207 protein-coding genes, 1 tRNA gene, 3 pseudogenes and 1 riboswitch (2 of these 212 running past the window's edge) are annotated in these 224,885 nt (G+C 72.7%); of the genes and pseudogenes, 112 read left to right on the forward strand and 99 right to left on the reverse strand.

Going from position 1 to position 224,885, the window contains the following annotated elements:
- Positions 1–2,066 carry the 5' portion of an aminotransferase class III-fold pyridoxal phosphate-dependent enzyme gene (locus ACQPYA_RS15160; RefSeq protein ID WP_433533237.1) on the reverse strand. It extends 217 nt beyond the left edge of the window, so 2,066 of the gene's 2,283 nt are visible here — the first part of the coding sequence; it begins with the start codon at positions 2,064–2,066; its stop codon lies off the left edge, out of view.
- Between the two features lie 139 nt (positions 2,067–2,205).
- Here ACQPYA_RS15160 and ACQPYA_RS15165 point away from each other — a divergent pair, with 139 nt between their 5' ends.
- A complete protein-coding gene (locus tag ACQPYA_RS15165; RefSeq protein WP_433533238.1) occupies positions 2,206–3,381 on the forward strand; it encodes a PucR family transcriptional regulator in 1,176 nt (391 codons plus the stop codon).
- Between the two features lie 264 nt (positions 3,382–3,645).
- On the forward strand, positions 3,646–4,311 hold the full coding sequence (locus ACQPYA_RS15170; protein ID WP_433533503.1) for a YceI family protein: 666 nt from the start codon (positions 3,646–3,648) through the stop codon (positions 4,309–4,311).
- Positions 4,312–4,366: 55 nt separating this feature from the next.
- Here ACQPYA_RS15170 and ACQPYA_RS15175 read toward each other — a convergent pair whose 3' ends face one another.
- From ACQPYA_RS15175 to ACQPYA_RS15185, 3 genes are all read right to left on the reverse strand, one after another.
- The gene (locus ACQPYA_RS15175) at positions 4,367–5,896 is read right to left on the reverse strand and encodes a polysaccharide deacetylase family protein (protein ID WP_433533239.1); all 1,530 of its coding nucleotides are present in this window, start codon (positions 5,894–5,896) and stop codon (positions 4,367–4,369) included.
- A 112-nt stretch (positions 5,897–6,008) separates the two neighbouring features.
- Entirely contained in the window at positions 6,009–7,379 is a 1,371-nt protein-coding gene (locus tag ACQPYA_RS15180; RefSeq protein WP_433533240.1) for a glycosyltransferase family 2 protein, read from the reverse strand.
- Position 7,380: 1 nt separating this feature from the next.
- Positions 7,381–8,745, reverse strand: a complete 1,365-nt coding sequence (locus tag ACQPYA_RS15185) for a nucleotide sugar dehydrogenase (protein WP_433533241.1) — start codon at positions 8,743–8,745, stop codon at positions 7,381–7,383.
- Positions 8,746–9,304: 559 nt separating this feature from the next.
- Here ACQPYA_RS15185 and ACQPYA_RS15190 point away from each other — a divergent pair.
- The 8 genes from ACQPYA_RS15190 (at position 9,305) to ACQPYA_RS15225 (ending at position 17,086) form a co-directional block, all read left to right on the forward strand.
- Entirely contained in the window at positions 9,305–10,288 is a 984-nt protein-coding gene (locus ACQPYA_RS15190) for a methionine ABC transporter ATP-binding protein (RefSeq protein ID WP_433533242.1), read from the forward strand.
- Positions 10,285–10,941 (forward strand): methionine ABC transporter permease, encoded by a 657-nt coding sequence (locus tag ACQPYA_RS15195; protein WP_433533243.1) that lies wholly within the window; start codon positions 10,285–10,287, stop codon positions 10,939–10,941. The genes ACQPYA_RS15190 and ACQPYA_RS15195 overlap by 4 nt, the downstream gene beginning before the upstream one ends.
- 68 nt (positions 10,942–11,009) lie before the next feature.
- Positions 11,010–11,816 carry a MetQ/NlpA family ABC transporter substrate-binding protein gene (locus ACQPYA_RS15200; protein WP_433533244.1) on the forward strand — a complete coding sequence of 269 codons (807 nt, stop codon included), beginning with the start codon at positions 11,010–11,012 and terminating at the stop codon, positions 11,814–11,816.
- 103 nt (positions 11,817–11,919) lie between these two features.
- Positions 11,920–12,852, forward strand: coding sequence for a LysR family transcriptional regulator (locus ACQPYA_RS15205; RefSeq protein ID WP_433533245.1), 933 nt, complete (start codon positions 11,920–11,922; stop codon positions 12,850–12,852).
- 120 nt (positions 12,853–12,972) lie between these two features.
- Positions 12,973–13,956, forward strand: coding sequence for a DMT family transporter (locus tag ACQPYA_RS15210; RefSeq protein ID WP_433533246.1), 984 nt, complete (start codon positions 12,973–12,975; stop codon positions 13,954–13,956).
- Positions 13,957–14,150: 194 nt separating this feature from the next.
- The gene (gene abc-f / locus ACQPYA_RS15215) at positions 14,151–15,788 is read left to right on the forward strand and encodes a ribosomal protection-like ABC-F family protein (RefSeq protein ID WP_433533504.1); all 1,638 of its coding nucleotides are present in this window, start codon (positions 14,151–14,153) and stop codon (positions 15,786–15,788) included.
- Between the two features lie 111 nt (positions 15,789–15,899).
- The gene (locus ACQPYA_RS15220; protein ID WP_433533247.1) at positions 15,900–16,661 is read left to right on the forward strand and encodes a hypothetical protein; all 762 of its coding nucleotides are present in this window, start codon (positions 15,900–15,902) and stop codon (positions 16,659–16,661) included.
- The gene (locus ACQPYA_RS15225; RefSeq protein WP_433533248.1) at positions 16,658–17,086 is read left to right on the forward strand and encodes a DnaJ domain-containing protein; all 429 of its coding nucleotides are present in this window, start codon (positions 16,658–16,660) and stop codon (positions 17,084–17,086) included. The genes ACQPYA_RS15220 and ACQPYA_RS15225 overlap by 4 nt, the downstream gene beginning before the upstream one ends.
- Before the next feature lie 6 nt (positions 17,087–17,092).
- Here the strand turns inward: ACQPYA_RS15225 and ACQPYA_RS15230 are convergent, their stop codons facing one another.
- From ACQPYA_RS15230 to ACQPYA_RS15275, 10 genes are all read right to left on the reverse strand, one after another.
- Positions 17,093–19,174 carry a M48 family metalloprotease gene (locus ACQPYA_RS15230; protein ID WP_433533249.1) on the reverse strand — a complete coding sequence of 694 codons (2,082 nt, stop codon included), beginning with the start codon at positions 19,172–19,174 and terminating at the stop codon, positions 17,093–17,095.
- Positions 19,171–19,875, reverse strand: a complete 705-nt coding sequence (locus tag ACQPYA_RS15235; protein ID WP_433533250.1) for a sigma-70 family RNA polymerase sigma factor — start codon at positions 19,873–19,875, stop codon at positions 19,171–19,173. The genes ACQPYA_RS15230 and ACQPYA_RS15235 overlap by 4 nt, the downstream gene beginning before the upstream one ends.
- The gene (locus tag ACQPYA_RS15240) at positions 19,872–20,099 is read right to left on the reverse strand and encodes a hypothetical protein (RefSeq protein ID WP_433533251.1); all 228 of its coding nucleotides are present in this window, start codon (positions 20,097–20,099) and stop codon (positions 19,872–19,874) included. The genes ACQPYA_RS15235 and ACQPYA_RS15240 overlap by 4 nt, the downstream gene beginning before the upstream one ends.
- A gap of 285 nt (positions 20,100–20,384) precedes the next feature.
- Positions 20,385–21,572: a beta-1,3-glucanase family protein gene (locus ACQPYA_RS15245; RefSeq protein WP_433533252.1), complete on the reverse strand. Its 1,188-nt coding sequence runs from the start codon at positions 21,570–21,572 to the stop codon at positions 20,385–20,387.
- 284 nt (positions 21,573–21,856) lie between these two features.
- Entirely contained in the window at positions 21,857–23,737 is a 1,881-nt protein-coding gene (locus ACQPYA_RS15250) for a Xaa-Pro dipeptidyl-peptidase (protein WP_433533253.1), read from the reverse strand.
- Positions 23,738–23,833: 96 nt separating this feature from the next.
- Positions 23,834–25,153 carry a toxic anion resistance protein gene (locus ACQPYA_RS15255; protein ID WP_433533254.1) on the reverse strand — a complete coding sequence of 440 codons (1,320 nt, stop codon included), beginning with the start codon at positions 25,151–25,153 and terminating at the stop codon, positions 23,834–23,836.
- A gap of 16 nt (positions 25,154–25,169) precedes the next feature.
- The gene (locus tag ACQPYA_RS15260) at positions 25,170–26,312 is read right to left on the reverse strand and encodes a hypothetical protein (RefSeq protein ID WP_433533255.1); all 1,143 of its coding nucleotides are present in this window, start codon (positions 26,310–26,312) and stop codon (positions 25,170–25,172) included.
- Between the two features lie 10 nt (positions 26,313–26,322).
- Positions 26,323–26,907 (reverse strand): hypothetical protein, encoded by a 585-nt coding sequence (locus tag ACQPYA_RS15265; RefSeq protein WP_433533256.1) that lies wholly within the window; start codon positions 26,905–26,907, stop codon positions 26,323–26,325.
- A 49-nt stretch (positions 26,908–26,956) separates the two neighbouring features.
- Positions 26,957–28,597, reverse strand: a complete 1,641-nt coding sequence (locus tag ACQPYA_RS15270; protein ID WP_433533257.1) for a vWA domain-containing protein — start codon at positions 28,595–28,597, stop codon at positions 26,957–26,959.
- Positions 28,598–28,698: 101 nt separating this feature from the next.
- Positions 28,699–29,256, reverse strand: a complete 558-nt coding sequence (locus ACQPYA_RS15275; protein ID WP_433533258.1) for a MarR family winged helix-turn-helix transcriptional regulator — start codon at positions 29,254–29,256, stop codon at positions 28,699–28,701.
- A gap of 39 nt (positions 29,257–29,295) precedes the next feature.
- Here ACQPYA_RS15275 and ACQPYA_RS15280 point away from each other — a divergent pair, with 39 nt between their 5' ends.
- Positions 29,296–30,267 (forward strand): EamA family transporter, encoded by a 972-nt coding sequence (locus tag ACQPYA_RS15280; RefSeq protein WP_433533259.1) that lies wholly within the window; start codon positions 29,296–29,298, stop codon positions 30,265–30,267.
- Here ACQPYA_RS15280 and ACQPYA_RS15285 read toward each other — a convergent pair.
- The gene (locus ACQPYA_RS15285) at positions 30,194–30,991 is read right to left on the reverse strand and encodes an SAM-dependent methyltransferase (RefSeq protein WP_433533260.1); all 798 of its coding nucleotides are present in this window, start codon (positions 30,989–30,991) and stop codon (positions 30,194–30,196) included. The two genes, ACQPYA_RS15280 and ACQPYA_RS15285, sit on opposite strands and share 74 nt — an antisense overlap.
- Before the next feature lie 165 nt (positions 30,992–31,156).
- Between ACQPYA_RS15285 and ACQPYA_RS15290 the strand changes: the two genes are divergently transcribed.
- Both ACQPYA_RS15290 and ACQPYA_RS15295 read left to right on the forward strand, forming a co-directional pair.
- Complete coding sequence (locus ACQPYA_RS15290) at positions 31,157–31,588, forward strand: hypothetical protein (protein ID WP_433533261.1); 432 nt, start codon at positions 31,157–31,159, stop codon at positions 31,586–31,588.
- Positions 31,589–31,647: 59 nt separating this feature from the next.
- Positions 31,648–32,028, forward strand: coding sequence for an MmcQ/YjbR family DNA-binding protein (locus tag ACQPYA_RS15295; protein ID WP_433533262.1), 381 nt, complete (start codon positions 31,648–31,650; stop codon positions 32,026–32,028).
- A 394-nt stretch (positions 32,029–32,422) separates the two neighbouring features.
- Here ACQPYA_RS15295 and ACQPYA_RS15300 read toward each other — a convergent pair whose 3' ends face one another.
- The 3 genes from ACQPYA_RS15300 to ACQPYA_RS15310 all read right to left on the reverse strand — a co-directional run bounded on the left by ACQPYA_RS15300 (position 32,423) and on the right by ACQPYA_RS15310 (position 37,154).
- The gene (locus ACQPYA_RS15300) at positions 32,423–34,447 is read right to left on the reverse strand and encodes a glycosyl hydrolase family 28-related protein (RefSeq protein WP_433533263.1); all 2,025 of its coding nucleotides are present in this window, start codon (positions 34,445–34,447) and stop codon (positions 32,423–32,425) included.
- A 67-nt stretch (positions 34,448–34,514) separates the two neighbouring features.
- A complete protein-coding gene (locus ACQPYA_RS15305; protein WP_433533264.1) occupies positions 34,515–36,197 on the reverse strand; it encodes a galactose-binding domain-containing protein in 1,683 nt (560 codons plus the stop codon).
- A gap of 180 nt (positions 36,198–36,377) precedes the next feature.
- Complete coding sequence (locus ACQPYA_RS15310) at positions 36,378–37,154, reverse strand: Clp protease N-terminal domain-containing protein (protein ID WP_433533265.1); 777 nt, start codon at positions 37,152–37,154, stop codon at positions 36,378–36,380.
- Positions 37,155–37,561: 407 nt separating this feature from the next.
- Between ACQPYA_RS15310 and ACQPYA_RS15315 the strand changes: the two genes are divergently transcribed.
- From ACQPYA_RS15315 to ACQPYA_RS15345, 7 genes are read left to right on the forward strand one after another with little or no spacing between them, the layout of a single operon-like run.
- Positions 37,562–38,308 carry a class II aldolase/adducin family protein gene (locus ACQPYA_RS15315; RefSeq protein ID WP_433533266.1) on the forward strand — a complete coding sequence of 249 codons (747 nt, stop codon included), beginning with the start codon at positions 37,562–37,564 and terminating at the stop codon, positions 38,306–38,308.
- Between the two features lie 57 nt (positions 38,309–38,365).
- Positions 38,366–39,385: an ABC transporter substrate-binding protein gene (locus ACQPYA_RS15320; RefSeq protein WP_433533267.1), complete on the forward strand. Its 1,020-nt coding sequence runs from the start codon at positions 38,366–38,368 to the stop codon at positions 39,383–39,385.
- Positions 39,382–40,200 (forward strand): ABC transporter permease, encoded by an 819-nt coding sequence (locus ACQPYA_RS15325; RefSeq protein ID WP_433533268.1) that lies wholly within the window; start codon positions 39,382–39,384, stop codon positions 40,198–40,200. Before ACQPYA_RS15320 ends, ACQPYA_RS15325 begins: the two co-directional genes overlap by 4 nt.
- Positions 40,197–41,006 (forward strand): ABC transporter permease, encoded by an 810-nt coding sequence (locus ACQPYA_RS15330; protein WP_433533269.1) that lies wholly within the window; start codon positions 40,197–40,199, stop codon positions 41,004–41,006. Before ACQPYA_RS15325 ends, ACQPYA_RS15330 begins: the two co-directional genes overlap by 4 nt.
- Complete coding sequence (locus ACQPYA_RS15335; protein WP_433533270.1) at positions 41,000–41,821, forward strand: ABC transporter ATP-binding protein; 822 nt, start codon at positions 41,000–41,002, stop codon at positions 41,819–41,821. The genes ACQPYA_RS15330 and ACQPYA_RS15335 overlap by 7 nt, the downstream gene beginning before the upstream one ends.
- Positions 41,818–42,753, forward strand: coding sequence for an MBL fold metallo-hydrolase (locus tag ACQPYA_RS15340; RefSeq protein WP_433533271.1), 936 nt, complete (start codon positions 41,818–41,820; stop codon positions 42,751–42,753). Before ACQPYA_RS15335 ends, ACQPYA_RS15340 begins: the two co-directional genes overlap by 4 nt.
- Positions 42,753–43,712, forward strand: coding sequence for an amidohydrolase family protein (locus ACQPYA_RS15345; protein WP_433533272.1), 960 nt, complete (start codon positions 42,753–42,755; stop codon positions 43,710–43,712). The genes ACQPYA_RS15340 and ACQPYA_RS15345 overlap by 1 nt, the downstream gene beginning before the upstream one ends.
- A 37-nt stretch (positions 43,713–43,749) precedes the next feature.
- On the opposite strand, the gene ACQPYA_RS15350 is transcribed toward ACQPYA_RS15345, so the two are convergent.
- The 4 genes from ACQPYA_RS15350 to ACQPYA_RS15365 all read right to left on the reverse strand — a co-directional run bounded on the left by ACQPYA_RS15350 (position 43,750) and on the right by ACQPYA_RS15365 (position 47,836).
- Positions 43,750–43,947 carry a DUF6767 domain-containing protein gene (locus tag ACQPYA_RS15350; protein ID WP_433533273.1) on the reverse strand — a complete coding sequence of 66 codons (198 nt, stop codon included), beginning with the start codon at positions 43,945–43,947 and terminating at the stop codon, positions 43,750–43,752.
- Positions 43,948–44,009: 62 nt separating this feature from the next.
- The gene (locus tag ACQPYA_RS15355; protein ID WP_433533274.1) at positions 44,010–45,029 is read right to left on the reverse strand and encodes an LLM class flavin-dependent oxidoreductase; all 1,020 of its coding nucleotides are present in this window, start codon (positions 45,027–45,029) and stop codon (positions 44,010–44,012) included.
- Positions 45,030–45,162: 133 nt separating this feature from the next.
- Positions 45,163–47,610, reverse strand: coding sequence for a M14 family zinc carboxypeptidase (locus ACQPYA_RS15360; protein WP_433533275.1), 2,448 nt, complete (start codon positions 47,608–47,610; stop codon positions 45,163–45,165).
- A 121-nt stretch (positions 47,611–47,731) separates the two neighbouring features.
- The gene (locus tag ACQPYA_RS15365; protein WP_433533276.1) at positions 47,732–47,836 is read right to left on the reverse strand and encodes a putative leader peptide; all 105 of its coding nucleotides are present in this window, start codon (positions 47,834–47,836) and stop codon (positions 47,732–47,734) included.
- A gap of 158 nt (positions 47,837–47,994) precedes the next feature.
- Here ACQPYA_RS15365 and ACQPYA_RS15370 point away from each other — a divergent pair, with 158 nt between their 5' ends.
- The 4 genes from ACQPYA_RS15370 to ACQPYA_RS15385 all read left to right on the forward strand — a co-directional run bounded on the left by ACQPYA_RS15370 (position 47,995) and on the right by ACQPYA_RS15385 (position 50,194).
- Complete coding sequence (locus tag ACQPYA_RS15370; protein WP_433533277.1) at positions 47,995–48,414, forward strand: hypothetical protein; 420 nt, start codon at positions 47,995–47,997, stop codon at positions 48,412–48,414.
- A gap of 2 nt (positions 48,415–48,416) precedes the next feature.
- Complete coding sequence (locus ACQPYA_RS15375; protein ID WP_433533278.1) at positions 48,417–48,641, forward strand: helix-turn-helix transcriptional regulator; 225 nt, start codon at positions 48,417–48,419, stop codon at positions 48,639–48,641.
- 101 nt (positions 48,642–48,742) lie between these two features.
- Complete coding sequence (locus ACQPYA_RS15380) at positions 48,743–49,423, forward strand: DUF4386 domain-containing protein (protein WP_433533279.1); 681 nt, start codon at positions 48,743–48,745, stop codon at positions 49,421–49,423.
- A 114-nt stretch (positions 49,424–49,537) separates the two neighbouring features.
- Positions 49,538–50,194 (forward strand): hypothetical protein, encoded by a 657-nt coding sequence (locus tag ACQPYA_RS15385; RefSeq protein ID WP_433533280.1) that lies wholly within the window; start codon positions 49,538–49,540, stop codon positions 50,192–50,194.
- Positions 50,195–50,397: 203 nt separating this feature from the next.
- On the opposite strand, the gene nudC is transcribed toward ACQPYA_RS15385, so the two are convergent.
- Positions 50,398–51,324, reverse strand: coding sequence for an NAD(+) diphosphatase (nudC, locus tag ACQPYA_RS15390; protein ID WP_433533281.1), 927 nt, complete (start codon positions 51,322–51,324; stop codon positions 50,398–50,400).
- A 144-nt stretch (positions 51,325–51,468) separates the two neighbouring features.
- On the opposite strand from nudC, the gene ACQPYA_RS15395 reads away from it, so the two are divergent.
- Genes ACQPYA_RS15395 through ACQPYA_RS15405 form a run of 3 tightly spaced genes read left to right on the forward strand, consistent with a single transcriptional unit; the run spans position 51,469 to position 53,746 of the window.
- Entirely contained in the window at positions 51,469–51,873 is a 405-nt protein-coding gene (locus tag ACQPYA_RS15395; RefSeq protein ID WP_433533282.1) for a GntR family transcriptional regulator, read from the forward strand.
- Positions 51,874–51,884: 11 nt separating this feature from the next.
- Positions 51,885–52,781: an ABC transporter ATP-binding protein gene (locus ACQPYA_RS15400; RefSeq protein ID WP_433533283.1), complete on the forward strand. Its 897-nt coding sequence runs from the start codon at positions 51,885–51,887 to the stop codon at positions 52,779–52,781.
- Positions 52,778–53,746 (forward strand): ABC transporter permease, encoded by a 969-nt coding sequence (locus tag ACQPYA_RS15405; protein ID WP_433533284.1) that lies wholly within the window; start codon positions 52,778–52,780, stop codon positions 53,744–53,746. Before ACQPYA_RS15400 ends, ACQPYA_RS15405 begins: the two co-directional genes overlap by 4 nt.
- A gap of 100 nt (positions 53,747–53,846) precedes the next feature.
- Here ACQPYA_RS15405 and ACQPYA_RS15410 read toward each other — a convergent pair whose 3' ends face one another.
- From ACQPYA_RS15410 to ACQPYA_RS15420, 3 genes are read right to left on the reverse strand one after another with little or no spacing between them, the layout of a single operon-like run.
- Complete coding sequence (locus ACQPYA_RS15410) at positions 53,847–55,958, reverse strand: CotH kinase family protein (RefSeq protein ID WP_433533285.1); 2,112 nt, start codon at positions 55,956–55,958, stop codon at positions 53,847–53,849.
- Entirely contained in the window at positions 55,949–56,779 is an 831-nt protein-coding gene (locus ACQPYA_RS15415; RefSeq protein ID WP_433533286.1) for a polyphosphate polymerase domain-containing protein, read from the reverse strand. Before ACQPYA_RS15415 ends, ACQPYA_RS15410 begins: the two co-directional genes overlap by 10 nt.
- Complete coding sequence (locus tag ACQPYA_RS15420) at positions 56,776–57,378, reverse strand: DUF4956 domain-containing protein (protein ID WP_433533287.1); 603 nt, start codon at positions 57,376–57,378, stop codon at positions 56,776–56,778. Before ACQPYA_RS15420 ends, ACQPYA_RS15415 begins: the two co-directional genes overlap by 4 nt.
- Before the next feature lie 315 nt (positions 57,379–57,693).
- Here ACQPYA_RS15420 and ACQPYA_RS15425 point away from each other — a divergent pair, with 315 nt between their 5' ends.
- A complete protein-coding gene (locus ACQPYA_RS15425; RefSeq protein WP_433533288.1) occupies positions 57,694–59,343 on the forward strand; it encodes a glucuronyl esterase domain-containing protein in 1,650 nt (549 codons plus the stop codon).
- Here ACQPYA_RS15425 and ACQPYA_RS15430 read toward each other — a convergent pair.
- Entirely contained in the window at positions 59,292–60,866 is a 1,575-nt protein-coding gene (locus ACQPYA_RS15430) for a glycoside hydrolase family 43 protein (protein ID WP_433533289.1), read from the reverse strand. The two genes, ACQPYA_RS15425 and ACQPYA_RS15430, sit on opposite strands and share 52 nt — an antisense overlap.
- Before the next feature lie 562 nt (positions 60,867–61,428).
- Here ACQPYA_RS15430 and ACQPYA_RS15435 point away from each other — a divergent pair.
- A complete protein-coding gene (locus tag ACQPYA_RS15435) occupies positions 61,429–62,568 on the forward strand; it encodes a cellulose-binding domain-containing protein (RefSeq protein ID WP_433533290.1) in 1,140 nt (379 codons plus the stop codon).
- A 171-nt stretch (positions 62,569–62,739) separates the two neighbouring features.
- Positions 62,740–64,116: a glycosyl hydrolase family 18 protein gene (locus tag ACQPYA_RS15440; protein ID WP_433533291.1), complete on the forward strand. Its 1,377-nt coding sequence runs from the start codon at positions 62,740–62,742 to the stop codon at positions 64,114–64,116.
- A 177-nt stretch (positions 64,117–64,293) separates the two neighbouring features.
- On the opposite strand, the gene ACQPYA_RS15445 is transcribed toward ACQPYA_RS15440, so the two are convergent.
- On the reverse strand, positions 64,294–65,079 hold the full coding sequence (locus tag ACQPYA_RS15445) for a class I SAM-dependent methyltransferase (protein WP_433533292.1): 786 nt from the start codon (positions 65,077–65,079) through the stop codon (positions 64,294–64,296).
- 108 nt (positions 65,080–65,187) lie between these two features.
- Between ACQPYA_RS15445 and ACQPYA_RS15450 the strand changes: the two genes are divergently transcribed.
- Complete coding sequence (locus ACQPYA_RS15450) at positions 65,188–65,685, forward strand: DinB family protein (RefSeq protein ID WP_433533293.1); 498 nt, start codon at positions 65,188–65,190, stop codon at positions 65,683–65,685.
- A gap of 91 nt (positions 65,686–65,776) precedes the next feature.
- Here ACQPYA_RS15450 and ACQPYA_RS15455 read toward each other — a convergent pair whose 3' ends face one another.
- The 3 genes from ACQPYA_RS15455 to ACQPYA_RS15465 form a co-directional block, all read right to left on the reverse strand.
- On the reverse strand, positions 65,777–68,878 hold the full coding sequence (locus ACQPYA_RS15455; RefSeq protein WP_433533294.1) for a discoidin domain-containing protein: 3,102 nt from the start codon (positions 68,876–68,878) through the stop codon (positions 65,777–65,779).
- Between the two features lie 117 nt (positions 68,879–68,995).
- Positions 68,996–70,090, reverse strand: a complete 1,095-nt coding sequence (locus tag ACQPYA_RS15460) for a LacI family DNA-binding transcriptional regulator (RefSeq protein WP_433533295.1) — start codon at positions 70,088–70,090, stop codon at positions 68,996–68,998.
- Between the two features lie 94 nt (positions 70,091–70,184).
- A complete protein-coding gene (locus tag ACQPYA_RS15465; protein ID WP_433533296.1) occupies positions 70,185–70,343 on the reverse strand; it encodes a hypothetical protein in 159 nt (52 codons plus the stop codon).
- 165 nt (positions 70,344–70,508) lie between these two features.
- On the opposite strand from ACQPYA_RS15465, the gene ACQPYA_RS15470 reads away from it, so the two are divergent.
- The gene (locus ACQPYA_RS15470; protein WP_433533297.1) at positions 70,509–71,363 is read left to right on the forward strand and encodes a DUF4253 domain-containing protein; all 855 of its coding nucleotides are present in this window, start codon (positions 70,509–70,511) and stop codon (positions 71,361–71,363) included.
- Here ACQPYA_RS15470 and ACQPYA_RS15475 read toward each other — a convergent pair.
- Positions 71,312–72,190: an endonuclease/exonuclease/phosphatase family protein gene (locus ACQPYA_RS15475; protein ID WP_433533298.1), complete on the reverse strand. Its 879-nt coding sequence runs from the start codon at positions 72,188–72,190 to the stop codon at positions 71,312–71,314. The two genes, ACQPYA_RS15470 and ACQPYA_RS15475, sit on opposite strands and share 52 nt — an antisense overlap.
- Before the next feature lie 167 nt (positions 72,191–72,357).
- Positions 72,358–74,700, reverse strand: a complete 2,343-nt coding sequence (locus ACQPYA_RS15480; protein ID WP_433533299.1) for an AbfB domain-containing protein — start codon at positions 74,698–74,700, stop codon at positions 72,358–72,360.
- A 155-nt stretch (positions 74,701–74,855) separates the two neighbouring features.
- Between ACQPYA_RS15480 and ACQPYA_RS15485 the strand changes: the two genes are divergently transcribed.
- Positions 74,856–75,869, forward strand: coding sequence for a LacI family DNA-binding transcriptional regulator (locus ACQPYA_RS15485; RefSeq protein ID WP_433533300.1), 1,014 nt, complete (start codon positions 74,856–74,858; stop codon positions 75,867–75,869).
- 21 nt (positions 75,870–75,890) lie between these two features.
- Here the strand turns inward: ACQPYA_RS15485 and ACQPYA_RS15490 are convergent, their stop codons facing one another.
- Positions 75,891–77,285 carry a short-chain fatty acyl-CoA regulator family protein gene (locus ACQPYA_RS15490; protein ID WP_433533301.1) on the reverse strand — a complete coding sequence of 465 codons (1,395 nt, stop codon included), beginning with the start codon at positions 77,283–77,285 and terminating at the stop codon, positions 75,891–75,893.
- Positions 77,286–77,502: 217 nt separating this feature from the next.
- On the opposite strand from ACQPYA_RS15490, the gene aceA reads away from it, so the two are divergent.
- Positions 77,503–78,774 (forward strand): isocitrate lyase, encoded by a 1,272-nt coding sequence (gene aceA / locus ACQPYA_RS15495; RefSeq protein WP_433533302.1) that lies wholly within the window; start codon positions 77,503–77,505, stop codon positions 78,772–78,774.
- The gene (gene aceB / locus ACQPYA_RS15500; RefSeq protein WP_433533303.1) at positions 78,771–80,381 is read left to right on the forward strand and encodes a malate synthase A; all 1,611 of its coding nucleotides are present in this window, start codon (positions 78,771–78,773) and stop codon (positions 80,379–80,381) included. Before aceA ends, aceB begins: the two co-directional genes overlap by 4 nt.
- A gap of 82 nt (positions 80,382–80,463) precedes the next feature.
- Here the strand turns inward: aceB and sthA are convergent, their stop codons facing one another.
- Entirely contained in the window at positions 80,464–81,867 is a 1,404-nt protein-coding gene (sthA, locus tag ACQPYA_RS15505) for a Si-specific NAD(P)(+) transhydrogenase (RefSeq protein ID WP_433533304.1), read from the reverse strand.
- 97 nt (positions 81,868–81,964) lie between these two features.
- Here sthA and ACQPYA_RS15510 point away from each other — a divergent pair, with 97 nt between their 5' ends.
- The 4 genes from ACQPYA_RS15510 to ACQPYA_RS15525 all read left to right on the forward strand — a co-directional run bounded on the left by ACQPYA_RS15510 (position 81,965) and on the right by ACQPYA_RS15525 (position 83,738).
- Positions 81,965–82,249 (forward strand): ArsR/SmtB family transcription factor, encoded by a 285-nt coding sequence (locus ACQPYA_RS15510; RefSeq protein WP_433533305.1) that lies wholly within the window; start codon positions 81,965–81,967, stop codon positions 82,247–82,249.
- Positions 82,231–82,620: a VOC family protein gene (locus ACQPYA_RS15515; protein WP_433533306.1), complete on the forward strand. Its 390-nt coding sequence runs from the start codon at positions 82,231–82,233 to the stop codon at positions 82,618–82,620. The genes ACQPYA_RS15510 and ACQPYA_RS15515 overlap by 19 nt, the downstream gene beginning before the upstream one ends.
- 162 nt (positions 82,621–82,782) lie before the next feature.
- Complete coding sequence (locus tag ACQPYA_RS15520; RefSeq protein ID WP_433533307.1) at positions 82,783–83,424, forward strand: heme oxygenase (biliverdin-producing); 642 nt, start codon at positions 82,783–82,785, stop codon at positions 83,422–83,424.
- Positions 83,421–83,738: a DUF2470 domain-containing protein gene (locus ACQPYA_RS15525; protein ID WP_433533308.1), complete on the forward strand. Its 318-nt coding sequence runs from the start codon at positions 83,421–83,423 to the stop codon at positions 83,736–83,738. The genes ACQPYA_RS15520 and ACQPYA_RS15525 overlap by 4 nt, the downstream gene beginning before the upstream one ends.
- Before the next feature lie 52 nt (positions 83,739–83,790).
- Here the strand turns inward: ACQPYA_RS15525 and ACQPYA_RS15530 are convergent, their stop codons facing one another.
- From ACQPYA_RS15530 to ACQPYA_RS15545, 4 genes are read right to left on the reverse strand one after another with little or no spacing between them, the layout of a single operon-like run.
- Positions 83,791–84,597 carry a heme ABC transporter ATP-binding protein gene (locus ACQPYA_RS15530; RefSeq protein WP_433533309.1) on the reverse strand — a complete coding sequence of 269 codons (807 nt, stop codon included), beginning with the start codon at positions 84,595–84,597 and terminating at the stop codon, positions 83,791–83,793.
- Positions 84,594–85,622: a FecCD family ABC transporter permease gene (locus tag ACQPYA_RS15535; protein WP_433533310.1), complete on the reverse strand. Its 1,029-nt coding sequence runs from the start codon at positions 85,620–85,622 to the stop codon at positions 84,594–84,596. The genes ACQPYA_RS15530 and ACQPYA_RS15535 overlap by 4 nt, the downstream gene beginning before the upstream one ends.
- A complete protein-coding gene (locus ACQPYA_RS15540; RefSeq protein WP_433533311.1) occupies positions 85,619–86,629 on the reverse strand; it encodes a heme/hemin ABC transporter substrate-binding protein in 1,011 nt (336 codons plus the stop codon). The genes ACQPYA_RS15535 and ACQPYA_RS15540 overlap by 4 nt, the downstream gene beginning before the upstream one ends.
- Entirely contained in the window at positions 86,626–87,471 is an 846-nt protein-coding gene (locus ACQPYA_RS15545; RefSeq protein ID WP_433533312.1) for a hypothetical protein, read from the reverse strand. Before ACQPYA_RS15545 ends, ACQPYA_RS15540 begins: the two co-directional genes overlap by 4 nt.
- 138 nt (positions 87,472–87,609) lie before the next feature.
- Between ACQPYA_RS15545 and ACQPYA_RS15550 the strand changes: the two genes are divergently transcribed.
- The 6 genes from ACQPYA_RS15550 to ACQPYA_RS15575 all read left to right on the forward strand — a co-directional run bounded on the left by ACQPYA_RS15550 (position 87,610) and on the right by ACQPYA_RS15575 (position 93,421).
- Positions 87,610–89,127: an HtaA domain-containing protein gene (locus ACQPYA_RS15550; RefSeq protein WP_433533313.1), complete on the forward strand. Its 1,518-nt coding sequence runs from the start codon at positions 87,610–87,612 to the stop codon at positions 89,125–89,127.
- 33 nt (positions 89,128–89,160) lie between these two features.
- Positions 89,161–90,213 carry a WxL protein peptidoglycan domain-containing protein gene (locus ACQPYA_RS15555; protein WP_433533314.1) on the forward strand — a complete coding sequence of 351 codons (1,053 nt, stop codon included), beginning with the start codon at positions 89,161–89,163 and terminating at the stop codon, positions 90,211–90,213.
- Positions 90,210–91,043: a hypothetical protein gene (locus ACQPYA_RS15560; RefSeq protein ID WP_433533315.1), complete on the forward strand. Its 834-nt coding sequence runs from the start codon at positions 90,210–90,212 to the stop codon at positions 91,041–91,043. The genes ACQPYA_RS15555 and ACQPYA_RS15560 overlap by 4 nt, the downstream gene beginning before the upstream one ends.
- 50 nt (positions 91,044–91,093) lie before the next feature.
- Positions 91,094–91,879 (forward strand): PrsW family glutamic-type intramembrane protease, encoded by a 786-nt coding sequence (locus ACQPYA_RS15565; RefSeq protein ID WP_433533316.1) that lies wholly within the window; start codon positions 91,094–91,096, stop codon positions 91,877–91,879.
- A gap of 142 nt (positions 91,880–92,021) precedes the next feature.
- Positions 92,022–93,116 (forward strand): WD40/YVTN/BNR-like repeat-containing protein, encoded by a 1,095-nt coding sequence (locus ACQPYA_RS15570; protein WP_433533317.1) that lies wholly within the window; start codon positions 92,022–92,024, stop codon positions 93,114–93,116.
- Complete coding sequence (locus tag ACQPYA_RS15575) at positions 93,113–93,421, forward strand: MoaD/ThiS family protein (RefSeq protein ID WP_433533318.1); 309 nt, start codon at positions 93,113–93,115, stop codon at positions 93,419–93,421. Before ACQPYA_RS15570 ends, ACQPYA_RS15575 begins: the two co-directional genes overlap by 4 nt.
- Before the next feature lie 13 nt (positions 93,422–93,434).
- On the opposite strand, the gene ACQPYA_RS15580 is transcribed toward ACQPYA_RS15575, so the two are convergent.
- The 7 genes from ACQPYA_RS15580 to ACQPYA_RS15610 all read right to left on the reverse strand — a co-directional run bounded on the left by ACQPYA_RS15580 (position 93,435) and on the right by ACQPYA_RS15610 (position 101,844).
- On the reverse strand, positions 93,435–94,061 hold the full coding sequence (locus ACQPYA_RS15580; RefSeq protein ID WP_433533319.1) for a response regulator: 627 nt from the start codon (positions 94,059–94,061) through the stop codon (positions 93,435–93,437).
- Positions 94,058–95,260 (reverse strand): sensor histidine kinase, encoded by a 1,203-nt coding sequence (locus ACQPYA_RS15585; RefSeq protein WP_433533320.1) that lies wholly within the window; start codon positions 95,258–95,260, stop codon positions 94,058–94,060. Before ACQPYA_RS15585 ends, ACQPYA_RS15580 begins: the two co-directional genes overlap by 4 nt.
- Positions 95,261–95,265: 5 nt before the next feature.
- Positions 95,266–95,721, reverse strand: coding sequence for an ABA4-like family protein (locus ACQPYA_RS15590; protein WP_433533321.1), 456 nt, complete (start codon positions 95,719–95,721; stop codon positions 95,266–95,268).
- 49 nt (positions 95,722–95,770) lie between these two features.
- Complete coding sequence (locus tag ACQPYA_RS15595) at positions 95,771–96,700, reverse strand: hypothetical protein (RefSeq protein ID WP_433533322.1); 930 nt, start codon at positions 96,698–96,700, stop codon at positions 95,771–95,773.
- A gap of 455 nt (positions 96,701–97,155) precedes the next feature.
- Positions 97,156–98,559, reverse strand: a complete 1,404-nt coding sequence (locus ACQPYA_RS15600) for a hypothetical protein (RefSeq protein WP_433533323.1) — start codon at positions 98,557–98,559, stop codon at positions 97,156–97,158.
- Positions 98,549–99,733 carry a TerB family tellurite resistance protein gene (locus ACQPYA_RS15605; protein WP_433533324.1) on the reverse strand — a complete coding sequence of 395 codons (1,185 nt, stop codon included), beginning with the start codon at positions 99,731–99,733 and terminating at the stop codon, positions 98,549–98,551. Before ACQPYA_RS15605 ends, ACQPYA_RS15600 begins: the two co-directional genes overlap by 11 nt.
- A gap of 386 nt (positions 99,734–100,119) precedes the next feature.
- Positions 100,120–101,844 carry an LLM class flavin-dependent oxidoreductase gene (locus ACQPYA_RS15610; RefSeq protein ID WP_433533325.1) on the reverse strand — a complete coding sequence of 575 codons (1,725 nt, stop codon included), beginning with the start codon at positions 101,842–101,844 and terminating at the stop codon, positions 100,120–100,122.
- Positions 101,845–101,951: 107 nt separating this feature from the next.
- Between ACQPYA_RS15610 and ACQPYA_RS15615 the strand changes: the two genes are divergently transcribed.
- The 4 genes from ACQPYA_RS15615 (at position 101,952) to ACQPYA_RS15630 (ending at position 105,666) form a co-directional block, all read left to right on the forward strand.
- Complete coding sequence (locus tag ACQPYA_RS15615) at positions 101,952–102,437, forward strand: MarR family winged helix-turn-helix transcriptional regulator (RefSeq protein WP_433533326.1); 486 nt, start codon at positions 101,952–101,954, stop codon at positions 102,435–102,437.
- A 130-nt stretch (positions 102,438–102,567) separates the two neighbouring features.
- Positions 102,568–103,170, forward strand: coding sequence for an MBL fold metallo-hydrolase (locus ACQPYA_RS15620; RefSeq protein WP_433533327.1), 603 nt, complete (start codon positions 102,568–102,570; stop codon positions 103,168–103,170).
- 149 nt (positions 103,171–103,319) lie between these two features.
- Positions 103,320–104,804: a flavin-containing monooxygenase gene (locus ACQPYA_RS15625; RefSeq protein WP_433533328.1), complete on the forward strand. Its 1,485-nt coding sequence runs from the start codon at positions 103,320–103,322 to the stop codon at positions 104,802–104,804.
- Entirely contained in the window at positions 104,797–105,666 is an 870-nt protein-coding gene (locus tag ACQPYA_RS15630; protein WP_433533329.1) for an SDR family NAD(P)-dependent oxidoreductase, read from the forward strand. The genes ACQPYA_RS15625 and ACQPYA_RS15630 overlap by 8 nt, the downstream gene beginning before the upstream one ends.
- A gap of 15 nt (positions 105,667–105,681) precedes the next feature.
- Here the strand turns inward: ACQPYA_RS15630 and ACQPYA_RS15635 are convergent, their stop codons facing one another.
- The gene (locus ACQPYA_RS15635; protein ID WP_433533330.1) at positions 105,682–106,845 is read right to left on the reverse strand and encodes a low temperature requirement protein A; all 1,164 of its coding nucleotides are present in this window, start codon (positions 106,843–106,845) and stop codon (positions 105,682–105,684) included.
- Positions 106,846–107,016: 171 nt separating this feature from the next.
- Between ACQPYA_RS15635 and ACQPYA_RS15640 the strand changes: the two genes are divergently transcribed.
- From ACQPYA_RS15640 to ACQPYA_RS15665, 6 genes are all read left to right on the forward strand, one after another.
- Positions 107,017–107,679: a GntR family transcriptional regulator gene (locus ACQPYA_RS15640; RefSeq protein WP_433533331.1), complete on the forward strand. Its 663-nt coding sequence runs from the start codon at positions 107,017–107,019 to the stop codon at positions 107,677–107,679.
- Between the two features lie 40 nt (positions 107,680–107,719).
- The gene (locus ACQPYA_RS15645) at positions 107,720–109,150 is read left to right on the forward strand and encodes an MFS transporter (protein WP_433533332.1); all 1,431 of its coding nucleotides are present in this window, start codon (positions 107,720–107,722) and stop codon (positions 109,148–109,150) included.
- A complete protein-coding gene (locus ACQPYA_RS15650) occupies positions 109,147–110,232 on the forward strand; it encodes an S-(hydroxymethyl)mycothiol dehydrogenase (protein WP_433533333.1) in 1,086 nt (361 codons plus the stop codon). The genes ACQPYA_RS15645 and ACQPYA_RS15650 overlap by 4 nt, the downstream gene beginning before the upstream one ends.
- On the forward strand, positions 110,232–110,861 hold the full coding sequence (locus ACQPYA_RS15655; protein WP_433533334.1) for an MBL fold metallo-hydrolase: 630 nt from the start codon (positions 110,232–110,234) through the stop codon (positions 110,859–110,861). The genes ACQPYA_RS15650 and ACQPYA_RS15655 overlap by 1 nt, the downstream gene beginning before the upstream one ends.
- Positions 110,840–112,081 (forward strand): DUF3626 domain-containing protein, encoded by a 1,242-nt coding sequence (locus tag ACQPYA_RS15660; protein ID WP_433533335.1) that lies wholly within the window; start codon positions 110,840–110,842, stop codon positions 112,079–112,081. Before ACQPYA_RS15655 ends, ACQPYA_RS15660 begins: the two co-directional genes overlap by 22 nt.
- Before the next feature lie 211 nt (positions 112,082–112,292).
- On the forward strand, positions 112,293–112,994 hold the full coding sequence (locus ACQPYA_RS15665; RefSeq protein ID WP_433533336.1) for a hypothetical protein: 702 nt from the start codon (positions 112,293–112,295) through the stop codon (positions 112,992–112,994).
- A 91-nt stretch (positions 112,995–113,085) separates the two neighbouring features.
- Here the strand turns inward: ACQPYA_RS15665 and ACQPYA_RS15670 are convergent, their stop codons facing one another.
- Positions 113,086–114,543, reverse strand: a complete 1,458-nt coding sequence (locus tag ACQPYA_RS15670; protein WP_433533337.1) for an MFS transporter — start codon at positions 114,541–114,543, stop codon at positions 113,086–113,088.
- A gap of 62 nt (positions 114,544–114,605) precedes the next feature.
- Complete coding sequence (locus tag ACQPYA_RS15675) at positions 114,606–114,842, reverse strand: hypothetical protein (protein WP_433533338.1); 237 nt, start codon at positions 114,840–114,842, stop codon at positions 114,606–114,608.
- Between the two features lie 136 nt (positions 114,843–114,978).
- On the opposite strand from ACQPYA_RS15675, the gene ACQPYA_RS15680 reads away from it, so the two are divergent.
- Both ACQPYA_RS15680 and ACQPYA_RS15685 read left to right on the forward strand, forming a co-directional pair.
- Positions 114,979–116,142 (forward strand): geranylgeranyl reductase family protein, encoded by a 1,164-nt coding sequence (locus ACQPYA_RS15680; RefSeq protein ID WP_433533339.1) that lies wholly within the window; start codon positions 114,979–114,981, stop codon positions 116,140–116,142.
- Between the two features lie 173 nt (positions 116,143–116,315).
- The gene (locus ACQPYA_RS15685) at positions 116,316–116,954 is read left to right on the forward strand and encodes a hypothetical protein (protein ID WP_433533340.1); all 639 of its coding nucleotides are present in this window, start codon (positions 116,316–116,318) and stop codon (positions 116,952–116,954) included.
- Positions 116,955–117,046: 92 nt separating this feature from the next.
- Here the strand turns inward: ACQPYA_RS15685 and ACQPYA_RS15690 are convergent, their stop codons facing one another.
- From ACQPYA_RS15690 to ACQPYA_RS15700, 3 genes are all read right to left on the reverse strand, one after another.
- Positions 117,047–118,834: a bifunctional metallophosphatase/5'-nucleotidase gene (locus tag ACQPYA_RS15690; protein WP_433527832.1), complete on the reverse strand. Its 1,788-nt coding sequence runs from the start codon at positions 118,832–118,834 to the stop codon at positions 117,047–117,049.
- Between the two features lie 219 nt (positions 118,835–119,053).
- Positions 119,054–119,716 (reverse strand): nucleotidyl transferase AbiEii/AbiGii toxin family protein, encoded by a 663-nt coding sequence (locus ACQPYA_RS15695; RefSeq protein WP_433527833.1) that lies wholly within the window; start codon positions 119,714–119,716, stop codon positions 119,054–119,056.
- Between the two features lie 65 nt (positions 119,717–119,781).
- Positions 119,782–120,123: a hypothetical protein gene (locus ACQPYA_RS15700; protein ID WP_433527834.1), complete on the reverse strand. Its 342-nt coding sequence runs from the start codon at positions 120,121–120,123 to the stop codon at positions 119,782–119,784.
- Between the two features lie 448 nt (positions 120,124–120,571).
- Here ACQPYA_RS15700 and ACQPYA_RS15705 point away from each other — a divergent pair, with 448 nt between their 5' ends.
- From ACQPYA_RS15705 to ACQPYA_RS15745, 9 genes are all read left to right on the forward strand, one after another.
- Positions 120,572–121,150, forward strand: coding sequence for a hypothetical protein (locus tag ACQPYA_RS15705; protein WP_433527835.1), 579 nt, complete (start codon positions 120,572–120,574; stop codon positions 121,148–121,150).
- Between the two features lie 236 nt (positions 121,151–121,386).
- The gene (fdh, locus tag ACQPYA_RS15710) at positions 121,387–124,728 is read left to right on the forward strand and encodes a formate dehydrogenase (RefSeq protein WP_433527836.1); all 3,342 of its coding nucleotides are present in this window, start codon (positions 121,387–121,389) and stop codon (positions 124,726–124,728) included.
- Positions 124,725–125,702 carry a 4Fe-4S dicluster domain-containing protein gene (locus tag ACQPYA_RS15715; RefSeq protein ID WP_433527837.1) on the forward strand — a complete coding sequence of 326 codons (978 nt, stop codon included), beginning with the start codon at positions 124,725–124,727 and terminating at the stop codon, positions 125,700–125,702. The genes fdh and ACQPYA_RS15715 overlap by 4 nt, the downstream gene beginning before the upstream one ends.
- Before the next feature lie 304 nt (positions 125,703–126,006).
- Positions 126,007–126,960 carry an NrfD/PsrC family molybdoenzyme membrane anchor subunit gene (gene nrfD / locus ACQPYA_RS15720; protein ID WP_433527838.1) on the forward strand — a complete coding sequence of 318 codons (954 nt, stop codon included), beginning with the start codon at positions 126,007–126,009 and terminating at the stop codon, positions 126,958–126,960.
- A 90-nt stretch (positions 126,961–127,050) separates the two neighbouring features.
- A tRNA-Sec gene (locus ACQPYA_RS15725) sits at positions 127,051–127,146 on the forward strand.
- Positions 127,147–127,165: 19 nt separating this feature from the next.
- Positions 127,166–128,470 (forward strand): L-seryl-tRNA(Sec) selenium transferase, encoded by a 1,305-nt coding sequence (gene selA, locus ACQPYA_RS15730; RefSeq protein ID WP_433527839.1) that lies wholly within the window; start codon positions 127,166–127,168, stop codon positions 128,468–128,470.
- A gap of 2 nt (positions 128,471–128,472) precedes the next feature.
- On the forward strand, positions 128,473–130,245 hold the full coding sequence (gene selB / locus ACQPYA_RS15735; protein ID WP_433527840.1) for a selenocysteine-specific translation elongation factor: 1,773 nt from the start codon (positions 128,473–128,475) through the stop codon (positions 130,243–130,245).
- 44 nt (positions 130,246–130,289) lie between these two features.
- Positions 130,290–130,487 carry a hypothetical protein gene (locus ACQPYA_RS15740; protein WP_433527841.1) on the forward strand — a complete coding sequence of 66 codons (198 nt, stop codon included), beginning with the start codon at positions 130,290–130,292 and terminating at the stop codon, positions 130,485–130,487.
- A gap of 72 nt (positions 130,488–130,559) precedes the next feature.
- Entirely contained in the window at positions 130,560–130,745 is a 186-nt protein-coding gene (locus ACQPYA_RS15745) for a hypothetical protein (protein WP_433533722.1), read from the forward strand.
- A 7-nt stretch (positions 130,746–130,752) separates the two neighbouring features.
- Here ACQPYA_RS15745 and ACQPYA_RS15750 read toward each other — a convergent pair whose 3' ends face one another.
- Entirely contained in the window at positions 130,753–131,400 is a 648-nt protein-coding gene (locus tag ACQPYA_RS15750; RefSeq protein WP_433527842.1) for a hypothetical protein, read from the reverse strand.
- Between the two features lie 122 nt (positions 131,401–131,522).
- On the opposite strand from ACQPYA_RS15750, the gene ACQPYA_RS15755 reads away from it, so the two are divergent.
- Complete coding sequence (locus tag ACQPYA_RS15755; RefSeq protein WP_433527843.1) at positions 131,523–131,726, forward strand: hypothetical protein; 204 nt, start codon at positions 131,523–131,525, stop codon at positions 131,724–131,726.
- Between the two features lie 12 nt (positions 131,727–131,738).
- Here the strand turns inward: ACQPYA_RS15755 and ACQPYA_RS15760 are convergent, their stop codons facing one another.
- The 3 genes from ACQPYA_RS15760 to ACQPYA_RS15770 form a co-directional block, all read right to left on the reverse strand.
- Positions 131,739–132,212 (reverse strand): hypothetical protein, encoded by a 474-nt coding sequence (locus tag ACQPYA_RS15760; RefSeq protein WP_433527844.1) that lies wholly within the window; start codon positions 132,210–132,212, stop codon positions 131,739–131,741.
- Entirely contained in the window at positions 132,209–132,424 is a 216-nt protein-coding gene (locus ACQPYA_RS15765; protein WP_433527845.1) for a phosphatidylethanolamine-binding protein, read from the reverse strand. Before ACQPYA_RS15765 ends, ACQPYA_RS15760 begins: the two co-directional genes overlap by 4 nt.
- Positions 132,425–132,502: 78 nt before the next feature.
- Positions 132,503–133,384: a universal stress protein gene (locus tag ACQPYA_RS15770; RefSeq protein ID WP_433527846.1), complete on the reverse strand. Its 882-nt coding sequence runs from the start codon at positions 133,382–133,384 to the stop codon at positions 132,503–132,505.
- A 151-nt stretch (positions 133,385–133,535) separates the two neighbouring features.
- Between ACQPYA_RS15770 and ACQPYA_RS15775 the strand changes: the two genes are divergently transcribed.
- The 13 genes from ACQPYA_RS15775 to gcvP all read left to right on the forward strand — a co-directional run bounded on the left by ACQPYA_RS15775 (position 133,536) and on the right by gcvP (position 145,554).
- The gene (locus tag ACQPYA_RS15775) at positions 133,536–134,282 is read left to right on the forward strand and encodes an SAM-dependent methyltransferase (RefSeq protein WP_433533505.1); all 747 of its coding nucleotides are present in this window, start codon (positions 133,536–133,538) and stop codon (positions 134,280–134,282) included.
- A 61-nt stretch (positions 134,283–134,343) separates the two neighbouring features.
- Complete coding sequence (locus tag ACQPYA_RS15780) at positions 134,344–135,522, forward strand: PP2C family protein-serine/threonine phosphatase (RefSeq protein ID WP_433527847.1); 1,179 nt, start codon at positions 134,344–134,346, stop codon at positions 135,520–135,522.
- A 57-nt stretch (positions 135,523–135,579) separates the two neighbouring features.
- The gene (locus tag ACQPYA_RS15785) at positions 135,580–136,020 is read left to right on the forward strand and encodes a MarR family winged helix-turn-helix transcriptional regulator (RefSeq protein WP_433527848.1); all 441 of its coding nucleotides are present in this window, start codon (positions 135,580–135,582) and stop codon (positions 136,018–136,020) included.
- Positions 136,021–136,308: 288 nt separating this feature from the next.
- Positions 136,309–136,941, forward strand: a complete 633-nt coding sequence (locus ACQPYA_RS15790) for a CDP-alcohol phosphatidyltransferase family protein (RefSeq protein WP_433527849.1) — start codon at positions 136,309–136,311, stop codon at positions 136,939–136,941.
- Positions 136,938–137,891: a DUF881 domain-containing protein gene (locus ACQPYA_RS15795; protein WP_433527850.1), complete on the forward strand. Its 954-nt coding sequence runs from the start codon at positions 136,938–136,940 to the stop codon at positions 137,889–137,891. Before ACQPYA_RS15790 ends, ACQPYA_RS15795 begins: the two co-directional genes overlap by 4 nt.
- A complete protein-coding gene (locus ACQPYA_RS15800; RefSeq protein WP_111214012.1) occupies positions 137,888–138,220 on the forward strand; it encodes a small basic family protein in 333 nt (110 codons plus the stop codon). Before ACQPYA_RS15795 ends, ACQPYA_RS15800 begins: the two co-directional genes overlap by 4 nt.
- Before the next feature lie 9 nt (positions 138,221–138,229).
- Positions 138,230–139,156, forward strand: coding sequence for a DUF881 domain-containing protein (locus ACQPYA_RS15805; protein ID WP_433527851.1), 927 nt, complete (start codon positions 138,230–138,232; stop codon positions 139,154–139,156).
- Positions 139,157–139,212: 56 nt separating this feature from the next.
- Positions 139,213–139,593, forward strand: a complete 381-nt coding sequence (gene gcvH / locus ACQPYA_RS15810; protein ID WP_433527852.1) for a glycine cleavage system protein GcvH — start codon at positions 139,213–139,215, stop codon at positions 139,591–139,593.
- A 221-nt stretch (positions 139,594–139,814) separates the two neighbouring features.
- On the forward strand, positions 139,815–140,267 hold the full coding sequence (gene odhI, locus ACQPYA_RS15815) for an oxoglutarate dehydrogenase inhibitor Odhl (protein WP_093402417.1): 453 nt from the start codon (positions 139,815–139,817) through the stop codon (positions 140,265–140,267).
- A gap of 50 nt (positions 140,268–140,317) precedes the next feature.
- Entirely contained in the window at positions 140,318–141,019 is a 702-nt protein-coding gene (gene ftsR / locus ACQPYA_RS15820) for a transcriptional regulator FtsR (protein ID WP_433527853.1), read from the forward strand.
- A gap of 173 nt (positions 141,020–141,192) precedes the next feature.
- Positions 141,193–141,657: a bifunctional nuclease family protein gene (locus tag ACQPYA_RS15825; RefSeq protein WP_433527854.1), complete on the forward strand. Its 465-nt coding sequence runs from the start codon at positions 141,193–141,195 to the stop codon at positions 141,655–141,657.
- A 187-nt stretch (positions 141,658–141,844) separates the two neighbouring features.
- Positions 141,845–142,429, forward strand: coding sequence for a MerR family transcriptional regulator (locus tag ACQPYA_RS15830; RefSeq protein ID WP_433527855.1), 585 nt, complete (start codon positions 141,845–141,847; stop codon positions 142,427–142,429).
- Positions 142,430–142,554: 125 nt separating this feature from the next.
- A riboswitch (glycine riboswitch) is annotated at positions 142,555–142,653 on the forward strand.
- 78 nt (positions 142,654–142,731) lie between these two features.
- A complete protein-coding gene (gene gcvP / locus ACQPYA_RS15835) occupies positions 142,732–145,554 on the forward strand; it encodes an aminomethyl-transferring glycine dehydrogenase (RefSeq protein ID WP_433527856.1) in 2,823 nt (940 codons plus the stop codon).
- Positions 145,555–145,681: 127 nt separating this feature from the next.
- On the opposite strand, the gene ACQPYA_RS15840 is transcribed toward gcvP, so the two are convergent.
- Entirely contained in the window at positions 145,682–145,882 is a 201-nt protein-coding gene (locus ACQPYA_RS15840; protein ID WP_421439884.1) for a DUF5999 family protein, read from the reverse strand.
- Positions 145,883–145,978: 96 nt separating this feature from the next.
- Between ACQPYA_RS15840 and ACQPYA_RS15845 the strand changes: the two genes are divergently transcribed.
- Both ACQPYA_RS15845 and def read left to right on the forward strand, forming a co-directional pair.
- Positions 145,979–147,190 carry a chorismate-binding protein gene (locus tag ACQPYA_RS15845; RefSeq protein ID WP_433527857.1) on the forward strand — a complete coding sequence of 404 codons (1,212 nt, stop codon included), beginning with the start codon at positions 145,979–145,981 and terminating at the stop codon, positions 147,188–147,190.
- A gap of 90 nt (positions 147,191–147,280) precedes the next feature.
- Complete coding sequence (gene def, locus ACQPYA_RS15850; RefSeq protein WP_433527858.1) at positions 147,281–147,787, forward strand: peptide deformylase; 507 nt, start codon at positions 147,281–147,283, stop codon at positions 147,785–147,787.
- Here def and ACQPYA_RS15855 read toward each other — a convergent pair.
- The 3 genes and pseudogenes from ACQPYA_RS15855 to ACQPYA_RS15865 form a co-directional block, all read right to left on the reverse strand.
- Positions 147,770–147,979: pseudogene (locus tag ACQPYA_RS15855) on the reverse strand (GNAT family N-acetyltransferase); the annotation flags it as partial. The gene def and the pseudogene ACQPYA_RS15855 overlap by 18 nt on opposite strands.
- A gap of 77 nt (positions 147,980–148,056) precedes the next feature.
- The gene (locus ACQPYA_RS15860; RefSeq protein ID WP_433527859.1) at positions 148,057–148,827 is read right to left on the reverse strand and encodes a GNAT family N-acetyltransferase; all 771 of its coding nucleotides are present in this window, start codon (positions 148,825–148,827) and stop codon (positions 148,057–148,059) included.
- A 63-nt stretch (positions 148,828–148,890) separates the two neighbouring features.
- Positions 148,891–149,616, reverse strand: a complete 726-nt coding sequence (locus ACQPYA_RS15865; protein WP_433533506.1) for a TSUP family transporter — start codon at positions 149,614–149,616, stop codon at positions 148,891–148,893.
- Positions 149,617–149,853: 237 nt separating this feature from the next.
- Between ACQPYA_RS15865 and ACQPYA_RS15870 the strand changes: the two genes are divergently transcribed.
- Positions 149,854–150,633, forward strand: a complete 780-nt coding sequence (locus ACQPYA_RS15870; protein ID WP_433527860.1) for an endonuclease/exonuclease/phosphatase family protein — start codon at positions 149,854–149,856, stop codon at positions 150,631–150,633.
- A 47-nt stretch (positions 150,634–150,680) separates the two neighbouring features.
- Here the strand turns inward: ACQPYA_RS15870 and ACQPYA_RS15875 are convergent, their stop codons facing one another.
- Positions 150,681–151,742, reverse strand: coding sequence for an FAD-dependent monooxygenase (locus ACQPYA_RS15875; RefSeq protein WP_433527861.1), 1,062 nt, complete (start codon positions 151,740–151,742; stop codon positions 150,681–150,683).
- A 54-nt stretch (positions 151,743–151,796) separates the two neighbouring features.
- Between ACQPYA_RS15875 and ACQPYA_RS15880 the strand changes: the two genes are divergently transcribed.
- Positions 151,797–152,378, forward strand: coding sequence for a TetR/AcrR family transcriptional regulator (locus ACQPYA_RS15880; protein ID WP_433527862.1), 582 nt, complete (start codon positions 151,797–151,799; stop codon positions 152,376–152,378).
- 60 nt (positions 152,379–152,438) lie between these two features.
- On the opposite strand, the gene ACQPYA_RS15885 is transcribed toward ACQPYA_RS15880, so the two are convergent.
- Positions 152,439–153,440, reverse strand: a complete 1,002-nt coding sequence (locus ACQPYA_RS15885; RefSeq protein ID WP_433527863.1) for a tyrosine-type recombinase/integrase — start codon at positions 153,438–153,440, stop codon at positions 152,439–152,441.
- Positions 153,441–153,861: 421 nt separating this feature from the next.
- Positions 153,862–154,590 carry an SDR family oxidoreductase gene (locus tag ACQPYA_RS15890; RefSeq protein WP_433527864.1) on the reverse strand — a complete coding sequence of 243 codons (729 nt, stop codon included), beginning with the start codon at positions 154,588–154,590 and terminating at the stop codon, positions 153,862–153,864.
- A gap of 139 nt (positions 154,591–154,729) precedes the next feature.
- On the opposite strand from ACQPYA_RS15890, the gene ACQPYA_RS15895 reads away from it, so the two are divergent.
- Together ACQPYA_RS15895 and ACQPYA_RS15900 are read left to right on the forward strand one after the other, a co-directional pair.
- Positions 154,730–155,191, forward strand: coding sequence for a peroxiredoxin (locus ACQPYA_RS15895; RefSeq protein ID WP_433527865.1), 462 nt, complete (start codon positions 154,730–154,732; stop codon positions 155,189–155,191).
- Positions 155,192–155,264: 73 nt separating this feature from the next.
- Positions 155,265–155,987: a hypothetical protein gene (locus ACQPYA_RS15900; RefSeq protein WP_433527866.1), complete on the forward strand. Its 723-nt coding sequence runs from the start codon at positions 155,265–155,267 to the stop codon at positions 155,985–155,987.
- A 181-nt stretch (positions 155,988–156,168) separates the two neighbouring features.
- On the opposite strand, the gene ACQPYA_RS15905 is transcribed toward ACQPYA_RS15900, so the two are convergent.
- The gene (locus tag ACQPYA_RS15905) at positions 156,169–156,633 is read right to left on the reverse strand and encodes an OsmC family protein (RefSeq protein ID WP_433527867.1); all 465 of its coding nucleotides are present in this window, start codon (positions 156,631–156,633) and stop codon (positions 156,169–156,171) included.
- A 4-nt stretch (positions 156,634–156,637) separates the two neighbouring features.
- A complete protein-coding gene (locus ACQPYA_RS15910; RefSeq protein ID WP_433527868.1) occupies positions 156,638–157,096 on the reverse strand; it encodes a MarR family winged helix-turn-helix transcriptional regulator in 459 nt (152 codons plus the stop codon).
- 92 nt (positions 157,097–157,188) lie between these two features.
- Here ACQPYA_RS15910 and ACQPYA_RS15915 point away from each other — a divergent pair, with 92 nt between their 5' ends.
- The gene (locus tag ACQPYA_RS15915; protein WP_433527869.1) at positions 157,189–157,623 is read left to right on the forward strand and encodes a hypothetical protein; all 435 of its coding nucleotides are present in this window, start codon (positions 157,189–157,191) and stop codon (positions 157,621–157,623) included.
- A 44-nt stretch (positions 157,624–157,667) separates the two neighbouring features.
- Here the strand turns inward: ACQPYA_RS15915 and cydB are convergent, their stop codons facing one another.
- The gene (gene cydB / locus ACQPYA_RS15920; protein WP_433527870.1) at positions 157,668–158,666 is read right to left on the reverse strand and encodes a cytochrome d ubiquinol oxidase subunit II; all 999 of its coding nucleotides are present in this window, start codon (positions 158,664–158,666) and stop codon (positions 157,668–157,670) included.
- Between the two features lie 13 nt (positions 158,667–158,679).
- Positions 158,680–160,092, reverse strand: coding sequence for a cytochrome ubiquinol oxidase subunit I (locus ACQPYA_RS15925; RefSeq protein ID WP_433533507.1), 1,413 nt, complete (start codon positions 160,090–160,092; stop codon positions 158,680–158,682).
- 176 nt (positions 160,093–160,268) lie between these two features.
- On the opposite strand from ACQPYA_RS15925, the gene ACQPYA_RS15930 reads away from it, so the two are divergent.
- Positions 160,269–161,048 carry a lysophospholipid acyltransferase family protein gene (locus ACQPYA_RS15930; RefSeq protein WP_433527871.1) on the forward strand — a complete coding sequence of 260 codons (780 nt, stop codon included), beginning with the start codon at positions 160,269–160,271 and terminating at the stop codon, positions 161,046–161,048.
- Positions 161,049–161,107: 59 nt separating this feature from the next.
- Here ACQPYA_RS15930 and ACQPYA_RS15935 read toward each other — a convergent pair whose 3' ends face one another.
- The 3 genes from ACQPYA_RS15935 to ACQPYA_RS15945 are packed head-to-tail and all read right to left on the reverse strand — an operon-like array spanning position 161,108 to position 163,798.
- The gene (locus ACQPYA_RS15935) at positions 161,108–161,467 is read right to left on the reverse strand and encodes a hypothetical protein (protein WP_433527872.1); all 360 of its coding nucleotides are present in this window, start codon (positions 161,465–161,467) and stop codon (positions 161,108–161,110) included.
- A gap of 16 nt (positions 161,468–161,483) precedes the next feature.
- On the reverse strand, positions 161,484–163,133 hold the full coding sequence (locus ACQPYA_RS15940; protein ID WP_433527873.1) for a hypothetical protein: 1,650 nt from the start codon (positions 163,131–163,133) through the stop codon (positions 161,484–161,486).
- Positions 163,130–163,798 carry a hypothetical protein gene (locus ACQPYA_RS15945; protein WP_433527874.1) on the reverse strand — a complete coding sequence of 223 codons (669 nt, stop codon included), beginning with the start codon at positions 163,796–163,798 and terminating at the stop codon, positions 163,130–163,132. The genes ACQPYA_RS15940 and ACQPYA_RS15945 overlap by 4 nt, the downstream gene beginning before the upstream one ends.
- Before the next feature lie 124 nt (positions 163,799–163,922).
- Between ACQPYA_RS15945 and ACQPYA_RS15950 the strand changes: the two genes are divergently transcribed.
- From ACQPYA_RS15950 to ACQPYA_RS15980, 7 genes are all read left to right on the forward strand, one after another.
- The gene (locus tag ACQPYA_RS15950; protein ID WP_433527875.1) at positions 163,923–164,690 is read left to right on the forward strand and encodes a glycerophosphodiester phosphodiesterase; all 768 of its coding nucleotides are present in this window, start codon (positions 163,923–163,925) and stop codon (positions 164,688–164,690) included.
- A 22-nt stretch (positions 164,691–164,712) separates the two neighbouring features.
- Positions 164,713–166,107, forward strand: a complete 1,395-nt coding sequence (locus ACQPYA_RS15955) for an MFS transporter (protein WP_433527876.1) — start codon at positions 164,713–164,715, stop codon at positions 166,105–166,107.
- 93 nt (positions 166,108–166,200) lie between these two features.
- Entirely contained in the window at positions 166,201–166,884 is a 684-nt protein-coding gene (locus ACQPYA_RS15960) for a thymidine kinase (protein WP_433533508.1), read from the forward strand.
- A gap of 110 nt (positions 166,885–166,994) precedes the next feature.
- Entirely contained in the window at positions 166,995–170,201 is a 3,207-nt protein-coding gene (locus ACQPYA_RS15965; RefSeq protein WP_433527877.1) for an FtsX-like permease family protein, read from the forward strand.
- Positions 170,202–170,371: 170 nt separating this feature from the next.
- Positions 170,372–173,083: an FtsX-like permease family protein gene (locus ACQPYA_RS15970; protein WP_433527878.1), complete on the forward strand. Its 2,712-nt coding sequence runs from the start codon at positions 170,372–170,374 to the stop codon at positions 173,081–173,083.
- Between the two features lie 67 nt (positions 173,084–173,150).
- The gene (locus ACQPYA_RS15975) at positions 173,151–174,119 is read left to right on the forward strand and encodes an ABC transporter ATP-binding protein (protein WP_433527879.1); all 969 of its coding nucleotides are present in this window, start codon (positions 173,151–173,153) and stop codon (positions 174,117–174,119) included.
- A 61-nt stretch (positions 174,120–174,180) separates the two neighbouring features.
- Positions 174,181–174,879, forward strand: a complete 699-nt coding sequence (locus ACQPYA_RS15980) for an ABC transporter ATP-binding protein (RefSeq protein WP_433527880.1) — start codon at positions 174,181–174,183, stop codon at positions 174,877–174,879.
- Here ACQPYA_RS15980 and ACQPYA_RS15985 read toward each other — a convergent pair whose 3' ends face one another.
- The 4 genes from ACQPYA_RS15985 to ACQPYA_RS16000 all read right to left on the reverse strand — a co-directional run bounded on the left by ACQPYA_RS15985 (position 174,880) and on the right by ACQPYA_RS16000 (position 177,581).
- On the reverse strand, positions 174,880–175,338 hold the full coding sequence (locus tag ACQPYA_RS15985) for an Rv0361 family membrane protein (RefSeq protein ID WP_433527881.1): 459 nt from the start codon (positions 175,336–175,338) through the stop codon (positions 174,880–174,882).
- Positions 175,339–175,412: 74 nt separating this feature from the next.
- On the reverse strand, positions 175,413–176,411 hold the full coding sequence (locus ACQPYA_RS15990) for a tyrosine-type recombinase/integrase (protein WP_433527882.1): 999 nt from the start codon (positions 176,409–176,411) through the stop codon (positions 175,413–175,415).
- Positions 176,412–176,560: 149 nt separating this feature from the next.
- Entirely contained in the window at positions 176,561–176,977 is a 417-nt protein-coding gene (locus ACQPYA_RS15995) for a DUF6069 family protein (protein WP_433527883.1), read from the reverse strand.
- Positions 176,978–177,110: 133 nt separating this feature from the next.
- Positions 177,111–177,581, reverse strand: coding sequence for a MarR family winged helix-turn-helix transcriptional regulator (locus tag ACQPYA_RS16000; RefSeq protein WP_433527884.1), 471 nt, complete (start codon positions 177,579–177,581; stop codon positions 177,111–177,113).
- A 94-nt stretch (positions 177,582–177,675) separates the two neighbouring features.
- Here ACQPYA_RS16000 and ACQPYA_RS16005 point away from each other — a divergent pair, with 94 nt between their 5' ends.
- From ACQPYA_RS16005 to ACQPYA_RS16015, 3 genes are all read left to right on the forward strand, one after another.
- A complete protein-coding gene (locus ACQPYA_RS16005; protein WP_433527885.1) occupies positions 177,676–177,948 on the forward strand; it encodes a hypothetical protein in 273 nt (90 codons plus the stop codon).
- A 55-nt stretch (positions 177,949–178,003) separates the two neighbouring features.
- Entirely contained in the window at positions 178,004–178,783 is a 780-nt protein-coding gene (locus tag ACQPYA_RS16010; RefSeq protein WP_433527886.1) for an FkbM family methyltransferase, read from the forward strand.
- 61 nt (positions 178,784–178,844) lie between these two features.
- Positions 178,845–179,327, forward strand: a complete 483-nt coding sequence (locus tag ACQPYA_RS16015; RefSeq protein WP_433527887.1) for an HNH endonuclease — start codon at positions 178,845–178,847, stop codon at positions 179,325–179,327.
- Here ACQPYA_RS16015 and ACQPYA_RS16020 read toward each other — a convergent pair.
- Together ACQPYA_RS16020 and ACQPYA_RS16025 are read right to left on the reverse strand one after the other, a co-directional pair.
- Positions 179,290–179,880: a DinB family protein gene (locus ACQPYA_RS16020; protein WP_433527888.1), complete on the reverse strand. Its 591-nt coding sequence runs from the start codon at positions 179,878–179,880 to the stop codon at positions 179,290–179,292. The two genes, ACQPYA_RS16015 and ACQPYA_RS16020, sit on opposite strands and share 38 nt — an antisense overlap.
- A 328-nt stretch (positions 179,881–180,208) precedes the next feature.
- Positions 180,209–183,013, reverse strand: a complete 2,805-nt coding sequence (locus ACQPYA_RS16025) for a BTAD domain-containing putative transcriptional regulator (protein ID WP_433527889.1) — start codon at positions 183,011–183,013, stop codon at positions 180,209–180,211.
- On the opposite strand from ACQPYA_RS16025, the gene ACQPYA_RS16030 reads away from it, so the two are divergent.
- Together ACQPYA_RS16030 and ACQPYA_RS16035 are read left to right on the forward strand one after the other, a co-directional pair.
- On the forward strand, positions 182,942–183,913 hold the full coding sequence (locus ACQPYA_RS16030) for a right-handed parallel beta-helix repeat-containing protein (RefSeq protein WP_433527890.1): 972 nt from the start codon (positions 182,942–182,944) through the stop codon (positions 183,911–183,913). The genes ACQPYA_RS16025 and ACQPYA_RS16030 overlap by 72 nt on opposite strands.
- A gap of 124 nt (positions 183,914–184,037) precedes the next feature.
- The gene (locus ACQPYA_RS16035) at positions 184,038–184,688 is read left to right on the forward strand and encodes a LysE family translocator (protein WP_433527891.1); all 651 of its coding nucleotides are present in this window, start codon (positions 184,038–184,040) and stop codon (positions 184,686–184,688) included.
- Positions 184,689–184,762: 74 nt separating this feature from the next.
- Here ACQPYA_RS16035 and ACQPYA_RS16040 read toward each other — a convergent pair whose 3' ends face one another.
- Positions 184,763–186,820: a beta-galactosidase gene (locus ACQPYA_RS16040; protein WP_433527892.1), complete on the reverse strand. Its 2,058-nt coding sequence runs from the start codon at positions 186,818–186,820 to the stop codon at positions 184,763–184,765.
- 162 nt (positions 186,821–186,982) lie between these two features.
- On the opposite strand from ACQPYA_RS16040, the gene ACQPYA_RS16045 reads away from it, so the two are divergent.
- The 5 genes from ACQPYA_RS16045 to ACQPYA_RS16065 all read left to right on the forward strand — a co-directional run bounded on the left by ACQPYA_RS16045 (position 186,983) and on the right by ACQPYA_RS16065 (position 195,882).
- Entirely contained in the window at positions 186,983–189,331 is a 2,349-nt protein-coding gene (locus ACQPYA_RS16045) for a TIM-barrel domain-containing protein (RefSeq protein WP_433527893.1), read from the forward strand.
- A gap of 256 nt (positions 189,332–189,587) precedes the next feature.
- Positions 189,588–190,805, forward strand: coding sequence for an ROK family transcriptional regulator (locus ACQPYA_RS16050; RefSeq protein ID WP_433527894.1), 1,218 nt, complete (start codon positions 189,588–189,590; stop codon positions 190,803–190,805).
- Between the two features lie 265 nt (positions 190,806–191,070).
- On the forward strand, positions 191,071–193,518 hold the full coding sequence (locus tag ACQPYA_RS16055) for a glycoside hydrolase family 3 C-terminal domain-containing protein (protein ID WP_433527895.1): 2,448 nt from the start codon (positions 191,071–191,073) through the stop codon (positions 193,516–193,518).
- The gene (locus ACQPYA_RS16060; protein WP_433527896.1) at positions 193,515–194,642 is read left to right on the forward strand and encodes a LacI family DNA-binding transcriptional regulator; all 1,128 of its coding nucleotides are present in this window, start codon (positions 193,515–193,517) and stop codon (positions 194,640–194,642) included. Before ACQPYA_RS16055 ends, ACQPYA_RS16060 begins: the two co-directional genes overlap by 4 nt.
- 58 nt (positions 194,643–194,700) lie before the next feature.
- Positions 194,701–195,882, forward strand: coding sequence for a hypothetical protein (locus tag ACQPYA_RS16065; RefSeq protein WP_433527897.1), 1,182 nt, complete (start codon positions 194,701–194,703; stop codon positions 195,880–195,882).
- A 118-nt stretch (positions 195,883–196,000) separates the two neighbouring features.
- On the opposite strand, the gene ACQPYA_RS16070 is transcribed toward ACQPYA_RS16065, so the two are convergent.
- Together ACQPYA_RS16070 and ACQPYA_RS16075 are read right to left on the reverse strand one after the other, a co-directional pair.
- Entirely contained in the window at positions 196,001–197,497 is a 1,497-nt protein-coding gene (locus tag ACQPYA_RS16070; protein WP_433527898.1) for a PH domain-containing protein, read from the reverse strand.
- Complete coding sequence (locus ACQPYA_RS16075) at positions 197,494–197,991, reverse strand: PH domain-containing protein (protein WP_433527899.1); 498 nt, start codon at positions 197,989–197,991, stop codon at positions 197,494–197,496. The genes ACQPYA_RS16070 and ACQPYA_RS16075 overlap by 4 nt, the downstream gene beginning before the upstream one ends.
- Before the next feature lie 191 nt (positions 197,992–198,182).
- On the opposite strand from ACQPYA_RS16075, the gene ACQPYA_RS16080 reads away from it, so the two are divergent.
- The 4 genes from ACQPYA_RS16080 (at position 198,183) to ACQPYA_RS16095 (ending at position 200,939) form a co-directional block, all read left to right on the forward strand.
- Positions 198,183–199,460 (forward strand): sensor histidine kinase, encoded by a 1,278-nt coding sequence (locus ACQPYA_RS16080; RefSeq protein WP_433527900.1) that lies wholly within the window; start codon positions 198,183–198,185, stop codon positions 199,458–199,460.
- A complete protein-coding gene (locus ACQPYA_RS16085) occupies positions 199,457–200,131 on the forward strand; it encodes a response regulator (RefSeq protein ID WP_433527901.1) in 675 nt (224 codons plus the stop codon). The genes ACQPYA_RS16080 and ACQPYA_RS16085 overlap by 4 nt, the downstream gene beginning before the upstream one ends.
- 6 nt (positions 200,132–200,137) lie before the next feature.
- Positions 200,138–200,350 carry a hypothetical protein gene (locus ACQPYA_RS16090; RefSeq protein WP_433527902.1) on the forward strand — a complete coding sequence of 71 codons (213 nt, stop codon included), beginning with the start codon at positions 200,138–200,140 and terminating at the stop codon, positions 200,348–200,350.
- Positions 200,351–200,597: 247 nt separating this feature from the next.
- Positions 200,598–200,939, forward strand: coding sequence for an RNA polymerase-binding protein RbpA (locus ACQPYA_RS16095; protein WP_046564157.1), 342 nt, complete (start codon positions 200,598–200,600; stop codon positions 200,937–200,939).
- 57 nt (positions 200,940–200,996) lie between these two features.
- On the opposite strand, the gene ACQPYA_RS16100 is transcribed toward ACQPYA_RS16095, so the two are convergent.
- From ACQPYA_RS16100 to ACQPYA_RS16120, 5 genes and pseudogenes are all read right to left on the reverse strand, one after another.
- Positions 200,997–201,545, reverse strand: a complete 549-nt coding sequence (locus ACQPYA_RS16100; RefSeq protein WP_433533509.1) for an FxsA family protein — start codon at positions 201,543–201,545, stop codon at positions 200,997–200,999.
- Between the two features lie 94 nt (positions 201,546–201,639).
- Complete coding sequence (locus ACQPYA_RS16105; protein ID WP_433527903.1) at positions 201,640–202,446, reverse strand: polyprenol monophosphomannose synthase; 807 nt, start codon at positions 202,444–202,446, stop codon at positions 201,640–201,642.
- A gap of 16 nt (positions 202,447–202,462) precedes the next feature.
- Positions 202,463–204,100: an apolipoprotein N-acyltransferase gene (gene lnt / locus ACQPYA_RS16110; RefSeq protein WP_433533510.1), complete on the reverse strand. Its 1,638-nt coding sequence runs from the start codon at positions 204,098–204,100 to the stop codon at positions 202,463–202,465.
- Between the two features lie 113 nt (positions 204,101–204,213).
- Positions 204,214–204,861 (reverse strand): SAM-dependent methyltransferase, encoded by a 648-nt coding sequence (locus tag ACQPYA_RS16115; RefSeq protein WP_433533511.1) that lies wholly within the window; start codon positions 204,859–204,861, stop codon positions 204,214–204,216.
- Positions 204,862–205,794 (reverse strand): annotated as a pseudogene (locus ACQPYA_RS16120) (NAD(P)/FAD-dependent oxidoreductase); the annotation flags it as partial.
- Positions 205,795–205,868: 74 nt separating this feature from the next.
- Here ACQPYA_RS16120 and ACQPYA_RS16125 point away from each other — a divergent pair.
- Positions 205,869–206,450 carry a helix-turn-helix domain-containing protein gene (locus tag ACQPYA_RS16125; protein ID WP_433527904.1) on the forward strand — a complete coding sequence of 194 codons (582 nt, stop codon included), beginning with the start codon at positions 205,869–205,871 and terminating at the stop codon, positions 206,448–206,450.
- 466 nt (positions 206,451–206,916) lie between these two features.
- On the opposite strand, the pseudogene ACQPYA_RS16130 reads toward ACQPYA_RS16125, so the two are convergent.
- From ACQPYA_RS16130 to ACQPYA_RS16165, 8 genes and pseudogenes are all read right to left on the reverse strand, one after another.
- Positions 206,917–208,247: pseudogene (locus tag ACQPYA_RS16130) on the reverse strand (glutamate mutase L).
- Entirely contained in the window at positions 208,244–208,636 is a 393-nt protein-coding gene (locus ACQPYA_RS16135; RefSeq protein ID WP_433527905.1) for a hotdog domain-containing protein, read from the reverse strand. Before ACQPYA_RS16135 ends, ACQPYA_RS16130 begins: the two are co-directional and overlap by 4 nt.
- The gene (locus ACQPYA_RS16140; RefSeq protein ID WP_433527906.1) at positions 208,633–209,385 is read right to left on the reverse strand and encodes an OAM dimerization domain-containing protein; all 753 of its coding nucleotides are present in this window, start codon (positions 209,383–209,385) and stop codon (positions 208,633–208,635) included. The genes ACQPYA_RS16135 and ACQPYA_RS16140 overlap by 4 nt, the downstream gene beginning before the upstream one ends.
- Positions 209,382–209,963 carry an RloB family protein gene (locus ACQPYA_RS16145; protein WP_433527907.1) on the reverse strand — a complete coding sequence of 194 codons (582 nt, stop codon included), beginning with the start codon at positions 209,961–209,963 and terminating at the stop codon, positions 209,382–209,384. Before ACQPYA_RS16145 ends, ACQPYA_RS16140 begins: the two co-directional genes overlap by 4 nt.
- A complete protein-coding gene (locus ACQPYA_RS16150; protein WP_433533512.1) occupies positions 209,950–211,248 on the reverse strand; it encodes an AAA family ATPase in 1,299 nt (432 codons plus the stop codon). The genes ACQPYA_RS16145 and ACQPYA_RS16150 overlap by 14 nt, the downstream gene beginning before the upstream one ends.
- A 69-nt stretch (positions 211,249–211,317) precedes the next feature.
- Positions 211,318–212,877 carry a lysine 5,6-aminomutase subunit alpha gene (locus ACQPYA_RS16155; RefSeq protein ID WP_433533513.1) on the reverse strand — a complete coding sequence of 520 codons (1,560 nt, stop codon included), beginning with the start codon at positions 212,875–212,877 and terminating at the stop codon, positions 211,318–211,320.
- 53 nt (positions 212,878–212,930) lie between these two features.
- Positions 212,931–214,499 (reverse strand): amidohydrolase, encoded by a 1,569-nt coding sequence (locus ACQPYA_RS16160; protein ID WP_433527908.1) that lies wholly within the window; start codon positions 214,497–214,499, stop codon positions 212,931–212,933.
- A gap of 4 nt (positions 214,500–214,503) precedes the next feature.
- Positions 214,504–215,553, reverse strand: a complete 1,050-nt coding sequence (locus ACQPYA_RS16165) for a zinc-binding alcohol dehydrogenase (protein WP_433533514.1) — start codon at positions 215,551–215,553, stop codon at positions 214,504–214,506.
- A 166-nt stretch (positions 215,554–215,719) separates the two neighbouring features.
- Here ACQPYA_RS16165 and ACQPYA_RS16170 point away from each other — a divergent pair, with 166 nt between their 5' ends.
- Positions 215,720–217,129: a KamA family radical SAM protein gene (locus ACQPYA_RS16170; protein ID WP_433527909.1), complete on the forward strand. Its 1,410-nt coding sequence runs from the start codon at positions 215,720–215,722 to the stop codon at positions 217,127–217,129.
- Between the two features lie 60 nt (positions 217,130–217,189).
- Here ACQPYA_RS16170 and ACQPYA_RS16175 read toward each other — a convergent pair whose 3' ends face one another.
- On the reverse strand, positions 217,190–217,384 hold the full coding sequence (locus tag ACQPYA_RS16175) for a CsbD family protein (RefSeq protein ID WP_433527910.1): 195 nt from the start codon (positions 217,382–217,384) through the stop codon (positions 217,190–217,192).
- Between the two features lie 158 nt (positions 217,385–217,542).
- On the opposite strand from ACQPYA_RS16175, the gene ACQPYA_RS16180 reads away from it, so the two are divergent.
- Positions 217,543–218,148, forward strand: a complete 606-nt coding sequence (locus tag ACQPYA_RS16180) for a histidine phosphatase family protein (RefSeq protein ID WP_433527911.1) — start codon at positions 217,543–217,545, stop codon at positions 218,146–218,148.
- Positions 218,149–218,243: 95 nt separating this feature from the next.
- Here ACQPYA_RS16180 and ACQPYA_RS16185 read toward each other — a convergent pair whose 3' ends face one another.
- The 6 genes from ACQPYA_RS16185 to ACQPYA_RS16210 form a co-directional block, all read right to left on the reverse strand.
- Positions 218,244–219,944 (reverse strand): CDP-glycerol glycerophosphotransferase family protein, encoded by a 1,701-nt coding sequence (locus ACQPYA_RS16185; RefSeq protein ID WP_433527912.1) that lies wholly within the window; start codon positions 219,942–219,944, stop codon positions 218,244–218,246.
- Complete coding sequence (locus tag ACQPYA_RS16190) at positions 219,941–221,287, reverse strand: polysaccharide pyruvyl transferase family protein (protein WP_433527913.1); 1,347 nt, start codon at positions 221,285–221,287, stop codon at positions 219,941–219,943. The genes ACQPYA_RS16185 and ACQPYA_RS16190 overlap by 4 nt, the downstream gene beginning before the upstream one ends.
- Positions 221,288–221,691: 404 nt before the next feature.
- Positions 221,692–222,189: an Lrp/AsnC family transcriptional regulator gene (locus ACQPYA_RS16195; RefSeq protein ID WP_433527914.1), complete on the reverse strand. Its 498-nt coding sequence runs from the start codon at positions 222,187–222,189 to the stop codon at positions 221,692–221,694.
- Positions 222,190–222,274: 85 nt separating this feature from the next.
- On the reverse strand, positions 222,275–223,417 hold the full coding sequence (locus ACQPYA_RS16200; protein WP_433527915.1) for an acyl-CoA dehydrogenase family protein: 1,143 nt from the start codon (positions 223,415–223,417) through the stop codon (positions 222,275–222,277).
- Positions 223,414–224,523: a M24 family metallopeptidase gene (locus tag ACQPYA_RS16205; protein WP_433527916.1), complete on the reverse strand. Its 1,110-nt coding sequence runs from the start codon at positions 224,521–224,523 to the stop codon at positions 223,414–223,416. Before ACQPYA_RS16205 ends, ACQPYA_RS16200 begins: the two co-directional genes overlap by 4 nt.
- A gap of 55 nt (positions 224,524–224,578) precedes the next feature.
- On the reverse strand, positions 224,579–224,885 hold the 3' portion of the coding sequence (locus ACQPYA_RS16210) for a VOC family protein (protein ID WP_433527917.1). The gene runs 74 nt beyond the window's last position; 307 of the gene's 381 nt are visible here — the last part of the coding sequence; its start codon lies beyond the right edge, outside the window — the gene reads right to left on this strand; it ends in the stop codon at positions 224,579–224,581.

Raw genomic sequence — 224,885 nt, forward strand, 5'->3', positions numbered from 1 at the left:
CCGCTGCACTCCAGATGCACGATCGACCCCTGGTTGTACGCGACGTACGGCAGACCATACTTGTCGATCAGCCGTTGCAGGCCCCGGGTCAGCCGGTCACCGGCCCGGCCGGCGATCACCGGCGCGTTGGTGCGGGCCATCTCCTCGATGGCGAAGTAGCCGGCCGCGCAGGACAGCGGGTTGGCCGACAGCGTCCCGCCGACCTGGATGTGCGCGCCGCTGCGACCGTCCAGCCCGGAGCCGAAGACGGCCATCACGTCGGCCCGGCCGCCGACCCCGCCGGCCATCGGGTACCCGCCGGAGACCGCCTTGCCGAGCACGGTCAGGTCGGGGGTGACGCCGAAGTAGCCGGCCGCGCCGCCCAGACCGAGCCGGAAACCGGTGACCACCTCGTCGAAGATCAGCAGCGCGCCGAACTCGTCGCACAGCTGGCGGACCCGGGCGTTGTAGTCGTGGGGCACCGGTCGGGTGCCGGACTCCGGGCCGACCGGCTCCACCACCACGGCGGCGGTGCCGCCGCGCAGCCGGTTCTCGATCAGCTTGCGTTTGAGCTGCCCGAGGTCGTGCGGGAAGGTCTCCCGGGTGCGGCTGGTGGCGCCGAACGGGATGCCCTTGGCGTTCATCCGGTACGTGCCGGGCACCCGCAGCCCGTAGACCATCGTGTCGGACCAGCCGTGGTAGGCGCCGCCGACCTTGATCACCATCTTCCTGCCGGTGAAGGCGCGGGCCCCACGGACCGCCGCCATCACCGCCTCGGTGCCGGAACCGAGCGAGCGGTACATCTCCACGTGCGGCAGGTACCGGTGGATGATCTCGGCGAGCTTGAGTTCGTACTCGTGGAACAGCCCGGTCACCGGCCCGGAGTCCCGGACCACCTCGGCGACCCGCTCGTTGACCGGGCCGTAGTTGCTGCCCAGGATCGTCGGCCCACCGGCCTGGAGGAAGTCGATGTAGGTGTTGCCGTCCCGGTCGACCAGGTACGCGCCCTCGGCCTTGTCGACGGCGAGCGGGAACGGGTAGTTGAAGGCCAGGTTGTGCTGCACACCGCCGGGGATGCGCCGCCGGGCCCGATCGGTGATCTCCCTGCTGGCCCGGCACTTGGTGTCGAAGTAGTTCAACACGTCGAGCATCGCGTCGTGGCGCAGCCCGCGCACCGGCTGGGCGGTCAGCGCCCGCAGCCGCCGCATCACGTCCTCGACGTCCGGATACTCGCTGATCGCATAGCCCAGCCGGGCCGACTCGGCACCGGGTGCCTCGTCGCCCGCCGGGGCCGCCGTGCCGGCCCCGCTTCCCGGCGTGGCGCTGGCGGCGGCCGCCTGCGCGGCTGTGGCATCGGCGCTCGGCAACTGCTCGTCGACGGGCACCCGCAGCGGCTCGACCGCCTCGGTGATCTGCGCGGCGATCCGCTTCTCGTCGGCGCGCAGCTTGCCGAAGGCGATCTCGCGGATCGCGGTCGGGATGGTGTAGACCCGGCCCGCCTCGCTGGTCAACGCCAGCAGGTACGCGATGGAGACCTTCTCCAGCAGCGCCATGTTGAAGACCGCCCGGTCCGGGTCGGTGCCCACGGCGACGATCCCGTGGTTGGCGATGATGAAGGCGTTGTCCCCGCTGGCGACCTTCTTCTGCACGTTGCGGGCCAGGAATCCGGTGCCCGAGGGGGCGTAGTCGATGATCGCCACCTCGCGGCCCAGGAAACGCACCTGCTCGTCGGTGAGCGCCGGGATCGGCTTGCGCAGGAACGCCAGCGCCGAGGCGTACGGCTGGTGGGTGTGCACGATCGCGTTCACGTCCGGGCGTTCCCGGTAGATGTTGGCGTGCATCCCGCACTCGATCGACGGCTTCAGGTCGGCACCGGAGCCGTCGGGCACGTGCCTGCCCTCGAAATCCACGATGCAGATGTCCTCGACGCGCATCCGGTCGTAGTCGTAGTTGCTCGGGGTCACCGCGTACCGGCGGTGGCCGGGGATCCGGACCGAGACGTTGCCCTCGGTCGCCTTGAGGTAGCCGCGGGCCAGCATCGTTCGGCACATGTCGACCACATGCTGGCGGGACAGTCGGTGCTGCACGCGCTCCTCCTCCGTCGGGCCGCCGGGGCGTCCGGGGCGCTGGCGGATCCATCCTCGCTCGGCGGGCCGGATCGAAACACCGTCCCGCCGGCAGCGAGAATCCGGGGCTTTCTTATCCCGTCGTGACAAAATCGGCCGGGTGAGCGCCCCTGGGTCCGTGGCCCCGTGGCGGCGGCTGCCCGCCGACCTGGCCACCGCGATGCGTCCGCACCTGCCCGCGACCGTGGCCGCCGTCGCGCTCGCGGTCACCGAGGCCACGCCGGCCTTCGCCACCATCGACGACGACAAGTTCGCCCGGGACGTACGCACCGCCGTCCAGGTCGCGCTCGACCGCTTCCTCGACCTGGTCGGCACCGACGAGCCGGCGCTGCCGCCCCGCTCCCGGGAGGTCTTCGTCGCGCTGGGCGCCGCCGAGGCACGGGAGGAACGCGGACCGGAGGCGCTGCTGGCCGCGCTGCGGATGGCGGCGCGGCTGCTGCTGCGGACCGCCTCGCAGTCACTGGCGCGGCTGCGCCCGGTCGGCACCGAGGAACTGATCGACCTCTCCGACGCGGTCACCGCGTACGTCGACGAGTTGGCCGCGGCGGCCACCGACGGCTACGCCCTCCAACTGCGCGAGCAGGCCGGCGAGGGCGACCGCCGCCGTCAGCTCGCCGAACTGCTGCTGCGCGGCGACGGCATGCCCAGCGCCGTCCAGGCCGCGGCCACCCGGATCGGCTGGCCCGACCTCGACACGCTGGTGCCCGTACTCCTGCCGCTGGACCAGGCCCGCGACGCGCGGTTCCGGTACGGCCCCGACGGCCTGGTCGTCGAGCGCGGACGCGATGCCGTGCTGCTGCTGCGGGCCGGCCCGCGCACGAGCCGGAACCACCTCGCCGAGGCGCTGGCGGGCCGCCGGGCGGTGGTGGGCCCCGCCCTGGGCTGGGCCCAGGTGCCGGCCGCGGTACGGCTGGCCGAACTGACCGCCGGCCTCGTGGCTGCCGTGGCGGGACCGACCTTCGTCGACGATCATCTCGTCGCCCTGATGTTGCGCGGGGAGACCGGCGCGCTCGCGGTCCTGGCCGCCCGCCGGCTGGCTCCGCTGGCTCCGCTGCGCCCCGCGCAGCGGGAGAATCTCCTGGCGACTCTCTACAGCTGGCTGCGGCACTGGGGTTCGCGCGCCGAGGTCGCCGCCGAGTTGTTCGTCCACCCGCAGACGGTCAGCTACCGGCTGAACCGCCTGCGCGAGCTGTACGGCGACGCCCTCGACGATCCGACCATCCGGTTGGAGTTGCTGCTGGTGCTGGCGCGCGGCAGCGGTCCCGCCCCGGTCTGACCGACTGGCGACGAATCGCCGTGTCGGCCGTTATCCGGTCGTCGATTTGTGGGCCGTTCATTTCCAAGTGGCATTTCTCGGACAGCGGACCGGTTCGGGTGGAACGGTGATCCGGCTCACGGTCGTTGCCCCCGAGGGGGGTGCTCCGGCAGGTCATTTCCCTATGCTGACGTGAAACGGCCGTCCCGCTCCGTCGAGGCGAATCGCCACGGTGGTAGGCGCGGGGCGGCTTTTTTGCGGAGTGTGGGAGAGGAAGTGGCAGCGATGGCCGGTTCCACGCGTATCTGGAACGGGATGTCCATCCCTGCGCCTGGCAGCTACCAGCTTGACACTGCGCACAAGCGGGTCGGTTTCGTTGCCCTGCACATGATGGTGAGCCCGGTCCGAGGCGAGTTCCGGGAAGCGAGCGCGCATATTCTCGTCGCGGACGATCCGCTTCAGTCGTCGATCCGGGCGACAATTCAGGCCGGAAGTCTCGACACGGCGAATACGGACCGCGACACCCACCTCCGTAGCGCCGACTTCCTCGACGTGGAGCGTTTTCCCGTCCTCGAGTTCCGTAGCACCGGGCTCGCGTTGCCGGAAAAGACCGATCCGATCTTCTACTGGGCGAAGCTCCGTAACCACCGGCTGGGTCGTCGGGTGGAGCAGCCGGAGCCCTCCCGGGCGGCGGACCCGATGACCGGGCGGTTCGTGCTCGCCGGTGAGCTGACCGTCAAGGGAATCACCCGCGCGGTCGATCTTCAGGTCGAGTTCGGCGGCGCCCGGCGTGACCCGTACGGGCAGGACATCTTCGGGTTCAGCGCGACGGGTGAACTCAACCGGGAGGAGTACGGCCTGGTCTGGAATGTCGCCCTGGAAAGCGGCGGCGTGCTGGTCGGCAAGAGCATCCGCATCGAGATCGCCGGCGAGGCGATCCGTCAGGGGTAGCCCCGCCGGCCCCGAACGCGCCGCGCGGCTCGCCTCGCCGGTGGTGACGTGCCGCTCAGTCCACGGCGGTCACGCCGAGGGCGGAGACGGACGGGTGGGTGCGCCCCTCGTCGTCGATCGCCAGGGCGAGGCCACCGGTGGAACGCGGCCCGGTGGGTGTGACCACCCGCAGGGCCGGGCCACCGTCGACCTGGGCGACGATCTCGCCGTCGCGTACGGTGACCGTGACGCGGTGGGTGGCGGCCGGGGTGAGCGCGGCCTCGGCGACCACCTGGCCGTCGCGGAGCAGCGCCAGCCGACCGAAGGCCACCCGCACCGAGACAGCGGCGTCGCCGCCCACCCCGACCAGCAGGGTGACGCTCCCGCCGTCGGCGCGCAGGCCGCGCAGTGTGGCGTTGGCCGTGTAGTCGGTCCAGTCCGCGCTGGCATAGGCGAGCAGCGCGCCGTAGGCACGGCGCGGGCTGTCGGCGGCGAACCGCCCGGCGGTCAGCGACGACAGGTCGGTCATCGGCTCGCCGCGCTGGTCGCGCCAGTCCCAGGCACGGGCGAACGGATCGGTCGCCCGCGCGGGCACTGCCGTCCGCTCGACCACCGCGCTGACGAGTTCGGCCGCGCCGGTGGTGGCGTACACCTCGGTCCGCTCGATCTGCCCGCCGGCGGCCGACCGGCGGCTGTTCGGCTCCGGTCGCAGCGACTTGTTCGTCAGCGCCGCGGCGAACCGTTCGGCGACCAGGTCGCGACTGAACGCGGTGGCCTCCGGATCGGTCGCGCTGTCACCGACCTCGGAGAACGGGTACGCGAACAGTTGTGGGCGCGGCAGGTCGTGGGCGGCGAACGCGGCGAACATCGCGTCCATGTCGGCGGTCAGCCGCGCCTGGTAGGTCGCCAGGCTCTCCGCTGCGCCGGTGACCGGGTCCCACCGCCGGTGGGTCAGCGGGGAACCCAGCTGGTTCGGGCCGGTCTGCACCCGGGTGTGCAGGTCGTGGGTGTGCGCCTGGAAGTCCCAGCGGCCGGAGCGGGCCATCCGGGCGATCTCCGCCCAGCTCAGGTAGTACGGCCGGTGCGTGCCCACCTGGCCGGTGATCAGGTAGGAGGCGGCCACCATGCGGTGTCGGGCCAGGATCGGGTCGGCGTACGCCCAGAGCCCCCGGGTGCCGTCGTCGAAGGTCAGGTAGACCGAGCGGGCCGGCACCGTGCCGCCGTTGAGGTAGTCGACGTACTGCGCCGAGGAGATCGCCTGGTATCCCGCCGCGCGGAGGGCGGTGAGCTGGGCGTCGAACGCCTCCGGGGTGACCACGTAGTGCTCCTGGCCACCGGGCGCGGTCGCGGCCGGGTCGTCGCCGTGCGGCCGGATGTCGTGGTAGGCCACCACCACCGGTGCGGCCTGCGCGGGCAACTCTCCGGCCAACTCGGCCCAGCGTTGCAGGTCGGCCGGGTCGACCCGGGTGACGGCGGTCTCCCGCTGCGCGCTGACCTGCCGCCGCAGATCGGCGAGGTACCAGGACACCCCGAAGGGCGTCGCCACCACCAGAAGCGTGGCCAGGGAGAGCAGCGCGCCGAGCGAGCGGGGCCAGAAACGCCTCATCGGAACACCTCTCCCCGGGAGAACACGATCACGTAGAGCAGCACCAGCGCCCCCGCTCCGGCGAGGGTGAGCGCCAGCCGGGCCAGCCGGGTCACCAGGTGCCGGAGGGCGTTCACACCGCGCTCCGGGACCAGACGCCGCGGCGGATCGTGCTCACCGAGTAGGGCAGCAGCCAGGAGAGCACGGTGGCGGAGAGCACGCTCATCAGCGGCCGGTACGCCCAGCGCGGGTCACCCGGGTTGTCCAGCCGGTACGCCAGTCCCCAGGCGGTGCCCTTGAGCAGCACCCCGCAGAGGTAGAGCAGGGGAACGGCCCACCAGCCGCGCAGCGGTGCCCAGAGCAGGTGGGAGAAGGCCATCGCCGGGGCCAGGGCGACCCAGAGCGCGTGCCCGTAGTAGAGCGCGGCCGGGCCCGGCCCGCGCCGCCACATGAACGTGCCGGTGAAGAAGAGGTTCCGGACGTAGCTCTTCTTCCAGCGGATCTGTTGGCGCAGGAACGGTCGTGGCCGGGCCGGCACCCGGGTCCAGACGTGGGCCGAGCGGACGTAGCCGACCCGCCAGGCGCGCGGCGGGTGGTCCTCGTCGTGGACGAACGGCGAGTCGGCGAAGCGCTGCTTGAGCCGGTCGCCGATCCAGCGTTGCCCGAGGACGTAGCCAGTGAGCTGCCGGTCGGTGGCGAAGCGGAACTCGCCGCCGAGGAACCGGTCCGCCGCCCAGGCCGGCAGGTAGTTGACCACCGCCGCGCGCCGGAACACCGCCAACGGGCCGGAGACGCAGGTGACCGCGCCGAACGACGCCTCGGCCGCCTTGGCCACCCGGAACTGGCCCTCGTACCAGACGTCCTGTACCCGGGTGAGCAGCGACTCGTCGGGGTTGAGCGCCCGCGCGTGCCCGCTGACGGCGCCGAGATCCGGTTGCCGGAGCAGGGCCTCGACGCAGCGTCCCAGCGCGTCCGGGGCAAGGACGCAGTCGGAGTCGGTGAAGGCGAGCACCTCGCCGGTGGCGTGTCGGGCGCCGTGCACCAGGGCCCGCTTCTTGCCGACGTTGCGCGGCAGACGCAGCACGGTGACCGGGAGTTCGGCGGCGAGCCGGTCCAGCACCTCGGCGGTGCCGTCGGTGGAGCCGTCGTCGACCACGATCACCTGCAACGGCCGGTAGTCGCTGCCGGTCATCGAGCGTACGCACGCCTCGATTCCGTCCGCCTCGTCCTTGACCGCCACCAGCAGGCTGACCCGGGGGGACGACGGCAGGGGCGGGAACGCGGCGGTGTGTCGGGGCTGCGGCGGGGCCGCACTGGGATCCACGTAGCGGGCGTAGGCCAGGTAGAAGACGGCGACGGTGGCGGTGAGCACGGCCACGCCGTAGTACGCCAGCAGCGGGGCGTGCGGCAGTTGGGGCGCCTGCCGGGCCAGCAGGACGATGAGGGGGAGCAGGGCGAGCACGGTGAGCAGTCGGCGCAGGCCGCGCCGGACCGGATCCGGCATCTCAGAGGACCTCACGTCCGGGCAGCCCGGTCAGTCGGTAGGTGGCGTCGAGCACCAGGGGCTGTCCGCGCAGCCACGACTCGTCCAGACCGGCCTGGGCGGTGTGCACGACCACCAGGTCCCACTCCCGGTCGGCGTGGTCGGCGAGGCGGTGCAGGGTTCCGCCGTCGGGGGTGCGGACCGAGGCGACGAGGTCGTCGACGAAGCCGACGTCCGCGCCGGCGCGGACCAGCTCGCCGATGATCTCCAACGCCGGTGACTCCCGGACGTCGGCGACACCGGGCTTGTAGGTCACCCCGACCAGCAGGACCCTGGCTCCGAGCAGGGTACGGCCGGATCCGGCGAGCAGGTCCCGGACCCGCTCGACGACGCGGCCGGGGCGGGCGGCGATGCCGCGCATCGCGGTCTCGATGAGCGGCGCCTCGCGGCGTTGCCCGCGTAGCTGCCAGAGCAGGTAGTGCGGGTCGCAGGGGATGCAGTGCCCGCCCACCCCGGGGCCCGGCTGGAAGGCCATGAACCCGTACGGTTTGGTGTCCGCCCCGTCGATCACCTCGGTGACGTCCAGGCGCAGGTCCCGGCAGAGGTCGGCGAACTCGTTGGCCAGTGCGATGTTCACCGCACGGAAGGTGTTCTCCAGCAGCTTGGTCATCTCGGCGGCCTCGGGTGAGCCGAGTCGGTGCACCCGGGGGGCGATCCGGGCCAGCGCGGCGGCGGCCCGCGCGGTGCAGTCCGGAGTCGTCCCGCCGACGACCCGGGGGGTGAGATCCTGACGGTGCCGGTCGTTGCCAGGGTCGACCCGCTCCGGGGCGAAGGCCACCCAGACCTCGTGCCCGACCCGCAGCCCTCGGGCGGCCAGCGGCTCTACCAGCAGCTCGCGGGTGGTGCCGACGTAGCTGGTCGAGGTGAGCACGATGGTCTGGCCGGGGCGGGCGTGGGCGACGACCGCCGCGCAGGCGGCCCGCAGCGCCGCGAGGTCCGGAGCGAGGTGGCGGTCCACCGGCGTGGGCACGCAGACCAGCACGGTGTCGGCGTCGGCGATCTCGCTGGGCGAGGTGGTGAGTCGCAGCGCGGGGTCGGTGGCCCGCAACGTCTCGCGTAGCCGGTCGCGGTCGATGTCGAGCAGGTCGGCCCGGCCGGCCCGGATGTCGTCGAGCCGGGCCGGATCGATGTCGACGCCGATGACCCGGGATCCGCTGGCGACCAGGGCGAGACTGGTGGGCAGGCCGACGTAACCGAGGCCGACCACTGCGGTGTACGCCCCCGGGACGGCGGGGACGGCGAACGCGGCCGGCTCCGGTGGGCTGGCCGGGGGTGCCGGGGCGATGGCCGGGACGTCGGACCGGATGGCGGGTAGGAGCTGCGACATGGTCGAGGGCCCTCACGGAAGGTGAACGGGGATGACCCAAGAGTGCCGAACCTGCCGCTCCGGCGACCGTCCGCTCAACAGTCGGCCGAGGACCAAAATACTACGGTCAGTAGTTGCCTGTTCGGTCAATTCTCCCGGCCGGAACGGGCGACTAGCGATGCTTTCGTTCCCGAAGCGTAACTTTCTGTAATCACGGTGGGATCGCTGGCAACGACCGCCCCACTGTTCTCACCGCGTCGCGGAGGGTAAGAACCATCACTGGCTGTGAGCTGGCCGGCTGTGTAGGTCGGGCGGCGCCACCTTGCTCGCGGGGCTCTGCCGCGACGGGGGTGCTGCTCCCGAGCGGCTTCTCGCCACCGTCACCGTGTTCCGGCTCACGTTCGGGTCGGCCGGGTGGTGGGCGGCGACGGGCGATGCGATAACCTACTAAACCCATAGGGATAAGCGCCTAATCCGAGTCGCTTCCGCCAGGGCTGAAGGGCGGGTTGTCGGCGGTCGCACAGCCGCCGGTAACCCGCCCGAAACCAGCTCCGCCACCACGAATGACGAGGAAAGATCAGTGATCCGCATCGAAGGTCTGCGGAAGACCTTCCACGGCCGGGGCCGCCCGGTCACCGCCGTCGATGGCGTCGACCTCACCGTCGCCGAGGGCGAGGTGTTCGGTGTGGTCGGGCGCAGCGGCGCCGGCAAGAGCACCCTGCTGCGCTGCGTCAACCTGTTGGAACGCCCCGACGAGGGACGCGTGACCGTCGACGGGGTGGAGTTGACCGCCCTGCGTGACGACCGCCTGCGGCGGGCCCGGCAGGGCATCGGCATGATCCACCAACACTTCGCCCTGCTCGCCTCCCGCACCGCGGCCGACAACGTCAGCTTCGCCCTTGAGGTGATGGGCGTCCCGCGGCGGGAGCGGGTCGCCCGGGTGGCGGAACTGCTCGACCTGGTCGGCCTCGCCGACCGCGCCGGCGCGTACCCCGCGCAGCTCTCCGGTGGCCAGAAGCAGCGGGTGGGCATCGCCCGGGCCCTGGCCAGCCGGCCCCGACTGCTCCTGTCCGACGAGGCGACCTCGGCGCTCGACCCGGACACCACCGGCGCCATCCTGACCCTGCTACGCGGCCTCACCCAGCGGCTCGGCCTGACGATCCTGTTGATCACCCACGAGATGGAGGTGGTCAAGCGGCTCTGTGACGGGGTAGCGATCATGCGCGAGGGCCGGTTCGTCGAGTTCGGCCCGGTGACCGAGCTGATCAGCCGCCCCGACTCCCGGCTGGCCCGGGACATCTTCCCGCTGGGTCCGGTGCCGACCGTGCCCGGTCACCTGCTGTACGACGTCACGCTCGCCGGGCCGGTCGGCGACGCGGCCTTCGTGTCCGACCTGACCCGCCGGCACGACCTGGACGTCCGCATCGTCGCAGGGGCCGTCGAACAGCTGGCGGCCACCCGGGCGGGCCGGCTGCGGATCGCGCTTGCCGAGGCCGCGCCGGGACTGGCGGATGCCCTGCGTGACCTGCGCGCGGCCGGGTTCGGCGTGGAGGCGGCCCGATGATCGCCCCGGACCTCGTCGACCTGCTGTGGCAGGGCCTGGTCGAGACCGCCTACATGGTCGGCGTCGCCACCCTGCTCTCGGGCGCCGGCGGACTGCTGGTCGGCGTACTGCTGATCCTGACCGACCGTGGCGGCCTGCTGGCGGCGCCCCGGCTCAACGGGCTGCTCGGCCTGATCGTCAACGTCGGACGCTCGCTGCCCTTCATCATCCTGCTGGTCGCGATCAGCCCGTTCACCCGATCCGTGGTCGGCACCACGATCGGCACCACCGCCGCGATCGTGCCGCTGACCGTCAGCGCCATCCCGTTCTACGCCCGGATCGTGGAGGCCGCCATCCGGGAGGTGGGCCGGGACGTGGTGGACGCGGCCCGCGCAATGGGCGCCTCCCGCCGGCAGATCATCGTCAAGGTCCTGCTCCGGGAGGCCAGACCCGGCCTGGTGGCGGGACTGACCATCACCGTCGTCGCGCTCATCGGCTACTCCGCGATGGCCGGCGTGATCGGCGGCGGTGGCCTCGGCGACCTCGCGCTGCGCTACGGCTACCAGCGGTTCGAGGACGACGTGATGATCGGCACCGTCGTGCTGCTGATCGTGGTCGTGCAGGCCGTCCAGATGCTCGGCGACCGGGTCGCCCGAACCCTGTCCCACCGATAGACGACCACGCGGAGACCCCCCGTGGAGACCGAGAGAAAGGCAATTCCGTGCGACGTACCATCCCTGCGTTGATCACCGCCGCTGCCCTCGTCCTGGGCCTCGCCGCCTGCGGCTCGGACCCGGCCGAGACGGGCACCTCGACGCCCACCGACGCCGCGCTCAAGGTCGGGGTCAGCCCCGTCCCGCACGGGGAGATCCTCACCTACATCAAGGACAACCTGGCGGAGCCGGCCGGGCTGAAGCTGGAGATCGTGGAGTTCACCGACTACGTGCAGCCGAACAGCGCGCTCGCGGACGGGCAGCTCGACGCCAACTACTTCCAGCACATCCCGTACCTGGACGAGGAGAAGGCCGCCAAGGGTTACAAGTTCACCGCGCTCAAGCCGGTGCACATCGAGCCGCTCGGCCTCTACTCGAAGAAGGTCACCAGCCTCGCCGACCTGCCGGAGAAGGGCGTGGTGGCGATCCCGAACGACCCGTCCAACTCCGGTCGGGCACTCAACCTGCTCGCCCGCAACGGCGTCATCACGCTCCGGGACGGCGCCGGGGTGAAGGCCACCCAGCGTGACATCGTGGACAACCCGAAGCAGCTGGAGTTCCGGGAGCTGGAGGCGGCCCAGCTGCCCCGTAGCCTTCAGGACACCGCCGCCTCGATCATCAACGGCAACTACGCCATCGAGACCGGACTCACCCCGGCCACCGACGCCCTGGTTCTTGAGCAGGGCGACGACAATCCGTACGCCAACCTGGTCGTGGTCCGCGACGGCGGCGAGAGCGACCGGCGGGTGCAGAAGCTGGAGGAGCTGCTGCACTCGGCCGAGGTGAAGAAGTTCATCGACGAGAAGTACAAGGGCTCCGTCCTGGCCGCCTTCTAGCTTCCGACCCCGGCTGGGCCGGCGCGCCGATCAACGGTGGCGCGCCGGCCCGGCCACGTCGTCCACGCCGGCTCCCGTCCCTCTCCTGCCTAGGATCCGCGGCATGGCCCAGATCGACCTGAGGCGGCTTCGGCTGCTTCGCGAACTGCGCGACCGCGGCACGGTCACCGCGGTCGGCACCGCCCTGCACCTGACCTCCTCGGCGGTGTCGCAGCAACTGGCGGCCCTCTCCCGCGATGTGGGCGCGCCGCTGCTGGAACCGCACGGGCGGCGGGTACGCCTCACCGACGCCGCCCGACTGCTGCTGCGGCACGCCGACATCCTGTTCGCCCAGCTCGAACGGGCGCAGACCGAGATCGACGCGCACGTCGCCGGGGCGGCGGGCACCGTACGCGTGGTCAGCTTCGCCACCGCCGTACCGGCGCTCGCGGTTCCGCTCGTCCACCACCTCGCCGTCGCCCGGCCCGCGCTGACCATCGCGCTGCACGAGGCGGACACCGACGTCGGCGTGGACCGGCTACTGCGCGACGACACCGACGTGGCGATCGCCCTGGACGGCGGGCTGCGCGTGGACGACCAGCGGTTCACCCGGCTGCCGTTGCTGGTGGACCCGATGGACGTGGCCCTGCCCGCCAGGCATCCGCTCGCGGCGGAGCCCGCCCTGCGCCTGGCCGACCTCGCCGACCAGCCGTGGATCATCTCCCCAGGTGGGCTGTGCCGGGACCTGACCCTGCGGGAATGCGCGGTGGCCGGCTTCACCCCGTCCGGCGGGCACGCCGCGGACAGCTGGGAGGCGACGATCGCGATGGTCGGCGCCGGCCTGGGCGTCGCCCTGGTGCCCCGGATGGCGATCCGGGCCGCTGATCCGGCCGTGGCCGTCCGGGTCCTCCGCGCCGAGCAGCCCCGCCGCCGGGTGGTGCTGCTGGTCCGGCGCGGCGGCGACCGCGCTCCGCACATGCGCGCCGTGCTGGACGGGCTGCGGCAGGTCGCCGACGCCTACGCGCAACAGGCCGGATTGGATGCGCCGACCGGCTGACCGTTCAGTTCTGCTGAACGGTTCCGGGCGCGAACCGGAGGTGGACCCGCCCGGGCGGGCTACCGAGACTGGTCGTGGCGTCGCCCCGTCCGTCCGTACTCCGCCCGTCAGGGGTGTCACATGTCCAATCCGAACCTGCTGCGCTTCGTCCTGCTCGCCCTGCTCTGGGGCAGCAGCTTCGCGCTGATCAAAGTCTCCCTGGAGGGGCTCTCGCCCAGCCAGTTGGTGCTGGCGCGGCTGCTGCTGGGCGCCGCCGTCCTCGGTTCCATCGCGTTGATCCGCCGGGTGCCGCTGCCCCGGACCCGGCCCGTGTGGGGGCACGTCGCCCTGGCCGCGCTCTTCGGCAACGTCCTGCCGTTCCTGTTGCTCTCCTATGGCGAGCAGAGCACCGGCGCCGGCATCGCCGGGGTTCTCATCGGCGGCACCCCGTTGCTGACGCTCGCCCTGGCCACCGCCGCGTTGACCACCGAGCCTGCCACCGGGCGCAAGACCATCGGCCTGGCGGTGGGGTTCGCCGGCATCGTTCTGGTCATCGCGCCGTGGAACTCGACCCTCGGCTCCCTCGGCGGGCAACTCGCCTGCTTCGGGGCGGCGGTCAGCTACGCCGTCGGCTTCGTCTACGTCCGGCGGTTCCTGTCGCCGCTGGGCCTCGCCCCGCTGGCCCTGGCCACCGGGCAACTGCTGGCGGCCGTGGCGTTGCAGGTGGTCGCCACGCCGTTTCTCGCCTGGCGTTCGCCCGACCCGACACCGCGGGTCATCGTCAGCATCCTGCTGCTCGGTGTGCTCAGCACCGGCCTGGCGTACGTCCTCTACTTCCGGCTGATCGGCGACACCGGCGCGACCACCGCCTCGGCGGTCAACTATCTGGTGCCGGTCGTGGCCGTGCTGGTCGGGGCGGCCTTCCTCGACGAGCCGGTGACCTGGAACCTGGTCGTCGGTGGCCTGGTCGTGCTGCTGGGCATGGGGCACGCCGAGAATCGGCTGCCGCGCCGCCGGGCGTCCCGTTCCGCACCCCCGGCGACCGCCGCTACCGGCCCGGCCACACCGGATGTGACGGGGCCGGGCGGTCAGTCGAGCCAACGGGCCGGGTCGCGGAGTTGCTAGGCTGGTGACCGCGCGGGCCATCCGCGCGAGGTGGGAAGAGGAGCGCGACATGTCGACGGGGGACGACGACATCTCGGGGTGAGCAACCCCGCCGCCGGCCGGCGAGCGCCGGGGCGGCCCGTCCTGTCGTAGCCCTGTCTGCCTGACCGGGGCGCCGGTCGCGTCCCCGGCTTCCTTCCCGAGGTCTCTCCGTGATGTCCGACGTCTGCGTCGTCTGCACCAACCTCTCCTTCTCCTGGCCCGACGACACTCCGGTGTTCCGGGACCTGTCCTTCACCGTGCCGCCGGGGCGTACCGGTCTGGTCGCGCGCAACGGCGCCGGCAAGTCGACCCTGCTGCGGCTGATCGCCGGCGAGCTGAGCCCCACCGGTGGCGGCGTGACCGTCGAGGGCGTGCTCGGCTACCTGCCGCAGAACCTGCCCCTGGCCGGGGAGCTGACCGTCGCCGAGGTGCTGGGGATCTCCCCGGCGCTGGCCGCGCTGCGGGCCATCGAGTCCGGCGACGCCAGCGAGGAGAACTTCGCCGCGATCGGCGACGACTGGGACGTCGAGGAGCGCAGCCGCGCCGAACTCGACCGGCTGGGCCTGGGCGAGATCGCCCTGGACCGGCCCCTGCACACCCTCAGCGGCGGTCAGGTGGTCTCCCTCGGCCTCGCCGCGCAACTGCTCCGCCGCCCGGACGTGCTGCTGCTCGACGAACCGACCAACAACCTCGACATCGACGCCCGGCACCGGCTGTACGCCGTGCTGGGGAACTGGTCCGGGTGCCTGCTGCTGGTCAGCCACGACCGGATGCTGCTGGACCGGATGGACCGCATCGCCGAACTCGACGCCGGCCAGCTGCGCCTGTTCGGCGGGAACTTCACCGCGTACGAGGAGGCCGCGCGGGCGGCCCGGGAGGCGGCGGAGCGCACCGTGCGTAGCGCCGAGCAGGAGGTCAAGCGGGAGAAGCGGGAGATGCAGCAGGCCCGCGAGCGGGCCGAGCGCCGCGCCGGCAACGCCGCCCGCAACCTCGGTGACGCCGGTCTGGCCCGGATCGTCGCCGGTGGGCTCAAGCGCAGCGCGCAGGAGTCCGCCGGGCGGGCCCAGCAGGCGCACGCCAACCGGGTCAGCGCGGCGCAGGGGCGGCTCGACGAGGCCGGCCGGGCGCTGCGGGAGGACGAGACGCTAACGCTGGAGCTGCCGGAGACCGACGTGCCCGCCGGCCGGACGGTGGTCGAGGGGCAACGGATGCAGGTACGGCACGACTCCCGGCCGCTGTTCGCCGGGGACGGTGTCGAGCTGACCATCCGGGGGCCGGAGCGGATCGCGCTGACCGGGCCGAACGGCGCCGGCAAGTCGACCCTGCTGCGCCTGCTGCACGGCGACCTCGAACCGCAGGGCGGGCGGGTACGCCGGGCCGACGGCCGGGTGGCGTACCTGTCGCAGCGGCTGGACCTGCTGGACCTCGACCGTACGGTGGCGGAGAATCTCGCCGGGTACGCCCCGCAACGGCCGTTGGCCGAGCGGATGAACCTGCTGGCCCGGTTCCTGTTCCGGGGCGCCCGCGCCCACCTGCCGGTCGGCGTGCTCTCCGGCGGCGAGCGGCTGCGCGCCACCCTGGCCTGCCTCCTCTACGCCCAGCCGGCGCCGCACCTGCTCCTGCTCGACGAGCCCACCAACAACCTGGACCTGGTCAGCGTCGGGCAGTTGGAGAACGCGCTGAACGCCTACCGGGGCGCGTTCGTGGTGGTCAGCCACGACGAACGCTTCCTGCACGACATCGGCGTACGGCGGTGGCTGCGCCTGGACGGCGGGAGCCTGCGCGAGATCCCCGCGCCCGACCTCGAGTGAAGGGTCGTCTGGCCCGGCCGGACTGCCCGAGCACGTCCGGGAGCGCGGTTCACGGGCGGGCACGGCGGCGTTACAGTGGGCATTGCCGGCGCTCTGACCGGGGAGGCGTCCGTGTCGAATCACCTACCTCTGCCGGAGCACCGATCCGCCGGCCGAGCGGCAGGCCGGACGGCACCCGGGCCGGTGGCGGGTCGGGCCGGTTCCGAGGCGGTGCCGAGCCGGGCCGCCGGGGTCGCGCCGCCCGTGCACGAGGCCGCGACGCTGGGCCTTGTCGACCGGCCGGGACGCGAACACTGGTGGGAGCAGCTCGGCGAGCGGGTCCGCGACCGGATGGAAGCCCGGGTCGGTCCGGTGGTCGAGTGGTGGGCGGATCGCCACCATCTCGACGCGCGACGCCCGTACGCGGTTGTGCTCGGCGCGCGGGGCCTCGCCGTCTGCACGCCGACCGTGAACGATCGGGGCGGCCCGGCGCAGCTGCTCACCGTCGTCCCCTTCGTGCCGTCGTCGCTGCGACACGCGGTCATCGTGCAGAAGCCCGCGCGGTGGCGGCGGGGGAGCCCGTCGCTGCCGGCCGGCGACTCGGCGCCACCGGCGGTGGCGGGCCTGCCGCTGTCCCCGCGCCTGCGCGATCTGCTCGGCAACCTGCCGGCGGACGCGCAGGCGCGACTACAGTGGCCGTTCGTCAACGGCGACGTGCTCGTCGACAGCGACCACTACTACCGTGGCACCAGCCATGAGCTGGACGTCTGGGCGTACCTCGCCGGGCGCCGGTGGGTGACCTTCGTCTCCGGGCACGGCACCGGCCTGTCCGGGCCGGCGCACCGGGCGTCGTGGCGGCTGATCTGCCGGCAGGCCGAGGTCGCCGGGCGATGAGACAGCCCATGGAGGAGCCGGACTACTACGCCCTGCTGGGCGTGTCGTCCGACGCCACGGAGGCCGAGATCCTCCGCGCGTTCCGCCGCGAGGCGCTCGTCCACCATCCCGACCGGGGAGGCGACGCCGACGCCTTCCGGCTGCTCTACCGGGCCCGGGAGGCGCTGCTCGACGCGGATCGGCGGGCCGCCCACGACCAGCGTCGGCGCGGCGCGGCTGCGCCGCCGGGCCGCCCCGGGCCGCCGCCCGGCCCGGACGAGGGGGCCGCCGACCCGTTCGAGTGGACGCAGGGCGCCGGGCCGAGCGCCGAGGATCGCCGGACGGGCGGACCGCAGGCGTACTACGAGCCGTTCCCGGCATACCAGGCCGGCCACTCGTGGCGACGCAGCGACCGGTTCGCCTGGTGGCAGGCGCCGGGCGGGTGAACGGGCTCAGGCGCACGGCTTCCTGGCCGAGCCCGGCACCCGGAGGCGTTGGCCGACGTCGATCGCGGTCCGCTTGCCCATGTCGTTGAGCTGTTGAAGCTCCTTCACGGTGGTGCAGTGCCGGGAGGCGATCCTGGTCAGCGTGTCGCCGCGCTTGACGACGATGGTGTCGAAGGGCAGCAGCAGGGGCGGAAGCGAAAATGTGGGACGGATGTACGGCAGACCCAGGGTGGGTAGCGGCTGGGCGGTCGGCGGAGGCCAGGCTGCCCGGCTGGCGAGGGCCGGCCAGTTCGCCGGCAGGCTGGTGGCGGTCGGCGGAGGGCGCTCCGAGTCGTCCGAGCCGATCAACGCGATGCCCCAGGCGCCGGCGAGCACCACCAGCACCCCGATCGTGAACCGGCGGACCCCGTCCTGCCGTTGGATCTCCTCGGCGACGAAGTCCGGCAGCTGGCCGGCGATGTCCACGCCGGTGGTCCGCCCGGCCGGAGCCGACACGGAGCGCAGGAGCAACGGCACGGGCGTGTGGACGTTCACGCCGCGTCGCGCCAGGTCCCGGCGGAGCGCACGCACGGCCGTGGCGTCCCGCGCGGCGGCTGCCGCCAGCTCCTCCAGGTCCTGGCCGGTCTCGTCGCGTGGGACGAGCAGATAGCCCTTTGTCCAGCTCAACACCCACTGCGCCCGGCCGCCGCCAGCCAGGGCCTGGCCGATGAGCGCGAACAACGCCTCCGCGAGTTGCTCCTCGGGCCCGGCGGCGTCGGTCAGCCGCCGGGCGAGCTCGGCCTGCTTGCCCTGCTCCAACAGGTCGAGGACCGTGCCGAGGGTGGGGCGTGCGGAGACCGCGACGCCACGTGCGGCCTCCAGCAGTTGGCTCGCCAGCTCCACCGCGAACGCCTCGGCGGCGGTGTCGGCCCAGGTGGCCTGCGGCAAACCCGTGGGCCGGCTCCGCGCCTGGGCGAACACCCTGTCCTGTACGCGCAGCACCGCCGCCCGGTCGGCCAGCAGCGGCTTCTCGTCGACCGGGATCGGGTCGCCCGCGGGCTGTGTCTCGATGATCGCGAGGCGGCGGGCCAGTGGCGGGTGGGAGTCCAGCCAGGAGCGGTTCGTCTCGATCGGGTGCTTGCGCAGCTCCGCCAGCCGCTCCTGGACCAACGGGTCGTCCACCATGGCGGCGAAGGTGCCGAAGAGATCCTCCGGCACGAAGCCGAGTCGTTGGATCGGGCGTACGAACATGGTCAGGAAGCCGGTCCAGGCGTGGCCGAGCGCGTGGACCCGGCGCAGCGCCTCGGCGGTCGCGGCCGGCCCGACCACGGCGGCCGCGCGGGCGTCGGCCTCCAGCTCCTGGCGGCGGCGTACCGCGAGCGACACCCACAGAAAGAGCCGGGCATACCCGCCGACGATCTTCTGGTAGAACCAGGCGTACCCGGAGATGCCCTGCCGCGACTGGGCCGTCATCCGCAGCCGGAAGAGCGCGGACTGTAGCGCCGCCGCGCCCCGATAGGTGACCGCGCCGAATCGGGTGTGCCGGCCGGCGTAGTGACCGAATTCGTGGGCGAGCACGGCCCGCAGCTCCGTCGGCGTCAACTGGGTCAGCAGCGGCACGCCGAGGTACATGGTCCGCGCGCCGACGGCGAAACCGAGCATCCGCGGCTCCTCCGACACCGCCGCGTTGACCTCCGGGGTCAGGAAGATGCGGGTCGGCGGCCGGGTGTCCAGCTCACCGGCCAACTCCTCCACCAGCCGCCACAGCTCGGGCGCCTGACGGCGGGGCAGGAACACCGCGCCGGTGGGCGGCGCCTCCACCCGGCTGACCGCCGCGACCCCGTAGAGCAGCGCGAAGACGGCCGAGATGCTGCCACCGACCACGAGCGGCCAGCTACCGCCGCTGGTCGGCGAGGTGAACGCACCCCAGAGCACGAGCACGACGAACAGCGAGTTCGTGGCGACGAGGACGAACGCCAGCACGTACACCCCGGCGAGCAGCGCGACCGCGAGCACCCCACGCAGCCAGCCGAGCACCGCGCCGACGATGCCGGCCGCCCCTTCGCGGCGGCGGCGCAGCGCGCCGCCGCCCCGCCCGCCGACCTTCATTCCTCCTCCAGGCGCTCGGCCAGGGCAGCGCGAGCCCGCTCCAGCGCCTGCGGATCGGTCTCGACGGCCGCCCGCAGCCAGGCCTGCGTGTCGAGCAGCGCCCGGACCAGCGGGTCCTGGCCGGCACCGATCCGGTACGCCCCGAACCGGCCCAGCCAGCCGACGCCCATCCCGGCCACCAGCGGGTCCCGTCCGGTCACCTCGTCGGCCGCCATCCCCAGCGCCTCCCTCAACGTCTGACGCGCCTTGGCCACGTTGGCGGCCACTCCGCCGCGGGTCATCCGTAGCGTCGTCGCGATCTCCTGCTGCGACCAGCCCTCCAGACTGAACAGCGCCAGCGTCATCCGCTGCCGGGGCGGCAGCGTGGCGAGCAGGCGCAGCACCTCGCGCGCCTCCGCGGTCTGTTCGGGGCTGGCCTGCGCCGGTACCGGCAGGTGGAGCAGCCGCTCCTGGCCGGTCCGGCGCTTGCGGTACACCTTCCACAGGCGCTGCACCATCACCCGGCGGATCCACGCCTCGGGCGCGTCGTAGCCGGCGACCCGGTCCCACACCCGGTACGCCTCGACGAACGCCTCCTGCGTCGCGTCCTCGGCGTCCGCCCGGTCCCCGCACAGCATGATCGCCTGCGCCAGCATCGACGGGTACGTGCAGGCGAAGAACGTCGCGAAGTCGCGCTGCCGCCCGGCCGGCTCGGCGTTCACCGGCCCATCTCCGCCCGCGGCAGGACGGGCGCCAACCGTACGGTCACCGTGCTCCCGTCCGGCGCGGCGTCCTCCACCACCCCGCCCGGTCCGGCCGCCCGGAGCAGCAGGGCTATCACCTCCGCCCGCGCCCGGGCCCGCGCGGGCCAGGTGTAGAGCGACACCAGCGAGTACGCCAACCGGGCGCCCACCACCACGATCATCAATACGACAGCGTCAACCATGTGCCGCGTCCTTCCTCCAGGTGCTGACATCGACATCCGAATACAGCCAGCAGGGCCCGGAAGGTTTACTCGGACGGTTCGCTCCATTATGGCCGCCCGGTGCGGCCATGGCCTTGACCGTGCCGGAACGCCGACACCCGCCCGGCACGGCGCGGTCTCTGCTCCGTCCGCGTCGCATGATCGTGCTCGATCGGGGATTGAGTGGCCTCTACATCGCAACGAGGCCACTCAATCCCGGACCGAGCGTGATTCACCACATCCCGCCGCGAGTGGCGGCCAGTGCGGTCAGAAGGGGCTCAGGATCAGCCCGGCCGAGCGGGGGTCGCCGTCGTGGACCAGCGACTCGAACGCGCCGACGTCGTCGAAGGCGAAGGCGTACGCCTTTCCGTCGCGCATGTTGGCGTGGATGACCCGGGCATAGTGGTTGGTCGGGTTGTTGCGGTAGAACTCGGCGGCGTTCGTGCTCGGCTGGGTGTGGATGGTGCCGAGCGTGCCCCGGTTCAGCGCGGCGCAGAGCGTCCGGGAGATCGGGCCGACCACCTGGTCGTTGGGGGCGGGCAGGTCGCCGTCGCAGCCCCAGACGCTCGCCGAGGAGGGCCGGTTGAACGAGGCGACGACCTGGCCGGCGCTGTTGGTGAAGGTCATGACGTTGCCCGAGGTCCGCCCGGAGTAGCGGACGTCGGGCCGGTCGCCGAACGGCACCACGGTCAGGGTCCGGCCGGTGTACGCGTTCCACGCCGAGGCGATGTACGAATCCAGGTAGGTCGGGCTGAGCAGGCCGGCGCCGGCCGCCTTGCCCGGTGCCAGGACCCGCAGCACCGTGCCGTCGCCGCGGGTGTACACCGTGTTGGCCCAGCCGGACTGGGACCGGATGCCGTTGATGATGGCGTTTCGACCGCCGGTGACCACGTCGCCGGTGCGTCTGGTGACGCCGTTGGCGCCGGTCACGGTGACCGCGTGCGGCACCGCGAACATGTCCACCTGCGAGCTGTTCAGCCACAGGCCGGCGTCGTTGTAGGTGAACTCGCTCCAGTCGAAGAGGATGTCGCGGTTGGGGTCACCGGGGGCCCACGGCGCGGGTTGCACCAGGCCGTCCGGGGTGAGGAAGAACTTCAGCTTCTCTCCGAGGGAGAAGTAGACGCGGCCGGAGAAGCCGCGCGGGAAGCGGATCGTCGCGGTGCCGCCGTTGGCCGGTCCCGGGATCGACGCGTCGGGTGCGGGGGAGGGCGGGATCTGCCCGCCGGTCCAGGGGGTGAACGTGCCGGCCTGGTTGACGTAGCCGAGGCGGCCGGAGGAGTGCTGCACGCCGAGCACGTACAGGTGGACGGCTCCGGCGCGGCCGGTGCTGTTGGTCACCGTGACGGGCAGCAACGGTGGGCCGATGGCCTGGGCCGGTGCGGCGGCGACGAGGGCGGTCGGGACGGCGGTGATCAGGGTGGCTGCGACAGCCAGCAGCCTTCTTCGGACAACCACGGGGACTCCTCCGGTCGGTGGTGACACGGTGTGAGAGAGCGCTCTCTCAGACTCTGACTGTTAAGGACGTTTGTCAATAGATGTGCGGCGATGTCGTGAGGTCGGTGGGCCGTCACCGCCTGCGATGCTCGGGAGCCCGCCGCCGCGGCCCATCGCCCACCGGTCAGCTGCCGCTGGCCAGGCCCGACAGCGAACCCCCGCTCGTCGGCGGGCTCCTCAGCGAAGGCGGCCTGGGCCGGTGCGCACGCACCGGCCCAGGCTCGCGCTCCACCCAGCTGACCGACTCAGAGCCCGAGCGCGTTCCGTCCGCCGACCACCGGCAGCCGCAGCTCGCTGTGCTGCGGCGCGACCCGCAACCGGGTCCCGCCGAGCGGCAGCAGCGTGTACTCCTGGTCGCTGGAGAAGACGACCACGCCGATCCGGTGACCCGCCGGGAAGACGTAGTCCTTCGGCTCCAGGGTCCACCGGAGGTCGTACAGCTTGCCCTGCTTGAGCGGCTCGGTGCGGGCCGCGCTCGCGCGGTTCTGTGGGTCCATCCAGCCCCGGGTCACCACGGTCGGCGCGGCGGTCGAGCCGGTCGGGCCGTAGTCGACCAGGTACGCGGTGAGGTTCGCGTCCGGCTTGTTGTCGATCGCCATCCGCAGCCGCATCTCGGGGCGTCCGGAGATGCGGACGTCGCGGGTCAGCTCGGGGGAGCGGTAGACGAGCCGGTTCGGGCTGGCCGTGTCCGCGCCGGCCACCAGGGTGTCCGGGTGGATGGTCCGGCCCTCGTCGACGAAGCGCTGCTCGACCTTGGCCTTCGCCGGCTTGCCGGCGGTGAGCGTGCCCGGGGCGGTGGCGGCGGTCGCGCCCAGGTGCAGCGGGACCTCGCGGACGCCCGGGTCGGGCCAGTTGCGGTACGTGGTGTACGCCCGGTCCTCCCGCTGGAGCACCGCGGTCGGCTCGTCCATGATGCCGTTGCGCACGTTCCACAGCCAGTAGTCGAACCAGCGGTTCTCGGTCTGCTTGTAGGTCCAGGTCCGACCGTCGGGCAGGGTCACCGACGCGGTGTTGCCCGGACCGCCGTGCCCACCCTGGTGCAGCCAGATCTTGCGCGGGACGTTCCGCTTGGCCAGCTCGTCCCACCAGCCGGCGAAGTGCTCGGTCTTCACGTTCCAGTCGTTGAGGCCGTGCACGACGAAGACGCTCGCCTTGACCTTCCGGGCGTCCAGGTAGTCGCGGTCCTGCCAGAACGTCGAGTAGTCGCCGGTGACCCGGTCCTGCCGCGCGGTCAGCTCGGCGATCTCGTCGGCGCAGGGGCCCTCGGCCCGCGCCCGGCCGGCGGTGAACTGGGCCAGCACGTCGACGTCCTCACCCTGGTAGGTGCCGGGCGCGACGACCAGGCCGTTGGCCCGGTAGTAGTCGTACCAGCTGCTGATCGCGGCGACCGGCACGATGGTCTTCAACCCCTGGACGCCGGTGGTGGCGACCTGGTTGGGCAGCGTCCCGTTGTAGGAGACGCCGGTCATGCCGACCGCGCCGGTGGTCCAGTCGGCGGTGACCGGCGCGCCGTTCGCGTCGTACCCCTTCGCCCGCCCGTTCAGCCAGTCGATCACCGCCTTGGTGCCGAGCGTCTCGGCCTGGTCGCCGCTGGTCGGGCAGCCGTCCGAGTCGGCGGTGCCGACGCTCTGACCGAGCACCACCGCGTACCCCCGCGGCACGTAGTAGTCGTCCAGTTGGCCGGGCAGGTTGGCCTTCGCCACCGCGCTCTGCACCGACGCGTCGGACCCCCGCAGCCCCGAGCGGCGGGTCACGCCGTTCTGCGGCAGCTCGTCCACCAGCACGCTCGGGTAGGGCACGTCGTTCCAGGTGCCCTTGCGGTACGGGCTGTGCTCGAAGATGACCGGCACCTTGAAGCCCTGGGTGGCGGTCTCCCGGGGCCGGGAGATGTCGATCGCCACCCGGTCCCGGCGACCGTCGCGGTCGGTGTCCACCGTGGTCTCCACGTACACCCGTTCCTCGATCGCCTCGGCGAGCGAGAAGACCGGCTGCGTCATGCCGTCGACGACCACGATGCCGGGGGACGTGGCGGCCGCGGGTTGGGCCGCCGCTGGCGGGGCGGCGCTCAACACCAGGACGCCGGCCACGCCGACGCCAAGCAGGGCCAGACAGGGGGTACGACGCACGCGCGTCTCCCTTCGCTCGGGCTGGTGGCCGGAGTCGACCAGGGGTGGATGTGGATCGATGATCCACATGCTAGCCCGGTCATCGTCCCCCGTCGATCACCTCGTCGGCTGCTGCTGGGGCGCGAGCACCGCCGGCGCCTGTTCGAGGACCGAGGCGGGCAGCTGCGGCCCGGCCGGCAGCGCCAGCGGCTCCTTGGCCCGGGTCACCAGCTCGACCACGGTCTGCGAGAGCCGGTTGGCCGACTGCGTCATGGACTGGTTGGCGGTGACGATCGCGGTCACCACCTCGGCCCGCTTCTGCTGCCCGAACCGGACGGCCTCCTCGATGCCGCGCGCCTGCGCGTCGATCGACTCGGCGACCTCCAGCAGCGTCTCCGGACGGATCGTCGGGGTCTGGATGGTCCGGGCGATCTGCGGAATGGCGGACTGCGACGCCCGCGCGTACGCGGAAAGCACGTCGTTGGCGCCGTCGGCGACCACCTGCTGCATGTCGGCGGCCTGGTTGGCCTGCAACAGCAGCGCCCACTGGGCGATGGTGAGCTTCATGGTCGGGATGGTCAGGTTCATCAGCAGCGCGAGACGCTGGCCCAGGCCGTAGTTGAGCGTCCGGATGTTGCGCACCTGCGGCGAGGTCGACCAGGCCACGAAGAGGCGCTGCTGGAACTCGTTGATGCGTACCTCAAGGGCCTGGATGAACTCGGTGACCAGGGAGAGCCGTTCCTGCCGGTCACGCTCGTCGACCGCGCCCGGTGTGACGGTGATCGACCGGGCCTCGGCGAGCGCTTCGTCGCGGACCAGCTCCATTACCGCGATCGCGCCGATGAGCTGGCCGATCGCCGCCTCGTTGGCCTTGTAGAGCTCGTCGCAGAGCACCACGTTGCGCCGCAGCTCGTGCTGCTTGGCACTGAGCTGCCCGGCCACCCTGTCCAGCTGCTGCTCGACCGTGCGCGCCTCCTCGAACAGCATTTCCAGCAGGTCGCGGCCCTTGCGGAAGGTGCCCTTGATGGCGTCCGCGAACTTGTTGAACGTCTCCCGGACCTGCGGGTCGCTCGGGTCGTACTTGCGGCGGAACGTGCGCATCCGGTCGTTGAGCTGGCGCATGATGCTGGTCAGCTCGGGGATGTCGACCCGGCCGACCTCCTTGAAGATCCGGCTGACCTGGGTGTTGACCTGGTCGATCGCGCTGTTGCCGAAGGACGCGAGCTGCTCGGTGTTGGCCAGCATCGCCGGGTAGAGCTGTCTCGCCGCGGCCTCGGCCTGGCCGCGCTGGGCGGGGCTGAGCAGGTCCGCGCAGGCCAGCTCGCGTGGCTGGCTGGTGGCCAGCGCGCTGGTGATGGCGCTGTCGGCGGCGCCGGCCGGTGGTTCGGCCGCGCCACCCACGATGCTGCCGAAGTCGATCTGCAATCCGTCGGTCATGGCCGGTCGGTTCCCCTCACTTGCAGGTGTTGGTGTCCTTGATGCAACTCAGCAGCGCGAGCGTCACGTCGGCGGCGGGCGCCGGGGTGGTGCGGATCTGCTCGGCGAGCGCGAGGTCGGGAAAGTCCGCCACGTCGTTGGCGCCGACCTGCAACGCCGAACGGAAGCCGTACGTCCGCCAGGCGATCGCCTGGATCTCCGGGTCCTTCATCGCCTCGATCAGCCGGTCGGCGGTGGTGTTGAGCGCCAGCAGCGGATGATCGCTGTAGATGGTCGGGTCGGGGTAGAGCAGCCGGACGTTCTTCAGCACGCTGGCGGTGCTCACGCCGCCGTGCGCGACCAGCTGGATGAGCTGGTTCTCGTACCCGGCGTAGAGCGGCGACTTGAACTCACCGCCCTGGGTGAGCCATTCCCGGAACCCGGAGTCGGAGCTGCGCGCCTGCAACCCCTGCGCGTCGTAGAGCGCCCGCATGGTGGGCAGGGCCCGGCGCGCCTGGGCGAGGTTCGGCGCCTGGAACACGTCGTCGGTGGCGATGATGCTCAGTTGGAGCTGGGCCAGCACGAAGCCGCTGTTCGACTTGGCCGCGTCGGTGCTCGCCACGGTGATCGGTCCGCGTAGGTCGGCCGCGCCGATGCCGTCCCAGGTCTGCTTCTTCAGCACGTGCTCCAGCAGCAGGGACTTCATGTTCACCAGGTAGTACCGGTTGTCCCGTTGCTCGACCAGGCCGCGCTTGACCAGCGCCTCGGTGCCGCGCGGCCCCGCGTAGACCACCTCGGGTGACTGGAGCAGGTTCTCGGCCCGGTACTCCGGGAACGCGCCCGGGTGCTGCGCCTCGAAGACGCTCTGCGCGCTGGCGCTCGACGGCCAGAGGCAGTCGAGTTGCCGGGCCTTGAGGTCGTCGCTGCTCAACTGCACCTGGTCGTACGAGCCGAGCGGCTGGAAGTCGACCTCCAGCCGGTACCTGTCCCGCAGGATCCGGACCACGTCGACGTCGGCCATCAGCTCGGACTTCTCGGAACCGCCGAGGCAGCTCACCACGGTCGGCGGGGCGGCCGACGTGGCCGGGTCGTCGGACCGTACCCACAGCACGGCGGCGACGACGCAGACGACGATCACCGTGACCAGTCCGATCAGGAATCGAACGCTCGGCAATCTCACGATGGCTCCCTCATCCCAGCTCTGGCAGCTTCGGCGGTGCGACGGTGTCGAGGTTGGCCCGGTACTGCGCGATGTCGCCCTGGTTGACCAGCCGGACGCTGTCCAGGGCGAACGCGGCGAAACGTTCGAACGCCAACTCGCCGTTGCGCTTGAGGGCCTCCGGATCGGTGTAGAGCACCGGCTTGCCCTGGATGTCGAGGTACTGCCGCACGACCCCGTCGAGGCTGGTCAGGTGCCCGCCGATCTGGCTGGCGGTGGAGTAGAGGCTGTTCGGCGCGGTCGCCCGGACCCGGGCGAACAACTCGGGCACGTAGCGGCAGGCCGACTCCAGGGCGGCCCGGGCGGCCGGTGCCTGCACGTCGCGGCTGAGCCGCTCGATGCCGCGCAGCACCTTGAGCGCCTCCTCGACCTTGGCGCGCGACTCGTCGAGGTAGTCGTCGCCGAGGGCCTGGGCCGGGCTGCGGTCGTCGAGCATGAAGTACACGCCGAGGGCCGCGGCGACCGCCAGCAGCGGTGCCCAGAGGAAACTGGTGGTGACGGCGAAGACCCCGGCGAAGACCGCGACCGCGGCGGCGAGCGCGACCGGCGCGGCCACCTTCCTCCTCACCGCGGCGGCCGGGACACGTCGGTGTGGCGGCGGCCGGTCACTTGTACCCCGCCGCCTGGCGCAGCGCCGCCACCAGGTCATCCTGCTGGACGTACGCGCCGCCGGTGGCCTCGGCGACCTCCGTGAGCTGCGCCGCGTCGACGTCCCGGCCGAAGGCGATGGCGATCACCGGTACGCCCAGCGCCGTCAGCGCGGAGACCGCCGCGCCCCGGTCGTCGGTCTCCGAGATGCCGTCGGTCATCAGCACCACCAGCCGCCGCCGGTCGTCGGGCTGCGGATCGCGCAGTTCGGTGGCGGCCCGTCGCAGGCAGGCGTACATGTTGGTGCCGCCGGTGGGACGGTAGTCGTTGATCTTTTCGGTGAGTCCGTGCAGCCCGGCAGCGTCGTCGCCGTCCACCATCCACGGCGTGCCCTCGACCAGGTCGCGGTTGAAGATCCCGACGGTGGTGACGTCCTGCGGATGCGTACGCAGGAAGTTGAGGGCGGCCTGGTCCTGGTCGAAGATCTGGTGTGCGGCGGCCCGGACCCCGTCCCAGCCCTCGTTCGAGGCCATCGACCCGCTGCCGTCGAGGCAGTAGAACGTGTTGACCGGGCGGCGGTACCGGGTCTGGTAGCGGTCCAGCGCGGCCTCGATGACCGGTGCCGCCGGATACTGGATGCCCTGCTCGTTGATGGTCGCCTGGATGCCCCAGTCCGGGTTGAACACGGCCAGGTCGGGGTTCTCCAGGGTCAGCCCGATGCTGCTGACCGGGCGTCGGCCCAGCTTGAGCAGTTGGGCCGACGCGCCCGCGTCGGTGAGCAGGTGCTCCTGCAACTCGCCGACGATCTTCCGCTTGGCGGCGTCGGCGTCGGTGCCGTGCGGCAGGAAACCCAGCGGCGCGTCGCTGATCGCCAGCGAACCGCGCGGATACGCCACCACCAGGGGTTCCTTGCCGGCCCTGACCAGTTCCTGGTTCTTCTCGATGACCAGGTCCTCGTAGGTGAACATGGTCCGGCAGTCGTCCGGCCGGGCGAGGCACTCGGTCATCATGGTGCCCGTCGACGGCGGCGTCTGGTCCATCGCCGCGATGAACCGGGTCACGCCCTGCTCGACCGCGGGGGAGTCGAGCTGCTCCTGGCTCAGCGCTGTGCCGGGACCGTTGCCCGCGAAGTAGTTCATGAACCCGAACAGCACGGTCGCCCCGGAGTTGGACTGCGTCGGGTTGGTCACCCAGACCGTGGTCCGGCCCGACTCGACGGCCCGCAGGATGTCCGCGATGCCGACGTCCGGCCGGCCGGCGAAGCCCAGCCGCTGCATCTCGCTGCGCCAGCCGGCGAAGACCACCGGGGTCAGGAACATCGGCCGCACGTCCTGCAACACGTTGGCCTTGTCACCGAGTTGGGAGAAGACGCTGGAGGCGAACCAGTAGGCGTCGTAGTCCCGGCTGCCGGCGGCGAGCAGCCGTGCCTGGTCGACGGAGCCCTTCAGCGTCACGTCGCACCGGTAGCCCCTGCTGGCGCACCACGGCTTGACGATGGTCTCGACCACGCTCTCCTGCTCGGACCCGGCGACGATCCGTAGCGCGGAAGGATCGGTGTCGATCCCGCCCGACCCCCGGGGGTCGGGTTCGCCGCCGGTGCAGCCGGCAGCCAGCACCATCATCGCCGCGGCGACTGCCGCAAGCCCCTTGACCCGCACGTACGCTCCGTCCCGCCGCTACCGATGATCTTCCAACGACCTGGCTTGTTGGTAGCACCGGCAAACCAACGGGACGGCGAACGTGAGGTGAACACTGGCAATCAGGTGGTGCCCGGCCGCCGCCGGGCACCGACCGGGTCAGACCGTGAGCCTTCGTGCTGCGGAGTCTCGAAGGCGGCGAGCCAGGTGGCGAGAAGCGATTCCAGGCGGGCCGCCTCGTCCGGGGCCAGCAGGTCGAGCAGGCGGCGTTCGTTGCGCATGTGTTCGGTGAACGCCTGGTCGATCAGGTCCCGGCCGGCCCCGGTGAGCGCGACGACCCGGGCGCGGCCGTCGCTCGTGCTGGGGCGGCGGGTGACCAGTCCGTCGCGTTCCAGCCGGTCGAGGCGCTTGGTCATGGCGCCGGTGGTGACCATCGTGAACGCCGCGAGTTCTCCAGGCGCACGTTCGAAGGGTTCGCCGGCGCGCCGGAGGGTGGCGAGGACGTCGAATTCGCCCTCGCCGAGCCCGTACCGCCGGTAGACGACGCGCAGCTGCTCGGTGAGGTGGCCGGCGAGGCGGTGCAGCCGGCCTATCACCCCCTGGGGGCTGACGTCCAGGTCGGGCCGTTCGCGGGCCCATGCCTGTTGGATGCGGGCGACGTGGTCGAGGTGTTCGGTCACACCCCGACTATAGCTTCCATGGAAGCTATAGTCGCTTCCGTGGAAGTTAATCTTCGGTGGGTGCCGGTCACCGCGGTCGCCCCGGTCGCCTGGGGGGCGACCTACTTCGTCACCCACCGGTTCCTGCCGGCCGACTATCCGCTGTACGGAGGGGCGATCCGGGCGTTGCCCGCCGGCCTGCTGCTGCTCCTCGTGCGCCGGGCGATTCCGCGCGGGTCCTGGTGGTGGCGGTCGCTGCTCCTCGGCACGCTGAACGTGGGCGTGTTCTTCGCGCTGATCTACCTCGCGGCACAGGTGCTGCCCACGAGCGTCGCCTCGACGATCATGGCGACCTCACCGGTCGCCATGATGCTGATCGCCTGGGCGATCCTCGCCGAACGCCCGCGCGCCGCGCACCTCGCCGGCGCCGGCATCGGGATCGGCGGCGTCTGCCTCATGCTGCTGGACGGCACGGCCGCGATCGCCTACTCCGGAGTGCTCGCCTCCGTCGCGGCCATGGCGATGTCCGCCCTCGGCTACGTGCTGGCGAAGAGGTGGGGGACGGGGATCGACGTGTTCTCGCTGACCTCGTGGCAACTCATCGCCGGGGGCGTGATCCTGCTGCCCGTCGCGGCGGTGGTCGAAGGGGCCCCGCCCACCCTGGACCGCCCGGCGATCTTCGGCTTCGGCTACGTCACGGTCGTGGCCACCGCCCTCGCGTTCGCCGCCTGGTTCACCGGGCTGCGCCACCTCAGCGCCGGCACGGTGGGGCTCATCGGGCTGCTCAACCCGCTCACCGGCGTGCTGCTCGGCGCGGTCATCGCCGGTGAGCGGCTCGCGCCCCAGCAGATCTGCGGCGTCGTCCTGGTGTTCGTCGGCATCCTGCTCGGCCAGCCGGTAGCCGAGCGTCTCGTCGGCCGGGCTCGCGATCAGAGTGAGACCCGCTCGGCGGTCACGGTCAGGGCTTGCGGGCCACCGCGCCGTACGCGTCGATCGCCACCGCGTCGGAGTCGTCCGGACGCCACAGGGTGATCGGCGCAATCCCGGGCTCCACCATCGTCAGCCCCTCGAAGCAGCTGGCCAACTGCTCGGGGCTGCGCAGGATGTACGGGACGCCGCCGCTCTCCGCCAGCCGCTCGGCGCCGGAGACCACCGCCGGGCTGGTGTCGGTGCCGTCCCAGAGCACCAGGTGACTGCCGGAGGTGGTGGCCCCCATCACCCGCCCCACGACGGAGCGGACCGCGTCCAGGTCGGGCTCGTAGCCCATCACACCCATGAACATCACGGCGATGGGCTGGTCGAAGTCGAGCGTGGCCGCCGCGTCGACGAGGATCTTCTCCGGGTCGTGGTAGTCGGCCGGCACGTACGTGGTCACGCCCTCGGCGGTCGTGCTGCCCAGCAGCGCCCGAGCGTGCACCAGCACCATGGGGTCGTTGTCGACGTAGACGATCCGCGACTCGGGCGCGATCCCCTGGGCGACCTCGTGGGTGTTCTGCATGGTGGGCAGGCCGGTGCCGATGTCCAGGAACTGCCGGATGCCCGCCTCGGCGGCCAGGAAACGCACGGCCCGGATCAGGAACCGGCGGGACTGCTGCGCCATCACCACGATCTCGGGATAGACCTCGGCCACGGCCGCACCGGCCGCCCGGTCGGCCGGGAAGTGGTCCTTGCCGCCCATCCAGTAGTTCCATATCCGGGCGGCGTGCGGCACCTCCGGTTGGAGCTTCGCGGCGAGGTCGGGATCCGGGCTGACCATGCGGGGCTCCTATCGGCGGGGGCGTCGGGCGGGCCAACGGCGCGACCGGCACATCCTACCGAGGGCGCGTCCACTTTCGACGGCCGTGGCGCACGGGCCGGTCGCCGGTGAGATCGATCCGGACGGTCGGGTCCGCGCCGCCGTCGTCGCCCGTACCGTGCCGGTGTGGCTCACGACAGCTATCCGCCGAGGGCGGCCCGGTACCTCCGGCTGTTGCACCGCGGCGGCCTGATCCTGGCCGGCCTGGTCGGTCTCGTCTTCCTCGTCGTCGGTGGCTGGCTGCTGGTGAGCCAGGGCTGGGACCGGGCCACCGGCGAGGTGCAGTCGTGCACGACACGGGTCGAGCGGACCGGCACGACCACCAGGACCGTCCAGCACTGCACCGTCAGTTGGCAGGCCGCCGACGGGCCGCACACCGCCTCGGTCGACGTCAGCGGCTCCGGCACGCTGCCCGGAGAGGCGATGGACCTGCGGGTCAACGGCGACAACGTCGTCGTGGCGACGCCCGCCTGGCTCGGCGTGGCGACCGCTGCCGGCGGCCTCGCCATGGTCGGCACCGCCGCCGTGCTGCTGCTCCGCCAGCGTCGTGCCCGATGATGTCCGACCCGACGGCTACCGTGTTCGGATGCAGCAGACGGTGCCCCGGAGGAGTCTCGATGGCTGACGCGGACGACGTCCGTCGCCTGGCACTGGCGCTACCGCAGGCGGTGGAGATCGACAGCGACGGTTTCGACTTCCGGGTGGCCGACAAGGGTTTCGTCTGGTCCTACCCCGAGCGCAGTCCCGGCAAGCCGCGCGTCATCCGCACCGACATCGCGGTGCTGTACGTCGGCGACGAAGCCGAGAAACAGGCGCTGCTCCTCGGTGAGCCCGAGCTCTTCTTCACCACGCCCGGCTACGACGGGCTGCCCCTGATCATGCTGCGGCTGGCGCGGGTGGGCGTCGACCGTCTTGCGGAGCTCGTCGGCGACGCGTGGCGGATGCGGGCCCCGGAGTCGCTCGCCGGCGACCTCGACGACGGTGAGCAGCGACGGTGAGCCCTCGCGGGGCGTGTCGGCAGGTGAACGCGGGCGGTGCGCGTCAGCGGCTGGCGAGCGCACGGAGTGGTCGACGGCGACACAGCCTTTCGGCGTGCCGCTGACCTGACTGGTCCGCTCCTGCGTCGGCGCCACCGCGGCCACCTGCCGGCCAGTCGACGGTTCGGCTGGCCGGCCTACGGAGCGCTCCCCCGCCCCCGTCACCCCTGGTGGATCACGGTCACTCCTGCACCCACGAGCCGGGTCGATCATGCAGTTGTGGTGGGCGCTCTGGTGCGGTTGGCCGGTTATGTGAGGCACCACAACTGCATGATCGCGGTCGGCGTTCGGCGGTCGGCGGTCGGCGGTCGGCGTTCGGCGTTCGGCGGTCGGCGTTCGGCGGGGGTGGGTGGGGTTACCAGGGGGTGGGTGGGGGTGGGGGGATGACCGGGGGGCGGTCGTTGCAGGTGATGGTGTTGGGTAGCTGCCAGTCGGCCAGCCAGCCGCCGTCGTTGCCGCCGAGGTCGGTGAGGCTGAACTCGGAGCCGGCGGGGGTGAAGTGGAAGGAGCCGCAGTTGTTCACCCCGACCGCGCCCACGTTGCGGGCGTCCACGTTCCGGAACGAGGCGGAGCCGGCGGTGCGGGCGCTGACCACGGAGGTGCCGGTGCCGTCGACCCGGACGTCCCGGAAGTGGACGTTGCTGATCGAGTAGAGGTCCTTCACCCCCCACTCGCTGACCAGCATGATCGCGTTGTAGGTGTTGTCCAGGTACGCGTCCCCGGTCACCTCGATCCGGGCGTCGATGCTGCGGTCCAGCGCGTAGAACCAGATCGCCCCGAGGCCGATGTTCCAGTTCAGCTCGTACGTGCCGGCGCGGGCGGTGGTGTTGTTGGCGATCCGCAGGCGCCCGGTGAACGGTTGCGCGCCGAAACGGGAGCCGACCTGGATGGCGCTGCCCTCCCGTACCGGGTCGGCGATCAGGTTGTTCGAGACGGTGTTGTCCGTCCCGCCATAGATCGCGATGCCGTTGGCCAGCACCGGCGACTGCACCGTGTTGCGGTCGAAGGTGTTGCGGGCGTTGGCCGTCGCCTCCGACCACATCGCCAGGCCGTCGTCGCCGGTGTTGCGGACGAAGTTGTTGGCCACCAGCGAGTCGGTGACGCCGGTGTGGAAGTTCAGCGCGTCGGCGATCTGGTCGACGACGATGTTGTTGGTGATCCGGACGTTGCGCATCGGGCCGTCCAGCCAGATGCCGACCTTGGTGTGCCGGATGTGCAGCCCGTCGAAGGTGGAGTCGCTGAACGCGCCACCGATGCCGTTGACCTGGTCGGTGTCGATGCGCTCCCGTACGTCGCCGACAATGGCGAAGTTGGCGAGGTGCACGTTGCGGCTGCCGCCGTCGGCGGCATCCCGGCCGTAGAAGCCGACGCCGGTGTGCACCGACCCGTCCGGCGCGGGGGTGGGTAGGGCGACCTCGCGGCCCTTGACGACGGTGTGCCAGTTGCCGGCGCCCTCGATCGTCACGTCGTCCACGATGATGTGCCGGTTGACCTGGTAGGTGCCGGGCGGCAGGTAGACGGGGAGCCGGTTGCGCTTGGCGAAGGCGATCGCCCGTTCGATGGCGGGGGCCGCGTCCCGGCGTCCGGTGGGGTCGGCGCCGAAGGCCAGCACGTTCGCCGCCCGCTGCCGCACCCGTGGCGGGCCGACCAGTTCCGAGTCGAGCAGGTCGATGACCGTCCACGCGGCGTTGCTGCCGGCCGGCGTGGTGAGCCGGATCCGGTCGCCGGCCCGGTAGGTGCGGCCGAGCAGCAGCCGCTGCTCGTCGTAGAAGTGGCTGGGCCGGAACGGCTTGCTGATGCTCGGGTACGGGGTGGTCTCGGCCGGCACGCAGGAGCACTCGGTGATCCACCAGTCCGGGTGCAGCAGGTCGGCGTCGGGGTCGTTGGTGAACGGGTACTGGTTGTAGAGCCAGGCGTACTGCGAGGTCAACGTCATGGTGCTGAGTCGCCGGCCGTTGGCCGCGACGTCCAGCGGCGCGGTGATCCCACCGCCGCCGGGCGCGTCCGGGATGCTGTAGCGCACGGTGATCGCGTTGGCCGGGGCCGGCAGGGTGAACTCGACGTGCTGGCCGGGCCGCAGCTTGACCGCCCGCCGGCCGGAGGCTTCCGACGGCAGCGTGTACGCGGTCCGGTCCGGGCCGATGACCTCGCCGTTGGTCACCGCGTTCTCCGCCTCCTGTTCCAGGAAGGCGACCTTCGCGCCCCGCCCGGCGACCAGCGCCGGATCGAGCGCGGCCCGGGTCACCACCGGGCCGGGGCCGGGCCTACCGGCCTTGCCGCTGGCGCTGGCCGGCGGGCCGGCCAGCATCCCCACGGCGGTGACCAGCGCCGTCACGGCGGCGACCGCCGGTCGACGCCAGCGTGGCCGTGTCGCGGGCATGCTTCGGTGCATCGGGTGACTCATCTCTGCTCGGTGGTGGGTGAGGCGATCGCGCCCACGGGCGCGGTCAGGCGGCGTAGACCTCGAACTGCGACAGTTGGCCGGCGGGCCAGCCGGTGTTGCCGGTGAACCGGACCCGGACGTGCCGGGTCGATGCGGCGGAGAAGGTCAGCGACACCCGGTTGCCGGTCGCCGGGTCGAAGACCCGACCGGCGGAGGCGACCAGGGTGCTCCAGGTCGCGCCGTCCGTGCTGCCCTGCACCGAGAGCGTCTGGGTCCGGGTCTGCCAGGCCGGTGACGGCGGCAGCCGGAGCAGCACCCGCCCGATCGCGGTGGCCGCACCGAGGTCGACCTGCACCCACTGGGGGAAGGCGTGGTTGGCGCTCTCCCAGTAGCTGTCGGGGTTGCCGTCGACGATGTGCCCGCTGACGTAGCTCTGGATGTGGCTGCTCGCCGTCGTCGGTCGGCCGGCGGCCAGGTCGCCGCTGGGCGGCGGCCCGCCTCCGGGCATCGGAGGGGTGGGCCGCACCGCCGTGAGGGCGAGCTGGCCCTTGAGCATCCGGCCGCCGTCGGCGGTGATCCGCAGGTAGTAGTCGGCGGAGCAGGAGGTGCCGTCCTCGTCGAGGGCCCGGATGCCGACCCCGGCCGGCGTGCTCGCCTGGGTCTCGCTGGTCTTGGCGATCTGGTTGCCCTCGTTGTACTCGTCGAACATCGACACGTAGAGGCCCTGCGCACCGAGCCGGATCATGTTGTAGAGGTGCCGCCAGTAGAAGTCGCCGTGCCGGCGGTGTCCGGAGGAGAGGTCGCCCGGCATTACGCAGGGCTGGTAGTCGATGCCGTGCGCGGCGCAGTCGGCCAGGTCGGGGCCGTTGACGTTGGCATGGAACCAGTCCAGCCCGTCGAGGGTGCCGGTGCGTCCGACCATCCACGGCGAGAGCATGTGGAACGCGTGGTAGACCTCGGCGAAGCCGGGCCGGGAGTCGTTGATGCCCTGCCGCCAGTAGGTGGGCACCCCGCCGATCACGTAGCAGCCCTGTGCCTTGAACCACTGCACCACGTCCAGGCAGGGCGCCGGGGCGAACGGGCGGCCGGGGTCGTCGAAGCCGAAACCCCAGATGCAGACGACCGGCTTGCCGTTCTGCCGGGCGTACGCCGCCGACGCGGTGTGCGCCGACATCTTGGTCGTCCAGTCCTGTTTGATCTGCGACTGCATCGACGTCCAGCTGGTGACGTCGTACATGATGTAGAACTTGCGTCCGTACCGTTCGGCCGCGCCGCGGACCTTCACCGCCATCGCGTCGCGGGTCGGTCCCTCGTCGCCGAACGGGTTGAACCGCTGCAACGCCGCGGTGTCGCAGCCGTGCTCCTGCATCCAGCGGAAGTGGGTGTCCACCGTCTGCTGGTCGTAGGAGGAGAAGAGCGTCGCGGGCTGGCCGTTGCCGAGGTTCGGGTACGCGGTGGGGTAGCTGTGCGCGTACTCCCGCAGGTCCGGCCAGGACACGATGGTGGTGTTGCCCGGTGCGGGCGGCTGGAACCGGTCCCGGCTCCAGTGCCACCAGCCCCCGATCGGCGCGCCGTCGCCGGGGCAGCTGAACCAGCCCTGGTAGCCGACGGTGATCTTGCCGACCACGTCGCCGGGTGGGCTGGCCGCGTGCGCGGGACGGGCGGCGATGGGCAGCGCGTCGCCGACGGCGGCGAGCGCGGACCCCGCCGCGATGGACCCGATCAGTGTGCGACGGGTGAGCGCCATGCCGACCACTCCTTCGACGGTAGGAGGGAATCGACGGACATGATGCCAGCCGACGACACAGGCGCGCAACAGTCAGACCGACGAATGAAAGACTGCGGCAATCCGGCTGTAAAAATCGAATGATGGCGGGTCCGCTGTCCTGCCGCCCGTCGCCCACCGCCCTGGCGGGGCGGTGACCGGTCAGAGTGGACCGGTGCGCTCGTGGGTGTCCGCCGGCGGGCGTGGCGCGACGATCTGGTGTTGCAGCCGGTCGAGCCGGTCGAGCACGTCGAACATCATGATCCGGAGCGAGGCGGTGTCGGCGTCCCGGTCCGTGGTCATCCGGCCGAAGGCGGCCCCGTAGTAGAGCGCGGAGAGCACGGCGGGAGTGACCACCTCGGTGACTCCCGCGGCCCGCAGCGCCGCGCCGGCCGTGCCGTCGTCGGCGATCAAACCGAGCAGCAGGTGGCTGCCGGTGGTCGCGGGGGAGCCGTGCTCGCCGGCCTGGGCGGCGGCGACGGTCAGCGCGGTGTGGGCGTCGGGGCTCAACGTGGCGGCGCTCGCCCCGCCGGGCCCCCGCGCCGGGCGGGCTCTGCGTGGCGGGCGACCGATCGACGCGTCGATCGCGGCCTGGATCGAGGCGGCCGGGAAGCCGAGCAGCTCGACGGCGTTCAACACCAGGCTCTCGCCCTCGTCGAGGAACGCCTGGAGGATGTCGACCGGCTCGACGGTCGCCGATCCGCGTGCCGCGGCCACGTCGTACGCCTGGCGCAGGATGGCCGCGACATGGTGGTTGGGCGGCGGTGTCAACTCGACCGGCTCGGGTAGCGCGAGTTCGGCGACCGTGTCGTGCGCGGCCCGGTCGGCCCCGTCGAGCGCCTGGGTCAGTGCGGCCTGGCAGATCCGCGAGACCGGCAGTCTCGCCTCCCGCACCCGATCGGCGAGGGCATCGGGCAGATAGACGTTGATCTTCGGCACGGTTCGATCCTGTCACGACTCGTCGGTTGGGGCGCAGGTCACACGATCATGCGTCTTGATTGCCTGCAAATCCTAGGGGCATACTAGGGTTATGCCAACGCTGCTGACCGCCCGCCGCGCGGTCGACTACGGCCGCACGCGCAGCGCGCTCTGTCCCAGCCGCTGACCCGGCCACAGGTCGCCACCGGCTGCGCGCCGCGCAGTCGACGCCACCGGCCATCGCCCCCACAGCGGCCTCCCGGCGGTCGGTAACCCGGGCCCTCCAGCGCTTCCATCCACCCGCGCCGGTCGCCCGTCACCACACCCATCGCTGGACTCCGCGTTCCCGCCCGAGGAACGCGGATCACCCCTGCGCGCCATCCGTGGTGCGCGAGCCGGCACAACGACTACGACAAGGTTGCGCTGCCATGACCCAGCACGATCCTGCCCGCTCGGCACTGCGACACGCGCCGTTCGGCGCCGACGAACTCGCCGCTGCCCGGACCGACCTCACCACCGGAATCAACCGGGTCTTCGCCGCCTCGGCGATGTCCGCCAGCGGGCACGGGAACATCAGCGTCCGGCTGCCCGGACACGACAACCTGCTTGCGATCAACGCCGGTGAGCTGCTGCGTCCCTGGCCCGCCGACGACCTGCGCGTCGGAGTGCCGGCGCTGCGTACCGTCAACGACGAGGTCGTCGTGGTCGACCTCGACGGGGAGGTGCGCTTCGGCACGCCGACCCCGTCGGTGGCCGCCATCCTCAAGATGCATGTCGGCGTCTACCAGACCCGCCCGGATGTCAACGCCGTCATCCACACCCACTCTCCGTACGCCACCAGCTACGCCCTCGCCTCGGTGAGCCTCCCCGCCCGCTACGAGGCGCTGCTGGTGCACGGCCAGGCCGTGGACATCCCGGTCGCGCCGTGGGCGCCGCGCGGCACGGCCGAGGCGGTCCGCGCCATCGCCGAGACCTACCAGGCGCACCCCCGGACGTACGGCATCCTGCTCGGCAACCACGGCCTGCTCGTCGCCGGGGACAACGCGGCGCACGCCGCGAGCCTGGTGGTGGCGATCGAGGAGGCGGCCGTGTCGAGCGTCGCTGCCCTCCCGCTGGGCGGCCCGGTGCCGTTCCCGGAGCACGTCAAGGACCTCGACCTGCGCCTGCGCTTCTGACCCGGCGGCCCGCCGCCGACCAACCCCTTTCCGATGACCCGAGAATCGAGATCAGTCATGTTGCGTACCGCCCGGACCATCCGGCACGTACCCGCCACACCCGCCCTCCGGCGCGGCCTGGCCGGCCTCCTCGCCGCCACGCTGCTCACCACCACCCTCGCCGCCTGCAACAGCACGGACGACTCCGCCGACGCGGCCGGCACGGCCGACGGCCTGACCAAGGTCACGCTGGCCTCGTCGCCGCTCGGCCACCTGGCCCCGATCTACCTGGCCCAGGAGAACGGCATCTTCGCCAGGCACGGCCTTGCGGTCGAGGTGGACACCGAGACCTCCGACCTGACCTCCGTGCCATCGGTGCTGGCCGGCAAGGTGGACTTCGCCACCGGCGACCTGACCACGCTGATCGTGGCGCGCGCCCAGGGGCTGGACGTCAAGGCGGTGGTGCCGGCGTCCGCCTCGACGGGCAAGGCCGGCGAGGACTACGGGGCGCTCGTGGTGGCCGGCGACTCCGGAATCACCAGCCCGAAGCAACTCGAAGGCAAGACCGTCGCGGTCAACATCCTCACCAACATCGCCGCGGCCGCCGCCCGCGAGGCGGTCCGCACCGCCGGTGGCAACTCCGACTCGGTGAAGCTCGTCGAGATCCCCTTCCCGCAGGTGCCGGCCGCGATCAGCGAGGGCCGGGTGGACGGCGCCTGGGTGGTGGAGCCGTTCCTGTCGGCGGCGAAGGCGCAGGGCGCGGTGCCGATCGGCTGGGGCTTCACCGATCTGGCCGAGGACCTCACAGTCTCCGCCTGGTACACCTCCGGCGCCTTCATCGGGCAGAAGCCGGAGGTCGTCACCGCCTTCCGGGCCGCGATCCGGGAGGCGTACGCCTACGCCCGCGAGCACGAGGACGAGGTCCGGGCGAAGATCCCGACGTTCACGCAGATCACCCCGGAGGTGGCCAGCAAGATCACCATCACCGGTTGGCGGGACGAGGTGAGCCGGCAGGCCGCCGAGAAACTGGCCGGATACGCGCAGCGCGACGGCCTGATCAGCACGACGCCGAACCTCGACGAGCTGATCCTGCCGTGACCACCCGCAGCCGCCGGCCAGCCCCCGCCCGGGGACTGGCCGGCGGCCCGACCGTGAGCCGGCGCGTGCTCGGTGTCGTCGGGCTGTTGATCACGGCGGCGGCGTACGAGGCGGTGACCCGGGCGTTCTTCTCGCCGCTGCACGTACCACCGCTGTCGGCCATCGCACCGGAGGCGCTCCGACTGCTCACCGAGGGCCGGTTCTGGACCGCGACGGGCCGCACCCTGCTGGCCGCGTCGGCCGGCCTGGTGATCGCGGTGGCGGCGGGAATCGTGGTCGGTTTCGCCATCGGCTCCGTCCCGTGGCTGCTGCGGGTGACCTCGTCCACCCTGGACTTCCTGCGCCCGGTCCCGTCGATCGTGCTGATCCCGGTGCTGGTCCTGGTGCTGGACGTCGGGCAGATCACCATCCTGCTCGTCGCCGTCTCCTGCTTCTGGATCGTGCTGTTCCAGGTGCTGTACGGCCTGCGCGACGTCGACCAGGTGGCCGTGGACACCGCCCGCAGCATCCGGCTCGGCCCGCTGGCCCGGGTCGTCCACGTCACCTGGCCGACCGTGCTGCCGTACCTCGGGACGGCGCTGCGGCTGATCGTCTCGGTGGCGCTCGCGCTCGCCATCACCGGCGGCCTGGTGATGGGCGCCGCCGGCCTCGGCGAACTGATCTGGAGCAGCCAGGAGTCCGGCGAGTCCACCGGCATGTACGCGCTGGTGCTGCTGACCGGCGGGGTGGGGATCGCGCTCGACCTGGCCGCCCGGCTGGCCGAGCGGCGGCTGCTGCACTGGCACGTGGCGACCCGGCGGGAGGTGGCCGGATGAGGGAGGGGCGACGCACAGCGATCGTCGGCGGACTGGCCCGGGGTGCCTGCGCCGCCGGTCTCGCCCTGGGGCTGCCGGTGGCGCTGTTCTTCCTCTGGTGGGTGGTCAGCGCGGAGAGCACCAACATCTTCCTGCCGCCGCTGCGCCGCATCGTCGAGGCGTTCGGCCAGGTGTGGCTCTCCGACATCTTCTTCCGGGACGTGGTGCCCAGCCTGCGGCGGCTCGCCCTCGGGTACGCGGCGGCGCTGGTGGTCGGGGTCGGCGTCGGCTACGTGATCGGCCGCTGGTCGGTGGTGCGCGCCCTGACCAGCCCGATCCTCGCCTACTTCCGGGTCCTCCCGGCCCCGGTGATGATCCCGGTGCTGCTGGTCGCGGTCGGCATCGGCGACGCCACGAAGCTGATCGTCATCGCGCTCGGCGCGATCTGGCCCATCCTGCTCAACACCGTCGACGGGGTGCGCGGGGTGGACGACGTCCAACTGGAGACGGCCGCGGCGTTCCGGCTGCCGAGCCGGACCCGGCACGGCCTGATCCTGCGCGCGGCCACGCCGCAGATCTTCGCCGGCGCCCGCCAGGCGCTGGGCATCTCGCTCATCGTCATGGTGGTCAGCGAGATGCTGATGAGCACCGACGGACTGGGCTTCACGGTGATCCGGTTCCAGCGGACCTTCGCCATCCCGCAGATGTGGAGCGGCGTGCTGCTGCTCGGCGTGCTCGGCTTCGGCCTGGCGAAACTCTTCGAGCTGGTCGAGCGGCGCGCCCTGAGGTGGCATCGAGGAGCCACCGGACGAGAGGAATCATGGTGACGGACGACACCGACCTGCTGCGGATCGTCGAGTTGGGCAAGTCCTACCGGTCCCGGGAACGCAACGTGGACGCCTTGGCCGGGATCACCCTGTCGGTCCGCGACGGCGAGTTCGTCGCCGTCGTCGGCCCCTCCGGCTGCGGCAAGACCACCCTGCTCAAGATCGTGGCCGGGCTGCTGCCCGCCTCGACCGGAGAGGTGTTCCTGGCCGGGCGGCCGGTGACCGAGCCACCGGCCGACCTCGGCGTGGTCTTCCAGGAGTACGGCCGCAGCCTCTTCGCCTGGAAGACCGTGCGGCAGAACGTCGAGCTGCCGTTGCGGCACCGTGGGCTCGGCCGCGCGCAACGCCGGGAACTGGTCGCGGAGGCGCTCGACGCCGTCGGCCTGGCGCAGGCGGCGCAGGCGTACCCGTGGCAGCTCTCCGGCGGCATGCAGCAGCGGGTCGCCATCGCCCGGGCCATCGCGTACCGGCCCCGGCTGCTGCTCATGGACGAGCCGTTCTCCGCGGTCGACGCCCAGACCCGGGGCGACCTGGAGGACCTGCTGGCCACCCTCTGGCGGCGGTACGCGATGACCGTCCTCTTCGTCACCCACGACATCGACGAGGCGGTCTACCTCGGCCAGCGGGTCGTCGTCCTCGGGGCCGCGCCGAGCGGGATCGTCGCCCAGTTCCCGATCGACCTGCCGGCGGTACGCGACCAGATCGGCACCCGCTCCGCGGCCCGCTTCGGCGAGCTGCGCGCCCAGGTCTACGCGCAGGTCCGCCGCACACCCGAACCCACATCCCCGCAACCGCACGAGGTGACAACCCGATGAGCGAGCATTCCCACGACACCGCGCCGCGCTGGCAGGACACCGGCGGCGGGGAAGGCCCGCTCTGGTCCTTCCACGTCGGCGACGTCGAGGTCTTCCCCATCCGCGAGGTCGACTACTTCCCGGTCCCGACGGACTTCTTCCCGCAGCTGGATACCGAGTCCTGGACCGAGGACGCGTTCTACACGGCCGAACCGTTCACCCGCGACGGCCGGATCGTGCTCAACCAGGAGGCCCACCTGCTCCGGACGAAGGACCGGCTGATCCTGGTCGACGCCGGTGGGGGCAACGGCAAGCCCCGCAACGGCGGGGTGTTCGACCGCGCCGACCGGCCCTTCCTGGAGCAGTTCGCGCGGGCCGGTGTCTCCGTCGACGACATCGACACGGTGGTCTTCACCCACCTGCACGTCGACCATGTCGGCTTCGCCACCAGCTCCGACGGCGCCGGTGGCTGGGTGCCGACCTTCCCCAACGCCCGGTACCTGGTGGTCCGGGAGGAGTTCGACTGGTGGACCGGCCCCGAGGGAGCGGTGGCGCTGCGGCGTACCGGGGACTACATCGCGGACAGCATCCTGCCGCTGCGCGAGGCCGGCGTGCTCGACCTGGTCCCGGCCGACCACGTGCTGGCACCGGAGATCCACCTCGTGCCGGCGTTCGGGCACACCCCCGGCAACGTCTACCTGGTGGTCGAGTCCGCCGGCCGGCGGGCCCTCTTCGCCGGGGACATGCTGCACCACGGTGTGCAACTGGAACGGCCGGAGTGGAGCATCCGGTACTGCGTGGTGCCGGGTGATTCGGCCGACCAGCGCCGCCGCCTGCTGGAGCGGGCCGCCGACTCCGGCGACCTGCTGGTGCCGGCCCACTTCCCGTTCCCCGCCGCCGGGTACGTGCACCGGGCCGAACGCGGCTTCACGTACACCTTCATCGAGGTCTGATGCGGTCGCTGTACATCGCGGACTTCCACACCCACTACGCCTGTCCGGACTACCCGGCCCGGCCGCCGCAGAACACGGCGCCCGAGCTGGCGGAGCGCTGGCGCGGGCTGGCCCGCCGGATCGCCGACCTGGACGGCCTGCTCGCCGAGGCCGGCCGGCGCGGCATCGACCTGCGGGTGCTCAGCGCGCCGCCGGCCCTGGTGACCCCGCACGGGGAACGCACCCGCCCGGCCGACCTGCGGCGGCTCAACGACCACCTCGCCGGGGCGGTGGCGAGCGCGCCGGACCGGATCCGGGGCCTGGCCACGATCGACGCCTTCGCCGGTGACCCGGCCGCGGAGGAGGCGGTACGGGCCGTCCGCGAGCTGGGGTTGTCCGGGCTGGTCGTCGACTGCGCCACGGACGGGCACCTGCTCAGCGCGAAGGCCGCCCGGCCCACGCTGACCGTCGCGGCCGAACTCGGCGTGCCGGTCTTCGCGCATCCGATCAGCCCCACGGCGATGACCACCGCCTTCGCCGGCCTCGGGCGGTTCGGCACCTCGCTGGCCCGCGGCACGATCAACGCCGCCGCCCTGCTGTCGCTGCTCTCCGACGGCGTCCTGGCCGAGCTGCCCGGCCTGCACGTCGTGTTCCCGATGCTCGGGGTCGCCGGCCTCTCGCTGGCCGCCGCGACCGACGAGGGGGAGCTGATCACGGCATCGGCACCCGCGACGCGGCGCGCCCACGTCTACCTCGACACGATGGGTTTCGCGCCGGCCGCGATCAGGTTCGCCACCGACCTGCTCGGTGCCGACCACGTGCTGGTCGGCGGGGACTGGCCGATCGGCCTGCGGGAGACCAGCCGCGAGCGGGTCGAGGCGTCACTGGCCCGCGCCGGGTTGGACGAGGCGCAGAGCCGCCTGGTCGCCGGCGGCAACGCGCTGCGGCTGCTCGGCGCCTTGGCGGCGGCTGGCGGGTGAGACCCGCGACCGCTCACCGGCGGGGCCATCGCCGAGTTCATCGGTCGATCGGCTCCGCCGGCCGCCGGTTCGCGAAGTCCAACCGGCTGCGGTGCGTGCCGGCGCGCAGCTCGTCGTCGGTCATCACCAGGTAGACCAGCGGGCAGTCCTGCGGGCCGGTCACGTCCAGCTGGCACAGGGTGCACGGCTCCTCGGGGCGGAGCGGGCACCTCGCATCCGGTCTACGGCCGTTCATGAACCCAGCATCTCCGCTGCCCTGCCCCACCGACCAGGTCCTTCGGCCCTACCCGGGTCGACTCAGCCGGCCGGCCGCCAGCCGAGCGCCGGGCCGAGCCGGGTCGCCATGTCGGTGAGGATCTGCGTGTAGTCGGCCGGTGCGAAGGTGAAGGGCAGCGCGAACGCGACCTCGGTGACCTCCCGGAACGCGGCGTGGGCGTGCAGCCGCTCGGCGATCAGCTCGGCCGGGCCGACCAGGTCGGGAGCGAACATCATCCGGGCCGGTCCCTGCGGCGACAGCGTCCTGGGGGTGCGTTGGCGGGCGTACTGCTCGTACCGTTCGCGCTGCTCGGCGGTGGCCGTGTCGGTGGGGATGACGACGAGCCCCTGGGAGACCCGGGCCCGGTCGCCGTCCGGATGGTGGGCGCGGAACGTCCGGATGTGGGAAAGCTGGATCTCGGCGAAGTCGACGCCCTCCTCGGCCTTCACCACGCTGCTGGTCAGCAGGTTCATGCCCTGCTCGCCGGCCCAGCGGGCCGAGCCGAGGCTACCCGCGCCGTACCACATCCGGGCGCCGAGCCCGGGGGAGTGCGGCTGGACCCGGCGGGAGAAGACCTCGAAGCCCTCGACGCCGTCGAAGTCGCTGGCCGGCTCGCCCCGGACGAGGTCGAGCAGCCGTCGTACCCGGGCATAGCTGAAGTCCTCCGCGTCGGCGGTGTCCGGATACAACGCCTCGCGGACCCGGTCGTAGTGCAGCGGCGGGCCCACGCTGACGCCGGGGTTGAGCCGCCCGCCGGCGAGGAGGTCGACCGTGGCCAGGTCCTCGGCCAGCCGCAGCGGGTTCTCCCAGCCGAGCGGGATGACCGCGGTGCCGAGTTCGATGCGGGACGTCCGCTGCGACGCCGCCGCCAGGACGGCGACCGGCGAGGAGATGCCGTACTGGAGGTGGCGGTGGCGTACCCAGGCGCTGTCGAAGCCGAGCTGTTCGCCCAGTTCGATGAGCTGAAGGGTCGACTCGTGGCCGGCGCCGGGGTCGGCCTCGTCGAACAGTCCGATGGTGAGGAAGCCGAGCTTGCGCAGCGGCGCCGGGGTTCTGGGCACGGGTGCCTCCGTCGCGGATCCGGGGATGGCGCGATCGCCACCATAACCGACTTGTCAGATGGGAATTGCCGGTGGTCCGGAAAGGGTGCGGGCCCGCACCGTCACCGCTGCGGGCCCGCACCACGAGGGTGGGTCAGTTCGGTTGCGCGGCCCAGAGCAGGGCCCGGCCCAGCTGGGGCTGGAGCCCCTTCGGGTGCAGCCGGAACGTCGGGTTGGTGCCGAACAGCACCACCCCGTTGCCGGCGGGGCCCACGCTGCGGACCACGCTGGCCTGACCGGCGGCGGCGGACCGCCCGTTCGTCCCGGTGGTCACCCACCAGCCGGCGAGCAGCGGATCCGTCGCGTACGCCTGGTCCACGGTGACACCAGCACCGAGGTTGGTGAACCAGACCGGCTGGCTGATGAAGGCGTGCCGGCTGGCACCGGCGGTGACCGGACCGCCCCGGTTGGCCACGTTCGCCACCCCGCTGGCCAGCGAGGGCCCGGCGGTGGCGGTGACGCTCAGCAGTGCGGCGGCGTTGCCGAAGCTCGCCCCGGCGGTGCCGAGCCCGACCACACCACCGCCCCGGGCCAGGAACGTGTCCAGCGCCGCCCGGTTCGCCGCCGTCAGGTTCGCCACGTTGAGGTTGCCGGCGACCAGCAGCACGTCGACCTCGTCGGTCAGCGTGTCGGCCAGCGTCGCGGCGGTGACGGCCCGCGCCGGAAAGCCGAGCGCGGCCAGGGTGTCGCGGGCCTCGACGGTGCCGAGGTAGCCGACGACGACCTCCGCCAACCGGGTTCCCTGCCAGCGGGCCGGAGCGCGCTCGAAGGTGACGCCGTGGGTGCGGACCGCATCCTGGAGCAGCTTGCGGCTGCCCGGGGCGGCCGGCACCACCACCGAACCGTCGGCCAGCCGGTGGACCCGCAGCCCCTTGCGGATCAGCGAGTTCACTACCAGCAGGTCGGCGGCGTCCTGGATGTCCAGCCGTACGTCCGGGTTGCCCAACGGCAGGCTGCCCCGGGCCACCCCGTCGTGGACCCGGCTCAGCGCCACCTTCGGCAGCTTCTTGTCCCAGAGCGTGTCGACGGTGGCGCCCCAGGTCAGCCCCTGGCTCCAGGCGGCCGGGCCGGCGTAGAGGTCGTCGACCCGTTCGGTCAGGTCGATGCCCGGTTCGAGCAGCGAGTTGACCAGGCCCCGCTTGGGCTGGTGCAGGTCGACCACGTACGAACCGGCGGGGTAGCTCTTACCGGCGGCCCGGAAGGCGTGCCTGGCCTGCCACACCCGGCCGCCGCTGCTGATCAACAGGTCCACCAGCCGTGCGGCGGCCGGCTCGGAACGCTGCCCGGCGCCGGTCGGGATGACGTACGCGCGGGGGAAGACGGTGTTGTAGTTGTCCTCCGGGCCCCACCCCGGCACGTAGTCGTCGGGGATGTCGCGCAGCGGCTCCCCGGCCCACCCGCGCCGGTACACTTCGGCCTGGTCGAACAGCACCTGGGCGCGGTGGTCCTCGATGTACCGCAGCGACGTCTTGATCGCCACCTCGTGCACGTCGGTGTTGATGCCGGAGCGGCGCACCCGTTCCTGCGGGGTGAGGTTCGTGCCGCGCGGGTTGAGCGGTGCCTCGATGGTGTACGGGATGCTGCTCTGCAACAGCGCGAAGGACGGCACGTAGATCGGCGGGAAGTCGTCCCAGACCCCGGGCTCGTCGTCCCGGAACGGGATCCGGGCCCGCTGCGTCTCGGGGTGGCCGAGGGCACGCAGGTTCTCCTCGATGCCCAGCGCGTTCGGCAGGGCGTGCTTGATGAACAGGTCGTACTCGTTGTTGACGTTGTGCGGCGGGGTGCTCGGGTGCAGCAGCGTCGGGCTGACGTAGCCGTGCAGGTCGAGCGTGATGATCGGCTTGCTGTCGATGACCAGTTCGCGGATCAGGTTCGTCTCGGGCTGCGAGACGATGGTGAGATCCCGGTTGAGGTCGTAGCCGTTGGCGTTGGCGCGGGTGCCGGCGACCCGGCCGTCCGGGTTGGACGTGATGTTGAAGACCAGCCGATTGCGCTTGAGCAGGCTGGCCACCCCGGGGTCGGTGCTGGTGGCGTACTCCTCGATGACCCGCAGCGCCGCGTCGGTGCCCTCCCACTCGTTGCCGTGGATGTTGGCGTTGACGAACAGCGGCGTCTTGTACCCGGCCAGCAGCTTCCGGTCGGTGCGCGCCCGGACCGGGTCGTCCTCGATGAGGCGTTTCCATTCCTCCTGCTGGCGGGCCTCCGTGCGGGTCTCCGGGGCGGTGACGGTGACCGCGTACAGGTCGTAGCCGCCGCTGGACTTTCCGGCCACCCGGGCGGAGACCCGGTTGCTCGTGGCCTGCAACGCGTTCAGCTTCGGGGCGATCTCGTCGTAGGGGATGACGCCGATGGCAATGGAGGCGTCGGCGGGGTTGTCCGGCCAGGTCGGCAGCACGTTCTGCCGGGGGTATCCGGCGGTCTGGTTCAGGCTGGGCGCGGACGGTGGCACGGCCGGCAACGCCGAGGCGTTCGCCGGCGCGGCCCAGGCCGTCGTGCCGAGCAGGGTGAGGGCGAGCCCGGCGGTGGCCAGGCGTACGGACATTCTGTGCACGATGGACAGCACTCCTGTCGGGTGGAGCGGGTGCCGTGTACGGGCGCAGCGATAGGGCCGGAGACCTACGGCAGGTGGGGAGCGCCCGCGTCGGGCGGAAGGAAACCCGGCGTCAGCGGCAGGGTCGACAGGCGGCGCTGGCGACGCGCAGGAGGTCGATGTGACCCCGCTTGGTGAGATAGGCGCTTCGCACGAAGAAGATCCTGTCCGGGATCACATCGGAGTGTCAACAGTCCGGATTGGCGGGAATCTCACAGCCGCACGGCGGCCGGGCCGTGCGCCGGCGCCGGAAGGCGACAAGTCTAAAATTATTGACACCATGTCCGCTCCGCTTTACCTTAGTCATGTCAAAGTTTTTGTACATGGAGGTGGGGCGTGTCGTCCGAGGAAAAACGTTCGTGGATCTACGTCGTGGTCGGCGTCGGCGTCGCCGCGATCTACTTCGTCACCGTCCTGTCGAAGGTGCCGGGCGCGGACGTGGCGCGGATCGCCTACGTGCGGCCGATGCTCATCGCCATCGGCGCCGGGATCGGCCTGGGCATCGTGGCCAACATCGCCGCCGCCGTCGCCGCGCCGAAGGAGGCCGGCCGGACCGACGAGCGCGACCGGCAGATCCACCGGCTGGGGGAGTACGTCGGGTTCTACGTGATGAGCGTCGCCGCGATCGTCCCGCTCGCCCTGGCCATGGCGCAGGCCGCCCACTTCTGGATCGCCAACACGCTGTACCTGGCGTTCGTCCTGGCCGCGGTCGCCTCGTCGGTCGCGAAGATCGTCCTGTACCGCCGGGGTTTCTAGCCATGGTCAAACCCACGAAGGTCACGAACTCGATCCGAGCCCTGCGGTTCGCGAACGGTGAGATGACGCAGGCGGCGCTTGCCGACCGCGTCGGGGTGACCCGGCAGACCATCATCGCCATCGAGCAGGGGCGCTACTCGCCGTCGCTGGAGGTGGCCTTCCAGATAGCCCGCGTCTTCGACGTGCCGCTCGACGGCGTCTTCCAGTACCCCGACTCCGGGGACTGACCCCCCACGAGCACAACCCGGCCCGCACGGAGATCGCCTCGTGGGCCGGGCCCGTCACGCCCGGAACCCACGCCCGGAACCCCGAAATCAAGGAGGAAGCCGTGTCTGCCCCTCAACGCCTCGCCCGCATCGCGGGACTGCTCTACCTCGCCGTCGGCATCGGCGGCGCCTTCGCCGAGATCGTGCGCGCCATGGTGTACCAGGCCGGCGACGCCGCCGCGACCGCGCAGAACGTCGCGACCCATGCCGGCCTCGTTCGGGCCAGCGTCGTGGCCGACCTCGTCACCACCGTGACCGGGTTGTCGACGGCCATGGCCCTGTACCTGCTGTTCAAACACGTGCACGCCAACGCCGCCCGGGTGATGGTGGCCTTCCTGGCGGTCGCCGCCGCCATGATGGCCCTCAACCTGACGCATCAGTTCCAGGCGCTTCAGGTGAGCGATGCCGCCTACACGGGAGCCTTCGGCGCGCCGGGATCCGACGCGCTGGTGCTGCTCATGCTGGACCTGCACCACCACGGGTACCTGATGACGCAGATCTTCTTCGGCCTGTGGCTGCTGCCGATGGGCTACCTCGTCTACCGGTCGGGCATGATCCCGCGCGTGATCGGCGTGCTGCTCGTGGTGGGCTGTTTCGGCTACCTCGTCGACACCTTCGCCCGGTTCACCGCCCCCGACCTGGGCGCGGCGCTGAGCCCCTACGTCGTCGCCCCGGCCGCCATCGCGGAGGTGTCGATGATCCTCTGGTTGCTCGTGAAGGGCGTCAAGACTCCCACCGCCTGACCACCGTGCGGTGTGGCGCACTGCCAGCGGGGTACGTCGATCCATGACGACAGCGGTGGCGTCTGGCGCACCGGCCGACCGGCCGTGCTGCCGCCGCTGCGGGAGGAGCGAACGATGTCGATGCGCAGGTGGCTCGCTGGTGTGGGCCTGATGGTGATGGCCGTCCCGACCGGGGCGTGCACGGGCGCCTCCGTCCCGGGCGGCGTGACCGCGTCTCCGGGCGACCCGGGTACGCCCACCTCCGGGGTGCAGACCTCCACCGCCGCCACCCCGTCGGCGACGGCCACCGCGACGGCGACCGGTGCGCCGCCGGTGCTGTCGGGCACCCGCCAGGTCACCATGACCCGGGTGGACGCCGTCGAGTCGGGCCTGTCGGTGAACGACGACGGACGGCTGGTCGAGGCCGACGACGACAGCGGCCGGCAACTGTTCGTCCCGACCCCGGTGGACGCCGACATCTTCCTGATCAAGGCGTACCGTGGCGGTGGCGGCGGGCCCGGCACGGGTGAGCCGGTCTGCTGGCAGGTGCACAACCCGGGCGACGCGCGACCGCTGGTCGTGCAGTCGGCCGCCTGCGCGGAGGACGAGCCACGCCAACGGTTCACCATCACCGCGGCCGACGGCGCCACCGAGGGCTACCTGATCAGCAACAACTCGGCGTTCCTGCGGCACTCCCGCCAGTCCGGCCTGATCCTGGAGGAGTTGGGCGACGCCGCGCCGACGAGCAGCTTCCGGTTCAACGACAACGGTCCGGCGCCGGACCGGACCTGACCGGCCCGGGTGACCCGGCCCGGTCAGGTGGACCGGGTCGGCACCCGGCCGGTGAATCGTTCGGCAGGGCCCGACGCCGAAGCCGGCGCCGCCGTTCGCCCCGAGGGCCTGGCGGGCCTTCGTCGCCCAGCTCGCCGGGCGCGCCTGACCCGGACACCGACGGGCCGAGCCGCGCCCGCGCCGCCGGCAGTGCCGCGGCGCGGTCAGTGATCGTGCCCGTCCAGGCCGGCCCAGGAGCGCAGTAGCCACCCGCCGATGGAGTCGACCGGGCCGGAGCCGGGACCGTCGACGATGCGTTGGACGATCTCGTCGCGACTGAACCAGCGAGCCTCCAGCAACTCCGTGCCGTCCACCGCGATCGTCTCGTCGACGGCCTGGGCGACGAAACCGACCATGAGGCCGGCCGGGAAGGGCCAGCCCTGTGAGCTGCGGTAGCTGACCGCGCCGATGGTGACACCGGCCTCCTCGGCGACCTCGCGGCGGACGGTGCCCTCCAGGCTCTCGCCGATCTCCACGAACCCGGCCAGCAGGGAGAAGCCGTCCGCTCCGGCCCCGTGATGGCGGGCGAGCAGGCAGTGTGGCTCCGGGCGGGGGCTTTCCACCAGCACGATCACGGCCGGCTCGATGCTGGGAAAGAGTTGCCGACCGCAGTGCGAGCCGCCGCACAAGCGCTGGTGACCGGCGTGGGCGCTGACGGTCGGCGCGCCGCACGACCCGCAGTACCGGCTGTGCCGGTTCCAGTAGAGCAGCCCGCGCGCGTACGCCAGGGTCGCGGCGAGCGGGCCGGGCAGCGTGGCGGCCAGGCTGCGCAGGTCGGCGCTGCCGTTCGCCGCGCCGAGTCGCAGCGCGTCCGCCTCGTCGGTGTCGCTCAGGTCGGCGGCGAAGGTCGCCGTCGTGCCGTCCAGGCCCAGCAGGGCGGTCTGGCCGGCGGCGGCGACCACGTCGCGGCCGGCGCGACCGGAGCGCAGGGCCGGCTGGCCGGTGGCGGTCAGCAGCGGGCGGTCGCGCCACATCGGCAGGACCAGGATGTCGTCGCGGCGGAGTTGCTCGGCGACCCACTCCGGGTCGGTGCGCAGGCTCGCCGCCCGGTCGTGGGGTGTCCTGGTGTACGCGAGACCCTCGAACGCCATGCCCTGATCGTGCCCCACGACCTCCCGGTGTGCCTTCCCGTGGCCGCCGGAGCTTGACAACGCGCCGCGCCGACACCAACCTGTCCTATAGTCCTACTGCCGTAGGACAACAGGAGAGGGTCGACCGGGAGAGGAATCGTCACGGTGATCGAGTTCGTGCTGGACGGCCGGTCCAAGGTGAACACGTACGTGCAGCTCGTGCAGCAGGTCAAACAGGCGCTACGGGTGGGTCTGCTGGCGCCCGGAGACCAGTTGCCGAAGGTCCGCGACGTCGCGCAGTCACTCGCGATCAACCCGAACACGGTGCTCAAGGCGTACCGCGAGCTGGAGCTCGAAGGGTTGGTGGAGGGACGGCCCGGGGTGGGCACCTTCGTCACCGCGACCCTCGCCCGCGGCACCCTGGCCGATCAGGCCGAACTGCGCGCCGAGCTGGTGGACTGGGTGCGCCGGGCACAGGCCGTCGGGCTGACGACCGAGGACATCACCGCCCTGGTGGCGACCACGATGCGGGCCACCTTTCCCGCCGCGTTACAGAAGGAATCCGCGTGAGAGGAAGCGGCATGGAGTTGGTGTTGGAGGCCGACGCGCTCGGCAAGAGATACGGCGGCAGTTGGGCGCTGCGCGACTGCTCGCTACAGCTGCCGGCGGGCCGGGTCGCCGCCCTCGTCGGGCCGAACGGGGCCGGCAAGAGCACGCTGCTGCATCTCGCGGTCGGCCTGCTGCCGCCCGACGCCGGGGCGGTCCGGGTCTTCGACCAGGTGCCGTACGGCAACACGGCGCTGCTGGCCGAGATCGGGTTCGTCGCGCAGGACACCCCGCTGTACCGGGATTTCACGGCGGAGGAACTGGTCACCGTGGGTGGCAAGCTGAACCGACGCTGGGACGCGGACCTCGCCCGGGGCCGGCTGGCCCAGCTCGGCATCCCGCCGGGCAAGCCGGTCGGCACGCTCTCCGGCGGTCAGCGTGCCCAGGTCGCGCTCGCCCTCGCGTTGGCCAAGCGGCCTCGGCTGTTGCTGCTCGACGAGCCGGTGGCCAGCCTGGATCCGCTGGCCCGGCGCGAGTTCATGCAGTCGCTGATGGGCAGCGTCGCCGAGTCCGGCACCACGGTGCTGCTCTCCTCGCACATCCTCGGCGACCTTGAGCGCGTCTGCGACTACCTGATCGTGCTGCACTCCGCCGACGTGAAGCTCGCCGGCCCGGTCGAGGAGCTGCTGGACGGGCATCGGCAGCTGCTGGGCCCGCGCCGGGCCGACGACCGCCCGATCGCCGGAGTGGCGGCGGTGGTGCGGGCCAGCCACACCGACCGGCAGTCCACCCTGCTGGTACGCGCCGACGGCGACCCGATCGACCCGTCGTGGACGGTCCGCGACGTCGCCCTGGAAGACCTCATCCTCGCCTACCTCACCGACGGCGGGACGGCGCGGGCCAGCCACGAGGAGTGGGGGGTCCGGGCATGATGTGGTTGACCTGGCGGCAGCACCGCAGGCAGGCCCTGTTTACCCTGATCGGGCTCGTCGTGCTCGCAGGCGTGATGGTCCCGACCGGCCTGGCCATCCGCCGCACCTTCGCCGACCTCGGACTGACCGACTGCGCCGGGCAGAGCAGCCAGACGCTTGACTGCGTCCGGGCGTTCAACGACTTCAACAACCGGTACGACACCCTGCTGCTGACCGGCATCCTGTTCCTGGTGCTGCCGTTGCTGGTCGGGCTCTTCTGGGGTGCGCCGCTGGTCGCCCGCGAGGTCGAGCAGGGCACCCACCGGTTCGTCTGGACCCAGGGCGTCAGCCGGACGCGCTGGGCGCTGGTCAAGTTCGGGCTCGTCGGTGCCGTCACGCTCGCTGCGGCGGTCGGCTACGGGCTGGGCATGGCCTGGTGGCTGGGGCCACTGGTGGCCGGCGGCGGTCGGAGCCGGTTCGACGTGCTCTTCTTCGACATGCAGGGCGTGGCGCCGATCGGCTACACGCTCTTCGCGGTCGCGCTGGGCGTCTTCGCCGGCACGGTCTGGCCCCGGATGCTGCCCGCGATGGCAGTCACCCTCGTCGGATTCGCCGCCGTACGGGTCGGGCTGACCTCGCTGGCCCGGCCGCACTACCTGCCGGCCCACGAGCACACCTACCCGCTCGTCTCCGCCGCGGGACCCGACGAGGGCGCGTTGCCCGGTGTCTGGACCCTCGCCGACGGCGTCCGGGACGCCAACGGCACGATGGTGGCGTCCGGCGCTCGGGTCATGTGCCCACCGGACAGCACGGGACCTAACGGCGGGCCGTGCGGCGCGGAGTTCGGCGACGGGGCCTACAACTGGACGCTCTACCAGCCCGCCGACCGGTACTGGCTGTTCCAGGGGATCGAGACCGGCATCTTCGTCGCGCTCGCCGTGCTCCTGCTCTGGCTCGCGATCCGGCGGGTTCGCCAGATCGCCTGATCACGGCCCGGTGCCGCCGGGCGGGTTGGCCACCCGGCGCCGGCGGGTGCCTGGCACCGTGGACGGTGCGGTGCCAGGCACCCGGATCCGGTCGGCCCGGTCAGCTCGCCGTGCAGGTCAGCGCGGGCGTGCTGTTCGCGCCGGTGAACGAGCCGAGGAAGCCGAATGTGGTGCTGGCGCGTGCGGCGAGCGCGCCGTTGTAGGAGACGTTGCGGGCGGTGACCGTCGATCCCTGGCTGGTGACGGTCGCGTTCCAGACCTGGGTGACGGCCTGGCCGTTGGCGAAGGTCCAGGTCACGGTCCAGTTGCTGATCGCCGACGCGCCCGCGGTGACCCGTACCTCGCCCTGGAAGCCGCCGGTCCACTGGCTGGTCACCGCGTACGTCGCGGTGCAGCCGCCGCCACCCGGCGGCGGGGTGCTGGGTGGCGGCGTGCCGGGTGGGGGAGTGGTCGGCGGGGGCGTGGTGGTGGGTCCGCCCCAGCCGGCGGTCGAGTCCAGCCAGGCCGCGCGGCGCAGCATCCAGTCCCGCAGGTACTGGACCTGCCCCTGCCAGGTCGGCGCCGTCGGGGTGTAGAAGAAGCCGATCATCGGCGCGGTCAGGTTCGGCCAGCGCTGGAAGTTGCGCTGCGCGCCGTTGGCCAGCGGGGCGGTGAGGGTGTTGAGCCGGCTCTGGAGGGACGCGTCGGAGAGCAGCCCCCGGCGCAGCGCCTGCCAGCGCAGCCGGACCTGGTTGACGAAGGCCGGATCCCGCATCAACTGGGTGTACCAGTCGTTCGCCAGCGGCTGCCGTACCTGTTGGTACTGCCAGCCGGCGGTCTGGTCGTTGGCGAAGAAGCCGCCCACCCCGAAGGTGAGGTCGTAGTCCCAGAGCGGCCCGGCGAAGATCTTGGTGTCCCGGTCCTTGTAGAAGTACGCGCTACGGACGTAGGAGTCCATCTCCCGGCTCAGCTCGTTGATGATGAGCTGGTCGATGAAGGAGTCCACGTCGATGTACGCCCGGTAGCCGGTGACCGGGTCGGCGAAGTTGGCGGCCCGCAGGACGTTGTGGAACTGCTGGATGTGGTTGCGCAGCCAGTCCCGCTGTTCCGGCTGCAACGGCGACGGGTCGGCGACCTCCAGGTAGTTCCAGCAGCTGGCCGCCGGTCCGGTGCACGGCAGGGTCGGCTCCTCGGCGGCCATCCACTCGAACTTCCAGATATAGCCGCCGGTGATTCTCGGCAGGGTCCGGTCGTCGGCACGGAGCTGTTTGAGGTCGAGGCGGTTCTTCGAGTTCTTGATCGTCTCGACGATCATGTAGACGCCCATGTAGTCGTCGGACCCGACCGGGCCGGCATCGGTGTTGAGGTAGAACTCCGCGAACCGGTACCGGGGGGCCGGTAGCCCCATCTCCCGCCCGAGGTCGTAGACGAGGGCCTCCCGGACCAACGCCTTGTCGGTGAACGGCCCGCGCAGCACCCAGTCGGAGTCGGCGGGCATGCCCAGCACCGGGTAGTCGGCGTCGTCGTCCTCGTTGTCCCAGAACTCGATCCGGTACGGGGTCTTGTCGAAGGTGGCCGACGACTGACCGCGTAGCCGGAACCCGGCCCGGGTGGCCACGGCGGGGGCGGCGGCCAGCGAGGTGGTCCCACCACCGGGCTCGAAGATCATGGTGGCGGCGGTGAAGTACTCCCGGCCCGGCCGGCCCGCGCCGTACGAGTCGATCAGGATCACCGGCAGGTCGTGGGCGGTGGCGGTGTTGCGGGCGACGTACATGGCGGTGCCGGGTGCTCCGGACGCGCTCTGCCCGACGAAGGGCTGGGCCCGCAACTGGGTGGTCCGGGTGAGGCGCAACGGGGCGCCGGGGTAGAGCGGCGACTGCGCGGTGGGCAGCCGTCCGTCGGTGGTGTAGCGGATCTGCGCGCCGCTGACGCTGGTGCTCAGCGACACCGTCACCTCCCCCTGGAACGTGCCGCTGGGCACGGAGAAGGTGATGTCTCCGACCAGGTCGTCGGCGGCGGCTGCCGCCACGACGGCGTCGGCCGTCGACGTGTCGGCGGCGGTGCCGGTGTCGGCGGCGCGGTCGACGGGCGGGCCGGTGCCGGCGATCGGTTCGGCGCCGGCCGGCGACGAGGGCGGCACGAGGAGCCCGGCGACCAGCACCGCGGCAGCCACGGCCGCCGTGGTACGCAGGGCCGCCGCCGCGATGCCGGTGCTGCGGAGGGTCAGACGCACGATGCCTCCTGTTCGGTTCGGTGGGCGGTGGTCGGTGCCGGAGCCACCCACGGTGCGGTGCCGTGGAAGTGGCGGCGCAGCGTCCGCCGCCATGGCGAGTCCGGCAGTTCCGGACGGAGGGCGGCCAGACCGGTGGCGTACTTGGAGATGCGGACGGGTCTCATCCCCCGGTGCCACAACATCCGGTCGGCCGGTGAGGCGGCGGCGCTGGTCTTGGTCTCGACCACGGCAAGGTCGGGTAGCCGCAGCGCGGTCCCGCCGTCCTGCCAGGTGAGCCCGGTGTCGACGGTGACCCGGCTGGCGGTGGCCGGCAGCAGCAGCGTGACCCGCCGGTAGCTGGTGACCAGCACCGGATCGAGGGTGCTGCCGGCGGTCGGGCTGATCGCCTCGGACCGCAGCGCCTCGTCGACGAAGTCGCGGCCGGGGCGCACGGTGGTGCGGTACTGCGGGTGGTACGGCAGCCGGTGCTTGGTGATGCTGCCCCGCGCCCCGCTGATCTTGACCTCCAGCCAGCACTGTGCGGAGTCGAGGTAGCTGCGGGTGCGTACCTTGAAGCGCCGACGCCGCCGGTACGCCGCGCAGTGGTAGCTGGCCAGCCAGGGCGTGTCGAAGTACACCGACTCGTACCGGAAGGCGCGCTCGCCGTCGATCTCCAACACCCGGGCGTCCGGGGCGAGCTGGCCCAGCAGGTACGGCAGCTGGTCGAGCGGGACGACGTACTTGCGGTCGACCCTGCGCTGTAGCGCGGCGAGGTCGATGAGTTCGCCGAGCCCGACGGGGGTCATCTCCGCCAACGCCGAGGCGATCGGCAGGGTGCTCATCGGGGTGCTCCCGCCGTGGCCGGCGCGCTGGCTGACGCCGCGCGGGTGCGGCCCTTGACCGAGTACCGGACGTCGACCACGGTGGTCTCGTTGACCAGGTCGAGCCGCTGCACGGTGGCGACGTGCAGCCGGGCGCCGAGCAGTTGTTCCAGCTGGGCGACGAGCGCGACCTGATCGGTGACGGCCGAGTCGAGCACCAGGATCTGGTGCCGGTAGTGGCGGAGCAGCCGGGGATGGTCGCCGACGAACATCACCACGACGATGAGCCCCATCAGCCCGGCGCTGAGCCAGACCGAGGTGGTGCTCAACGCGCCGAGAATGCCCAGGGCCAGGGCGGAGAAGTAGTACGCGACCTCGTGCTGGTCGAGTTCGGTCGAGCGCAGGCGGATGATGGAGAGCACGCCGAACAGCGCCAGTCCCAGCCCGAGCCCCGCGCCCACGTTGCTGGCGCTCAGCGCGCTCGCCACGGCGAGGACGCCGACGTTGACCCCCAGGTACGCGACGACCAGGTCGCGGCGGCGGTGTCGTGGGAAGTAGAGCCCGAACACGAGCAGCGCCACCGCGCAGATGTCGATCGCGAACAGGACGAGCTGCGACATCTCTGACGTCCTCCGGAACTTCCGGTAAACTTGCGGGAACAATTTCGAGAAGAGTAGGCACAGGAATCCAGATCGGTCAATGCCGTAGTCCGGGCGAGGGGGGTGCCCGCGGCGGTGATCCGCATGTGCCGATCTTCGTTTCCGGTGGACGGGCTGCGAGGTGTCCCGCCAGGACGGTTGCCGCCGCCGATAATTGCCGAAACCTCATTGACATATTTCGGTGTCCTGTTTGAAACTCGCCGGTATCGACATCGGCATCGGCATCCATCGATCGCCGTTCGTCGCCTCCAACCCCTGCCTGGAAGGAGAGCACTGGTGAACCCCAGCCCTGGCCGCGCCAGTCTCCGATCGACGGTCGTCGTGCTGCTGGTGGCGGCGCTCGCGCTCGCCGCAGCGGTGACCGTGGTAGCCAGAACCACCGCCGCCCAGGCCGCCCCCGGCAGCCTCGCGGCCGTCGCGTCGGTCGAGGACGAGGGCGCCGACTGCCCCGCGACCAACCCGGGTGCCCTGACCGCCAACTCCCGGCTTCCCGACCCCTTCCGGAAGGTGGATGGCACCCGGATCACCAGCAAGTCCGACTGGCGGTGCCGGCGAGCAGAGACGAAACGGCTGGCCGAGCGGTACGTCTACGGCGAGAAGCCGGCGAAGCCGCAGAGCGTCACCGGGACGGTGTCGAACACGAGCATCACGGTGAACGTGACGCACAACGGCCGGAGCGCCAGCTTCTCGGCGAGCGTCCAGCTGCCCGGCGGCACCGGACCCTTCCCGGCCGTCGTGGTGCTCGGTGGATTCGGCGCGGACACCGCCACCATCCGGGCCGCCGGTGCCGCCGTCATCAGTTACGACCCGCTCGCCGTGGGTCGGGAGGGCACACCGCGCAACAACAAGCAGGGCGCGTTCTACAGCATCTACGGCGCATCGAGCGGCACCGGCCTCCTGCTGGCCTGGGCCTGGGGAGTGAGCCGGATCATCGACGTGATCGAGCAGTCGGGCGGCAACATCCTGCGGGCCGACGCGACCGGCGTCACCGGATGCTCGCGGTACGGCAAGGGCGCCTTCGTGACCGGCGCCTTCGACCAGCGGATCGCGTTGACCATGCCGATCGAGTCGGGCAGCGCCGGTGCGCCGATCTTCCGCGGGATTCCCGGTGAATCCGGTGCCCAGCCGCTGAGCAGCGCGTACGGCGAGCAACCGTGGCTCGGCGACGCGTTCGGCTCCTTCACCGGCAGCCCGACCACGCTGCCGGTGGACACCCACCAGACGGTGGCCATGGTCGCGCCCCGCGGACTCTTCATCATGGACAATCCGCACGTCGACTGGCTGGCCGCCCGGTCGGCGAGTGTGGCGGCGCTGGCCGGTGCGGAGGTCTACAAGGCGCTCGGCGCGGGGGACAACATCAGCTACTGGTCCGACGTCCAGGACGGGACGCACTGCGCCGCCCGGTCCGAATGGCGCACCCCGTTGCAGCAGAACATCCAGAAGTTCCTGCTGAAGACGGGCAACGCCGCCGGCGTCATCCGGATCTCCAGCAGGAAGGCCGGCAACCTGGCCGAGTGGCGGGACTGGCAGACGCCGACCCTCGCCGACGGCCCGACCACCCCGCCGCCCACCACGCCCCCGCCCACCACGCCGCCGCCGACCACGCCGCCACCCACCACGCCGCCGCCGGCCGGTGGCGGGTGCTCGGCCGCGGTGTCGATCAACCAGTGGACCGGTGGTTTCGTCGCCACGGTGCGGGTCACCGCCGGCTCCTCGCCGGTCAACGGTTGGACGGTCGCGATGACCCTGCCCTCGGGCGCGAGCATCACCAACGCGTGGAACGCCGACCGCAGCGGTAACACCGGTGCCGTCCGGTTCACCAACGTCAGCTACAACGGCGCGATCGCCGCCGGCCAGTCGACCGAGTTCGGCTTTCAGGGCACCGGCACCGGCGCCGGGATGACCCCCACCTGCACCGGCCGGTAGTCGAACCAGTCGAAGGCGGCGCTGCCCTCGGTGACGTACAGCCCGAAGACCCGACCGGTGAAACCGGCGGCGACCTCGGTGGACAGGTACCGGCCGTCGAGTTCGGCGAGGACGACCGGTCCATCGGCGGTCGCCACCTCGAAGCTGACCATGTCGCAGGCGGTGGGACGTACGCCGAAGGGGGCGCCGGCCGCCGCGACCTGGTCGGCGGCGGTCACCGTCGGTGGTAGCAGATCGTGGGTCCGGGTCGAGATGGTCAGGGTGACCGGCCCGGCCGGCACCGGCCGCTCGCCGAACACCTGGCGGAACGGTCCGACCCGGCCGACGACCCGTACGGTGCCGCCGGCCACCTCCAGGTCGTAGTGGTGTGCCTCGTCGACGCGCAGGGTCAGGCCGCCCCGCCCGGTGCCCGGGTCGACGTGGATGCTGGCCCGGCAGTCGTGGTGCTGCTGCCGGTGGGCGACCACGGTGGCCCCGACCCGGTCGAGGGTCGCCCCGCCGGCGTGCAGGGTGAGCCAGCCGGGTCGTTCGGTCAGTGACCAGCTCTTCGCCGGCCGGCTCCGCGGCGAGATCCAGCTCGGCGCCAGGTCGGCGCCGTCGAAGTCGTCCCGGTGCTCGCCCGGGTCGGGCGACCCGGCCTGGGCCGGCGGGCTGCCGGCGGGAGCGGACATCACCTCCCCGACCGGGTCGGTGACCGGCCAGCCGTCCACCCACCGCACCGGCGCCAGGAAGGTCTCGCGGCCGAGCACGTGGTACGGCGGCCACTGGCCCTTGGCGCGGATGCCGAGCAGCACCATCCACCAGCTGCCGTCCACGGCCTCGACCAGGTCGGCGTGGCCGGTCGCCTGGATTGGCCGGTCGGTGCTGCGATGGGTGAGGAACGGGTTGACCGGGCCGGGCTCGAACGGGCCGCGGATGCTGCGGGACCGGGCGACGGAGACGGCGTGACCCGTGTGCGTGCCGCCCTCGGAGACCAGCAGATACCACCACCCATCGATCCGGTACAGGTGTGGGGCCTCGGGGTACTGCCCGCCGCTGCCCGACCACATCGGCACCGGGCCGTCGAGGACCGTGCCGGCCTCCGGGTCGATCCGGTACGACTCGACCCCGGAGACGGTCACCCAGCAGTCCCCGTTGTCGTCCCAGGCCAGCGAGGGGTCGATGTGCGGGAGGTCGAGGTAGACCGGATCCGACCAGGGCCCGGCCGGGTCGGTGGCGGTGACGATCAGGTGCCGGCCGAGGTTGACGTTCGTGGTGACCATCCAGAACCGGCCGTCGTGGTGGCGGATGGTCGGGGCGTAGATGCCGCCCGAGGCGGCGGCGTCGGCCGGCAGTTCGAGCTGGCCGGGGCGGTCCAGCACGTTGCCGATCTGCCGCCAGTTCACCAGGTCCCGACTGTGGAAGACGGGTACGCCGGGGAAGTACTCGAAACTTGAGCAGACGAGGTAGTAGTCCTCGCCGACCCGGCAGACGCTGGGATCGGGATGGAAACCGGGGATCACCGGATTGCGGTAGCCAGTCATGGGGGTCGATGCTAAGCGCTCCCCGGGGTGGGCGTGGGGCCGCGCCGGGCTCCGAAACTTCCACTGGTGTCGAACATGTTGACTTCTTTCGATGCATGTAGCGAGAATGCAATCATGCTCGCCATAAGTACGGCCGTTCGCTCAGCGAACGCTTCCCGCTCTCGACGAAACGGGGTGAGCGACCCCGTTCGGGGGCCCCCGCAGGGCTGTTTCACCGCTGGGCGCGCGGCTATTCGCCCTCCCATTTTCCGGGCGGCGATTTCGTCGGTGCCGCCGACGCGATCAGGGCGGTCGGCACCGGGCGTGAGCAGGCCGGGCGGGTGCAACGTCGGGCCGGGCGCGATCTGCGTCCGGGGATTCCATTGCCCTATCGGCTTTCGCGTCATCGGCAATTCGGCGGTGGATAGCGTCGCCACCGACGATGCCACTTGTGTGGTTGATTGACGCTTCCTGATCTGTGGGACAGGTCGTAGGTGTTCGTCGGCGGCGTTGGCTGGCAACACCAATTCGTCACATCATCGAAACGACATGTATCAACGTAATCAGATCGTGGAGGCAACACATGCATCTTCGTACTCGCTTGGCCGCGGTGCGCGCGGCAACCGCGGCGCGCTGGGCCTCGATCGTCCGGCCCCCACGGGCCGACACCGTCGGCGGGGCGTTCCGTCGGCGGGCCGGATTCCGGCTGGCCGTCGCGGCCGTCGTACCGCTGGCGGTGGCGGCCGCCGTCGGCGCGGTCTCGGTGACCGCCCAGGCCGCCGCCGCGGGATGTCGCGTCAACTACACGGTCAGCTCCCAGTGGCCGGGCGGTTTCACCGCCAACCTGGACCTGACCAACCTGGGCGACCCGCTCAGTAGCTGGACGCTGACCTGGTCGTTCGGCGCCGGTCAGCAGGTGACCCAGGCGTGGAGCGCCACGGTCACCCAGAGCGGGGGCCAGGTGTCGGCCCGCAACGTCAGCTGGAACGGCAATCTCGCCACCAACGCCAGCACCAGCTTCGGGTTCAACGGCTCCTGGAACGGCAGCAACCCGGTGCCGTCCAGCTTCGCGCTCAACGGCGTGACCTGCACCGGTGCGACCACGCCGCCGACCGGTGGCCCCACGCCCACGCCCACCCCCACCCCGACCCCCACGCCCACCCCGACGCCGCCACCGACCGGCGGCCCGCAGCCGGCCCGGTCGATGGGCTTCATCGGTTGCTCGATGGCGGAGAACGTCGCCCAGGGGTACGTGGCGATCGGCGGCCAGCGGATGTGGGGCCCGTACGGCACCGGCGGCATGGTGGTGCAGTCCTGGACCGACACCAACTCCAGCTCCTGGCGGCTCTTCGACCAGCAGGCGGCCCAGTACGGACGGCCGACGGCGGTGTGGGTGCAGATCTGCATCTTCTCCCAGAACGGAGCGACCTACGACGAGGTCAAGCGGCTCATCGCCAACGCCCGTCAGCACGCCGCCCCCGGCGCGACGATCTACATCAGCGGACAACCGCTCTACGACGCCGGGCAGACGTGCTTCCTGGCGGGCGCCAACGGTCCGCAGTTGACCGACAACCTCGCCCGGCAGGCGGCCGCCGACTCGACGCAGAACGTGACCTACCCCGGCGTGTTTCGGCTGCGCAGCAACGAGGTCTCCGACGGCTGCCACGCCAACAGTGCAGGCCAGCAATCCCTCGGCCGGCAGGCCCAGGGGTACTGGGGTTAGCCGGCAGTCATCGAACAGCTTCATTGACCGCTACGGTTAACACTCTTTAAGATTTGGCTGCCTCGAGGAAACCGTCCCTGTCCACCCGTACGTCCGACCGGCGCGCTGGCCGCACCCAGCGCGCCGGTCGCGGCGGCACGGCACCGTAACCTGCCAACGGGAAGGTCCTCGATGTCCTCACCGCGTCCCCGTCTCCGCTCGGCCCTGGCCGCCGGCCTGCTGGCGCTGGTCACCGCCGGCGCGACCCTCGCCGTCACCCCGACCGCCGCCCAGGCCGTGGTCCTGCCCAACAACTTCAAGAGCGTCGGCTACATGCCGTCCTGGGCCGGCAACGTCAACACGGTCCAGTACAACAAGCTCACCCACATCAACTACGCCTTCGTGCTGCCCAACAGCAACGGCACCCTGCGCGCCGTGGAGAACCCGAGCAAGCTCTCCTCGCTGGTCTCGCTCGGCCGCGCCAACAACGTCAAGGTCTCCATCGCCATCGGCGGCTGGAACAACGGCGACGACAGCGCCTTCGAGGCGCTCGCCGCCAACGCGGGCACCCGCACCACCTTCGTCAACAGCGTGGTCAGCTTCGTCAACCAGTACGGCCTCGACGGCGTCGACATGGACTGGGAGTATCCCGACCCGGGCGCCTCGGCCAACAACTTCAGCCTGCTCATGCAGCAACTGAGCAACGCGCTGCGCCCGCAGGGCAAGCTGCTCACCGCCGCCGTGGTGGCCGAAGGCTACTACCGCGACGGCGTACCGACCGCGGTCTTCAACTACGTCGACTTCCTCAACATCATGGCGTACGACGGCGGCAGCCCGCACGCCAACTACGACTGGTCGATCAACGCGGTGAACGGCTGGAAGGCGCGCGGCCTGCCGGCCGGCAAGGCCGTGCTCGGCGTGCCCTTCTACAGCCGGCCCGGCTACTACACCTACTCGCAACTGGTCGGCATGGACCCGGCCAACGCCAACCGGGACTGCACCACCGTCGGCGGCGCCCAGCAGTGCTACAACGGCATCCCGACCGTCAAACGCAAGACGCAGTGGGCGATGACCAACGCCGGCGGCATGATGAACTGGGAACTGACCCAGGACACCACCGGCTCGACCTCGCTGGTCAGCGCGATCTACGACACCGTCGTGGGCGGTACGCCGCCGCCGGGTGGCCGCACCGGCCCGATCGCCGGCATCGCCGGCAAGTGCGTCGACGTCGCCGCCGCCGGCACCGCCAACGGCACCGCGATCCAGCTCTACACCTGCAACGGCACCACCGCGCAGCGCTGGACCGTGGGCGCCGACGGTACGCTGCGCGCCCTCGGCAAGTGCCTGGACGTGACCAGTGCCGGCACCGCCAACGGCACCCCGATCCAGCTCTGGGACTGCAACGGCACCGGCGCCCAGGTCTGGCAGGCCCAGTCCAACGGCACGCTGCGCAACCCTGCGTCGAACAGGTGCCTGGACGCCACCGGCAACAGCTCCGCCGACGGCACCCGGCTACAGATCTGGGACTGCTTCGGCGGTGCCAACCAGGTCTGGCGACTGCCGGCCTGACCTGCACGGCCCCGTCCAGACCGCAGTGGTGTGGACGGGGCCAGCCCACCACCACGCCCCGTTACGAAAGCCGCTGTCAGTGGGCACGGTCGGCCGGAAACCACCGGCAGTGACGCTCGGGGCCGGCCCTGCGCTGGCGCTGCCGACAACGGGCAACCGACATTCCCGGGCGCTCACTCAGAGCCGGCCGACCAGCACCGTCACCCGGACGTGCTCGCGGAATCGGGTCTCCGGATGCAACGCGCGGCGAATCCGCGCGGAGAACTCCGACCGCTGCTCCGGTGCCGGCAGCGTGTCGACGGAGAAGACCGAGTAGACACCGCCGACGAGTTCGTCGAGGCTCAACTCGGCGGTGTAGTCGACAGTGGTCGCGCCCACGTCGTAGCCGGCGGCGACGAGGCTGTCCCGGTACCGCCGCTGGCTGGCGTCGTCGGTGCCGCAGCTCCGGTGGAGTTCGACGCCCCGCCACCGTTCCAGGACCCCGCGCAGGGCGCGTGACCAGCCGGTGTCCTGGAGCCACAGCGGCGTGCCGTTGGTCACCACGGCCACCCCGCCGCCCGCGCGGAACAGCGGACGGAGCCGGGGGAACAGCGCGTCGTGGTCCATCCAGTGCAGGGCCTGCCCGACGGTGACCGCGCCGACCGTCCCGCCACCGAGCAGCGCGCCCAGAGCGGGAACGTCGGTGTCCGCGCCGAGCAGCCAGCTGACGTTGCCCACCTGCCTCTCCCCGGCCGCGCGGCGGGCGAGCACCAGCATGTCGGGCTCCGGATCGACCCCGACGACCGCCCGCACCCGGGCGGCGATCGGCAGGGTCAGCTGGCCCGTGCCGCAGCCGAGATCGACCACCGTGTCCTGCGGCGTCAGTGCGAACGCGTCGGCCAGGGCGTCGAACACGGCCGGTGGATAGCCCCGCCGGTACCGCTGGTAGAACTCGGCCACCTCACCACCGAAACCCAGGTCCATGGGCTCCAGCTTGTCCGGCCGGACCACCCCGGACCAGGATTTCTGCTCACAGCAGCAGCCCGCCGTGTCCTCGTTGCCACCGGCCGACGCCCTTGGGATGCTGCGCGGGTGTCCTCCCTACCCGCCAACCCCGCCGACGACGTGATCGGCCAGCCGATCCGGGCCCAGTTCGAGGTCTTCCTCGACCAGCACCGGGCCGCCCTCAACAGCTGCCTGGACGGGCTCACCGAGGAGCAGGCGCGCCGTTCGCTGGTGCCGTCCCGTACCACCCTGCTGGGCCTGGTGAAGCATGCGACCTTCGTCGAGAAGGTCTGGTTCGACGAGGCCGTCACCTGCCGGCCGCGGGACGAGATCGGCATCCCCGCCACGCCGGACGAGTCGTTCGTGCTCGACGCCGCCGACACCATCGCCGGGGTCCAGCGGGCGCACCGGGAGGCATGCGAGGCGTCCCGCCGGGCGACCTCTTCCCTCGACCTGGACGACCTGCTGCACGGCAACCGGCGCGGCCCGATCCCGCTGCGCTGGGTGTACCTGCACGTGCTGCGGGAACTGGCCCAGCACTGCGGGCACGCGGACATCCTGCGCGAGCAACTCCTCGCGGAGTGACCCGCGGCCGTCGCCCGGTCGGCCGGCGTTGTCGTGGGGCGACGCGGCTGCTCCGCGTCGCCCCACCCCGCCGTCAGGCGGTCACGGTCGCTCAGAACCCGGTTCGGCCCGCGCCGTACTGGTAGAGCGGGTTGCCGAAGTTCGTCGCCGGCGGCTGCCCGGCGTCGATCGCGGCCCGGATCTGGGCCCGTTCGGCGGCGGTGGCACCCAGGTCGTACGGCAGGTCCCAGGCTTCCACCGCGTCGGCCGGCACGTCGGCGCCACCCGGTCGCAGCACGTCGCTCAGCTGCCGTGGCAGCTGCCACGGCAGCTTGCCGCGGGGCGAGTAGTCGCCGAAGAGCAGGCTGGCCAACGCCGGACCCATCTCCTCACCGCCCCGGTAGGTGACCACGACGGCGCTGGCCAGGTTGTGCCACTCGGTGATGACGTACGGCCGGGGCAGCACCAGCGCCACCACCACCGGGATGCCCCGGGCATGGAAGCCCTGGATCAGGGCGAGCTGCTCCGGCGGCAGGTACGGACGTTCCGTCGGCCAGTTCGTCGCGTGCGTGTACGACGCCTCGCCGACCGCCACCACCGCCAGTTTCGGGCTCGGCGCGTCGCCGGAGTGGACGGTCACGCCGTTGCGGGCCGCCCGGCTGCGGACCGCCTCCAGGATGGTCTGCGAGCCGTACTCGGCGTGGAAGAAGCTGGTCCACACGCAGCAGCCGGCGGGGTCGTCCGCCCGTGGCCCGGCCACCACGATGTTGTCGCCCGGGTTCAGCCGCAACGGCAGCACCGCGCCGTCGTTCTTCAACAGGGTCATCGCCTCCCGCGACGCCTGGTTGGCCAGCGCGGCGTACGCCGGTTGGTGGAAGCGGTACGGGCCGTTGACCGGGTCGCCGTAGGGGCTCTCGAAGACGCCGAGCTGGAACTTGAGCCGCAGCACCCGCCGGACCGCGTCGTCGATCCGGGCGGCCGGCACGCGGGCCAGGAAGGTGTCCATCGAGAAGCCGGCGGCGCCCGGGTCCGCACCGCCCATCACGTCGGAGCCGGCGTTCGCCGCGCCGACCCAGGAGCCGGACGGCAGCCAGTCGGTGGTGATCAGCCCCTGGTAGCCGAGGTTCTGCCGCAGGTAGGCGAGGATCGGCGCGCTGTCGCCGGCCCCCGGCCCACCGGGATCGAGGTAGGAACTGCCCGCGTACCCGGGCATGATGTTGACCGCGCCCGCCTCGATCGCCGCGCGGAACGGGATCATGTGGTACTTGATGGTGACGCCGTCGTAGACGATCAGTGCCTCCCCGCCGGCGCCCTCACCGGGCCAGTGCTTGACGGTGGCGAGCACCGAGTGGGGGTTGAGTTCCGGGCCGCCCTGGAGCCCGGCCACCAGCGCCCGCACCTGGGCGGCGACGACCTGCGCGTTCTCTCCGCCACCCTCCTGGATGCGGGGGTAGATGACCTTGGTGCCCACCTCGGCGAGCGGCCCGAGCACCCCGCGGGTGCCGACCTCCAGCTGCTCGCGTCGCTGCATGTCGCCGAGCTGGTACTCCAGCGCGTGGTTGCGCGCCGCGGCGAGGGCGCTCTGCATGGGATAGGTGGTCTGGTACCCGTGGATGGTGTCGCCGGCCGAGACGAACGGGATGCCCAGCCGGGTGCCGGAGGACGCCAGGAGCTGGTCGTGCAGGTCCTGCGGACCGGCCGGGCCGAAGTGCCAGCCCGAGCGCGGGTACGCCTGGGCGTTGTAGAACATCTGGTACGCCTTCTCCTCGGGCGTCATCCGGCCCAGCAGGTCGGTCACCCGGGTCTCGACCGGCAGCCGCCAGTTCTCGTACGGCTCGATCGTGCCGTTGCGGTTGAGGTCCCGGCTGCCGCCGACGATGGCGACGCCGTCCGCGACGGTTTCGAGGGTGGGCAGGTAGACGCTGAACCGGCGGATGTTCGAGGTGAGCGGGGTCCCGCCGACCGAGGTGACGTACCACTTGTAGGTCCAGCGGTCGGGCAGGTCCCAGGTCGGGGTGTAGGAGGTGCCGGTCGGCTCGGCGACCCTGGTGTAGAGGTCGAGCAGGTTTCCGCTGGCGGTGAAGTCGTAGTCGGTGCGGCTGATGTTGATCCACACCTGGTAGCGGGTCGCCCCGGCGACGGCGGCCCAGCTGAGGGTGGGTCGCCGGGTGGTGGTGACCATCGCGCCCTCCGCCGGTGCGGTCAGCGCGAACTGGTTGACCGTGCCGGGTGGCCGGGTGAGGCCGGAGAGCATCGGCGCGGTGGTCGCGGTGTCGTCGACGGTGCCGTAGACCTGGAACTCCCAGAGCGAGTAGCCGTAGCCGGTGGCCCGGGCGGTGCCGGTGAACCGGATGTAGCGGCCGGTGCCGGTGACGGCGAGTTGTTCGATCCCGCCTTGGCCGGTGGTGGTGGCGTAGATGCTCCGCCAGGTGTTGCCGTCGTCCGACAACTCCAGCCGGTACCCGGTGGCGTACGCGGCCTCCCAGTTGAGGACGACCCGGTTCACGGTGGCGACGCCGCCGAGGTCGACGCGGAGCCACTGCGGGTCGCTGAACTGGCTCGACCAGCGGGTGGAGGCCCGGCCGTCGAGCGCCGCAGCGGGCGCGTTGCCGCCCTCCCAGGACGACGCGTCGACCTTCTTGAACTCCGAGATCGGCCGGCCGTCGGGGGTGCCCGGCCCGCTGCCGGTGGTGCCGTGCACCTGGAACTCCCAGAGCGAGTAGCCGTAACCGGTGCCCCGGGCGGTGCCGTACATCCGCACGTACCGGCCGGTGCCGGAGACGGCCAGGGTCTGCGTGCCGCCGCTGCCGGTGGTGGTGCTGTAGATGCTCTGCCAGGGACCGGTGGCGCTGGTGGCGACCTGGATCTGGAAGGAGCGCGCGTAGGCGGCCTCCCAGACCAGGGTCACCTGGTCGATGGTGGCGGTGACGCCGAGGTCGATCTGGAGCCACTGCGGGTCGGCGAACTGGCTCGACCAGCGGGTGCCGGGATCACCGTCGGTGGCTGCGGAGGCCGGGGTGGCGTCCTGCTCGACGGAGGACGCCGTGGTCGGCTTGCCCTGCGAGATGAGCGGCCCGGCGGCTGCGGCGGGCTGGACCGGGATCGCGACGTAGACGGCGAGCAGGGCGAGCAGCGAGATCAACCGGGCGGCGAGCCGGCGGCGCGGACGGGACGAGCGGGGTGGGCGGAGTGGTGGCAGGGGCGCGGATGGCATGACGGCTCCCGTTGCGTGGTGGTGGTGTGACGGAGAGCGCTCTCCAACCAGAGTCATCGAGCCGCCTCCATCCGTCAAGAGTGCGGCGGTGAGCGCTTTCCGGCGGCCGTCGCGCGATCAGGCCGAGGCGCGTACCACCAGGGTCGGGTCGAAGATGACGCAGGAGACCGGCAGCCCGGGATCCGCCACCCGGGCCAGCAGCATCCGGGCCGCCTCGGCCGCCATGTCCTCCAGTGGCTGCCGCACCGTGGTCAGCGGCGGCTGCGCGGCCGGCGCCGCGCTGCTGTCGTCGAAGCCGACCACCGGCACGTCCTCGGGCACCCGCCGGCCCGCCGCCCGCAGCACGTTGAGGGCGCCTTGGGCCATCAGGTCGTTGGCGACGAAGACGCCGTCGACGCCCGGGTGGCGGTCGAGCAGCCGCCGCATGGCCGCCTCGCCGCTCTCCCGGGTGAAGTCCCCGGCCTCGTACGGCGGCCAGGCATGCCCCTGACGCGCCATGGCCTGCCGGAATCCGGCGGACCGGTCCTGGCTGGCCGGCACCTGCTCCCGGCCGCAGATCAGCGCGACCTGCCGGCAGCCGAGGCCGAGCAGGTGATCGACGGCGAGCGCGGCGCCGGACTCGTTGGCCACGTCGACGTAGCTGATCGGGGCGGGGCGGGCGGGCCGGCCCACCATGACCGTCGGGACGCCCGCGTCGACCAGTCGCGCCGGCAGGGTGTCCTCCGGATGCAGGGAGAGCAGCAGCACCCCGTCGGCCTGGCCCTGGCGCAGCTCGCCGAGCAACCGGTCGCGCGCCGTGTCGTTGCCGGTCAGGTGCAGCGCGAGCTGGACCGGGGTCGCGTTCAGCACGCTCATCGTGCCGCCGACGACGCGGCCGAAGAACGGGTCGGCGAGCAGCCGGCTGAAGAAGGGGTCGTCGGGGTGCTCGTCACTGTCCGAGACAACCAGCGCGACGGTGCCGGCGCGGCGGGTGACCAGGGAACGTGCGGCCCGGTTGGGCACGTAGCCGATGGCGTCCACCGCCGACCAGACCAGCGCGTGCAGTTCCGGATCGACGTTGCGTACCCCGTTGATGACCCGGGACGCGGTGGCCCGCGACACCTGGGCCACGCGGGCGACGTCGTCCAGTGTGGGCAGCCGGGTCTGGTCCCCGGGCCGGCCGGCGGCCCCCTCAGCCCGGGGCGGGGTGCGGGACGCCGACGGATTCGCCATGCCGCTGTTATAGCACGCAGCTCGGAAAGCGCTCTCCGAGCCGCGTCGCGTGCTTGCCGGCCACGACGTGGCCGCACCGCCGCTGCCCCACGCCCTACGGCCGCACCGCGTAGAAGCCCCGCCACGGCACGCCGCCGCCCCACAACTGGAAGGCACAGATCAGCGCCAGGAGGTGCGCGCCGCCCAGCGGCCCGGCCAGGAGCCAGCCCGGCGCGACCAGGACGGCGAGCCCGCCGACCAGCTTCCGGCGCACCGAGCCCTCCCGTCGGCGTCGGGCCGCCCATCGTCGACGGTGGCGGCGCGGTGGCCGCCACTGTAGGCGATCACCGCGACCGCACGGCTGCCTCGCTGAGGGATGGACGGCACGCGGCGTGGCTGGGCCGCTGGGTGTCCGCCCTGGCGGATATCCTCACGCCTCGTGAAGTCGCCGTCGAAGGAAATGCTGGTCGAGCTCGCCGAGTTGTTCCCCGGCGGGGATCCGGGCCGACGCTCGCTCTCCGTGCCCCTTCCGCCCGGACGGACGGTCCGCGGCGACGAGAGCGGCGGTGAACGGCCCGCGCTGTGGGTGAGCGACGGTCCGGCGCCGGCCGGCCTGTGGTCACAGTTGCACGCGGCACACCAGGGCTCCGGGTTGTGGCCGTTGCTGCTCGACGGCCTCGGCGGTGCCCCGTCACGCCCGTGGGACGAGGGCGAACTCTGGCCGGCGGCCATGTCCTCGCCCGCCGAGCACGATGCCGAGCGGCTGCTCGCCGGCTGGTGGGCCGCCTACACCGGGACCGACGCGGACGCTCAGCTGTCGGCGCAGCAGCGGACGGCCGTCACCGCACCGTACGGCCGGGACTGGCCCGGCCTGGCCACCCCGCTGCGGCCAGGGGTCGCGCCTGAGCAGCACGCGGAGCACTGGGCCGCGCAGCTGTCCCAGGCCCAACCCGCGATGCGCCTGGGTCTGGTCGCCGCGGAGCGAGGCGGTGACGCGCTGGCCGTCGCCGGCTGGCAGGGCGCGATCAACCACACCAACGACGCCGCCGAGCTGTCCGCCGTGCTGCGCAGCTGGGAGGAGCGGTTCGGCGTCCGGGTGATCGGCGTCGGCTTCGCCGAGTTGTACCTGAGCGTCGCCGCACCACCGTCGGACACCGCCGAGGCGTTGCGGGTGGCCGCCGAGCACTTCGCCTTCTGCCCGGACAACGTCTGGCAGGGGCAGCGGCCCCGCACGCTCGCCGCCTACGCCGACCGTCTCATTGCGGCCCCGACGTGGGCTTTCTGGTGGGACTGAGCGGCGACGCCGAGGGTGACCAGGAAACCGGCGTGGTCGGTCGTCCCGGCCATGCCGATCGACCGGCTGGACCGGATCGTGACGTCGGCGGTGGCCATGAACTGCTGCACTCCGCCGTCGTGCAGGTGCAGGTAGCCGGCCGGCACGCAGGAGCGCACGTCGGGTGAGCCGCCGTGCCGGAGGTTGAGGTCGCCGCTGACCACGGTGGGTTGGTAGCGGGCGCGCGCGTGCAGCTCCGGGATGGCGGTGCCGAGCAGGTGCCCGCACTGGGCGAGCGCAAGGGTCGAGCTGGTGTACGCCAGGTGGGTCGTGCAGGCGAAGTAGACGGTGGTCGCGTCGACGCAGAGCCAGGCCCGCTGCTCCGGGTCGGCCGGGTCCTGCGCCGGGTAGATCCCGCGGTACACCTCGTGACCACGGTACGGCGCGGGGATGTGCGCCAGCACTCCGACGCCGTACTGCTGCCCGTTGACGCAGTGGTAGGGGCCGCCGGTGCGGCCGTTGCGCGCCGGCTGGAAGGCCGACACGACCGTGCCGCCGTGCACCTCCGCCATCACCCGCTCCAGCGCGTCCACGTCGCCGGAGCAGATCTCGTTCAGGGTGACCACGTCGGGCGTCTCGGCGCGGATCACCTCGGCGGCCCGGGCGACCGCCCGGCCGGTGTAGCAGCCGGTGGCCATGCCGCTGTTGCAGAGGTTCAGCTGGAGCACCCGCAGCTGGGTGGGCCCGGTGGCGGCGGCCACCGAGCAGCCGGCCAGCACCGCGGCGGACGAGACCAGGCAGACGAGGGCCACCAGGGGCCGCGGGATGCGATACGGACGACCAGTCATGCCCCTGCCTTGAGCTACCCGAGGGGCTCGAAGTGTATCGGCAGCACCGCACCGGAGGGCCCCGGTCGTGACGGTGCGCCATCGGACGACGGGCCCTGCGTCACCGCGGGCAGCCGCCCGGACCGGCCCTGGTCGGCCGGTCCGGGCGGGTGATCGGTGCGATCTGGTCAGGGCGCCCAGGGTGCGGCGATGTTCCAGGTGCTGTCGGCGGCCCAGAGCGCCGGTGAGTTGTACGCCGCGCCGCCGGCGCCGTTGCTCATCCAGACCTCCGAGTTGTAGTGGCGCAGGAAGGAACCCCGGAAGTTGTACGACTCCAGCGACACGCCGCTGCCGGTGAGCCCGGTGCGGGCACACCAGGTGGCGTCGGCGCGCAGCAGCGCGGAGCCGTCGTTGGGCGAGTTGCGTACCCGGGACTCGGCGTGCCGCAGGTACTGGCCCGGGTAGTTGACCGACTCGAAGGAGTAGCACGCCGGATCGGCCAGGCCGGGCCGGATCGTGTAGGTCGCGTCCTCCTTGAGCAGCGTCGGGCTGCTCGCGTCGACCACGTCGGTGAACGCGAGGCTGTTCTGGTGGCGCAGGTACCGCTGGGTGTGGCCCGGCGTGGTCACCTGCAACGAGCGGCGGGCGCCCACCGGCAGGGCGACCGGCTGGCGGGGCGTGATCGACCGGGATGCGTTGATCAGCGCCTGGTTGGCGGCCCGGACCCGGGCCTCGTCCATCTTGACCACCCGACGGTCGTAGGTGAGGAAGCCGTTCAGCTCGCCTTCCAGGTCGGTGATCTCGGTGTACACCGAGGCGCTGAGGCCGGTGCCGACCATCAGGTTCTGGCTGCCCTGGACCAGCCCGACGTACCGGTCGGTCAGCGCGGTGGAGTTGGGCTGCCACTCGTACGCGAAGAACCCGCCGCTGGGGCTGTACTCGTGTCCGGGCATGCGCAGCCCCAGGCCGCCGAACTCGCCGAGCACGGCGATCCGGGAGGCCGACGGGCGGGGTGAGGCGGGGCCGAGGTAGGCGTGCCAGTCGTCGATGTCGCCGTTGCCCGGATCACCGAGCGACTGGCAGCAGTTGTAGCCGCTGTGCACGTTCACCAGCCGGGTCGGGTCCTGGTTCTTGACGTCCTGGCCGACCCGCCGGGTGTCGGCCAGGGCACGCTCGCCCCACCCTTCGTTGTAGACGGTGTAGGCGACCACCGACGGGCTGCTGCGATGCTCGTCGACGATCTCCCGCGCCTCCAGCTCGAACTGGGCCTGCTGGGCGTTGTCGGCGTCGATGTCCTGCGCGGTCAGCGACGGGATGTCCTGCCAGACCAGCAGGCCGAGGCGGTCGGCGTGGTAGAACCAGCGCTGCGGCTCGACCTTGATGTGCTTGCGGACCATGTTGAACCCGAGGTCCTTGTGTTTTTGCAGGTCGAAGGCGAGCGCGGCGTCGGTCGGCGCGGTGTAGAGGCCGTCCGGCCAGTAGCCCTGGTCGAGGGTGCCGGCCTGGAAGACGAACTCGCCGTTGAGCAGGGGACGCAGCACGCCGTCGACCAGCCCGGTGCGGATCTCCCGCATGCCGAAGTAGTGCGTGGTCCGGTCCACCTGGACGCCGCTCGGGTTACGCAGCGTCACCCGCAGGTGGTAGAGGAACGGGTCGTCGGGGGACCAGCGTCGGGCACTCGGCACCGGCACCTTGAACTCGGTGAAGCCGCCGGTGGCGGAGCCGACCACGGTGCTGCCGTTGAGCGTCTCGGCGAGCACGCTGTGCCCGGTCACGCTGCCACGGGTGTGCACCCGCACCCGTAGCGTGTTGTCGGCGAGGCTGGGGTACGTGTCGACCCGGCTGATCGAGGCGGTCGGCACCGGTTCCAGCCAGACGGTCTGCCAGATGCCGGAGACCGGGGTGTAGAAGATGCCGTTCGGGGTCTTGGTCTGCTTGCCGATCGGCGGGAGGCTGCCGTTCTGCCGGCTGTCGGTGGGGTCCCAGACCTTGACCACGATCTCGTTCTGGCCGGCTTGCAGGTGCGGGGTGATGTCGAAGCTGAAGGCGTCGTAGCCGCCGCTGTGTCCGCCGGCCTGCGCGCCGTTGACCCAGACCGTGGCCTGCCAGTCCACCGCGCCGAAGTGCAGCAGGGTGCGCCGGCCGGACCAGCTGCCCGGCACGGTGAAGGTGCGCCGGTAGAACAGGTAGTGGCGGTTGTCGTTGGCCGCGCGCTGCACCCCGGACAGGGCGCTCTCCACGGCGAACGGCACGTTGATCCGTTCCGGCAGGTCGGTGCCGAACTGCGGGGCGTCGTTGGTGGCGGACTGGCGCAGCTGCCACTCGCCGTTGAGGTTGAGCCAGTCGGGCCGGGTCATCTGCGGTCGCGGGTACTCCGGCAGCGGTGTGCCGGCGAGCGCCTGGCTGGTCCAGGGGGTGGTCAGCGGGGGTGTCTTCGGCGGTACCGCCTGGGCGGCGGTGACCGGGGCGAGCAGGCCGGCCAGCAGGGTGAGGACGGCCAGCGGGGACAGGATGCGAACGTGACGTGTCATGCCGTCTCCGGGGTGGACGGATCGCCGCGCGGGTGCCGTGACGGCTCACGCGAGGCAGGTGGTGGGTGGCATCGACGGGCGCCTCTATAACGTTATAGAGGTTCGCCGGGTGGTGCGTCAATAATTGGACGTCGATGCGTTGAGGAGGTCGGCAGGTGGGCGTGAGCCTGAAGGACATCGCCGAGCGGGCCGGGGTCTCGCTGGCCACGGTCTCCAATGTGGTCAACGGGTACCGCCCGGTCGGGGCGCAGACCCGCCTGCGCGTGCAGCAGGCCATCGACGAACTGGGTTACACGCCCAACCTGAGCGCCCGGCACCTGCGCCGCGGCCGAACCGGCCTGATCGCCCTGGCCATCCCGGAGCTGACCAACCCCTACTTCGCCGAGTTGGCCGAGATCGCCATCCGGGAGGCCGGCCGCCTCGGCTACACCCTGGTGATGGAGAACACCGCCGCCGCCTACGAGGCCGAGATGTCCCTGCTCAACGGGGCGCAGCGGCACGTCATCGACGGGCTCGTCTTCAGCCCGGTGCGGGTCGGCCGCGACGAGGTGCTGGCCCGGGCCACCGACACCCCGCTGGTGCTGATCGGCGAGGGCGTCCACGACGCGCCGTACGACCACATCGCCATCGACAACGTCGCCGCCAGCCGCTCGGCGGTGCGGCATCTGGTGGCCCTCGGACGCCGGCGGATCGCCTTCATCGGGGCCCGCCACGGCGACGAGAGCCAGGCCGCCCACCTGCGGCTGCGCGGCTACCGGGCGGCGCTGGCCGAGGCGGGGCTGCCGTACCGGCCCGAGTTGGTCGCGGTCACCGCGCAGTTCGGCCGGCGCGACGGCGTACGCGCGATGCGGGACCTGCTGGCCCTCGCCGAACCGCCCGACGCGGTCTTCGGTTACAACGACCTGATCGCCATCGGCGCCCTGCGCGCGGTGGCCGAGGCCGGCGGCCGGGTGCCCACGGACGTCGCGGTGGTCGGCATCGACGACATCGAGGAGGGCAGGTTCGGCACGCCCACCCTGACCACCGTCGCGCCGGACAAGGCGGAGATCGCCCGGCAGGCCGTACACCGGCTGGTGGCCCGCATCGAAGGCGCGGCGGTGACCGGACCGCTCACCGTGCAGACGCCGTTCCGGCTGGTGCCGCGGGAGAGCACCACCGGCCCGGGCTGACCGGCGCCGCGCCGCAGGTGGTCAGTCCCGCAGCGGGTACGGGATGAACGTGCTGCGGTTCTCGTCCACGTCCAGTTGCCGGCTGATCGGCGGGGCGGCCCGCTGCGGGCAGGTCATCCGGTCGCAGGTCTTGCAGCCCGGCCCGATCGGCGTCGCCGCCTCGGCCGCGTGCAGGTCCATCCCGGTGGAGTAGACCAGCCGGCCGGCGTGCCGCGTCTCGCAGCCCAGCCCGATCGCGTACACCTTGCCGGGCTGGCCGTAGCCGCCGTGATGCCGGGTGATGGTGCGGGCGATCCAGAGGTAGCGCTGCCCGTCGGGCATGGCGGCGACCTGGGTGACCACCCGACCCGGCGCGCCGAACGCCTCGTAGACGTTCCACAGCGGACAGGTGCCGCCGGTGCGCGAGAACGGGAAGCCGGTGGCGGACTGGCGTTTCGACATGTTGCCGGCCCGGTCGACCCGGACGAACGAGAACGGCACCCCGCGGGCCCGGGGCCGTTGCAGCGTGCTGAGCCGGTGGCAGACCGTCTCCCAGCCCATCGCGTAGTGCTGGGTGAGCAGGTCGATGTCGTACCGGCGCTGCTCGGCCGCGGCCAGGAAGTGTTCGTACGGCAGGACCAGCGCCGCCGCGAAGTAGTTGGCCAGGCCGACCCGGGTCAGGATCTGGGTCTGCGGGTCGTCGAACTTCTCCTCCTCGACGATCTCGTCGATCACGTCGGCGAACTCCAGCAGCGCGATCTGCGCGGCCATCCGCATCGCCTCCTGCCCGGCGCGCAGCGAGGTGGACAGGTGCAGGGTGCGGGTCTGCGGACGGAAGCGGTGCAGCTCGCCGCCGAGCGCGGCGGCGTCCTCGCGGGCGACGCGTACCCCGTGCCGTTGGGCCAGCCGGTCGCGCAGCAGGGCGCGGACCTCGCCCCGGCGCAGGCCCATCCGGACGGCCAGCCGCTCCGCCTCCTCGTCCAGCTCCGGTACGTAGTTCTGCCGGCGGTAGAAGAACTCGGTCACCTGGTCGTGCGGGCTGCGCCCGACCAGCTCCCGGTCGCCGACCAGCTCGGCGAGCTGCTCGTCGGCCTGCTGGTAGCGGCGGTGCAGCTCGATCACGGCGGCGGCCACCTCGGGCAGTCGGGTGGCCAGCTCGGTCAGCTCGGTCAGGCCGGCCCGGTTGGGCAGCGCCTCGCGCAGCCCGGCGACCAGACGCGGGGTGTCGTGGGCGGCGAAGACGGTCGGGTCGACGCCGAACAGTTCGGTGATGCGCAGCAGCACCGGCACGGTGAGCGGCCGGGTGTCGTGCTCGATCTGGTTGAGATAGCTCGGGGAGATGTTGAGATGCCGGGCCAGCTCCGTCTGGCTGAGCGCCCGCTCCTCGCGCATCCGGCGCAGTCGCGCGCCGGCGAAGGTCTTGGCGATCGCCCTCACCTCCCTTTTCCGGCGGTACCGGATCCGATCACATTAGCACCGCTGCGAATGGCAGCTTTCGCAAGTTTGCAAAATGGCTCGTCGACTTTTCAATAATTGGCTTTTTCCGTCTCTCGACCCGGTCGGCCGGGCCGTGTGACCGTGGGCGACACACCGGCGGCCCGGCATTGGCGCAGCGCCACCGAGTGCCGACGAAATGCGAAGGGGATGAGAGACGATGCTTACCGCGGTCGAGCAGTTGCGGCATGATTGGGACACCAACCCCCGCTGGCGGGGAGTGCAGCGCAGCTACCGCGCCGAGGACGTGGTCCGGTTGCGCGGCGCGCTCCAGGAGGAGCACACCCTGGCCCGGCACGGCGCGAACCGGCTGTGGCGGTTGCTGAACAGCGAGGACTACATCCACGCCCTCGGCGCGCTCACCGGCAACCAGGCCGTGCAGATGGTCCGGGCCGGTCTCAAGGCGATCTACCTCTCCGGCTGGCAGGTCGCCGCGGACGCCAACCTGGCCGGGCACACCTACCCCGACCAGAGCCTCTACCCGGCCAACTCGGTGCCCGCGGTGGTCCGCCGGATCAACAACGCCCTGCTGCGCGCCGCCCAGATCACCACCGCCGAGGGGGACACCTCGGCGATCGACTGGCTGGCCCCGATCGTCGCCGACGCCGAGGCCGGCTTCGGTGGCGTGCTCAACGCGTACGAGCTGATGAGCGCGATGATCGCGGCCGGCGCGGCCGGGGTGCACTGGGAGGACCAGCTCGCCGCCGAGAAGAAGTGCGGCCACCTCGGCGGGAAGGTGCTCATCCCGACCGGGCAGCACATCCGCACCCTGGAGGCGGCGCGGCTCGCCGCGGACGTCGCCGGTGTGCCGACCGTGGTCGTGGCCCGCACCGACGCGCAGGCCGCCACGCTGCTCACCACCGACGTGGACGAGCGGGACCGCCCCTTCGTGACCGGTGAGCGCACCGCCGAGGGCTTCTACCGGGTCCGCAACGGCGTGGAGCCGTGCATCGCGCGTGGCCTGGCCTACGCCCCGCACGCCGACCTGCTCTGGATGGAGACCAGCACCCCGGACCTGGAGGTCGCCCGCCGCTTCGCCGAGGAGGTCAAGGACGAGTACCCGGACCAGCTGCTGGCCTACAACTGCTCGCCGTCGTTCAACTGGCGCAAGCACCTCGACGACGCGACCATCGCCAAGTTCCAGCGCGAACTCGGCCACATGGGGTACAAGTTCCAGTTCATCACGCTGGCCGGCTTCCACGCCCTCAACTACTCGATGTTCGACCTGGCCCGGGGCTACGCCACCGACGGCATGCCGGCCTACGTCTCCCTCCAGGAGCGGGAGTTCGCGGCCGAGGCGGCCGGCTACACCGCGGTCAAGCACCAGCGCGAGGTGGGCACCGGCTACTTCGACCTGATCAGCACCGTGCTCAACCCGGCCGCCGAGACCACCGCCCTGCGTGGCTCCACCGAGGAGGAGCAGTTCGCATGAGATACGAGATCATCGGCCCGATGGCGGAGCGGTTCGAGGAGGTGCTCACCCCCGACGCGCTCGACTTCCTGGTCGCGCTGGACAGCGAGTTCGCCGCCCGCCGGGTGGCCCTGCTGGACACCCGCCGGGCCCGCCGGGACCGGTACGCCACCGGCCAACTGCCCGACTTCCTGCCGGAGACCGCCGCCATCCGCGCCGACCCGACCTGGCAGGTGGCCCCACCCGCGCCCGGCCTGGTGGACCGGCGGGCCGAGATCACCGGCCCGCCGGACCGCAAGATGACCATCAACGCGTTGAACTCCGGGGCCAAGGTGTGGCTCGCCGACTTCGAGGACGCCACCGCGCCGACCTGGCACAACGTCATCGGCGGTCAGCTCAACCTGATCGACGCGCTGGACCGGCGGATCGACTTCACCGACCCGCGCGGCAAGCGCTACGCCCTCGGCGAGGAGCTGGCCACCATCGTGGTCCGGCCGCGCGGCTGGCACCTGGTGGAGAAGGGGATCGTGGTGGACGGTCGACCGATCTCGGCCAGCCTGGTCGACTTCGGGCTCTACCTGTTCCACTGCGCCCGACGCCAGCTCGCGGCCGGCGCGGGGCCGTACTTCTACCTGCCGAAGCTGGAAGGGCACCGCGAGGCGCGGCTGTGGAACGACGTCTTCGTCTTCGCCCAGCGCTACCTGGGCCTGCCGCAGGGCACCATCCGGGCGACCACCCTGATCGAGACGATCACCGCCGCGTTCGAGATGGAGGAGATCCTCTACGAGCTGCGGGAACACTCGGCGGGGCTGAACGCCGGCCGGTGGGACTACATCTTCAGCATCATCAAGAACTTCGGGCAGTGGCCGGACTTCGTGCTGCCGGACCGCGCCGAGGTCGGCATGACCGTGCCCTTCATGCGCGCGTACACCGAGCTGCTGGTGCGGACCTGTCACCGGCGCGGTGCGCACGCGATCGGCGGGATGGCCGCCTTCGTCCCGAGCCGTGACCCGGAGGTCAACGAGGTCGCGTTGGGCAAGGTGCGGGCGGACAAGCAGCGGGAGGCCGGCGACGGGTTCGACGGCTCGTGGGTCGCCCACCCCGGCCTGGTGCCGACCTGCCGGGAGGTCTTCGACGCGGTGCTCGGCGAGCGCCCCAACCAGCTCGACCGGCGACGCGACGACGTCGACGTCACCGCCGCCGACCTGCTGTCGGTGGACAAGACCCCGGGGCAGGTCACCGAGGCGGGGGTGCGGTCCAACATCGCGGTGGCGCTGCGCTACATCGACGCCTGGCTCGGTGGCGCGGGCGCGGTGGCGCTCTGGAACCTGATGGAGGACGCCGCGACCGCCGAGATCGCCCGCTGCCAGGTCTGGCAGTGGCTGCACCACGGCACGCCGCTGGCCGGCGGCGGCTGCGTGACCGAGGAACTGGTGCGGTCGATGCTCGGCGCGGAACTGGCCGCCCTGACCGAGGGGCGCGCGGACGCCGACCGCGAGCGCGCCGGGCAGGCGGCGCGGATCGTCGAGGAGACCGCGCTCGGCGAGGACCTGCCGGCCTTCTTCACCACCGGCGCGTACGCCCGGCACCTGGGCCCGGCCCGGGAGCCTGCCCTGGCCGGTGGCTGAGGGCCGGTCGACGGCGTCTCGGTTCGCGGCCGGGTCACGTTCCGTGCCCGTCCTTCGGGACGGGACCGGGACGTGGTCGCGGTCAGCCGTCGATGCGGGTGATGTTGCGGATCTTGTTGGCGGCGTCCAGCGCGGCGACCTTGTACGCCTCGGCGAGGGTCGGGTAGTTGAACACCGTGTCGACCAGGTAGTCGACCGTGCCGCCGCAGCCCATCACGGCCTGCCCGATGTGGACGATCTCGGTGGCGCCGGTGCCGAAGACGTGTACGCCGAGCAGCCGGCCGTCGTCCGGCGAGACGAGCAGCTTCAACATCCCGTACGAGTCACCCACGATCTGGCCGCGGGCCAGCTCGCGGTAGCGCGCGATGCCCACCTCGAACGGCGTCGAACTCTCGGTCAGCTGCTCCTCGGTCCTCCCGACGAAGCTGATCTCCGGGATCGTGTAGATGCCGATCGGCTGCAACTCGTTCATCCCGCGGGCCGGCTCGCCGCAGGCGTGCTGCGCGGCCAGTCGGCCCTGCTCCATGGAGGTGGAGGCCAACGCGGGGAAGCCGATCACGTCGCCGACCGCGTAGATGTTCCCGACCGAGGTGCGGTAGTTCGCGTCCACCTCGATCCGGCCGCGCCGGTCCGCCGCCAGCCCGGCGGCCTCCAGCGCCAGGCCGTCGGTCTGGCCCTGCCGCCCGGCCGAGTACATGACGGTGTCCGCGACGATCTTCTTGCCGCTCTTCAGGATGCAGAGCGCGGCGGTCTGGTGCCGCTCCACCGCGGCGACCTCCTCGCCGAAGCGGAACGTCACGGAGAGGTCGCGCAGGTGGTACTTGAGCGACTCGACGACCTCCTCGTCGCAGAAGTCGAGCATCTGGTCGCGGCGTTCGACCACGGTGACCTTGGTGCCGAGCGCGGCGAACATGGAGGCGTACTCCATGCCGATCACGCCGGCGCCGACCACCACCATGCTGCGGGGCACGGCCTGTAGGTTGATGACCCCGTCGGAGTCCACGATGGTCCGCTCGTCGAAGTCGACGCTGTCCGGGCGGGCCGGGCGGGTGCCCGCGGCGATGATGGCCTTGTCGAAGGTGACCCTGGACTCGCGGCCGGAGCCGCCGTCGACCCAGACCGTGTGCGGGTCGGCGAAGCGGCCGGTGCCGGTGATCATCGCGATCCGGTTGCGGGCCAGCTGGTTGCGGATCACGTCGGTCTGTCGGTTGATCACGTGCTGGGTCCGGGCGGCCAGGTCGCTGACCGTGATCTCCTCCTTGACCCGGTAGCTGCTGCCGTAGAGGTCTCGCTGGGTGAGGCCGGTCAGGTAGAGCACGGCCTCCCGCAGCGTCTTGGACGGGACGGTGCCGGTGTTGATGCACACCCCGCCGATCATGTCGCGCCGGTCCACGATGCCGACCCGTCGGCCGAGCTTGGCGGCGGCGATCGCGGCCTTCTGCCCGCTGGGCCCGGAGCCCAGCACCAACACGTCGTAGTCATACACGATCGTCAGCGTGCCAAGATGTCGCGCTCCGCGCCAGGGTCGGTCCACCCACCGCCGCGCTTGACAGGCAAGCGACTGCTTGCCTATCGTGCCGGTGGTGGGCGACGTGTACAAGGCGCTGGCGGATGCCACCCGGCGCGCGATCCTCGACGTGTTGCAGGAGCGTGACGGTCAGACGCTGTTCGAGTTGTGCGTCCGGCTGGCCGACCAGGGTTTCTCCTCGACCCGGCAGGCCGTCTCGCAGCACCTGGCCGTCCTGGCGGACGCCGGCCTGGTGGTGATCCGCCGTGCGGGTCGGTACACCTTCATCGACCTTGACACGTCCCCGCTGCGACAGATCCACGAGCGATGGAGAGTTGGGCCATGCGAATCGGACACCTGAGCATCCTCGTCGACGACCAGGACAAGGCGTTGGCGTTCTACACCGGCGTGCTCGGCTTCACCAAGAAGACCGAGATCCCGCTCGGGGAGCACCGCTGGTTGACGGTGGTGTCGCCGGAGGACCCGGACGGCGTGGAACTGGTCCTCGAACCCGACCAGCACCCGGCGGCGGTGGCCTTCAAGAAGGCCCTCGTCGCGGACGGCATCCCGTTCACCATGTTCGGTGTGCCGGACGTGCCCGCCGAGCACGAGCGGCTGACCGGGCTCGGGGTGACCTTCACCCAGGCGCCGATGACGATGGGCGCCATGACGACCGCGGTCTTCGACGACACCTGCGGCAACCTGATCCAGATCGTGGCGCCAGCGGCCTGACCCGGCCGAGGGAGGTGCCCGCGCTGTCCGTCTGCGGTGGAGCTACGGGCGGCTCGCCCGCCTGGTCAACCCGCCTGACGGAGGGCTCGCGCTGACCCTTCGGCTGTCTCCCCAGAGCGCCGATGATCATGATAGGTTAGGCTTGCCTAACAGGAGGTGCTCATGGGGTTCGCGTCGCAGGTGCGGGAGCTGACCAGGGCGGACCACAGGGTCGCCCAGAACGGAACATATTTCGATGACCTGCTCGCGGGTCGGCTCGACCGGTCCGGCTACGCCGCGCTGTTCGAGCAGCTCTACTTCGTCTACCAGACGCTGGAGGAGGCCGCCGAGGCGATGCGCGACGACCCGGTGGCGGGCCCCTTCGTCGTCGACGAACTGCACCGGCTGCCACGGATCACCGCCGACCTGGCGTTCCTGCACGGCCCGGACTGGGCCGACCGGATCGCACCGAGCGAGGCCACCCAGCAGTACCAGACGCGGCTGCGGGAGGTCGCCTTCACCTGGCCGGCGGGCTTCGTCGCGCACCACTACACCCGTTACCTGGGAGATCTCTCCGGCGGCCAGGTGATGGTGCGGGCGCTGCGCCAGTCCTTCGGGTTCGACGAGGAGGGCGTCCGGTTCTTCCTCTTTCCCGGGCTGGAGGCGCGCACCTTCAAGCAGCACTACCGGGAGCTGCTCGACGCGGTGCCGTGGGACGAGGTCGAGCGGCAGCGCTTCCTGGACGAGGTGTCCTGGGCGTACCGGCTGAACACCGCCATGCTGGACGAGGTGGGCCGGGCCGTGCCGCGGAGCAGTGCGGCGTGACGACACCGACGCCGTTCCCGTCGCCCGAGGTGGTGACGGCGGTCATCCGGCACATGAACACCGACCACGCCGACGACTGCCGGGTGATCTGCCAGGGCCTGGGCGGGCAGGCGGCGGCCAGCGCGGCAGCGATGTCCGGCATGGACGCCGACGGAATGGACTTCCTCGCCACCGTGGACGGCGCGCCGGTCGCGGTGCGGGTGCCGTTCGCCGCCCGGCTGGTCGAACGCCGACAGATCCGCGCCGAGGCCGCCCGGATGTACCGGGAGGCGTGTGCCGCGCTGGGCATCGCCCCACGGCCCGAGGCCAGCTGACCGTCAACCGGCTGACCGAGCCACCGGCCGGCTGACCGAGCCGGTGGCTCGGTCAGCCGGTTGAGCGCTTCGGCACCACCAGCGGTATCCCGGTGCCCGGATGCGGAAACACCTCGATCTCGTGCTGGTAGACGGCGCTGAGCCGGTCCGCGGTGAGCACCTCGACCGGCGGGCCGTCGGCGACCAGCCGGCCGCCGGCCAGCAGCGCGATCCGGTCCGCGTACGCCGCGGCGAGACCCAGGTCGTGCAGGACGACCACGACACTGCCGCCGAGGCGGGCCCGGTCGCGGGCCAGCGTGAGCACCAGCTCCTGGTGGTGCAGGTCGAGCGCGGCGGTCGGCTCGTCGAGCAGGAGCATCCCGGTGCGCTGGGCCAGCACCCGGGCCAGCGCAGCCCGGGCCTGCTCACCGCCGGAGAGCGCGGAGAAGACCCGGTCGGTGAAGGACTCCATCCTGGTCAGCCGGAGGGCCTCGGCGACCGCGTCGTCGTCCTCGTCGGCGTACGGCGTGCCGGCCCACGGCGCCCGGCCCATCGCCACGACCTCGGCCACCCGGAACGGGAACGACATGGTGGCGCGCTGCGGCAACATCGCCCGCCGCCGGGCCAGCTCGATCGGCGTCCAGCCCGACAGCGACCGTCCGGCGAACTCGACGGTGCCCGCCGCGGGGGACAGGTCCCCGCAGATCGCGGCGAGCAGGGTGCTCTTGCCGGCGCCGTTCGGCCCGACCAGCGCGAGCAGCTCGCCGGGCCGGATCTCGATGGTCAGATCGGAGAGGATCGTCCGGTCGCCCCGCTGGATCCGCAGCCGGTCCGCGCGCAGGCCGACCTCGCCCGGCTCGGGAAACACCGCGTGCCTCATCCCCAGCCTCCCGCCTTCGCCCGGGTCCGGCGCAACAGCCAGAAGAAGCAGGGGCCGCCGACCACGGCGGTGAGTACGCCGAGCGGCAGCTCCTGGTAGTCGATCAGGGTGCGGGCGGCGAGGTCCCCGGCGACGACCACGATGGCCCCGCCGAGCGTGCTCGCCGGCAGCAGCAGCCGGTGACCGGGGCCGGCCACCATCCGGACCAGGTGTGGCACCACCAGCCCGACGAAGGAGATCACCCCGGTGAAGGCGACGGCGGCGGCGCCGAGCAGCGCGGTCACCGCGATCATGCCCACCCGGAGCCGCTCGACGTGCACGCCGAGGTGCCGGGCCGAGCTGTCACCGAGGGCGAGCAGGTCGAGGCGGCGGGCGGCGGCGACCGCGATCGCGATACCGACCGCCGCGCACGGCGCGGTCACCGCCACGGCCGCCCAGTTCGCCTGGGCCAGGCTGCCGAGCTGCCAGAACGCGATGGCCCGGACCGCGTCGGCGTCGCCGAAGAACATCAGCAGGCCGATCAGCGCGCCGGCCACCGCGTTGACCGCGATGCCGGTCAGGACCAGGGTGACCACCTCGGTCCGGCCGCCGGAGCGGGACATCGAGTAGACCAGCCCGGTGGCCGCGAGGCCGCCGAGGAACGCCCCGCCGGCCACGGTCCAGCCGCCGAGCGTGGAGACTCCGGTAATGATCACGGCTGCGGCGCCGACCGCGGCTCCGGAGGAGACCCCGATGACGCCCGGCTCGGCCAGCGGGTTGCCGAAGATGCCCTGCATCAGCGCGCCCGCGCAGCCGAGCGCCGCGCCGACGATGACGGCGAGCACCACCCGGGGGAAGCGCACCACCCAGAGCGCGCTTTCGCCGTGGGTGGCGCTGGGCAACGGTCCGATGTCGAGCCCGATGCGGTGCAGGATCGAGCCGAGCACCTCGGTCGGGGGCACCTGGACCTGGCCGGTGCCGGCGGCCACGAGGCAGAGCAGGACGAGGGTCACGGCCAGGCCGACGACCAGGGCCGTACGTCTCACGTGCACGATCCGTAGACCGCCTCGGCCAACGCCTGGATGGCCCGGCCGGTGCGCGCGCCGAAGGTGAGCAGCAGCCCGTCGTCCATGTCCACGATCCGGCGGTGCTGCCCGGCCGGGGTCTGCCCGATGCCGGGCAGGGCCAGCAGCCCGTCGACGCCCTTGACCGACTCCAGCCCCTCGGTCATCACCAGGATCACGTCGGGCGCCGCGTTGATCAGCCCCTCGCTGGTCAGCGGCCGGAACCGGGACAACCCGATCTCGGTGCCGGCGTCGGTGGCGCCGATGGCCCGGATCATCTCGTCCGAGCCGGCGCCCTTGCCGCCGATCAGGTACACCCCGGCGGTGCCGCGCACGTACAGGAAGGCGATCCGCAGCGGTGTGGCGCCCGTTGGGGCGCTGCGGCGAGCGGCGTCGACCTCCGTCTCGATGCGGGACACCAGCCGCTCCCCGGCCTCGGGCACGCCGAGCGCCGCCGCGATGGCCCGGACGTGCCGGGGGATGGCGGCGAGGGTCTGTTCGTCGTCGATCAGCACCACCGCGATGCCGGAGCTGCGCAGCTGGTTGAGCACCTCGGAGGGGCCGATGCTCTTGTCGGCGAGCACCACGCTCGGGTTCAGCCGCAGGATCGCCTCGGTGGAGAGGTCATGCCCGGCCGGGGTGACCACCGGCAGGTGGGCGGCGGCGGAGAAGGTGGTGGAGGTGTCCCGCCCCACCACCCGGTCGCCGAGGCCGAGGCTGAAGACGATCTCGGCGATCGAGCCGTAGAGGTTCACCGGGAGGATCCGGCCGGCGTCGCTGACCGTGACCGTCGTCCCGTCGGCGGAGGTGACCGTCGCCGGCAGGGCGCTGCCGGGGTCGTCGCCGATCGGCTCGACGTCGGTGTCGGTGACCACCGCAGTGGTGGGCCCGCAGCCGGTCGGCGGTGTCGTCGACGGGGTGTCGGTGGTGGTGCAGGCGGCGAGGCCGAGCAGGGCGGGCAGCGCCAGCAGGGCGACCAGCCGCCTCACCGCGACGCCCGCCGACGGCGGACGATCCGCAGCACCAGCACGGTGACCAGCAGCGCGGCGAGTCCGGCCAGCGTGCCGGTGAACCAGCGGCCGGCGGCCGGGCTGCTGTCGCTGACCTGGGTGAGCAGCAGCGGCTGGTCGGTGGCGGAGCCGGCCGCGGCGGAGGTGGCCACCTCCGCGTCGGACGTGGCGGCGGTCGCGGTCACCGCCGGGTCGGTCGGCCCACCGGTGGCCGAGGCTCCCGGAGCGGCGGTCCGGCTGGGGGAGGTGGCCGCCGGTGCGCTCGACGCGGGTGCGGCGGCCCGGGTGGTCGGGCTGGCCGGTCTGGTCGAGGTGGCCGGGGCGGCGAAGGTGACCGGCAGCTTGACGTCCTGTGAGCGGTCGGAGCTGCGGGTGTGGTCGTTGCGGCTGGCCACCACGCAGCGTCGGGTGGTGCAGTCCACGTCGCCGACCCGGGCCGTGATCTTCAGCTGGACGCGGAACGATCCGTTCGACCCGTACGGGACGGCCAGTCCCTCGCCATAGGAGGGCGGGTTGGAGGAGATCCAGTGCGAGGCGCCCGTCGAGCCGGTGGTGTCGATTCCGCCGCCGCAGGGCGAGGGGGCCACGCCGGCGCCGTTGTCGACGCAGTACGCGACGTAGATGCCCTTCTCCGTGTCGTAACCCGTCCCGGAAACGGTGACCGTGGTTCCGGCCAGGGGTATTCCGCTGGTCCTACTGACGGTCAGCCGCTGCCCGTTCGGTCCCTTGCCGGTGGTGTCCGCATAGGCGGGACCGGCCGCGATGGTGCCAATGGTCAGCAGCACCACGCTGGCCAGGGCGGCGGCGAGGCGGGCAGACATGAGTGACCTCCAAGTATTCGGTTAGGCTAACCTAAGTAGATCTTGAGGTCAGCACAAGGGGACGTTCGGAGGATTCTTCACAAGGTTAGGTGAGCCTAACCTTGGTTCGCCCTCTGATCCTTCTTGAGAGGAAGACGCATGTCCGTACCTCGACCAGGCGGCATCCGCCGACGGTCGTACCGGTGGGCGACGGCGGCCGTACTCGGCGCCGCCGCTTCACTGGCAGTGATCAACCCCGCGATGGCGGCACCTGCCGACATCACCGGGGGGAGCCTCGACTGGGGCTTCAAGAGCTCGTTCCGGGCGTACGTCTCGACCGGCAACGGCAACCCGCCGATTGCGGTCACCAACGGCGCTACCCGTAACGCCGACGGCACCTTCAAGTTCCCGGCAACCGGCGGCTCGTACGACAGCGCCACCGGTGCCACCACCGCCCACTACGGCGGCACCGTGGTCTTCTCGTACCCGGCGCACTTCTTCACCATCACCCTGGCCAACCCGACCGTGGTGGTGGATGGTGCCGGTAGCTCCCTGCTCGCCGACGTCGACCTTCAGGTCAGCGGCGGCGGCTTCGAGCCGGTGCAGATGACGCAGGCGGCGATCGCCACCCTGGGCACCAGCGCGACCAACCCGACGGTCTCCGACGGCACGGTCACCTGGACCAACCTCACCAGCACGCTCACCGAGACCGGAGCCAGCGCCTTCGCCGGCTTCTTCGCGGCGGGCACCGTGCTGGACCCGCTGTCGTTCACCCTCACCACCGGCTCCGGTGGCGGCCCGGCCACCCCATCGGTGACCGTGGACCCGTCCGCCGCCCTCGACCGCGAGGGTGCCACGGTGACGGTGAGCGGCTCGGGGTTCGACCCGGACGCCAACGGCGGCATCGGCTTCTACGTCGCCTTCGGCCCGAAGGGCGAGAACTACTGGACGAACTCGCGCCCCTACAAGCCGGTCAAGTGGGTGCACAAGAACGCCTCGTCCTCGGCGGCCCAGGTCAAGTTGGGTGCCGACGGCACCTTCTCCACCACGCTGGACCTGGTGTCGACCTACACCGACGGCAACGGCGACACGGTGGACTGCACGGTCGTGCAGTGCTACGTGTTGACCTTCGCCGCGCACGCCTCCAGTGACCGCAGCCAGGACACCTTCACCCCGATCACCTTCGGTGGCGCGGGTGCCCCGGGCGCCGAGCAGGAGATCAGTGCTCAGGTGTTGCAGTCCGGTCCGCTGACGCTGACCTCGTCCGGCAGCGCGGTGGCGCTGTCGGCCGCGCACCCCGGCGCCGTCGCCAACGGCGCCCTCAACGCGGTGACGGTCAGCGACCTGCGGGGCACCAACGCCGGCTGGAACGTGATCGGCCAGGTGGAGGAGTTCACCAGCGTGCTCGGCGGCACCATCGCCGCCGACAACCTCGGCTGGGCGCCGAACGCGTCCGTGCTCGCCGACGGGCTGGTGGGCGCTACCGGGGTGGTCACCCCCGGCGGTCGGGCCAACCCAGGTGCCGGCACCGGGCTGGGCAGCGCTCGTACGCTGTGCAGCTCCGCCGCCGGCGCCAGTGCGGGCAGCTTCCGGTGCGGCGCGGACGTCGACCTCGGGGTGCCGGCCGGCACCGCGCCGGGCGACTACTCCGCCACCCTCACCCTGACCCTGTCCTGACGCGTGGAAGGGCACCTTGTTGTGCGCAGATCGATGACGAGGTGCCCTTCCCCGCACCTGGTCGCCGCGACCGCGGCGCTCACCGCGCTCGCCACCGCCCTGGCCGGCGGACCGGCCGCCGCGCTCGCCGCGGCCCCGGCCCCGGTGGTGGCACCGGCCTCCGGCCTGGCCGCCGCGCCCGCGCCGAGCCCCAGCCCGAGCGCCGACGCCGGCTTCACCTGGGCGGTCCAACCCTCCGGGCCGGACGGCCCCACCGGCCGCAGCTACTTCGTCTACGACGCCGAGCCCGGCCAGCGCATCGAGGACCGGGTGGCCATCACCAACCTGAGCAAGACCCCGATGACCTTCGCGGTCTACGGCGCCGACGCCTTCACCACCGACGACGGGGGCTTCGGCCTGCACCCGGCGAGCCAACTGGCCGTCGACGTCGGCTCCTGGGCCGCGTTCGCCGAGCGCACCTACCGGGTGCCCGCCGGGGAGCGGGTGATCGTGCCGTTCCAGCTCACCGTGCCGGCCAACGCCAGCCCCGGCGACCACGCCGGCGGTGTGGTGGCCTCGATCGCGCAGGTCGCCACCGGCGGCGGCCAGCGGGTCAACCTCGACCGCCGGGTCGCCGCCCGGATCTACCTGCGGGTGGCCGGTCCGGTCCGTCCCGCGCTCCAGGTCGAGGCGATGCGGATCGGCTACGACAATCCGCTCAACCCGTTCGGCAGCGGGCCCGTCGTGACCAGCTACCGGCTGCGCAACACCGGCAACGTCCGGCTGACCGGCAATGCCCAGGTGCGCGTCAACGCCCCGTTCGGCATCCGGATGGCCACCACCACCCCCGTCGAGGTGCCGGAACTGTTGCCCGGCGCGGCGATCACCGTCACCGAACAGATCAACGGCGTGGTGCCCACCGGCCGGCTGGCCGTAGACGTGGTGGTCGATCCGGCCACCCCGGACCGCATCCTGCCGACCGTGACCCGTACCGCCACGACCTGGGCCATGCCCTGGGTCTGGACCGCCGTGCTGCTCGCCGGGCTCGGCTGGCTGCTGGTCACCCGGCTGCGCGCCCGGCGGCGGCAAAGGTCCACCGAGGCATGAGGTTCGTGGCGTCCGGCGCCGTCCTGGCCGCGGTCCTGCTCCTTGCCGGCGCCCCGAGCCCGGCCCCGCCGGTCCCGCAGGCGACCCTGGACCGGGCCGAGGCGAAGCCGCGGGAGCAGGTCCTGGTCCGGCTCACCGGCTGGCCCGCCGGCACCGTCGTGATCGCGCTCTGCGGCGCCGGTACGCCGCCGGACTGCGCGGTCGACACCTCGGTGCAGATCCACCTGGCCGCCGGCGGCGCCGGCGGCGCGCCACTGACCGTGGTGGCGCCGCCGGAGGGCTGTCCCTGCCAGGTACGCGTGACCACGTTGGACGGTCGGCTCACCGCCACCGCTCCGCTGGTCGTCACCGGCGCGACCCGGACACCCGGTAGCAGCGTCGTCCGGCAGCTGGCGACCCGCCCGCCGGTGGTGACCGAGGCGCACGTCGAGCGCGACGGTGGCTGGGCGGAGCAGTTCGGCGCAGCGGCCCGGCGCACCATCGTGCTGCGGCTGCGCAACGAGGAGGCCGTGCCCGCCGCGGTCAGCCTGTCGTTCAGCGTCGGTCGGGACGCCGACCCCAGCGGCTTCGTCGCGTCGCCTCCGGTGCCGGACCTCGCCCCCGGCGAGGAACGCGTCGTCCGGGTGCCGGTCACCCTGCCGGCGCCCGCGTTCGGCGACTACCGGATCCGGGGCGAGGTCGTCACGGCCGGCGCGGCGAACCGGGTCGAGGTCACCACCGACCACCACCCCTGGGCCCTCCCCGCCCTGCTGGCCCTGGCCACCCTCACCCTCCTGATCCGCACCTCGCTACAGAATCCCGGTACGCGACGGCGGCCGCAGGAACCTTGACGTACCAAGATCTGCCCAACCGGGGCGGGTGACCTTGCGATACTCGGGGAATGGCGCGGCGGTGGGCGTGGCTGGCGGTGCTGGTGGGCGGTGTGGCGCTCTGCCTGCTGGTGTCGCTCGCGCTGGTCGTCACCCGGAACGTCGTCTTCCTGCTGTTGCTGATCGTGCTCGGTGCGTCGATCGCGCCGGTCGCGTTCCTCACCTTCGCGCAGGCCCGCTCCGGCGACCGGCGCGTGCCCGGCTCGATCGTGACCGTGTCGGCCGTCTTCGGCGGCGTGATCGGCGTGGCCGCCGCGGGCTGGCTCGAATACGACACCCTGCGCCGGCTCGGCGTGCTCCCGATCGTCTACGTCGGGCTGATCGAGGAGGCGGCGAAGCTGGTCGTGCCGGCGGTGATCCTGCTGCTCTGGCGCCGGCGACCCCGATCCCCGAGCGACGGCCTGGTGATCGGGGTGGCGTCCGGCGCCGGCTTCGCGGCGCTCGAAACCATGGGATACGCGCTGCGGGCGTTGACCGCGTCGAAGGGCAGCCTCGGCGCGGTCGAGCAGGTCCTCCTCTTCCGGGGCCTGACCGCGCCCGCGGCGCACCTCTCCTGGACCGGGGTGACCGCCGCGGCGCTGTTCGCCCTGGCCGCCGCCCCGAGCGCCCGCCGCTGGCTGCTGCTCGTGCTGACCTTCTTCGGCGCGGTGATCCTGCACGTCTGCTGGGACGTCTTCAACGCGCCCCTGGCGTACGCCGTCGTCGGGGCCGTGTCGCTCGGCTGGGTGCTGCTGGAGCTTCACCACCACCACCACCGGTCGGCCGCCGCCCCGGGATTTGTCGCACCCACCGGGTAGGACCGACGGGGACCGATGAATTTCGGCGTGCCGGGCGGTGTTACCAGGCGAAACGCCGAAGGCAGGGAGAGGATGCGGTGATGAGCGAGCGAATCACCAGGCGCACCGCGGCGATGCCGTCATGAGCGGCGTAAGGGTGTTGGTGGGCACACGCAAGGGCGCGTTCGTCCTGACGTCGGACGGCAGGCGCGCTGACTGGAGGGTCGAGGGGCCGCACTTCGGCGGCTGGGAGATCTTCCACCTGACCGGGTCGCCGGCCGACCCGGACCGGCTCTATGCCTCCCAGTCCGGCGGCTGGTTCGGCCAGTTGATCCAGCGTTCCGACGACGGCGGCCGCACCTGGAGCACGGTCGGCAACGACTTCGCCTATGCCGGGGAGGTCGGCGAGCACCTGTGGTACGACGGCACCCCGCGGCCGTGGGAGTTCAAGCGGATCTGGCACCTCGAACCGTCCCGCGACGACCCCGACACGGTGTACGCGGGCGCGGAGGACGCCGCCCTCTACGTCTCCAACGACGGCGGCCAGAAATGGACCGAGCTGACCGCCCTGCGTCAGCACCGCACCGGCCCCACCTGGCAGCCCGGCGCCGGTGGTCTCTGCCTGCACACCATCATCCTGGACCCGGTGCACCAGGGCCGGATCTACGTCGCCATCTCGGCGGCGGGCGCCTTCCGCAGCGACGACGGCGGCGTCAGTTGGCTGCCGATCAACAAGGGCCTGCGGTCGGGGGAGATCCCGGACACCGACGCCGAGGTCGGCCACTGCGTGCACCACATCACCCAGCACCCGGCCCGGCCGGACACCCTCTTCATGCAGAAGCACTGGGACGTGCTGCGCAGCGACGACGCCGGCGCCAACTGGCGCGAGGTCAGCGGCAACCTGCCGTCGGACTTCGGGTTCCCGATCGCGGTGCACGCCCACGAGCCGGAGACCATCTACGTGGTGCCGATCAAGAGCGACTCCGAGCACTACCCGCCGGAGGGCAGGCTCCGCGTCTACCGCAGCCGCACCGGCGGCGACGAGTGGGAGCCGTTGACCGACGGTCTGCCGCAGTCCGACTGCTACGTCAACACCTACCGCGACGCGATGGCGGTCGACACGCTGGATCCCTGCGGCATCTACTTCGGCACCACCGGAGGCCAGGTCTACCACTCGGCCGACGGCGGCGACCGCTGGGCGCCGATCGTCCGCGACCTGCCGCCCGTGCTCTCCGTGGAAGTCCAGGTGCTGCCGTGATCCGGGTCGTCCTCCCGGCCCACCTGAAGACCCTGGCGCACGTGCACGGCGAGGTACGCCTGGAGGTGACCGGCCCGGAGCACGGGCCGGTCACCCAACGCGGCGTGCTGGACGCCCTTGAGGCGCGATACCCGATGCTGCTCGGCACCATCCGCGACCGGCACAGCGGCAAGCGCCGAGCCTTCGTCCGCTTCTACGCCTGCGAACAGGACCTCTCCAACTCCTCGCCCGACACTCCGCTGCCCGAGCGGGTCGTCGCCGGTGAGGAACCGTTCATCATCCTCGGCGCGATGGCCGGAGGATAGGAGCCACCCGCGTTCAGCGGCGGCGGGCGGCCAGGGCCAGGCGTACCCGGTTGGGGCTGCCGGTCTTGGTCATCAGGCTGGTGATGTGGGTCTTCACCGTGGTCACGCCGATGTGCAGCCGCTCGGCGATCTCCGTGTTGGAGAACCCCTCGGCCACCAGGTTCAGCACGTCCTGTTCGCGGGCGGTCAGCCCGTCGACCGGCGGGGGCGTCTCGGCACGGGCGTGCACCGCACGCTGGACCAGCCGCCGCAGCACCTCCGGGCTGAACGGGCTGTCGCCGGCGGCGGCCCGGCGAACACCGTCCAGCAGGTCGGCCGGGGGCGCATCCTTGAGCAGGAACCCGCAGGCGCCGGCGGTCAACGCCGGATAGAGGTGGTCGTCGTCGCCGAACGTGGTCAGCACCAGGACCCGGGTGCCCGGACGGTCGGCGAGGATGCGGCTGGTCGCGGTGATCCCGTCGACGCCCGGCATCCGCAGGTCCATCACGACGACGTCGGGGACGAGCCGTGCGGCGAGAGAGATGGCGTCGCGCCCGTTCTCGGCCTCGCCGACGACCTCGATGTCGGGCTGGGCGTCGCAGAGCATGCGCAGGCCCGCGCGGATGAGATGTTGGTCGTCGACCAGCAGGACACGGATCATGCCGGTTCCACCGTACGCGATCCCCGAGTGGCGTCGCCCGACACGGCCGGCAGGACGGTACCCACCCGCCAGCCCGCACCCGTCGGGCCGGCCGCCAACCGGCCGCCGAGCACCTCGACCCGCTCGCGCATCCCGGTGATGCCGTGGCCCCCACCGGCCGGCATCGTGGCCGGCAGCCAGCCCCGCCCGTTGTCCACGACCTCCCAGTGGACCGCGCCGTCCACCACCCTCACCGACAGGCGGGCCAGCGCGGAGGTGCCAGCGTGCTTGGCCACGTTGGTCAGCGACTCCTGGGTCAGGCGCAACACCGCCAGCCCCCGCACCGCGTCGAGTGAACCGATCGCCGGGTCGATGTCGGCCTCCACGGTCACCCCGGCCTGACGGGCCCGGTCGACCGCCGCGCCGAGGGCGGCCGGCAGCGCCGACGGCTCGATCGCGGTCAGCGCCGCGTCGCCGCGTACCCCCTCGGGGTCGCGCAGCACCGCGACCAGCCGGCGCAGGTCGGCGAGGGCCGCGGTGCCGGTGCCATGCACGTCGTCGAAGACCGCACCCACCCGCGGGTCCAGATCGGTCAGCACGTGCCGGGCCACGCCGACCCGCAGCACCATCGACGCCACGTGATGCGCGACCACGTCGTGCAGCTCCCGGGCGATGGCGCTGCGTTCGTCGGCGCGCGCGGCGCGGTCCTCCGACTCGCGCCGGCGCTGCTCCTCGGCCGCCCGCTGCTGCGCCTGCCGGGCGAGTTCCCGGGTGGTCCGGACGACCAGGCCGAGCAGCAGCGGGACGCCGACCTCCAGCAGCAGCCCGAAGACGCCGGAGAGGAGGCGTCCGATCGGGTCGCCGATCGAATCGGTCAGGTCGACCGCGGCCAGCAGCCCGGCGGAGAGCCAGATGGTCCGGGTCCGACCGGCCCGCATGGTCAGCTCCAGCAACGCCCAACTGGCACCGACCTGATTGATTGTGATGTCGTCGAGCAGGCAGATCGCGACCGCCAGCAGCGCGGTCTGGGTCAGCAGGTTGCCCAGTGGCCGGCGGTGGAGTGCCAGCCCGGCGACGAACGCGAGCACCGCGAGGAGATACTGCCGGGTGGTCGGCCCGGCCTGGGTGCCGAAGAGCAGATAGCCGATGCCGCTGAGGTCCAGCAGCAGCATCCGCACGAGGGCGTCGCGTGCGTCGAAGAGCCGTCCCACCCACCCCACGGGGATCAGCCTAGGTGTTCCGGCGCGGGCGTCGCTCCGCCCGCCGGCCGTGCCCACCTGGTCCGGACCGCCAGGTAGGCGGCCAGGCCGATCGGCCCGAGCAGGATCGTCAGCACCAGCACCGGGGCCATGACCAGCGCCGGCACCCCCCGTTCCCGGCTGTCGAGCCACGCCCACCGGCCGACGAACAGATCGAAGGCGATCATGTGCGCCCAGGCCGCCGCGGCGCCGTCCGCGGTGCCCAACAGATCGCGTACGCCGTCCAGGGTCGGGGACGCCACCGCCGGCAGCACCGCGCCGAGCGCCGGGATCACCAGGATCGCGTAGATCGCCAGGACCGGTGCGACGACCAGCGGCGATCCGATGACCCGGGCGGTCACCGACCACCTCGGCAGCAGGATCATCAGCGCCCAGAAGGGCGCGGCCACCGCGAACGTCAGCGTGAACAGCGCTCCGGTCATGCCTTTCCTCCTCGTCGCCGGTACGTGCTTCGCCTGATGATTCGCGCCCTCATGCGGCCAGCGCCAGGCTCGTGCGGCGTCGCCGGGCCACCACCAGGCCGGCGGCGGTCGCGGTCCCGACCAGCAGCGCCGCCGCGGCGGCCAGGGTGAGCGCGTCCGGCCGCAGCAGCGGCTGCCCGCGCAGGGCCTGCCAGGTCAACAGGAGCGTGACCGCGCCGTAGGCGCCACCCGCGACGACCAGCAGCCGCAGCCGGGTGCGCTCGTCCAGCCGGTCGCCGAGGAACCGGCTCAGCAGCATGGCCAGGATCGGCAGTGCCTGTAGGGCGTGCAGCCCCACGAAGTGCCCGATCCGCAGGTCGCCGCCGGTGGTGCTCCAGCCGACCAGCGGCAGCCCGGGCCCGCCGTCCGGGACACCCACACTGTGCGCCCCGGCGATCCCTTCGACGGCGGGAGCCTGGCCGGGCAGCACCATCGGTATCGCCACCAGCATGCCCAGCAGGCTGAGGCCGAGCCCGAGCCCGACCGCGTACCGGCCGACCCGGTCGGCGACCGGTTGCCGCAGCACCACGACGCCGATGACGACCTGCGCGGCGAACAACACCATGATCGCCGTACCCATCAGCTGCCACAGGACCGCGTTCAGCGGGCTGGTCTCGTTGTAGTGGCTGGTGGTGCCGCGCAGCACCTGCCCCACGATGACCGCCATCTCCACCACCCCCATCGCCACGATGACGGTGGCCGCCCATCCGGCGGCCCGGCTCCGTCGCGGCAGCTGGGAGAGCATCCAGGCGAGGCTGGTGCCGTACAGGACGAACGACACCGAGAACTTGAGCGGCTTGAGCCAGATCGGCACCCCGGTCAGCACCCGCTCGTCGGCGAAGACGCCGACCGCGGAGACGACGGCGAGTACCGCCATCGCCGAGACGAAGACCAGCAGCGGACGGTGCCAGTACGCCCTCCCGGGCGGATAGGTAATCATGCCTGTAGATGCTGCTGGCCCGGCACCCGCACCACACCCGACCACGGTCCCCACCCACGCCCCCCGGTCCCACCCCACCTCCTCCCCAGGTATGAGAGGAAGGAAGGGTCCCTTGTTAACGCCTGAGGTAGAGGCGGGGCCCCTTGTTAACGCTTCCGCAAGGGGAGATCACGACCTCCACCGTGCCGTTCTCGGGGAATCCGGCGCCGCCGATCACTCGCGCCAGATCGGCGGCAGTACCCGCCCAGGCCGCCGCACGTCAGTCACCTCCCGCTCGCCGACTCGGCAGCCGCAGCCACGCGGCCGGCGCGACCACGACCGCGTGGCGGGTCCGGGTCGAGCCGGCCGGCGGTCCGAGAACCCGGGTCGCGCGGAGGGGCTCCTGCCCGTCCCGGGCGAGGCACCGGTCCGTGTCGTAGGTGTCGGCGACCTGGCGCAGGGTGGAGGCGAGAACGTCAGATCTGCCCGTTGGATTCGCCAAGGAGGGCTTCCCACTCCTTCTCCAGGGCGTGGTTGATCCGGTGGTCGCGGGCGATGGCTTCTTTGAACCAGGCGATGGTGGCGGGCGCCATGGCGAGAATCTGGTTGTAGTTGAGGGCGGCCGGGTTCATGCCGAACAGCAGCCCGGTCTTGAGCAGCGTGCCTGAGGCGGCAATGGCGTGCCCGAGCAGCAGCATGGAGGTGAGCTTGGCGTGCTCCAGCTTCCGTTGCCGTCCGGTGCCGCCGGTGGCATAGCTGTTGAGAAGCCAGTGGCCCCGGATGATCGCGGACACGACGCCAGGAGTGATCCCCATCGTGAAGAAATGGCGCAGGTCGTATCCCTGCGTGTACATGTAGCGGGCGACGTCGGTCCAGGGCACCTTGACGCCGGAGGGGCCCAAAGCGAACGGGGAGTCGACGTGGCCGAGTTGAAGCAGGGTGAAGAGCGGGGGCTGTAGGCCGGCAGGCGTGTAGATGTCCGACAGTAGATGGCGCACTTGGGTGATGAGCGAGGTGATCAGGTCGATCGGGGCGGCGTCGGTGACGACCTGGACCCATTGCCCTGCGCGGTCGATGTAGGTGCCGGTGCCATGCATGAGATCTGCCACGCCGAAGAGGAAACCCAGCGCTGGATCGTGGCCGAGGCTCTGAAGCCGATGGGTGCCCGGCCTCATGCCGCTGACCAGGCCGCCGGTGGCCTTCGTGGTGGGAGCGTCATAGGGCACTTTGGCCAGCTTCTCGAATCTCTTGAAGAACTGGTCGTGGATCCCTCCTGCGCGGTCATGGTCCTTGAGCCACTGTGTGAGGGGCGATCCCGCGTACTTCTCGCTTAGGAAGGTGGAGTCCTGGGGGATCCGGACGAGGATCACGTCGAGGAGGGTGGCGAGGACCCCGGCACTGATGACGACCATCCAGTCGGTCTGATCCCAACTGATGTCCCCATGTTCGTCGGCGTAGCTGCGCAGGCTGCGAGCTATCTGGCTGGAGGGAAGAACCTGCGGGAGCGGATCCCGGGTCAGGTCGATGCCCAACAGGTCCAAGCGTGCTTCGGCAAGCGTGACGAGTTGGTCGAAGTCGCCCTCGGTCGGGACGACCGGCACGGTGTAACGGGGGTAGCGCCGCGTTTCCCAACTCGCGCTGATTCCTGCGTCCGGTGGGGGCTCCGGAGCTGGTACCGAGACGCCGAGCGCTCGTAGACGGGCGCGCACCTCGTCGAACTCGGATTCGACTCCGCCCAGGGTGTCGCCGACACGGTGTTCGCGCTTGAGCGCGTCCCTGAAGTCGAAGTCGACCTGGTCGACCAGGCCCCGCAGTTCGGTCAGGGTGACCGACTGGTAGGCAACGACCGCCGCAGCAGCCGAGAACTGATCACCGGGCACGCAACGGCTCCCGGCGTTCGAAGGCGTTCTGGCTGGCCTGCAAATCCACCAGGGCCAGTTGGAAGGCGTCCAACTCAGCCCTCAGCCGGGCCAGTCGCTGCTCGTTTCTGGTGCTCTGGCTGAGGTACGCCGCCATCCGGTGGGCGAGCCCGGCGATGTCGTCGGTGAGCTCGGCCATCGCCTGCTGATGACTCTTGATGACCTGCTGAATCAGATGCTCGCGTCGCTTCTCCCGTTCCCGCTCGTTGGTGCCCAGCACATAACGCGCGCCCTGATGGACGGCGACCCCGAGGATCACCACCGTGCCGATACCGGTGACCATCGCGCTCAGCCCCAGCAGCCCCCCGAAACCAAGGGCCGCCAGGCCCGAGGTGATCCCCGCCCCGCCGAGACCGGAGACGCTGCCGGCAAGACTGACTGCAGCAATCGGGGCCCCGAAAGCGGCCGCCTTGGCAGCGATGTCCTTGGTGGTGGTCTCCAGCTGGCCGGTCGTGATCTTGCCGCAAGCGAAGTCCTCTTCGGCGCTCACCAGCCGTTCGGTTGCCTGAACCACCTTGTCGGCCTCGGGGAACACCAGTTTGCCGACCAACAGGATCTGCTCCCGCTCGGTCTCCGCGGCGTGCTTGTCGGCCCGGGAGACTCGCACCAGATCGCGCACCAGCAACGTGAACACCGGCTCGCGCTGGCCTTCGTCGAGGAGGTCGAGCAACTCGCCGGCCAGATCCACGGCGTCCTCCCGGGTCGCCGCGTCGCTCGCGGCAACGCGTTGCGCCCCCGTGATCTCACCGCGCAACTCCGATCGTGCTTCGCCGTCGAGACCAATCGTCGAGGCGAACAGGTACAGGTTCGCGATCTCGCGAGGATCGAGGACCGCATCGACCAGGGCCAGGCTCACCAACACCCGGCAATAGAGCAGCTTCGCGTCGACGGTGAGCGCGGAGAGGTCTGCGGTGTCGTCGCGGTTGCGGGACGATCGCGACGACAGGCTGTCCTTGACGTCTGCGACCTTCGCCTTCACCTGCTCGGCGGACTGCTTCGCTCGCTGCTGCGCATCGCCGGCAGCATCAGCGACACGCTGCCGCGCGGCGCTCGTGCTCTCCGCGACCTTCCGTCCGGCGGTGCCGGCAAGGCCCTTCAGCCGTCCGAGCCCCACTTCACGAGGGTCCATCGCCATCCCTTTCACGTCCTCTGGCGGATGCCACCGGGGCTGGTCTGTCGCCGGATGCACGCGGACCTGTCTCTTTCCGGCGTGTGGCGCTTCCGGACGGCCTGGCGCTTCCGATGGTCCGGGGGAGTCATGCGTCCTTCTTGGACACTCCGAGGCCGCTGAGCGTAGCGGCGCCGACGTCGCACCATGCACCGCAGAACGGGCGGTCGTGGCCGCCGATCATCGCGCCGCGCAGAGACTGATGGGCGGATCGGCAGCCGGTGCCACCGGGGATGTTCGCGCCCGTGCTGCTCCTCGACCTGGGCGGAACGCTCGTACCGTCCGTCGGTGCCGCGCGGTTGCCCGGCTGCCTCGCGGCCCCGGAGCGCGCGGCGTAAGCCGGTGGTGAGCGGTCAGTGCACGCCCAGGCGGGCGATCGGCTCGACCAGTTCGCGTTCCTCGTACGACAGGTGCGACAGCAGGGTGTCGCTGAGCAGGTCGACCGCGGCGCGCAACTCGGCCATCCCGTCCGGTGCGGCGACGAACGCGACCAGTGCCCGGTCGACGCCCTCCAGCACGTCGTGGATGGCGTGGTGCTCCTCCTCGAGCCGGTCGATGACCGGCTTGAGTCGGGGGTCGGCCCGCCGCAGGTGCGGGAAGAGCGAGCGGTCCTCGATGGTGTGGTGGGTGGTCACCACCCGGCAGTACGACTCGCAGTAGGTGCCGAGCGTCCACTTGTTCTGTCGCATGGTCATCGTGTTGATGTGTGACCGGGCGGTGCCCACGTCGATCAACCCGGCGGCGACCTGTTCGATCAGGTCGTGGATCTGGGCCAACTCGGCGCGCAGCCCGTCGTGCACGTCGATCAGGTGCTGCGCGCCGGCCTGCTCGTGTGCGGTGTAGGTGCGCTCCGGGTCGGGCGTCGGCCCGCCGGGCCGCTCCGATTCGTCCCACACCCGCACGTCGCTGCGCCGGGTGCCGTCGTCGGGTGTCGGCACGACGGCGAACGGTCCGGCGGCGACGCCGGACCGGCGTGCCGCGGGGCGCCCCGCCTCCTCGGCCGCGTCGCTGCGCCTCGGGTCGCCGGTCCGTGCCGCCGCAGCGGACTCGGCCCGCGCCCCGCCACCCGCCGCCGCGTCACCCGTGCTGCTCGCGCCGCCCGGTCTCGTGCCGCCCGGCGCCGTGCGGTCCACGATGCCGGGGCTGGGCGAGACGCCGGCCGCGCCGGCTGCCCCGTCGCCGTGGACGGTCGGGCGTTCGGCGGCGACCAGTTCGCGGGTGGCCGGGGCGACCTCGGCGGCGAAGCGCCGCAGGTCGTCGGGGTCGTCGCTGCCGAGGATGAAGGTGCTGATCCCCTCGGTCAGGGCGAGGTCGGCGAGTTCCTCGGCCCACTGCTCGGCCGGCCCGTGCAGCGGGCCGCGACCGGTCGCCGTGAACCGCCCGTTGATGTTGAGCAGCCGGATCACGTCGGCCGCGGAGCGACCGGCCCCGGTGGCGGCGTCGTCGATGATGGCGTTACCCCTGGCCAGGTCGCCGGGTTGCAGGTAGGCCAGCGAGGGCAGCCATCCGTCGGCCCGACGCCCGGTCAGCGCGAGCATGCGCGGCTTGTAGGCGCCCAGCCAGATGCCGAGGTCGTGGGCGGGGGCCGGGCCACGCTTGGCGCCGAGCGCGCGGTGGAACTCGCCGTCGACCCGGACGCCGCCGCGGGCGTCGGCGTCCCAGATCTGCCGGATGATCTCGATCGCCTCCTCCAGGGCCCGCACCCCCTGACCGGGGGAGAGGCGTCGGCCGCCCATCGCCTCGATGGCGTCCCAGAACGCGCCGGCGCCCAGGCCCAGCTCCAGCCGGCCGCCGCTGAGCAGGTCGAGGCTGGCGACGCTGCGGGCCAGCACGGCGGGTGGGCGCAGCGGCAGGTTGGTGACGTTCGCGGCCAGGCGCACGCGTTCGGTCCGTGCCGCGACGAAGCTGAGCAGCGTCCAGGTGTCCAGGAACGCGGGCTGGTACGGGTGGTCCTGGAAGGTGACCAGGTCGAGCCCGACCTGCTCGGAGAGCATGGCGAGACCGACCGGTCGGGCCGGGTCGGCGTTGCCGGGTGTCAGGAACGACCCGAAGGTCAGGGGGTGCCCGTAGTCGCTCATCTCGGCCTTCCTTCCGGTAGCGCGGCGTCGATCACCACACCGGATATGTTATGTCGAGCAGAACATCTTTGCCCAATAAAATCTGTGACCTGCGCTAACCTTGCGGGATGAACGGCGCCCAGGGCGACGAGCCCCGTCCCGACCCGATCAACGACGACCTCGGGTGGATGCTCGGCGTGACCTTCCGGGCCTACATCCGGGCCGCCGAACACGCCGTCGGCGACCTCCCCGGCGGCCCGAGGGGATACCACGTGCTCACCGCCGCCGACCGGCGGCCTGCTCGCAACCAGGGCGCGATCGCCGAGGAACTGGGCATCGACCGGACCGTCATGACGTACCTGATCGACGACCTGGAACGCGACGGGCTGGTGCTGCGCCGGCCGGACCCGGCCGACCGGCGCAGCCGGCTGGTCACCCTCACCGAGGCCGGCCGGGAGGCCGCGCGGCGACGGCGCGACGAGCTGCGCCGGGTCGAGTCGCGCCTGCTGCGGGCGCTCACCCCCGACGAGGACGCCACGCTGCGGGCGCTGCTACGCCGGGTGGCCTGCGCGGCCCAGCAGGTCGACCCCTCACCGACCTCTGCGAGGCGGTGACGCAGGCGGCGGACCCTCCGCCATCCGCCCGGGGGCGCCGCCGTCGCGCCACCCGGACCTGACCGGCCCGCCTCCGCCGCGCCGCCGGAGCGCCCTGCGCCGCCAGCCAGACAGCATTACCGTCCCGAGGATGCGGATCACCAGGTACACGCACTCCTGCGTCCGGCTCGAACACCAGGGCGGGGTGCTGGTCATCGACCCGGGCACGTGGAGCGAGCCGCGCGCCCTGGCCGGCGCGGATGCCGTACTGGTCAGCCACGAGCACGCCGACCACGTCGACGTCCTGCGGCTGGCCGGCCTGGGCGTGCCGGTCTTCGCACCGGAGGGCGCCGTCCTGCCGGATCTGGCCCCGCTGCCGGTGACCCGGGTCAGGGCCGGGGAGCGGTTCACCGCCGCCGGTGTCGACGTCACCGCCGTCGGCGGGCGGCACGCCACCATCCACGGCGGCCAGCCCGACTGCGTCAACCTCGGCTACCTGGTCGCCGACGAGATCTACCACCCGGGCGACTCGCTGCATCCGCCGGGACGGCCGGTGCGCCGGCTGCTCGTCCCCGCGCAGGCGTCCTGGCTCAAACTGACCGAGGCGATCGACTTCGCCACCGAGGTCGGCGCGGCCGAGGTCTTCGCGATCCACGACGCCCAGCTCAACGAACGCGGCCTGGCCAGCGTCAACGGCTGGTTCACCGAGACCGTCCCCGGCTATCGCCACCTGGCCCCCGGCGAGACGGCCTGACCCCGCCACCGCGCCGGAAGCGGACCGTACGCCCCGGCCCCCGCGGCACCCCAGGTGCGTGCCACCGCCCGGTCCACCGTGGACCGCGAGACCGGGGCGAGCAGGGAGGATAGGGTCCGGGGTGCACCACCTCGCGAGCGGGAGATGAGATGGCCACCGACCACGTCGACGTGCTCATCGTGGGCGCCGGGCTGTCCGGCATCGGGGCCGCCTGCCACCTGCGGCGCAACTGCCCCGACAAGACGTACGCGGTGCTGGAGGCGCGCGACGCCGTCGGCGGCACCTGGGACCTGTTCCGCTATCCCGGCATCCGCTCCGACTCCGACATGTTCACCCTCGGCTACTCCTTCGCGCCGTGGACCGGGACGACGGCGATCGCCGCCGGCGGGACCATCCGCGACTACCTCCGCCGCACCGCCGACCAGCACGACGTCACCCGGCACATCCGCTTCCGGCACCGGGTGGCGCGCGCCGAGTGGGACGGCCGGCTGGCCCGCTGGACGGTGCACGCCCGCCGCGACGACACCGCCGAGACGGTCGTGCTCACCTGCGCCTTCCTCGTCGCCTGCACCGGCTACTACCGCTACGAGGCCGGCCACACCCCGCACTTCGCCGGGCAGGAACGCTTCGCCGGGCGGATCGTGCACCCGCAGCACTGGCCGGCCGACCTCGACCACACCGGCCGGCGGGTGGTGGTGATCGGCAGTGGAGCCACCGCGGTGACCCTGGTCCCGGCGTTGGCCGAGCGGGCCGCCCAGGTGACCATGCTGCAACGCTCACCCACCTACGTGCTGGCGCTCTCCTCGCGCGACGCGCTCGCCGACACGCTGCGCCGCCGGCTGCCGCCGCGACTGGCGTACGCGGCCGTGCGGGGCAAGAACGTGCTGCTCGCCACCGCCACCTACCAGCTCAGCCGGCGTGCCCCCGGGCTGGTGAGGAGGCTGCTGCGTCGGGCCGTCGCCCGGCGGCTGCCGGCCGGCTACGACGTCGACCGGCACTTCGCACCCCGCTACGACCCGTGGGACCAGCGGCTCTGCATCGTCCCCGACGGGGACCTGTTCGCCGCCCTGGCCGACGGGCGCGCCCACGTGGTCACCGACACCGTCGAGGCGTTCACCGAGCATGGCCTGCGGCTCACCTCCGGTGAGGAGCTGCCGGCCGAGGTCATCGTCACCGCCACCGGGCTCGACCTGCTCGCCCTCGGCGGGATGACGCTACGGGTGGACGGCGTGGACGTGGACCTGCCGCAGACGGTCGCGTACAAGGGGATGATGCTCTCCGGCGTGCCGAACTTCGCGATGACCCTCGGCTACACCAACGCCTCCTGGACGCTCAAGGCCGACCTCGTCGCCGGGTACGTGTGCCGGCTGCTGCGTCACCTGGACCGCACCGGCACGCAGGTGGTGACCCCGCTCGCCCCGCCGGACGGCCCACGCGCCCCGCTGATCGGTCTCACCGCCGGGTACGTGCGGCGCAGCATCGGTCAGCTGCCCCGGCAGGGACATCGGGGGCCCTGGCGGGTGCACCAGAACTACGTCCGTGACCTGCTGCTCATGCGGTACGGGCGACTCACCGACCCGGGCGTCCGGTTCACCCGGGCGCATGAGGCAGCAAGGAGTTCCCTCGATGCGTAGGTTCGACTTCACCAACGGCACGGCCGTGGTCACCGGCGCGGCCGGCGGCATCGGCGCCGCCCTGGCGCACGGCCTGGCCCGCCGGGGCAGCGCGCTGGTCCTGGTCGACCGGGACGCCGGACGCCTCGACGCGGTGGCTGCCGAGATCCGGGCCACCGGGGGACCGGTGGCGACCCACCTGGTGGACCTGGCCGACCCGGCCGCCACCGCGCTCCTCGCCACCGAGATCCGTGACCGGCATCCCCGGATCCGGCTGCTGGTCAACAACGCCGGGGTGGCCCTCGGCGGCCGGTTCGACGAGGTGACCCTCGACGAGTTCAGCTGGGTCGTCGACGTCAACTTCCGGGCGGTGGCGCAGCTGACCCATGCGCTGCTGCCGGCGCTCAAGGCCGAGCCCGGCGCGCATCTGGTCACCATCTCCAGCCTGTTCGGGCTGATCGCGCCGCCGGGCCAGGTCGCCTATGCGGCCAGCAAGTTCGCCGTCCGCGGCTTCACCGAGGCGCTGCGGCACGAGCTGGCCGCCGACGGCATCGGCGTCACCTGCGTACATCCCGGCGGCATCCGTACCCGCATCGCCCGCGACGCCCGGGTGGGCAGCGGCGTGGTCGACCGTGCCGGCCACGACGCCGCCCGCCAGCGTTTCGAGCGGCTGCTCACCATCGACCCGGCCACCGCCGCCGAGCGCATCCTGCGTGGCGTCGCCCGCCGGCGTTCCCGCGTCCTGGTCGGCGGGTCGGCGAGGCTGCTGGACCTGCTGGCCCGGATCGCGCCGGTCGGTCACGGTCGCCTGCTGCGCCTCGCCGGCCGCCAGGTCGACGACCGGCAGCCGCGCGCCGCCGCGCCGGCCCGCACGCCGGTGTGAGTACGCCGAGCACCCTCAGCCGCCGGCCGGCGTACGCCGCGTCGACGCCCAGCTGACCAGCGCCACCAGGGCGACCAGCAGTGCCGCCACCAGGTACACCGAGATCGACGACAGTGGGGTGAACAGCACCACCACCGCGGTCAGCGGTATCGCCACCCGGACCACCCGTTGCCGATGCGGCAGGATGCGGAGCGCCCAGAGCACCAGCAGGACGACCGCCACCGGCACGGCCACGGCGTACCCGGCGAGCAGCGCGCCGACCTGCCCGGGGTGACGCTGGCGGTCGATCGCCACCGCCACCCCGGCACCCACCGCGGCGACGCCCGCGAAGACGAAGTAGTGCCCGTATCCCCAGGCCAGGCCGCGAGCCAGCCGGGCCGGCAGGCCCACCGGCCGGTCGAAGTAGAGCCACCAGAGGGCGAAGACGATCGCGGTGCCGGCGACGGCGACCGGCCAGAGGCCCTCGTCCCCGGCGTCCACGCCGGTCTGCACCGCGACGGTGATGGCGAGCACCACGTAACCGAGCACGATCAGGGTGAACAGCCCGTAGCGTTCGGCGATGTGTCGCGGATGCCACGAGGTCATCCCGGCGCGTTCGGCGAACACCGGCACCAGCAGGTCGGCGACGGCGAGCAGCAGGAAGGAGAGCAGGCCGACATCGGTGGGCAGCAGCAGCCGCACCGCCCAACCGAGCTGCACCAGGGCCACCCCGGCGGCGTACCGCAGGGCGGTGCCGCGGTGACGGGGATCGCTGGTGGCGGCCCGCATCCAGTTGGCGACGGTGGCCAGCCGCATCACCACGTACCCGAGGGTCACGGTGGCGAAGTCGGCGCTCTCGAAGGCCGGCGGCACTCCGGCGGCCAGGATCAGCGCCCCGGCGATCTGCACCAGGGTGGTGACCCGGTACACGTCGTCGTCGGTCTCGTACGCCGAGGAGAACCAGGTGAAGTTCGTCCAGGCCCACCAGATCGCGAAGAACACCGTCAGGTAGCTGAGCATGGCGTGGCCGGGGCGACCGGCCACCAGAGCGTCGTGCAGCTCTCCGGCGGCCTGGGTCACGGCGACCACGAAGCACAGGTCGAAGAAGAGTTCCAGCGGCGTCGCCGACCGGTGCGGCTCGTTCGGCCGGCGGGGCCGCATCCGGCGGTACCACGGGCGCGGGGTGGCGCTCTCGGTCACCTGGACACTCCCTCGTGCCGTCCTCGCCGGCGCGCCGGGCGCTGAGTCTGGCCCGCGCCTGCCCCCACGCGGGGCGGCTCAGCCACACCATAGGTGCGCTGCGCGCCTCGTCGTGGTCGATTCCGGCACCCCGGAGGACGCGCGTCACCGCGCGGACGGCATCATAGATACATGACGCATCCGTCGGTGGCCGGCCCGGTCACCACGCTCTCGGCCGCCGAACGCGCCTACCGCCACCTGAAACGCGCCATCCTCGAACAGCTGCATCCCGGTGGCACGCTGGTCAGCGAGGGCGAGGTCGCCGAGGCGACCGGGGTCTCCCGTACCCCGGTGCGGGAGGCGCTGCTGCGGCTGGAGGCCGAGGGGCTGGTCCGGCTCTATCCCAAGCGGGGCGCGCTGATCCTGCCGGTCTCGGCCCGCGAGATCGCCGACGTGGTCGAGGCCCGGCGGCTGGTCGAGGTGCACGCCGCCGAGCGGGTCTGGCCACGGCGTGCCGAGATCCGCGCCAACCTGGCCGCTCGGCTGGCCGAGATGCGCGCCGCGCACGCCGCCGGTGACCTGGCCACCCTGATGGCCGCCGACCGGGCGTTCCACGCCACCGTCGTGGACGCGGCGGGCAACGAGATCCTCGCCGAGCTGTACCAGCGACTGCGCGACCGGCAACTGCGGATGGCCCGGGCGAGCTTCCGGCTCTCGCCCGCCTGGGCCGAGGTGGCGCTCGCCGAGCACGCCGCCCAACTGGCTGCCCTCGACGCCGACGATCCACAGCCCTGGCTCGCCGCGGTGGCCGCGCACATCGACACCGCCGCGCGCGTGTTCCTGGGCCCGCGATGAGCCGGCGCCAACCGAACCACCGGCCCAGCCCTGTGCCGGCATGACCGACCCGGCCAGCGCCCGACCGGAAGTGCCGCGCGGACGGGCCGTGCTGGTCTGGTCGGTGGCGCTCAGCGCGTACATCGCGGCCGTGTTCCACCGCAGCTCGCTCGGCGTCACCGGGGTGGACGCCGCGCACCGCTTCGAGGTCAGCGCGGCGACGCTGGCCACCTTCAGCGTCGCCCAACTCGCCGTGTACGCGCTGATGCAGGTGCCCGTCGGGGTACTGCTGGACCGGTACGGCTCACGCCGGCTCCTGATCACCGGCGGCGCCCTGATGGTCGCCGGTCAACTCTGCTTCGCCCTCGCCACCGACGTCCGCCTCGCCGTGGCCGGCCGGGTCCTGGTCGGCCTCGGCGACGCGATGAGCTTCATCAGCGTGCTGCGGATCGTCGCGTACTGGTTCCCGGGCCGCCGCAACCCGCTGCTGGTCCAGCTGACCGGCACGCTCGGCCAACTCGGCGCGGTCCTCGGCGCCGTGCCACTGGTGGCGCTGCTGCACCACACCGGCTGGACCACCGCCTTCCTGACCGCCGCGGGACTGGGGGCGGCGGTGCTGCTGGTGGCCGCCGCTGCGGTCCGCGACTCCCCGCACCCCGGCACCCGGCCCGCCACCGGGGCGTCGCCGGCCGCGGACCGGGGCCGGCTCGCCGCCGCCTGGGCGCACCCCGGTACCCGGCTGGGGCTCTGGACGCACTTCGTCACCCAGTTCTCCGGCACCGTCTTCGCGCTGCTGTGGGGCTTCCCGTTCCTGGTGCAGGGGCAGGGGCTCACCCCGACCGCCGCGGCGTCCCTGCTCACCGTGATGACCCTCGCCATGCTGCTCGCCGGGCCGGCGATCGCGTACCTGTGCAGCCGGTACCCGAGGCGCCGCTCGGTGCTGGTCTTCGGCATCACCGGCCTCACCGCCGGGATCTGGACGGTGCTGCTCGTCTGGCCCGGACCGGCACCCGGCTGGCTGCTGGTCGTCCTGGTGCTGATCCTGGCGCTGAACGGGCCGGGCTCGATGATCGGCTTCGACTACGCCCGGACCTTCAACCCGGTCAGCCGGATCGGCAGCGCCACCGGCATCGTCAACGTCGGCGGCTTCGTCGCCTCGATCCTGCTGATCCTCGCGGTCGGCGTGGTGCTGGACCTGGCCACCCCGTCCGGGCAGGAGGCCCCCGCCCTGGCCGCGTACCGCTGGGCGTTCGCCGTGCAGTACGTGCTCTGGGCGGTCGGCGCGGTGCAGGTGCTGCGCTGGCGCAACGCCGCCCGTCGCCACGACGGCGGGCCGGCCGCGTCGACCAGCCGCCCAGAAGCTGTGCCGGCCCGCCCCGGCGGCGGTAGGTTCGCCAGCGGGAGTGATCGTTGGCGCCGCCGCCCGCCGGGCGATGCCGCAGTGCGACGGCGTCGGCGCGGCGCGCCGACGCGGACGAGGAGGAGATCGTGAGCCAGCAGGTCAAGGGAGTCATCTCCCGCAGCAAGGGTGCACCCGTCGAGGTCACCGATATCGTGGTGCCCGATCCCGGGCCCGGCGAGGCGGTGGTGCGGGTGCAGTCCTGCGGGGTCTGCCACACCGACCTGCACTACCGCGAGGGCGGCATCAACGACGAATACCCGTTCCTGCTGGGCCACGAGGCGGCCGGCATCGTCGAGCAGGTCGGCGCGGGCGTCGAGGCGGTCGCGCCGGGTGACTTCGTGGTGCTCAACTGGCGGGCGGTCTGCGGGGTGTGCCGGGCCTGCCGGCGCGGTCGCCCCTGGTACTGCTTCGCCACCCACAACGCCGCCCAGAAGATGACCCTCACCGACGGCACCGAACTCTCCCCGGCGCTGGGCATCGGCGCGTTCGCCGAGAAGACCCTGGTGCACGCCGGCCAGTGCACCAAGGTGGACCCGGCGGCCCGGCCGGCCGCGGTCGGTCTGCTCGGCTGCGGGGTGATGGCCGGCCTCGGCGCGGCGATGAACACCGGCGGGGTGACCCGCGGCGACTCGGTGGCGGTGATCGGCTGCGGCGGTGTCGGCGACGCGGCGGTGGCCGGCGCGGCGCTGGCCGGCGCGACGACGATCATCGCGGTGGACACCGACACCCGCAAACTCGACTGGGCCCGCAAGTTCGGCGCCACGCACACCGTCAACGCCTCCGAGGCCGACCCGGTGGCCGAGATCCAGGCCGCCACCGGCGGCTTCGGCGCCGACGTGGTGATCGACGCGGTCGGTCGACCGGAGACCTGGAAGCAGGCGTTCTACGCCCGGGACCTGGCCGGCACCGTCGTGCTGGTCGGCGTACCCACCCCCGAGATGCGCATCGAGCTGCCCCTGCTGGACGTCTTCGGCCGGGGCGGAGCGCTGAAATCCAGCTGGTACGGCGACTGCCTGCCCAGCCGCGACTTCCCGATGCTCACCGAGCTCTACCTACAGGGCCGCCTCGACCTGGACGCCTTCGTCACCGAGGAGATCCCGCTCGACGGGGTGGAGGAGGCGTTCGCCCGGATGCACCGCGGCGACGTGCTCCGCTCGGTGGTGGTCTTCTGATGCCCGCCCGTATCGCCCACACCGTCACCTCCGGCACCTTCTCCCTCGACGGGCAGACCTTCGACGTCGACAACAACGTCTGGGTGGTCGGCGACGACACCGAGTGCGTCGTCGTCGACGCCCCGCACGACGTGGACGCCATCCTCGCCGTGGTGGCGGGCCGTCGGGTCACCGCGATCCTCGCCACCCACGCCCACGACGACCACGTCCGGGTCGCCCCGCAACTGTCCCGCGCCACCGGCGCGCCGGTGCTGCTGCACCCCGCCGACCGGGTGCTGTGGGACATGGTGCACCCCGACGAGCCGCCCGGCGGGGAACTGCACCACGGCGACACGATCGAGGTGGGCGGCGCCGCGCTGCGGGTGCTGCACACCCCCGGGCACAGCCCCGGCGCGTGCTGCCTGCACGCTCCCGCGCTCGACGTCGTGTTCACCGGCGACACCCTGTTCGCCGGCGGGCCGGGGGCCACCGGCCGCTCGTACAGCGACTTCGACACCATCGTCGGCTCGATCCGGGACCGGCTGCTCACCCTGCCGCCGCAGACCGTCGTGCACACCGGCCACGGCGACAGCACCACCATCGGCGCCGAGGCGCCGCAGCTGCCCCAGTGGCTGGCCCGCGGACACTGACCGGCGGCGGCGCCCTGACCACACCGGCACCGCGCCGCCGCGCCCGAAACCCGCGCCGCCGCGCCCGGAATCCGGGCCGCGGCGGCGCGCCGACCCTCGACACCGGCGACGTGCCCGCCGCGCCACCCCCGCACCTGACCCCGGCCCAGCGCGCCGCGTTGCGGCACGTCCGGGCGGTGGCGCTGGACGCCCGCCCGACGGCCCTGGCCCGCATCGGCCGGGCGCTCGCCGGCACCGGCGTACGGCACGACTGGGAACGACTCGTGGCGGCGTTCGCGCGGGCGGGCCGGGTCACCCTCAACTTCCATCCCGACCGGCTGCTCGCCGACGGGCGGACGGTCGCCGAAGCGCTCGCCACCGAGGGCGTCTACCGCAGCCAGTTCGAGACGGGGATCTCCAACGGCGGGCTGAGCGCGTACCCCGGCGGCGACCGGGACCGCTGGGAACAGCGCCTGTTCGGCGGCGCGTACCAGCGACCGGGCGTACGCCCGGCGGAGCGGCCGAAGTACGGCGGCCTCAACCTGCTCGACCACCCGGACGGCGCCTGCCCCCGGTTCGGCTCCTGCCATCTGCGGCTGCGACCCGAGGCGCTGGTCCGCAGCACGTTCTGTTTCGGCGACAGCCACCTCGGCCCGCGGGATGTCGGCACGGTCGACGTGGTCGAGCCGGTGCTGGCCGCTTTGATCGCGGCGACCGCCGCCACCGGCGTCAGCCTCGGGCGGCCGGACATGGATCTGGTCGCCCTCACCGGCGAACTGCTGACCCGCCGGGAGGACGTCGCCGGCGTGCCCCGGGCCGCCGGGCGTGCCCTCGACGACTACGTCGAGGCGCAGGTCCACGGCGAGATCCGGCTGGCCGGGGACGTGCTGGAGCTGGTCGCCGACCCCTCGTTCGGTGGCACCGGCACCGGGGCGACGCTCGCCGCGCTCGCCCGCCGGTACGGGTTCCCGCTGCGCTGGCACGCCGGGTTCGCGTTGCCCGCGCACCGGGTCGACGCCGGGTTCCGGGGACCGGCCGTTCCGCTGCTGGCGGCCCGGGTGCACGCCGGTTTCGCCCGGCCGGGGGAGCCGCTGCACGCCGCCCTGATCGGCCGCGCCGCGGCGTCGGTGGTGACGGAGCCGGGCCGGTGGGCCGATCGCGGCCCGACCGCGGACACTCTCCAGCATCTCAAGCAGCTCTGGCACGTCCTGGTCCGGTTCGGCACCCCGTACGACGTCTGACCGGTTCGTGCCCGGCGGGGATCGCCTGCGTGGCCTCCGGGGTGATGCGGATCGCAGCAACGGGTGGCCCGGGCATTTCCGGAATGCCCGACAGATCAGCCAGGTTGTGTCCCCCATAGCGCCGGCACGCAAACCTCGACCGGCGTCCGCGCAGTTCCCCCGAGAGCGGCTCAACCCCGAGCGGCTCGTAACGATCGAAAGGGCAACCATCGTGAAGTGGGACTTCACTCGATGGCTCCCGGCCATCGCGACGAACCCGAACCGGAAAACCGCCGTGAGCGTGGTGGGCGTGACGGCCCTCGCCGGGCTGGCCTTCGGCCCGACCGCCGTCGCCGCACCGATCACCACCGGCCCGCACGAGGGTGCCGTGGCGGCGATCGACAGGGCCACCGGCCGGACCACCAGGACCGAATCCGGGCAGAGCACCGCAGGCAGCGCCGCCTCCGACACCGACACGTCGGAGGCAGCCAAGCCCACCCGCGACGAGTTGGTCCCGTACGGCACGCAGGGCGCGCAGTCGCGCGTCCCGCTCGACAACGCACAGCGCAGCAACGCCAAGACCATCGTCGAGGTGGCCAAGGAGACCGGCGTCGGGGAGCGGGGTGCGGTGATCGGCGTCGCCACCGCGCTACAGGAGTCGAAGCTCTACAACCTCGGCCACCTGGGCGCGTACAACGACCACGACTCGCAGGGCCTGTTCCAGCAGCGTCCGTCCAGCGGCTGGGGCACCGAGGACCAGATCACCGATCCGGAGTACTCCTCGACCGCGTTCTTCGAGGCGCTCAAGAACGTCCGCGGCTGGCGGGACATGCCGCTGACCACCGCGGCGCAGACCGTGCAGGTCTCGGCCTACCCGTTCCACTATGCGCAGTGGGAGGACCAGGCGGCAGACGTCGTCTCCCAGCTCTGGTGACACCGGCCGGGCCGGCCCCACTCGGGACCGGCCCGGCCGCTCGCCAACCGGGACCGTTTGTTAATAGGGGGCCCCTGCTCTACGCCAGGCGTTAAGAGGGGGCCCTTCCTTGCTGGCGGTGGTGGCGGGCGGTGTCGAGCAGGGCAGCGAGCAGGGCCAGCGCGATGATCCCGGCGCCCAGCAGCAGCGATCGCTCGAACGCCTTCGTCCAGTCGTTGCCTCCGCTGCCCACCGTCGAGAAGAAGACCGACCCGACGGCGGCGATGCCGGCCGCCGAGCCGATGCGCTGGCCGGTCTGGAGCATGCCCGCGCCGCTGCCCGCCTGCGGGACCGGCACCTGCGAGAGGGTCAGCGTCTGGTTCGGGGCGATCACCAGACCGCTGCCGAGCCCGGCGACCAGCAGCGGAGCCGCGGTCACCCAGGGGACGGGGGCGTGTGGTGCCACTTCGATGGCGAGAGCCACCAGGCCGAGACCGGCCACCACGGCCAGCAGGCCGACGGTGACCAGCGGCCGGCCGAACCGGTTGACGATCCGTCCGCCGATCGTGGCCGAGACGGCGGAGCCGAGCGCGAACGGGGTGATCGCCAGGCCGGCGACGAGCGCGCTGTAGCCGAGGCCGGTCTGTAGGTAGAGCGTGAAGATGAAGAAGATCGCGGTGAACCCGCCGAAGTAGAACAGCGCGATCAGCGAGCCCAGCGTGTACGACTGGTGGTCGAACAGGCGTACGTCGAACAGCGGCGGGCCCTGCCGCGCGTACCGCCGCTCCCAGCGCCAGAAGCCGACCAGCGAGATCAGGCCGGCGGGGATGAGCAGCCACTTGGCCCAGCCGTGCCACTGCGCGTGCTGCACCAGCGGCAGCAGCACCAGCGTCACGCCCACGCCGAGCAGCAGCACGCCGACCGGGTCCAGCCGGCGCTGCGCGGTCCGGGACGTGACCCGGCCGGGCAGCAGCCGCCAACCGAGGATCACCGCGACGATTCCGACCGGAACGTTGACGAAGAAGACCCACCGCCAGCCGTGCTCCGGCCCGCCGGCGGCGATCAGCAGGCCGCCGAGCAGCGGCCCGACCGCGGTGGAGATGCCGATGGTGGCACCGAAGATCCCGAACGGCTTGGCCCGCGCCGGGCCCTGGAACAGCTGCTGGATCAGACCGGTCACCTGTGGGTTCACCACCCCGGCGGCGGCACCCTGAAGCAGCCGGGCGGCGACCAGCCAGCCGGGGGACTGGGCCAGCCCGGCCAGCGCGCTGGTCAACGTGAACAGGGCGATGCCGAAGACGAAGACGTCGCGCCGGCCCCGGATGTCACCGAACCGGCCGGCCGGCACCAGCGCCAACCCGAAGGTCAGCGCGTACCCGGAGAGCACCCACTGCAGTTCGCTGGGGTTCGCGTGCAGGGCGCGTTCCAGTGACGGGATGGCCACGTTGACGATGCTCACGTCGAGCAGCGTCATGAACGTCGCGACCAGCCCGACGGCGAGCGCCTGCCACCGCCGCCGCTCGTCGTACGCCTCGGGGTTGGCCGACCCTTTCGTCCCCGCCCGAGCCATCGTGTCCCCCGTCGATCACGTGTCGTCGAGCGCTACCCCGCCTTGCCGGGACGTGTCGCCCGTCAGGCCAGCTGCTGGGCGCAGAACCGCGGACCGAAGTCGAGCCCGGACATCGGCGAGTCCTCCCGGTGCAGCAGGTTCTTCTCGGTGAGCAGATGCAGCGGGGTCTGCAACTGCTCCTCGGTGAGGCCGCACTCCTGGGCGATCATGTCGGGGTAGGGGACCTGCCCGCGCGACTCCAGGGCCGCCACCGCGTCGTAAACCCGAGCCTCGACGTCCGACAGCTGCACCTGCTGCATGGTTTCCTCCTCACGTTCTCCCGCCTGTGGCAGGCGGTCTGCGCCGCGCGGTTACCCCCTGGCCGGCCGAAGATGCGCGCCCGATCGCTGGTCACGTCGTCCCCGCCCGACGGGTCCGCCGACTTACGCTGCACCGGTGACCGTCTGGGAACTCGTGGTGATCGGCGGTGGCCCGGCGGGGCTCTCCGCCGCCTTCGTCGCCGCCCGTCGCGGGGTACGCACGCTGGTCGTCGAGCGGGCCGCGCATCCGCGGTACAAGACCTGCGGCGGCGGGTTGACCGGCAGCTCGCTCGCCGCGCTGGCCGGGCGGATCGAGGTGCCCGCCCACGACCTGGTCGACCGGGTCACCTTCACCCTGGACGGGCGATGCGGCTTCACCCGGCGGCACGCGGCGGGACCGCTGGTGAGCATGGTGCGCCGGGAGGAGTTCGACGACCGGCTGCGGGCCGCCGCGGTCTCCGCCGGCGCCGAGGTCCGCGAGCGGGTCGCGGTCCGCGCGGTGGAACAGAACCCCGAGGCCGTACGCCTGCGACTGGCCGATGGTGGGACGGTCCTCGCCCGTACGGTGGTCGGCGCCGACGGTACCTCCGGGGTGAGCGCGCGCCACGTCGGGGTGCGGTACCGGCAGGTGGATCTCGGGCTGGAGCTGGAACTGCCGGTGTCGCCGCGGCAGTTGGCCCGCTGGCGGCACCGGCTGCTGCTGGACTGGGGCCCGTTGCCCGGCTCGTACGCCTGGGTGTTCCCGAAGGACGACCGGCTGACGGTCGGGGTGATCGCCGGTCGGGGTGCGGGGGAGCGGACCCGGGAGTACCTGCGCCGCTTCGTGGACCGGCTCGGCCTGGCCGGGGTGCCGCCGGCGTACGACTCGGGGCACCTGACCCGGTGCCGGGCCGACGACTCGCCGCTGCGTCGGGGCCGGGTGCTGGTCGCCGGGGACGCCGCCGGGCTGCTGGAACCGTGGACCCGGGAGGGGATCAGCTACGCGCTGCGCTCCGGTGAGCTGGCCGGTGACGCGGTTGCCGACGGCGACCTCGCCGGCTACGAACGGGCGGTGACCGAGCGGCTGGTGCCGTCCATGCGGGCCGGGTTCCGGCTGCTCGACGTCTTCTCCCGGCGCCCGGAGCTCTGCCACGCGCTGGTGGCCACGCCGCCGGGCTGGCGGGCGTTCACCCGGTTCTGCCGGGGCCGGGCCGAGTTCGACGAGTTGGTGGGACGGCCGTCGACGCGAGCGGCCCTGGCCCTGGCGGACCGCCTGCCCGGCCCGCGCCGGAGCCCCCTCGGTAGCCATCCAGGATCCTAGGATGCCCTACGGGCGGTGACCACCGCCACGCGGCCAAGCGGAGACGGCGAGTGACTCACACCGGTGAAGGGCCGAAGACCTGCGGGGTGGGTACTTAGGCCCTGCCTCGCGCCGCGCGGGCGACCATACGATGTGAGTCGAAAGATCAGTTGCCGACTCCCTTGGAGAATCCCGTGAAGCGCAGGACACTCGACATTCTGTTCAGTATCGGCGGGCTGGGCCTTGCGGTCCTGCTGCTGGTTATCGGGATCGTCCTGACCTCGAACGCCAACTTCGCCAACAACTACGTGCGCGACCAGCTCGGCGCGCAGAACATCACCTTCACGCCGGCCGACCAGCTCAGCGACGACGAGAAGAAGGTCGACTGCCTGGTCGAGAACGCCGGAAAGGAGCTCACCACCGGCAAGCAGGCCGAGTGCTACGCCAACGAGTACATCGGACTGCACCTGAAGAACATGGCCGGCGGTAAGACCTACGCCGACCTGGGCGAGCCGCAGAGCCAACTGCGCGAGCAGGTTGCCCAGGCCCAGCAGGCCAACGACCCGGCCCTCGCCGACCTGCAGAAGCAACTCGCCGACGTCAGCGCCCAGCGGGACACGGTGTTCAAGGGGGAGACGCTGCGCGGTCTGCTGCTCACCTCGTACGGCTTCAGCGAGATGGGCGCCAAGGCCGGACAGGCCGCCACGGTCATGTACCTCGGCGTAGCGCTGCTCCTGCTGCTCTCGCTGGCCGGCCTGTTCCACGCCTTCCGGACGCCGCCCAGCGAGGCGTTCGCCGCCCCCGAGGCGAAGAAGGTCGACACCGCCGCCTGACCGGCGTCGGCATCCCCCGGCGGCGCCCCGATCTCCACGGAGGTCGGGGCGCCGCCCCCGTCGACTGCGGGGCTGGTCGGCGGCGGGGCCGGTCAGAAGACCGGGACGCCCTCGCGGACCAGTCGCCAGTTCGGCTGGAAGAAGTCGGCCGGGTCGATCACGCCCCGGGCCTGCGCCCAGTCGATGAGCAACTGGCGGATCTCCTGCTGCGCGTTGTAGACCTGGGTCTTCACGATGCCGGGGAAGTTGCCGCCGCCGCTGCGCCGGTAGTTGTTCACCGCCACCACGAACTGCGCGTCGTCGGCCACCGGCGTGTCGGTGCCGGGCAGGACCAGCCGGGTGATCCGCTGGCCGGCCGGGCGGGAGATGTCGATGTCGTAGTCGATGCCGGAGAAGGCGTCGTAGTTGTAGTCCGGCACCGCCGGGTCGCTGATGGTGGCCGGGTCGACCGGCGTGCCCGGGGCGTGCGTGCGGAAGTAACCCGCCGAGTGCTCCAGGTAGGCGCGTACCTCGGCGCCGCTGAGCACGACCGCCTCCAGGGTGTTGTCGTAGACGTACAGCCCCGCCACGTCGCGGATCTTCACGTCGCCGGCCGGGAAGACCGCGGTCCGGCTGAACGGCGCGGCGATCGACAGCACGGGCAGGCCCGCGTACGCGGTGCCGGCGAGCGCCTCGGTCACCGTCTCGGTCTGCACGTGGTTGATGAAGTCCAGGATCGGGGTGTCCTGGTAGCGGGACTCGGCGGCGGAGAGCTCCACCGTGGAGCGGGCCACCACCTGGTTGACGTACGCGACGGTCTTCTGGTGCTGCCTGCGGACGGCCGCGACGACCTTCGGGTCCTCGACCACCGTGTTGGTGTTCAGCAGGGTGGCGGACTTCTTGGTGATCTTCCACCGGCCGCGCTCGCGGGCGAGCGTGAAGTCCATCCGGGTCAGCCGCTGACCCCACCGCGACGGCTCGGAGAGCAGCACCTGCTCCCCGGTGCGGAGGTTGGTCACGGACCGCTCGGGCACCTCCGCGTGGGCGTGCCCGAACAGGATCGCGTCGACGCCGGGGACCTGCTCGGCGAGCATCGCGACCGGGTTCTCCACCGGCAGCTCCGGGCCGTAGCTGGAGGTGCCGCTGTCGCCGCCGTGCGCCGAGATCAGGATGATGTCCGCGCCCCGGGCGCGCATGACCGGCACGTACCTGGCGGCGGTGGCGATCATGTCGTCGAACCGCAGCCGGCCCTCGACGTGTGCCCGGTCCCAGATCGCGGTGCCCGGGTTGGTCAGGCCGAGGATGCCGACCCGCAGGGTCGGCGCGGCGAAGCCGGGCGAGACCTTCTTGATGACGTACGGCTGGAAGGCCGGCTTGCCGGTGTGCGCGTTGACCGCGTTGGCGGCGAGGGCCGGGAAGCCGAGCTGGCGGATCCACTTGTCCAGCAGCGGCAGGCCGTAGTTGAACTCGTGGTTGCCCAGGGTCACCGCGTCGTAGTCGATGACGTTCATCGCCCGGGCCATCGGATGCTTCTCTCCGGTGGCGGTGATCGGCTCCTGCTTGGCGTAGTACGTGGCCAGCGGGGTGCCCTGGATCGTGTCGCCGGCGTCGAGCACCAGCGTCGCCCGGCCGCGCCGCTCGGCGCGGATCTGGTTGATCAGCGTGGCCAGCTTCGCCACGCCGACGTCGTTGCCCCGGCTGTCGTCGTACTCGGCGTCGCGGTAGTAATCCCAGTTGTAGACGTTGCCGTGGGTGTCCGACGTGCCGAGCAGGGTGAGGTCCCAGGTCCGCGTCCTGCCGGTGGCCGCCGCGGGCGCGGCGCTGACCAGCGGTGCGGTGGCCGCCGCCGCCGCGGCGACGAGCACCTGGCGGCGGGACGGGCCGATGGGGGTGGGGGTCATCTGCTGCCTTTCCAGAGCGGTTGTCGGCGCCTCATGAGCACCGCCGGCACCATAACCACCGAAGGTTACGACCCCCACCCGCAACCCCGGTGAAAGGAAGGGCCCCCTCTTAACGTCTGGCGTAGAGGAGGGGGCCCTTGTTAACACGCCTGGCGCTCCTGTCGGCGCGGTCGTCGCGCTGCCAGGCGAGCCGGCGGCCGGTGGTGGGTCCGCTGTTGGTCAGCGGGGCCAACTGGCCAGTCGACGGCGGACCCCAGCGATGTCGCCGGGGCCGAGGCCGTAGCGGGCGAAGCGGCGGTCCGGGATCCGGTCCAGGTAGCGGCCGGCCGCCCGGATGTCCTCGTCGTCGAGGGCGGGGTCGATCTGCCGGGCGAGCTCGACCAGCTCGGTCACGTCGCGGTGTTTCAGGGCGGCCGCCACGTCGATGTAGTCGCGGGCCTCGCGCCGGTTGACCAGGGCGGCGGTCTTGTTGGCGATGAGGTCCTGCACGTCCATCACCGGGCCGAGGTCCATCATCACCACCGGGCTACGGTGCCGGTCGAGCCGGGCCAGACTGAGCCGGATCTGCCGGCCGTCCCGGCCGACGACGAAGTCCCGCATGTCCCGGTCGAAACCGTCGAACAGGTCGGCGAGTTCGCTCTCCGGATCGGCGTCGGCCACCTCGAATCCGGCTGCCTCCAAGGCTGCCCGGACCCCGGCCGCCGCCGCGGCAGCGGCGCCCTCCACGTCGGCGAATAGGTCGACGTCTTCGGTCGGACGGGTGACAAGCCCGTGTGCGGCCCACGCCACCCCGCCGCCGAGCACGAAGCGGTGTGGCCCCGCGACGGTCAACGCCACCCGGGCCACCTCGCGGTAGAACTCGTGGGGATGCGCGCCGGTCACGCCGCCGCCTCGCTACGCTCGCGCGCCGGCGCGAGGCGCCACGTGGGCCCGGATGCTCCGCTCGCTCACGTCGGGCGGAGACCGCGATGCCGGGTCTCCCACGCCAGCCGTACGCTGCGGGGCAGGTTGAGCAGTCGCCACACCCGGCGCAGTGTCCGGCCGTTGACGAGTCGGCGCAGGTCATCGATGCTGCTGGTTTCCCGCAGGATGTTCTCGTACATCCAGAGCAGTTGGTCGGGATCGCCCAGGTCGAAGGCGCGGTCCGGGCACCACATCAGTCGTACCGGCAGTTCGACCACGCCTCGGGTGGGGCCGCGCAGCTCGGCCAGGGTCCGGGCCACCACGGCGGGACGGCCCGGCCTGGCCAGGTACGCCACGCCGGCCGCAGTGGGGGAGACGGCCTGCATGCTGTCAGGGTAACCCCAGCCGGGCTGAAACCGTCCCACCGGCCGCCCGGCCACGTCGGTTGCCCAGTCTCGCGAAGCCTGTCGGGTTATCGCCCCGGACAGCCCGAACACGCGGAAAGGCACTCTGCCCGCCCGAGGAGCGCGGGTGGTGGGTTCCGCTGGGAATGATCCGCGCCGGCGGGTCGTTGTATATGGTCCCGGCACTGCGAAGGGCGACTGCCCGCGCGCTGCCGGCCCGGCTCCGGGAATGTTGGTGGCCGGTTGGTCGTTGGACTTGGTTCCCCCGATGGGCGCCACCCGTGGTGGGTGTGTCGAGCCCTCGGATCGCGGGACTGATCCGCTCTTTCTTCCCCTGATCTTTCCGCGCCCGTGTGGCGTGTGTCCCCGCCTGCCGTTCCCCCTTCGTGTGGGCGTGCGTGGATGTCTACCCCCGGATGGAGTTTTGATCATGAACTCGATGCTGCGTAAGAGTGTTCTCGGTATCGCTGGTCTCGCCGTCGCCGGTGGCCTCGCCGCGGGCCCGCTGAACCACGACACCACCACCGGCACCACCACCCCCGCCGCTGTCCAGGCCGACAAGCCCGACACCGGCGCCCTCACCCCGCACGGCGTGCAGGGCGCGCAGTCACGCATCGACCTCAACGCCGAGCAGACCAGCAACGCCAAGGCCATCATCGCCGCCACGAAGAAGACCGGCATGGACGAACGGGCCGCAGTCGTCTCCATCGCCACCGCGTTGCAGGAATCCAAGCTGGAAAACCTGGGCCACCTCGGCGACCGCAACGACCACGACTCACAGGGCCTGTTCCAACAGCGCCCCTCCTCCGGCTGGGGCACAGTCGAACAGATCACCGACCCCGAATACGCCACCACCGCCTTCCTCAACGGCCTGAAGCAAATCGACGGATGGCAGAACCTGCCCCTGACCGTGGCCGCGCAGAAGGTGCAGGTCTCGGCCTACCCGGACCACTACGCCCAGTGGGAACAGCAGGCCGCCGACCTCGTCACCCAGCACTGGAACAGCTGACACACGCATAACCGACTGGCCGGCACCCCGGGTTGGGGTGCCGGCCAGCCGCGCACCCGCCTCCCGACCACCAAGAGGCGCCAGCCAACAACGCACCCACACCCGGCGCCGCCCAACCACACACCCCCCCCGTTGTTAATAGGGGGCCCCTGCTCTACACCAGGCGTTAAGAAGGGACCCCTCCTTACACCTGGGGCGGCTTGGCTGGCTTAAGGTCGGTAGGGGAGGTGGTGGGGGTGGGGCTGCGGGACGTGCTTCTGGGCTGGCCGGTGTACCGGCAGCTCACCGGCACCGACCCGCTGGGTCGGGGCGCGGCGGCGCAGTCCGCCCGTACGGCCGGGCTCACCGCCCGTACCCAGGATGCCGACCGGGTGGCCCGCTCGGTCTGCCCGTACTGCGCGGTCGGCTGCGGGCAGCGGGTCTTCGTCACCGACAACCGGGTCACCCAGATCGAGGGCGACCCGGACAGCCCGATCTCCCGGGGCCGGCTCTGCCCGAAGGGCTCGGCCAGCAAGAGCCTGGTCACCAGCCCGCTGCGGCAGACCACGGTGCGTTACCGCCGGCCGTACGCCACCGAGTGGGAGGACCTCGACCTCGACACCGCGCTGGACATGATCGCCGACCGGATCCTCGCGGCACGGGCGGCGACCTGGGAGGACGTGGACGCCGAGGGGCGGCCGTTGAACCGCACCCTGGGCATCTCCAGCCTGGGCGGGGCGACGCTGGACAACGAGGAGAACTACCTCATCAAGAAGCTGTTCACCGCGATGGGGGCGCTCCAGATCGAGAACCAGGCGCGCATTTGACACTCCGCCACCGTCCCCGGTCTGGGGGCCAGCTTCGGTCGCGGTGGCGCGACGGTCTTCCAGCAGGACGTGGCCAACGCTGACGTCATCGTCATCCAGGGCTCGAACATGGCCGAGGCCCACCCGGTGGGCTTCCAGTGGGTGATGGAGGCGAAGCGGCGCGGGGCGAAGGTGTTCCACGTCGATCCCCGGTTCACCCGGACCAGTGCGGTGGCCGACGCGTACCTGCCGATCCGGGCGGGCACCGACATCGCGCTGCTCGGCGGGGTGGTCAACTACATCCTGGCGAACGAGTTGGACTTCCGGGAGTACGTGCTGGCGTACACCAACGCCGCGACGATCGTCAGTGACGACTTCGTCGACGCCGAGGACGCCGACGGTCTCTTCTCCGGCTTCGACCCGGAGACCGGCAGCTACGTGCAGGACAGCTGGCAGTACGCCGGCAGCGAGGAGAACTCCGGCAGCGGTCACTTGGCGGCGGAGCGGGACACCGCCGCCGGCCTGCACCACGAGTCGCACGGCGCCCCGATCTCCCGCAAGGTGCGGCGGGACGAGACGCTGCAACATCCGCGCTGCGTCTACCAGATTCTGAAACGGCACTTCGCCCGCTACACCCCGGAGATGGTGGAGCGGGTCTGTGGCCTGCCGCGGGAGAAGTTCCTGGAGTTGGCGCGCGCCTGGACGGAGAACTCCGGCCGGGAACGCACCGGCTGCCTGATCTACTCGGTGGGCTGGACCCAGCACACCGTCGGGGTGCAGTACATCCGGACCGGGGCGATCATCCAGTTGTTGCTGGGCAACGTGGGCCGGCCGGGCGGCGGCGTGCTGGCGCTGCGCGGGCACGCCAGCATCCAGGGCTCGACCGACATCCCGACCCTGTTCAACCTGCTGCCCGGTTACCTGCCGATGCCGCACCACGCCCGGCACCCCACCTTCGACGCCTGGGTGGCGGCCATCCGTCACCCGGACCAGAAGGGCTTCTGGGGCAACGCCCGCGCCTACGCGGCCAGCCTGCTCAAGGCCTACTGGGGGGAGGCGGCGACCCCGGAGAACGACTTCTGCTACGGCTACCTGCCCCGGTTGACCGGCGACCATGGCACCTACCGGCAGGTGCTCGACATGATCGACGGCAAGATCAAGGGCTACTTCCTGCTCGGCCAGAATCCGGCGGTCGGTTCGGCGCACGGGCGGGCGCAGCGGCTGGGCATGGCCAACCTGGAGTGGCTGGTGGTCCGGGACCTGTTCATGATCGAGAGCGCCACGTTCTGGCAGCGTGGCCCCGAGGTGGCCACCGGCGAGATCGTGCCGGAGCAGTGCCGTACCGAGGTGTTCTTCCTGCCCGCCGCCTCCCACGTGGAGAAGGAGGGCACGTTCACCCAGACCCAGCGGCTGTTGCAGTGGCGGGAGAAGGCCGTGGACCCGCCCGGCGACGCCCGTTCCGAGCTGTGGTTCTTCTACCACCTCGGCCGCCGGCTGCGGGAGAAGCTGGCCGGCTCGACGCTGCCGCGCGACCGGGCGCTGCTGGACCTGACCTGGGACTACCCCACGCACGGTCCGGACGCCGAGCCCGACGCCGAGGCGGTGCTGCGGGAGATCAACGGGTACGACACGGCCACCGGCCGCCCGCTGTCCGCGTTCACCGAGGCCCGCGACGACGGTACGACGGCCGTGGGCTGCTGGATCTACGCCGGCGTGTACGCCGACGGGGTCAACCAGGCGGCCCGCCGCCGCCCGGGACGCGAGCAGGACTGGGTGGCCGCCGAGTGGGGGTGGGCGTGGCCGGCGAACCGCCGCACGCTGTACAACCGCGCCTCCGCCGATCCGCAGGGCCGGCCGTGGAGCGAACGCAAACGCTACGTGTGGTGGGACGCGGAGGCGGGTCGGTGGACCGGTCGCGACGTGCCGGACTTCGAGTTGACGAAGCCGCCGTCGTACCGCCCGCCGGAGGGCGCGACGGGTCCGGCGGCGCTGGCCGGCGACGACCCGTTCGTCATGCAGGCCGACGGCAAGGGCTGGCTGTACGCGCCGAGCGGTGTGCTGGACGGCCCGCTGCCCACCCACTACGAGCCGGCCGAGTCGCCGATGCGTAACCCGCTCTACGGCCAGCAGGCCAACCCGACCCGCAAGATGTATCCGCATCCGGTCAACCCGACGAACCCGAGCCCGCCGCAGGAGCACAGTCAGGTCTTCCCGTACGTGTTCACGGTCAGCCGGCTCACCGAGCACCACACCGCCGGTGGGATGAGCCGCACCGTCTCGCCGCTGGCCGAGTTGCAACCCGAGATGTTCGTGGAGGTTTCCCCGGAGTTGGCCGCGCTGGCCGGCCTGACCCACCTGGGCTGGGCGCATCTGGTCAGCGCCCGAGCGGTGATCGAGGCGAAGGTGCTGGTCACCGACCGGCTCACCCCGCTGCGGGTGGACGGCCGGGTGATCCACCAGTTGTGGCTGCCGTACCACTTCGGCTTCGAGGGGTTGGTCACCGGCGACTCGGCCAACGACCTGTTCGGCATCACCCTCGATCCGAACGTGCTGATCCAGGAGAGCAAGATCGGTACCTGTGACGTGCGTGCGGGCCGCCGGCCCACCGGTGCGGCGCTGCGTGACCTGGTGGAGGATTACCGCATCCGGGCCGCGATCGTGCCCGGCGCGGTACCGCCGGCGGTCACCCCCGGGGTGCGGATCGAGCCGGGCCGCGACGAGCCGGGCGGCAGCGGCAGCGAACCGGGCGGCGACGGTTACCGGCCGGGCGGCGACGGGAAGGGGAACCGGTGACGGGCGATCCGGGAGGCCGGCCGGAGCCGCACGCGGCGGCGTCCGCCGCCGCGCCGCGATCCGACGACCCGGCGACCGAGGCCGGCTGGGTCGACGCGCCGCCGAGGATGGGCTTCTTCACCGACACCAGCGTCTGCATTGGCTGCAAGGCGTGCGAGGTGGCCTGCAAGGAGTGGAACGGGGTGCCGGCCGCCGGGCTGGACCTGCTCGGCATGTCCTACGACAACACCGGCGCGCTGACCGCGAACTCGTGGCGACACGTGGCCTTCGTCGAGCAGCCCCGTCCCGCCGGCCACGGCAGCGCACCCCCCGCCGGCACCCCGACCGAGGCCGCGCGGACGACGGAGTTCCTCGGCATGCCCGGCGCCGGGCCGCCCGGGCGTACCGGCGGCGCCGACGGGCGCAGCGACTTCCGCTGGCTGATGATGTCCGACGTGTGCAAGCACTGCACCCGGGCCGGTTGCCTTGACGTCTGCCCGACCGGGGCGCTGTTCCGCACCGAGTTCGGCACCGTCGTGGTGCAGGAGGACATCTGCAACGGCTGCGGCTACTGCGTGTCGGCCTGCCCGTACGGGGTCATCGACCGGCGGGCCGGCGACGGCCGGGCCTGGAAGTGCACGATGTGCTACGACCGGATCGGCGCGGGCCTGACCCCGGCCTGCGCGCAGGCCTGCCCGACCGAGTCCATCCAGTACGGGCCGCTCGACGAGCTGCGGGAGCGGGCCGCCGCCCGGGTCGTCACCCTGCATCGGCAGGGGGTGCCCGAGGCCCGGCTGTACGGCCACGACCCGGACGACGGTGTCGGCGGCGACGGCGCGTTCTTCCTGCTGCTCGACGAGCCCGAGGTGTACGGCCTGCCACCGGATCCGCAGGTCACCACCCACGATCTGCCGAGGATGTGGAAACGTGCGGGGGTGGCGGCGGTGGCGATGACGGCGGCGGTGGTGGCCGCGTTCCTCGGGGGTCGGCGGTGACGGAGCGTCCGCCGGTCGGTGACCGGTTCCGCCGCTTCCGTGACCGCCTCTGGCCGGCCGATCCGGCGCCGCAGCCGGGCGCCGGCGGCGCGACCGGACCCGGAGCCGGTGACGCGCTGTCGGCGCGGGACGGTGACACGGCCACGCCGGGCGTCGGCGCGACGGCCGGGCGGTCGACGAAGGGTGGCCGCGACGGCGACGGCCCGCCCTCGCCCGGGGCGGCCGAACGGCCCGGCGGCCGGGGGGTCGGGGCCGCCGAGGGGGTCGGGGCGGCGGGGGTGGCGGGGGTGGCGAGGAGCTGGCTGTGCCGCGGGCGGAGTTCACCTCCTACTACGGCCGGCCGGTCCTCAAGCCGCCGGTCTGGACCTGGGAGATCGCCGCGTACCTGTTCACCGGCGGGCTGGCCGCCGGCTCGTCGCTGCTCGCGGCGGGCGGGCAGGTCACCGGCCGACCCGCGCTACGCCGGGCGGGGCGGGTCGCCGCGGTGGGCGCGATCACCGCGAGCGCGGTCCTGCTGGTGAAGGACCTGGGGCGGCCGGAGCGGTTCCACCACATGCTGCGGGTGGCGAAGCCGACCTCACCGATGTCGGTGGGCACCTGGATCATCACCGCGTACGGTCCGGCCGCCGGGATCGCCGCCATCGCCGAGACGGCGTCGTGGCTGCCCGAGCGGGGCCCGCTCGGGCTGGTCCGCCGGGTGTTGCCGCCGGTGGGGCGGGTCGCCGGGCTGGCCGCCGCGGTGACCGCGCCGGCGCTGGGCACGTACACGGCGGTGCTGTTGGCCGACACGGCGGTGCCGTCCTGGCATGAGGCGTACCCGCACCTGCCGTTCGTCTTCGGCGGCAGCGCCCTGGCCAGCGGGGCCGCGGTGGGGCTGCTCGCCGTGCCGCCGGGGCAGGCCGGTCCGGCCCGGCGGATGGCGGTGGCCGGCGCTGCTTTGGAACTGTTCGGCGCGCATCAGGTGGAGCACCGCCTGGGCCTGGTCGGTGAGCCCTACCGGACCGGTCGGGCCGGTCGGCTGCTGCGCGCCGGGCGGGCGTTGACCGTCGCCGGGGTGGCCGGCGCGCTGCTCGGTGGGCGAAGCCGGGCCGTGTCGGCGCTCTCCGGCGTCGCGTTGCTGGCCGCGTCGCTGGCCACCCGGTTCGGGATTTTCCGGGCCGGTGTCGCCTCGGCCCGGGATCCGAAGTACACGGTGCTGCCGCAGCGGGAACGCCTCGCCCGGCGGCGTGCCGCCGAGGACGCCGACCCGCAGCGGTAGCCGGCTCGGACCGGCAGCCGGCGCTGCCCACCGGTGGGTGCGAGCCGCCTCGGCGCACACGCACCTGCGGGCTGTGATCCAATGCGTGGTGGAGGCGTTCAGGCGGCTGGTGCCCCTCCCGGTCTTCAAAACCGGTGTGGTCCGGGACCCGGGCCAGGCGGGTTCGATTCCCGTCCGTCTCCGCCAGGCTGCGAGGAGATGACCGATGGGCGACGGTCGCGCCGATCCGCGGCGCCGGGTGCCGCGCACCGACGCGCTGCTGGCCGAGCCGCGGCTCGCCGCGGCCGCCGCCCGGATCGGCCGGGACCGCGTCAAGGCCGCCGTCCGGCAGGCCCAGGAGCGGGCCCGCCGGGGTGAGATCAGCCCCGATGCGGTGTCCGACGCGGCGCTGGCCGGGTTGCCGCCGGCCGCCCCGCGGGCCGTGCTGAACGCGACCGGGGTGCTGCTGCACACCAACCTCGGCCGGGCCGCCCTCTCCGAGACCGCGGTGGCGGCCGTGGTCGCCGCCGCCGGGCACACCGACGTGGAACTGGATCTGGGCACCGGGCGGCGGGCCCGGCGGGGACGCGACGCCCTGGACGCCCTCGCCGCCGCCGTGCCGGCCGCCGAGGCGGTGCACGTGGTGAACAACGGCGCCGCCGCCCTGGTGCTCGCGGCCACCGCGCTGGCCGCCGACGCGGAGATCGTGGTCAGCCGGGGCGAGCTGGTGGAGATCGGCGACGGTTTCCGCCTACCCGATCTGCTGGCCAGCACCGGCGCCCGGCTGCGGGAGGTCGGCACCACCAACCGCAGCACCCTCGCCGACTACGCCGCCGCCATCGGGCCCCGCACCGGTTTCGTGCTGAAGGTGCACCCGTCCAACTTCCGGGTCACCGGCTTCACCTCGGCCGTGCCGGTGCGCCGGCTGGCCGGCCTCGGCGTGCCGGTGGTCGCCGACATCGGCTCCGGGCTGCTCGCCCCCGACCCGCTGCTGCCCGACGAGCCGGACGCCGCCGGCACCCTGCGCGCCGGGGCGGCGCTGGTCACCGCCAGCGGCGACAAGCTGCTCGGCGGCCCGCAGGCCGGACTGCTGCTCGGCACCGCCGAGCTGGTGGCGCGGCTGCGCCGGCACCCGCTGGCCCGGGCGTTGCGGGTGGACAAGCTGACCCTGGCCGCCCTCGCCGCCACCCTCGGCGACCCGGCCACCCCCACCCGGGCGGCCCTGCACGTCGACGCGGCGGCGCTGCGCGTCCGGACCGAACGGCTGCGCGACGCCCTGGCCGCCGACGGCCGCAAGGTCGAGGTGGTGCCGTCGGTGGCGGTGGTCGGCGGCGGCGGGGCCCCCGGCGTGGAGCTGGATTCGTGGGCGTTGAGCCTGCCCGAGCGGTACGCCGAACCGCTGCGCACCGGCGACCCACCGGTGCTCGGCCGGGTGGCGCGGGGCCGCCTGCTGCTGGACCTGCGGTGCGTGCCGGCACACGCCGACACCGGTGTGCGGGCCGCCGTGCTGGCCGTGCCGGGAGACGACTGACCATGCTGGTGGTGGCCACCGCCGGGCATGTCGACCACGGCAAGTCCACGCTGGTGCGGGCGCTGACCGGGATGGAACCGGACCGGTGGGCGGAGGAACGCCGCCGCGGCATGACCATCGACCTCGGGTTCGCCTGGACGCAGCTGCCCTCCGGCCGTACCGTCGCGTTCGTCGACGTGCCGGGGCACGAACGGTTCGTGCCGAACATGCTCGCCGGCGTCGGGCCGGTGCCCGCCGCGGTCGTGGTGGTGGCCGCCGACGAGGGCTGGATGCCGCAGTCGGCCGAGCACCTGGCCGCGCTGGACGCGCTCGGGGTGGCGTACGGCCTGCTGGTGGTGACCCGCGCGGACCTGGCCGACCCGCGGCCCGCGCTCCAGCGGGCCCGGGCCGAGCTGGCGGCGACGTCGCTGGCGGCGGTGGAGGCGGTGGCGGTCAGCGCGGTCACCGGGGCCGGCCTGCCCGAGTTGCGGGCCGCGCTGGACCGGCTGGCCGCCCGGCTGCCCGCCCCGACACCCGAGGCCCCGGTGCGGCTCTGGGTCGACCGCAGCTTCACGGTGCGCGGCAGCGGCACGGTGGTCACCGGCACCCTCGGCGCGGGCCGGCTGCGCGTCGGCGACGAGCTGGCACTGGCCGGCACCGGTGAACCGGTCCGGGTGCGGGGCCTGCACCGTCTCGGTGTGGCGTGCGACGAGGTCGGGCCGGTGGCCCGGGTGGCGGTCAACCTGCGTGCGCTGGCCCGCGACCGGGTCGCCCGGGGGGACGCGCTGCTCACCCCGGGCCGGTTCCGGGGCACCGACCTGGTGGACGTGCGGCTGGTCGGTGACCCGGTGGCCGACCTGCCCGCCACGCTCACCCTGCACGTCGGCGCGGCGGCGGTGCCGGTGCGGGTACGCCCGCTGGGCGGGGACACCGCCCGGCTGCGGTTGGGCCGGCCGCTGCCGCTGCTGGTGGGTGACCGGGCGCTGCTGCGCGACCCGGGCCGCCACCGCGTCGCCGGTGGGGTCACCGTGCTGGACGTGCTGCCGCCGGCGCTGCGCCGTCGAGGTGCCGGTGCGGCCCGGGCGGCCGTGTTGGCGACCCTGGACGGCCGCCCGGAGATGGCCGGTGAGCTGCGCCGTCGAGGGCTGGTCCGGGCCGCTGACCTGCTGCGCGCGGGCGTGCCGGTGACCGCGGCTCCGGTGGTGGGGGACTGGCTGGCCGACCCGGAGCACTGGCGGCGGCTGGGTGACCGGCTCGCCGACGTCGTGGCCCGCCACGCCCGGGAACACCCGCTGGAGCCGGGCGTCCCGGTCGAGGTGCTGCGCCAGGCCCTCGACCTGCCCGACCGGGCGCTGGTCGAGGCCCTGGTCCGGCCGCCGCTGCGGCTGGTCGCCGGCCGGGTCGCCGCCGCCGGGTCGCCGCCGCTGCCCGAGCCGGTGGCCCGCGCGCTGGCCCTGGTCGGCGCCGACTACGCGGCACACCCGTTCCGGGCCCCCGACGCCGACCGGCTCACCGCCGTCGGGCTCGGGGCCCGGGAGATCGGTGCCGCGGTACGCGCCGGCGCGCTGCTGCGGCTCACCGGCAACGTGCTGCTGCTGCCCGGCGCGCCGCGGCAGGCGGTGCGGGTGCTGGCCGAGCTGCCGCAGCCGTTCACGCTCAGCGCCGCCCGGCAGGCCCTGGACACCACCCGCCGGGTGGCCGTGCCGCTGCTGGAGCTGCTGGACCGGCAGGGGATGACCCGCCGGCTGCCCGACGACGCCCGGGTGGTGGTCGGCGGTTTCCTTGTGTCCGGTTGACCCATCGCCGCTCGGGGGCCGGGTTGCCCGCCTACCGTGACGCCATGGACCCTTCCGCGGTCTGGCGGGACCGGCAGCACCGGTGGCGGATCGAGGCGTACCGCGCGCCGGACCTGCGGTTCGCCATCTTCGCCACGAACGGCACCACCGAGTCGGCGCCGCTGTGGCTGTTCGGCATGTCGGCGCTGGCCCGTTGGTTGATGACCCACAAGATTTCCCTCGACGACCTGGAGACCGACTGACTGATCGCCCGGTCGAGGGACAATGCTTCCAAACCCGGCAGCACGGCCTCGCCGGTCCGTAGCGTGCGGGCTGTGCGGGACCGAGGCATCCGGAAGTTCGTGGCGGTACTCGCCGGCCTTGCCGTGATCTACTTCGGCACCACCGGCCGGTCGGCCGAGGAGGGCCGCGGGATCTCCGGCGGGCTCGTCGTGTTGGCGCTGCTCGCGGCCCTGCTGGTGTGGCACCTGACCAAGCCGGGCGGCGACGCGGCGAAGTGACCGCCGGTCAGCGGCCGGCGACGCTGCGGTTGAGCTGCCCGGCGGACTCCTCGCCGAGCGCCACCCGCACCAGCGCCGAGGCCAGCCGACCGAAGTCCGCCTCGTCGACCAGGCCGGCCAGCCGGTCCGTCGCGGCGGGCAGGCCGAGCCGTTTCGCCCCGGCGACCGTTCGCCGGTCGGCGTACGGGCGCAGCTCCGGCCAGACCATCTGCACCTCACGCAGGAAGATGTCCGCGCCGGTGGGCCCGATGCCGGGGAACTCGATGAGCAGCCGGCGCAGCGTGGCCCGGTCGCCGGCCGCCTCCCGGTGCAGCCGCCGCAGGTCACCGTGCCAGCGGTCCAGGCAGAGCCGGGCACCGGTGCCGAGCATCGTCGCGGTCCGCTCGTCGTAGCGCCGGTAGTGGGCCCGACCGAGCGCGTCGACCCGCTGTTGCCAGCTGGCCGCCTCCATCGCCTGCGGGGTGCGGTAGCCGGCGGCGAAGAGTTCCCGGGCGGCGGCCACCCCCACCTGCGCCCGGATCCGGGTGCTCAGCAGGGTGACGAGCACCAGCAGCTGGTACAGCGGTGCCGGCCGGTCGGCGAGCGCGATGCCCGCCTCCTCGGCGTACGTGCGGCGGGTCAGCAGGACCCGGGCCGTATCCCGTTGGTCGCCCATCGTCGCGGTGTACCCGGGCCGGGCCCGGCTAGGCCCGGGGGCGCGGAATGCCGCCGACGGCCGCGGGTAAGCCACGGCGGGACGCGGCTGGTCGCCGTGTCCACCCGCGAAGGGAGACGACCGTGACGAACCCGCAGCAGCAGGAGTTCCGGCGCAACGCGCAGGGCGGCACGAGCCAGGACAACAAGGGTCCGGGCCCGGGCGGGCATCCCCGTGACGCCGGCTCGTCGCGCGCGGACACCGGGCGTCCGGTGCCGCACGGGCAGGTGTCGCCGTACGGCCCGGTCACCCGACCGGTTGCCGAGGACGACAGCGACCGGCCCTGACCGACGCCGGCGCTAGCGTCGACCCGCTGACGGCCGCAGCCGGTTCCAGGTGGCTGCGGCCGTCAGCCCGTACGCGAGGTGCGGGACGAGGTCGGCGAGCCAGTCGGCGCGCCGCCAGCTGCGCGGGTCGGTGACGCCGAGCAGGGTCAGCGACCCGTCCGAGAGCGTCATGGCCCCGCCGCCGAGCAGGGCGGTGGCGCGCAGGATCGGCTGCCGGCGGCCCCGTGCCAGCGCCGCGAAGCCGACCGCGGCGGCCACGCCCAGGCCGTAGCCCATCAGCGCGCCGAGTCCGGAGCGGCGGTTGGCGGCCTGGTCCTTCGGGCCCAGGTGCAGGTGCGCGGCATCGGCCACCCGTCCGGCGCTCTCCTGCGGGGTCTGGCTGGCCGGGCGGGCCCGGGCCACGATGTCCAGGTAGGTGACGGCGTTGAGGGCCAGGGTGCCCACCGCCCCGGCGATGAGCCCGTCGGCCAGCGCGACGCCCTTCACTTTTTCGGGTCTCCCGGTTCGCGGTTGCCCTTCGGGCCGTAGGTGCGTTCGCCCCGGACGACACCGCGTTGGCCCCGGTCCTCCTGCAGGATCCGGTTGGCGGCCTCGTCGGCCTGCTGGTCCGATGCGTGCCGACCGGAGTTGTCGATGGCGTTGCGGATGCGGGCGCGTTGCTTGTCGTAGGCGTTGCTGCCCGGCCGTGGTCCTGGCATCGCGGTCTCCTCTGGTCGTCGCCGGTGGCGTACGCGGCCCGTCTACCCGCCTGGACCGCCACCAACCCCGCAGGCCGCTCACCGGGGCGCGCGGACCACCGCGACCGGACAGTGGCTGTGGTGCAGCACGTGGCGGCTCACCGATCCGAGCAGCAACCCGGACAGTTCGCCGCGCCCCCGGCCCCCGACCACCAGCAGCTGCGCCCGGCGGGAGGCGTCGGTGAGCACCTTCGCGGCCCGGCCGCGCACGGATTCGCGGCTGATCGGCACCTGCGGGTACCGCTCGGCCAGCCCGGCGACCGCCTCGGCGACCGTCCGTTCCTCGTCGGCCCGCAGCTCCGACTCGTCGTAGACCAGGGGTCGCATGTCGCCGGGGCCGGTGGAGACCGGATGCCGGTAGGCGTGTGCCGCGACGACCTCGGCGCCGCGCAGGGCGGCGGCCCGCACGGCGAACTCGACGGCCCGCCGGGACAGCGCCGAGCCGTCCACCCCGACCACCACCGGCCCGTCGGCCCGCGGGGCGCCGCGGGCCACCAGCACCGGGCAGTCGGCGTGCGCGGCCACCTGCGCCGTGACCGAGCCGACCACCAGCGCGGCGAGCCCGCCGAGCCCCTGGTCGCCGAGGACCATCAGGTCGGCGGTGGGCGCCTCGCCGAGCAGTACCGCGGTCGGCTCACCGTCGATGATCTCGCCGGTGATGGCGAGCTGCGGGGCGGTCGCCTCGGCCTCGTCGACCGCCGCGGTGACCAGCCGTTCGGCCTGTTCCCGTAGCCCTCCGCCGGGCGGGCCGTCGGTGGCCGGCGTGATCGGGGAGCGCAGCATCGGCCAGATGAGGGCGTGCACCACCCGCAGCGGCCGGTGCCGTCGGGCCGCCTCCGCGGCGGCCAGCCGGACCGCGGCGAGCGAGGGCTCGGAGCCGTCCACGCCGACCACCACCGCCGCGCCGCTGGCCGAGTTCACCGTCACCTCCGGGTGGCCGGATGCAGACCGGTCTGGGCCAGTATCGCGGTCGTCGGCGGTCGGCGGGGCGATACCGGCCAGCGGCGCGGTGTCGGTACGCTGGCGACGACCGCCTGGGGAGGGAGCGTCGTCGATGGTGGAGCCCGACCGGATGGTGGAGCCCGACCAGCCGAGCACCGCGCGGATGATCGACTTCTGGCTCGGCGGGGAGCACCACTACCCGGTCGACGTGGCCGCGGCCCGCGCCTTCGAGCAGGCGTACGGGCCGTGCGCCCCGGTCTTCCGGGCGCTGCGTGCCTTCCTCGGCCGGGCCGTGGGCGCGATCGCCGCCACCGGTGTGGACAGTTTCCTCGTCTTCGGCGCCGGGGTGCCGACCATGGGCAACGTGCACGAGGTCGCCGCGGAGGCGACGGTGCTCTACACCGACGTGGATCCGGTGACCATCCGCCTTGGACAGCGCATCCTGGCCGGCAGCGACCGGGCCGGCTACGGCTTCGGCGACGCCACGGACGTCGGCACCATCGATCCGGCGTTGCTGCACCGGTTCGTGCCGGGCTGGGGCCGGCGGCCGGTGGGGGTGGTCTTCCTCGGTCTCGCCGCCTTCCTCGACGACGAGACCCTGGCCCGCACCCTCGACGAGCTGTATACGGCGGCGGCGCCGGGCAGCCACCTGGCGATCGACTTCGACACCGAGGAGCTGGCCGGCCACCCCGAGGCGCTGGCCATGATGGGCCCGGCCTTCCGGATGCGCTCACCGGCGTCGTTCGGGCCGTTGCTCGGCCGGTGGACGCCGACCCCGGAGGGCATCGTGCCGGTCACCGACTGGCGGCCGGACGGATCGCCGGCGCAGGTGCCGGACGCCTTCCACGGCGCGGTGGCGGTGCGGTCGGCCGGGTGACCACGGGTGGACCCGCCTCCGTATGATGCTTGCCCCAGAGCAAGTATTTCGGAGGATGGTCATGGCGGATGCGCCCACGGGGGTTTCGCGCGCCCTGCGCGAGGCCCCGCCCGACCGCGTGGTCGAGGCCGCCGACCGGGCCATCCGGTCGATCCTGGGTGCGTCGGGCACCGCGGTCTTCGTCGCCGACTACCGGATCAGCGGGCTCTGGCGGTTGCTCGACCCGCGCCAGCCGGCCGCCGGCGTCGAGGCCGTCCAGGGTGTGGTGCAGCGCTGCTTCAGCAGCCAGCAACCCGTCCGGGACACCGGCGAGGACGGCCGGTGCCGGCTCTACCTGCCGCTGTCGGTGTGGGGCGAGCGGCTGGGCGTACTCATGGTCGAGTTGCCCGAGGCGCCGCCGGAGACCGTCGTGCGGCGGGCGGCCGACATCGCCGGGGAGGTGGCCCTGGCGCTGCGCGCGGCCGACCGGGAGACCGACCGCTACCGGCGGGCCCGGCGGCAGGAGCGGCTGAGCATGGCCGCCGAGTTGCAGTGGGAGCTGCTGCCCGGACGCAGCGTCAGCCACGGCCCGTTCCAGTTGGCGGGGCAGTTGGAACCGGCGTACACGGTGGGCGGGGACCACTTCGACTGGTCCCTGGACGACGGCCAGGTCACCGTGACCGTGCTCAACGGCGATGGCATCGGACTCGCCGCGGCGCTGCTGACCGCGGTGACGGTGAACGCGATGCGCAACGCCCGCCGCTCCGGCGGTGGCCTGGTGGAGCAGGCCGAACTCGCCTCCGACACGGTCTTCTACCAGCACCGGGGACACCGGCACGTGGCGACGGTGCTGCTCGAACTGGACTGTGCCACCGGGCGGGTGCGGGCGGTGGACGCCGGTTCCCCGCACCTGATGCGGCTGCGCGGCGGCACCGTCTCCCGGGTCGCGCTGGACCAGCAGCTGCCATTGGGCATGTTCGCCGAGAGCCGCTATGACCTGCAGGAGTTCGACCTCGATCCGGGGGACCGGCTCTTCGTCGTCTCCGACGGGGTGTGGGCGGCCGATCCCAGTGGCCGGGAGACGTACGGCGAGCGGGCGATGGCCCGGTCGATGCGGGCCACGCGGTTGCAGCCGCCGACCGAGGCGGTTGGTACGGTGATGCGCGAGTTGCAGGCCTTCCACGCGGACGCCGATCTGCGCGACGACGCGGTCGTCGTCTGCCTGGACTGGCGCGGCGCGGCCGGCCGGGAGGGCGGCTGACCGCGGCGCCGGGTTCGGCCTGAGCGGGACCAGCGGGACAATCGCAGGGGACATCGGGTGGAGCGACCGGATCTCGCCGCGGCGATCGACACAGCCGCCGAGGCGCTGGTGGGTGTGCTCGACTCGGCCGTCGCCCGACAGCGTCTCGCGGTCTCACCGACCCAGCTGCGGGTGCTGTCGCTGCTCACCAGCCGACCCGAGACCAACGTCAACGGGCTGGCCGAGTTGCTGGACGTCGTACCCTCCTCGGCCAGCCGGCTCTGTGACCGCCTGGAGGCGATCGGACTGCTGCGCCGGGTGGCCGATCCGCGGGACCGTCGTGAGGTGCGCCTGGTGCCGACCGCGGCGGCGACCGCGCAGCTGCGGTCCCGCCGGCACGAGGCGGTGCGGGCCGTGCTCGACCGGATGCCCGCCCGGGGGCAGCAGGACCTGCTGCGGGCTCTCCAGGCGTTCGGGCAGGCGGCGGAGGCGCCGGACAGCTCGGCCCGGACCGCCTGACATCGAACCTTCCATCCTAGGATGTTTTACAGGTGGTGACGACCACCACACACCTGACCGGCAAACCAGCCGGCACGCCACCGCTGGGCAGCCAAAGCGGCACAGGAGCCCGATATAGTGGCAGCGCATCCGGCCGGCCCGTGATCATCGACGGTGGACGGCGGGGCCAGGGGAGGTCCCGGACCGGGATCGCAAGGGGGTGCCGGCGTCAGCCGGCCCGACAGGGCGCACGACGTTCCACGGCCGACCAGGGGCCGCCGTGGCCGGCCGTGTCGCGGAGGAGGTTCGGTGTCGCGTCGGCCCGCTCGGGCAGAGCAACCCCAGACCTCGGGCGCCGGTGCGGCGCAGCCCGCCGACCGGGTGCTGACCCTGCCGAACCTGATCAGCTTCGTACGCCTGCTGGGCGTCCCCCTCTTCCTGTATCTCTTCCTCGTCGTGCGGGCCGACGTGGCCGCGATCGTGGTGCTGGCCGTCGGCGGCACCAGCGACTGGGTCGACGGCTGGATCGCCCGCCGGTTGCGGCAGGTCAGCCGTCTCGGTGAGCTGCTCGACCCGCTCGCCGACCGGCTGTACATCCTCGCCACCCTGATCGCCTTCACCGCCCGCGAGGTGGTGCCCTGGCAGTTCACCGCCGCCCTGCTGGCCCGCGAGCTGCTGCTGCTCGGTTCCCTGTCGGTGCTGCGCCGGCACGGCTACGGGCCGCCGCCGGTGCACTACGTCGGCAAGACCGCCACCTTCCTGCTGCTGGCGGCCTTCCCGACCCTGCTGCTGGCGGCCACGGTGCCGGCCACCACGGCGGCTGCCGGCGCGATCGGCTGGGCGCTGGCCTGGTGGGGGCTGGTGCTCTACTGGGCGGCCGGCGCGCTCTACGTGATCCAGGCACGTCAGCTGGTGCGGGCGGTACGAAGCGGAGGATCATGAGCGAGCAGCAGCGAGCCGGGCGTCAACGCAGCGCCGGCAGGGGCGACGATCCCGGTGAGAGCCGGCGGATCTACACCCCGGACTTCCTCACCGAGCTGTTCCGCAACCCGCTGGATCCGGGCTACGCCGACGCGGCGGCCCGCCGCGCGCAGACCGGGCAGCCGGCGCGGCCGGGCTGGTCGGTGGGGCCGGTGAGTCTCACCGTCGTCCTGCTGCTGGGTTTCCTGTTCGCGGTGGCCTACCGGCAGACCGTGGCCGAGGAGCCGGGACGCGCGCAGGCCCGTTCCGGGCTGGTGGCGCAGATCAAACAACGCCAGGGCGAGACGGACGCGCTGTCGGTACGCGCCGACGAGTTGCGCGAGGAGGTCAACCGCCAGCGGGAGGCGGCGTTGGGTGGCACCCAGGCGGCGCGGCTGCGGAATTTGGAGGCCAGCACCGGTCTGGGGCGGGTTCGCGGCGACGGCGTGGTGGTGCGGTTGGCGGACGGCCCGGCCGGTCAGGATTCCCTCAGCGGCGCCAACGTCGGCCCGTCCCAGGTGCTCTACAGCGACCTGCAGTGGGTGGCCAACGACCTGTGGGACGCCGGAGCGGAGGCGATCTCGATCAACGGGCAGCGGTTGACGGCGACCTCGACGATCCGTTCCGCCGGTCAGGCGATCCTGGTGGGTTTCCGGCCGGTCACCGGGCCGTACGAGGTGTCGGCGATCGGGCCGGATTCGATGCGTAAGCGCTACGAGTCCAGCCGTAGCGCGTTGACGATGCGCAAGGTGGCCCAGGACACCGGGTTGTCGTTCGGTGTGCGGGACGCGGACGACCTCACCCTGCCGGCGGCTCCGGAGCCGCGGCTACGCTACGCGGAGCCCGCCGTGAGTCCGAGCGCGTCGGGGTCGGTCGGTGACGCGCCGTCCGGCTCGGGTACGTCCCCCAGTCCCTCCGGAGGTGGTCGATGATCGCGGTGGTGGCCCTGCTGGCCGGTGTGGGGTTGGGTCTGTGGCTGGATCCCACGGTGCCGGCGGCGTTGCAGCCGTACCTGCCGATCGCGGTGGTGGCCGCGTTGGACGCCGTGTTCGGTGGGGTCCGGGCGAAGCTGGACCGGATCTTCGATGACAAGCAGTTCGTGGTGTCGTTCATCTCGAATGTGCTGGTGGCCGCGCTGATCGTCTATCTGGGTGACCAGCTGGGGGTGGGCGGGCAGTTGTCGACCGGTGTGGTGGTCGTGCTGGGTGTGCGTATCTTCGGCAACGTGGCGGCGATCCGCCGGCACCTGTTCCGGGCGTAGGTTTGTGGCGTGAGTGACGAGCACACAGAGACGGGCACGGGGTGGCCGCAGCCGGCGGGTCCGGCTCGGCCGGGCGGGCCGGCGGGTGATCCGGACCCGCGGCCGCAGTCGCCGGATCCGGACGAGTTGAGTCCGCTGTCGCCGCAGGGGCGGCCGGAGGACGACGCGCGGCCGGCGACGGACCCGCCGGAGGCTGAGCCGGCCGATGATGCCCCGGCGGCGCAGTCCGCGGCGCCGTGGCGGCGGTTCAGTTCGGCCGCGGTGATGATCGCCGTGCTGCTGGTGTTGCTGGGTTTCACGCTGGCGGTGCAGTTGAAGACCACGTCGACGGATTCGTCGTTGGCGGCGGCGCGGCAGGAGGACCTGGTTCGGATCCTGTACGACCTGGAGGCGCGGGAGATCCGGCTGCGGCAGGACATCACCTCGTTGGAGGAGAGTCAGCGGCAGTTGCGCTCGGGTGAGCAGGGGCGTGAGGCGGCGCTGGAGGAGGCGACCCGGCGGGCCGACGAGTTGGGCATCCTGGCCGGCACGTTGCGGGCGCGCGGTCCGGGTCTGGCGGTGCGTTTCCAGGCGGGTACGAAGCCGATCTCGGCGAGCCGGGTGCTGGACGCGGTGCAGGAGTTGCGGGGGGCCGGCGCGGAGGCGATGCAGATTTCCGGCGTGGACCGGGCGTCGGTGCGGATTGTCGCGTCGACGTACTTCCTGGACGGTGAGAACGGTTCGTTGATCGTGGACGGGCGTCGGTTGATCGGCCCGTTCACGATCACGGTGATCGGGGATCCGTCGACGATGCGTACGGCGCTCAACATTCCCGGTGGGGTGGTCGCGGAGGTGGCCCGGGACGGCGGTAACGTGATCGTCGAGGATCGTGAGGTTGCCGAGGTTTCGGCGCAGCACGTGCCGAGCACGCTGGAACACGCTCGTCCGGTCACCTAGGCCGGTGGGCAGGCACCGGTTGGTCCGGTGTCGCGAGGGATGTTAGGACGCTTCTGGTGATTCCTGAGGATCTGCGTTACACCGCTGAGCACGAGTGGGTGGCCACGGCTGACGGCGGTGCCGTGCGGGTCGGCATCACCCAGTTCGCGCAGGATGCGCTCGGCGACATCGTGTATGTGCAGTTGCCGGAGTCCGGTGCGGTGGTGGCGGCTGGTGAGTCGTTGGGTGAGATCGAGTCGACCAAGAGCGTGTCGGAGATCTACGCCCCGGTGGGCGGTACGGTGTCGGCGCGCAACGAGGCGTTGGCCGACACGCCGGAGGTGATCAACACGGATCCGTACGGTGCGGGTTGGTTGGTGGAGATCGCTCCGGCGGATCCGGCGGCGGTCGACGGGCTGCTCTCCGCTGCGGCGTATCGCGAGTTGACCGAGAGCTGACGCGTGTCCCTGTGCCGGCGGGTCGGTATCCGTGCCGCGCGTCCGGTTGCCCTGTTTTTCGGCGCTGGCTAGGCTCGCCCAGTCGACCGAGAACCCATTTTGTTGAGCGTCGCGGACAGCCTTTCGGGGCACGGAGAGCCAGCCGCCGGGTGGATGAGAGCCCGGCGGCCAGACCCGCCGTCTCCCGACGCCGACCGAAACAGATCCGTGAGGTGGTCCCCATGACTCGCCCAGGCGACGAGTTCCCCCCGCTCGACGTCACGTCGACGCTCAATCTCGGTTCGCTCGAGGAGGCGCTGGAGGGGCCGGACACCGATGTGGTGCCGAGCCGGATGTCCGGTTCGTTGCCGCCGGGGATGGCGCTGCTGGTGGTCCGTCGGGGTCCGAACGCGGGTGCCCGGTTCCTGTTGGATCACGATGTGACGACCAGTGGGCGGCATCCGGACAGTGACATCTTCCTCGATGACGTGACGGTGTCGCGTCGCCACGCGGAGTTCCACCGGGATGGTGGCACGTTCACGGTGCGGGACGTGGGCAGCCTGAACGGCACGTACGTGAACCGGGAGCGGGTCGAGGCGGCGACGTTGAGCAACGGTGACGAGGTGCAGATCGGCAAGTTCCGGGTGGTGTTCATCGCCGGTCCGCGCCCGGAGGGTGAGGCCGGCCGGGGGTGAACGAGCCTGCGGCCTCCACGTCGTCCGGGGCGGGTCATGCTCAGCCGTTGATGAGTATCGGCGAGGTGCTGGCCCATCTGCGGGCGGATTTTCCGGACGTGACCATTTCGAAGCTGCGGTTTCTTGAGGCTGAGGGCCTGGTGGAGCCGCAGCGCACGGCGGCGGGTTACCGCAAGTACGGCTGGGATGATGTGGCGCGGCTGCGGTTCGTGTTGACCGCGCAGCGTGATCAGTATCTGCCGTTGCGGGTGATCCGTGAGCAGTTGGCGCAGTGGGATGCCTCTGGTGACGCGCCGGAGCGGTCGCGGCCGGCGTTGGTGGCGGTGGGTCCCGATGGTGAGGTGCCGGGGCGTGGTGCGGCGCAGCCGGTCGAGTCGGGGCAGGTGCGGCTGGACCGGACGGAGCTGGTGGCGCGCAGCGGGATCGACGAGTCGACGTTGGGCGAGTTGGAGCGGCTCGGGCTGCTGGTGTCGGATCCGCCGGGTTGGTACGACGGCGATGCGTTGATCATCGCAGGGGCGGTGGCGGGTCTGGCGGCGTACGGGTTCCAGCCGCGGCATCTGCGGGGTTATCGGACGGCGGCGGACCGGGAGGTCGGTTTGTTCGCGCAGTTGGTGGCGCCGTTGGCACGGCAGAGTGATCCGGCGGCGCGGGCGCGGGCGGCGGAGACGGCGCGGGAGTTGGTGGCGTTGTCGCAGCAGTTGCATGCGGCGTTGGTGCGGGTGGGGTTGCGTTCGACGCTGGGCCGGTGAGGGCGGTGTGCGTACGGTTTGGCTCGTGGGCGCGTGGCGTAGGCTTGCGGGGGTAACCCCTCTTCTGGCGCGGGCGTCGGCGCGGGCAGCGCACGGGATGGCCGTGTCGCGGTCCGTGTACCGTGCAGGGAAGGGCGCGGTGCGGCATAGGTGACAACGACACGGAGGCGGCGGTGCGCGAGCTGAGCGTGGTCGGGGTTCGGGTGGAGCTGCCCAGCAACCAGCCGATCGTCCTGCTCAGGGAGGTCGAGGGGGACCGCTATCTGCCGATCTGGATCGGCGCGGTCGAGGCGACGGCGATCGCTTACGAGCAGCAGGGTGTCAAGCCGGCCCGGCCGTTGACCCATGATCTTCTGCGGGATGTGTTGGCGGCGTTGAAGGCGCCGTTGCGGGCGGTGGAGATCACCGAGTTGAAGGAGAACGTCTTCTTCGCTGATCTGTTGCTCGGTGACGGGGTGCGGGTGTCGGCGCGGCCGAGCGATTCGATCGCGTTGGCGTTGCGGGTCGGTGCGCCCATTCGTTGTGCGGAGCAGGTCCTCAGCGAGGCGGGGATCGTGATTCCCGACGAGCAGGAGGACGAGGTGGAGAAGTTCCGGGAGTTCCTGGAGCAGGTGCGTCCGGAGGACTTCGCCGGCTGATCCGGCCGATGGGTGCTGCTTCCCGCCGGGGGTGACTCTCGGTTATGGTGATGGTTGTCGCTGTCGATGCGCGGCGTGTCGCGATGGTTTCTCCGTGGTAACCCTGGATGGTCGCTATAGGGTTGCCGTGTCGAGGGGTGCGCGTCCCGGAACGACGTGTCACCGCACTGACGGGGAGGTTGTCCGGATGCACGAGCCGCGAGATTCCGATCCGGGTACGGGGCTGGTCGAGTCGGGTGGGATGCCCGGGTCGGCGACTGACAGTGACGGTGCGGTGGGGTACCGGGGTGTGACGGCGTGCCACGCGGTGGGGATCAGCTACCGGCAGTTGGACTACTGGGCGCGGACGTCGCTGGTGGTGCCGAGTGTGCGGGACGCCTCGGGTTCGGGTACGCAGCGGTTGTACTCGTTCCGGGACCTGGTGGTGTTGAAGGTCGTGAAGCGGCTGCTGGACGCCGGGGTGTCGTTGCAGAACATCCGTAAGGCGATCGAGGCGTTGCGCTCGCGTGGGGTGGAGGATCTGGCGGGCATCACGCTGATCTCCGACGGCACGACGGTGTACGAGTGTCGTTCCCCGGAGGAGGTGGTCGACCTGTTGCAGGGCGGCCAGGGGGTGTTCGGCATCGCGATCGGTGGTGCGTTCAAGGAGATCCTGGGTTCGTTGTCGCACCTTCCGGCGGAGCCGGCGGGGCAGGAGCCGCAGGAGCCTCCGGCGGTGGACCTGGTGGGTGACGAGTTGGCCGCGCGTCGGGCCCGCCGCCGAGCCGGCTGAACGTAGACGAAGGAAGGGCCCCCTCTTAACGCCTGCGGTAGTGCAGGGGCCCCCTCTTAACATCGTGGTGGGCGGGGGGTTCGCGGCGGGCGTCTGTTGGCGCTGGTAGCGTTGATCGTGCCGGTAGTACCCGCGTGGGAGAGACCGCCTGGCGGCAGCCGGGTCGGCGCCGAAGGGGCAAATCCTCCCCGGAACCTCTCAGGCAAAAGGACCGCGTCGGGGCAGGCACTGTGGAGCGCCCGTGGGGTGTGACAGAGGGGGAGGGCCGACCTGTCGACCCCGCCCCCGCAGGAGCGCCGCCCATGATCGCAGAGCAGTTCGCCGACCGTCATATCGGTCCTGGACCGGACGACGAACGCCGGATGTTGGAGGCCGTCGGGTACGCCTCGATCGACGAGCTGATGGATGCGGCGATCCCCGAGGTGATCCGCTGGCACGGCCGCCTGGACCTGCCGGAGCCGGCCAGCGAGCAGGACGCCCTGGCGGAGCTGCGGGCCCTCGCGGCGCGTAACACGGTCGCCGTGTCGATGATCGGGTTGGGTTATCACGGCACGCACACCCCGGCGGTGATCCGCCGCAACGTGCTGGAAAACCCGGCCTGGTACACCGCGTATACGCCGTACCAGCCGGAGATCAGCCAGGGTCGGTTGGAGGCGCTGCTGAACTTCCAGACCATGGTGTCCGACCTGACCGGCCTGGCCACCGCGAACGCGTCGATGCTCGACGAGGGCACGGCGGCGGCGGAGGCGATGACGCTGGCGCGGCGGGCGTCGAAGAGCAGGAGCCCGGTGTACGTGGTCGACGCGGACACCCTGCCGCAGACCATCGCGGTGATCACCGGTCGGGCCGAGCCGCTCGGCATCGAGGTGCGGGTGCTGGACGTGGACGTCGCGCCGTTGCCGGCGGAGTTCTTCGGCTTGCACCTGCAGTATCCGGGCGCGTCGGGGGCGGTGCGGGACCACGCCCCGCTGGTCGAGGCCGCGCACGCCGCCGGGGCGCTGGTGACGGTGGCGGCGGACCTGCTGGCGTTGACGTTGCTGCGTGCCCCGGGGGAGATCGGCGTGGACATCGCCGCCGGCACCACGCAGCGCTTCGGGGTGCCGATGGGTTTCGGTGGGCCGCACGCCGGCTATCTGGCGGTGCGGGCCGGGCTGGAGCGGATGCTGCCGGGGCGGCTGGTCGGGGTGTCCCGCGACAGCGCCGGTGATCCGGCGTACCGGCTGGCGTTGCAGACCCGGGAGCAGCACATCCGGCGGGAGAAGGCGACCAGCAACATCTGCACCGCGCAGGTGCTGCTCGCGGTGATGGCCGGCATGTACGCGGTCTACCACGGCCCGGACGGGCTGCGGGCGATCGCCCGGCGTACCCATCGGATGGCGGCGCGGCTGGCCGCGGGGCTGCGCGCCGGTGGGGTGGCCGTCGCCGAGGGGACGTTCTTCGACACGGTGACGGCGGTCGTGCCCGGCCGGGCGGCCGAGGTGGTGGCCGCGGCGGCGCGGGCGGGGGTGAACCTGCGGTGTGTCGACGCCGACCGGGTGGGGATCTCCTGCGACGAGACCACCACCGCCGCGCATCTGGCGGCGGTGTGGGCGGCGTTCGGTGTCGACGGGGTGACCGGTGACGTGGCTGCCGTGGTGCCGGCCGGGTTGGCCCGTACCTCGGACTTCCTCACCCACCCGGTGTTCCGTAGCCACCGGTCGGAGACGGCGATGCTGCGGTACCTGCGGCGGCTGGCCGACGCCGACTACGCCCTGGACCGGGGCATGATCCCGCTCGGCTCGTGCACCATGAAGCTCAACGCCAGCACCGAGATGGAGCCGGTGAGTTGGGCGGAGTTCGCCCACCTGCACCCGCTCGCCCCGGCCGGGCAGACCGCCGGCTACCGGGAGATGATCGCCCAGTTGGAGGGGTGGCTGGCGGAGGTGACCGGCTACGACGCGGTCAGCGTGCAGCCCAACGCCGGTTCGCAGGGGGAGTTGGCGGGGCTGCTGGCGATCCGCGCGTACCACCGCAGCCGCGGTGAGGGAGACCGGGACGTGTGTCTGATCCCGTCGTCGGCGCACGGCACCAACGCCGCGAGCGCGGTGATGGCCGGGATGCGGGTGGTGGTGGTCGGCTGCGACGCCGACGGCAACGTGGACCTGGTCGACCTCGACACGAAGATCGACAAGCATCGGGGCGCGCTGGCGGCGATCATGGTGACGTACCCGTCGACGCACGGGGTGTACGAGACGGGCATCGCCCAGCTCTGCGCCCGGGTGCATGACGCCGGCGGCCAGGTGTACGTGGACGGGGCGAACCTCAACGCGCTGGTCGGGTTCGCCAAGCCGGGCCGCTTCGGCGCGGACGTGTCGCACCTGAACCTGCACAAGACGTTCTGCATCCCGCACGGCGGTGGTGGGCCGGGGGTGGGGCCGGTGGCGGTGCGCGCCCACCTGGCGCCGTTCCTGCCCGGGGATCCGGGCGGCGCGCCGGTCGAGGGCCGGCCGGTGATCTCGGCGGCCCGGTACGGGTCGGCGGGGATCCTGCCGATTCCGTGGGCGTACCTGCGGATGATGGGCGCCGACGGGCTGGCCCGGGCGACCGGGGTGGCGGTGCTGGCGGCCAACTACGTGGCGGCGCGGCTGCGCGGGCATTTCCCGGTGCTGTACGCGGGCAACAAGGGCCTGGTGGCCCACGAGTGCATCCTGGATCTGCGGCCGTTGACGAAGGCGACCGGGGTGGGCGTGGACGACGTGGCCAAGCGGCTGATCGACTACGGGTTCCACGCGCCGACGATGTCGTTCCCGGTGGCGGGGACGTTGATGGTGGAGCCGACCGAGAGTGAGGACCTGGCCGAGCTGGACCGGTTCTGCGACGCGATGATCGCCATCCGGGCGGAGATCGACAAGGTCGGCTCGGGGGAGTGGCCGGCCGGGGACAATCCCCTCGCCAACGCGCCGCACACGGCGGCGATGGTGGCCGGTGACGAGTGGCCGCACCCGTATCCGCGGTCGGTGGGTGGCCATCCGGCCGGGGTGGACCGGTGGGGAAAGTACTGGCCGCCGGTGCGTCGGGTCGACGGCGGGTACGGTGACCGGAACCTGGTGTGTTCGTGTCCGGCGCCGCAGGCGTACGAGGGTTGAGCTCTCGCCGCCGAGCCGGGGCGGTCAGCGCCGCCCCGGCTCCGCGTCGACCTGGTCGTTCTGGTCGGCGGACCGGGGGACTAGCCTTGGTCGACGCGGAAGAATGTGGTGACGGATCGTGATCGTCTCAGGCGGCGAGCGCGTGTCGGGCGGGGCCGCGGTGCGGAGCGATGCTGCTGCCGTCGGGCAGCAGCTCGCCGGTGTCCTCGAAAACGATGACGCCGTTGCAGAGCAGGCTCCAACCCTGCTCAGGAAAGCAGGCGAGGACCCGGGCGGCTTCCCGGTCGGTGGCGTCGGCGGAGGGGCAGGTGGGTTGGTGCTGGCACATCGGGTTCTCCGGACTGTGGGGGCACTGTGTCATGGTTCACATGACCAGTGACGCACAGTACCAAGCGAAAGCGCGCGGCATCGAGCCGATGTCCGCGTGGTGCGTGGGAAATCCGCTGAACGGATGAGCATGAATCGCCCAGACGTCGTGGAAGCGCTCCCACGGATGGTGGTCGATCCACCCGCCGCACCCACCCCATGCCGGGGCCGGCTCGTCGAACGCGCCCGATGGGAATGGCGCCCGGCCGACGGCGGCGACCCCGCCGCCCGTACCGAAGAATTCCTCGCCGCCCACGGACTGCCCCTGCACGACCTCGCCCGCCCGGCACCCCGCCACCACCACGACACGGTCTGCGGCGCCGCCCTCTACCTCTCCGCCGCCGCCGGCGCCCTGCTCGCCGGCGGCCCGGCCGGCGCCGCCAACCCGGCCGACCTGCCCGAGGTCGCCGTCGTCGTCTACGGCCACACCGACACGCCCCCGGCCCACCCGGGCCCGCCGACCGGCTGGTGGCGCGGCCCGTGGACCGAAAGCTGGACCCCGCGCCAACACGCCACCGCCGTGGACGCCGTACGCCAGGCCATCGGCCACGGCGACGTCTACCAGGTCAACCTCGTCGGCCACGCCGCCGCCCCGTACACCGGCGACCCACTGCCCGCCCTGGCCCGCCTCGGCCGGCTGCCCGGCGCCCGCTACGGCGGCGTCCTCACCGGCCCCGGCTGGGCCATCGGCTGCGCCAGCCCCGAAACCCTCATCGAACTCCGCGGCGGCACCCTCACCACCCGCCCCATCAAGGGCACCCGCCCCGCCACCGCCGCCGGCCGCGCCGACCTGCTCGCCTCGGCCAAGGAACGCGCCGAACACATCATGATCGTCGACCTGGAACGCAACGACCTGGCCCGCATCGCCCGCACCGGCAGCGTCCACGTCGACGACCTGTTCGCCGTACGCCGCTGGTGCGACCTGTGGCAAGCCGAATCCACGATCCGCGCCCACGCCGCCGACGGCCTCGGCCTGGCCGACCTGCTACGGGCCGTCTGCCCCGGCGGCTCCGTCACCGGAGCGCCGAAACTCGCCGCCCTCGACCACATCGCCGCCCTGGAACCCGTCGGCCGCGGCGCCAGCATGGGCGGCCTCGGCTGGGTCGACGCCGGCGGAATCGACCTCGGGCTGACCATCCGCACCGCCGCCGTCGACCGCGAGGCCGTACACGTCTGGGCCGGCGGCGGCATCACCTGGGACAGCGACCCCGACGCCGAGGTCGCCGAGGCCGCCGCCAAAACCGCCCCGGTACGCGCCACACTCGCCTGACCACGCCCACCAACCCCGCACCGCCAGCGCCCACCCGCGACCCGCCAGCCAGCCACGCCACCGGCACCCACGCCCGATAGCCTTGCCGGCATGACGATGCGGGACATCCGAATCATCGGCGACCCGGTGCTGCGCACCCCCTGCACGCCGGTCACCAGCTTCGACACCCAGCTGCGCGACCTGGTCACCGACCTGATGGACACCCTGCTCGGCGCACCCGGCCGCGCCGGCGTCGCCGCCCCACAGATCGGCGTCAACGCCCAGGTCTTCGTCTACGACGCCGACGGCCACCGCGGCCACATGGTCAACCCCGTCCTGGAGGTCTCCGAGGAACTCCAGGACGACGACGAGGGCTGCCTGTCCATCCCCGGGCTGTACTTCCCGACCCGCCGCGCCCTGCACGCCACCGTCCACGGCTTCGACCAGCACGGCGAACCGCTCACCATCGCCGGCAGCGGCTTCCTCGCCCGCGCCCTGCAACACGAGACCGACCACCTCGCCGGACGCCTCTACGTCGACACCCTGCGCGGCGAGATCCGCCGCCGCGCCCTACGGGAGATCCGCGCCGGCCGCTTCGACTCACCCCGCCGCGCCTGACACCGCCCACCGCTCACGGGTGATCTCGTACTCCACCTCACCCAACTCCGCGCCGGGCAGCGGATCCGGCCACGACTGGTGGAAGGTCCGCACGTACCGCATCCCCACCGCGGCCATCGTCGCCCGGGAGGCGACGTTGACCGCCATCGTCTCGGCGAAGACCCGCCGCAACCCCAACTCGGCGAAACCGTGTCCGAGAGGTACGCAGCGTCGCCTGGGCCATGGCCGCATTGTCACCCACCGGCCGGCGTCCCACCGCGCCCGGCCCGTCACCGCGCGGTCAGGGTGAACTCGCTGTAGTCGGCGATCCGGGTGAACCCCAACCGCTCGTACAGCCGCACCGCGGTGACGTTGTCCGCCTTCACGTTCAACGTCACATGGTCGACGTCGGCGCGCAGCAGGCCGCAGAGCCGGGCCACCGCCGCCGCTGCCAGCCCCCGACCCCGCCACGCCGGCCGGGTCGTCACGTTACCCAACGCCGCCACCCGGTAGGCCCGGGAGAACACGTGCACCCCGGCCACCGCCACCAGCGCGTCGCCGTTGCGGACGCCCACGTACCGGCCGGTGTCCACCATCCGCGCGTCGAAACTGTTGCCCGGATACGCCGCCGCGTACAGCTCGTGCAGCTGCGGCAGGTCCGCCCGGCCCAGCGTCACCCCGGCCGGCGGCACCGCCGCCAGCCGCCCCGGATCGGTCAACGCCATCTTGTGGTGCAACCCGGTCGACACCACCCGGAACGACCCGCCCAGCACCGCCGCCAGACCGGGGGACAGGTGCGCCTCCAACCGGGCCGGCAGCACCGGCGACAGCTCACCCAGCAACGCGGCCAACTCACCGACACCGGCCGGACGGGCCAACGCCAACAGGACCGGCGGCCGTACACCGTGGTACAGCAACGCCACCGCGTCCCCACGCCGAAACCACGACGTGTACGGCCAGAAGAAGTCGTCCAGGTCACCCAACTGGTAGGCGCACAGCATCGGATCCCGAGCCAGCAGCTCCGCCAGGACGGCCCGGTCGTGTTCCGCGCACACCGGCATCCGCCGATGATCACACGCCCGGTTCCGCTCCGCTCACCCGGCCGACGGGGCGACGCCGTCCGCTCACCCGGCCAACCACTGGTCGTAGCCCAGCTTCGCCACCAGGGCGAGGACCACCACCAGCAGCACCACCCGCACGAACCCCGAGCCCCGACGCAGCGCCATCCGCGCCCCCACCATCGCGCCGGCGATATTGCACACCGCCATCGCCGCGCCGAGCAGCCACCACACGTGCCCGGTCACCGCGAACACCGCCAACGCGCCGGCGTTGGTGCCCGCGTTGACCACCTTCGCCATCGCCGACCCGTGCACGAAATCCGCACCCACCAGCGCGCTGAACGCCACCACCAGGAACGTGCCGGTACCCGGCCCGATCAACCCGTCATAGGTGGCGATACCCACCCCGGCGACCAGCACCGCCACCACCATCCGGGTCCGGGTCCGGGTCCGCCGCCGCGGCACCGCCACCACCCCCAACCGGGGCCGCAACACCACGAACAACGCCACCGACAGCAACACCACCAGCACCACCGGCCGGTACGCCGACGGCGGCACCGCACCGGCCAGCGCCGCCCCCAGGCCGGCACAGACCACCGCCATCGCCGCCGCCGGCCCCGCCACCGCCCAGTCGATCTTCGTACGGCGGGCGAACGTCACCGCCGCCGTGGACGTACCCGCGATCGCCGCCAACTTGTTCGTGCCCAACGCCGTGGCCGGCGGCATCCCCGGCACCGCCACCAGCAACGCCGGCAACAGCAACAACCCGCCACCACCCACCACGGCATCCACCCAGCCGGCCAGCGCCGCAGCGGTCAGCAGAGTCGCGAAGGTCACCGGGTCCACGTCCACGGGCCGCAATTCTTCCCACCCGGGCACACCCTGCGCCGCCGCCTGTGGCCAGCCTCACCGGCGGCGCTGACGAGCCAGCCACATCCCCGCCACACCCACCGCCAGGAACACCAGCATCGAACAGAACAACGCCCGTACCATCGGGCAACTGTGCCACGGCGTCGATAAGGTGACACCGTGCGTCTGGCCACGTTCAACCTGTTGCACGGCCGGTCCCTGACCGACGGCCTGGTCGACCCGACCCGGCTCACCGCCGCCGTGACCGCCCTCGACGCCGACGTCCTCGCCCTCCAGGAGGTCGACCGCGACCAGTCCCGCAGCGGCCACCTGGACCTCACCGCCATCGCCGCCCAGGCGCTCGGAGCCACCGAACACCGTTTCGCCGCCGCCGTGGTCGGCACCCCCGGCGAGGCGTTCCGCCCGCTGACCCACGACGACGACGGCCACGGCGAACCCTGCTACGGCATCGGCCTGGTCTCCCGCCACCCGGTCACCACCTGGCGGGTCACCCGGCTACGACCCGCACCGGTACGCTCCCCGGTTTACGTGCCCGGCCCCGGCGGCGGCCTGATCCTGCTCCGCGACGAACCCCGCGTCGTGCTCGCCGCCGTGCTGGACACCCCACACGGGCCGCTCACCGTCGCCGCCACCCACCTTTCCTTCGTGCCCGGATGGAACGCCCGCCAACTACGCCAGGTCGTCCGCATCATGCGGTCACTGCCCGCCCCGCGGATCCTGCTCGGCGACCTCAACCTGCCCGCCTGGGCCACCCGCCTGGTCTCCGGCTGGCGACTGCTGGGCCGCCGCCCCACCTATCCCGCCGGGCAACCCCGCGTCCAACTCGACCACGTCATCGCCGACCGGCAGGGCTTCCACCAACTCCCACCGGTCACCGCCGTACGCACCCCGCTGTCGGCCATCTCCGACCACCGCCCCCTGCTGGTCGACCTCGGCTAGCTCCACCTGCCGGATCGGGACTGCGGCCGGCCGCTCGCCAGCACCGTTCAGCCCGGGGGACCGAACGCCAACGCCAGCCGCAGCGCCGCGTCCCGCACCCCGACGAACCGGCGCACCTGCGCCAGCCGACCCGCACGCGCCGCTATCGCCGCCATCCGCTGCGTCGGCCCACGCCGCACACCGTCGTAGCGGGCCAACGCCGACGGCACATCCGGCGCCGCCGCCAACGCGTCCGACAACGCCGCCGCGTCGATCAACGCCTGGCAGGCGCCCTGACCCAGGTCCGGCGTCATCGCGTGCGCCGCGTCACCCAGCAACACCCAGCGCCCCCGCACGTACGTCGGCAACGGCGACAGGAAATGCACATCGTGATGCAGCAGCCCCGCCGGATCGATCCGCGCCAACACCGCCGGCAGCGGATCGTGCCAGTCACCGAACCACCGCCGTAGCGCCGCCAGGTCACCCTCCGGCGGCCGGAACCCCTGCGGCGCGGCCACCGCCGCGTACCAGTTCGTCACCCCCGGCGCCTGCGGTGTCACCCCGAACTTGCGGCCCCGCCCCCAGGTCTCACCGGCCGCCGGCACATCCAACGGCACCGTGCCCCGCCACGCCGTCACCCCCGCGTACCGCAACGGATACCGGTCCCTGAACATCGCGGCCCGGGTCGCGCTGCGGATGCCGTCCGCACCGACCACCACGTCGTACCCGTCGGCCAACGCCGCCGGATCGTCCACCGCGGCGCCGAACCGCACCGTGCCCGCCGGCAGCGCCTCCGCCAGCAACCCCAGCAACACCGGACGCGACAGCAGCCGCACCCCCTCGCCGTGCTGCCGCCGGATCCGCTCCGCGTCCAACGTGGCGATCACCGAACCGTCCGGCCGGCGCATCGCCCCGTCCGGTTGCGCCCGCCCCCGCTCGCGCGCGACCGGCCCCACCCCCAGGCGGTCCAGCGCCCGCAACGCCGACGGCCAGATCCCCAGCCCGGTGCCGGTTCCGGGTAGCCCACCGGACCGCTCGAAGACGGTCACCGTCCACCCGGCCCGCAGCAGCCCGTTCGCCACGGCCAGCCCACCGACGCCGCCCCCGATGACGGCCGCTGATCCTCGCATCAGCCAACCGTACTACACATGTAGTTGCCAACACTACTGCTGTAGTGTCAGCCCGTGGACGCCCGCCAACAACAGCTCCTCGACGCCGCCATCACCGTCCTCGGGACCCGCGGCACCCGCCACCTCACCCACCGCGCCGTCGACGACCAGGCCGGCCTGCCCACCGGCTCCACCTCCAACCGCTACCGCACCCGGGAAGCCCTCCTCGCCGGCGTCCTCACCCGCCTGCTCGACCGTGAGACCACCGGCTGGAACCGCCTCGCCGGCAACCTCGACCACGTCGACCCCGACACCTTCGCCACCGCCCTCGGCACCCTCGTCCACGAACTCACCACCACCGGCCGCACCCTCACCCTCGCCCGGCTCGCCATCTTCGCCGAGGCCGCCCACCAACCCGCCCTGCAACAGCAGATCGCCCACCGTCAACACGACCTCGCCGCCTGGGCCACACCCCTGCTCGCCGCCCTCGGCGCCCAGCGCCCGGCCACCGCCCTGCGACTGCTCCTCGCCCTCGTCGACGGCCTGCTCAACAACCAACTCGCCAACCCCGACCCGGACTTCGACCCCGGCACCGCGATCGCCACCGTGCTGCCCGCGATCCTCACCCCCGACGGGCGGTCGGCCACCCCTCGGTGAGGTCGTGCACGGCACCCGGCGGCCGGACTCCGCCGCCCGACCGGGACTTCGACACAGGGCCTAACCGGTCTGGCCGCCGGCCAACCCGATCAACGCGCGGTTCGTCCGGTTGGACCGCACCGCATCCCGCTGCTGCCCCGCGGTCACCTCGATGTACGTCTGCGACGACGCCAACGACGCGTGCCCCAGCAGCCGCATGATCTCCGCCGCACCCGCACCGTCCTCGGCCAACCGGGTCGCGAACGTGTGCCGCAACGCGTGCAACCGCGCCCCACGCGGCACCCGGTCACCGATCCCGGCTCGCCGGTAACAGGACTCCACCAGATACTGCAAGCCACCCCGACGCAGCGGCTCGCCCCGCCGGTCCACCAGCAACGGCGAATCCGGCCGCACCGTACGCGCACCGAACCGGCGCACCCGACTGTCCAGATGCTGCGCCAACACCGCGTCCAGGTCCGGCTCCACCGGCACCATCCGCGGCCGCCCACCCTTGCCGGCCACCTCCAGCCGCCGCTCACCGGGCCGACCGGCCAGCGAACCGACCCGCAGCGCCAGCAACTCCGACAGGCGCAGCCCCGCGCAGAGCGCCAGGGCCAGCACCGCCACGTCCCGCTCCGGCCACGGGTCACGCTGCCGCCCCTCGGCCCGCGCGGCCGAGGCGAGCAGCCGCTCGGGGGTGTCCTCGCCGCGCAACGGCTTGGGCTGGGGGAGCGGAGACCGGGGCCGCCCCACCGCCGGCATCGGATTGCCGGGCACCACCTGCTCGACCACCAGGAAGGCGAAGAAGCCGTTCCAGGTGGACCAGGCGCGCCCCACGGAGGCGGCGGCCCGGTCGGTGGCGAACCCGGCGAACGCCGCCCGCATCAGGCTGGGGGAGAGCGAGCCGACCCGAAGGTGATCAAGGGGGAGGGGAGGGGTGGCCAGCCCCGCGGCGAGCGCGGCGACGGCGGTCAGATCCCGCCGGTACGCGGCCTGGGTGTGCGGGGAGGGCTTACGAGTGGCCCGCGCGGTCAGAAACTCCTCGATCAGCCCGACAACCGTTTCACCCGATTTATCATGCATAAGGCATATTATGCAGGTTTTTCGTGTTGCCGGGCAACGGAGGGGAGTGGCGGGCCGACCCCCGGCAACGAGCGCTGTGGGTACGTTTCTTGCGGTCAGAGCAGCAAGAAACGTACCCACAGTCGGGGAACTTCGACGTCGTCACCGGGCGGCGGACCGACATGGCCAACACGTCGCGGTTCGCGCGCGTCCACGACGAGGCGTCGGCCGTTGCGAAGTGCCGGCCGACGCGGCGGCCCGCCGCGCAACGCGTCGGCGCGGCCCTGGCTCGCCGATGCGGCAAGTCGGCGGCGGTGGGAGCGGCTGGTGCCGGTCGGCCGGAGGGAGTACTTCCGGATCACGACTTGACATAATGTTAATTATCGAATGTGGCGGGCGAGCGCGGATCGGGGCGTAGGGCGGGCGTACCGGTGGGCGTCGGTCAGAGGCCACCGCCGACGCGGAGGATGGCGCCGGTGGTGTAGGAGGCGTCGGGGCCGAGTAGCCAGCTGATGGCGGCGGCCACCTCGTCGGGTTCGCCGGGGCGGCCGAGTGGGATGCGGCTGGCGGCGCGGTCGGGGCGGTCCGGCTGGCCGGAGAGGGCGTGGATGTCGGTGCGGATGATGCCGGGGGCGACGGCGTTGACACGGATGCCGTGCGGGGCGAGTTCCTTGGCCAGGCCGATGGTGAGGGCGTCGGTGGCGGCCTTGACGGCGGCGTAGTGCACGTACTCCCCTGGGCTGCCGAGGGTGGCGGCGACGGAGGAGACGTTGACGATGGCGGCATTGTCGACCATCCGGCGGGCGGCCTGTTGGGCGCAGAGGACGTAGCCGATGAGGTTGACGTCGACGACGCGGCGCAGGTCGTCGGGGTCGAGGTCGGCGAAGGGGCCGATCGGGCTGGTGATGCCGGCGTTGTTGACCAGGCCGGTGATCGGGCCGAGTTCGGCGGCGGCGTCGAAGAGGGCGGTGACCTGGTCGGGGTCGCGGGTGTCGGCGGGTACGGCGATGGCGCGTACGCCGGTGGCGCGCAGCTCGGCGGCGACGGTGCCGGCGGCGGCGTGGTCGCGCCGGTAGCCGAGGGCGATGTGGTGGCCGCCGCGGGCGAGGCGGCGGGCGGTGGCGGCGCCGATGCCGCGGCTGCCGCCGGTGATGACGGTGACGGGCGTCATTGTGCTTCTCCCCTGCCCCGGGCCGGTGTCGGCGACGTTACCGTGGCGGTCGCGGCGGCGGGTAGCGGGTTGTGGTCGAGCGCACGGCCGGTGGTGATTGCCTAGGCTCGCCGGCGACGGTGTCGAGTGAGGAGTGGGCGTGGCGGGTCTGGGTGTCGGGGATCTGGTCGAGGATTTCGAGTTGCCGGACGAGACGGGTCGGTCTCGGCGGCTGTCGGAGTTCCTGTCGGTGGGGCCGGTGGTGTTGTTCTTCTATCCGGCGGCGATGTCGCGGGGGTGCACGGCGCAGAGCTGCCATTTCCGGGATCTGGCGGCGGAGTTCGCGGCGGTGGGGGCGCAGCGGGTGGGGATCAGTCGGGATTCGGTGCAGCGGCAGGCGGAGTTCTCGCGGCTGCACGGGTTCGACTATCCGTTGTTGTCGGATCCGGATGGTGTGGTGGCGCAGCGGTTCGGTGTGCGGCGGCGGTTGCCGTTGGGGGCGTTGAGTACCCGGCGGATGACGTTCGTGATCGGGACGGATCGGCGGATCGTCGAGGTGGTGCACAGCGAGCTGGGGATGGACGAGCACGCGGATCGGGCGTTGCGGGCGTTGGGGGGCTGATCTTCGGGGTCTCGGCGTCGGCTGGTATCAAGGCAGGCGGCTGAACACGTGTACGAGGGAATGGGGTTGTGCGATGGGTGCCGCTGGCCAGGGTTTGTCCGATGACGAGGTGCGCGGTATCCGGGAGGCGTTGGCTGCGGGCCGTAAGCCGAAGGTGGTCTTCACGGCTGCGGCCGGGCAGATGGCCGGGCAGTTGGGTCAGGTGGTCGAGTTGACCGATCCGGCGGGGTCCGACGAGTTCGTGGTGGTGCGGTTCGGGCGCGACGAGTTGCCCTTCTCCCCTGCCGATCTGGCGGTGGCGCCGCGGGGTGTGGGACGCCGGGCGGCGGAGCCGAAGGCGGAGGTGGAGGCGGAGGTGGAGGCCGAGCCGGTGGCGGCTCCTGGGCCGGTGGAGCCGGAGTTCGTGTTGGACCGGGTGCCGCAGCCGCGGCGGGAGGAGCCGCGGGAGCGGCCGGAGTCCAGGGAGGAGGCGGTGGTGGAGGCGAAGCCGGCGCGGCGGGTGGTGAAGGCGGCGAAGCCGAAGAGTCCGGCGGGGTTGACGGTGACGTTGGCGTACGCCGAGGGCGAGTGGACGGTGGCGGCGCAGCAGGGCGGGAAGGTGTTGGCGAAGCCGTACGTGCTCAAGCCGGCGGAGGCGCTGCGGATGGTGGCGTTGGTGGACGTGCCGGGGGTGCAGGAGGCGGTGGAGCAGATCCTGGCGGCGGAGCGGTCGGAGGCCGAGCAGCAGGCGGAGAAGTTGCGGGCGGAGTTGGCGGAGATCGAGGCCCGGTTGGCGGAGTTGCGCGAGGCGGGTTGATCGGCGCGGTGGTGTGGTCGGCCGGTCCTGGGCGATTGCCCGGGGCCGGCCGTTGTCGTCGTGGGTCGGCGGTGCTGCGGTGCGGGGTCGCGGTTGCCGTCGGCGGTGGTGGCGGCGTGGGGTGGGTCCTGGGCCCGGCCACGGCGTTTGGTGGTGGCGGGTCGCGGCGGCGCGGGGCCGGTCAGGTGGTGGTCGGTTCGTGCCGGACGGGGAAGTTGACGGAGTTGGCGATGAAGCAGACGTGGTGGGCGTCGTCGTGCAGGGCGGTGGCGGTGTCGGTGGTGTCGGGGTCGGCGACGGTGACCTGGGGGCGCAGGACGACCTCGGTGAAGCGGCCGGAGCCGGTGCCGTCGGTGGTCATGGTGCCGGTGGCCTGGTCGACGTAGTCGGTGACGACGATGCCGTTGTCGGCGCAGAGGTGCAGGTAGGCAAGCATGTGGCATTGGGACAGTGCGGCGAGCAGGAGTTGTTCGGGGTTCCAGCGGGTGGGGTCGCCGCGAAAGGTGGGGTCGGAGCTGCCGGCGATGGGTGGGTGGCCGTCGGCGGTGAGGTCGTGGTCGCGGCGGTAGTCGCGGTAGCCGCTGGTGCCGGTGCCGAGGTTGCCGGTCCAGGTGACGGTGGTGGCGTAGTGGTGGGTGCGGGGCATGCGGTCAGCCTTTCGGTCCGCTGTGGTGGGTGAGGAGGGCGTCGAGCAGGCGGACGAGTTCCTGGCGTTCGGCGGGGTCGAGTGGGGCGAGCAGGGTGTCCTGGGCGGTGTCGAGGGCCTGTTGCAGGTGGTTGAGTTCGCGGCGGCCGGTGGGGGTGATGCTGACGACGTTGCGGCGGCGGTCGTCGGGGTCGGGGTCGCGGCGGACGAGGTGGCGGCCGGCGAGGTCGTTGAGGGTGGCGACGATGTCGCTGCGGTCGATGCCGCTGTGCCGGCCGAGGTCGGCCTGGCTGGTGGGGCCGGTCTCGTCGAGGGCGGCGAGGAGCCGGTAGTGGTAGCCGCGGGCCTGGTGGGTGTCGAGGACGGCGGCGACGAGGCGTCCGGCGTGGGCGGCGGTCTGGGTGAGCAGCCAGCTGGGGGTGGTGTGCAGGCGGCTGGGTGCGGCCGGGCCGGTGGGCTTCATGCCCCGACTCTACCGGTCATCGTTGGCCGCACCCACGATCAGGTGCTATGTTGGTTGGACCAATATTGGCATAACCAATGGATGGAGTCGTCATGTCCACCACCCTCGACGGCCGGGCCCTCGGCCGGACCCACTACGCCACCCGGGCCGTGCTGGAACGGTCGTTGGCTCCGCTCGGGCTCACCTTCCCCCAGGCGCTGCTGCTCAACGCCCTGGCCGGCGCCGTCGGCCCGCTCCCCCGCGACGAGGCCGCCGCAGGGCTGGTCCAGGCGCTGAAGGTGGCCGGTCCGGCCGCGCAGGCGACGCTGACCGAGTTGGTGGCGGCGCAACTGGTGGCGCCGTTGCCCGAGGACCCGGGCACGGTCACGCTGACCCCGGCCGGGCGGCGGCTTCAGCGCCGGGTGGCCGGGGTCTCGGGTGAGATCGGGGCCCGCCTCTGGGCGGACCTGCCCGCCGGTGACCTGGCCGTGGCGGCACGGGTGCTGGAGGTCGTGCGGCGGCGGGCCGAGGCGGAGTTGGCGGCGTAGCCGATCCGCCCGGCCGCGATGCGTGGACCGTGGCCGGGTCGGGGTCAGTGCTGCGGGATGTTGGCCACCCCGATGCGCTTGCGGAACACCCAGTACGTCCAGCCCTGGTAGGCGAGGACGATCGGGGTGAACAGCACCGCCACCCAGGTCATGATCTTGAGGGTGTAGGGGGTGGAGGCGGCGTTGGTGGCGGTCAGCGTGCCGGCCGGGTCCAGCGTGGAGGGCAGCACGTTGGGGAACAGGGCGGCGAAGAGGGTCGCCACGGCCAGGCCGATCGCCAGGGCGGTGCCGGTGAAGGCCCAGCCCTCTCGGCGTACCTTGGCCGCGGCGAGACCACCGAGCAGGGCGAGGGCGGCGGCGACGGCGAGCACGACGGCGGTGGCGCTGGAGCGGATGGTCAGGGTCCAGGTCAGGAACGCCACCGCGAGCAGGGCGGTGGCCACGCCGAGGCGGACCGCGAGGGCGGCGGCGCGGTGTCGGATGTCGCCGGCGGTCTTGAGGGCGACGAAGACGGCGCCGTGGGTGCCGAAGAGGGCCGCGGTGGTGACGCCGCCGAGCAGGGCGTACGGGTTGAGCAGGTTGAGCAGGGCGCCGGCGTATTCGTGGTCGGCGGTGAGGGGTACGCCGCGCAGGATGTTGGCGAAGGCGACGCCCCACAGGATGGCCGGGATGAGTGAGCCGAAGAAGATGGCCTGGTCCCAGCGGCGTTTCCAGGATGCCTCGGGGCGCTTGTGGCGGTATTCGAAGGCGACGCCGCGGGCGATCAGGGCGAGCAGGATGAGCAGCAGGGGCAGGTAGAAGCCGGAGAAGAGGGTGGCGTACCACTCGGGGAAGGCGGCGAACATGGCGCCGCCGGCGGTGATCAGCCAGACCTCGTTGCCGTCCCAGACCGGCCCGATCGTGTTGATCATGACGCGGCGTTCGCGGTCGTCGCGGCCGAGGACGGGCAGCAGCATGCCGACGCCGAAGTCGAAGCCCTCCAGGATGAAGTAGCCGGTGAACAGCACGGCGACGAGGAGAAACCAGATGGTGGTCAGTTCCACGGTGGGGCTCCGGTCAGTAGGCGAAGGCGAGCGGGCGCTCGGCGTCGTCGGTGTCGTCGGGTTCGGGGGCGGGGGTGACGTCGGGCACGCCGGCCCGGGCGTAGCGGATCAGCAGTTTCACCTCGATGACGGCGAGGACGGCGTAGATGAGGGTGAAGGCGGCGAAGCTGGTGAGGACCTCGGCGAGGGAGACGCTGCGGGAGACGCCGTCGCGGGTGAGCATCTCGCCGAAGACGATCCAGGGTTGGCGGCCCATCTCGGTGAAGATCCAGCCGAAGGAGTTGGCCAGTAGCGGCAGGATCGGCATGGCGAGGCCGGCGCGCAGCAGCCATCTGCTGGTCGGGGTGCGGCCCTTGCGTTGGCTCCAGAGCACCAGCAGGGCGATGGCCGCGGCGGCGAGCCCGAATCCGATCATGAAGCGGAAGCTCCAGTAGGTGACCGGGATGATCGGGGTGTAGCTGCCGGCGCCGTACTGGGCGGTGTAGAGGGCCTGGAGGTCGTTGATGCCGTGCACGGTGCCGTTGGGGTCGCCGGTGCCGAGGTAGGACAGCAGGTGCGGGATCTTGATGGCGAACAGTTCGCGGCTGCCGTCGAGGCTGCCGACGGTGAGTACGGAGAACGAGGCGGGGCTCTCGGTGTCGTAGAGGCCCTCGGCGGCGGCCATCTTCATCGGCTGCACCTGGGTCATGATCTTGCCTTGGATGTCGCCGGTGATGACGACGGCGGCGGTGGAGACGAGGGTGACCCAGGAGCCGAATTTCGCGGCGAAGCGGTAGGCGGGGGTGTCGGCGCTGTCGCGGTTGCGGATCAGGTGCCACAGGGCGACGGCCACCAGCAGTGATCCGGCGACCAGGAAGGCGCCGGCGATGGTGTGTGGGAAGGTGATCAGCGCGACCTTGTTGGTGAGCACGGCGACGAAGTCGGTCAGTTCGGCTCGGCCGGTCTCGGGGTTGACCCAGTAGCCGACGGGGTTCTGCATGAACGAGTTGGCGGCGAGGATGAAGTAGGCCGACAGGTTGGTGCCGATCGCGGCGGCCCAGATGCTGGCCAGGTGCAGGCGTTTGGGTAGTCGGTCCCAGCCGAAGATCCACAGGCCGATGAAGGTGGATTCGAGGAAGAAGGCGACGAGCGCCTCGATGGCCAGGGGTGCGCCGAAGATGTCGCCGACGAAGCGGGAGTAGTCGCTCCAGTTCATGCCGAACTGGAACTCCTGCACGATGCCGGTGACCACGCCCATGGCGAAGTTGATCAGGAAGAGTTTGCCGTAGAACTTGGTGAGTTTGAGGTATTTTTCGTCGCCGGTGCGGTGCCAGAGGGTTTGCAGGATGGCGACCAGGACGGAGAGTCCGATGGTCAGCGGTACGAAGAGAAAGTGGTAGACGGTGGTGACACCGAACTGCCAGCGGGCGACGTCCAACGCGTCCACCTGCAACCCCCAGCTATTCATACTACAAGACGTAGTAAATACTACAGCCCGTCGTAGGTTGGTGGGCAGAGGCGGGCGGCCCGAACCCGGCCGGGACCAATGACCCTGCTCACCTCTGCCGTACGGCCCGCCCTGACCGCCGCCGGTCACGCCGGCCGTGCGACCATGGCCCGCTGATGGACACCCTCCACTCGCCCTGGCGGCCGCCGCTGATCTGGCGGGCCGCGCAGCTGCTCGCCCGCGTCGTCGTCGGGCTGCTGGCCCGGCTGGAGGTCACCGGCGACATCCCGGCCGCGCTGCGGGGTGGGCCGCTGATCCTGGCCGCCAACCACATCAGCCCGTTCGACCCGATCGTGCTCGCCGCCGCCTGCCGGCACCGCCGGGTGGCCCCCCGGATCATGGCCACCGGTGGGCTGTTCCGCACCCCCGTGATCGGGGCCGCCATGCGCAGCGCCGGGCACATCCGCGTCGACCGGGGCACCAGCGGCGTGCACCGGGCCCTGGACGACGCCGCCGCGGCGGCCATCGCCGGCGCGCCGATCCTGGTCTACCCGGAGGGACGCATCGGCCTGGACCCGGGCCTGTGGCCCGAACGCGGCAAGACCGGCGCCGCCCGGCTCGCCCTGTCCTGCGGCGCCCCCGTCGTCCCGGTCGCCCAGTGGGGCTCCCACGAGGTGCTGCCCTACCGGACGCCCAAGGGGCTGCTCGGCGGCGTGGCCCGCGCGCTGCTGCGCCGCCCGAGGGTGCGGGTGCACTTCGGCGTCCCGGTGGACCTGTCCGACCTGACCCACGGTGTTGCCGGGGCGGCCCGGCTGGGCACCGACCGGATCATCGACGCCCTCACCGACACCCTCGTCCCGTTGCGCCCGGACGAGCCCGACCGGCCTCGGCACGTCGACCCCGGGCGGCCGACCGACACCAGCCGCTCGCACCGCCGCCGACCCGCCGCCGGCTGACCGCCCGGCTGGCTGCGCCGCCGGGCACGCGGTCGGATCAGCGCGCGCGTCCGCCGGGTTCAGCTGGCCTGCTGCACCGCCCGCAATACCTCGGTAACCGCCGAGGCGACCGGCGCCACCGGCGCGGCCAACGCCGCCAGTCGCTGCAACAGCGCCGTCACCCGGGCCGGCTCCGGATCCGGCCGGGCCAGCTGGATCCGCAGCTCCGCCGCCACCGCGCGGGCCGGATCCGGCAGCTCGTCACCGTGCCGGTCGAGCACCCCCACCAGTTGGGCGACCAGGGCCGGCACGTCGACGCCGGGGGCCGTCGCCCACAGGCCGCCGCCGACCGCGTACGCCCCGGGACCCACCGCCTGGTTGCCGACCTGACTCACCCCGCCGGACTGCTGGATGCCGTAGTTCGCCGATGCCTCCGACATGCGTTCCTCCCCTGTCTCAGGCGGGCCGCTCGCCGCCCGGCGCCGGCGCCGGCTGCCCGTGTTGTTCGGCATGGGCGCCCGCCCCCACCGCCTGGTTGCCGATCACGCTGAGCCCGCCGGTCTGGACGACCCCCTGGTTGAGAATGGTCATCTGCCGGTTGCGTAGCTCCGCGGTGTCCACGCCCCGGTCGTCGAGGAAGTCCACGATCGCCGCGAGCACGTGCCGCTCCACCACCTTCAGGTGTTTGGCGGCGTCCAGTACCTGGAAGTAGTTGTGGTAGTCGGCGCCGGCCGCCAACTCCCGCACCCCGGCCCGGGCGCCGTAGTCGTAGCCGAGGTCCTCGTCGGCCAGCCGGCGCAGCCGCGTCTGCCGCCGTCCGTGGCTCAGGACGTCGACCAGGTCGCCCAGCAGCCGCTCCGCCGAAGCGAAGGCGGTGGGTAGCAGCTGGTCGCTGCCGGTGGCGAGCAACTGCACCAGCTGGTTGGCCGACAGCCGCTCGGTGAGCCGGTCCACGTCGTGGTAGGCCAGCCGTGGCGGCTCCAGCACGGTGCGGGCGCACTCCAGGTAGAGCAGCCGACCCTCGGTGGAGAAGTGCAGGAAGGTGCTGGCCACCACCTCCGCACCCCAGGACGGCACGATGGCGCACAGGTAGTGGCGGGTGGCGCCCTGGGGATGGGCGGCGACCTGGCGTATCTCCTCGTCGGACCAGAGCTGCCGCGGCATCCGGGCCCGCTCCGGCAGCAGCCGGGCGTCGTCGGCCAGCAGTCGGCCGCCGACGAAGACCCGGTCCTCCAGCACCAGCCCGGCCAACCGGTCCGGGCTCGCCGCGGTGTCCAGCCCGGCCAGCCGGTCCCGGACGTGGTCGATCAGTTCCAGCACGGTGAACGGCGTCGTCGCTTCGCCGGCGACGTGTTCGGCCGGCCGGATCGGCAGGGCGAACGACCAGCCGGCCACCGGCGTGCCGTGCCCGACGAACGGGACGTACCCGCCGTAGACGGTGACGTTGCCCCGCTGCGCCTCGTCGACGGCCGCCAGCCGTGCGGCGTACCGCTCCGGCACCGGTGTCTCGTCGGGTGCCGCCGCGACGAACCGGTCGCGGCGCAGCCGGGTCACCAGCAGCCGCCGGGTGCCGTGCAGGTGCGTCACGAGCACCAGGAACGCGGCGATGCCCGCCGGCAGTGCCAGCCACGGCCGGCCGAACAACCAGCCGGGCACCGTGTCGTCGGCGGCACCGTCGAGCTGGATCAGCAGCAGCAGCGAGACCAGCGCGGTCGCAACCATCCACAGCAGCGGAGCGAGTGAGCCCCGCTGGTTCTGCCGGATCACGGCGCCGGCTCTCATCGCGAGGGCCACCAGCACCGTCCAGAGCGGGGCGACCAGCAGCGCCAGGCCGCCGAGGACGAGCAGCCTCAGGTCGCGGCGGCGGCTGCGGCGACGGGCGGCCAGGCAGTGCCGCAGTACCGGCGACAGGTCGAAGCCCACGGACGGTGCGACCGCCCGCAGGTGGTCGCCGAGCACCTCGTCGAGCATCCGCTCGGCGAACTGCTCGTCGGTGTGCGCGGCCACGCAGAGGTAACGGGTGGCCGCGCTGTCGGGCTGCCGCAGGGGTGGGCGCTGCGTCGGCAGCGTCGGCGGCGCGGTGGGACCGCTCGGGGGCAGGGTCATCTCGTCGGTCCTGCGTCGGCGCGGCGGTCACCGGCGCGCGATCGTGTCATGAGCCCGATCAGCAGCAGGCCGTAGGCCAGACCGGCGATGACGCCACCACCGACGGCACTCAGGGTCAACGGCCGCAGGTCGGTGAGGGGTCCGGCGTCGTCGACGAGCAGGGCGAAGACGATTCCCCCGAGCGTGGCGGTCACCGCGCTGGCCACGCTCGCGCCGAGCACTGCCAGCGCCTGGTACGGCCGCGTTGGCGCCGGTAGGGCGACGAGCCGGCCGAGCAGCCACACCGTGATCGCGATGAACAGCAGCGTACGCAGGTTCTCCGCGAGCCAGTACCCGACGAATCGGGACGAGGCCGGCTCCGCGTCCCATCGTGGCCACGCCAGCCCGTATCCGAGGGTCCGGGTCAGTTCCAACGCCAGGCCGGCGGGGCCGTCTTCACGGGGCAGGGGGTCGAGCCAGTCCTGCAACTGCCGGTTTCCCCACGGGCTGCCGACGGCCAGCACCAGCGCCACGAAGACCCGGGCGGCGTTCGGTATCCGGCGTCGCGCCGGCGGCGGGGCGGGTGGCGTGATCCGGGGTGGCAGCGGATCAACCGGGTGTGCGGTGAGCGTCGCCCGGGGCGTAATCGACTGAGCGGGCTGCTCGGACGTCGGCCACGGCATCACCCGCACATGATGCCCGCTACGGTGCGGATGCCGTCCGTACCTGTCCGGTATCCGGCAGTCGCTACGGGCGGGATGCCGTGTCCCGGTTGCCACCCGGTCACCGGGGCCGGGCATACTGCGCTGCGTGCCACCCGGTCACCCCTACCTGGACGCCCCGGCCCCGCTGGCCTTCGCCCACCGTGGCGGCGCCGCCGAGGGCGACGAGAACACCACGGCGGCCTTCGCCCGCGCGATCGACCTCGGCTACCGGTACGTGGAGACCGACGTGCACGGCACCGCCGACGGGGTGGCCGTGGTGTTCCACGACGACACGCTGCAACGGGTCACCGGGCAGCGTGGCCGGATCTCCGCGCTGCGCTGGGCCGACCTGGCCGCGGTGCGTGTCGGCGGCGCCGCGGTGGTCCCCCGCCTGGACGAGGTGCTCGACGCGTGGCCACAGGTGCGGTTCAACATCGACGTCAAGTCCGACCGGGGGGTGGCGCCGACGGTGGCCACGGTCGCCCGGGCCGGTGCCGGTGACCGGGTGCTGCTGGCCTCGTTCAGCGATGCCCGGCTGGCCCGGTTGCGGGCCCTGACCCACGGGCGGGTGGCCACCGGTCTCGGCGTACGCGGGGTGGCCCGGCTGCGCTGGGCCTCGCTGACCGGCCGGCCGGTGCGGCTGCCGCCGTCGGTGGTGGCCGCGCAGGTGCCGGTGCGCTACGGCCGGCTGCCGGTGGTCGACCGCCGGTTCCTGCGGATGGCCCACCGACTCGGGTTGCAGGTGCACGTCTGGACGATCGACGAACCTGCCGAGATGCACGACTTACTTGATCTCGGTGTTGATGGCATCATGACCGACCACGTCGGCGTGCTGCGCGACGTCTACCGCAGCCGCGGCCACTGGGCCGCCTGACCCCCCTGGGCGAGGATCCCACATGGCCGACACGGCGACCCCTGCGGCGCAGGACAGTCCACCACCACCGACCAGCACCCGCCGCGAACGCACCGGCTGGTATTTCTACGACTGGGCCAACTCGGCCTTCCAGACCACCGTCATCACGGTCTTCCTCGGGCCGTTCCTGACCAGCGTGGCGAAGGTCGCCGCCGGGTGCGAGCTCGGCGAGGAGTGCGCCGGGTACGTGTACCCGCTGGGCATCAAGGTGGCCGCCGGCTCGTACTACCCGTACCTGATCTCGCTGTCGGTGCTGTTGACGGTCTTCGTCCTGCCGGTGATCGGGGCGATCGCCGACCGGTCGCTGCACAAGAAGCGGCTGCTCGCCGGGACGGCGTTCACCGGGGCCGGCGCGACCATCGGGATGATGTTCGTCACCGGCGACCGGTACCTGCTCGGCGGCGTGCTGTTCGTGGTGGCCAACATCAGTTTCGGCGCGGCGATCGTGGTGTACAACTCGTTCCTGCCGCAGCTGGGCGGGCCGGACGAACGCGACGCCATCTCCAGCCGAGGCTGGGCGCTGGGCTACCTCGGCGGTGGTCTGCTGCTGGCGTTGAACCTGGTCGCGGTGCAGTCGTTCGACAACGGCACCGCCGAGCGCACCCTGGACATGGCCCGCTGGTCGATCGTGTCGGCGGGCCTGTGGTGGGCGGCGTTCACCCTGGTGCCGCTGCGCTGGCTGCGCGAGCATCCGACCGCCGCGGCGCTTGCCGCCGGTGGCCGCGGCAACGTGCTCACCGACGGGTTCCGGCAGCTCGGCCGCACCCTGCGGGAGATCAAGGCGTACCCGTTGACGCTGTACTTCCTGCTGGCGTTCCTGGTCTACAACGACGGCATCCAGACCGTCATCACCCTGGCCAGCCAGTACGGCACCGAGGAGCTGCGGCTGGAGCAGAGCACGCTGATCGTGACGATCCTGCTGGTGCAGTTCCTGGCCTTCGGCGGGGCGCTGGCGCTGGGCGCGCTGGCCGGGCGGATCGGCGCGTGGAAGACCGTCCTGCTGAGCCTGGTGCTGTGGACCGCGGTGATCGTCGCCGCGTTTCGGCTGCCCGCCGAGGCGCCGCTGCAGTTCATGGTGCTCGGTGGCGCCATCGGTCTGGTCCTCGGCGGCAGCCAGGCGCTGAGCCGGTCGCTGTTCAGCCAGCTGATCCCGGCCGGCAAGGAGGGCGAGTACTACGGCTTCTACGAGATCAGCGACAAGGGCACCAGTTGGCTCGGCCCGCTGGCGTTCGGTCTGGTGTTCCAGCTCACCAACTCCTACCGGGTGGGCCTGGTCTCCCTGCTGATCTTCTTCGTGGTCGGTTTCCTGCTGCTGCTGGCGGTCCCGATGCGCCGGGCGATCGTCGCCGCCGGCAACACCCCACCACGGGTGCTCTGACCCACACCGCCTGCCCGTGTTGATCGGCTCGGGGACGCCGATCGACTAGGCTGCCCGTCCGTGACTACCGCCGACGACGCCGCACCGACCTGCCTGGCCCGATCCCCGCTGGCCGGGCCGGGCGGCCACCTGGCCGGGTGCGCGGCGGCCCGCGGCGTCGACGGGCGGCCGGCGCACGCCGCCGCGCTGCGGTTCTACTGGGGGCCGATGGACTGCGGCAAGTCCACGATGGCCCTGCAGATGAACTACAACCATTCCCGGCAGGGCCGCCGCGGCCTGGTGACCACGCGCATCGACCGTTCGTTGGGCCCGCAGGTCACCACCCGCATCGGGTTGGCCCACGAGGCGATCGAGGTCACCGACTCGCTCGACCTGCGGGCCCTGGTCCGCGACGCCTGGGCCGACGGGGTACGGGTCGACTACCTGATCTGCGACGAGGCCAGCTTCTACTCGGTGGAGCATGTGGAGCAGATGGCCGAGCTGGTCGACAGTTACGACGTCGACGTGTACGCCTTCGGCCTGGCCACCGACTTCCGGTCCTGCCTGTTCCCCGCCGCGCAGCGGCTGTTCGAGCTGGCCGACTCGGTGGCCCGGATCCAGGTCGAGGTGCTCTGCTGGTGCGGCCGGGAGGGGCTGCTCAACGCGCGGGTCGCGGGTGGCCGGGTGGTCCGCGAGGGCGAACAGGTGGTCATCGGTGACACGGTCGACACCGGCGAGGTCCGCTACCAGGTGCTCTGCCGGCGGCACCACCGGGCCGGCGACCTCGGGCCCGGATAACAAAACGATCACCGCTGCGAACCTTTCCCGGGGCCCCGCCACTTCTGGTGCGTGACGAGATGGCGACCACGGGCGTACCCGGCCCGTGAACCTGCGGGGGTACGGGACGAATGAGGTTCGCGTGGCGGCGTGCCCGGGGCACGAAGGGGCTGCTGCTCGCCGCGGCCGGGGCGGCCCTGGTGGCGACGGTCGCCCTCACCGGGCTGGCCGCGTACAACCGGGACGTGGTCGACTCCGGCACCCGCAACGTGCTCGCCGCGGCCACCGCGCAGGAACGGTCGGTGCTGGTGCGGGCCTCGGCCGGGCGGACCGGCGAGGCCCTGCGCGAGCGGGACACCGCGCTGCGGGCTCAGGTGGGCGCCGACCTGGACGGGCTGGCCGCCCGGGTCACCACGGCCGGGTACGCGGCCGGCCGGCAACTGCGGGGCGACACCGGCGACGCCGTCGCCGACCGCACCGGCAGCATCTACGCCTCGGTGATGTTCCTCGACGATCTGCCCGCGCACGCCCGGCTCACCGCCGGCGCCTGGCCGCAGCCCGGCGCGCCGGCACCGCAGACCGCGGTGGCCGCGGTGGCCGCCGCGGCGCTGCGGGTGGGGGTCGGCGACCGCATCCCGATCACCGACGGGCTCACCGGGCAGGTCACCGAGGTGACCGTGGTGGGTGTGTTCACGCCCGTGGACCCCGGTGCCGCGTACTGGCGGCTGGCGCCGGAGACGGCGCACGGCTCGCTGCCGCAGGCGGCCACCTACGGCCCGCTGACCGTCGCCCGTGACGACTTCGTCGCCCACTTCCTGGCCAACGCCTCCGCCGGCTGGCTGGTCGAGCCCGACCTCTCCGCGATCGGCGCCACCAGCGCGCTGGACCGGCTGGCCGGGGCCGCCACCCGGATCGTCACCACCACCCCGGAGGCGGCCGGTCTCGGTGACTCCGCGGTGGCCACCAGCGACCTCACCGTCCTGGTGCCACGGTTGCAGCAGGCCACCCTCGTCGGCCGGTCCGCGCTGGTCACCCCGATGCTGCTGGTGATGGTGCTCGGCGGGTACGCGCTGCTGCTGGTCGCCGTCCTGCTCACCGAGCATCGCCGCGGCGAGACCGCGCTGCTGCGCGCCCGGGGCGCCAGCCGCTGGCAACTGGCCGGGCTGACCGCGCGGGAGGCCACCCTGGTCGTCCTGCCCGCCGCGGCCCTTGCCCCGCCGATCGTCGCCGAGCTGCTCGGGTTCGCCCACCGGCTACCCGGGCTCGCCGCGGTCTCGCTGCGCCCGGACGTCTCGCCCGACTCGATGCTCTGGCTGGTGGCCGGGGCCGCAGCCGCCGGTTGCGGGCTGGCGATGATCGGGCCCAGCCTGCGCCGCGGCGGAAGCTACGTCGCCGACCTGGCCAGCCGGTCGCGCCCGAGCCGGCGCGGCATGGTGCAGCGGGCCGGACTCGATGTTGTGCTGGTCGGTCTGGCCCTGCTCGCCTGGTACCAGCTCGGCCGGTACTCCTCACCGCTGTCCCGTTCCCGGGGCGGGGAGTTGGGCGTCGACCCGCTGCTGGCCGCCGCGCCCACCCTCGGGGTGCTGGCCGGGGCGGTGCTGGCCCTGCGGCTGCTGCCGCCGCTGGTCCGGCTCGCCGAACGGTGGGTGGACCGCAGGCCGTGGACCGCCACCATGCTCGGCACCTGGCAGGCCGGCCGGCGGCCGCACGCCGGACCGGTGCTGCTGCTCGCCCTCGCCGTCGCGGTCGGCACCCTCGCCTGGTCCCTCGCCGGCACCTCCCGACAGTCCCTCGACGACCAGGCCGCCCACCAGGTCGGCGCCGACCTGCGGCTGACCGAGATCAACGGTTCCGCTGCCGACGACCGGGCCGACCAGCTCGCCGAGCTGCCGGGCGCGGCGGCGGTCCTGGCGGCCTGGCGGGACCGCCTGCGGGTCGGACCGGAGTCCGAGCCGGTCACCGTGCTGGCGTTGGACGCCCAGGCCGCCGACCAGGTGGTGCGGATCCGCCCCGACCTGGCCGGCGGCTCCACCGACGAGCTGTTCGGCGGCCTCGCCGACGGGCGCGTCACCGCGCCGGACACCCCGCTGCCGGCGGGCACCCGTCGGCTGACCGGGCGGCTGCGCACCACGGTCACCTCTCCCTTCGGTGTCATCGCGTCGGTCCGCCACCACGTGGTGCTGGCCGGGCCACGCGACGGGCACCGGCGGCTGCTGCTGGGTGCCACCGGCAACGGCGAACCGCTGCGGTTCTCCGTCGACCTGCCGGCCGGGGAGACGCCGTGGCGGCTGGCCGGGTTCACCACGGAGACCGTCGGCAGCGACCAGATGACGCTCGACTGGCAGCTGACCGACCTGCGGGCCAGCCCGGACGCCTCCCGCGGCAGGCCGGTCGACCTGGCCGGCGACGGGCCGTGGCGGATGGTCGACCGGTCCGGTCCGGTGGCTTCGGCGACGGCCGTCGGGGGCGGCCTGGCGGTCACCTATGGACGCAGCGGGGCATCGGACGTCTTCGCCAGCGGGAAGACCCTGCAACTGGGCATCTCCCGGCCGGCGGCGGGCGGCGCGGTGCCGGCGGTGGCCACCCCGCAGGCGCTCGCCGCGCTGCGCCGGGACGTCGGCACGCGGACACAGCTGGTCCTCGGTGGCGCCGGCGTCGAGGTCACCGTGGTCGACACGGTGGCCGCGCTGCCCGGTGACGCCGAGGACGCCGCCCTGCTGGTCGACCTGCCGTCGCTGAGTACCCGGATCTTCCACGACAGCGGCCTCGTCCGCTCGCCGCAGGAGTGGTGGGTGGCCGCCCGGCCCGGGCAGGCGGAGCCGGTGGCCACCGCCGCCACCGCGCTCGGCGGCCTGGCCGTGCTGAACCGGGAGGGCGTCGCCGCCGAGCTGGCCCGGGATCCGTTCGGGGTGGGTGCCCGGGGTGCGCTGTTCGCCGCCGCCCTGGCCGCGGTGCTGCTGGCCGCCGTCGGGGTGGCCGTGGACGTCAGCGCCACCGCCCGCCGGCGGGCCACCGAGTTGGCCGTGCTGCGCACCCTCGGCGCGGGGCACCGCCTGGTGGCCAGGTCGCTGCTGGCCGAGCAGTCGTTTCTGGCCGGGATGGGGGTGCTGGTCGGGTTGGCCGTCGGGGTCGGCGTCGCCGCGGCGATGGCGCCGCTGGTCATCCTCACCCCGTCGGCCAACCGGCCCCACCCGCCGCCGCTGTTGACCGTCGACTGGCCACCCGTGGTGGCCACCGGCGTGGGCCTGCTGGCACTGGCGTTGGCGTTCAGCGCGGCGGTGTCGGTGACGATGCGGCGGCTGGCCGCAACCCAACTCCGTATCGGGGAGGACCGGTGAGCGCGAGGAACGCAGCGCAGCGAAGTACCGCAGTCGCGAGCGAAAGGCGGGTCCGGTGAGCGCGAGGAGTGAGCTTGCGAGCCCCGCAGTCGCGAACGAAAGGCCGGTCCGGTGAGCGCGAGGAACGTGGCGCAGCGGAGTACCGCAGTCGCGAGCGAAAGGCCGGCCCGGTGAGCGCGAGGAACGTGGCGCAGCGGATCAGGGCGTTCGGTGCGCACGTGGGTTTGCTGGCGGTGCTGGGGTTGGTGGCGGCGCTGCTGGTGAGCGGCCTGCCTCGGCTGGCCAACGGGTACGCCGACCGGAGTTTGCAGGCCGACGTGGCCCGGTTGCCGCATCTCGTCCGCGACGTGTCGATCGCCGTGGAGCGGCAACCTGACGAGCCGGTGCCGGCCGCGTCGGGCCGGGCCGACCTCGACCGGTTCGCCGGGGCGTTGCCGCAGCCGCTGCCCGGCCTGGTGGATCGCCGGTGGTATGCCGCCGCGCTGGACGAGGAGCGGCTGACCGCCACCGGCGACGACCCGCCGATGGACGGTGGCGCGATCAAGAAGGTCGGCCTGCGTGCGCAGACCGGGATCGAGGAGGCGGCCGTCCTGACCGCCGGCCGCTGGCCGCGCGGCGAGGTGGGTCGGCCCGCCGAGTTGGCGGTGTCGGCGGCGGTGGCCGAGGTCCTGTCGCTGCGCCCCGGCAGCCGGTTGCGTTTCGCCGGTCCCGTCGCGTCGAAGCGGGCGCAGGCGCAGGTCGTCGGGGTGTTCGAGGCACGCGACGCCGGCGACCCGGTCTGGGACGACCTGATTCTGGCCCTGGATCCGGTGGTGCCGGTCGCCGACGGCGAGCCCTACATCGCCGCGGCGATCACCGACTGGGCCGGGATCGACGCGGTGTCCGTCGGCAGCGGCACGCCCGCCACCTCCGAATGGCGGTACCGCTTCGACGAGCGGCGGCTGGACACCGCCACGCTGGAGGCGGTGGCCACGGCGGTGGACGAGTCCCGGCGTGTCCAGTGGCGGCCCGGCGCGACGGTGCACACGTCGCTGGACGTCGCCCTGGCCCGGTTCGCCGGGCAGTTGCACGCGGTGCGGGCCCTGCTGGCCATCGCGCAGACCGGTCTGGTCGCCAGCCTGCTCGGGTTGATCCTGCTGGCCGCCCGCCTGGCGGTGCAGCGTCGCCGCGCCGAACTGGCGTTGCTGCGGGCCCGGGGTGCGTCGCTGGCCGCGATCGGCCGGCGAACCCTGGTCGAGGCGGCGCCGGTGCAACCCGTGGCGGTGCTGCTCGGCTGGCTGGTCGCCACCCGGATGCCGGGCCGGTCGGACGGGGCCCCGTGGGCGGTGCTGCTGCTGGCCGTGCTCACCACCGCGGTGGTGCCGGTGCTGGCCATGATCCACCAGCGGCGGGGTGGGCTGGTCGCCGCCCGCGGCGATCTGGTCCGGCAACGCCCGTCGGTACGCCGGCTGACCGTGGAGGCCAGCGTGGTGGTCCTCGCCGGGCTGGGTGTGGTGCTGCTGCGCCGCCGTGGCCTCGACCCGAGCGGCGGGGTCGACGCGTACCTCAGCTCGGTGCCGGTGCTGGTCGCGGTCGCCGCCGCGCTGGTGGCGATCCGGCTGTTGCCGTGGCCGCTGCGGCTGGCCGGGCGGTGGGCCGGGCGGGCCCGGGGTGCGCTGGTGTTCCTCGGCGTGGCCCGCGCCGGCCGGGGTGCGCCGGTCGCGCTGGGGCCGCTGGCGGTGCTGATCGTCGCGGTCAGCACCGGCGTGTTCGGTGGGGTGGTCACCACCACCGTGGCGGCGGCCCGGGACCGGGCCGCGGCGCTGACCGTGCCGGCCGACGCCTGGCTGACCGGGTACGCCTTCTCCCCCGACTCGGCCGACGCGCTGACCGGGGTGCCGGGGGTGCAGGCGGTGGCCCGGGTGTGGGTGGAGTCCAACCGGCGGTTGTTGTCGCAGGTCGGGCCGGAGGCGACGGTGCTCGGTCAGGCGCGGGTGCTGGTGCTGGACGGCCCGGCGTTCGCCGAGGTGGTGGCCCGCAGCGGGGTCGACGTCGAGGTGCCCGCCGTGCTGCGCGCCGCCGCCCGTGGTGACGGGCCGGTGCCCGCGGTGGTTTCTCCCGGGTTGGCGGCGGAGTTGGGCGACGCCGCGGTGGCCGATGTCCAGGGCCGGCTGTACGAGTTCCAGGTCGCCGCGGTGGCCGACACCTTTCCCGGTGTGGGGTTGGGGGTCGACCGGTTCGTGGTGCTGCCGTGGCAGGCGCTGCCCGAGTACGCGTTCACGCCGATCATCCCCAACCGGTTCCTGCTCGCCGGCGACGACATCGACGAGGCGTACCTGCTGGGCGTGGCCGACGACGAGCAGCGTCGGCGGCAGTCCGCGGTGCTCGGCGTGGAGGTGGCGCGGCCGGAGCTGCCGGCGGCGCTGGAGACCCGGCGGGCGTACCGGGCGGGACTGGACCGGACCGGGGCCAACGAGGTGCTGACCCTGGCGTTCACCGTCGGTGCGGCCGGGGGGACGGCACTGGCCGTGCTCGCCGTCGGGTTCGCGGTGGTCGCGGACGCCGCCGGTCGGGGCCGGATGCTGTCCCGGCTGCGCACGATGGGGCTCTCCGCCGCGCACGGCCGCCGGCTGCTGGTGTACGAGCTGGTGCCGCTGGTGCTGGTCGCGGCGGTGACCGGCGGGGCGGTGGGGCTGCTGCTGCCCCGGCTGCTCGGCCCGACCCTCGGGTTGGCCGCGTTCGCTCCCGACGTGCCGATCCGCCCCCATCTGGATCCGCTGGTCGTGGGCGGGGTGCTGGGGTTGGTGGTGCTCGGCCTGGCGGCCGGCCTGGCCGTGGAGAACCTGGTGAACCGACGGATGCGCCTCGGCGAGGTGCTGCGTCTCGGAGAGGAGAGCCCATGAGCGGGCGGCGGCGGGCGGAACAGTCAGCGCCGGTGCAGGTCGGCGCGCGGCGAAGTGGGGTGGCGGCGTGACCGTGGTGAAGGATGTTCCGGATCTCGCGACGTTGCAGCAGCGGGCGGCGGAACGGGCCGCTGCCCGGGCCGGCGGCGCCGACCGGCTGCGCGGGCACATCGTCTGCGACGGCCTGGTGCGCATCTTCACCACCGAGGGGGTGGAGGTCGTCGCGTTGCAGGGTCTCGACCTGGTCGTCGACCGGGGCGAGCTGGTGGCCATCGTGGGCGCGTCCGGGTCGGGCAAGTCCACCGTGTTGAACATCCTGTCCGGGCTGGACACGCCGACCGCGGGGATCGCCCGGGTGGCCGGCTACGACCTGTTGACCATGTCGGCGGGTAGGCGGCTGCGGTACCGGCGGCACACGGTCGGCTTCGTGTGGCAGCAGACCGGCCGTAACCTGCTGCCGTACCTGAGCGCCCGGGAGAACGTGGAGCTGCCGATGCGGCTGGCCGGGCGGGGTGGTCGGGCGGGCCGGCGGCGGGCGGCGGAGCTGCTGGAGATGGTCGGCGTCGGGTATTGCGCGGACCGCCGGCCGGGGCAGATGAGCGGCGGCGAGCAGCAGCGCTGCGCCGTCGCGGTGGCCGTGGCCAACGACCCGGAGGTGCTCTTCGCCGACGAGCCGACCGGTGAGCTGGACGAGGCGACGGCGGCGGAGGTGTTCGCCGCGCTGCGCGCCATCAACGCCGAGCTGGGCGTGACCGTCGTGGTGGTCACCCATGACCCGCAGGTCGCCTCCCAGGTGCGGCGGACCGTGGCGATCCGGGACGGGCGGACCGCCTCGGAGGTGCACCGCACCGCACGGGTCGGCGTCGACGGCGTCGAGGAACTGGTCACCGAGGAGTACGCGGTGCTGGACCGGGCCGGACGGATGCAGCTGCCGGCCGGTTTCGTCGACGCGTTGGCGCTGCGGGACCGGGTGAGGCTGACCCTGGAACCGGACCACGTGCAGATCCGTTCGGGGGACGAGAGGGGTACGCGGTGAGCGCGCGAATCATCAGTGCGGTGGCGCCTCCTGCCGGCACTCAGCGAAGCGGGGTGACGGGATGAGCGAGGATCTGGTCCGGGTCGAGGGGCTGTGCCGTGACTACGGCAGCGGCGACCGGGTGGTCCACGCGGTGCGGGACGTGTCGCTGCGTGCCGGCCGGGGCGAGCTGGTCGCGGTGCGGGGGCGCTCCGGGGCGGGCAAGACCACCCTGTTGAATCTCATCGGCGGCCTGGACCGGCCCACCTCCGGGCGGGTGTGGGTGGCCGGCCACGAGGTGACCTCGGCCGGTGAGCGGGACCTGCTGCGGCTGCGCCGGGACACGGTCGGTTTCGTGTTCCAGTCCTTCGGGCTGATCCCGATCCTGTCCGCGGCGGAGAACATCGGGGTGCCGATGCGGTTGGCGAAGGTGCCTGCCGCCCAGCGCGAGGAACGGGTGGCGGTGCTGCTGGAGCTGGTCGGGCTGGGCGGCCACGCCGGGCAGCGCCCGTACGAGTTGTCCGGTGGGCAGCAGCAGCGGGTGGCGATCGCCCGGGCGCTGGCCAACGATCCGGCGTTGCTGATCGCCGACGAGCCCACCGGCCAGCTGGATTCGGAGACCGGCCGGGCGGTGATGGACCTGCTGCGGGCGCTGGTGCACGCCCGGGGGATGACCGCCCTGGTGGCCACGCACGACCCGACGCTGGTGGAGTTGGCCGACCGGGTGCTGGTGTTGCGTGACGGTCGACTGGTCGAGTCCACCGAACCGGTCGGGGTGTGATCAGTACGGGTCGCCGCAGACCCGCCAGCCGCCGTCCTCCCGCACCACCGACAGGTCCCGCTGTTCGGTGCCGCCGCTGTCGCGGGTCAGCCGTACGGTGACGGTGCCGTAGGGCCGGCCGCTGCGGGTGGCCACCGACACGTCCACGATCTCGTAGTCGCGCACCACCGGCGGGGTGCGTACCCAGCTGGTGAAGCCGAGCTGGCTCCACCGGCTGCGCGAGTCGGCGCAGAGTCGCTCGTACGCGCCGTCGGTGTCGCCCGCGGTGACCTGCCGGAGGAACCCCTCGGCGGTGTCCCGGACCGGGCCGGCGGCCTGGGTGACCAGCTGCACGTTCCAGGCGCCCAGGCCGGCGACGCCGACACAGCACAGGGCCATCCCGGCGCCGACGAAGACGAGCCCGGCCCGCACCGGTTGGCGTCGCCGGGCCGGCCTGCTCCACGGCTGCGCTGCGCCCACATCATCCGACGGTAGAGAATCGGTCGCGGCGGCGGGCGGAAAGCCGGCGCGGCCGGTCCGCCCGGCGGGCCGGGTCAGCCGCGGCGGCGGGCCCGGGCCGCCCAGACGGCGTACGCGGGGTCGCGGTCGAGGTTGTGTCGGTCCCGGTCGTAGCGGCGGGTGGTGCGCGGGTCGGCGTGGCCCATCGCGTCCTGCACGTCCTCCAGTGGCACTCCCTCGGCGCGGGCGGTGGTGGCGAAGGCGTGTCGTAGCGAGTGTGGCGACAGTCGCGCCCACGCGGGTATCCCGGCGCTGCGGGCGAGCCGGCGGACCAGCCGGAACACCGAGTGCCGGTCCAGGCGGGCCCCGCTCGTGGTGACCAGCAGCGCCCCGGTGAGCTGTGGTACGGCCACGCCCTGGCCGGCGGCCCGTTCGGCCAGGTACGCGTCCACCGCGTACGCCGTGCCCGGGGTGAGTGCCCGGCGGCGGGGCTTGCCGCCCTTGCCGACGAAGCGCACGCTGCGGTGCCCCCGCTCGGCGCCGAGGTCGTCGACGTCGAGCGAGACCAGTTCCCCGACCCGCAGCCCCAGGTCGGCCAGCAGGGCGATGGCGGCCCGGTTGCGGGCGGCGACCGCCCCGGTGTCGGCCTCGGCGGCGGCGAGCAGCGCGTCGACCTCGTCGGGGGTCAGGCCCACCGTGGCGGAGTGGTCCCGGTCGATGCGGGGCCGGTCGGCGCCGGCGACCGGGTTGGTGTCGACCGCCCGCAGTTTGGCCAGGAAGTCGTACCAGCTGGACAGGGCGGAGAGTTTGCGGGCCACGGTCGCCGGGGTCAGCGGCCGGCCGGTGCGCGCGGCCAGGGTGCTCTCCAACGCCCGCGCGTACTCGTTGACGTGCAGGAAGTTCGCCCGCAGCGGGTCGAGGTGGCGGGTGTCGCACCAGGCCAGCCAGCCGGTGACGTCGCGGCGGTACGCGTCGCGGGTGTGTTCGCTGAGTCGGCGGTTGCGCAGCCACGCCTCGGTGACGGCGACCGGCCCACCGGGCAGGGCGGGATGGGCCGGGGGACGGTACAGCACCGGAGTGTCCTGCGAACGCATATGAAAAAGGTTCTCAGCTCGGCCGGCGGTTGGCGATCAGGCGCGCCGGTGATCGTCGTGGGTGGTGACACCCGGCCCGCTGGCGCGACCTTCTCGCCGGGGACTGACCGAGATGGCCGGGCGGCCGGCCCGGCCATCTCCCCCGTCGGTCAGTGGTCGCGCTTGGGCAGCAGGGCGACCAGGGCCGCCGGCACCGCCAGGTGCATCACGCCCAGGGCGACCTTGGCGCCGCCGGTGGCGTCCACCTGGAGGAGGGGGACGAACGAGAGCAGCGTCACCACCACCGCGAGGGCGAACCAGATGCCGGTGGCCCGACGGCCGGCGACCCGCTCCAGGAGGGCCAACGCCGCCCAGCCCAACAACGCCGAGCCGGCGGAGATGACGATCACCGGGCCGAGGTTGACGACCGTCTCCGGCTGCCCCGGACTGCGTACCGCGTAGTCGACGCCGGCGATCGCGCCGACGATCCAGATCACGGCGCTGGCCAGGACGGCAGCGGCCACGCCGGCGGCACGGCGGCGCAGAGGCGAGGTGGTGCTGACGGGCTGCACGGTGGTGCTGCTCATGGCTGCTCCTCGATCGGGGACACCAACAACCACGACCGTACCAGATCGTCCCGCACGAAACTATCTTTGCCGGGACCATAAAGTCGCCGGGCGTGACACACCGCCGGCCCCGGCCGCTGGTCGACGACCGGGATCAGCAGACCGAGCCGGTCGGCCCGCACCCCCCGCCGCCGGAGAGCCGCTCGACGACCAGGCGTTGGATCGCCCGCAGGAACACCTCCCGCTCGGCCTCCGGCAGCACGGCGAGCACGTCCTGGTCGAGTCGGGCGGCGATCTGCTGGGCCTGGTCGAGCACCCGCTCCCCCTCCGCGGTGACCTCGACCAACCGGGCCCGCCGGTCGGTCGGCGAGGGCACCCGCCGGGCCAGCCCGGCCGCCTCCAGCTGGTCCAGCGTCACCACCATGGTCGTCTTGTCCACCCCGCACAGCTCGCCGATCTGCCGCTGGGTGAGGCCGCCGGCCCGGGCCCGCGACAACACGCAGTGGGCCCGGGGTGAGATGCCCAACTCGGTCAGGCCGGCGGCGTGCTCCGCGCGCAGCGCGTGACTGGCCCAACTGAGCAGGAACATCAGGTCCGACGGGCGACCCGGCGACGGGGAGGTCATACAATGAGGTTAACAAGATGTTCCGGCACGGGATCGTTGCCCAGTCAGGAACCAGGGACCCGGCGAACGGCCACGGTGGCCGACAATCGACGTCATGACCGCATCGGCGACGCCGCCGGCCCGCGCCGAGGAGGTGTCGCCCCCGACGCCGCCGGCCGACCGGCTGCCCGACTTCGTGGTGGCCGTCAACTACGACGCCGGCGAGACCATCGGCTGGCCGGCGTTCACCGAGGTCACCCTGGCCGGGCGGGTGGACCTGCCGGCCGACGTCGACAACGACGAGAACGGCGGGCCGCTCTGGCTGCGCCGGGGGCTGCGCCGCCCGTGGGCCGACATCTGGCAGACCGAGGTACGTCACGCCGGGTGACCGCGGGCCGCGCGGAGTGCCACCGGCCGGCCACCCGGGCGGTTAGGGTGCTGCGATGGGCACGCACTCCGCCGCCGTCGAGGCACTCAAGGCCGATCCGGCCACCGCGTCGCTGCGCCGGTCGCTGGAGGTGTACTACGGCGATCCCGGGCGCGACGCGGCGATGGACGCCTTCTACGCCCGCTTCGTCCGCCCCGGCGACCTGGTCTTCGACATCGGCTCGCACGTGGGTGACCACATCGGCAGCTTCCGCCGGCTCGGCGCCCGGGTCGTCGCCGTCGAGCCACAGCCGCTGTGCCTACGGGCGCTGCGCGCCATCTACGCCGACGACGACCAGGTCACCCTGGTCGAGGCGGCCTGCGGGGCACAGCCGGGCCGGATCGGTTTCCTGGTCAACTCGGCCAACCCGACCGTCTCCACCGCCTCCACCGACTTCGTGGCCGCGGCCGCCGGCGCCGGCGGCTGGGAGGGCCAGGTATGGGACGGACAGATCGAGGTGCCGGTCACCACCGTGGACGCCCTGATCGCCGAGCACGGCACCCCGGCCTTCACCAAGATCGACGTGGAGGGTTTCGAGGACGCGGTGCTCGGTGGCCTGAGCCGCCCGCTGCCCGCGTTGTCGTTCGAGTTCACCACGATCGGGCGGCCGGTGGCGCTACGCTGCCTGGACCGGCTCGCCGCACTCGGCTTCGACGGCTTCGACGTGGCGCTCGGCGACCACAAGTCGTTGACCCTCGGCCGGTGGGCGTCCGCCGAGGAGATGGCGACGCACCTGCTCGCGCTGCCGCACGAGACCAACTCCGGCGACGTCTACTGCGTCCGGTCACCGGCCTGACCTGGCGGGCGTCGACGCTCCCCCGCAAGGCGGCGTCGCACCCGCCGCCTACCCTGGCGTGGTGCTGTCCCAGATCAACGGCCTGTCCCGACACTTCACCGAGGACACGCTCCGGGTCTACCTGCTGAGCCGCTCGACGCGCACCGACAACGGCTGCCTCGTCGTGCGCGGCTACGGCAGCCGGCGCGGCGTGTACCAGAAACTCGGAGGCCGGGCCTGGGCGCACATCGCGGCGTACGTGGTCTTCGTCGGTGGCTACGACCCCGCCCTTGAGGTCCACCACGACTGCGGGGCACCGGACTGCATCGAGCCGACCCACCTGCGCCAGCTCAGCCACTCGGACAACTGCCGCGAACGCGCCCGGCGCCCGCAGTGCCGCAACGGGCACGACCGGGAGGTCGATCCGGCGACGGGCCGTTTCCGGCGAGTCTGCCGGAGGTGCAACCGCGAGGCACAGAAGCGCTGGCGCGAGCGTCAGGCCGCAGAGGTCGCCGAAGCACGCGCGGCTATCCGAAGCGGTCGGCCAGCTTCGTCAGCTTGGTGACGTACGTCGGCCAGTCAAAGTCGTGCGGGATGTTGGGATCCTCCCGCCGCAGGCCGATCACCGTGTCGTGCTGCTCGCGCATGATGTCGGCGTGACCGGCGTGACGAGCGAGGTCGCAGGTCACGTGGACGATGATCCTTTGCAGCGTCACGTCCTGTCCACCTGGCCGCCACCACGACACCCGCCCCGGCGCGTCGAGCGGTAGCTGTTCGATCGTCTGATCCGCGAACACCCCGACACGGCGATACAAGTCGATCAGCCCATCCTTCGTCTCCTCCTCCCGCGCGTACCAGTCCGCCTGCGGGTCCTCCTCGAACGCCCGCATGGGAACCAGTTCCTCAGGGGTCGGGAATTCGCGCCCGAAGGTAGGCCCGAAGTAGCCGGCTTCGACATTGAGGCAATGCTTGAGGACTCCCAGCAGGTTGTTGCCGGTCGCGGTGCGGGGCAGCCTGGCCTCACGTTCGCTCAGCCCGTCGAGCTTCCAGATCAGGTTCTCGCGAATCGCCTGGAGGTAGTGGTGCAGCGCAGCCTTCGCATCGCCCAAGTCAGCCATGCCCGCCAGTCTTCCTTGTGCCTTGACCGCCATCCCAACTACATGGCATCCGGGACATGGCCGGGGTGGGAAACTTACACCAGCGTAATGCCTTACTCACCTTAACAGTCATTATGATGTGCTTGCGATATGTCCGCTTCGTGGGCAATAAATATTGGATTTCGGTAACCGGTAATCCGATAAAGGTTCGGGAGCGCCGGGGGACGCGCGGGCGGGATCGGTCCGCCTTCCCGGCGAGCAGGCCGGCGACCTCGGACGGCGAGTTCACCCTCCCGATGCTGACCTGCGTGCTGCCGCCTGCGGCGGCGCTGAGCGGCAGTGGTGCCGGTCAGCGCACGGCGGTCGCACCCTGGCTCGCCTCGACCTTGGCGCGCAGCTGCGCTACGCCCGGGTGCCCTATCTCGGTGAGGATCTCCAGGGCTTGCCGCCAGCAGCCGCAGGCGGCTTCCGGGTCGCCGAGGGCCTGGTGGGTGTCACCCAGGTGCCGCAGCGCCTCCGCCTCGTTGTGCCGGTGTCCCAGTTCCCGGCTGAGGTCCAGCGCCCGGCGATAGCAGCGAGCCGCCCGCCGGTACTGACCGAGATGGTGATGGGCGTAGCCGAGCGTGTCCCAACTGTTCGCCTCGCCGGTCAGGTCGCCGAGCCGGCGTTGCAGGGCGACCGCCCGCTGGCAGCAGCGGATCGCCTCCTCGTGCTCGCCGAGCATGGCGTGGTCCCAGCCGACCGCGTTGAGTGCGCGGGCCTCTCCCGCCTCGTGCCCGCTGTCGCGGAAGAGCCGTAGCGCCCGCTCGTCGTGGCGCAACGCGGCCGCCTGGTCGCCCTCCTTCTCGCTGGCCCAGCTCAGAGTCAGCAGGGTGTGCGCCTGACCGACCCGGTCGGCAAGCTCCTCCAGCAGCGCCAGCGCGCGCTCCAGGTGAGCGCGGGCCAACTCGAACCGGCCCGTCTCGGAGTAGGCGGGAGCGACATCGCGGTGCGCCTGCGCCCTCGCCGCCCGACCGCCGTCACGCTCGGCGGCGGCCAGCGCGCGCCCCTGTACGGCGATCAGGTCGTCCCAGTGGCTTCGGCGGCTCAGGAAGGTGGTCAACGCCCACGCCAACTGCCAGACGTGCCGGTCGAAGCCGTGCCGCGCGGCCAGCTCCACCACCCGCACGAGCACCCCGTGTTCCTCGGCGAACCAGGCCAACGCCTGTGTGTTGTCCACCGGCTGTTCCGGCTCCACGTCGGGATGGACCGGCGGCGGCACGATTGGGTCCCGAAGTGGGGACAGCTGCCGGTCGGCGCGACAGGCACTGTGCAGATAGTGGTCCACGATCCGGTGCAGGGCGGCGCGGCGGGCCCCCGCCGGCTCCGACTCGACCAACTCCGCCGCGTACGCCCGCAGCAGGTCGTGGCAGGTGTACCTGCCCGGCACCCGCTCCACCACCAGTTGCGACCGGACGAGTTCGCCGAGCAGGGGACGCGCCTGCCGCTCGGGCAGGGCGGCGAGGCTGGCCGCGGCCCGCACCGAGATGTCCGGCCCGGGATGCAGCCCGAGCAGGCGGAACAGCCGCGCCGCCGGCTCGCCGAGCGCCCGGTGCGACCAGGAGAAGACCGAACGCAGGTCGGTGACCGGGTCCCCACCGCCGGCGAAGCCGTCGAGGCTGCCCTGCAACTCGGCCAACTCCCGGTCCAGCGCGGCGAGCGGGAACCCGGGGTGCGCCGCCGCGCGGGCCGCCACGATCGCCAGCGCCAGCGGCAGCCCGGAACACCGCTCGACGATTCCCTCCACCGGTCTCGGTTCGGCGGCCACCCGGCCGTCGCTCAGCCGGCTCGCCAGCAGCTCGCGAGCCTCGGCGGCGGTGAGCGGGTCGAGGGTGATCGGGCTGGCGCCCTCGACCGCCACCAGGCCGGACAGCTGCTGCCGGCTGGTCACCACCACCGCGCATCCGGGGACGCCGGGCAGGAGCGGCCGTACCTGCTCGGCGTCGCGGGCGTTGTCGAGCACGATCAGCATCCGCCGGCCGGACACCATGCTGCGGTACCGGCCGGCCAACGCGTCCCGCTCCGTCGGCACCGACCCGGGCGGCACGCCGAGCGCGTCGAGGAAGCCCCGCAGCGCCACCACCGGCGGCAACGGTTGCGCGGAGGGCTCGAAGCCGCGCAGGTTCACGTACAGCTGCCCGCCGGGAAACCGGTCCAGGTTGTCGTGGGCCCACCGCAACACGAGCCAGGTCTTGCCGATCCCACCCATCCCCCCGACGACCGAGATGACGGCCGCGCGTTCCGGTTCGGCCTGCCGGTCCAGCGCGTCGGTCAGCGCGGCCAGCTCACGGACCCGGCCCGCGAACATCGCGGGCGGCGCCGGCAGCTGCCGGGGAGCGGCCGGTCCGGCGGCGGCGCGCGGCACGGCCGAGGCGGCGAACTCGCGGTCGCCGTGGAGGATGCGCAGATGCAGCTCCTGAAGGTCGGGGCCGGGGTCGACGCCCAACACGTCGGCCAGGCGGTGCCGGATCCGCTGATAGTGGTCGAGGGCCTCGGCCTGTCTGCCTGATCGGGCCAGCGCCAGCATCAGTTGGCCGGCGAGACGCTCGTCCAACGGCTCTTCGGCAACGCAGCGCGACAACTCGGGCAGCAGCGTCGAATGCCGACCGCTGCGCAGGGCGGCGTCGGTCCGGTCGCGTTCGGCCGCGAGCCGTCCCTGATGCAGCGCGGTACGAAGGATGGTGAACCAGGGGGTGTCCAGCTGCGCGAATGCCTCCCCCCGCCACAGGCCGATCGCCTCGTCGAACAGCCGCAGGGCGTGGTCGTCGTCGGCTGCCCGGCGGGCGCGGGACACCAGCGCGTCGAAGCGGTGCAGGTCCACCGCCAGGGGATCGACCGTCAGCAGGTAGCCGCCGCGTTGCTGGACGATGCCGACGTCTTCGGCGGCGCTCAGGCAGCGGCGCAACCGTGACAGGTAGCTGTAGAGGGAGCTGCGTGCCCGCTGCGGTGGCCGATCCGTCCACACCCGCTCAATGAGCTGGTCCACGTGTACGACCTTGTTCGCCTCGACCAGCAGCACCGCCAGGACGCATCGCTGCCGTACATGGCCGAGGTCGACCGGATCGCCGTCGATGAGCGCCGCGACGTCGCCCAGCAGCCTGAACTCCACGACCATGCGCCCTCACTGTCCGCCGCTGACGCCGACCACCGGTCATCCATTCTGAGCTGTGAATTCAAGGTTCCGGCAAGCATTTACGTATGGCGGGACGCGGATGCTGACTCCAACGGGGCGGGCACGGACACACGCGCCGATGGCCCCGGTAGGACCATCCGCATCCCTACTCACCGATTGGGATCTTCAGTGCTCAAGCGTGGATTGATCGCACTGGCCGGCAGCGCCGCACTCGTCCTCGGACTCGTGGCGCCGGCTCAGGCCGCCGTCGCCGCCAAGTACCCGGGACAGGTCAAGTGCCCCGTGGGTGACTACCAGCTCTGCATCGACGGCGGCCGCGGCGGCTTCACCATCAGCGGCAAGACGTTCTCCGGCCATGCCAACGCGATCCTGCTCAGGAACGTCAGGAACGTCACGATCAGCGGGAACCGATTCAAGAATCTCAGCGGTGCCACCGGGTACGCCGCGGTCCATGTGAAGAACTCCTCCGGCATCGTGATCAGGAAGAATGTCTTCTCCAACCTGAGTAACCGCGGGATGATGCACGGGGTCTACCTGGTCAAGACCTCGAACAGCAGCATCACCGGCAACAAATTCTCGTCGATCACCGGTGACCCCGTGCGGATCAGGGACGGAAGCAAGAAGAACGTGGTGAGCGGGAACACCTTCATCAAGTCCGGCCAGTACGCCATGTTCAGCGAGTGGGGCCGGCTGGACAAGAAGGAGGTGTGCGGGAGCGGCAACATCTTCAAGAACAACAAGTACGGAACCGGCTACTCCGGCAAGAAGATCTCGCTGATCAGGTGGGGCGGCCGTGGAGGTGGCAGCACCGGGCTTCCGCTCACCTGGGGCAACTGCAAGAAGGCCAGCATCGTCAACAAGGGCGGCAACACCAGGATCTAGGGCCGGCGTGATCGCCCCAACGGGGGCCCTGGAAGCGCCGGCGGGGCGACGCACGCTCCGCCGGCGCGGTGTCGGCGTTCCCCGGTGGCATAGGCTCGGGCGGGATGTGGGACGGGGGCAGGCGATGGTGAGTACGGCTGGAATTGTCGGGATCGCGCTGGTCGCCCTGGGGCTGGTGCTGACGCCGGGGCCGAACATGGTCTACCTGGTGTCGCGGTCGGTGACCCAGGGCCGGCGCGCCGGCCTGATCTCGCTGCTCGGGGTCGCCGCGGGTTTCGCGGTCTACCTGAGCGCCGCGGTGGCCGGTATCGCCACCGTCTTCGTGCTGGTACCGGCGCTGTACACGGCGGTCAAGCTGGCCGGCGCGGCGTACCTGCTGTGGCTGGCCTGGCAGGCGATCCGGCCGGGCGGCCATTCGCCGTTCACCCCGGCGCCGCTGCCACCGGACCCGACCCGGCGGCTGTTCACCATGGGGCTGGTCACCAACCTGCTCAACCCGAAGATCGCCATCCTGTACGTCTCGCTGCTGCCGCAGTTCATCGACCCCGCCCGGGGCAACGTGGCGACGCAGAGCCTGCTGCTGGGACTGACCCAGATCGTGGTGGCGTTGACGGTGAACGCGGTGATCGTACTGGCCGCCGGCGGGATCGCCACGTTCCTGGGCCGGCGGCCGATGTGGCTGCGGCTACAGCGGGCGCTGATGGGCACGGTGCTGGCGGCGCTGGCGGTGCGGATCGCGACCGACCGATCCCGCGCTGCGGTCGCCGCCGGCTGATCGGGGCAGTCCGATGGCGGCGAAGAATCAGCTACCGCGGTAGCCGCGATCGCAGATCCAGCTCGACGCCCACCTCAGGTCCCGGATTCGCGGAGCACGGCGACGCCGCCGGGCGGCAGGGCGAGCGCCGCGTCGACCGGGGCGTCGGTGAGCAGTTCCACGCCCCGCGCCGGTACGCGTTGTTCCCGGTCGGTGTGGTTGAACAGGAACAGCCAGCTGACGCGCTCGCCCCGGCGGCGTACCGCCTCGACGCCGGCGGGTGCGTCCGGGTGGACGGGGGCGGCGCCGGCGGCCCGGGCGGCGGTGTCGAGCAGCCGGCGGTACGTGTCCTCGTCGGGGCGGGTGGAGACGTACCAGGTGGTTCCGGCACCCCAGCGGTGTCGGGTGACCGCGGGGCGCCCGTCGAGGATCCCGCCGGCGTACGAGGTGACCGCGTCCGCCCCGGCCAGGTGCAGGGTCTCGGCCCAGATCCGTCCGGTCCCGCCGCCGGCGAGCGGGATGTGGTCGCCCTCGGCGAGCGGGTGGAACTCCTCCGCCCGCACGCCGAGCAGGTCGCGCAGGGCGCCCGGGTAGCCGCCGGGCCGGACCCGGGCGTGCTCGTCGGCGGCGCCGCTGAGGTAGGTGGCCAGCAGGTGGCCGCCGCCCCGGACGTACTCGCGTACCCAGTCGGCGGTGGCGTCACCGGCCAGGTAGAGGGCGGGCAGCACGAGCAGCCGGTACCCGTCGAGGGGGTCGCCGGGGGTGACGGTGTCGCAGCCGTAGCCGGCATGCCAGAGGGCCCGGTGGGCGGCGGCGACCTCCTCGTGGTGGTCCAGCCGGGTCGAGGGCAGACCCGGGTGACGCAGCGCCCACCCGCTGGCCGCGTCGACGGCGATCGCCACCGACGCCTCGACGCGCCCGTCGACCTCGGTGAGCCGTGCCAGCGCCGCGCCGAGTTCGACCGCCTCGCGGAAGACCCGGCTGTCCGGGCCGGCGTGCGGCACCAGGGCCGAGTGGAAACGTTCGGCGCCGCCGGTGGGGGCCCGCCACTGGAAGAACATCGCGCCGCGGGAGCCGCGGGCGACGTGGGCGAGGCTGTGCCGCAGCATCCGCCCCGGTTCCTTGGCGTGTATCCGGCCGGCGGTGTGGATCTGGTTGGGGGCGCTCTCCATCAGCAACCAGGCCGGGGCGGCGGGTGCGCCATGATCGGGGACGGCCGGTGATCCGCGGCCTGCCGCGGTGGCGGGGGCTGGGCGGCAGGCGGCGGCGTGTTGGGCCCAGCCTCGGGCCAGGTCGCCGGCGAGCGCGGTCTGTTCCTCCGCGCCGACGTCGACCGCCGACGGGTAGTGGTCGACGGCGACCACGTCCACCTCGGCGGCCCAGCGGGCGTGGTCGACCGGCACCCAGTCGCCGAGGACGTAGTTGGTGGTGATCGGGATCGCCGGGTTCGCCGCGCGGAGCAGGTCGCGTTGCTCGGCGTACGCGGCGAGCAGGGTGTCCGACCAGAACCGGCGGAAGTCCAGCAGTTGGCCGGGGTTGGCCAGGTACTGGGTGGCCCGGGGGGTGCTGATCTGGGCCCAGTCGGAGTAGTGCTGGCTCCAGAAGCTGGTGGTCCAGGCATCGTTGAGGGTGGCCAGGTCGCCGTGGCGGGTGGTCAGCCAGCGGCGGAACGCCCGGGCGGTGTGCTCGCAGTGGCAGGTGGTGCCGTACTCGTTGTGCACATGCCACAGGGCGAGGGCCGGATGGTGGGCGTACCGGTCGGCGAGGGCGGCGGCGATGCGTCGGGCGGCCTGCCGGTAGGCGGGTGCGGCGGCGCAGTAGGTGTCCCGGCTGCCGTGGTGCAGCCGGACCCCGTCGGCGGTGACCGGCAGCGCGCCCGGGTGGGCGAGGGAGAACCAGGGCGGCGGGGAGGCCGTGGGGGTGGCCAGGGCGACCCGGATGCCCCCGGCGTGCAGCAGGTCGAGCACCTGGTCGAGCCAGTCGAAGGTGTACCGGCCGGGGGCCGGTTCCAGCCGGGACCAGGCGAAGACCCCGACGGTGACCAGGTTGACCCGGGCCTGGCGCATCAGCGCGACGTCCTCGGCCCACACCCGCGCCGGCCACTGCTCCGGGTTGTAGTCACCGCCGTAGCAGAGCGGACCGTCGCTCCACATGCCACCACCGCCAATTTAGTTGGATAGGCATCCAAACTATGGAGGGGCTTTGCCCATGTCAACGCCAACCGATAGTTCCGGAATCGATGAACATCGTTGACATTTCGTTGGGTATTTAAAGAAACTGGCGACACCGCCCGTGCCGTCGTCGAGGAGACCCTGATGCCGTACCGACCACCGTTGGTGCCGTACGAGACCTTCGTTGCCGACCCGCCCGAGCTGCCCGTCCGGACCCCCGGCGAGGACGGCGTGGCCCTGGTGGGCCGGGCCGAGGTCGCCGGCGCCGACCCGCACGGCGCCACCTTCAAGGCCGCGCTGGCCGACGGCGTGACGGCGGTGGTCCGCATCGACGCGGCCGGCGACGGCGTGATCCGGGTACGCCTCGCCGAGGACGCCCAGGCCCGCAGCCGCTCGGCCCGGGCCGTACCGCTGGTCCACCCGCGTGCCCACCCGGCCACCGTGACCGTCGACGACCGGTACGTGCGGGTGGCCAGCGGCGGTGTGGTCGCCGAGGTCCGCCTCGACCCGTGGCGGATCCGGTTCCTGCGCTCCGACGGCGCCGTGCTGGTCGAGCAGGACTCCGGCACCGTCGACATCAGCGGCCGGCGGCGCACCCTCCCGTTCGGACACTCCACCGCCGACGGAATACGTGTCGCCTGGCACGAGAGCTTCGTCGCGCCGGGCGACGAACGGTTCGTCGGCTTCGGCGAGAAGTTCACCCCGCTGGACAAGCGGGGCCAGCGCGCCCTGATGTGGAACTTCGACGCCTTCGGCAGCGAGTCCGACCGCTCGCACAAGAACGTGCCGTTCTACCTGTCCAACCGCGGCTACGGGGTGCTGGTCGACAGCGGGCTGCCGGTGCAGTTCGACGTCTGCCAGTCCACCCACAGCGCGGTGCAGATCCTGGTCCCCGACGACCTGCTCGACTACTACGTGCTGGCCGGACCGAGCCCCGCCGAGGTGCTGGACCGCCTCGACGGCCTCACCGGTCGCCCCTACCTGCCGCCCCGGTGGGCCTTCGGCGCCTGGATCTCCTCCGGCTTCTACCCGGACAGCCAGCAGAAGGTGCTGGAGCGGGCCCGGCTCATCCGGGCCCGGGACATCCCCTGCGACGTGCTGCACCTGGACTGCTACTGGCAGCTGGCCGGATGCTGGTCGGACCTGCGCTGGGACGCCGAGGCCTTCCCCGACCCGACCGGGATGCTGCGCATCCTCGCCGAGCAGGGTTTCCGGGTCTGCCTCTGGATGAACCCGTACCTGATGACGCAGAGCCCGCGGTACGCCGACGCCGAACGGGCCGGCTTCTTCCTGCGCCGGCCGGACGGGCAGACGTACGTCGCCGACGTGTGGCACGGCAGCTATCCGGCCAGCGCCATCGTGGACCTCACCAACCCGGCCGCGGTGGACTGGTTCACCGGGCTACTGCGGCCGCTGCTGGAGCAGGGCGTGGCCGTGTTCAAGACCGACTTCGCCGAGGGGGTGCCGGCCGACGCGGTGGCCCACAACGGGATGACCGGCGTCGAGCTGCACAACGTGTACACCCTGCTCTTCAACGACGTGGTCGCCAAGGTCACCGAGGAGGTGGCCGGGCACCGGACGGTCTGGGCCCGCTCGTCGTACCTGGGCGGGCAGCGGCACAGCGCGCAGTGGAGCGGCGACGTCAACGCGACCTGGCCGGCGCTGGCCAGCACGCTGCGCGGCGGGCTGTGCCACGGCCTGTCCGGGGTGCCGTTCTGGAGCCACGACACCGGCGGCTTCCACGGCGTCCCCGAACCGGACCTCTACGTCCGCTGGTCGCAGTTCGGCGCGCTCTCCCCGCTGGTGCGGCTGCACGGCACCACCAGCCGGCTGCCCTGGGACTTCCCGGCCGAGGCGGAACGCCACGCGGTGGCCGCGCTGCGGCTGCGCTACCGGCTGATGCCGTACCTCTGGTCGGCCGCGGTGCAGGCCGCCCGCACCGGCGCGCCGATGATGCGCGCCCTGCTGGTCGACACCCCGGACGACCCGACCGCCTGGACCGCCGACCTGCAGTACCGCCTCGGGACGGACCTGCTGGTCGCGCCGGTCACCGATCCGTCCGGCCGCCGCGACGTCTACCTGCCGGTCGGGGACGACTGGATCGACGCCGGGACCGGGCAGCGGCATGCCGGCGGACGGCACCTGCCGGTGGCGGTGCCGCTGTCGAGGATGCCGTTGTTCGTCCGCCGTGGCGCCCTGGTGCCGCTGGTCGCGCCGGGCGCCACGGTCGACGACGGCCCGTTCCGGGACGTCACCCTGGTCAGCTGGGGCGCGGTCGACGGGCGGACGGTGGTGCACGACGTGGACGGCGACACGATCATCGAGGCGATCCGCGACGGCGCGGAGTTGCGGGTCCGGACGCGGGGACCGCTGCAGGTGGGGCAGCTGGTCCTTGCCGGGGTCGGCGATGCCGACCTGCCGGCCCGGTCACTGCTGAACGGCGAGGTGGTGACCGTCGTGCCCTTCGCGGGGTTCTTCCCCGCCGAGGGCTGACCGTCCCGCGCGGCACCCGGTCTGGACGGAGTCGGGTGCCGCGCGGGACGGGGTCGGGGTACGGCGCACCCGAGGGCGGGCTTGCGGAGCAGGAGCGCCGGGCTAGGATTAGTTGGGGACCCGAACAAATTAATCGACGGTAATCCGTCCCACGGGACAGGGCGTGCCGGCGGCCCGCACGGCATGATCGCCGCCGTGACCGCGGTACGCGATGATGGACGCGCGCCGCGACGCCGGCGCAGGGAGCGGGCAGATCGTGATCAGCATCCACAACGAACCGCAGCCGACCGACCTCGGCGACGTACGGGTCGCCAACCGCGCGGTGGTCCTGCGGCACGTACGCCTGCACGCCCCCTGCTCCCGCGCCGACATCGCCGCGCGGACCGGGCTCAACAAGGCGACCGTCTCCAGCCTGGTGAGCGAGCTGATCGAGCAGCGGCTGGTACGCGAGACCGGACTGACCGAGAACCGGGTCGGCCGCCCGGCGACGATGCTGGTGCTCGACGGCGAACCGTACGCCGCCCTGGGTCTACAGATCGGCGCCGACGAACTGGTCGCGGTCGCCATCGACCTCGGCGGCAACCGGCTGCTCACCTGGCGGCGGGCCTTCGCCGCCGGCACCGTCTCCCCCGCCGAGACGGTGCGCGCGCTGGCCGCGCTGGCCCGCCGGGCGATCGGGCGGGTCACCGCCCAGGGCCGCACGGTCCTGGGCCTCACCCTCGGCGTACCGGGGCTGGTCGACTCGGCCGGGGCGGTGCCGCTCGCCACCGCCCTGGGCTGGCGGGACGTGCCCGTCGCCGCCGAGCTGCGCGCCGCCCTGCGGGAGCCCGGCTTCGCCGTCGGCGTCGACACCGTCGCCAACCTCGCCGCCCTGGCCGAACAGCGGCACGGCGCGTACCCGGGCACCGCCGACCTGGTGCACCTGACCGGCGGGATCACCGTCGGCGCGGGCATCATCGCCGCCGGCCGGCTGCTGCGCGGCGGACGCGGCTTCGCCGGCGAGATCGGCCACGTCTCCCTCGACCCGGCCGGCCCGCTCTGCGCCTGCGGCGGCCGGGGCTGCCTGACCGCGCTGGTCGGGCTCCCCGCGGTGGTACGCCGGCTGCTGCCCGACGCCGAGGCCGACGGCCCGATCACCGACTACCTGCCGGAACTCGACCGGATCGTGGCCCTGGCCCGGCAGGACGACCCCGGCGTGCGCAGCGGGCTGGCCGACACCGGCCGGCACCTCGGGCGCGGCGTGGCGATCCTGGCCGACCTGCTCAACCCGGAGGCGGTGCTGCTCGGCGACCATCTCGCGACCCTGGCGCCCTGGCTGCTGCCGGCGGCCCGGTCGGAGCTGGCCGCACGGACCCTCGCCCCCGGCGCCGGAGGTTGCCGCCTCGACGCCTCCACGCTGGAGACCGCGGCGGCGCTGGGCGGCGCGACCGCCGCGCTGGCCACCGTCGAGGCCGGCCGGCTGCCGGCGGGCTGACCCGCCCGCGCCGCCACGCCCGGCCGGCGCCCGCGGCGCGGACACCACCGCCCGAGTCTTGACCGGATCCGTCGCGGGTGCCAACCTCGAAGCAAGCCGCTCCGTTCGGGCACCCGGGGCGGCTTGCTTCTCGCGGTTTGTCGAAGCGCTTCGCCAGCGTCCGGGCCGACGACCGTCACCCCACCATGACCTGCGATGCCGCTCGGCCCTCCGTCGTCGAAGCGCTTCGACCACCGGCGCGCCGGGCACTGGAAGGCAGCCCACCATGACCGACCCCACCACGCCCTCCCCGCGTGATCGCGTCGAAGACCTGCTGGCCCGGCTCACCCTGCCGGAGAAGATCGGCCTGCTGCACCAGTGGCAGGCCCCGGTGCCCCGGCTCGACCTGCCCGGCTTCCGCACCGGCACCGAGGCGCTGCACGGCGTCGCCTGGCTCGGCCCGGCCACCGTCTTCCCCCAGGCGATCGGCCTGGCCAGCACCTGGAACCCCGACCTGGTACGCGCCGTCGGCGCCGCCGTCGGCGACGAGGTGCGCGCCAAACACCACGCCGACCCCGAACGGGTCGGCCTCAACGTGTGGGCGCCGGTGGTCAACCCGCTGCGCGACCCGCGCTGGGGACGCAACGAGGAGGGCTGGTCGGAGGACCCGTGGCTGACCGGCCGGCTCGCCACCGCCTACGCCGAGGGGCTGCGCGGCGACCATCCCGAACGGCTGCGTACCGCCCCCACGGTCAAACACTTCCTCGGCTACAACAACGAGACCGACCGGGCCACCACCTCCAGCGACCTGCCGCCCCGGGTGCTGCACGAGTACGAGCTGCCGGCGTTCCGCGCACCCCTCGCCGCCGGCGCGGCGGTCGGCGCGATGGCCTCGTACAACCTGGTCGACGGGGTGCCGGCGCACCTGAGCCCGCTGATCGACAGCGAGCTGCGCCGGTGGGCGCCCGGCGAGGTGCTGGTGGTCGGCGACGCGGGCGCGGTGACCAACATCGCCGGTGTGCAGAAGCACCTGCCCGACCACGTCAGCGGGTTCGCCGCCGCGCTGCGCGCCGGGATCGACAGCTTCACCGAGGACGACACCGACAGCACACCAACCCGGCAACGCCTGACCGAAGCCCTCGAACGCGGGCTGATCACCCCCTCCGACGTGGACCGGGCGGTCCGCCGCATCCTCACCATCCGGCTGCGCCTGGGCGACCTCGACCCGCCGCACACCGACCCGTACGCCGCCACCACACCGGACGTCGTCGACTGCCCGGCCCACCGGCAGCTGGCCCGGGAGGCCGCCCGGCAGTCCGTGGTGCTGCTGCGCAACACCGGGCTGCTCCCGCTCGCCCCCGGGCTGCGGGTCGCCGTGCTCGGCCCGCTCGCCGACGTGGTGTACGAGGACTGGTACAGCGGCACCCTGCCGTACCAGGTGACCACCCACCAGGGCCTGGCCGGCCGGCTGCCGGAGGTCACCACCCACTCCGGCAGCGACCGGATCGCGCTGCGGGTGGGCGAGCGGTACGTGGGCTGCCCGGCCACCGCCGAGGGTGGCCCGCTGACCGTCGACGCCGACGCCACCTGGTTCGACGTCGACGACTGGGGCCGTGACACGGTGGCGCTGCGCGCCGTCGGCAACGGCCGGCACGTCGGCGCCGACGACGGCGGCGCGCTGGTCAACGACCGCCCCGGGCCGGGCGGCTGGGTGGTCCGGGAAACCTTCCAGTTCGACCCGCTGCCCGACGGCACCGTGCTGCTGCGCCACCTGGCCACCGACCGGTACGTCACCGTCGACACCGACGGAGGGCTGCGGGTCGACGGCGACGGGCCGCAGGCCGGCACCGCCTTCGGCATCGAACTCGGCACCGACGGCACCGCCGAGGCCGCCGCGTTGGCCGCCGCCGCCGACGTGGCGGTGGTGACGCTCGGCAACCATCCGATGGTCAACGGACGCGAGACCGAGGACCGCGTCGACCTTGCCCTGCCGGCCCGGCAGGAGGCGCTGCTGCGCGCCGTGCACGCCGCCAACCCCCGCACGGTGCTGGTGGTGACCAGCAGCTACCCGTACGCCCTCGGCTGGGCGCAGGCCCACCTGCCGGCGGTGCTCTGGTCGTCGCACGGTGGACAGGAGCACGGCGCCGCCCTGACCGACGTGCTGCTCGGCGACGCCGAGCCGGCCGGCCGGCTCACCCAGACCTGGTACGCCGACGCCGCCGAGCTGCCCGACCTGCTCGACTACGACGTGATCGGGGCCGACTCCACCTACCTGTACTACCGGGGCGACCCGCTGTACCCGTTCGGGCACGGCCTGTCCTACACCCGCTTCGACTACGCCGACCTGCGGCTGAGCGCGGCGGCGGTGACCGTCGGCGAGGAGGTGCAGGTGAGTGTCGAGGTCACCAACACCGGCGACCGGGCCGGCGAGGAGGTGGTGCAGCTGTACACCCGGCAGCGCCGGTCCCGGGTCAAGCAGCCGCTGCGGCAACTGCGCGACTTCGCCCGGATCACCCTCGCCCCGGGCGAGCGCCGGACCGTGACGCTGCGCCTGCGCACCGCCGAGCTGTCCTGGTGGGACGCCGACCGGGCCGCCCACGTGGTGGAGGACGCCATCCACACCGTGCTGGTCGGGCGCTCCGCGACCGACGTGCGGCTGGTCGGCGCCGTGGCCGTACGCGGCGAACCCGCCGAGCGGCGGGCCCGGCTGCACACCGCGAGCGGGGCCCGGTGACCGGGCGCGGACGCATCCCGTCCGGCCAGCCCACCATCGCCGACGTGGCCCGGCACGCGGGTGTCGCGGTGAGCACCGTGTCGTACGTGCTCAGCGGCAAACGGGCCATCTCCGAGGTGACCCGCAACCGGGTGCTGGCCAGCATCCGGCTGCTCAACTACCACCCGAACGCCGGGGCGCGGGCCCTGGCCAGCCGGCGCTCCAACGTGATCGCCCTGGTGCTGCCGCTGCGCTCGGGCATCCAGGTGCCGGTGGTGATGCAGTTCGCCACGGCCGTGGTCACCTCGGCCCGCCGCCACGACCACGACGTGCTGCTGCTCACCTCCGACGAGGGCCCGGAAGGGCTGCGCCGGATCGCCGCCGGCGCCCTGGTCGACGGGGTCCTGGTGATGGACGTGGAACTGCACGACGTCCGGGTGCCGCTGCTGCGCGAGCTGGGTCGGCCCAGCGTCCTGATCGGGCTGCCCGCCGACGCCGACGGTCTGACCTGTGTGGACCTGGACTTCCACCGGGCAGGTCAGGTGTGCGTGGAACACCTGGCGGGGCTGGGGCACCGGCGGGTGGCCCTGCTCGGTGCCCCGGCCGCCGTCTACGACCGGGGCACCGGCTTCGCGCACCGCACCCGGGCCGGCGTCGTCGAGGCGGCGGCCGGGCACGGTGTCGACGCGGTGACGATGCCGTGCGAGGAGAACGCCGCCGACGTACACCACCGGGTGGTCGAGCTGTTCGCCCGGCATGCCGACCTGTCCGGGCTGGTGGTGCAGAACGAGGCCGCCGTCGGTCCGGTGCAGGCGGCGCTGGCCGCCCTGGGCCGGCGCGTGCCGCACGACGTGTCGGTGGTGGCCGTCTGCCCGGACCAGTTCGCCGAACACGCCAGCCCCCGACTCACCTCGGTGCCGGTGCCCGCCGAGGAGATCGGCCGGCAGGCCGTGACGCTGCTGATGCGCAAGCTGGGCGAGGAGCCGGTGCCGCAGGTCACGCTCCTGGAACCCCGGCTGACCGTCCGCGACAGCACGGCCGCCGCACCCCACGACCGGGACGCCGGACACGCCACGGTGCCCGACGGCACAACCGCCGGGCACCGTGGCGTGGCGGGCCCGGCCGCGACCCGGGTCGCGGGCTGACCGGCCCGGTCCCGCCGCCCACCGGAGGGCGGGACCGGGCCACTAGACTGCCGCTTCGATGGACGTCCAGCCCGCCCCCGCCGCCGACCTGCGCCCCTGTGCCCACTGCGGACGCGACGTGCCGCAGCGCGTCGGCGCGGGCCGGCCGTTCCGGTACTGCCGGGACAACGACGGCGCCTGTCAGCGGGCCTCCCGCAACAGCCGCATGCGTCACCGCAACGCCCCCGGCCTGCCCGGGCAGGTGGCCCGCACCTGGGAGGCGGTGGACCGGCTCGACCAGATCGTGGAGACGCTGACCGAGGCGTTGCACGCCGAACTCTCCCCGGCCGGGGTGGAGCGCCAGCTGTCCCAGGTCCGCGCGGAGACGGCCGGCGAGGTCGCGGCGGCGCAGACCGAACGGGACGAGGCGCTACGGGCGGCCGAGGACGCCGCCGCCCGCGCCGAGCGGGACCGCCGGCAGGCGCAGACCGCGACGGCCGAGCGCGACGCCGCACGGGCCGAGGCCACCGCCGCCGCCGACCGGGCGAGCGCCGCCGCCGAGCACACCGAGCGGGCCGAGGTGGCCCGCGACGAGGCCCGACGGGCTACCGCCGCCGCCGAGGCGCTGCGGACGCAGGCCGAGTCCGACCGGGACACCGCCCGCGCGCAGCTGGCCACCGTGCAGGCCGACCTGGCCGCCGAGCGCCGCCGAACCGCCGACCTGATCACCGAGCGGGACACCGCGCGGGCCGCCGCCGAGCGCGCCGGGCAGGCCGCCGCCGAAGCCGGCGAACGCGCCGCGCAGCTCCGTACCGAGGTCGAACAGCTGCGGACCGCCGCCGAGCGCGCCCGCGGTGAGGCCGAACGGTCCCGGTCGCTGGCCGCCGAGGCCCGGGCCGTTGCCGAGCAGGCCCGGGCGGAAACGGTCGAGGCCCGCGCCGCCGCCGACCATGCCCGGACCGGGACCGCGCGGGCCGAACAGGAGCGGGCGCAGGCCGAGACCGCCCGCGGCGCCGCGGAGGCGGCGGCGCGGCGGGCCGCCGAGGAACTGGCCGCCGCCATCGCGCAGGCGGAGACGCTGCGCGCCGGCCTGGCCGCGGCGAGCGCCTCCGAGGAGAGGCTGGCGGAGCTGACGGTACGGCTACGCGCCGCCGAAGCCGACCGCGACGAGGCCCGCCAGCGGGTGGCCCAGCTCGCCGCCCAGGTCGGCGACCTGGCCACCGCCCTGACCCGGCTGACCTCCACCCAGCCACCCCCCTGATCCCCCTCACCCCCGCCCCCCGTCGTCGTCGATCTTGCACTTCGGCTCGCCGTCATGCGCCCTTGCGGTCATCTGGGGCGACGTGAAGCGCGAGATCGCGGCTGTGGAGGGGGTGGGGTCAGGGGGGTGGCTGGAAGGGGCTGAGGAGGCCGGGGCGGATCTGTTCGGCGAGGGTCACCGCGTCAGGGGCGGCGATGTCGATCGCGGCGTACCGGCCGTAGCCGGCGGCGGTGGTGGCGGTGAGCGTGACCAGCCCGAGCCGGCGTTGCAGCACGCTCTGCCGCAGCTGCCAGTCGATCACGGCCGTGCCGCGCAACGCCACCGTGGTGCGGCTCAGCAGCCCCGACCGGACCACCAGGTAGTCGCCGCAGACGGCATGGCCCAACGACCGGTACGCGAGCACCGCGGCGACCACCGCGACCGGCAACACCGCCGGCCCACCGAGCCACGCCGCGTCCGGCACGGCGTCGAACAGCCCGCCGGCCCCGGCCAGCAGGCCGGTGACCACCGCCGTCACCGTCACCGCCCAACCGAGGCGGCGGCGCAACGCGGCGGGCGGATGGCCGCGCAGCGGCGCCTCGAACGGGCTGGGTTCGGCGTCGAGCACGGCGGCGGCCACCCGGCGGGCCACCCGTACCGGGCCGCGGGGCAGGATGGTGGTGGCCGGGCTGAGGCTCCAGATCCTCAGACCGGTGGTCACCACGTCGGTGTCCGCCGTGCCCATCCACCGCCACAGCACCGGCTCGGCGATCTGCACGCCGCGTAGCCGGTCGTCGTCCCGGTCGACCGCCCGGGTCTTGAGCAGTCCCTGCGTGGTGCGCAGCACCGTGCCGGCGGCGGTGGGCACCCGCGCCAACCGGAAGCCCCAGTTCTCGGCGACGAAGGCGCAGGCCAGGCCGAACGCGCCGAGCACGCCGGTGGCGGACACCGCGAGCGCGATCGACCAGCCGGTGCCCAGCGACCGCGGGTCGACCAGCCCGCCGATCGCGCCGACCGGGTCGAACCCGAACGCCTGCGCGGTCCAGAATCCGCCCCAGAGCAGGCCGGCGGCCATCACGAAGGCCCAGATGTTGGCGACGTTGTGCACGATCCACGACCAGCGGATCCGGGCGTACACCCGCGACCCGTCGTCCGCGGCGGCGTCCGGGCCGGCGTCGACGTCGCCGCGCAGCAGCTCCCGGCGCAGCCGCTCGGCGGTGGTCGCCGACACGGCGTCCAGCCGCAGCGCGGCCTCGGCGCCGCTGCCGGGCAGGCCCGCCCCGACGGTCAGCACCCGCAGGCCGGCCAGCCGGTGCCGCAGCAACGCCGTCGCCTCGACGCTGCGGATCCGCTCCCGACGCACCGACCGGTGCGCGCGCACCAGCAGCCCGGTCCGCAACTCCACTCGATCCCCGGTGACCCGGTAGCGGGTCTTGACCCAGCGCAGCACGTCCCGGGTCGCGCCGGTCACGCCGAACGCGGCGACCACGAGCGCCGGCCACAGGGTGGACAGTCGCGGCTCCACCCCGAACACCCACACGGCCAGCCCCGCCGGAGCCAGCGAGAGCAGGCTGACCACGGCGTCGACCCAGATCACCCGGGGGTCGAGCCGCTGCCACGGCACCTCGCCGCTCACGTCGCGTCCCCGGGCGTGCCGCGGACCAGTTCGGTGAGCTGCCGGGCGGTGTGGGCCGCCTCGTCGGCGGCCAGCCCCACCAGTTTCACGGGTCCCTGCGCGGAGGCCGTGGTCACGGTCACCGTGGCCAGGTCGAACAGCTGTTGCAGGGGGCCGGCGACCCGGTCGACGGTCTGGATCCGGGACATCGGGGCCACCCGCCACTGCCGGACGAACCAGCCGGAGGCCGCGTACACCGCCTCGTCGGTGGTCTCCCACCGGTGCACCGCGTACCGCCAGGTCGGCACGACGGCGGCGTGGCCGGCGGCGAGGACGGCCACCACGACCAGCGCCGGCCCCAGCGTCGGCCGGGCCGCCGGCACCAGCGTGTACGCCACACCGAGACCGCCCAGCAGCGGCGCCGCACCGAGCAGCGAGCGGGCCGTCCACCATCCGATCGCCCGCCGCCGCACCCGGTGACGCGGCGGGCGTAACCCGACTGCCGAACTCGTCATCACCCCATCCTGTGCGACGGTTCCGGCCCGGACACCTGCCATCCGGCCAGGAAGCTGGCCAGGTGGCCACCTCCGGTGGCCGATGGGCGACCGCGAGCGGGCATGGTCACTGTCTAGGCTCGCCGCATGAGCGAGCGAATCGTCAGCGCCGTGCGGTGGTGTCTCATGGCGGAGCGCAGCGTAGTGCCGGCATGAGCGAACGCAGCGAGCGGACGCCCCGACCGGCCGGCACAAGGGCGCCGCGTTGGCTGCTGCCGGCGGAGTTGGCCGAGCCCGATCCGACCCGGCCGCGACCGCGCCGCACGGCCCGCGACTGGCTGGTGGACGTCCTGCTGTTCACCGGCGCGGCACTGCTCGGCTTGAACACGTGGGCGGACCAGCCGCCGTACTACGCCGACGCGACACCGGCCTGGATGCTCACGGTGGACCCGTGGGTGGGCGCGGCGGCCTGCCTGGCCCTGTGGTGGCGGCGACGCTTCCCGCTGGCGCTGGCGATCGCCCTGGTGCCGGCGCTGATGCTGGCCGGCACCGCGCTCGGGGCGTCGATGGTGGCGGTGTTCACCGTGGCGATCCGACGCGACTGGCTGCCGGCGTCCCTGGTCACCGTGGCCTACCTGGCGCCGACGCTGCACTTCGCCGCGCTGCACCAGCCGCCGGGCACCAGCAGGTCGGTGGCGATGGCCTTCACCGGCGTGGCATTCCTGGTGCCGCTGAGCTGGGGGATGACCACCCGGGCCCGCCGCCAGCTCATCCTGGGCCTGCGCCGTGATGCCGACCGGCAGCGGCAGGATCACCAGCGGCGGCTGGCCGACGCCCGCCGGGCCGAACGGGAACGCATCGCCCGGGAGATGCACGACGTGCTCGCCCACCGGATCTCCCTGCTCTGCGTGCACGCCGGTGGCCTGGCCTACCGCACGGCCCCGGCGCAGGCCGGCGCGGCGGTGCCGCTGGCCGCCGACGAGATCCGCGAGGCGGCGGAGGTGATCCGGGATGCCGCCGCGCAGGCGCTGGACGAACTGGCCGAGGTCCTCGCCGTGCTGCGCGACGGCGGCCCGCAGGACCCGGCGGCCGCACCGCAGCCACGGCTGACCGACATCGCCCGGTTAGTCGCCGAGGCGCGGGCCGCCGGGCAGCGGGTCAGTTTCGAGATGGTCTGCGCCCCGGGCACCGCCGAGACGCTGCGGCCGGCCACCCAGCGCACCGTCTACCGCATTGTCCAGGAAGGACTGACCAACGCCCGCAAACACGCGCCGGGCGCGCCCGTCGAGGTACGCGTCGACGCCGCTCCGGGCTCCGGTGTGGCGGTGGCGGTCAGCAACCCGGCGCCGTCGGGTTCACGCGGCGGGCCGGGTGCCGGCGCCGGCCTGACCGGGCTGGCCGAACGGGTCGCCCTCGACGGCGGCACCGTCGAACACGGCGTCACCGACGGGTCGTTCCGCCTGACCGCCCGGCTATCCTGGCCGGCGTGACGGCGGGCGAGCGCATCCGGGTACTCCTCGTCGACGACGACGCGTTGGTGCGTACCGGGCTGCGGCTGATGCTCGGCGGCGCGCCGGACCTGGTGGTCGTCGGGGAGGCGGCCGACGGGGTGGACGTCGCCGACGCGGTGGCCCGCTCCCGTCCCGACGTGGTGTTGATGGATGTGCGGATGCCGCTGCTGGACGGGATCGCGGCGACCCGCGGCGTGACCGGCCGGGCCGGACACCGGCCGGTGGTCATCGTGCTGACCACCTTCGACGCCGACGTCACCGTGGTCGAGGCGTTGCGGGCCGGCGCGGCCGGGTTCCTGCTCAAACACACCCCGCCGGAACGGATCGTCGACGCGGTCCGCCGGGCCGCTGCCGGGGAGCCGGTGCTCTCCCCCACCGTCGCCCGGACGCTCATCGAGCGGGTCGCCGCCGGTGGCGGTCCGCCGGACGCCCGCCGGCAGCGGGCCCGGCAACGGTTCGCGCTGCTCACCGAGCGGGAGCAGGAGGTCGCCCGGGCGGTCGCCGCCGGGCTGTCCAACGCCGACATCGCCGCCCGGCTGTACCTCTCCGTGGGCACGGTGAAGGCGTACGTGTCCAGCGCGCTGGCCCGGCTGGAGTTCACCAACCGCATCCAGTTGGCCCTGCTGGCCCACGACGCCGCCGAGGACTGAGCAAGCGTGTTGCCGGTTGTCGAGCGCGCCTGCCGTCGCTGCGGGTGGTGTTCCGCCCGGCTGTGCCGTGCCGAGCGGGACCTGCACGCCCGGCGGTTCGCCCGCGAGGACGACGTGTCGCTGGACGCCTACTTCGCCGGCAAGGACGACATCGCCACCAGCGTCGACGGGCTGCCCGGGCTGCCGCTGCCGTTGCCGCCGACCCCACCGGTCGGCTGACCTGCCACGGCGCGTCACCGACCAGCGTGCCCGCGCGGGTGACCCGGCCGGTTACCATTCCCGCTGGCGGCGACGGTCCGCCGTGACGACCCGGCCGGGGCGACCCCGTCGGGCGTACGCCATGGCCAGCTACCCTTGACACCGCACCCGCGGGAGCGGGCCGCCAAGGCGTGGCCGCGGGAATGGCCCGGCGCAGGCGGACCGTTACACCGACAGGACCAGCACCACCAAAGAGGGGAAGTCGATCATGGGCGAGCGTATGCTGCGCGGTAGCCGACTGGGCGCGGTCAGCTACGAATCCGACCGCAACACGGAGCTCGCGCCGCGGCAGACCCGCGAGTACCTGTGTGCCAAGGGTCACCAGTTCGAGGTGCCGTTCGCCGTCGACGCCGAGGTGCCGACCACCTGGGAATGCAAGTTCGACGGCAGCGTCGCCCGGCTGGTCGACGGCAGCGAGCCGGAGCAGAAGAAGGCCAAGCCGCCGCGTACCCACTGGGACATGCTGCTGGAACGGCGGTCGATCGCCGAGTTGGAGGACATCCTCGCCGAGCGGCTGCAGGAGGTTCGCACCCGCCGCGGTCGCGCCTGACCCACCGCACGAGACGGCGCCCCCGGGAGGTTCTCCCGGGGGCGCCGTCTCGTGCGTTCAGCCGCGCGGCTCCACGATCTCACCCTCGATGGCCTGGCCGCCCGCCGACCCGCCAGCGGTCCCCTGCGCCGCCGCGCCGGCCGGCTGCGCGGGCGGGGCATCCCCCGGCTGCTGCGGCGCGCCCCGGTACACCCGTACCCGGCGCGGCCCGAACAGATCACCGGCGGCCATCGACGACACCCGGCGCTCGGCGGACCGCTGCACCCCGCCACGGGCCAGCCGGCGCACCGGCGGCACCAGCAACACCAGCCCCACCAGGCCACTGAGCAACCCCGGGGTGGCCAGCAGCAGCGCGCCGAGCAGACCCACCAGCCCGTCGGTGACCTCGCGGCCCGGCGGCCGACCGGACTGCGCCGCCTCCCGGAACCCCCGCCACGCCCGGATCCCCTCCCGGCGCAGCAACACCAGCCCCAACAGCGAGGCCGCGAACACCAGCAGTGTCGCCGCGCCGAAGCCGATCGCCCGGCCCACCACCACGAACACGGCCAGCTCCGCGACCACGGAAGCCAGCAGGGCCAACGGTACGAACCTCAGTGCTCGGCGCATATCACCCCATCCGCCCCACGGCGCCTCGATGTGTGCGGCCCGCCCGGAGGGCGCAGCCGTCCCGTCCCGTACGTCCAGCATGACACGTTCCGGCTCACGGCCACCGCGCCTGACCCGCGCCGCCCCCCTGCCATCCGCGCCGCACCGCCGTACGCCGGTCGCTCACCGCCCAGCTGGTGATCCGCCACAGCGCCTCGGCCACGATCAGCGGGCTCATCTTGCTGGCCCCGCGTTCCCGCTCGGCGAACGTGATCGGCACCTCCACCATCCGCGCCCCGGCCCGGTGCGCCAACCGGCACAGCTCCACCTGGAACGAGTACCCCTGCGAGCACACCGACTCCAGGTCCAGGGCGTCCAGCACGCCCGCCCGGTAGACCCGGTAGCCGCCGGTGGCGTCGGCCACCGGCATGCCCAGCGCCAGGCGCGCGTACAGGTTGCCGCAGCGCGACAGCAACAGCCGCCGCAGCGGCCAGTTGACCACCCGGGCGCCACGGGTCCACCGCGACCCGATCACCACGTCGGCGTCGCGGGCCGCAGCCAGCAGCGTCGGCAGGTCCTCCGGGGCGTGCGAGCCGTCGGCGTCCATCTCCACCACCGCGTCGAAACCACGCTGCCGGGCCCACGCGAACCCCGCCAGGTAGGCCGCGCCGAGCCCCTGCTTGCCCTCCCGGTGCAGCACGTGCACCCGCTGGTCGGCGCGGGCCAGACCCGCGGCGATCCGGCCGGTGCCGTCGGGGCTGTTGTCGTCGGCGACGAGGATCTCCACCTGCGGCGCGACCTGGCGGACCCGCCGCACGATCCCGGTGACGTTGTCGGCCTCGTTGTAGGTCGGGATGACCACCAGCACCCGGCCCACCCCGGGTACCCCGGTCACCGCCGGACGGATGTCGGTCCTGCGCATCACCGCTGCCCCCCCCTCACCCCGGGCGGTCGGCCGCCTTCGCGGGCCGGCCACCGTGACGGCGCCGCAGCACGGCCACCCCGGCCAACGCGACCACGCAGAGCCCGGCCAGCAGCACCTCCGGCAGCACCCCGACCCGGGTGGCCAGCGTGCGCCCCTCGGTCAGCGGCAGCTGCCGCACCACGACGGCACGGGTGTTGAACCCGGTGGCATCGCTTACCCGCCCGTCCGGGGTGACGAACCCGGACACGCCGACCGTGGAGGCCATCAACGCCGGCCGCCCGTGCTCCACCGCCCGCAACCGCACCATGGCCAGCTGCTGGCGCGCCTCGGCCACGTCGAAGGTCGCGTTGTTGGTCTGCACCACCAGCAGCTGCGCCCCGCCGAGAACCGTGTCGCGGACCAGCCCGTCGTAGGCGACCTCGAAACAGATCACGTCGCCGAGCACCACCGCGCCGGTGCGCATCACGCCCGGTTCGGCGCCGGCCACGAAGTCCGACCGGACCCGGTCGACCTGCTTGCTGACCATCCGGGCGACGTCGCGCAGCGGCACGTACTCGGCGAACGGCACCGGATGCCGCTTGATGTACAGCTGCTCCAGGTCGGGGCCGCTGCCCGGGCGCCACAGCAGCCCCGCGTTGCGCACCTGCCCCTGCTCCGGCCCGACCAGCACCGCCCCGACCACGATCGGCACGCCGACGGCGTCCGCCGCGGCGGAGATCCGCGCCCCGGCGGCCGGGTTGCGCAGCGGGTCGATGTCGCTGGAGTTCTCCGGCCACACCACCAGGTCCGGCCGGGGCCGGGTGCCGACGGCCACCTCGGCGGCCAACTCGATCGTGGCGTTCACGTGGTTGTCGAGCACCGCCTGCCGCTGGGCGTTGAAGTCCAGCCCGAGCCGAGGCACGTTGCCCTGCACGATGGCCACGGTCACCGCGTCACCGGGCCGGGCCGCGGCCACCGGCACCAGCAGACCGCCGGCGAGCACCAGCAGCACCGCCGCGGCACACCCGGCGGCCGGCGCCCACCACCGCCCGCCGGTCGTGCCCCGGCGGGCCCGGACCAGCCACCAGGCCCCGGCGGCGAGCAGCCCGCCGGTCAGCGCCACCGCGAACGTCACCAGCGGCGCGCCGCCCAGCGCGGCCAGCCGCAGCAGCGGCGACCCGTCCTGGCTGAACGCCAGCCGCCCCCATGGGAAACCACCGAACGGGGTACGGTCGCGCAGCGCCTCCTGCCCCACCCACAGCACACCGGTCAACGCCGGCCACGCCGCCGCGAACCGGTCGGCCAGCGGCGACACCCACGCCGTGGCCAGGCCCAGCAGCGCCAGGTAGCCGGCCTGTAGCAGCGACAGCAGCACCCACGGCAGGTAGCCGGTGTGCAGGTTCGTCCACGACAGCAGCGGCGCGAACAGCGCCAACCCGGTCAGGAAACCCAGGCCGGCGCCGGCCCGCAGCCGCCGCCGGTGCGTCGCGGCGGCCAACAGGGCCACCCCCACCGGCGCCAACGGCCACCACCCGTACGGCGGGAACGCCACCAGCAACGCCAGCCCGGCGGCCACCGCCATCGCCACGGCCACCGGCAGGCGGATCGGACGCAGACCGGATTCGGGGTGGCCCGGCGGCACGGGCGCGGCGGCACGGTCCACGGTCGTCACGGGCGAGTCGGGCGGGATCACGGGGCGAAGGCTACCCGGCCGCCCCCGTCACATCCGCGCCGCCGGTCGCCCCGGCGGGCGGGAGTCCCCCCGGGGCGTACCTGGGCGGCCCGCTACCGGCGGCGGGCCAGCAGGACGGCGTCGTGGACGACGATGTCGTGTCCGTCCGGGTCCACCGCGGCCCGGGGGCGGCTCTGCGCCACCAGCACCTCGAAACGCCCCGGGTCGAGATCCGCGGCGACCTGCTCGGCGGTGTACATCATCTCCGGGTAGTGCATGCGGTGGGCCGTGGTACGCAGATCGTGCGGATGGTGCCCGACGATCAGCAGCCGACCGCCGGACGCGACCGCCGCGGCCAGCCGGGCGAACAGGTCCCGCCGCGGCTCCGCCGGCAGGTGCATGAACTGCGCCGACACCAGGTCGTACGCGCCCTCGGCGGGCGACCAGCGCAGCAGGTCGGCGTGGGTCCACTCGATGCGCTCGGCGATCTGCCCGCCGGCGGCCTTGGCATGCTCGGCGGCCCGCGCCAGCGCGGTGGTGGAGATGTCCACCGCGGTCACCGTCCAGTCCCGCCCGGCCAGCCACACCGCGTCGGCGCCCTCGCCGCTGCCCACGTCCAGGGCCCGCCCCGGGGCCAGCCCGGCGGCCTCGGCGACCAGTTGCGGATTGGGCCGGCCGCTCCACACGGCCGGCTTGGCCTGGTAGCGCTCCTCCCAGGCCGCCTCGGTGAACATCTGCGCCCGCTGCCGCCGGTGCTCCATCACCGCCAGGCGGGTGTCCTCCTCGACCAGGTCCCCGTTGATCGCCGCGCCGGCGAGCATGCCGGCCCCGGCGGCCCGGATCACCTGGGCGAACAGGTCGGTGACGTTGCCGGCCACCCACACCCCCGGCACGGCGGTGGCGCCGGTCGGGTCGGCCGGGATCTGCCGCCCGACGACGTGACCGGCCACCTCCAGGTCGACCGCCGCCAGCCCGAGGGAATCCAGCAGCTCCGAGCGGGCGGTCATCCGCGTCGCGACCACCACCGCGTCGAGCGCCACGATCTCGCCCGAGGCCAGCCGCACCCCGGTGAGGGTGTCCCCGGCCACCTCCAGCGCGACCACCGGGCCGGGCACCACGGTGATGCCCCGCGCGGCGAACCGTTCGATCTCCTCGGCATCGGGTGCCGGGCCGTCATGCAGCAGGAGCAGCACGTGCGGGCTCCACTGCCGCCACAGCTGGGCGTGATGCGCCGCGAGAGGCCCGGTGGCCAACACCCCGACCCGCCGGTCACGGACCTCCCAGCCATGGCAGTACGGGCAGTGCAGCACGTCGCGGCCCCACCGCCCGGCCAGCCCGGGCACGTCGGGCAGCTCGTCGACCAGACCGGTGGTGACCAGCAGCCGCCGCGCCCGCACCGTACGCCCGCCGTCCACGGCGACCACGAAGTCGGTGCCGTCACGATCCACGGCGGTGACCGTCCCGTCGACGATCTGCCCGCCGTAGCCGGTGACCTCGCCCCGACCGGCGGCCACCAGCTCCGCCGGCGGCGTGCCCTCGCGGCCGAGATAGTTGTGCACCCCGCCGGCCGGTGCGTTGCGCGGCTCGCCGGCGTCCACCACCAGCACCGTGCGCCGCGCCCGGGCCAGGGTCACCGCGCCGGCCAGCCCGGCGGCCCCGCCGCCGACCACCACCACGTCGTACCTGTCGTCCATCCGTGCCTCCTCCTCGGACCCGTCGGTACACACGCTGCCCCCGATCCCCGCAGGCGACAAGTAATGTTGCTGTTATGGCAAACGACGAGGCGGCGGTTCTGGCGGCGGTGGGTTCCCGGTTACGGGCGCTGCGCAAGCGGCGCGGCACCACCCTGAGCGACCTCGCCGACACCACCGGCATCTCGGTGAGCACCCTGTCCCGGCTGGAGTCGGGGCAGCGTCGACCCACCCTGGAGCTGCTGTTGCCGTTGGCCCGCGCCCACCAGGTGCCGCTGGACGAGCTGGTCGGCGCGCCGACCGTCGGTGACCCCCGGATCCGCCCCCGCGCGATCGTGCGACACGGCATGACGTTCCTGCCGTTGACCCGCCGTCCGGGCGGTCTACAGGCGTTCAAACAGATCCTGCCGCCATACACCCCCGCCGACCCGCAGCCGCAGTCCCACGAGGGCTACGAGTGGCTGTACGTGCTCTCCGGCCGGCTGCGGCTGCGCCTCGGCGAACACGACCTGACCCTCGCCCCCGGCGAGGTTGCCGAGTTCGACACCCGGGTGCCGCACTGCGTGGCCAACCCCGGCCCGGAACCCACCGAGGTGCTCAACCTCTTCGGCCCGCAGGGCGAACGCCTGCACGTGCGGGCCCGCCCCGCCGCCGGCTGACCCGGCCGGTCGACACGAAATCGGGGCGCGGCATACGCCGCGCCCCGATGCTCCCAGGCCCTCCCCGGCCGGTGCGGCGAGGATGTGGCACGCCGACCTTCGGACCGACCAGACGGCGACTGGCTGCCCCCGCCGGGCCGTTGTCTACTGGCCGTGCACCCCACCCTGCCCGTACACCGGTATCCGCGGCCGGTTCGCGCCGCCCCGCCGACCCCCGCCCGCTGGACCTGGCCGCCGCGACGAACTGCTCGATGTCGCTCGGCCAGCGGACGAAGGGACGAAGCGAACAACAGCCGCTTCCCGTGGTAGGACTCAAAGACGGTACGTGGCCCACCCCCGGCCTTGTCAACCCACCCCCGACGAGTCGCCGCACCGCCCCGGCGTGTCGCCTCGCCGGCCACCGGCCGCACCGGTCTCACGACTCGCCGGCCACCTCACCGGCAGCCGGCGGCACCGGGCGGTCGACTCAGCCGAGCAGCGGGCGCAGCAACGCCCGGACCGCCGCCGGGTGTTCCGCCGCGAGCAGCCCGGCCGCGGCCAGCACGTAGTCGCCGTCCACCACCGGCCGCGCCGCCCGCGGCAGCGCCCACCGCCGGCGTGGTCGGCCAGCACCGCGGCCAGCACCCCCGCCGCGTCGGTGTCGCGGGCGTGCCGCAGCACCCCGCCGGAGCCGACCAGCAGCCGCACGTCCCGCAGATCCCGCCCGGCCCGCTCGCCGGTGCCCACGCCCCGGGCGTGCCGGCGCAACGCCACCGTCGCCGCCAACGCCGCGATCCGCGCATCCACGGCCCGACCCGCCGCGTCGCCCGGCAGGAACCCGGGCTCGGCGGCCCGGGCCGCCGCCGCGGCCGCCAGCCCGTCGCCCTCGCCCGCCGCGACGAGGCGTTCCTCGACGGCGGCCCGGACCACCCCGGGGGCGCTCCACCGCATGCCCAGGTCCCCCTCCACGGTCCGCGCCCGCCACAACGCGCCGGCCACCTCCCGACCCGGCCCGCTGGCCCGCTCGTCGGGGGTGAGCACCGAATACACGTCCGTGGTGGCCCCACCCACGTCGACCACGGCCAGGTCCCCACCGGCCACCTCGGCCAGGGCCTCCACCCCGGTCAACACCGCGTCCGGGGTCGCCGCCCGCACCAGCCGGGCGAACCGGCCACCCCGCGACAGCCGCTTGCCACCGATCACGTGCCGCAGGAACACCTGCCGGATCGCCGCCCGCGCCGACACCGGCGCCAGCACCCCGATACGGGGCAGCACGTTGTCGGCCACCGTCACCGGCACCCCCGCCCCGGCCAGCAGCCCACCCAACCCGTCCCGGACGTCGACGTTGCCGGCCAGCACCACCGGCACCCGCCAGCGGGCCCGCGCCAGCCGCGTCGCGTTCTGGGTGAGCGTGTCGGCGTCCCCGCCGTCGGTGCCGCCGACCAGCAGCACCACGTCCGGGCGGGCCGCCCGCAACGCGGCCAACTCCACCCGGCCCAACCGCCCGGCCGCCACGTGCACCACGTCCGCCCCCGCCGACAGGCCCACCCGCCGGCCCGCCTGCGCGGTCACCAGCGGCTCGTAGCCGATCACGGCCAGCCGCAGCCCACCACCGGCCGACGAACACACGTACCAAGGGACGTCACGGACCCCCAGCGGCGCGGTCGCCGCCGACACCGCGGCGTCCAGGCCGTGCAGCACGTCCGTGCCGACGGTGGTCGGCCTCGTCGCCGCCGCGACCAGCCCACCGCCGTCGAGGTCGACCACCGCCACCTTCGTGTACGTCGAGCCGACGTCGGCGCAGACCGCGACGCTCACGCCGGCGCGGGCACGACCACCGTGCCGGTGGCGGTCACCGCCACGATCGGCGGGTCGAGGACCTCCGCCGCCGACTCCCCCCGATCCGGCCGGCCCCGGCACACCACCCGGACCTCGAAGTCGATCCCGCGGCTGCGGGCGCCCACCCGGGTCACCGTCGCCACCACCTCCACCACGTCACCGGCCCTCATCGGCGCCTTGAACTGCACATCCGAATAGGACGCGAAGAGCCCCTCGTCGCCGTCGGTACGGATGCACACCTCCGTGGCCACATCCCCGAACAGACCCAACGCGTACGCCCCGTCGACCAGATTGCCCGCGTAGTGCGCGTGCCCGTACGGCACATACCGACGGTGCGTCACCGTCACACCCAGCCGCTGGTCGGTCATGCCACCTTCGCCTTCCGGCCCGTGATCAACGCGTGGACCAGGTACGACGCCACCTCACCCGGAGTGGTGCCCCGGCCGAAGATCCGGTCCACCCCCAACTCGGTGGCCTGCGACTCGTCGAACCGCGGCCCGCCCACGATCAGCAACGGCCGCCGGCCCGCCGGCATCGCCTCCCGGAACGCCGCCGACATCTCCCGCGTGTTGTGCAGATGCGCGTCGCGCTGCGTCACCACCTGCGACACCAGCACCGCATCGGCCCGCGCCACCCGCGCCGCCTCCACCAGCTCCGGCACACTGACCTGCGCACCCAGGTTCGTCACCGACAACTCCCGGTAGTACTCCAGGCCCTTCTCCCCGGCGATGCCCTTCACGTTGAGGATCGCGTCGATGCCGACGGTGTGCGCATCCGTGCCGATACACGCCCCCACCACCGCCAACTTGCGGCGTAACCGCCGCTTCACCACCGCGTTGACCTCCTTGGCGGACAACAGCGGAAAGTCCCGCTCCACCACCTGCACCGCCGACAGGTCCACCAGATGGTTCACCCGCCCGTACACCACGAAGAAGGTGAAACCGTCACCCATCTGCTTGGCGTGCACCAGCATCGCCGGCTCGATGCCCATCCGGTTCGCCAACTGGATCGCCGCGCCCTCGGCCCGCTTGTCGCGCGGCACCGGCAACGTGAACGACACCTGCACCATGCCGTCACCGGTGGTGTCCCCGTACGGCCGAACGATCGTCTTGGTCATCGCTTCTCCAGGATCCGGCCGACGAGCCGCCACATACCGCTCGACGGGTTTCGCCGATGATCCGAACCCGTCGGATCGAGTTCCTCGGCGCGGGCGAGCGCCCCGGCCAGACCGGGTGCGAAGTCCGCGAAGTCCAGCCGGGTCTTGTCATACGCCGGCACGTACCTCTTCAACCGGTTCGCCACATCCGGATAGCCGGCGCAGTATGACCGGCAGTCCGCATGATGCAGCAGCAGCCACAACTCGAAGCACGGATTCGACACCGCCAGATGGACGTTCCGTCGCCGCGCCTCGACTGCGGCGGATTCGATGTCGAAGTCGTCAACGTCCACGACGCACCACACCTCGTCGAAAACGCCCGGATGCCGGGCACGATATCCTGCCGCCGCCCGTACGAGGGCGTCCGGTGCAACACCGTCCTGGCGAATCTTGACGGTCAGACCGCTGCTCCGCGTCACGCGCTTCAACCCATCGAGGTAGGCCGGCTCGGTGCGGGCAGCACCACAGAAGACCAGAACCGTGTAACGGCGATCCAATACCGGACGCCGCCGGCCGCCGTGATTCTCACGCCGCGGCATCGTCGCCCCGCGCCCGACGGACTGCCGCCCGGAAATCCTCGTCCGAGAGCAGCGGTACGGCCCCGTAACTGCCGGCCAGGTAGCGCCCCTCGGTGTTCTCGTTCTTACGTGGGTGGAAATCGGTGAGCGGGAACAGTCGAGTGGCACCCGAATCCGGTGTCTTCTCGACGAACCAGATCTCGTCCCGGGAGAGCGTCTCCTCATCCAGCAGCGTCGGATCATGCGTCGTGAAGACCAACTGCGCGCCACGGACGTTCGTCTCGTCGTCCCGGAACAGGTTGATCAGCCGGGCCGTCAGATGCGGATGGAGGCTGGCGTCGACCTCGTCGACCACCAGCAGCCCTCCCGCGTCGAGGACGTCGACGGCGTCCACGACAAGGGAGATCCAACCCCGGGTCCCCGCCGACTGCTCCTCGATGCCCAGGCTGACCGACGACCCCCGGTGGTGAAAACGCAGGCTCGGTCGGGCATCCGGCATCTCGCGCTCCAGGACGACTCGTGCCCTGCGGATGAACTCCTCGCTGCTCAAAAGCTGATCAATATCATCGCTATCGGGGAAGAGCTCGTTAAGGTGGTCAGCGGTGAGCCGCAGATGAGCCTCCTGGACAGTCACGTCACGCAGACCCAGATCGGCTGCCTGGATGAGGGAGACCAAGGCAGCGGCGCGATCCGTTCCCAGCCGCCTGATCAGGCTCTCACCTGCGGGGTCGTTGTCGACTGCCCCGAACCGGATGCCGGTTCGGAACCACCGGTAGACGGGCTGCACCTCGGCGAGGTCGTTGTGAGCGGCGACGCTAAGGAACAAAGCGTTACCGCGGGTGTGCCGCGCCAGCAGTTCACCGCGGGTGCGATGCTCCGGAACAGTGGAGCCGAGCCGGATGGAGCCCTGCTCACGCTCGAAGATCACCCGACGCCGGTTGTGCGGATACGCATAGAGCCACTCCTCGACAACGCTCTCATCGTCGACCTCGACGCCATACGTGTAGCGGAGACCCTCGACAAAGATCTCGACACAGAACAGCGACGACCGACCAGAAACCGCCGGATCGAGCCGGAAAGGTGCCCGCGGCACACCGCTTCCCGGCTCCCACCACGCGTACGACTCCCGGACCGCGGTCTGTAGCCAGCGCAGCGCGTCCAGCAGATTCGACTTGCCGGAGGCGTTCGCGCCGAAGATCGCCGCCACCGGCACCGCCGGCTTGCTCTTGTCGTACGCCGGGATGAGCAGGAACTCCTGCTCATCCCGGATCGACTTGTGGTTGACAACCCGGAAGCTACGCAGCATCGCCGCCACCCCGGACAGTTTCGAGCATCATCTCGCAAGTAAATCGCACGAAACGCTCGCTGTCTGCGCTCAACATGCTGCCTCAAGAATTTCGGTGGCCGGGTTGTAGTAGTCGGGCTCGTGCCGCGCCACCCCACCCAGACCCTTGCCCCGGTCCGCCGGCCGCTTCATGATCCCGAACGTGCCCTCGGCGATCGCCGTCAACAACGACTGCTCACCGATCCGCTCCAGCAACCCCACCGCCGCACCCAGAACCCGCTGCGCGCGCTGCTGGATGAACCCGCCCGGTGCCGGCACGAAATCCTCGTGCAACCCACCCGCCGCACCCAACACGTACCGCACGTTCTGCAAGGCGATGTCCCGATCCGACAACCACGGCGTCACCACCGCCTCGGTCATCATCCCCACCAGCAGAATCCCCTGCCCGGTCATGGCGCCCACCAGGTTGAAGAACCCGTCCAGCAGATTGCCCCGGAACACGTCACCGGTCATGTGCTTCGTCGGCGGCATCCACTTCAACGGCGCCTCCGGAAACAACTCCCGGGCCAGCAACGCATGCGCCAACTCCAACCGGAACGACTCCGGCACATCCGGATTGATCTCGAACGCGTGCCCCAGACCCAACTGCCAGTCGGCCAACCCCGCCTCATGCGCGAAATACTCGTTGAGCAACTGCGACACCGTCACCGTGTGCGCCTCATCCACCGCATCGGCCGTGGTCAGGTAATTGTCCTCACCGGTGTTGATGATGATCCCCGCCCGGGCGTGCACCTGCCGGGAGAACCGCTGGTCCACGAACGTACGGATCGGATTGATATCCCGGAACAGGATCCCGTACATCGAATCGTTGAGCATCATGTCCAGCCGCTCCAGACCCGCAAGCGTGGCCATCTCCGGCATGCACAACCCCGACGCGTAGTTCGTCAGCCGCACATACCGGCCCAACTCCTTCGACGACTCGTCCAACGCCGCCCGCATCAACCGGAAATTCTCCTGCGTCGCATACGTGCCGGCGAACCCCTCCCGGGTCGCCCCCTCCGGCACGTAATCCAGCAACGACTGCCCCGTCGACCGGATCACCGCGATCACATCCGCCCCGGCCCGCGCCGCCGCCTGCGCCTGCGGAATGTCCTCGTAGATGTCCCCGGTCGCCACGATCAGATAGATCCACGGCCGCTGCGCCGGATCCCCGTACCTCTTCACCAGCCGATCCCGCTCCGCGCGACGCCGGTCGATCCGACGGACCCCGGCCGCCACCGCCCGACGGGCCCCCCGCCGCGCGACCGTCGCGGCCCTCCCGGTCGGCTGCCCGAACCGCACCGACCCGGCCGCCGCCTTCTGCGCCAGCAACGTCACATCGGCGATACCCTCCCGCGCCAGCGCATCGAACACCGGCACCGCCACCCCGTGCCCCAACCCCACATCGGCGACCACCACGTCCACCAGCCGGTTCACCCACGGAATGCCATCCGGATCAGCGCCGCTCACCCCCGCCAACCGCAGCACCGCCCGCTCCACCGACACCGTGGTGTGACTGCGCGCCAACTCCACCACCGGCCGCCCGGCCCGCCGCGCCAACTCCCGCGCCCGCGTTACCAGCACCGGATCCAGATCCAGCTTGCCCGACACGCCGCCGGCAGCCAGCCGCACACCCGCGCCAGCGGACCGCCCGCTCTCCTCGCTCACGAAGGCCCTTCCTCGTAGATCACCTCACCGCGCAGCACCGTGGCCCGGCACACCGGCAACGGCGTCGGATCCCCCGCACCCCGCGCCTCCGGATCCTCGGCCTGCAACACCGGCAGGCCCCGATCCACCCCGGCCGGCGTCGACCACACCGCGAACGTCGCCGGCGCACCCAACGCAAGCACCCCCTCGCTGTCCAGATGCACCGCCCGCCACCCACCCCGGGTGTGCGCCGCGAACGCCGCCCGCACGCTCATCCGCTGCGCCGGGTTGTGATGCGCCGCCGCCGCCCGCACCGACCCCCACGGATCCAGCGGCGTCACCGGCGAATCGGAACCGAACGCCAACGCCACACCCACCCCGTGCATCGCCCCCATCGGGTTCGACGCCAGCGACCGCGCCAACCCCAGCCGCGTCTCGTACATCCGGCCCGCGCCACCCCACAACCGGTCGAACGCCGGCTGCATCGACGCCACCACCCCGAACTCCACGAACCCGGCGATCAACCGCCGATCCATGATCTCCGCATGCTCCACCCGGTGCCGCGCCGCCCGCACCCGATCCGTGCCCAGCTTCTCCGCCGCCCCCGCGAAACCCGCCAGCACCGTCGAGATCGCCGCGTCCCCGATCGCGTGGAACCCGCCCTGCATCCCGTGCGCCGCACAGTCCAACAGATGATCACGCACCTGCTCCGCGCTCAGATAACCGTGACCACACCCCGACCCGTCGGCGTACGCCTGCGACACATGCGCCGTACGCGACCCCAACGCCCCGTCGGCGAACAGATCACCACCGGCGCCCACCGCACCCAGCTCCCGGGCCCGCGCCGCGCCACCCAGCTCACCCCAGTACCCGTACACCTCCGGCACCCCCGCACCGGAGAGCGCCAACAGGCCGGTGAAGTCCTCCTCGTCGGAGATCTCCGGCCCACCACACTCGTGCACCGCCGCGATCCCCAACGACGCCGCGTGCCGCAGCGCCACCCGCTGCGCCGCCACCCGCTGCGCCCGCGTCACCGAAGCCCGCGCCACCGCCCGCACCACATGATGCGCGTCCCGCCGCAGCCACCCCGACCCGTCGTACCCGGGCACCGCCACCGCCTCCGGACAGTCCGCCAACAGCGCCGACGACACCAACGCCGAATGGATCGACGCCTGCGACAGATACACCCGCCGACCACCGGCCGCCCGCCCCAACTCCGCCGCCCCCGGCGGCAGCGGCGCCGGCCACGTCGACTCGTCCCAACCGTGCCCCAGCACCACCGCCTCCGCCGGCAACCCGCCCGCGAACACCGCCACCGCGTCCAGCAACTCGCCCGCCGACCGCACCCCGGACAGGTCCAGCCCCGACAACGCCAACCCGGTGTCGCTGACATGCACATGCGCGTCCACGAACGCCGGCGTCACCAGCGCCCCGTCCAGCTCCACCACCCGGTCCGCAGCCGGGGCGTCCGCGTCCGCGCCCAACCAGGCGATCCGCCCGTCACGAACCAACAGCGCCGTCGCGGACGGATCCGCCGGGCAGTGCAGCACACCGGCGCGGTACAACGTCGAGGGGTTCTTCGTCATGGGCTCAGTCTGCCGCCAGCCGGGCCTCGAACAGCCCACGCACCCCCGGCTCGCCGCGCAGCAACCCCAACGCCAGCTCCGCGTGCCCCGGCACGAACCCGTTGCCGACCAGCATCGTCACGTCCGCCGCCAGACCCTCGGCGCCCAGGGCCGCCGCCGCGAAGCTCGTCGCCATCGAAAAGAAGATCACCGTGCCGCCGTCCGCGGTCGCCAGCACCGCGCCATGCTCACAACCCGGCACGTCCACGCAGACCACCGTCACCTCCGCCGGCACCCCCAGCGCCGAGGTCACCGCCGTGGACAACGCCACCGGATCCCGGGCGTCGGCCACCGCCACCGTGTCAGCCAGGCCAGCCGCCACCAGCGCGTCCCGCTCCGCGGCCACCGGCACCACCCCCACCGTACGACCGGCACCCGCCCGCCGCGCCGCCGCCAGCGACAGCGAACCGCTCTTGCCCGCACCGCCGATGACCGCCACCGTCACCGGCCCGCCCCCCGGCTGCGCCGCCCGCTCGGCCACATACCGCGACACCACCCGGGCGGTCAATGCCGGCGCGCCGCACACGTCCAGCACCGCCAGGGACAACTGCGGGTCCAGATCCTCCGGCAGCACCGCCGCGATCGACCGGGCGAACAGGATCGCCCACCCGTCGCAGGGCACCTGCTCGCTGCGCCCGTCCCAGCGGGCCAGACCGTCGGTGACCACCAGCGGGGTGAGCGTCAACGACACCAGCGTGGCCACCCGCTCGCCCGCCTTGAACCCCAGCGGGGAACGGCGGCCGGCCTCCTCGACCGTGCCGATCAGCATGCCGCCCGACCCGGTCACCGGGTTCTGCATCTTCCCCCGGGTCGAGATGATGTCGAGGACCTCCGCGCGGACCGCATTGCCGTCGCCGCCGTGCTTCTCCGACAACTGCCGGAAGCTCGCCGCGTCCAGGTTCAGCCGCTCGATCCGGATACGCACCTCGTTGGGCGCGATCTCCCGCCGCGCGTCCAACCGCCAAGCCGCCTGCGGCAGCACCCCCGCCGGTTCCACGACACGGTGCAGACCCACCGGTGACGTCACGCCGACCTCCCCTGTCTAGTCGCCTGAAAGCCCTGACCTGGACTCGCGTGGCGGGAAAACTTCCGGCAGACTAATTTCTTCACCGGATATTTTCCAGTAGCCTTCGGTCCGCTGATCATCCAGGTCCGCCGATCATCCAACCAGAGGAGGGGCCGTGACCCAGACCCAACCGCCGGTGCAGACCATCATCCCGGCACCCCAACCGGCCCCCGCCGCCACGCTCACCGGCCAGCCGTACGAATACCGCCGCAACCCGCTCGTCGAACCCGACTGGACCCGCTTCCCCGGCTGGCGCCACGTCACCCGCGAGCAGTGGGAGAGCGCCCAGTGGCAGCGCGTCAACTGCGTCAAGAACATCAAGCAACTGCGCACCGTGCTCGGGGACACCGTCGACGAGAGCTTCTACGCCGACCTCGACGCCGACCAGCGCGCCCTGGCGACCATGTCGATGCTGGTACCACCGCAGATGATCAACACCATGGTGCCGTTCGCCCCGCTGACCACCGAGGCGTTCCTGGCCGACCCGATCCGGCGCTACATGATCCCGGTCGCCTCCGACCGGCGCACCGACTGGCCGTCGCACCCGTACGCCAGCCGCGACTCACTGCACGAACACGACATGTGGGTCGCCGAGGGCCTCACCCACCGCTACCCCACCAAAGTCCTCGCCGAGCTGCTCTCCACCTGCCCGCAGTACTGCGGGCACTGCACCCGGATGGACCTGGTCGGCAACTCCACCCCCGCGGTCGACAAGCTCAAGCTCACCCTCAAGCCGGTCGACCGCTACGACGCCCACATCACCTACCTCAAGGCCCACCCCGGCGTACGCGACGTGGTCGTCTCCGGCGGCGACGTGGCCAACGTGCCATGGCGCAACCTCGAGTCGTACCTGATGCGCCTGCTGGAGGTCGGCACCATCCGCGACATCCGGCTCGCCACCAAGGCCCTCATGGGCCTGCCCCAGCACTGGCTCCAGCCCGACGTGGTCGAGGGCCTGGAGCGGGTCGCCCGCACCGCCGCCCGGCGCGGAGTCAACCTGGCCATCCACACCCACGTCAACCACGCCCAGTCGCTCACTCCGCTGGTCGCCCGCGCCGCCCAGACCGCCCTCGACGTCGGCGTACGCGACGTGCGCAACCAGGGCGTGCTGATGCGCGGCGTCAACGCCACCAGCACCGACCTGCTCGACCTCTGCTTCGCGCTACAGGGCGAGGCCGGCATCCTGCCCTACTACTTCTACATGTGCGACATGATCCCCAACGCCGAGCACTGGCGGGTCCCGGTCTGGCACGCCCAGCAGCTCCAGCACGACATCATGGGCTACCTGCCCGGCTACGCCACCCCACGGATCGTCTGTGACGTGCCCTTCGTCGGCAAGCGCTGGGTCCACATGATCACCGAGTACGACCGGGAACGCGGCATCTCCTACTGGACGAAGAACTACCGCACCTCCATCGAATCCGCCGACCTGGCGGCGCTCAGCAAGCGCTACGCGTACTACGACCCGATCGACACCCTGCCCGAGGCCGGGCGGCAGTGGTGGCAGACCCACCGCGACGACTGATCAGCCCACGGACGACAGTCGGGCCGCCGGATCATCCGGCGGCCCGACTCTGCGATGGGGTCACTTCGTGAAGGCGTCCCGGGCGTTGCGCCCCGCGTCCTTCATGTTCTCGCCGGCCTTCCGCGCCCGAGCCTCGCTCTGCTCGGTGGCGCCCTCGGCCCGCATCCGCTCGTTGTCGGTCATGTCGCCGATGCGCTCCTTGGCGGCGCCGCTCATCTCCTCGACCTTGTTCTTCGCCTTGTCGGTGAAGCCCATGTCGCCTCCTCTGAAATCCGCCGTGGCGAGGCGGGTGGCCCCGCTTCGTTGGTGTGCCCTTGACTCGTCGGTCAAAACCCGTGCGCTGGGTCACATCGCGTAGTGCATCCTAGGACACTAGGGGAACGGCTGGACCGCTCGGCTGGTTAACTGGACGGATGGGACAGATCCTGCTGATCCGGCACGGCGAGACCACCTGGAGCGCCAGCCGACGACACACCTCGTACACCGACCTGGAGCTGACTCCCGACGGTGAGCGCCAGGCCCGGATGCTCGGCCCGGTCCTCGCCGACCAGCGCTTCGCCGCGGTGCTGACCAGCCCGCGCAAGCGGGCGCTCTGCACCGCGCAGTTGGCCGGGCTGACCGTCGCCGACACCGACGACAACCTGGCCGAGTGGAACTACGGCGAGTACGAGGGACGCACCACCGCCGAGATCCACGACGAGCATCCGAGTTGGAGCGTCTGGACCGACGGATGCCCGGGCGGGGAGTCCCCCAACGAGGTCGGCGAACGCCTCGACCGGCTGCTCGCCAGGGTGCAGCCCCTGCTCGACCGGGGCTCCGTCGCCGTGGTCGGGCACGCGCACTCGCTGCGCGTGCTGGGCGCCCGCTGGATCGGTCTGCCGCCCTCGGCCGGCGGGCTGCTCCGCCTGGACACCGCCACCCTCAGCCTGCTCGGGCACGAGCACGGGCGGCGGGTCATCCTCCGGTGGAACCAGCCCGCTCCCCCGCCGGCCGAGACCGGGTCGACGGCCCGGCACTGACCGGCGGCGGCCGGCGCGCCGCCGGTCACGCCACAGACGATCGGCTCCGGTCCCGCGTCACCGCCGGGACCGGAGCCGTTCATGGCGTGGAGGGATCAGAGGTAGCGCGACGCCTCGTCGACGAAGTGCTGCGCGTACCCCTCCGCCGGGATGTCCCCGAGGTAGTACTTCTTGAGGTCCCGGCGGGTGCTGGCCAGGGGATCGCTGCCGAGCAGGTCGTCCAGGGCCGCGTCGAGTCCCTGCACCCGGCCGCCGTACGCGTCGATCACGTAGCTCGCCCGCCCGAGCGGGAACTCGTCGGTGAACCTGACCGCCGGCGTCGAGACGGCGACCATCGCGAACGGCTTCTCCGAGTACAGGTAGTCGGCCACCACGCTGGACACGTCCGACACCATCACGTCCGAGGCGTTGAAGCAGTCCACCACCGACATCGTCGTCTCGGCCTGCTCACCGAAGACGTGCGGCCGGCCGTTCGTCCGGCGGTCCTCCGCCAGCAGCGCCCGGATCCGGTCACACTCCCGGGTCAGCTCCGGGGAACGCCGGCTGTACGGGTGCGGCCGGAACACCACACTGCACCCGCGGTCGACCAGCGCCTTGATGATGTCGTAGCCAACCAGCAGCGACGAGTAGTTGGAGTCGGTGTAAAAGCCGGCCCACGTCGGGGCGTACAGGACCCGTGGATTGGCGATCGAGGAGATCGGGCCGGTGGCGATGGCGACGTTCTCCACCTGGGGGCGGCCGACGATGGAGAACATCTCCCTCGGCATGCTCACGCCGTTGGCCGCGAAGCGGTCGACCGCGGCCTGACCGGCGACGAAGTTCCGGTCGTACACCCGGAAGACCGGGTTGTGGCTCGGCACCTTGTCGCTGTCGCCGTGGTTGAGCTGGATGTGCGTCAGGTTCGTGTACCGGATGACGTGGTTGTTCTTCGTCGCGGTGTTGACGTAGAAGGCGGCCCGCAGCGACGGGGCGATGACGTCGTCCAGCTCGGTCAGCCCGGACCGGAGGACCACCGGTGCCTTGGTCAGACCGACCACCTCGTTGAAGTTGGCCTCGCTGCGCACCAGCACGAAGTACTTCCGGCCCAGGCGCTCCAGGTAGGGCAGCCACATCGCGATCTGGTAGGCGGTCCCGGCGGGCGCGTTCCAGTGCACGAGGAAGGCCGGCTCGTAGGCGGTCAGCGCGGCGTGCAGCTTGGTCTCGGTGTTGTGCCGGGCCCGCACCCGCTGCACCGCCTGGAACCCGGTGTACCCGACCAGCCCGAGCGCCGCCGCCGACACCGCCAGCACGATCACGCCGGGCGCGTTGGTGAACGCGCAGCCGACGGCCACCAGCACCGCGACGCCGTTGACCAGCACCGCCCGGCTGGTGTTGGGGCGCAGCGCGCGCTGCGAGTCGGTGCCGGGCAGGTGGGCCGAGACGGGGTAGACCGAGCGGGCCGCGGCTCCCATCGGCGACTCGCCGAGCACCGCCAGGGCAGCGAAGCCGACCCCGGCGGCCAGCGCCGGGTCGAGGCCGCCGTGCACCGCGCCGAGCAGGTACGCGCAGGCGAGCAGGAGCATGCGCGACACCACGGACGGCCCGGAGGGCACCGAACCACCGCTGAACACGCCGCGCCACGTCCAGGCCAGCAGCCCGACCGCGAGCAGCGCCGGGGGAAGCGCCCAGAGGCGGGAATCCCCCACCGCCGCCAGCAGCACGGCGGCGAGCGCCAGCACCTCGGCCGACAGGATGGGCAGCCGTCCCATCAGCCATCCGCTGAACCCGGAGCGGGCCGGCTTGGAAGTCGTCGTCACCGCCGGACCCCCGTCGAGGACGCGTTGATCCGCAGCGCCCGGCTGACCCGGCCCCGCCAGTTCGCCAGGAAGTTCTGCTGCAACTTCAGCTCCTTCTCCAATTGACTTACCCGCTCCTCAAGGCTTTTCAGTCCGCGTGGCTCGCGGAACGGTGGTTCGAATGCGTACTCGGGCCGCAGCAGGTCGCCCTCGTGTCCCTGCCGCAGCCAGCGCAGCCGCGACATCACCTGCCGCCGCCCGACGACGTCCGAGGCCATCAGCGTGTGCACCGGGCCGGGGAACTTGGCGGCGGCGAGCGCCTTGTCGTAGGCCGGGTTCTCGTTGCCCGGCTGGAACACGTGCGCCAGGTCGTTGTGCTCCAGGAAGCGCAGGTAGGTCTCGAAGGTCTCGACCTGCCGCGTCGCGAAGACGTCGAAATCGGCTTCCTGGTACAGCTGCTGGGCGTCGATGTCCGGCGGCAGGTCGGCGTAGAGGCGGTAGGGGATGCCGTGGTACTCCGCCAGCTCGACGGTGCGGGAGTCGTGGGCCAGCACGACGGCCGGCGTGCCCGCCAGCACGGCGGCCACATTGCCGTGAATGCGGGTGCCGAACGCGAAGTGCTGCTCGGCCATGAATTTGACCCACGTCGATGCGTCCACGAAGAACCGCATGCGGTCGTTCTCGTAGAGAGGATGGTCGGTGTGGATGGGCATCCGCTTGTTGGAAACCTTGGCCGGGTTCTCCCCCCACAGCATCAGGGCGAGCCGCTGATGCTGCTGCGGCACGATGACGCTGTTGGGATAGCGGTTGGTATTGGCTTCGACCAGCCGGTCGACCCCCTTGACCTTCGGGGTGTACGAGATGGCCATCGGGCTGTCGTAGCCGAGATAGTCGACCTTGCGCACCAGCGGTCCCAGCGGCCCGTTGCCGAACATCGACGGACACCCGATCACCCGCACGTGCTCGTCGCCGAAGCCCAGGTACTTCAACATGCGGGCGGTGTACTCGCCACGGACACCGATGGAGGCGGAGCGGTCGAGGACGGCCCGGGTGAACCGGGTGACGATCTTCTTGTAGTCGTCGGGCAGCGTCTCGAACTCGGTGCCGTACGGCAGCTGGGCGCCGATGCCGACCACGGTGACGGGGATCGTCAGCCGCTCGATGACCTCGGCGAGCCGCTCCAGGTGCGGCAGGAAGGTCGCCCGGTACGAGTTCGCCATCGGCAGGACGAACCGGTCGAACTCCTCGTTGGTCCGGTTGATGTAGGTGGAGAGATGCACCGGCCGTTCGTGCACGTAGGCGTTGGCGACCACCTCGGCGTCGGGCACGCTGATCACCCGGTACACCGCGCTGTAAAACAGCATGTTCCCAGAGTTCGACCCGAAGACACCCAACCTGGAGGTGGAAAGGCTCTGTTCGTGCGACAGTGCTGTCAGCGGATTCTTGCCGGCACGGATGAGGATACGAGTCATGAGCGGACTCCGGGCACCGTCCGGCTGAACCGCGACCGCATCGATCGGTACATCTCATCCTCCCCTTGACGACCCGCAAGCTGGACTCGAACGGCACTCGAATGGCCGAGTTCCACCAGATGACGCCGGGCGTCGGGCCCGGCGTCTGCTCGCGATCGGGTCTCACTTCCGCAGAATCAGGGATGGATCCTAGCTTCGTCGGCTGGGAATCGGCGGCACCGGGGGGAGGGTGTTGTCTACCGCCCTCGACCGCTTTGGCGCGGTATCGTCCGGCTGACCGACGCGACGGGGACGGGTCAACCCGCCGGCTCGGCCGGAGCGCCCCGGTGCCGGTGCGGACCCGCCGGCTCCGCGCTGGTCTTCGGCGGGCGGTGCTCGTACGGGGTGGAGAGGACCACGGTGGTCCGGGTGGTGACATTGGCCGAGGTACGGATCTCCTGGAGCACCCGCTCCAGGTCCGCCGGACCGGCCACCCGCACCAGCAGCAGGTAGAAGTCCTCCCCCGCCACCGAGTAGCACGAGTCGATCTCCGGCAGGTGGGCCAGCCGCTCCGGCGCGTCGTCCGGCTGCGACGGGTCGAACGGCCGGATCGCCACGAAGGCCGTCAGCGGCAGGTCGAGGGCCTCGAAGGAGACCCGGGCGGCGTAGCCCTTGATCACCCCGCGCTGCTCCAGCCGGCGCACCCGCTGATGCACGGCCGAGACCGACAGCCCGACCTTCTCCGCGAGGTCCGTGTACGACAAGCGCCCGTCCGCGGTGAGCGCGGTGACGATGGCCCGGTCGATCTCCTCCACGGCGTGCAACCTACCGGGAAAGCGCCACCAGCGCGACGACGGGCCCGCCGGGCGTCGCGCTCGGCGGGCCCGTCGTCGCTTTCGGTCAGCCCCTGGCCAGGGACCGGGAGATGACCAGTCGCTGGATCTGGTTGGTGCCCTCGACGATCTGTAGCACCTTCGCCTCGCGCATGTAGCGCTCCACCGGATGGTCGGCCACATAGCCCGCGCCGCCGAGCACCTGCACCGCGTCCGTGGTCACCCGCATCGCCATGTCGGTGGCGAAGAGCTTCGCCTTGGCCGCCTCGATGCAGTACGGCCGCCCGGCGTCGCGCAGTCGGGCCGCGGCGAGCGTCAACGCCCGGGCCGCGGAGATCTGGGTGGCCAGGTCGGCCAGGGTGAACCCGAGGCCCTGGAAGTCGATGATCGACCGGCCGAACTGCTGGCGCTGCCGGGCGTAGTCCACCGCGTAGTCCAGCGCCGCCTGGGCCAGCCCCACCGCGCAGGCGGCGATCCCCAACCGGCCGGAGTCCAGGGCGGACATGGCGATGGTGAAGCCGGCCCCCTCGCCGCCGACCAACCGGTCGGCCGGCACCCGGACGTCGTCGAAGGCGAGCTGCGCCACCGGCGAGGAACGCAGGCCCATGGTGCGCTCGGCCGCCTGCGGGTGGATGCCCGCGGTGGCGCGGTCGGCGAGCAGGCAGGAGATGCCCCGGGGGCCGGGGCCGCCGGTGCGGCAGAAGATGTTGTAGAAGTCGGCCGACTGGGCGTGGGTGATCCACGCCTTGGTGCCGGAGACGACGTACGCGTCGCCGTCGCGTACCGCCCTCGTGGTCAGCCGGGCGGCGTCCGAGCCGCCCTGTGGCTCGGACAGGCAGTACGCGCCGAGCAGTTCGCCGCCGATCATGTCGGGCAGCAGCTTGCGCTGCTCGTCGGTGCCGAACGCGGCGACCGGGTGGCAGGACAGGGTGTGCACGCTGACCGCCTCGGCGACCGCGAGCCAGCGGCTGGCCAGGATCTCCAGCACCTGTAGGTAGACCTCGTAGGGTTGGCCCGCGCCGCCGTGCTCCTCGGCGTAGGGCAGGCCGAGCAGGCCGGCCCGGCCCAGGGTGCGCAGCACCTCCCGGGGAAACTCGGCGCGTTCCTCGAACTCGACCACCTTCGGGGCGAGTTCCCGGTCGGCGATCTCGGTGGCCAGTTCCAGCAGGTCGTGGGCCTCGTCGGTGGGCAGGATCCGGTCGACAGTCATAGCGCGATGAGCTCCGTGGGGGTGGTGTTGAGCCGTCGTACGCCGTCCGTCGTGCAGACGACGATGTCCTCGATCCGGGCGCCGTGCCGCCCGGCCAGGTAGATCCCCGGTTCGACGGAGAAGGCCATCCCCGCCGCCAGCGGGCGGTCGTTGCCCGCCACCACGTACGGCTCCTCGTGGCCGTCCAGGCCGATGCCGTGCCCGGTGCGGTGCAGGAAGCCGTCGCCGTATCCGGCGGCGTCGATCGGCTCGCGCGCGGCGGCGTCGACGGCCGCGGCGCTCACTCCCGGGCGGACCGCCGCCACGGCGGAGCGCTGCGCGTCCCACAGCACCGCGTAGTAGTCCAGGAAGTCGGCCGGCGGCCGGCCGCCCGCGACGTAGGTGCGGGTGCAGTCGGAGCGGTAACCCGAGGGCATGGTGCCGCCGATGTCCACCACCACCGGCTCACCGACGCCGATCGGCCGGTCGGCGGTCCCGTGGTGCGGGCTGGCCCCGTTCGGGCCGGCGGCGACGATGACGAAGTCGACCGTGACGTGCCCGGCGGCGCGGATCGCCGCGGCGATGTCGGCGGCCACCTCCACCTCGGTACGCCCCGGCCGCAGCCACTCGCCCATCCGCGCGTGCACGGTGTCGATCGCCGCGCCGGCCTCGGCGAGGGCGGCGACCTCCGCCGGCGACTTGTGGATCCGCAGTTCCCGCAGCACCTCGGAGGCGAGCCGCTGCCGGGCGTCGGGCAGCGTGGCACGCAGCGCGAGAACCTGCTCGGCCCACATCCGGTCGGCCAGCCCCACCGCACCGACCGGCCCGCCGAGCGCGGCGGTGACCAGCGGGTACGGGTCGGTGCCGTCGGCATGGTCGACGATGCGTACCCCGGTGTCCGGCGCCGCCTCCGCCGCCGGCCGTTCGAGGGTCGGCACGATCAGCGTCGGCTCCCCCTCGGCGGGCAGCACCAGCAGGGTCAGCCGCTCGCCGGCGTGCGCGTGGTAGCCGGTCAGGTACCGCAGGTCGGAGCCGGGGCTGAGCAGCAGCGCGTCCAGCCCGGCGTCGGCGGTGGCGCGCTGCGCGGCGGCCAGCCGCTGCCGCGGATACAGCTCCTCGATCCCCACCCGGTCAGCTTAACGTTCGTTTGGGGAAGCTGGGTCGAACGGGGCCGAGCCGAGGTTACTCGATCAGCCAGAGGCAGAACGGGTGGCCGTCCGGGTCCAGGCAGACCCGCACGTCCTCCTGCGGCTGGAACTCGGCCAGGGTGCCGCCGCAGGCCAGCGCGTGGTCGAGGGCGGCGGGAAGGTCCTCGACGCCGATCTCCAGGTGCATCATCATCTGCTGGCGGCCCGCCTCGGCCGGCCAGGTCGGGCGCTGGTACGCCCGCTCCCGCTGGAAGGACAGGCCCACCCCGCCGCCGGCCGGGCGGAGGATGACGTCGTCGGCCTCCTCGACCTCGATGTCCCAGCCGAGCAGGCGCGCGTAG

The organism is Micromonospora sp. CA-263727, assembly GCF_050942455.1.
GTDB lineage: Bacteria > Actinomycetota > Actinomycetes > Mycobacteriales > Micromonosporaceae > Micromonospora.

Excerpts from the sequence above, each read along its gene's own strand:
- ACQPYA_RS15170 (WP_433533503.1), top strand. The coding sequence starts at position 3,646 with ATGGCCGGTTCCACGCGTATCTGGAACGGGATGTCCATCCCTGCGCCT.
- ACQPYA_RS15175 (WP_433533239.1), bottom strand. The coding sequence starts at position 5,896 with ATGAGGCGTTTCTGGCCCCGCTCGCTCGGCGCGCTGCTCTCCCTGGCC.
- ACQPYA_RS15180 (WP_433533240.1), bottom strand. The coding sequence starts at position 7,379 with ATGCCGGATCCGGTCCGGCGCGGCCTGCGCCGACTGCTCACCGTGCTC.
- ACQPYA_RS15185 (WP_433533241.1), bottom strand. The coding sequence starts at position 8,745 with ATGTCGCAGCTCCTACCCGCCATCCGGTCCGACGTCCCGGCCATCGCC.
- ACQPYA_RS15195 (WP_433533243.1), top strand. The coding sequence starts at position 10,285 with ATGATCGCCCCGGACCTCGTCGACCTGCTGTGGCAGGGCCTGGTCGAG.
- ACQPYA_RS15205 (WP_433533245.1), top strand. The coding sequence starts at position 11,920 with ATGGCCCAGATCGACCTGAGGCGGCTTCGGCTGCTTCGCGAACTGCGC.
- ACQPYA_RS15210 (WP_433533246.1), top strand. The coding sequence starts at position 12,973 with ATGTCCAATCCGAACCTGCTGCGCTTCGTCCTGCTCGCCCTGCTCTGG.
- abc-f (WP_433533504.1), top strand. The coding sequence starts at position 14,151 with ATGTCCGACGTCTGCGTCGTCTGCACCAACCTCTCCTTCTCCTGGCCC.
- ACQPYA_RS15225 (WP_433533248.1), top strand. The coding sequence starts at position 16,658 with ATGAGACAGCCCATGGAGGAGCCGGACTACTACGCCCTGCTGGGCGTG.
- ACQPYA_RS15230 (WP_433533249.1), bottom strand. The coding sequence starts at position 19,174 with ATGAAGGTCGGCGGGCGGGGCGGCGGCGCGCTGCGCCGCCGCCGCGAA.
- ACQPYA_RS15240 (WP_433533251.1), bottom strand. The coding sequence starts at position 20,099 with ATGGTTGACGCTGTCGTATTGATGATCGTGGTGGTGGGCGCCCGGTTG.
- ACQPYA_RS15255 (WP_433533254.1), bottom strand. The coding sequence starts at position 25,153 with ATGACCGACGGATTGCAGATCGACTTCGGCAGCATCGTGGGTGGCGCG.
- ACQPYA_RS15285 (WP_433533260.1), bottom strand. The coding sequence starts at position 30,991 with ATGGTCAGCCCGGATCCCGACCTCGCCGCGAAGCTCCAACCGGAGGTG.
- ACQPYA_RS15295 (WP_433533262.1), top strand. The coding sequence starts at position 31,648 with ATGGCTGACGCGGACGACGTCCGTCGCCTGGCACTGGCGCTACCGCAG.
- ACQPYA_RS15300 (WP_433533263.1), bottom strand. The coding sequence starts at position 34,447 with ATGCCCGCGACACGGCCACGCTGGCGTCGACCGGCGGTCGCCGCCGTG.
- ACQPYA_RS15305 (WP_433533264.1), bottom strand. The coding sequence starts at position 36,197 with ATGGCGCTCACCCGTCGCACACTGATCGGGTCCATCGCGGCGGGGTCC.
- ACQPYA_RS15315 (WP_433533266.1), top strand. The coding sequence starts at position 37,562 with ATGACCCAGCACGATCCTGCCCGCTCGGCACTGCGACACGCGCCGTTC.
- ACQPYA_RS15320 (WP_433533267.1), top strand. The coding sequence starts at position 38,366 with ATGTTGCGTACCGCCCGGACCATCCGGCACGTACCCGCCACACCCGCC.
- ACQPYA_RS15330 (WP_433533269.1), top strand. The coding sequence starts at position 40,197 with ATGAGGGAGGGGCGACGCACAGCGATCGTCGGCGGACTGGCCCGGGGT.
- ACQPYA_RS15335 (WP_433533270.1), top strand. The coding sequence starts at position 41,000 with ATGGTGACGGACGACACCGACCTGCTGCGGATCGTCGAGTTGGGCAAG.
- ACQPYA_RS15340 (WP_433533271.1), top strand. The coding sequence starts at position 41,818 with ATGAGCGAGCATTCCCACGACACCGCGCCGCGCTGGCAGGACACCGGC.
- ACQPYA_RS15345 (WP_433533272.1), top strand. The coding sequence starts at position 42,753 with ATGCGGTCGCTGTACATCGCGGACTTCCACACCCACTACGCCTGTCCG.
- ACQPYA_RS15350 (WP_433533273.1), bottom strand. The coding sequence starts at position 43,947 with ATGAACGGCCGTAGACCGGATGCGAGGTGCCCGCTCCGCCCCGAGGAG.
- ACQPYA_RS15360 (WP_433533275.1), bottom strand. The coding sequence starts at position 47,610 with ATGTCCGTACGCCTGGCCACCGCCGGGCTCGCCCTCACCCTGCTCGGC.
- ACQPYA_RS15375 (WP_433533278.1), top strand. The coding sequence starts at position 48,417 with ATGGTCAAACCCACGAAGGTCACGAACTCGATCCGAGCCCTGCGGTTC.
- ACQPYA_RS15385 (WP_433533280.1), top strand. The coding sequence starts at position 49,538 with ATGTCGATGCGCAGGTGGCTCGCTGGTGTGGGCCTGATGGTGATGGCC.
- nudC (WP_433533281.1), bottom strand. The coding sequence starts at position 51,324 with ATGGCGTTCGAGGGTCTCGCGTACACCAGGACACCCCACGACCGGGCG.
- ACQPYA_RS15400 (WP_433533283.1), top strand. The coding sequence starts at position 51,885 with ATGGAGTTGGTGTTGGAGGCCGACGCGCTCGGCAAGAGATACGGCGGC.
- ACQPYA_RS15405 (WP_433533284.1), top strand. The coding sequence starts at position 52,778 with ATGATGTGGTTGACCTGGCGGCAGCACCGCAGGCAGGCCCTGTTTACC.
- ACQPYA_RS15415 (WP_433533286.1), bottom strand. The coding sequence starts at position 56,779 with ATGAGCACCCTGCCGATCGCCTCGGCGTTGGCGGAGATGACCCCCGTC.
- ACQPYA_RS15420 (WP_433533287.1), bottom strand. The coding sequence starts at position 57,378 with ATGTCGCAGCTCGTCCTGTTCGCGATCGACATCTGCGCGGTGGCGCTG.
- ACQPYA_RS15430 (WP_433533289.1), bottom strand. The coding sequence starts at position 60,866 with ATGACTGGCTACCGCAATCCGGTGATCCCCGGTTTCCATCCCGATCCC.
- ACQPYA_RS15435 (WP_433533290.1), top strand. The coding sequence starts at position 61,429 with ATGCATCTTCGTACTCGCTTGGCCGCGGTGCGCGCGGCAACCGCGGCG.
- ACQPYA_RS15440 (WP_433533291.1), top strand. The coding sequence starts at position 62,740 with ATGTCCTCACCGCGTCCCCGTCTCCGCTCGGCCCTGGCCGCCGGCCTG.
- ACQPYA_RS15445 (WP_433533292.1), bottom strand. The coding sequence starts at position 65,079 with ATGGACCTGGGTTTCGGTGGTGAGGTGGCCGAGTTCTACCAGCGGTAC.
- ACQPYA_RS15455 (WP_433533294.1), bottom strand. The coding sequence starts at position 68,878 with ATGCCATCCGCGCCCCTGCCACCACTCCGCCCACCCCGCTCGTCCCGT.
- ACQPYA_RS15460 (WP_433533295.1), bottom strand. The coding sequence starts at position 70,090 with ATGGCGAATCCGTCGGCGTCCCGCACCCCGCCCCGGGCTGAGGGGGCC.
- ACQPYA_RS15475 (WP_433533298.1), bottom strand. The coding sequence starts at position 72,190 with ATGACTGGTCGTCCGTATCGCATCCCGCGGCCCCTGGTGGCCCTCGTC.
- ACQPYA_RS15480 (WP_433533299.1), bottom strand. The coding sequence starts at position 74,700 with ATGACACGTCACGTTCGCATCCTGTCCCCGCTGGCCGTCCTCACCCTG.
- aceA (WP_433533302.1), top strand. The coding sequence starts at position 77,503 with ATGCTTACCGCGGTCGAGCAGTTGCGGCATGATTGGGACACCAACCCC.
- aceB (WP_433533303.1), top strand. The coding sequence starts at position 78,771 with ATGAGATACGAGATCATCGGCCCGATGGCGGAGCGGTTCGAGGAGGTG.
- ACQPYA_RS15515 (WP_433533306.1), top strand. The coding sequence starts at position 82,231 with ATGCGAATCGGACACCTGAGCATCCTCGTCGACGACCAGGACAAGGCG.
- ACQPYA_RS15520 (WP_433533307.1), top strand. The coding sequence starts at position 82,783 with ATGGGGTTCGCGTCGCAGGTGCGGGAGCTGACCAGGGCGGACCACAGG.
- ACQPYA_RS15530 (WP_433533309.1), bottom strand. The coding sequence starts at position 84,597 with ATGAGGCACGCGGTGTTTCCCGAGCCGGGCGAGGTCGGCCTGCGCGCG.
- ACQPYA_RS15545 (WP_433533312.1), bottom strand. The coding sequence starts at position 87,471 with ATGTCTGCCCGCCTCGCCGCCGCCCTGGCCAGCGTGGTGCTGCTGACC.
- ACQPYA_RS15550 (WP_433533313.1), top strand. The coding sequence starts at position 87,610 with ATGTCCGTACCTCGACCAGGCGGCATCCGCCGACGGTCGTACCGGTGG.
- ACQPYA_RS15555 (WP_433533314.1), top strand. The coding sequence starts at position 89,161 with ATGACGAGGTGCCCTTCCCCGCACCTGGTCGCCGCGACCGCGGCGCTC.
- ACQPYA_RS15560 (WP_433533315.1), top strand. The coding sequence starts at position 90,210 with ATGAGGTTCGTGGCGTCCGGCGCCGTCCTGGCCGCGGTCCTGCTCCTT.
- ACQPYA_RS15565 (WP_433533316.1), top strand. The coding sequence starts at position 91,094 with ATGGCGCGGCGGTGGGCGTGGCTGGCGGTGCTGGTGGGCGGTGTGGCG.
- ACQPYA_RS15580 (WP_433533319.1), bottom strand. The coding sequence starts at position 94,061 with ATGATCCGTGTCCTGCTGGTCGACGACCAACATCTCATCCGCGCGGGC.
- ACQPYA_RS15590 (WP_433533321.1), bottom strand. The coding sequence starts at position 95,721 with ATGACCGGAGCGCTGTTCACGCTGACGTTCGCGGTGGCCGCGCCCTTC.
- ACQPYA_RS15595 (WP_433533322.1), bottom strand. The coding sequence starts at position 96,700 with ATGATTACCTATCCGCCCGGGAGGGCGTACTGGCACCGTCCGCTGCTG.
- ACQPYA_RS15605 (WP_433533324.1), bottom strand. The coding sequence starts at position 99,733 with ATGGCGATGGACCCTCGTGAAGTGGGGCTCGGACGGCTGAAGGGCCTT.
- ACQPYA_RS15610 (WP_433533325.1), bottom strand. The coding sequence starts at position 101,844 with ATGAGCGACTACGGGCACCCCCTGACCTTCGGGTCGTTCCTGACACCC.
- ACQPYA_RS15615 (WP_433533326.1), top strand. The coding sequence starts at position 101,952 with ATGAACGGCGCCCAGGGCGACGAGCCCCGTCCCGACCCGATCAACGAC.
- ACQPYA_RS15620 (WP_433533327.1), top strand. The coding sequence starts at position 102,568 with ATGCGGATCACCAGGTACACGCACTCCTGCGTCCGGCTCGAACACCAG.
- ACQPYA_RS15625 (WP_433533328.1), top strand. The coding sequence starts at position 103,320 with ATGGCCACCGACCACGTCGACGTGCTCATCGTGGGCGCCGGGCTGTCC.
- ACQPYA_RS15630 (WP_433533329.1), top strand. The coding sequence starts at position 104,797 with ATGCGTAGGTTCGACTTCACCAACGGCACGGCCGTGGTCACCGGCGCG.
- ACQPYA_RS15640 (WP_433533331.1), top strand. The coding sequence starts at position 107,017 with ATGACGCATCCGTCGGTGGCCGGCCCGGTCACCACGCTCTCGGCCGCC.
- ACQPYA_RS15645 (WP_433533332.1), top strand. The coding sequence starts at position 107,720 with ATGACCGACCCGGCCAGCGCCCGACCGGAAGTGCCGCGCGGACGGGCC.
- ACQPYA_RS15655 (WP_433533334.1), top strand. The coding sequence starts at position 110,232 with ATGCCCGCCCGTATCGCCCACACCGTCACCTCCGGCACCTTCTCCCTC.
- ACQPYA_RS15670 (WP_433533337.1), bottom strand. The coding sequence starts at position 114,543 with ATGGCTCGGGCGGGGACGAAAGGGTCGGCCAACCCCGAGGCGTACGAC.
- ACQPYA_RS15675 (WP_433533338.1), bottom strand. The coding sequence starts at position 114,842 with ATGCAGCAGGTGCAGCTGTCGGACGTCGAGGCTCGGGTTTACGACGCG.
- ACQPYA_RS15690 (WP_433527832.1), bottom strand. The coding sequence starts at position 118,834 with ATGACCCCCACCCCCATCGGCCCGTCCCGCCGCCAGGTGCTCGTCGCC.
- ACQPYA_RS15700 (WP_433527834.1), bottom strand. The coding sequence starts at position 120,123 with ATGCAGGCCGTCTCCCCCACTGCGGCCGGCGTGGCGTACCTGGCCAGG.
- ACQPYA_RS15705 (WP_433527835.1), top strand. The coding sequence starts at position 120,572 with ATGAACTCGATGCTGCGTAAGAGTGTTCTCGGTATCGCTGGTCTCGCC.
- selA (WP_433527839.1), top strand. The coding sequence starts at position 127,166 with ATGGGCGACGGTCGCGCCGATCCGCGGCGCCGGGTGCCGCGCACCGAC.
- selB (WP_433527840.1), top strand. The coding sequence starts at position 128,473 with ATGCTGGTGGTGGCCACCGCCGGGCATGTCGACCACGGCAAGTCCACG.
- ACQPYA_RS15740 (WP_433527841.1), top strand. The coding sequence starts at position 130,290 with ATGGACCCTTCCGCGGTCTGGCGGGACCGGCAGCACCGGTGGCGGATC.
- ACQPYA_RS15750 (WP_433527842.1), bottom strand. The coding sequence starts at position 131,400 with ATGGGCGACCAACGGGATACGGCCCGGGTCCTGCTGACCCGCCGCACG.
- ACQPYA_RS15765 (WP_433527845.1), bottom strand. The coding sequence starts at position 132,424 with ATGCCAGGACCACGGCCGGGCAGCAACGCCTACGACAAGCAACGCGCC.
- ACQPYA_RS15775 (WP_433533505.1), top strand. The coding sequence starts at position 133,536 with ATGGTGGAGCCCGACCAGCCGAGCACCGCGCGGATGATCGACTTCTGG.
- ACQPYA_RS15780 (WP_433527847.1), top strand. The coding sequence starts at position 134,344 with ATGGCGGATGCGCCCACGGGGGTTTCGCGCGCCCTGCGCGAGGCCCCG.
- ACQPYA_RS15795 (WP_433527850.1), top strand. The coding sequence starts at position 136,938 with ATGAGCGAGCAGCAGCGAGCCGGGCGTCAACGCAGCGCCGGCAGGGGC.
- ACQPYA_RS15800 (WP_111214012.1), top strand. The coding sequence starts at position 137,888 with ATGATCGCGGTGGTGGCCCTGCTGGCCGGTGTGGGGTTGGGTCTGTGG.
- odhI (WP_093402417.1), top strand. The coding sequence starts at position 139,815 with ATGACTCGCCCAGGCGACGAGTTCCCCCCGCTCGACGTCACGTCGACG.
- ftsR (WP_433527853.1), top strand. The coding sequence starts at position 140,318 with ATGAGTATCGGCGAGGTGCTGGCCCATCTGCGGGCGGATTTTCCGGAC.
- ACQPYA_RS15830 (WP_433527855.1), top strand. The coding sequence starts at position 141,845 with ATGCACGAGCCGCGAGATTCCGATCCGGGTACGGGGCTGGTCGAGTCG.
- gcvP (WP_433527856.1), top strand. The coding sequence starts at position 142,732 with ATGATCGCAGAGCAGTTCGCCGACCGTCATATCGGTCCTGGACCGGAC.
- ACQPYA_RS15840 (WP_421439884.1), bottom strand. The coding sequence starts at position 145,882 with ATGTGCCAGCACCAACCCACCTGCCCCTCCGCCGACGCCACCGACCGG.
- def (WP_433527858.1), top strand. The coding sequence starts at position 147,281 with ATGACGATGCGGGACATCCGAATCATCGGCGACCCGGTGCTGCGCACC.
- ACQPYA_RS15860 (WP_433527859.1), bottom strand. The coding sequence starts at position 148,827 with ATGCCGGTGTGCGCGGAACACGACCGGGCCGTCCTGGCGGAGCTGCTG.
- ACQPYA_RS15875 (WP_433527861.1), bottom strand. The coding sequence starts at position 151,742 with ATGCGAGGATCAGCGGCCGTCATCGGGGGCGGCGTCGGTGGGCTGGCC.
- ACQPYA_RS15885 (WP_433527863.1), bottom strand. The coding sequence starts at position 153,440 with ATGCATGATAAATCGGGTGAAACGGTTGTCGGGCTGATCGAGGAGTTT.
- ACQPYA_RS15890 (WP_433527864.1), bottom strand. The coding sequence starts at position 154,590 with ATGACGCCCGTCACCGTCATCACCGGCGGCAGCCGCGGCATCGGCGCC.
- ACQPYA_RS15900 (WP_433527866.1), top strand. The coding sequence starts at position 155,265 with ATGGGTGCCGCTGGCCAGGGTTTGTCCGATGACGAGGTGCGCGGTATC.
- ACQPYA_RS15905 (WP_433527867.1), bottom strand. The coding sequence starts at position 156,633 with ATGCCCCGCACCCACCACTACGCCACCACCGTCACCTGGACCGGCAAC.
- ACQPYA_RS15910 (WP_433527868.1), bottom strand. The coding sequence starts at position 157,096 with ATGAAGCCCACCGGCCCGGCCGCACCCAGCCGCCTGCACACCACCCCC.
- ACQPYA_RS15915 (WP_433527869.1), top strand. The coding sequence starts at position 157,189 with ATGTCCACCACCCTCGACGGCCGGGCCCTCGGCCGGACCCACTACGCC.
- ACQPYA_RS15930 (WP_433527871.1), top strand. The coding sequence starts at position 160,269 with ATGGACACCCTCCACTCGCCCTGGCGGCCGCCGCTGATCTGGCGGGCC.
- ACQPYA_RS15935 (WP_433527872.1), bottom strand. The coding sequence starts at position 161,467 with ATGTCGGAGGCATCGGCGAACTACGGCATCCAGCAGTCCGGCGGGGTG.
- ACQPYA_RS15940 (WP_433527873.1), bottom strand. The coding sequence starts at position 163,133 with ATGACCCTGCCCCCGAGCGGTCCCACCGCGCCGCCGACGCTGCCGACG.
- ACQPYA_RS15955 (WP_433527876.1), top strand. The coding sequence starts at position 164,713 with ATGGCCGACACGGCGACCCCTGCGGCGCAGGACAGTCCACCACCACCG.
- ACQPYA_RS15965 (WP_433527877.1), top strand. The coding sequence starts at position 166,995 with ATGAGGTTCGCGTGGCGGCGTGCCCGGGGCACGAAGGGGCTGCTGCTC.
- ACQPYA_RS15980 (WP_433527880.1), top strand. The coding sequence starts at position 174,181 with ATGAGCGAGGATCTGGTCCGGGTCGAGGGGCTGTGCCGTGACTACGGC.
- ACQPYA_RS15990 (WP_433527882.1), bottom strand. The coding sequence starts at position 176,411 with ATGCGTTCGCAGGACACTCCGGTGCTGTACCGTCCCCCGGCCCATCCC.
- ACQPYA_RS15995 (WP_433527883.1), bottom strand. The coding sequence starts at position 176,977 with ATGAGCAGCACCACCGTGCAGCCCGTCAGCACCACCTCGCCTCTGCGC.
- ACQPYA_RS16000 (WP_433527884.1), bottom strand. The coding sequence starts at position 177,581 with ATGACCTCCCCGTCGCCGGGTCGCCCGTCGGACCTGATGTTCCTGCTC.
- ACQPYA_RS16005 (WP_433527885.1), top strand. The coding sequence starts at position 177,676 with ATGACCGCATCGGCGACGCCGCCGGCCCGCGCCGAGGAGGTGTCGCCC.
- ACQPYA_RS16010 (WP_433527886.1), top strand. The coding sequence starts at position 178,004 with ATGGGCACGCACTCCGCCGCCGTCGAGGCACTCAAGGCCGATCCGGCC.
- ACQPYA_RS16020 (WP_433527888.1), bottom strand. The coding sequence starts at position 179,880 with ATGGCTGACTTGGGCGATGCGAAGGCTGCGCTGCACCACTACCTCCAG.
- ACQPYA_RS16030 (WP_433527890.1), top strand. The coding sequence starts at position 182,942 with ATGGCCGAGGTCGACCGGATCGCCGTCGATGAGCGCCGCGACGTCGCC.
- ACQPYA_RS16025 (WP_433527889.1), bottom strand. The coding sequence starts at position 183,013 with ATGGTCGTGGAGTTCAGGCTGCTGGGCGACGTCGCGGCGCTCATCGAC.
- ACQPYA_RS16035 (WP_433527891.1), top strand. The coding sequence starts at position 184,038 with ATGGTGAGTACGGCTGGAATTGTCGGGATCGCGCTGGTCGCCCTGGGG.
- ACQPYA_RS16040 (WP_433527892.1), bottom strand. The coding sequence starts at position 186,820 with ATGTGGAGCGACGGTCCGCTCTGCTACGGCGGTGACTACAACCCGGAG.
- ACQPYA_RS16045 (WP_433527893.1), top strand. The coding sequence starts at position 186,983 with ATGCCGTACCGACCACCGTTGGTGCCGTACGAGACCTTCGTTGCCGAC.
- ACQPYA_RS16055 (WP_433527895.1), top strand. The coding sequence starts at position 191,071 with ATGACCGACCCCACCACGCCCTCCCCGCGTGATCGCGTCGAAGACCTG.
- ACQPYA_RS16065 (WP_433527897.1), top strand. The coding sequence starts at position 194,701 with ATGGACGTCCAGCCCGCCCCCGCCGCCGACCTGCGCCCCTGTGCCCAC.
- ACQPYA_RS16075 (WP_433527899.1), bottom strand. The coding sequence starts at position 197,991 with ATGACGAGTTCGGCAGTCGGGTTACGCCCGCCGCGTCACCGGGTGCGG.
- ACQPYA_RS16080 (WP_433527900.1), top strand. The coding sequence starts at position 198,183 with ATGAGCGAACGCAGCGAGCGGACGCCCCGACCGGCCGGCACAAGGGCG.
- ACQPYA_RS16095 (WP_046564157.1), top strand. The coding sequence starts at position 200,598 with ATGGGCGAGCGTATGCTGCGCGGTAGCCGACTGGGCGCGGTCAGCTAC.
- ACQPYA_RS16100 (WP_433533509.1), bottom strand. The coding sequence starts at position 201,545 with ATGCGCCGAGCACTGAGGTTCGTACCGTTGGCCCTGCTGGCTTCCGTG.
- ACQPYA_RS16105 (WP_433527903.1), bottom strand. The coding sequence starts at position 202,446 with ATGCGCAGGACCGACATCCGTCCGGCGGTGACCGGGGTACCCGGGGTG.
- ACQPYA_RS16115 (WP_433533511.1), bottom strand. The coding sequence starts at position 204,861 with ATGGAGCACCGGCGGCAGCGGGCGCAGATGTTCACCGAGGCGGCCTGG.
- ACQPYA_RS16125 (WP_433527904.1), top strand. The coding sequence starts at position 205,869 with ATGGCAAACGACGAGGCGGCGGTTCTGGCGGCGGTGGGTTCCCGGTTA.
- ACQPYA_RS16135 (WP_433527905.1), bottom strand. The coding sequence starts at position 208,636 with ATGACCGACCAGCGGCTGGGTGTGACGGTGACGCACCGTCGGTATGTG.
- ACQPYA_RS16140 (WP_433527906.1), bottom strand. The coding sequence starts at position 209,385 with ATGACCAAGACGATCGTTCGGCCGTACGGGGACACCACCGGTGACGGC.
- ACQPYA_RS16145 (WP_433527907.1), bottom strand. The coding sequence starts at position 209,963 with ATGCCGCGGCGTGAGAATCACGGCGGCCGGCGGCGTCCGGTATTGGAT.
- ACQPYA_RS16150 (WP_433533512.1), bottom strand. The coding sequence starts at position 211,248 with ATGCTGCGTAGCTTCCGGGTTGTCAACCACAAGTCGATCCGGGATGAG.
- ACQPYA_RS16160 (WP_433527908.1), bottom strand. The coding sequence starts at position 214,499 with ATGACGAAGAACCCCTCGACGTTGTACCGCGCCGGTGTGCTGCACTGC.
- ACQPYA_RS16175 (WP_433527910.1), bottom strand. The coding sequence starts at position 217,384 with ATGGGCTTCACCGACAAGGCGAAGAACAAGGTCGAGGAGATGAGCGGC.
- ACQPYA_RS16180 (WP_433527911.1), top strand. The coding sequence starts at position 217,543 with ATGGGACAGATCCTGCTGATCCGGCACGGCGAGACCACCTGGAGCGCC.
- ACQPYA_RS16190 (WP_433527913.1), bottom strand. The coding sequence starts at position 221,287 with ATGCTGTTTTACAGCGCGGTGTACCGGGTGATCAGCGTGCCCGACGCC.
- ACQPYA_RS16200 (WP_433527915.1), bottom strand. The coding sequence starts at position 223,417 with ATGACTGTCGACCGGATCCTGCCCACCGACGAGGCCCACGACCTGCTG.